Annotated in this window: 188 protein-coding genes, 13 tRNA genes, 4 rRNA genes, 1 pseudogene, 1 riboswitch and 1 other annotated feature (1 of these 208 only partly in view); of the genes and pseudogenes, 34 read left to right on the top strand and 172 right to left on the bottom strand. The window is 47.6% G+C overall.

Annotated features, from left to right (window positions below; genetic code table 11):
- Positions 1-57: 57 nt before the first annotated feature.
- Together F0220_RS25770 and xylB are read right to left on the bottom strand one after the other, a co-directional pair.
- On the bottom strand, positions 58-774 hold the full coding sequence (locus F0220_RS25770) for a glycosyltransferase (protein WP_223199778.1): 717 nt from the start codon (positions 772-774) through the stop codon (positions 58-60).
- A 220-nt stretch (positions 775-994) separates the two neighbouring features.
- Entirely contained in the window at positions 995-2488 is a 1494-nt protein-coding gene (gene xylB, locus F0220_RS25775) for a xylulokinase (protein ID WP_105601885.1), read from the bottom strand.
- A 328-nt stretch (positions 2489-2816) separates the two neighbouring features.
- Here xylB and F0220_RS33040 point away from each other — a divergent pair, with 328 nt between their 5' ends.
- The gene (locus F0220_RS33040) at positions 2817-2966 is read left to right on the top strand and encodes a hypothetical protein (RefSeq protein ID WP_181155594.1); all 150 of its coding nucleotides are present in this window, start codon (positions 2817-2819) and stop codon (positions 2964-2966) included.
- A gap of 2 nt (positions 2967-2968) precedes the next feature.
- Here F0220_RS33040 and xylA read toward each other — a convergent pair whose 3' ends face one another.
- On the bottom strand, positions 2969-4285 hold the full coding sequence (gene xylA, locus F0220_RS25780; protein ID WP_091019299.1) for a xylose isomerase: 1317 nt from the start codon (positions 4283-4285) through the stop codon (positions 2969-2971).
- 198 nt (positions 4286-4483) lie between these two features.
- Between xylA and F0220_RS25785 the strand changes: the two genes are divergently transcribed.
- Both F0220_RS25785 and F0220_RS25790 read left to right on the top strand, forming a co-directional pair.
- Complete coding sequence (locus tag F0220_RS25785) at positions 4484-5650, top strand: ROK family transcriptional regulator (protein WP_105601886.1); 1167 nt, start codon at positions 4484-4486, stop codon at positions 5648-5650.
- 147 nt (positions 5651-5797) lie between these two features.
- Positions 5798-5995 (top strand): hypothetical protein, encoded by a 198-nt coding sequence (locus tag F0220_RS25790; RefSeq protein WP_053779005.1) that lies wholly within the window; start codon positions 5798-5800, stop codon positions 5993-5995.
- Positions 5996-6135: 140 nt separating this feature from the next.
- Here F0220_RS25790 and F0220_RS25795 read toward each other — a convergent pair whose 3' ends face one another.
- On the bottom strand, positions 6136-6366 hold the full coding sequence (locus F0220_RS25795) for a glutaredoxin family protein (protein WP_091019295.1): 231 nt from the start codon (positions 6364-6366) through the stop codon (positions 6136-6138).
- 62 nt (positions 6367-6428) lie between these two features.
- On the bottom strand, positions 6429-7370 hold the full coding sequence (gene trxB, locus F0220_RS25800; RefSeq protein ID WP_105601888.1) for a thioredoxin-disulfide reductase: 942 nt from the start codon (positions 7368-7370) through the stop codon (positions 6429-6431).
- Positions 7371-7626: 256 nt separating this feature from the next.
- On the opposite strand from trxB, the gene F0220_RS25805 reads away from it, so the two are divergent.
- Positions 7627-8358, top strand: coding sequence for a ZIP family metal transporter (locus F0220_RS25805; RefSeq protein WP_036606933.1), 732 nt, complete (start codon positions 7627-7629; stop codon positions 8356-8358).
- 123 nt (positions 8359-8481) lie between these two features.
- Here F0220_RS25805 and F0220_RS25810 read toward each other — a convergent pair whose 3' ends face one another.
- Both F0220_RS25810 and F0220_RS25815 read right to left on the bottom strand, forming a co-directional pair.
- Positions 8482-9291, bottom strand: a complete 810-nt coding sequence (locus F0220_RS25810) for an alpha/beta fold hydrolase (RefSeq protein WP_105601889.1) — start codon at positions 9289-9291, stop codon at positions 8482-8484.
- A 132-nt stretch (positions 9292-9423) separates the two neighbouring features.
- Positions 9424-11439 (bottom strand): heavy metal translocating P-type ATPase, encoded by a 2016-nt coding sequence (locus F0220_RS25815; protein WP_105601891.1) that lies wholly within the window; start codon positions 11437-11439, stop codon positions 9424-9426.
- An 84-nt stretch (positions 11440-11523) separates the two neighbouring features.
- Here F0220_RS25815 and F0220_RS32640 point away from each other — a divergent pair, with 84 nt between their 5' ends.
- Positions 11524-11676: a hypothetical protein gene (locus F0220_RS32640; RefSeq protein ID WP_181155595.1), complete on the top strand. Its 153-nt coding sequence runs from the start codon at positions 11524-11526 to the stop codon at positions 11674-11676.
- 183 nt (positions 11677-11859) lie between these two features.
- Here the strand turns inward: F0220_RS32640 and F0220_RS25820 are convergent, their stop codons facing one another.
- From F0220_RS25820 to F0220_RS25945, 26 genes are all read right to left on the bottom strand, one after another.
- On the bottom strand, positions 11860-13167 hold the full coding sequence (locus F0220_RS25820) for a homocysteine synthase (RefSeq protein ID WP_105601894.1): 1308 nt from the start codon (positions 13165-13167) through the stop codon (positions 11860-11862).
- A gap of 237 nt (positions 13168-13404) precedes the next feature.
- Positions 13405-14250, bottom strand: a complete 846-nt coding sequence (locus tag F0220_RS25825) for a sugar phosphate isomerase/epimerase family protein (protein ID WP_091019285.1) — start codon at positions 14248-14250, stop codon at positions 13405-13407.
- A gap of 37 nt (positions 14251-14287) precedes the next feature.
- On the bottom strand, positions 14288-15040 hold the full coding sequence (gene kduD / locus F0220_RS25830; RefSeq protein ID WP_091019283.1) for a 2-dehydro-3-deoxy-D-gluconate 5-dehydrogenase KduD: 753 nt from the start codon (positions 15038-15040) through the stop codon (positions 14288-14290).
- Positions 15041-15117: 77 nt separating this feature from the next.
- Positions 15118-15876, bottom strand: coding sequence for a DeoR/GlpR family DNA-binding transcription regulator (locus F0220_RS25835; protein WP_181155596.1), 759 nt, complete (start codon positions 15874-15876; stop codon positions 15118-15120).
- A gap of 87 nt (positions 15877-15963) precedes the next feature.
- On the bottom strand, positions 15964-16803 hold the full coding sequence (gene kduI / locus F0220_RS25840; RefSeq protein ID WP_036606918.1) for a 5-dehydro-4-deoxy-D-glucuronate isomerase: 840 nt from the start codon (positions 16801-16803) through the stop codon (positions 15964-15966).
- 153 nt (positions 16804-16956) lie between these two features.
- Entirely contained in the window at positions 16957-17946 is a 990-nt protein-coding gene (locus F0220_RS25845; protein ID WP_105601897.1) for a zinc-dependent alcohol dehydrogenase family protein, read from the bottom strand.
- A gap of 224 nt (positions 17947-18170) precedes the next feature.
- The gene (gene cyoD / locus F0220_RS25850; RefSeq protein ID WP_091019256.1) at positions 18171-18500 is read right to left on the bottom strand and encodes a cytochrome o ubiquinol oxidase subunit IV; all 330 of its coding nucleotides are present in this window, start codon (positions 18498-18500) and stop codon (positions 18171-18173) included.
- A complete protein-coding gene (gene cyoC, locus F0220_RS25855; protein WP_091019254.1) occupies positions 18501-19121 on the bottom strand; it encodes a cytochrome o ubiquinol oxidase subunit III in 621 nt (206 codons plus the stop codon).
- The gene (locus F0220_RS25860) at positions 19122-21092 is read right to left on the bottom strand and encodes a cbb3-type cytochrome c oxidase subunit I (protein ID WP_076212762.1); all 1971 of its coding nucleotides are present in this window, start codon (positions 21090-21092) and stop codon (positions 19122-19124) included. It lies immediately after the preceding gene.
- 21 nt (positions 21093-21113) lie between these two features.
- Positions 21114-22088 (bottom strand): ubiquinol oxidase subunit II, encoded by a 975-nt coding sequence (gene cyoA, locus F0220_RS25865; protein ID WP_036606906.1) that lies wholly within the window; start codon positions 22086-22088, stop codon positions 21114-21116.
- 318 nt (positions 22089-22406) lie between these two features.
- The gene (locus tag F0220_RS25870; protein WP_036606904.1) at positions 22407-22670 is read right to left on the bottom strand and encodes a hypothetical protein; all 264 of its coding nucleotides are present in this window, start codon (positions 22668-22670) and stop codon (positions 22407-22409) included.
- Between the two features lie 359 nt (positions 22671-23029).
- A complete protein-coding gene (locus tag F0220_RS25875) occupies positions 23030-24391 on the bottom strand; it encodes a GH1 family beta-glucosidase (protein WP_091019252.1) in 1362 nt (453 codons plus the stop codon).
- Between the two features lie 16 nt (positions 24392-24407).
- Positions 24408-26789: a glycoside hydrolase family 95 protein gene (locus F0220_RS25880; protein ID WP_105601898.1), complete on the bottom strand. Its 2382-nt coding sequence runs from the start codon at positions 26787-26789 to the stop codon at positions 24408-24410.
- A gap of 189 nt (positions 26790-26978) precedes the next feature.
- The gene (locus F0220_RS25885) at positions 26979-28676 is read right to left on the bottom strand and encodes an ABC transporter substrate-binding protein (protein ID WP_373419888.1); all 1698 of its coding nucleotides are present in this window, start codon (positions 28674-28676) and stop codon (positions 26979-26981) included.
- A 321-nt stretch (positions 28677-28997) separates the two neighbouring features.
- The gene (locus F0220_RS25890) at positions 28998-30701 is read right to left on the bottom strand and encodes an ABC transporter substrate-binding protein (protein ID WP_091019249.1); all 1704 of its coding nucleotides are present in this window, start codon (positions 30699-30701) and stop codon (positions 28998-29000) included.
- A 373-nt stretch (positions 30702-31074) separates the two neighbouring features.
- A complete protein-coding gene (locus F0220_RS25895) occupies positions 31075-32763 on the bottom strand; it encodes an ABC transporter substrate-binding protein (protein ID WP_074096481.1) in 1689 nt (562 codons plus the stop codon).
- A 186-nt stretch (positions 32764-32949) separates the two neighbouring features.
- Complete coding sequence (locus tag F0220_RS25900; RefSeq protein ID WP_036606894.1) at positions 32950-33852, bottom strand: carbohydrate ABC transporter permease; 903 nt, start codon at positions 33850-33852, stop codon at positions 32950-32952.
- 15 nt (positions 33853-33867) lie between these two features.
- The gene (locus F0220_RS25905; protein WP_036606891.1) at positions 33868-34851 is read right to left on the bottom strand and encodes an ABC transporter permease; all 984 of its coding nucleotides are present in this window, start codon (positions 34849-34851) and stop codon (positions 33868-33870) included.
- Between the two features lie 278 nt (positions 34852-35129).
- On the bottom strand, positions 35130-38039 hold the full coding sequence (locus F0220_RS25910; RefSeq protein ID WP_181155597.1) for a glycoside hydrolase family 2 protein: 2910 nt from the start codon (positions 38037-38039) through the stop codon (positions 35130-35132).
- A 175-nt stretch (positions 38040-38214) separates the two neighbouring features.
- A complete protein-coding gene (locus F0220_RS25915; protein ID WP_091019245.1) occupies positions 38215-39813 on the bottom strand; it encodes a response regulator transcription factor in 1599 nt (532 codons plus the stop codon).
- Entirely contained in the window at positions 39806-41596 is a 1791-nt protein-coding gene (locus tag F0220_RS25920) for a sensor histidine kinase (RefSeq protein WP_091019244.1), read from the bottom strand. The genes F0220_RS25915 and F0220_RS25920 overlap by 8 nt, the downstream gene beginning before the upstream one ends.
- A 218-nt stretch (positions 41597-41814) precedes the next feature.
- Positions 41815-42237, bottom strand: coding sequence for an OsmC family protein (locus F0220_RS25925; protein WP_017692209.1), 423 nt, complete (start codon positions 42235-42237; stop codon positions 41815-41817).
- A 277-nt stretch (positions 42238-42514) separates the two neighbouring features.
- Complete coding sequence (locus F0220_RS25930) at positions 42515-43261, bottom strand: amino acid ABC transporter ATP-binding protein (RefSeq protein WP_047841601.1); 747 nt, start codon at positions 43259-43261, stop codon at positions 42515-42517.
- Positions 43262-43277: 16 nt separating this feature from the next.
- The gene (locus F0220_RS25935) at positions 43278-43922 is read right to left on the bottom strand and encodes an amino acid ABC transporter permease (protein WP_017692207.1); all 645 of its coding nucleotides are present in this window, start codon (positions 43920-43922) and stop codon (positions 43278-43280) included.
- Between the two features lie 32 nt (positions 43923-43954).
- Positions 43955-44806, bottom strand: coding sequence for a substrate-binding periplasmic protein (locus tag F0220_RS25940; protein WP_091019240.1), 852 nt, complete (start codon positions 44804-44806; stop codon positions 43955-43957).
- A gap of 114 nt (positions 44807-44920) precedes the next feature.
- Positions 44921-45553: a TetR/AcrR family transcriptional regulator gene (locus tag F0220_RS25945; RefSeq protein ID WP_091019239.1), complete on the bottom strand. Its 633-nt coding sequence runs from the start codon at positions 45551-45553 to the stop codon at positions 44921-44923.
- 214 nt (positions 45554-45767) lie between these two features.
- Between F0220_RS25945 and bacA the strand changes: the two genes are divergently transcribed.
- On the top strand, positions 45768-46577 hold the full coding sequence (gene bacA / locus F0220_RS25950) for an undecaprenyl-diphosphate phosphatase (protein ID WP_017692204.1): 810 nt from the start codon (positions 45768-45770) through the stop codon (positions 46575-46577).
- 268 nt (positions 46578-46845) lie between these two features.
- Here the strand turns inward: bacA and F0220_RS25955 are convergent, their stop codons facing one another.
- The 6 genes from F0220_RS25955 to F0220_RS25975 form a co-directional block, all read right to left on the bottom strand.
- Positions 46846-47028 (bottom strand): hypothetical protein, encoded by a 183-nt coding sequence (locus F0220_RS25955; RefSeq protein WP_091019237.1) that lies wholly within the window; start codon positions 47026-47028, stop codon positions 46846-46848.
- Positions 47029-47238: 210 nt separating this feature from the next.
- On the bottom strand, positions 47239-47565 hold the full coding sequence (locus F0220_RS25960; RefSeq protein ID WP_091019235.1) for a thioredoxin family protein: 327 nt from the start codon (positions 47563-47565) through the stop codon (positions 47239-47241).
- 85 nt (positions 47566-47650) lie between these two features.
- A complete protein-coding gene (locus tag F0220_RS25965; RefSeq protein WP_105601902.1) occupies positions 47651-48559 on the bottom strand; it encodes an aldo/keto reductase in 909 nt (302 codons plus the stop codon).
- A 180-nt stretch (positions 48560-48739) separates the two neighbouring features.
- Positions 48740-48910 (bottom strand): hypothetical protein, encoded by a 171-nt coding sequence (locus tag F0220_RS32645; protein WP_181155598.1) that lies wholly within the window; start codon positions 48908-48910, stop codon positions 48740-48742.
- A gap of 216 nt (positions 48911-49126) precedes the next feature.
- Positions 49127-49870: a 2,3-diphosphoglycerate-dependent phosphoglycerate mutase gene (gene gpmA / locus F0220_RS25970; protein WP_076328872.1), complete on the bottom strand. Its 744-nt coding sequence runs from the start codon at positions 49868-49870 to the stop codon at positions 49127-49129.
- 72 nt (positions 49871-49942) lie between these two features.
- Entirely contained in the window at positions 49943-50515 is a 573-nt protein-coding gene (locus F0220_RS25975; RefSeq protein WP_017692198.1) for a DUF420 domain-containing protein, read from the bottom strand.
- Between the two features lie 380 nt (positions 50516-50895).
- On the opposite strand from F0220_RS25975, the gene F0220_RS25980 reads away from it, so the two are divergent.
- Positions 50896-52086 (top strand): cation:proton antiporter, encoded by a 1191-nt coding sequence (locus F0220_RS25980; protein WP_091019230.1) that lies wholly within the window; start codon positions 50896-50898, stop codon positions 52084-52086.
- Between the two features lie 302 nt (positions 52087-52388).
- On the opposite strand, the gene F0220_RS25985 is transcribed toward F0220_RS25980, so the two are convergent.
- From F0220_RS25985 to F0220_RS26030, 10 genes are all read right to left on the bottom strand, one after another.
- Positions 52389-52874, bottom strand: a complete 486-nt coding sequence (locus tag F0220_RS25985) for a DedA family protein (protein WP_091019228.1) — start codon at positions 52872-52874, stop codon at positions 52389-52391.
- Positions 52875-52887: 13 nt separating this feature from the next.
- Positions 52888-53433: a CDP-diacylglycerol--serine O-phosphatidyltransferase gene (gene pssA / locus F0220_RS25990; RefSeq protein WP_091019226.1), complete on the bottom strand. Its 546-nt coding sequence runs from the start codon at positions 53431-53433 to the stop codon at positions 52888-52890.
- Positions 53434-53454: 21 nt separating this feature from the next.
- Entirely contained in the window at positions 53455-55203 is a 1749-nt protein-coding gene (locus F0220_RS25995; RefSeq protein WP_091019224.1) for a sensor histidine kinase, read from the bottom strand.
- Positions 55200-55880, bottom strand: a complete 681-nt coding sequence (locus F0220_RS26000; protein WP_149846808.1) for a response regulator transcription factor — start codon at positions 55878-55880, stop codon at positions 55200-55202. The genes F0220_RS25995 and F0220_RS26000 overlap by 4 nt, the downstream gene beginning before the upstream one ends.
- 250 nt (positions 55881-56130) lie before the next feature.
- Positions 56131-56943: a bifunctional hydroxymethylpyrimidine kinase/phosphomethylpyrimidine kinase gene (gene thiD, locus F0220_RS26005; protein WP_017692191.1), complete on the bottom strand. Its 813-nt coding sequence runs from the start codon at positions 56941-56943 to the stop codon at positions 56131-56133.
- A gap of 105 nt (positions 56944-57048) precedes the next feature.
- Positions 57049-57756, bottom strand: coding sequence for an ABC transporter permease (locus F0220_RS26010; protein ID WP_149846809.1), 708 nt, complete (start codon positions 57754-57756; stop codon positions 57049-57051).
- Positions 57740-58663 (bottom strand): ABC transporter ATP-binding protein, encoded by a 924-nt coding sequence (locus F0220_RS26015; RefSeq protein ID WP_091019219.1) that lies wholly within the window; start codon positions 58661-58663, stop codon positions 57740-57742. Before F0220_RS26015 ends, F0220_RS26010 begins: the two co-directional genes overlap by 17 nt.
- A gap of 128 nt (positions 58664-58791) precedes the next feature.
- Positions 58792-59724: a sensor histidine kinase gene (locus F0220_RS26020; RefSeq protein ID WP_091019218.1), complete on the bottom strand. Its 933-nt coding sequence runs from the start codon at positions 59722-59724 to the stop codon at positions 58792-58794.
- A complete protein-coding gene (locus F0220_RS26025) occupies positions 59721-60386 on the bottom strand; it encodes a response regulator transcription factor (protein WP_317452004.1) in 666 nt (221 codons plus the stop codon). The genes F0220_RS26020 and F0220_RS26025 overlap by 4 nt, the downstream gene beginning before the upstream one ends.
- Positions 60387-60591: 205 nt before the next feature.
- Positions 60592-61443 (bottom strand): DegV family protein, encoded by an 852-nt coding sequence (locus F0220_RS26030; protein WP_149846810.1) that lies wholly within the window; start codon positions 61441-61443, stop codon positions 60592-60594.
- 305 nt (positions 61444-61748) lie between these two features.
- Here F0220_RS26030 and F0220_RS26035 point away from each other — a divergent pair, with 305 nt between their 5' ends.
- The 4 genes from F0220_RS26035 to F0220_RS26050 all read left to right on the top strand — a co-directional run bounded on the left by F0220_RS26035 (position 61749) and on the right by F0220_RS26050 (position 65087).
- A complete protein-coding gene (locus F0220_RS26035; RefSeq protein ID WP_149846811.1) occupies positions 61749-62525 on the top strand; it encodes an ABC transporter permease in 777 nt (258 codons plus the stop codon).
- Positions 62522-63322: an ABC transporter permease gene (locus F0220_RS26040; protein WP_091019211.1), complete on the top strand. Its 801-nt coding sequence runs from the start codon at positions 62522-62524 to the stop codon at positions 63320-63322. The genes F0220_RS26035 and F0220_RS26040 overlap by 4 nt, the downstream gene beginning before the upstream one ends.
- Before the next feature lie 22 nt (positions 63323-63344).
- Positions 63345-64313, top strand: a complete 969-nt coding sequence (locus F0220_RS26045; protein ID WP_149846936.1) for an ABC transporter ATP-binding protein — start codon at positions 63345-63347, stop codon at positions 64311-64313.
- Positions 64314-64409: 96 nt separating this feature from the next.
- Positions 64410-65087 carry a M14 family metallopeptidase gene (locus F0220_RS26050; RefSeq protein WP_149846812.1) on the top strand — a complete coding sequence of 226 codons (678 nt, stop codon included), beginning with the start codon at positions 64410-64412 and terminating at the stop codon, positions 65085-65087.
- Positions 65088-65177: 90 nt separating this feature from the next.
- On the opposite strand, the gene F0220_RS26055 is transcribed toward F0220_RS26050, so the two are convergent.
- The 10 genes from F0220_RS26055 to F0220_RS26100 form a co-directional block, all read right to left on the bottom strand.
- Entirely contained in the window at positions 65178-65579 is a 402-nt protein-coding gene (locus F0220_RS26055) for a MerR family transcriptional regulator (protein WP_091019207.1), read from the bottom strand.
- 25 nt (positions 65580-65604) lie between these two features.
- Positions 65605-67101 (bottom strand): alpha/beta hydrolase family protein, encoded by a 1497-nt coding sequence (locus F0220_RS26060; protein WP_223199779.1) that lies wholly within the window; start codon positions 67099-67101, stop codon positions 65605-65607.
- Positions 67102-67181: 80 nt separating this feature from the next.
- Complete coding sequence (locus F0220_RS26065; RefSeq protein WP_149846813.1) at positions 67182-68744, bottom strand: glycoside hydrolase family 32 protein; 1563 nt, start codon at positions 68742-68744, stop codon at positions 67182-67184.
- A 46-nt stretch (positions 68745-68790) separates the two neighbouring features.
- Positions 68791-69621, bottom strand: a complete 831-nt coding sequence (locus F0220_RS26070) for a carbohydrate ABC transporter permease (protein WP_397376319.1) — start codon at positions 69619-69621, stop codon at positions 68791-68793.
- A complete protein-coding gene (locus F0220_RS26075; RefSeq protein ID WP_091019202.1) occupies positions 69618-70502 on the bottom strand; it encodes a carbohydrate ABC transporter permease in 885 nt (294 codons plus the stop codon). The genes F0220_RS26070 and F0220_RS26075 overlap by 4 nt, the downstream gene beginning before the upstream one ends.
- A gap of 147 nt (positions 70503-70649) precedes the next feature.
- Positions 70650-71978, bottom strand: a complete 1329-nt coding sequence (locus F0220_RS26080; RefSeq protein ID WP_149846814.1) for an ABC transporter substrate-binding protein — start codon at positions 71976-71978, stop codon at positions 70650-70652.
- Positions 71979-72140: 162 nt separating this feature from the next.
- Entirely contained in the window at positions 72141-73121 is a 981-nt protein-coding gene (locus F0220_RS26085; protein WP_149846939.1) for a LacI family DNA-binding transcriptional regulator, read from the bottom strand.
- Between the two features lie 92 nt (positions 73122-73213).
- A complete protein-coding gene (locus F0220_RS26090) occupies positions 73214-73633 on the bottom strand; it encodes a FixH family protein (protein ID WP_223199780.1) in 420 nt (139 codons plus the stop codon).
- Positions 73634-73673: 40 nt separating this feature from the next.
- Positions 73674-74126: a disulfide oxidoreductase gene (locus F0220_RS26095; protein WP_149846816.1), complete on the bottom strand. Its 453-nt coding sequence runs from the start codon at positions 74124-74126 to the stop codon at positions 73674-73676.
- A gap of 188 nt (positions 74127-74314) precedes the next feature.
- Entirely contained in the window at positions 74315-75937 is a 1623-nt protein-coding gene (locus F0220_RS26100) for a copper amine oxidase N-terminal domain-containing protein (protein ID WP_149846940.1), read from the bottom strand.
- A 335-nt stretch (positions 75938-76272) separates the two neighbouring features.
- Here F0220_RS26100 and F0220_RS26105 point away from each other — a divergent pair, with 335 nt between their 5' ends.
- Together F0220_RS26105 and F0220_RS26110 are read left to right on the top strand one after the other, a co-directional pair.
- Positions 76273-76479, top strand: coding sequence for a hypothetical protein (locus F0220_RS26105; protein ID WP_105601930.1), 207 nt, complete (start codon positions 76273-76275; stop codon positions 76477-76479).
- A gap of 201 nt (positions 76480-76680) precedes the next feature.
- Positions 76681-77790: a stalk domain-containing protein gene (locus F0220_RS26110; protein ID WP_223199781.1), complete on the top strand. Its 1110-nt coding sequence runs from the start codon at positions 76681-76683 to the stop codon at positions 77788-77790.
- 88 nt (positions 77791-77878) lie between these two features.
- Here F0220_RS26110 and F0220_RS26115 read toward each other — a convergent pair whose 3' ends face one another.
- The 3 genes from F0220_RS26115 to F0220_RS26125 all read right to left on the bottom strand — a co-directional run bounded on the left by F0220_RS26115 (position 77879) and on the right by F0220_RS26125 (position 81449).
- Complete coding sequence (locus tag F0220_RS26115; RefSeq protein WP_105602004.1) at positions 77879-78559, bottom strand: hypothetical protein; 681 nt, start codon at positions 78557-78559, stop codon at positions 77879-77881.
- Between the two features lie 35 nt (positions 78560-78594).
- Positions 78595-79647: a hypothetical protein gene (locus F0220_RS26120; RefSeq protein WP_105601933.1), complete on the bottom strand. Its 1053-nt coding sequence runs from the start codon at positions 79645-79647 to the stop codon at positions 78595-78597.
- Between the two features lie 86 nt (positions 79648-79733).
- Entirely contained in the window at positions 79734-81449 is a 1716-nt protein-coding gene (locus tag F0220_RS26125) for a DUF6138 family protein (protein ID WP_105601935.1), read from the bottom strand.
- 331 nt (positions 81450-81780) lie between these two features.
- Here F0220_RS26125 and F0220_RS26130 point away from each other — a divergent pair, with 331 nt between their 5' ends.
- Positions 81781-82023 (top strand): DUF7662 domain-containing protein, encoded by a 243-nt coding sequence (locus F0220_RS26130; protein ID WP_105601937.1) that lies wholly within the window; start codon positions 81781-81783, stop codon positions 82021-82023.
- Positions 82024-82147: 124 nt separating this feature from the next.
- Here F0220_RS26130 and F0220_RS26135 read toward each other — a convergent pair whose 3' ends face one another.
- The 3 genes from F0220_RS26135 to F0220_RS26145 all read right to left on the bottom strand — a co-directional run bounded on the left by F0220_RS26135 (position 82148) and on the right by F0220_RS26145 (position 87248).
- Positions 82148-83800: an extracellular solute-binding protein gene (locus tag F0220_RS26135; protein ID WP_105601938.1), complete on the bottom strand. Its 1653-nt coding sequence runs from the start codon at positions 83798-83800 to the stop codon at positions 82148-82150.
- Positions 83801-83920: 120 nt separating this feature from the next.
- Complete coding sequence (locus F0220_RS26140; protein WP_105601940.1) at positions 83921-85513, bottom strand: response regulator transcription factor; 1593 nt, start codon at positions 85511-85513, stop codon at positions 83921-83923.
- Positions 85488-87248, bottom strand: a complete 1761-nt coding sequence (locus F0220_RS26145) for a sensor histidine kinase (protein WP_149846817.1) — start codon at positions 87246-87248, stop codon at positions 85488-85490. Before F0220_RS26145 ends, F0220_RS26140 begins: the two co-directional genes overlap by 26 nt.
- 162 nt (positions 87249-87410) lie before the next feature.
- On the opposite strand from F0220_RS26145, the gene F0220_RS26150 reads away from it, so the two are divergent.
- From F0220_RS26150 to F0220_RS26160, 3 genes are all read left to right on the top strand, one after another.
- On the top strand, positions 87411-87689 hold the full coding sequence (locus F0220_RS26150; protein ID WP_105601943.1) for a hypothetical protein: 279 nt from the start codon (positions 87411-87413) through the stop codon (positions 87687-87689).
- Between the two features lie 311 nt (positions 87690-88000).
- Positions 88001-88921: an ABC transporter permease gene (locus F0220_RS26155; protein ID WP_105602005.1), complete on the top strand. Its 921-nt coding sequence runs from the start codon at positions 88001-88003 to the stop codon at positions 88919-88921.
- A 34-nt stretch (positions 88922-88955) separates the two neighbouring features.
- On the top strand, positions 88956-89834 hold the full coding sequence (locus tag F0220_RS26160; protein ID WP_017692164.1) for a carbohydrate ABC transporter permease: 879 nt from the start codon (positions 88956-88958) through the stop codon (positions 89832-89834).
- A gap of 59 nt (positions 89835-89893) precedes the next feature.
- On the opposite strand, the gene F0220_RS26165 is transcribed toward F0220_RS26160, so the two are convergent.
- Together F0220_RS26165 and F0220_RS26170 are read right to left on the bottom strand one after the other, a co-directional pair.
- Positions 89894-90085, bottom strand: coding sequence for an aspartyl-phosphate phosphatase Spo0E family protein (locus F0220_RS26165; RefSeq protein ID WP_091019178.1), 192 nt, complete (start codon positions 90083-90085; stop codon positions 89894-89896).
- A gap of 281 nt (positions 90086-90366) precedes the next feature.
- Entirely contained in the window at positions 90367-91077 is a 711-nt protein-coding gene (locus F0220_RS26170) for a MarR family transcriptional regulator (RefSeq protein ID WP_105601945.1), read from the bottom strand.
- A gap of 222 nt (positions 91078-91299) precedes the next feature.
- Here F0220_RS26170 and F0220_RS26175 point away from each other — a divergent pair, with 222 nt between their 5' ends.
- Positions 91300-92874 carry an FAD-dependent monooxygenase gene (locus F0220_RS26175; RefSeq protein WP_105601947.1) on the top strand — a complete coding sequence of 525 codons (1575 nt, stop codon included), beginning with the start codon at positions 91300-91302 and terminating at the stop codon, positions 92872-92874.
- Between the two features lie 83 nt (positions 92875-92957).
- On the opposite strand, the gene F0220_RS26180 is transcribed toward F0220_RS26175, so the two are convergent.
- From F0220_RS26180 to F0220_RS26200, 6 genes are all read right to left on the bottom strand, one after another.
- Positions 92958-93980 carry a hypothetical protein gene (locus F0220_RS26180; protein ID WP_105601948.1) on the bottom strand — a complete coding sequence of 341 codons (1023 nt, stop codon included), beginning with the start codon at positions 93978-93980 and terminating at the stop codon, positions 92958-92960.
- A 24-nt stretch (positions 93981-94004) separates the two neighbouring features.
- Complete coding sequence (locus F0220_RS26185; protein ID WP_223199782.1) at positions 94005-95003, bottom strand: cysteine peptidase family C39 domain-containing protein; 999 nt, start codon at positions 95001-95003, stop codon at positions 94005-94007.
- Positions 95004-95101: 98 nt separating this feature from the next.
- Positions 95102-96001 (bottom strand): helix-turn-helix transcriptional regulator, encoded by a 900-nt coding sequence (locus F0220_RS26190; RefSeq protein ID WP_105601950.1) that lies wholly within the window; start codon positions 95999-96001, stop codon positions 95102-95104.
- Positions 96002-96084: 83 nt separating this feature from the next.
- Positions 96085-96273 (bottom strand): hypothetical protein, encoded by a 189-nt coding sequence (locus tag F0220_RS33045; protein ID WP_074096524.1) that lies wholly within the window; start codon positions 96271-96273, stop codon positions 96085-96087.
- A complete protein-coding gene (locus tag F0220_RS33050; RefSeq protein ID WP_181155601.1) occupies positions 96185-96469 on the bottom strand; it encodes a hypothetical protein in 285 nt (94 codons plus the stop codon). The genes F0220_RS33045 and F0220_RS33050 overlap by 89 nt, the downstream gene beginning before the upstream one ends.
- A 54-nt stretch (positions 96470-96523) precedes the next feature.
- The gene (locus F0220_RS26200) at positions 96524-96847 is read right to left on the bottom strand and encodes an ArsR/SmtB family transcription factor (RefSeq protein WP_105601952.1); all 324 of its coding nucleotides are present in this window, start codon (positions 96845-96847) and stop codon (positions 96524-96526) included.
- A 205-nt stretch (positions 96848-97052) separates the two neighbouring features.
- Here F0220_RS26200 and F0220_RS26205 point away from each other — a divergent pair, with 205 nt between their 5' ends.
- Positions 97053-98432 carry an MFS transporter gene (locus F0220_RS26205; protein WP_105601953.1) on the top strand — a complete coding sequence of 460 codons (1380 nt, stop codon included), beginning with the start codon at positions 97053-97055 and terminating at the stop codon, positions 98430-98432.
- Positions 98433-98634: 202 nt separating this feature from the next.
- Here the strand turns inward: F0220_RS26205 and F0220_RS26210 are convergent, their stop codons facing one another.
- The 3 genes from F0220_RS26210 to F0220_RS26220 form a co-directional block, all read right to left on the bottom strand.
- A complete protein-coding gene (locus F0220_RS26210; RefSeq protein WP_074096526.1) occupies positions 98635-99084 on the bottom strand; it encodes a nuclear transport factor 2 family protein in 450 nt (149 codons plus the stop codon).
- A 214-nt stretch (positions 99085-99298) separates the two neighbouring features.
- Positions 99299-99709: an RrF2 family transcriptional regulator gene (locus F0220_RS26215; protein WP_091019160.1), complete on the bottom strand. Its 411-nt coding sequence runs from the start codon at positions 99707-99709 to the stop codon at positions 99299-99301.
- Positions 99710-99815: 106 nt separating this feature from the next.
- Positions 99816-100655 carry an AraC family transcriptional regulator gene (locus tag F0220_RS26220; RefSeq protein WP_105601954.1) on the bottom strand — a complete coding sequence of 280 codons (840 nt, stop codon included), beginning with the start codon at positions 100653-100655 and terminating at the stop codon, positions 99816-99818.
- 118 nt (positions 100656-100773) lie between these two features.
- Between F0220_RS26220 and F0220_RS26225 the strand changes: the two genes are divergently transcribed.
- On the top strand, positions 100774-101778 hold the full coding sequence (locus F0220_RS26225) for a Gfo/Idh/MocA family protein (protein ID WP_091019157.1): 1005 nt from the start codon (positions 100774-100776) through the stop codon (positions 101776-101778).
- Positions 101779-101798: 20 nt separating this feature from the next.
- Positions 101799-102746, top strand: coding sequence for an aldo/keto reductase (locus F0220_RS26230; protein WP_105601956.1), 948 nt, complete (start codon positions 101799-101801; stop codon positions 102744-102746).
- A gap of 270 nt (positions 102747-103016) precedes the next feature.
- On the opposite strand, the gene F0220_RS26235 is transcribed toward F0220_RS26230, so the two are convergent.
- Both F0220_RS26235 and F0220_RS26240 read right to left on the bottom strand, forming a co-directional pair.
- Complete coding sequence (locus F0220_RS26235) at positions 103017-104036, bottom strand: Gfo/Idh/MocA family protein (protein WP_091019154.1); 1020 nt, start codon at positions 104034-104036, stop codon at positions 103017-103019.
- An 85-nt stretch (positions 104037-104121) separates the two neighbouring features.
- Complete coding sequence (locus F0220_RS26240; RefSeq protein WP_105601958.1) at positions 104122-104898, bottom strand: sugar phosphate isomerase/epimerase family protein; 777 nt, start codon at positions 104896-104898, stop codon at positions 104122-104124.
- 198 nt (positions 104899-105096) lie between these two features.
- On the opposite strand from F0220_RS26240, the gene F0220_RS26245 reads away from it, so the two are divergent.
- The 5 genes from F0220_RS26245 (at position 105097) to F0220_RS26265 (ending at position 111452) form a co-directional block, all read left to right on the top strand.
- Positions 105097-105927: a helix-turn-helix domain-containing protein gene (locus F0220_RS26245; RefSeq protein WP_223199783.1), complete on the top strand. Its 831-nt coding sequence runs from the start codon at positions 105097-105099 to the stop codon at positions 105925-105927.
- Positions 105928-106020: 93 nt separating this feature from the next.
- Complete coding sequence (locus F0220_RS26250) at positions 106021-106722, top strand: response regulator transcription factor (RefSeq protein WP_105601962.1); 702 nt, start codon at positions 106021-106023, stop codon at positions 106720-106722.
- Positions 106723-106742: 20 nt separating this feature from the next.
- Positions 106743-108185, top strand: a complete 1443-nt coding sequence (locus tag F0220_RS26255; protein WP_105601963.1) for a sensor histidine kinase — start codon at positions 106743-106745, stop codon at positions 108183-108185.
- Positions 108186-108288: 103 nt separating this feature from the next.
- Positions 108289-109047 carry an ABC transporter ATP-binding protein gene (locus F0220_RS26260; protein WP_105601965.1) on the top strand — a complete coding sequence of 253 codons (759 nt, stop codon included), beginning with the start codon at positions 108289-108291 and terminating at the stop codon, positions 109045-109047.
- Between the two features lie 2 nt (positions 109048-109049).
- Complete coding sequence (locus F0220_RS26265; protein ID WP_105601966.1) at positions 109050-111452, top strand: ABC transporter permease; 2403 nt, start codon at positions 109050-109052, stop codon at positions 111450-111452.
- Positions 111453-111531: 79 nt separating this feature from the next.
- Here F0220_RS26265 and mmuM read toward each other — a convergent pair whose 3' ends face one another.
- From mmuM to F0220_RS26305, 8 genes are all read right to left on the bottom strand, one after another.
- A complete protein-coding gene (mmuM, locus tag F0220_RS26270) occupies positions 111532-112599 on the bottom strand; it encodes a homocysteine S-methyltransferase (protein WP_105601968.1) in 1068 nt (355 codons plus the stop codon).
- The gene (gene mmuP, locus F0220_RS26275) at positions 112577-113989 is read right to left on the bottom strand and encodes an S-methylmethionine permease (RefSeq protein ID WP_149846818.1); all 1413 of its coding nucleotides are present in this window, start codon (positions 113987-113989) and stop codon (positions 112577-112579) included. The genes mmuM and mmuP overlap by 23 nt, the downstream gene beginning before the upstream one ends.
- Before the next feature lie 92 nt (positions 113990-114081).
- Positions 114082-114183, bottom strand: a riboswitch (SAM riboswitch).
- Between the two features lie 70 nt (positions 114184-114253).
- Entirely contained in the window at positions 114254-115456 is a 1203-nt protein-coding gene (locus F0220_RS26280; RefSeq protein WP_149846819.1) for a Ger(x)C family spore germination protein, read from the bottom strand.
- Positions 115453-116553, bottom strand: a complete 1101-nt coding sequence (locus F0220_RS26285) for a GerAB/ArcD/ProY family transporter (protein ID WP_091019132.1) — start codon at positions 116551-116553, stop codon at positions 115453-115455. Before F0220_RS26285 ends, F0220_RS26280 begins: the two co-directional genes overlap by 4 nt.
- Before the next feature lie 33 nt (positions 116554-116586).
- Positions 116587-118299 carry a spore germination protein gene (locus tag F0220_RS26290; protein ID WP_105601971.1) on the bottom strand — a complete coding sequence of 571 codons (1713 nt, stop codon included), beginning with the start codon at positions 118297-118299 and terminating at the stop codon, positions 116587-116589.
- A gap of 149 nt (positions 118300-118448) precedes the next feature.
- The gene (locus F0220_RS26295; RefSeq protein WP_181155606.1) at positions 118449-119354 is read right to left on the bottom strand and encodes a methyl-accepting chemotaxis protein; all 906 of its coding nucleotides are present in this window, start codon (positions 119352-119354) and stop codon (positions 118449-118451) included.
- Positions 119355-119814: 460 nt separating this feature from the next.
- Positions 119815-120339 (bottom strand): VOC family protein, encoded by a 525-nt coding sequence (locus tag F0220_RS26300; protein ID WP_181155602.1) that lies wholly within the window; start codon positions 120337-120339, stop codon positions 119815-119817.
- Positions 120340-120566: 227 nt separating this feature from the next.
- Positions 120567-121010 (bottom strand): VOC family protein, encoded by a 444-nt coding sequence (locus tag F0220_RS26305; protein WP_105601974.1) that lies wholly within the window; start codon positions 121008-121010, stop codon positions 120567-120569.
- Between the two features lie 87 nt (positions 121011-121097).
- Between F0220_RS26305 and F0220_RS26310 the strand changes: the two genes are divergently transcribed.
- Positions 121098-122066, top strand: a complete 969-nt coding sequence (locus tag F0220_RS26310) for a helix-turn-helix transcriptional regulator (protein ID WP_105601976.1) — start codon at positions 121098-121100, stop codon at positions 122064-122066.
- 44 nt (positions 122067-122110) lie between these two features.
- Here the strand turns inward: F0220_RS26310 and F0220_RS26315 are convergent, their stop codons facing one another.
- Positions 122111-123286, bottom strand: a complete 1176-nt coding sequence (locus F0220_RS26315; protein WP_105601977.1) for an MFS transporter — start codon at positions 123284-123286, stop codon at positions 122111-122113.
- Between the two features lie 168 nt (positions 123287-123454).
- Between F0220_RS26315 and F0220_RS26320 the strand changes: the two genes are divergently transcribed.
- The gene (locus F0220_RS26320) at positions 123455-124336 is read left to right on the top strand and encodes a LysR family transcriptional regulator (RefSeq protein WP_149846820.1); all 882 of its coding nucleotides are present in this window, start codon (positions 123455-123457) and stop codon (positions 124334-124336) included.
- 21 nt (positions 124337-124357) lie between these two features.
- The gene (locus F0220_RS26325) at positions 124358-125032 is read left to right on the top strand and encodes a VOC family protein (protein WP_105601980.1); all 675 of its coding nucleotides are present in this window, start codon (positions 124358-124360) and stop codon (positions 125030-125032) included.
- A 43-nt stretch (positions 125033-125075) separates the two neighbouring features.
- Here the strand turns inward: F0220_RS26325 and F0220_RS26330 are convergent, their stop codons facing one another.
- Positions 125076-125372 (bottom strand): helix-turn-helix domain-containing protein, encoded by a 297-nt coding sequence (locus F0220_RS26330; RefSeq protein WP_223199784.1) that lies wholly within the window; start codon positions 125370-125372, stop codon positions 125076-125078.
- Here F0220_RS26330 and F0220_RS26335 point away from each other — a divergent pair.
- Positions 125350-125676, top strand: a pseudogene (locus F0220_RS26335) (nitroreductase family protein); the annotation flags it as partial. The gene F0220_RS26330 and the pseudogene F0220_RS26335 overlap by 23 nt on opposite strands.
- Before the next feature lie 200 nt (positions 125677-125876).
- Here the strand turns inward: F0220_RS26335 and F0220_RS26340 are convergent.
- The 14 genes from F0220_RS26340 to ppc all read right to left on the bottom strand — a co-directional run bounded on the left by F0220_RS26340 (position 125877) and on the right by ppc (position 181131).
- A complete protein-coding gene (locus F0220_RS26340) occupies positions 125877-144869 on the bottom strand; it encodes a non-ribosomal peptide synthetase (RefSeq protein ID WP_105601982.1) in 18993 nt (6330 codons plus the stop codon).
- A gap of 79 nt (positions 144870-144948) precedes the next feature.
- Positions 144949-146682 carry an ABC transporter ATP-binding protein gene (locus tag F0220_RS26345; protein ID WP_105601984.1) on the bottom strand — a complete coding sequence of 578 codons (1734 nt, stop codon included), beginning with the start codon at positions 146680-146682 and terminating at the stop codon, positions 144949-144951.
- Positions 146679-148505, bottom strand: coding sequence for an ABC transporter ATP-binding protein (locus tag F0220_RS26350; RefSeq protein WP_105601985.1), 1827 nt, complete (start codon positions 148503-148505; stop codon positions 146679-146681). The genes F0220_RS26345 and F0220_RS26350 overlap by 4 nt, the downstream gene beginning before the upstream one ends.
- On the bottom strand, positions 148495-151806 hold the full coding sequence (locus F0220_RS26355) for a non-ribosomal peptide synthetase (protein ID WP_105601987.1): 3312 nt from the start codon (positions 151804-151806) through the stop codon (positions 148495-148497). Before F0220_RS26355 ends, F0220_RS26350 begins: the two co-directional genes overlap by 11 nt.
- A 167-nt stretch (positions 151807-151973) precedes the next feature.
- Positions 151974-166979 (bottom strand): non-ribosomal peptide synthetase, encoded by a 15006-nt coding sequence (locus F0220_RS26360; protein ID WP_105602010.1) that lies wholly within the window; start codon positions 166977-166979, stop codon positions 151974-151976.
- Between the two features lie 163 nt (positions 166980-167142).
- Positions 167143-167397 carry a hypothetical protein gene (locus F0220_RS26365; protein ID WP_146117133.1) on the bottom strand — a complete coding sequence of 85 codons (255 nt, stop codon included), beginning with the start codon at positions 167395-167397 and terminating at the stop codon, positions 167143-167145.
- A gap of 299 nt (positions 167398-167696) precedes the next feature.
- Entirely contained in the window at positions 167697-168980 is a 1284-nt protein-coding gene (ectB, locus tag F0220_RS26370; RefSeq protein WP_105601988.1) for a diaminobutyrate--2-oxoglutarate transaminase, read from the bottom strand.
- 1144 nt (positions 168981-170124) lie between these two features.
- A complete protein-coding gene (glmS, locus tag F0220_RS26380) occupies positions 170125-171957 on the bottom strand; it encodes a glutamine--fructose-6-phosphate transaminase (isomerizing) (protein ID WP_105601990.1) in 1833 nt (610 codons plus the stop codon).
- 749 nt (positions 171958-172706) lie between these two features.
- Entirely contained in the window at positions 172707-174047 is a 1341-nt protein-coding gene (gene glmM / locus F0220_RS26385; RefSeq protein WP_017692121.1) for a phosphoglucosamine mutase, read from the bottom strand.
- Positions 174048-174119: 72 nt separating this feature from the next.
- Positions 174120-175616: a CdaR family protein gene (locus F0220_RS26390; protein ID WP_181155603.1), complete on the bottom strand. Its 1497-nt coding sequence runs from the start codon at positions 175614-175616 to the stop codon at positions 174120-174122.
- Entirely contained in the window at positions 175609-176445 is an 837-nt protein-coding gene (cdaA, locus tag F0220_RS26395) for a diadenylate cyclase CdaA (protein WP_017692119.1), read from the bottom strand. Before cdaA ends, F0220_RS26390 begins: the two co-directional genes overlap by 8 nt.
- Before the next feature lie 314 nt (positions 176446-176759).
- On the bottom strand, positions 176760-177374 hold the full coding sequence (locus tag F0220_RS26400) for a zf-HC2 domain-containing protein (protein WP_036614042.1): 615 nt from the start codon (positions 177372-177374) through the stop codon (positions 176760-176762).
- 136 nt (positions 177375-177510) lie between these two features.
- The gene (gene sigW, locus F0220_RS26405) at positions 177511-178077 is read right to left on the bottom strand and encodes an RNA polymerase sigma factor SigW (RefSeq protein ID WP_017692117.1); all 567 of its coding nucleotides are present in this window, start codon (positions 178075-178077) and stop codon (positions 177511-177513) included.
- A gap of 261 nt (positions 178078-178338) precedes the next feature.
- Positions 178339-181131 (bottom strand): phosphoenolpyruvate carboxylase, encoded by a 2793-nt coding sequence (ppc, locus tag F0220_RS26410; protein WP_105601994.1) that lies wholly within the window; start codon positions 181129-181131, stop codon positions 178339-178341.
- Positions 181132-181709: 578 nt separating this feature from the next.
- Between ppc and F0220_RS26415 the strand changes: the two genes are divergently transcribed.
- Positions 181710-182063: a WGxxGxxG family protein gene (locus F0220_RS26415; protein WP_091019107.1), complete on the top strand. Its 354-nt coding sequence runs from the start codon at positions 181710-181712 to the stop codon at positions 182061-182063.
- A gap of 235 nt (positions 182064-182298) precedes the next feature.
- Here F0220_RS26415 and F0220_RS26420 read toward each other — a convergent pair.
- From F0220_RS26420 to F0220_RS26510, 19 genes are all read right to left on the bottom strand, one after another.
- Positions 182299-182369 (bottom strand) — tRNA-Gly (locus F0220_RS26420).
- Positions 182370-182380: 11 nt separating this feature from the next.
- Positions 182381-182454: transfer RNA gene (locus F0220_RS26425), tRNA-Pro, on the bottom strand.
- A gap of 15 nt (positions 182455-182469) precedes the next feature.
- Positions 182470-182546, bottom strand: a tRNA-Arg gene (locus tag F0220_RS26430).
- A 7-nt stretch (positions 182547-182553) separates the two neighbouring features.
- A tRNA-Gly gene (locus F0220_RS26435) sits at positions 182554-182628 on the bottom strand.
- Between the two features lie 10 nt (positions 182629-182638).
- Positions 182639-182719: transfer RNA gene (locus tag F0220_RS26440), tRNA-Leu, on the bottom strand.
- 6 nt (positions 182720-182725) lie between these two features.
- Positions 182726-182801 (bottom strand) — tRNA-Lys (locus tag F0220_RS26445).
- 9 nt (positions 182802-182810) lie between these two features.
- A tRNA-Gln gene (locus F0220_RS26450) sits at positions 182811-182885 on the bottom strand.
- Between the two features lie 10 nt (positions 182886-182895).
- Positions 182896-182971: transfer RNA gene (locus F0220_RS26455), tRNA-Val, on the bottom strand.
- 7 nt (positions 182972-182978) lie between these two features.
- Positions 182979-183050: transfer RNA gene (locus tag F0220_RS26460), tRNA-Glu, on the bottom strand.
- A gap of 10 nt (positions 183051-183060) precedes the next feature.
- Positions 183061-183133 (bottom strand) — tRNA-Thr (locus F0220_RS26465).
- 3 nt (positions 183134-183136) lie between these two features.
- Positions 183137-183212 (bottom strand) — tRNA-Asn (locus F0220_RS26470).
- 84 nt (positions 183213-183296) lie between these two features.
- Positions 183297-183413: ribosomal RNA gene (gene rrf / locus F0220_RS26475) — 5S ribosomal RNA — on the bottom strand.
- Between the two features lie 143 nt (positions 183414-183556).
- A 23S ribosomal RNA gene (locus F0220_RS26480) occupies positions 183557-186484 on the bottom strand.
- Positions 186485-186687: 203 nt separating this feature from the next.
- Positions 186688-186763, bottom strand: a tRNA-Ala gene (locus tag F0220_RS26485).
- Positions 186764-186785: 22 nt separating this feature from the next.
- Positions 186786-186862: transfer RNA gene (locus F0220_RS26490), tRNA-Ile, on the bottom strand.
- 36 nt (positions 186863-186898) lie between these two features.
- Positions 186899-187015 (bottom strand): 5S ribosomal RNA (gene rrf, locus F0220_RS26495).
- Positions 187016-187173: 158 nt separating this feature from the next.
- Positions 187174-188726: ribosomal RNA gene (locus tag F0220_RS26500) — 16S ribosomal RNA — on the bottom strand.
- Together the 16S, 23S and 5S rRNA genes with 13 tRNA genes alongside form the textbook arrangement of a ribosomal RNA operon.
- Positions 188727-189204: 478 nt before the next feature.
- The gene (locus F0220_RS26505; protein WP_017692114.1) at positions 189205-189435 is read right to left on the bottom strand and encodes a hypothetical protein; all 231 of its coding nucleotides are present in this window, start codon (positions 189433-189435) and stop codon (positions 189205-189207) included.
- 153 nt (positions 189436-189588) lie between these two features.
- Positions 189589-190206 (bottom strand): stage II sporulation protein M, encoded by a 618-nt coding sequence (locus F0220_RS26510; RefSeq protein WP_105602461.1) that lies wholly within the window; start codon positions 190204-190206, stop codon positions 189589-189591.
- 122 nt (positions 190207-190328) lie between these two features.
- On the opposite strand from F0220_RS26510, the gene pdaB reads away from it, so the two are divergent.
- Entirely contained in the window at positions 190329-191105 is a 777-nt protein-coding gene (pdaB, locus tag F0220_RS26515; RefSeq protein ID WP_105602462.1) for a polysaccharide deacetylase family sporulation protein PdaB, read from the top strand.
- A 100-nt stretch (positions 191106-191205) separates the two neighbouring features.
- Here the strand turns inward: pdaB and F0220_RS26520 are convergent, their stop codons facing one another.
- Positions 191206-191838 (bottom strand): KinB-signaling pathway activation protein, encoded by a 633-nt coding sequence (locus F0220_RS26520; protein WP_091020551.1) that lies wholly within the window; start codon positions 191836-191838, stop codon positions 191206-191208.
- A gap of 125 nt (positions 191839-191963) precedes the next feature.
- Between F0220_RS26520 and gerD the strand changes: the two genes are divergently transcribed.
- Complete coding sequence (gene gerD / locus F0220_RS26525) at positions 191964-192719, top strand: spore germination lipoprotein GerD (RefSeq protein ID WP_091020549.1); 756 nt, start codon at positions 191964-191966, stop codon at positions 192717-192719.
- 88 nt (positions 192720-192807) lie between these two features.
- Here the strand turns inward: gerD and F0220_RS26530 are convergent, their stop codons facing one another.
- The 4 genes from F0220_RS26530 to F0220_RS26545 all read right to left on the bottom strand — a co-directional run bounded on the left by F0220_RS26530 (position 192808) and on the right by F0220_RS26545 (position 196697).
- Positions 192808-193908, bottom strand: coding sequence for an Mrp/NBP35 family ATP-binding protein (locus tag F0220_RS26530; protein ID WP_091020547.1), 1101 nt, complete (start codon positions 193906-193908; stop codon positions 192808-192810).
- A gap of 79 nt (positions 193909-193987) precedes the next feature.
- Positions 193988-194743: an N-acetylmuramoyl-L-alanine amidase CwlD gene (gene cwlD / locus F0220_RS26535; RefSeq protein WP_105602464.1), complete on the bottom strand. Its 756-nt coding sequence runs from the start codon at positions 194741-194743 to the stop codon at positions 193988-193990.
- A 68-nt stretch (positions 194744-194811) separates the two neighbouring features.
- Entirely contained in the window at positions 194812-195981 is a 1170-nt protein-coding gene (sat, locus tag F0220_RS26540; protein WP_091020544.1) for a sulfate adenylyltransferase, read from the bottom strand.
- Between the two features lie 23 nt (positions 195982-196004).
- On the bottom strand, positions 196005-196697 hold the full coding sequence (locus tag F0220_RS26545) for a phosphoadenylyl-sulfate reductase (RefSeq protein ID WP_047841119.1): 693 nt from the start codon (positions 196695-196697) through the stop codon (positions 196005-196007).
- A 227-nt stretch (positions 196698-196924) separates the two neighbouring features.
- Here F0220_RS26545 and F0220_RS26550 point away from each other — a divergent pair, with 227 nt between their 5' ends.
- Positions 196925-197083 (top strand): hypothetical protein, encoded by a 159-nt coding sequence (locus F0220_RS26550; protein WP_181155621.1) that lies wholly within the window; start codon positions 196925-196927, stop codon positions 197081-197083.
- Between the two features lie 388 nt (positions 197084-197471).
- On the opposite strand, the gene rpsI is transcribed toward F0220_RS26550, so the two are convergent.
- The 46 genes from rpsI to rplK form a co-directional block, all read right to left on the bottom strand.
- Entirely contained in the window at positions 197472-197864 is a 393-nt protein-coding gene (rpsI, locus tag F0220_RS26555; protein WP_017692105.1) for a 30S ribosomal protein S9, read from the bottom strand.
- 19 nt (positions 197865-197883) lie between these two features.
- A complete protein-coding gene (rplM, locus tag F0220_RS26560) occupies positions 197884-198321 on the bottom strand; it encodes a 50S ribosomal protein L13 (protein WP_024633564.1) in 438 nt (145 codons plus the stop codon).
- 205 nt (positions 198322-198526) lie between these two features.
- Positions 198527-199300 carry a tRNA pseudouridine(38-40) synthase TruA gene (truA, locus tag F0220_RS26565; protein ID WP_017692103.1) on the bottom strand — a complete coding sequence of 258 codons (774 nt, stop codon included), beginning with the start codon at positions 199298-199300 and terminating at the stop codon, positions 198527-198529.
- A gap of 159 nt (positions 199301-199459) precedes the next feature.
- A complete protein-coding gene (rplQ, locus tag F0220_RS26570) occupies positions 199460-199825 on the bottom strand; it encodes a 50S ribosomal protein L17 (protein WP_017692102.1) in 366 nt (121 codons plus the stop codon).
- Positions 199826-199859: 34 nt separating this feature from the next.
- The gene (locus F0220_RS26575; RefSeq protein WP_017692101.1) at positions 199860-200804 is read right to left on the bottom strand and encodes a DNA-directed RNA polymerase subunit alpha; all 945 of its coding nucleotides are present in this window, start codon (positions 200802-200804) and stop codon (positions 199860-199862) included.
- Positions 200805-200940: 136 nt separating this feature from the next.
- The gene (gene rpsK / locus F0220_RS26580; protein WP_017692100.1) at positions 200941-201336 is read right to left on the bottom strand and encodes a 30S ribosomal protein S11; all 396 of its coding nucleotides are present in this window, start codon (positions 201334-201336) and stop codon (positions 200941-200943) included.
- Between the two features lie 19 nt (positions 201337-201355).
- Positions 201356-201724, bottom strand: coding sequence for a 30S ribosomal protein S13 (rpsM, locus tag F0220_RS26585; RefSeq protein WP_036607200.1), 369 nt, complete (start codon positions 201722-201724; stop codon positions 201356-201358).
- A 20-nt stretch (positions 201725-201744) separates the two neighbouring features.
- Entirely contained in the window at positions 201745-201858 is a 114-nt protein-coding gene (gene rpmJ / locus F0220_RS26590) for a 50S ribosomal protein L36 (RefSeq protein ID WP_003333770.1), read from the bottom strand.
- Positions 201859-202010: 152 nt separating this feature from the next.
- The gene (gene infA / locus F0220_RS26595) at positions 202011-202226 is read right to left on the bottom strand and encodes a translation initiation factor IF-1 (protein ID WP_017692098.1); all 216 of its coding nucleotides are present in this window, start codon (positions 202224-202226) and stop codon (positions 202011-202013) included.
- Between the two features lie 3 nt (positions 202227-202229).
- Positions 202230-202538 carry a KOW domain-containing RNA-binding protein gene (locus F0220_RS26600; RefSeq protein WP_036607194.1) on the bottom strand — a complete coding sequence of 103 codons (309 nt, stop codon included), beginning with the start codon at positions 202536-202538 and terminating at the stop codon, positions 202230-202232.
- A 10-nt stretch (positions 202539-202548) separates the two neighbouring features.
- Positions 202549-203301, bottom strand: coding sequence for a type I methionyl aminopeptidase (gene map / locus F0220_RS26605; protein ID WP_036607191.1), 753 nt, complete (start codon positions 203299-203301; stop codon positions 202549-202551).
- Positions 203302-203304: 3 nt separating this feature from the next.
- On the bottom strand, positions 203305-203949 hold the full coding sequence (locus F0220_RS26610) for an adenylate kinase (RefSeq protein ID WP_036607188.1): 645 nt from the start codon (positions 203947-203949) through the stop codon (positions 203305-203307).
- Between the two features lie 90 nt (positions 203950-204039).
- Entirely contained in the window at positions 204040-205338 is a 1299-nt protein-coding gene (secY, locus tag F0220_RS26615) for a preprotein translocase subunit SecY (RefSeq protein ID WP_047841120.1), read from the bottom strand.
- Positions 205338-205778: a 50S ribosomal protein L15 gene (gene rplO / locus F0220_RS26620; protein WP_091020538.1), complete on the bottom strand. Its 441-nt coding sequence runs from the start codon at positions 205776-205778 to the stop codon at positions 205338-205340. Before rplO ends, secY begins: the two co-directional genes overlap by 1 nt.
- Before the next feature lie 43 nt (positions 205779-205821).
- Positions 205822-206007 carry a 50S ribosomal protein L30 gene (gene rpmD / locus F0220_RS26625; protein ID WP_017692092.1) on the bottom strand — a complete coding sequence of 62 codons (186 nt, stop codon included), beginning with the start codon at positions 206005-206007 and terminating at the stop codon, positions 205822-205824.
- A gap of 13 nt (positions 206008-206020) precedes the next feature.
- Positions 206021-206518 (bottom strand): 30S ribosomal protein S5, encoded by a 498-nt coding sequence (gene rpsE, locus F0220_RS26630; protein ID WP_017692091.1) that lies wholly within the window; start codon positions 206516-206518, stop codon positions 206021-206023.
- 27 nt (positions 206519-206545) lie between these two features.
- Positions 206546-206914, bottom strand: coding sequence for a 50S ribosomal protein L18 (gene rplR, locus F0220_RS26635; RefSeq protein WP_017692090.1), 369 nt, complete (start codon positions 206912-206914; stop codon positions 206546-206548).
- A 117-nt stretch (positions 206915-207031) separates the two neighbouring features.
- Positions 207032-207574: a 50S ribosomal protein L6 gene (rplF, locus tag F0220_RS26640; RefSeq protein WP_017692089.1), complete on the bottom strand. Its 543-nt coding sequence runs from the start codon at positions 207572-207574 to the stop codon at positions 207032-207034.
- Positions 207575-207604: 30 nt separating this feature from the next.
- Positions 207605-208003, bottom strand: a complete 399-nt coding sequence (gene rpsH / locus F0220_RS26645; protein ID WP_017692088.1) for a 30S ribosomal protein S8 — start codon at positions 208001-208003, stop codon at positions 207605-207607.
- A gap of 32 nt (positions 208004-208035) precedes the next feature.
- The gene (locus tag F0220_RS26650; protein ID WP_013312154.1) at positions 208036-208221 is read right to left on the bottom strand and encodes a type Z 30S ribosomal protein S14; all 186 of its coding nucleotides are present in this window, start codon (positions 208219-208221) and stop codon (positions 208036-208038) included.
- A 73-nt stretch (positions 208222-208294) separates the two neighbouring features.
- Entirely contained in the window at positions 208295-208837 is a 543-nt protein-coding gene (rplE, locus tag F0220_RS26655) for a 50S ribosomal protein L5 (RefSeq protein WP_076216859.1), read from the bottom strand.
- Between the two features lie 32 nt (positions 208838-208869).
- Positions 208870-209223, bottom strand: a complete 354-nt coding sequence (gene rplX / locus F0220_RS26660) for a 50S ribosomal protein L24 (protein ID WP_017692086.1) — start codon at positions 209221-209223, stop codon at positions 208870-208872.
- 39 nt (positions 209224-209262) lie between these two features.
- Positions 209263-209631 carry a 50S ribosomal protein L14 gene (gene rplN / locus F0220_RS26665; RefSeq protein ID WP_017692085.1) on the bottom strand — a complete coding sequence of 123 codons (369 nt, stop codon included), beginning with the start codon at positions 209629-209631 and terminating at the stop codon, positions 209263-209265.
- 35 nt (positions 209632-209666) lie between these two features.
- Complete coding sequence (gene rpsQ, locus F0220_RS26670) at positions 209667-209933, bottom strand: 30S ribosomal protein S17 (RefSeq protein WP_017692084.1); 267 nt, start codon at positions 209931-209933, stop codon at positions 209667-209669.
- A gap of 48 nt (positions 209934-209981) precedes the next feature.
- On the bottom strand, positions 209982-210179 hold the full coding sequence (gene rpmC, locus F0220_RS26675; protein ID WP_017692083.1) for a 50S ribosomal protein L29: 198 nt from the start codon (positions 210177-210179) through the stop codon (positions 209982-209984).
- Positions 210169-210603 carry a 50S ribosomal protein L16 gene (rplP, locus tag F0220_RS26680; protein WP_017692082.1) on the bottom strand — a complete coding sequence of 145 codons (435 nt, stop codon included), beginning with the start codon at positions 210601-210603 and terminating at the stop codon, positions 210169-210171. Before rplP ends, rpmC begins: the two co-directional genes overlap by 11 nt.
- 2 nt (positions 210604-210605) lie before the next feature.
- Positions 210606-211271, bottom strand: coding sequence for a 30S ribosomal protein S3 (gene rpsC, locus F0220_RS26685; protein ID WP_036607182.1), 666 nt, complete (start codon positions 211269-211271; stop codon positions 210606-210608).
- 15 nt (positions 211272-211286) lie between these two features.
- Positions 211287-211619, bottom strand: coding sequence for a 50S ribosomal protein L22 (gene rplV, locus F0220_RS26690; protein WP_017692080.1), 333 nt, complete (start codon positions 211617-211619; stop codon positions 211287-211289).
- A gap of 35 nt (positions 211620-211654) precedes the next feature.
- Positions 211655-211933, bottom strand: a complete 279-nt coding sequence (gene rpsS, locus F0220_RS26695) for a 30S ribosomal protein S19 (RefSeq protein ID WP_017692079.1) — start codon at positions 211931-211933, stop codon at positions 211655-211657.
- 71 nt (positions 211934-212004) lie between these two features.
- Positions 212005-212835, bottom strand: a complete 831-nt coding sequence (gene rplB / locus F0220_RS26700) for a 50S ribosomal protein L2 (protein ID WP_017692078.1) — start codon at positions 212833-212835, stop codon at positions 212005-212007.
- 30 nt (positions 212836-212865) lie between these two features.
- Positions 212866-213156 carry a 50S ribosomal protein L23 gene (rplW, locus tag F0220_RS26705; protein ID WP_017692077.1) on the bottom strand — a complete coding sequence of 97 codons (291 nt, stop codon included), beginning with the start codon at positions 213154-213156 and terminating at the stop codon, positions 212866-212868.
- Positions 213156-213779, bottom strand: a complete 624-nt coding sequence (gene rplD / locus F0220_RS26710; protein WP_105602467.1) for a 50S ribosomal protein L4 — start codon at positions 213777-213779, stop codon at positions 213156-213158. Before rplD ends, rplW begins: the two co-directional genes overlap by 1 nt.
- A 25-nt stretch (positions 213780-213804) precedes the next feature.
- Entirely contained in the window at positions 213805-214428 is a 624-nt protein-coding gene (gene rplC, locus F0220_RS26715) for a 50S ribosomal protein L3 (protein ID WP_017692075.1), read from the bottom strand.
- Positions 214429-214474: 46 nt separating this feature from the next.
- Positions 214475-214783: a 30S ribosomal protein S10 gene (rpsJ, locus tag F0220_RS26720; RefSeq protein ID WP_017692074.1), complete on the bottom strand. Its 309-nt coding sequence runs from the start codon at positions 214781-214783 to the stop codon at positions 214475-214477.
- 436 nt (positions 214784-215219) lie between these two features.
- A complete protein-coding gene (tuf, locus tag F0220_RS26725; RefSeq protein ID WP_017692073.1) occupies positions 215220-216410 on the bottom strand; it encodes an elongation factor Tu in 1191 nt (396 codons plus the stop codon).
- A gap of 95 nt (positions 216411-216505) precedes the next feature.
- A complete protein-coding gene (gene fusA / locus F0220_RS26730; protein WP_047841122.1) occupies positions 216506-218584 on the bottom strand; it encodes an elongation factor G in 2079 nt (692 codons plus the stop codon).
- A gap of 50 nt (positions 218585-218634) precedes the next feature.
- Complete coding sequence (gene rpsG, locus F0220_RS26735) at positions 218635-219105, bottom strand: 30S ribosomal protein S7 (RefSeq protein ID WP_017692071.1); 471 nt, start codon at positions 219103-219105, stop codon at positions 218635-218637.
- A gap of 87 nt (positions 219106-219192) precedes the next feature.
- Entirely contained in the window at positions 219193-219615 is a 423-nt protein-coding gene (rpsL, locus tag F0220_RS26740; protein ID WP_017692070.1) for a 30S ribosomal protein S12, read from the bottom strand.
- 150 nt (positions 219616-219765) lie between these two features.
- Positions 219766-220017 carry a ribosomal L7Ae/L30e/S12e/Gadd45 family protein gene (locus F0220_RS26745; RefSeq protein WP_036607175.1) on the bottom strand — a complete coding sequence of 84 codons (252 nt, stop codon included), beginning with the start codon at positions 220015-220017 and terminating at the stop codon, positions 219766-219768.
- 204 nt (positions 220018-220221) lie between these two features.
- Positions 220222-223836 carry a DNA-directed RNA polymerase subunit beta' gene (gene rpoC / locus F0220_RS26750; RefSeq protein ID WP_091020536.1) on the bottom strand — a complete coding sequence of 1205 codons (3615 nt, stop codon included), beginning with the start codon at positions 223834-223836 and terminating at the stop codon, positions 220222-220224.
- A 113-nt stretch (positions 223837-223949) separates the two neighbouring features.
- Positions 223950-227495, bottom strand: a complete 3546-nt coding sequence (gene rpoB / locus F0220_RS26755) for a DNA-directed RNA polymerase subunit beta (protein ID WP_091020534.1) — start codon at positions 227493-227495, stop codon at positions 223950-223952.
- A gap of 393 nt (positions 227496-227888) precedes the next feature.
- Positions 227889-228509, bottom strand: a complete 621-nt coding sequence (locus F0220_RS26760; RefSeq protein WP_105602469.1) for a class I SAM-dependent methyltransferase — start codon at positions 228507-228509, stop codon at positions 227889-227891.
- 96 nt (positions 228510-228605) lie between these two features.
- Positions 228606-228965, bottom strand: a complete 360-nt coding sequence (gene rplL, locus F0220_RS26765; protein ID WP_017692065.1) for a 50S ribosomal protein L7/L12 — start codon at positions 228963-228965, stop codon at positions 228606-228608.
- Positions 228966-229038: 73 nt separating this feature from the next.
- Positions 229039-229542, bottom strand: coding sequence for a 50S ribosomal protein L10 (rplJ, locus tag F0220_RS26770; protein WP_091020530.1), 504 nt, complete (start codon positions 229540-229542; stop codon positions 229039-229041).
- Between the two features lie 23 nt (positions 229543-229565).
- Positions 229566-229713, bottom strand: a sequence feature (ribosomal protein L10 leader region).
- Positions 229714-229781: 68 nt separating this feature from the next.
- Positions 229782-230474, bottom strand: a complete 693-nt coding sequence (gene rplA, locus F0220_RS26775) for a 50S ribosomal protein L1 (RefSeq protein WP_017692063.1) — start codon at positions 230472-230474, stop codon at positions 229782-229784.
- A gap of 94 nt (positions 230475-230568) precedes the next feature.
- A protein-coding gene (gene rplK, locus F0220_RS26780; RefSeq protein WP_017692062.1) for a 50S ribosomal protein L11 crosses the window boundary here: on the bottom strand, positions 230569-230686 show its final stretch. The gene runs 308 nt beyond the window's last position; only the last 118 of its 426 coding nucleotides appear in the window; the start codon falls outside the window, past its right edge; it ends in the stop codon at positions 230569-230571.

Raw genomic sequence — 230686 nt, forward strand, 5'->3', positions numbered from 1 at the left:
ATTCTTCTTGCGATGGGTGTAACGGGTCTTTCTTCAACGTGCTCACTCCCCCTCTCCTTATTCGAACCATGCCAACAGTCGTGGCTCTTGATCCAATATCGATTCGTACTGTTCCTTCCAGCCGTATCTTGCTTCAGGGTCCAGTGCTTGATAACGTTCATATTTGCGGATGCGGTCTTCTTCCCGCGCCCAACCATAGTGCTTCACCCGGGGAGCATGACATCCATAGGACCAATGCTGGATCGTTAACGGAAAACGACCACAATGCTGGGGTGTCTCTTTCCATTCATAGTTCATCCCCGGGTGATAACGAATCAGAAATGGCCGATAATAGGCATGCGCCTGCCAGAACTCATCTTCCCGGTAATGCGTCTCACTCCACATATCAAACAATCTGAAATAGATCGCATCTTCATTGCCACTGAGCAGCAGATCACGTACCACACCAAAGTCACTGGTTAGAATCTCATCCGCATCCAGATTCAAAATCCACTCCGGATTGGTCGCCACCGTCTCTTCCCATTGCTGTTTTCTCAGGCTTACCTCGTCTGCAAAACGTGAAGCAGCGTTCTCCACTAATACGAGTGGAATACCGTCCAGAAGTTCCCGGCACAGCGCGACCGTTGCATCCGTACTTCCGTCATCAATGATTACTGCGCGATCAATCCAGGGACGATGTCTCTCCAGTGCCTGCCTGAGATAGCGATTCTCTTCATTACGAACGATCATCGACAAGGTAATATGTGGTCTTCCATGTTCCTCATGTCTATCCAAATCTTCACCCCCTGCTCAAGCTTCTACCTATTAAAATGTCGGACACACGATACCTGGACGAATCACAATCCTCTATTTCCAATCTATGCAGAGCCGGAATGCGGATATGCAGGCCAAGTAAACCTTTCATGGGGTTAATCTTGATGAACGACAAAAAAAGCACCCGCCTTCGCGGATGCTTTTAAGGTAATCACAAGATTAATGTAGTGAAATAAATGAATTAACGGTATTCAGCCAAACGATCATTGAGACTACGTGTCTGTCCATAGACTTCCTGGTACAGTGTGAACAGTCCATCATAGACGGCAACCGTTTCCGGGTTCGGCTCATAGGACTTCGCTGGACGAATAAACGCTGTTGCACATTCCTGCAAGGACGGGAACCAGCCACAACCATAGGCAGCCAGCATTGCTGCACCCATCGCAGGACCCTGTTCGCTCTCCAGCTTCACAATCGTGGCGTTAAAGACATCTGCCTGCATTTGCAACCAAGCTTCGTTCTTGGCACCGCCACCAATGGAGATGACTTCATTGACGGTTTTACCTGCGCCGCGCAGAATATCAATGGATTCGCGCAGCGAGAAGGTAATGCCCTCCATTACCGCACGTCCAAAGTGCTCCAGCTTGTGCCCTGCATCCATACCGATGAAGCTACCACGGATATTCGCATCCGGATGAGGTGTACGCTCCCCAACGATATACGGTGTGAACAACAATCCATTGCTGCCCGCCGGAATCTGATCAATGCCCTGCAAGAGCACATCAAATGATTTGTCCGCGGCAAACGTATCCTTGAACCAGGACAGGCTATATCCTGCGGCAAGCGTTACCCCCATAATATAGAAGGCATCTTTCTCCCCGTGATTGAAAAAGTGTACTTTGCCTTCGAAGTCGAGATCTTTGCGCTCTTCGTAGGAAAGCACCACCCCGGACGTTCCGATGCTGCACATCGTCTGTCCTTCACTCAGAATGCCTGCGCCAATGGCACCACACGCATTATCCGCACCACCTGCATATACTTTCGTCGCAGCCGCCAGACCCGTTTGATCCGCAATCTCAGGAAGCAACGTGCCCACTTCCTCAAACGATTCCACAAGACGTGGACAAAGAGAGATTGGCAGCTCGAATGCTTCTGCAATCTCATTGCTCCACTGTTTGCCTGCAACGTCCAGCAGCAAGGTACCCGCTGCATCGGAATAATCCATAGCGTAATCCCCGGTCAGGCGATAACGCACATAGTCTTTTGGCAACAGGAACAAGGTTGCTTGCTGTAACAATTCAGGCTCATTCTCCTGAACCCACAGAATTTTCGGCAAGGTGAATCCTTCCAGTGCACGGTTCCGGGCAATGCTTAACAGCTTGCTGTCCAGCACTTTTTCGATGCGACGGCACTGAGCTGTAGTACGTGTATCATTCCACAGGATTGCGTTACGCAGCGGTTTACCTACTGCATCCACCAAGACCAGTCCGTGCATCTGACCGGAGAAGCTCAATCCCTCGATTTCCGATGGCTGCACGCCAGACACTTCAAGCAATTTACGCAGGGAAACAATCGTCTGCTCTACCCAATCTTCGGGATTTTGTTCGCTGTATCCAGCCTTCGGCTGGTACAACGGGTATGCCTCGGATGCTTCAAATGCCACTTTTCCCTCACGATTGACCAACACGGTTTTAACCGCACTGGTTCCCAGATCGACACCAATTACGTAACTCATAGGTTAACTCCTCTCGTTTATAACAGGATTGTATAAATGAAACCTCGATGCTCATGTGGTCACTTCGTGAGCAGAAAACCCTTGGATCGCCGTTACCCCCAGATTTCCTTTATACCCTTTAGCAAGGGTGAAATCCGGGGATAAATGCGACCGCTTTGCTTCCTCAGGTCCTTTCTGCTCACTCCGTTCTGCATACACCATCTTAGACAACCATTTATATCAAAACAGTAAAAACGTACTCGTTTTTGTAGCAAAAAAATTGATCCAATGACCTTGATTCGTCATTGGTTATAAATGAAACCTTGATACGCATGTAGATCACTTGTGCATGATTGGCTCAGGTATCAAAAAACCGTCCCCGCCTTCCCAGGGGAAAGTCGGGGACGGTCCGAATGTCATGCTTGTTCAGGCGTTCCGTGGTACAAGCTCGTGCAGGGAGGCATGGGTACATGCCATTCCTTACACAGATGAATTCTAAAATTAGTCAGCCAAGATATACTGGTTGAGTTGTGCTCTCAGCAATTCCTGACGTCCGGATTGGTTCTTGCGTGGGCTTTCATTGTTGAGTGCGTACTCAGCAAGGGAAGCAAGTGTTGCTTTACCTGCAACCACATCTGCACCAATACCTTCGCTGAAGCTGCTGTAACGTTTTTCGATGAAGTCATCGAATACGCGATCTTCAATCAACTTCGCTGCTACTTTCAGACCTTTAGCATACGTATCCATACCTGCGATGTGTGCCAGGAACAGATCGTCTGCTTCGAAGGAACCACGACGTACTTTCGCGTCAAAGTTCACACCGCCACGGCCGATACCGCCGTTTTTCAATACTTCATACATAGTCAGTGTCGCATCGTACATATCAACCGGGAACTCATCTGTATCCCAACCGATCAGCATATCGCCTTGGTTCGCATCAAGGGAACCGAGCATGCCGTTCGTACGAGCAACGCGAATTTCGTGATCAAATGTATGACCAGCCAGTGTAGCATGGTTCGCTTCCAGGTTCAGTTTGAAGTGTTTGTCCAAACCGTATTTTTGCAAGAAAGCAATGGAAGTTGCTGCATCATAGTCATATTGGTGTTTCGTTGGCTCTTTTGGTTTAGGCTCGATCAGGAATTGTGCGTCAAAACCAATTTCCTTCGCGTAGTCTACAGCCATGTGGAACATGCGAGCAATGTTGTCTTGCTCCAGTTGCATGTCTGTGTTCAGCAATGTGTCGTAACCTTCACGACCGCCCCAGAAGACATAGTTTTCAGCGCCCAGACGTTTCCCCACTTCCAGACCTTTCTTGATCTGTGCTGCAGCGTGAGCATACACGTCTGCGTTGCAAGTGGATGCTGCACCAAACATGAAGCGTGGGTTCGAGAACATGTTCGCTGTGTTCCAGAGCAGTTTTTTGCCGCTGGATTTCATATGATCTTCAATCAGATCAACGATTGTATCAATGTTGCTGTAGAACTCGCGCAGGTTGTTGCCTTCTGGTGCAATGTCCACATCGTGGAAACAGAAGAACGGGAGATTCATTTTTTCCAAAAATTCAAATGCTGCTTCCACGCGTACTTTCGCGAGGTCCAGACCCGAGTATTTATCCCATGAACGAACAGCTGTCTCTGCACCGAACGGGTCACTGCCGCCTGCAGTTAATGTATGCCAGTAAGCCATGCCGAAACGGAAATGTTCTTCCATCGATTTGCCGGCTACCACTTCTTCCGGATTATAATGTTTAAAAGCAAAAGGATTCTTGGAATCTTTACCTTCGAATGAAATTTTATTAACGGATTCAAAATAGGCCATGTGTAAAATGCCTCCTCAATAGTTTTAAGAAATCGTTTACACCGTTATCCTATCACATCGAATTCACTTTGTCTATTGGTTAAACAAAGTAAAAATAAAATTGTTTTTTACACGCTTGTTTACGCTATAATAGTCGAATAACTTGTTTCGGATGTGGGTCAGGACCCTTTAACAGAAGAATAGGAGTGCCTTAACGATATGAAAATAACCGGAGACCAGATGCTGGTCAAAAAAATAAACAAGTCGATCGTTCTGGATACGATCCGGCGCCATGCCCCTCTTTCTCGCGCACGAGTGTCCGAGGTTACGGGGCTGAACAAAGCAACGGTATCCAACCTGGTTGCTGATCTGATCAGTGATGACCTGGTACAGGAGATTGGCCCTGGGGAATCCAGCGGCGGACGTAAACCACTTATGCTGCTATTTCGAGGGACATCAGGCTATGCAGTCGGTCTGGAACTCAGTGTGACCCATTTGAAAGGCGTGCTTACAGATCTCGAAGGACACATCATTACAGAGTACGCAGTAACCTTGGAACATCATGACGTCTCCTCTGTACTGGAGCAATTGAAATTGGCAGCAAAACAGCTCATTGAAGCAGCTCCTGCTTCCCCTCACGGTGTCATTGGTATTGGCATCGGAGTGCCGGGCATGGTGGATGAGGCAGGAACGGTCCTGTTTGCACCCAACTTGGGGTGGGAGAAGGTAGCTCTGCGCTCGATGCTTGAAGAAGAATTTGAACTGCCTGTAACGATCGATAATGAAGCCAATGCTGGTGCCCATGGAGAGCTGAATTTTGGGGCAGGTATCGGTGTCCGTCACATGATCTACATCAGTGCAGGCATGGGGATTGGTTCAGGCATCATGGTAGATGGTGAATTATACAAAGGTGCGTGGGGATACGCAGGGGAAACAGGCCATATGTCCATTGAAGCGGAAGGTCTTCCCTGTTCCTGTGGTAATCGTGGTTGCTGGGAGTTATACGCATCGGAAAAAGCCTATGAGCACCCGGATCATCAGCTAAAATTACCTGCTCATACCACACGCGAGCTTATTCATTATGCGGAGCAAGGCCACGATGCTGTTCAAGAATTATACAACACGATTGGACGCAAACTGGGGATTGGCATTACCAATATCGTTAACAGTTTCAACCCGGAACGTATTATTATTGGTGGACCGCTCTCTGAAGCAGGTCCCTGGATTGAAACGGCATTAAAACAAGTTGTCGAAGAACGTACGTTACCCTATCATCGCCGCAGTTTGCAGATTGAATGGGCAGCTCTAGGCAGCCGTTCCACCCGGGTTGGTGCCGCTTACTCTGCAATATCCCAATTTTTAGGTAAAATAAGAGTGTCCGTCTAATAACAGATGAAAATTGACATCATTTCGCCCCATTTCCTCCCTTTTTGTTAAAGAAATCCAGATGTATAATGGGGTTATGTGATTTTTGTCATGGCTGTGTGGATATAGCTGTGTTAATTCCGATAACGAAACGGAGTGAAAAGAAGCGTGACCTACGTGGATACTTCAGATATCTCGGCGCAAATGTTTGTCACCGTACTCCTGTTCCTGATTGTGCTTGCGCCCCTGTTCAGCCTTGGCATACTCCGATTGTTTCAGAGCAAAAAGAAGGCTGGTTTCATGTACATGCTGTCAGGAGTACTTGTATATGTTGTGTTTCAGACTTTCATGAGTATTTTTTTCTAAATTATATTCTGCCTTAGCCACAAAAAACCGTACCCTTCCGGGTACGGTTCTTTCTATATCCTAACGGCTCGCGAAAACCGGAATTGCATATGAATCGAAAATTTCTTTCAACATATGATGATTCAGATAATCAGCCTGATTTAAGCTTCCAATGCTTTAGCAAATTGAGTTTTGTTCATACCCAGAATGCGGTGTTCACCAATGACAGTCAATGGCACGGCACGTACGCCCATGTCCCATACTTGTTGTGCAAATTCATCGCTAGTTTCGATGTTGCGCTCTTCATAAGAGATACCTTTGTCAGCCAGGAATGTTTTTACGGATTTGCAGTTGGGGCAGTTCGTTGATGTATATACAATTACGTTTTCCATGTTTAATTCACCTCATATGGTTTTATATTAATCTATAGTTTGGTTGGAATCAGCTAGTTCTATTAAAGAACAACTGCGCTGTGCTCCAAGCTCTCAATGTATTTCTCTGTGTCCATGGCAGCCATACATCCGCTACCTGCAGCTGTAATCGCTTGTTTGTAACGTGTATCCTGAACGTCACCACATGCAAATACGCCTGGGATGTTTGTCTCGGATGTACCTGGTGTAGTCAGGATATAACCGTGTTCGTCCGTAGTGATCTGTCCGCCAAGGAATCCGGTGTTTGGTGTGTGACCGATGGCTACGAATACGCCGCTTGCCGGAATCACTTCTTCTACACCTGTTTCGTTGTTCAATACTTTCAGACCTGTTACGCCGTTGTCACCAGCAAGGACTTCAAGTGGTGTACGATTCAAAGCCATTTCTACTTTTTCGTTGCTGCGTGCACGATCCTGCATGATTTTGGAGCCACGCAGTTCTTCACGACGGTGTACCAGCGTTACTTTGGAACCGAAACGGGACAGGAAGCTTGCTTCCTCCAGAGCAGAGTCACCACCGCCAATAACGATGATCTCTTTGTTACGGAAGAAGAATCCATCACATGTTGCACATGTGCTGACACCGCGGCCTACATTCGTTTCTTCACCAGGAATACCGAGGTATTTAGCAGATGCGCCTGTAGACAGGATCAATGTTTCGGATACGAGTTCCCCCATACCTTCAACTTGAATCTTGAATGGACGCTCGCTCATGTCGATGTTGTTCACCCAGCCAGTGCGGAATTCAGCACCGAAACGTTCTGCTTGTTTACGCATGTTGTCCATCAGTTCAGGACCCATGATGCCATCAGGGAAACCTGGGAAGTTCTCCACTTCCGTTGTTGTTGTCAGTTGGCCACCAGGTTGTGGACCTTCAATAACGAGCGGGTTCAAGTTGGCACGTGCCAGATAGATTGCTGCTGTCAGCCCTGCAGGGCCTGTTCCAATAATAATTGATTTATACATGTATAGTTCCTCCCCCGGGTTCTGCAAAAAGGTTAGACCCTCCGGCATCAAAAGCTTAGGCTTTTGCATACACTAGAACGAAAAGCCCATATCATGTCCACAAGACCTGCATGTGATATGACAATAGCCCTATGCAGAAACGGAATTCTAATTTATAATCATTCTAATCTGTTGTTCATTATGATCTCTTTTATGTACGGTGTCAATGCTCGGCAGCGATTATGAAGAAGTCTTCATCAGGAGGGAAAATGGAAGCATGAACGATGCACTCATTGGCAGTTTTATATCAGCTATGTCAACCGGCCTAGGGGCCGTACCCATTCTATTTATGCGCAAAATATCGCACCGTCTGCGTGATATCTTGTTGGCGTACGCCGCAGGTATTATGACCTCGGCCTCGGTGTATAATCTCATTCCGGAAGCGCTTGGCCAATCGAATCTCTTTGTACTTGCATTTGGTATTATGCTTGGTAGCCTGGTTCTACTGGTGCTGGAGATGAAGATTCCACACGTCGATCTGGAGAATCCCGAGAAAATGCCTTTTAAAATTGAAACCAAAGCCTTCATGATTATTGCAGCCATCACCATGCATAACCTGCCAGAAGGGTTATCCGTTGGCGTTAGCTATGCAAGCTCGGATGAGAACCTGGGCAATCTCATTGCCTTTTCCATCGGATTGCAGAATGCACCGGAAGGATTCCTGGTCGCCCTCTTTCTTGTGAACCAGAACATTGGCCGCTTCAAAGCGCTGGGTATTGCCACCCTGACTGGAGCGGTAGAGATTATTACCGCTATGATTGGTTACACATTAAGCAGTCTCGTAGCTGGTCTTGTGCCTTATGGTCTGGCCTTTGCAGCTGGTGCGATGATGTTCATTGTTTATAAGGAACTTATTCCAGAAAGTCACGGCGATGGCAATGCACGTGTGGCGACGATGTCCTTTTTGCTCGGGCTCATCACGATGATTGGTCTGACCGAACTGTTTTAATTGAAGACTAAAGAACCCGAGCGAACAGTCCAAGACTGTCGACCGGGTTCTTTGTTTAGCCACAAATGAAGATTCCATGAAATTACTGGGACCGTCTGTCAGAGATATTTCGCCCTCTCCTGATCAGGATTGAATAAATCGAATCAGTTCCGAATTGAATTTTTCCAATTCATCATAGAATGCACCATGACCACTCTCTTCAAAAGCAATCAGTTGAGACGAAGCGATGCCTTGGTGCATCTGCTCGGTGAACTCAAACGGACAGATCTCATCCTTTTTCCCGTGCAAAATGGCTGTTGGCACCCGAATCGAACTCAGGTCACCTCGCAAGTCCTCATCCCGCAACGCAATTGCACTGCGAATGGTACCATAAGATGAAGCTTCCATGCCGAGAGCGTGGAACCAATCCATGAATGGCTGGCTGTGTTTCTTAGCGAAGAACATGCCGCCAAACGTCTCCAGCAACTTCGGACGATCTGCAAAGATCGGCTCAATGATCTGCTCATTCAGCTGCTCTGGAGTCAATCCATACGAATAACCTTCACGCTGTGTGAACACAGGTGCTGCCGCAGATAACAAGGCCAGCTTGGAGACACCATGTCCCTTATGGCGAGCCATGTAATGTACTGCGATCGCTCCACCCATGGAGAATCCTGCGAGTACGGCGTCTTTCAGGTCCAGATCATCAATAACGGCACGAACATCATCTGCCATACGATCATAATCATATCCTGTGGAAGGCTTATCCGATAAGCCATATCCTCTAAAATCTACCGCAATGGCACGAATGCCATGGTTCGGCAGTACATTCAACTGATATTCAAACATTTTATAATTAACAGGCCAGCCGTGCAAAAAGACAACTGGGGTGCCTTCGCCAATATCTTCAACATATACTTTTACATTTGGTTCCACTTGTACATAACGTCCCATATTTCACAGCTCCCTTATTATCGAACCGTCTCTTCGAATCATTACCCGCTGACCCAAGGTTCAAACGTAAGCTGTTCAACCAGCCGCATACTACCAGCGAAACCAATTAACCATCTTCCTCTCCAAATCTGATTACCGTAGCAGCCTAAGTCCATTCAGAATAACCAGAATTGTACTGCCTTCATGACCTACCACACCCAAAGGCAATGCGACGTCTTGGAGGAAGTTACCTGCAATTAAGGCCAGAATAACGGTGATGGCAAAAAACATATTTTGTTTCACCGTACGCTGAGCTCGACGAGCCTGCCCAATGACCCAAGCGATCTCTTCAATGTTATCGTTCATCAGTACCGCATCAGCGACCTCCAGTGCAGTTCCGCTACCGGACAATCCCATCCCCATACCCACAGTAGCTGCTGCAAGTGCTGGTGCATCATTTACGCCATCCCCTACCATCAGCACAGGACCATACTGTTTGCGGAGCACTTGGACCTTCTCCACTTTATCTTCTGGCAGCAAGTCTGCATAGACCATGCTTACCCCCGTTTCACGCGCAATCACAGAAGCTGATCTGGCCCGATCTCCTGTTAACATCGCAACTTTTACACCCATGGCTTCCAGCTTTTTCACTGCAGCTGCTGCCTGTGGCCGTACGGTGTCCCGCATGGCGATCAGCCCAACTAATTCACCATCAGCCATAACAACGGATACGGTTTTCCCCTCCCCCTCAAGACGGGAGCGTACATCGCCCCACTCAGAAGATACCTTCACATGGTTAACACCATGTTCATCTGGATCACCAACGTTGCTATCTTTCATCTCCTCTGACTGCATTGATCCCAATACACCTGTTTTGCCAATGCTCCAGACCACACCATTTATAGTTCCTTCGATACCCCAGCCTGTTAGAGCCTGGACGTGCTCCGCTTCCTGAAGTGTAATGTTCTCCATGTTCGCCTGATCTACGATGGCACGAGCCAAAGGATGCATGGAGAGGTTCTCAATTGCCGCTACCGCAGCTAAGAGCTGGGCGCGATCTACATTTTCAGCCGTAATAATATCGGTGACTTGCGGGGTGCCCATGGTCAATGTACCTGTTTTGTCAAAAGCCACGACCTGCGTGCGTGCCATATTCTCCATATGGGCACCACCCTTGAAGAGAATGCCACGGCGCGCACTGCTGGACATCGCGGACAGCATGACAGGCATGATGGAAGACACCAATGCACAAGGTGATGCAACAACCAGAAATACCATCGCTTTATAAAATGCCTCGTTCCATGTCCAGCCAAGCAGCAGTGGAGTTCCTGCAATCACAAGTAAAGTCACCCCTACAACAATGCGCGCGTAAATCCCTTCAAACCGCTCCATAAAACGCTGGGAATCCGGCACTTCTGCCTGCGCTTCTTCCACCATTTTAATGATTTTGCCAAACAGTGACCCTTCAGCCGATTTTGTAACCTCTACGTATAAGGCACCCTCCCCGTTTACCGTACCTGCATAGACTTCATCCCCCGCAACTTTGTCCACAGGCAGGGATTCTCCGGTGATGGACGACTGATTGATAAAAGAACTCCCCCGGTACACGACACCATCTGCTGGGATGAGTTCTCCCGGTTTGACCAACAGCAGATCACCCGGCTGCAGATCATCAATAGCCACGAGGTTCATCTGTCCGTCCTCAATACGCAGTGCAGTCTCCGGCTTCAGCGCGAGCAATGATGAGATATCCTTATGACTGCGCTCTGTCGCATAACTTTCCAACGCACCACTGAGTGCAAAAATAAAGATCAGCATCGCGCCTTCATTCCAGTAACCGATGGCTGCTGCCCCAAGGGATGCGGCAATCATCAGCAGGTTTACATCCAGATCACGGTCCTTGACCAGTGTCTCGATGCCATCCTTCGCTTTGGTCCAGCCGCCAACGGCATACGCCACAATGTAGAGCATGATGGATAAAGTACCAAAATACGGTGCAGTTCCCCAGGCAATCAGCATCAACAGTCCGCTGCCCAATGCTGATTGCATCTCTTTATTCTGCACCATGGCTCGAAAATCAGGCTTCTTGCCACGATTGGGGCCGGGTGTTTGGGATGAGCTTTGTTCTACTTGTTTCTGTCTGTGTAGAGGTTGATGTATCGCTTGCATATAAATCACGTTCCTTTCGAATGGTAGGTTTGCGGAGAGTGAATGTGCTCCAGTTCCGCTTCCAGAAATGAAGTTGTATTGAGAATGAGAGCCATTGTTAATGCCCTAAAAATGACACATGCTGCTGCGGGAATCCCGCAGCAGCATGGTTTTGTGAATGGTTTTGCAATCATCTCGAATGAGAATGATAATCATTTTTGTGCTTATGCAATTATTTTTACCCAACACAACTTTTAATCAGTATATGCCTGTAATCCTCATTTGTAAATGGATATTTTCCGGACGGTTACTCCTAAATGCGCCTTAAAAAGGCAAAAAGCCGCTGTCCATGGGACAACGGCTTAAAGCATCTATTGATAGGCGTTTGATTATTTTATAGCATATCGCTTAAGTGAATGTTTCACATCCACCCAATACCATTTATGCGCCTACACTTGCTCCCTGACTTGCTTTGATCGCTTGCTCCAGATCATGGATAATGTCTTGAATGTTCTCTGTGCCAATAGACAGACGAATCAGCTCCGGATTAACCCCTGCGGCAGTTTGTTCATCTTCAGTCAACTGCGCGTGAGTCGTACTTGCCGGGTGAATGATCAGTGACTTGGAATCGCCCACGTTTGCAAGGTGAGAGAACAGTTTAACATTTTCAATCAATTTACGACCCGCTTCCGCACCACCTTTGATTCCAAAGGTCAGAATGGCGCCCTGCCCTCTTGGCAGATACTTCTGGGCAAGCTCGTAAGAATCGTGACTTGGCAGACCTGCATAACTTACCCAGGACACATCCTCATGTTTCTCAAGGAATTCAGCAACCGCAAGCGCGTTGCTACTATGGCGCTCTACGCGCAAGTGCAATGTCTCCAGTCCTTGCAGCAACAACCATGAGTTGAATGGAGAGATCGTTGCACCCAGGTCACGCAGAAGTTGTACACGAGCTTTGATAATATAAGCAATCGGTCCAACCGCTTCCGTATATACAACACCGTTATAACTGGAGTCCGGCTCCGTCAATCCAGGGAACTTGCCACTTGCTTTCCAGTCAAATTTTCCGCTATCCACGATAACGCCACCAATGGATGTACCATGACCGCCAATAAATTTCGTTGCAGAGTGAACGACAATATCTGCACCATGTTCGATTGGACGAAGCAGGTACGGACTTGGGAACGTATTATCCACGATCAAAGGAATTCCATGTTCATGAGCGATGGCTGCTACCGCTTCAATATCAAGTACATTCCCCTTTGGATTACCGATCGTTTCGGCATACAATGCTTTCGTTTTCTCCGTAATCGCTGCCCGGAAATTCTCAGGATCACTGGAATCCACAAATTTCACGTCCAGACCCAGTTTCGGCAAAGTTGTCGAGAACAGATTGTATGTACCTCCATACAAACTCGCCGAAGACACGATCTCATCGCCTGCACCAGCAATATTCAGAAGTGAAAACGTAATGGCTGCCTGACCAGAAGCTGTAGCCAGCGCTCCAGCTCCGCCTTCCAACGCCGCAATTCGTTGCTCAAACACGTCGGTTGTTGGATTCATAAGACGGGTATAGATGTTGCCAAACTCTTTCAAACCAAACAAGTTAGCTGCATGCTCGGTGTCCTTGAATCCATAGGATGTTGTCTGATACAAGGGTACAGCTCGTGCGTTGGTGGTTGGATCAATCTCCTGGCCTGCATGAATTGCCAATGTTTCAAATGAAAGCTCACGTTCGTTTGACATAAATCTGAATCCTCCCTTGATATATACGTTCGATAAATTCATGATGTCTTGACATGGTGGCGTTGTTTTCCATATTCTCTCACAAGATGTTGCATTTGAAAAGACTTATTTCCGATTTTTCCGATGAGAAATATTAAATATGTACATTAACATTTCTATACCAAAAAAACCTTTGCCCTCGCAAAGGTTTTTCGGCTGCTGCAGATGCGCTGCACCACTTTTCAATCCGGCTGTCTCTTAGACCCGAACTGCACTCCATACTTCACGCAAATGTTTGGCCGCAGGTACAGCTTCCTCCGCAGTTACACCTTCAAGTGAAATATCGATATGTGGCTTATACGTTTTTAGCAATTCAAAAAATAACGGGTAATCCAGTATGCCTGCCCCAGGTACCGGATTAAACTTCTCTCCCTGTGCATCAAAGGCTACATCTTTGGCATGGATCACAATCATCCGCTGATACAGCGATTCCATCACCTCGCGCAAGAAAGCCCCTTGATCTGTAGCATGTGGTTGCTTGATCAGATTACACGGGTCGAACAGCATCCCCAGATTCGATGAAGGAATCTCTTCAAACAAACGTGTCATATGTTCATGCGTATGAAGAGTATGTGTGGACACAGGCTCAATCGCCGCATGCACGCCCCATTTCTCGGCTTCCTCAGCCAACTCCTCAACCGTTTCTTTCAGCACACTCCACGCCTTCTCTTCATATCCATCCGGATGTGTATCCTGATAGGTGTCCAAGTCCCCGGTCTCCGTTGCTACCATGCTGCAACCAAAATCCCGGGCATAACGCAGATGCTCCTTGAATCGATCAATGTCCGCACGTCGTCTTACCGGATCAGGGTCAATCGGATTGATATAACAGCCCAGTACCGCAATCTTCACCCCGCGCTGTGCAAATTGATCTCCGATCTCATTCGCTAGCCCTGGGCTCAGCTTGCCATTTGATGAGTCCACATCGGATAATGCTTTGGCCAGCGCCAGCTGTACGGAATTAAATCCGTTATCCGCAATCGTCTGCGCAAGCTGTGCTGTAGGCTGTTTGCCAAATGTATGTGCCAGAATACCAAGTTTCATCTCACTGCCTCCTTATGCTAATCCGATTATCAGGTGATTAACGTGCCATCCAGCCGCCATCGACATTCAGCACATGACCATTCAGATAATCCGAAGCGGCAGATGCCAGAAAGACAACCGGGCCTTTCAGATCTTCAGGTGTTCCCCAGCGCCCCGCAGGAATACGGGCTGTAATATCCCGGTAACGATTCTCGTCCGCACGGATCTGGGTAGTATTATCGGTTTCCATATAACCAGGTGCGATACCGTTAATCTGGATTCCTTTACCTGCCCATTCATTGGCGAGTGCTTTGGTTAAACCGGCAACGCCATGTTTACTGGCTGTATACCCTGGCACGTTGATCCCACCTTGATAGGACAACATGGAGGCAATATTAATGATTTTGCCACTTCCGCGTTCAATCATATGTCTGCCTGCCAATTGGCTTAGGAAAAATACAGTGTTCAGGTTCAGACCAATGACATCATGCCAGTCCTGCCCTGCATGATCAGCCGCAGGTGTGCGACGAATGATTCCGGCATTGTTGACGAGAATGTCAATTCTGCCCTGGAACGCAAGCGCCTGTTCGAACACAGCCGACAACTCATCTTCACGACTTAAATCCGCTTCAATCACATAAGCTTTGCGTCCGAGTGCTTCAATGGCACTTGCCGTTGCCGCAGGCTTGGAATAAGAGACCAGCACCACATCAGCACCTGCTTCTGCCAAACCAATGGCCATCCCTTGTCCAAGTCCTCCCGAGGTACCTGTCACCAGTGCAACTTGTCCGCTTAAATCAAATGGGTTCATGAATGATTCCTCCGCATGGTTTTGATATGCAATCCTTAGATCCGTCCGTACTTTAATCCCATGAATAATGAATGAGGTTAACTTTGATAATCCACTGTGACACCGCTCTGCTCGTATAAGGCAGCCGTCTCTTCATCCAAACGACTATCGCTGATAATATAGTCCAGTTCCGAACACTGGGCGAAAGTTCGCAGTGCAAATTGTCCGAATTTATAATGATCCACAACGCCGTATACTTGCTGCGAGGCAGATATCATTGCTTTTTTCAAAGGAACCAGATCTCCCGTATATATGGATAATCCAAATTCCGGATGAAGGGCTGTCGTGGATATAAAGGCTTTATGAATGTTAAGACTGGATATAAACGCAGCCGTGTCATCCCCAACCAACATATTCCGTACACGAGCCCCGCCAGGAACTACCAGTCGCACCTGCTCCTTTTTGGTCAACTCTGCAATAATGAACAGGTCATTGGTCACCACCGTCAGCGGTTGATTATCGAGACGTTTGGCCATCTCCAGTGTGGTGCTGCCACCATCGAGAGCAACGATATCTCCAGGTCGAATGTAAGCAAGGGCACGTTCAGCAATCTCCGTCTTCTCCGGATGATGCTTCTCGGTAACTCCGCGGCTATTCAAGATGCCATACTGGTCATTCTGAGCCAGCATAGCACCACCATGGACACGTACGAGCAGTCCCATACTCTCCAACTTGTCGAGATCCTCTCGTACTGTTTTCCCAGTCACCTGCAGTAACTCACTCAGATCACTGACGGTTACTTCCTGGCGCTCCAGCAGAGCCTCCATAATTTTTTCATGTCTTTTCAATGGATTCATCATAATCAACTTCCTATACCACCTGAGTCAAATGAATGAGTGTTCTAGTGTCTACCCTGTCAATTTAACTCAGACATCTGTAATTTATTATTTCAGGTCTTTCATCGCTACGCCGTCCATATCTTCGAACGTCTGATTCTCACCAGCCATCGCCCAACAGAACGTATAATTGCTTGTACCCACACCACTGTGAATGGACCAGCTTGGGGAAATGATCGCCTGGCGATCACGTACAACCAGATGGCGTGTTTCGTTTGGCTCGCCCATCATATGGAATACAACACCGTCTTCAGGCAAGTTCCAGTACAAGTATACTTCGGAACGGCGGTTATGGGTATGTGCAGGCATCGTGTTCCACATGTTACCCTTGTCGAGTTCGGTAATGCCCATCACCAACTGACAACTCTGAATTCCACCTTCTCCTTGGTGAATGTAACGATAGATCGTACGCTCATTGGAAGTTTCGATGCTGCCCAGATGATTTGGCTGAGCTTGTTCTTGCGTTGCTTTTACTGTTGGATAGGTGTGATGAGCCGGTGTGGATACAAAATAGAATTGTGCAGGTTGAGCCTTGTCACTGCTTGTGAACACAACTTCCTTCACACCTCTACCGATGTAGAGACATTCCTTCGCTCCAATCTCATAACCTTGTCCGTCCGCTGTCACTGTTCCGTGACCACCGACATTAATGATACCGATTTCACGACGCTCCAGGAAAAAGTTCGTTCCGATATCTTTCAGGTTCACTTCAAGAGTAATGTCCTTGCTCTCAGGTACAGCCGTTCCCACAATATAACGATCCACATGAGAATACACCGTTACCAATTCATCGGTTGCAAACAGTTGCTCCATCAAAAATTCCTCACGCAGGCGAGATGTATCATACGTTTTCACTTCATTGGGATGTGCAGCATAACGATTTTCCATTATTAATCCATTCCTTTCTTCATTTAAATTAGTTGAGATTGAGTTTGAAAATGTTCATATAAGTTCATTTTAGTTCATTATGTATCTTTTGTGTACCTTTATTTTCGAAAAAGTAATTTATGTGATAATGAGATTAAGACTTTTTTCCAATTTTTATGTATTACGTATTAAGAGAACCTTCCCCTCGATACCCGATTCAGCCGCTGCAATAGCCTGTTGTACATTCGTTAGTTCATACGTCGCCCCAATGTTTGCCATGACAAGCTTCCCTGCTCTGACCAGCTCCATCACCTCATGAAATACCTGTTCCCAGCGTTCTTGCGAACAGCGTTCCACCCAATGCTTTAACCAGAAAAGTTTCACATGAACTTGTGTTCCTCGGGTTACTTCATGCCATAACGGTGTGATCCCCGAAAGCAATCCTACACTGATGACCGTACCATTTGGTTTAAGGCAACTGACCAACTGTTCCCCGTCTGTCCCTCCAATACAATCCACGGCTGCATCAGCACCGCACCCCTCTATTAATTCTGCGATTCTAGCCTGGAGCAACTCTTTCGTTGTATTGATAACAGAAACTGCTCCAAAACGATACAGTTCAGCAGTATGACGATCATCTCTCGTAAGCGCAATCAATTTAAATCCATAAATTTTTGAGATCTGTGCAAAGATTCGCCCGATTGCAGATCCCCCTGCATTCACAATCAGGGTATCACCGTACGTAAGCTTAAGCACCTCTGTACAGATCAACCAAGCCGTAACCGGATTAATATATAGCTGACTGGCTGAGTGATCATCGATATCATTCGGCACGATGATTGTATGACGATCCAAGGTCTTCACGACGTCCTGCCAAGTATTCTCACCTTTTAGCGGCAAGACGCGGCGTCCCAACATTTGATTGGATACTCCCGGCCCTACTGCTTCTACTATCCCCACACCCTCAAACCCGGGAACAGCTGGTAATCGGGTACGATGCGGGTAAGCTCCTCGAACAGGAATGAGATCGGAGGGATTAATAGGCCGAGCATGCATCCTCACTGCTAATTCACCAGGGCCAGGGGGTATCACATCTTTTTCTTCCATACATAACACTTCACTTGGTTCGCCAAAACGATAATAACGGATTACCCTTGCTTTCATTGGTGCATCTCCTAAAATAATTTTGCTGGAATAGCTCTAACTAGGATATTAAATATATTTCCAGAGTGTATAACAATAGTATCAATGGTAAATTATTTCATCAACGACTTATTATGATATAATCCAACTTTTTTCCATTAAAATATGCGATAACTTCTGCTTAGAAACAAAAAAGAGCCTCACAACCTTGAATTCCAAGGTCGTGAAGCTCTTTCAACAATGAATTAATGTGCAACAGCATTGTTAAGCATGATCCAGATCGAACCAATTACGATGGTCATCATAATCAGTAATCCGAAAATAAGGGCCATGACATTCCAGCGTGGTTTCTCTGTTTCCCGAATATGCATGAAGAAGAAGAGTTGAACCACAAACTGAAGTGCTGCTGTACCAAGAATCACAATGAGTGTTCCTGTTTTGCCCATCATGTCGTTCAAAACCACCACAAGTGGAATGATTGTCAGTACGACGGACAGAATGAAGCCGATGACATAAGACTTCAGTGAGCCATGTTGTTCATGGCCGTGGGAATCATGTGAGTTGTGCTCTGCCATCTACATCACCCCCATGAGATAGACGATCGACAGGAGGAAGATCCATACGACGTCCAAGAAGTGCCAGTACAAACTGATAACGTTGATTTTACCGCGAGTAACATCAGTAATACCACGTTTTTTCAGTTGGAACATGAGTCCAATCATCCAGATCAGACCAAGCGATACGTGAAGTCCGTGAGTACCCACGAGGGTGAAGAATGCACCAGAAGCAGCACTCGTTGTAAAGCTAAACCCTTCGTGAATCAACTCAATAAACTCATAAACCTCCAGGGCGATAAAGCTTGCACCCAGAACAGCTGTAACAATCAGCCAGTTAATCAATTGTTTCACTTTACCCTGGTTCATTGCTAGAACGGCAAGTCCGCTCGTAAATGAACTTGTGAGCAAGATAAATGTCTCGGCGATAACGCCAGGCATTTTGATCAATTCAGACAAAATCGGTCCGCCCGCCGTATTGTCACGCAACACAATGAAGGTTGCGAACAATACGGAGAACAGGATAACGTCGGAAATCAGGAAGAACCAGAAACCGAGAATTTTCATTTCCTGTGGATCATGATGTCCATGGTCGTGACCATGTGCATGATTCTCACCGTGTTTAGCGGCTGCTTGAGCCATCTATACCGACCCCCTTAACGACGCTTCGGTACGTTTAATTTCGTCGACCGGAATGTAATAATCCGTATCGTATGAGAATGAACGGGCGATCATACAGATCCCTACGCCAGCGAGTCCGAGAATTGCCATCCACAGCCATCCGAAGACAAAGCCGAAACCAGCGATGAACCAGAAGACAGACATGATGAACGGAATTCCAGAGTTCTTCGGCATATGAATCGGCTCAAGCGGTTGCTCTGGCGGATAGATGCCTTTGGCACGACGTTCTTTCTCTTCCCACCACTCATCAATATCATCTCCGCGCGGTGTAACGGCGAAGTTGTATTCAGGAGCTGGTGAAGGAATTGACCACTCCAGCGTACGGCCATCCCATGGATCGGCAGGAGCTTTGAGTGATTTGTATTTGCGAATACCGTCTGCAATTTGTGCAACTTGGAACAGGAATCCGACCCCCATCAGGAATGCCCCGATTGTGGATACGAAGTTCAGTTCCCACCAGCCAGTATCCCAGCCGTATGTGCTCAGACGACGTGTCATACCCATCAGACCGACAGCGTACTGCGGCATGAAGCAGACATAGAAACCAATATTCCAAGTCCAGAATGCCCATTTGCCCAGTTTCTCTTCGAGTTGGAAACCGAACATTTTAGGCCACCAGTAGTACAGACCTGCGAAGTATCCGAAGACAACGCCACCGATCAACACCTGGTGGAAGTGGGCAATCAGGAAGTAACTGTTGTGGAACTGGAAGTCAGCAGGAGCAACGGATAACAGAACGCCTGTCATACCCCCAACAATAAAGCACGGGATAAAGGCAAGTGTCCACATCATCGGAGTCGCCATGCGAATCCTTCCTCGATACATGGTAAACAGCCAGTTGAATATCTTAACCCCTGTTGGAATAGCAATCAACATCGTAGTTACGGCGAAGAATGCATTCACGTCTGCTCCAGAACCCATCGTGAAGAAGTGATGCGCCCATGTGAAGAAGGACAGGAAGCTGATGATCAACATTGCGAATACCATCGACTTGTAGCCAAACAGTTTTTTCCGAGAGAAGGTACTTACAATCTCGGAGAACACACCGAATGCCGGCAAGACGACAATGTATACCTCAGGGTGACCCCACATCCAGATCAAGTTGATATACATCATTGGGTTACCGCCCAGATCAAGTGTGAAGAAATGCGCCCCGGCAAACCTGTCGAGGAATAACAATGCAAGTGTCACGGTCAAGATCGGGAAAGCAAACAAGATAATGATACAAGTCGAGAATACCGACCATGTGAACATCGGCATTTTCATCCATCTCATGCCTGGCGCACGCATTTTAATGATGGTAACCAGGAAGTTGATACCGGTAGCCAGGGAACCGATACCCGATATCTGAATACCCCATATATAGAAGTTCTGTCCTACCCCAGGGCTGTGCGACAGCTCCGATAGAGGCGGATAACTCAGCCATCCTGCATCCGGTGAACCCCCGATAACGAATGACAGGTTAAACAGCATTGCTCCCAGGAAGAATAACCAGAAGCTCAGTGCATTCAGGAACGGGAACGCAACGTCCCTTGCTCCGATCTGTAATGGCACGATAACGTTAAATAGACCAAACATAAATGGCATCGCCATGAACAGAATCATGATCGTGCCGTGAGTTGTGAAGACCTGATTATAATGCTCAGGATTCAGAAATTCATTGTTAGGCATAGCTAGCTGAAGGCGCATCATTAGCGCATCCACACCACCACGGAATAACATGATAATGGAAGCGATGATATACATGATACCGATCTTTTTGTGATCGACAGTCGTTAACCAGTTACGCCAGAGCCAGCCCCATTTTTTGAAATAAGTTAGCACCGCTACAATAGTAATCATGGTAATACCGATAGCTACCATCGCACCATAAATGAGCGGATCACCGGTTACGAAAAACTCCGATGCAAACTCTTTAAGTCCCTCTAACATTGGGGGCCTCCTTTCGAATCTTTAGTTAGCACTCTTGTCCTCGTCTTGATTGGACGTATCCGTTGCATTTTGAATGGCTCCAGAAGCTTCTTTTGAAGTTCCATGCTTACTGTGAGCACTTTGACCATCTACAACATACTTGGTCACAATATTTTGGAACAATCCTTCTGGGAAAGCAGAATAATAAGCAACGTTGCTTGTTCCTGGCTCAGCCAGTGCTTTGTAACCTTCTGTAGTCAAAGCTTGAGAACTCTGTTTCACTTCAGCTACCCAATTGTCAAAATCTTCGTCCGATGTAGCATTCACATCAAAACGCATTTCTCCAAAATGCTCACCTGTGAAGTTAGCGCCTGAACCCCAGTACTTGCCTTCATGATCTGCCTGCAGATACAAGGTCATCGCCATACCCGACATCGTATAAATCTGTCCTCCAAGTTGCGGAATCCAGAATGAATTCATCGGTGAATCCGCAGTGAGTTCAAATTTCACAGGCCGGTCTGCCGGAATATTCAACGTATTAACCGTTGCAATTCCTTGTTCTGGATACATAAACAGCCATTTCCAGTCCAGTGAAGACACTTGGATGGTAATTGGTGCTTTCTCGTGAGCCAACGGCTTTGAAGGTTCCAGAACATAAGTGTAACGAATCGTTACAATTGCAAGTATCCCAATAATAATAATTGGAATGGTCCACCAAACAACCTCCGCTTTGGTGCTATGAGCCCAGTTAGGTTCATATGCTGCTTTGTTGTCCGGTTTCTCACGGTAACGCCATACGATTACGGCAGCCAAAATGAGTACTGGCACAATGATGACAGCACACAAAATTGTCGAGATGACAATCAAATCTCTCTGCGAAGCGCCAATTGGCCCCTTCGGATCCAGAACAACGTACTGTCCGCCTGCCAGCATTGGCCAGACAATCAATGCAATTGTAACCAACGTCAGGACAACCGGAATGATAATCCGGATTAGCGACCTAGGTTTCTTGTTCATTTTGATCCCCTCTCCTTAAATTCGCTCATACTGAAAAATCAGTATACTACTCTCTTCCTACTAAAGATATCAGAAATGAACAACTTTTTTGTTCTTGTTAACAAATTTGTCGATTTTACACCTTAAATGTGTGAATTTTTTCTCACAAATCGCTTGCATGCTTGATATTTGTACTTCGTAATCTTTACACATCAAGTCGCAAAATAAAACCCTTTGCAGTCCCGTTGAACAGTGTCAACGAATCCGCAAAGGGCTTTATTGACTGGATTCCGGGAACTTATCCAGTCTTATTATGAACGAATTAACGCAGGATTATAATCAATCGGCGCCTTCGTCTTCCCGGCGTGTATGAACAAGGCCAATTGCTTTGGCAATAACGTAAATAAATACACTACCTACAAGGAATCCAATACCAACCATCAAGCCAAGATTACGATCATTAAATTCGTTCAAATTGATCAGACACATGATCACTCCCGTAATGAGTGCGACCCATGCCAGAACTGTCATCGTCAAGACGGCGCGCCGCATATTTTTGTCTTTGCGCTCCAATTGGCTAACCATTGCTGTCTTCGATGCCATAGTAAACACTTCCTTTTCCCTTTTTGTAAGTGCTTTCCTTATACCAATATACCACATCAGTATGATTTTTAGTCAACAAATGTTCAAATTTTCTTCGCAATTTGGACACTTTATTTTAAATTTATCCGTTGACAAAACATTATTCATTTCTTCCTTACTTCTTATAACCCAAAAATAGACTCTTCATAACAGGAACGGCACTTGACCTTACGAAATCTATATGAACTACTCATTTCCAACGGTAAAAATACAAAAAAAAGACGGCGCATTGAAATACTCCAATGTTACCGTCTTTTTCATCTTCAATAAGGGAACCCTATATAATAGGACCTGCTTTTCTCTTAAACCTGCCGCCTAAACTATTGGGGATTATGTTCGTTCCGTGTCTCCAACCAATTATTCTTGATGACATTCTGATACCAGTAATAACTCTCCTTCGGTGTTCTCACGAGTGAACGATAGTCCACATGAACAAGACCAAAACGCATACGGTAGCCTTCTGCCCACTCGAAATTATCCATCAGTGACCATGCCATGTACCCTTTCAGGTTAATGCCGTCATTAATGATGCGGTGAATTTGAGCCAAATGCTGCTCATAATATGAAATCCGGCGATCATCGTTAATTTTTCCGTTCTCCAGGTCATCGTTGATGCAAGCACCATTCTCTGTGATATATACATCCACATTGCCATACTTTTGCAAGTAATGCATAAATTCATACAAACCACGTGATTCTACAGGCCAGCCAATATCAGTTTTGGTGAGGCCCATATCAACTTCTTCTGATTGCAGAGCACCTGCCTCCGGATTGAAGCGATTAATCCCCATCGTGTAATAATTAATGCCGAGCAGATCGATCGGTTGCGAGATAATCTCCATATCGCCTTCCTGAATTGGCACAGTAGCCCCTGCTTCTGCAAACCAATCCACCATAAACTGCGGATATGAACCTTTGTAGATTGGATCAAGGAACCAATCGGTATTAAGCGCAATTGATCGGTCACACGCAGCTTGGTCCTCAGGAGATTTGCTGTACGGCTCAGCCCAGCATACGTTCGGAGCAATACCAATCTGACCGGTTGTTCCCAAGCGACGGAAGGATTGAACGGCTTTACCGTGAGCAACTAGCAATCCATGAGCAACATTGATTGACGTCTGCAGGTCTTTGTTTCCTGGCGCATGAATCCCGAGAAGGTTTGACAGAAACGCGATGCACCATGGTTCGTTGAATGTCAGCCAGAAGTTGATTTTGCCAGAGAATTCTTTGAAGATCACTTCGGCATATTTCACAAAAGCATCCACAGTTCTGCGGTTGCCCCAGCCCCCGTCATCCTCCAGCGTTTGCGGAAGATCCCAGTGATACAGTGTGAGGAACGGTTCAATTCCAGCCTCGATCAATGCATCCACGAAGCGGTGGTAAAAGTCCAGTCCTTCCCGATTGATCTCCCCATCTCCGTCAGGAATAATACGCGGCCAGGCAATGGAGAACCTGTATGTATTAATCCCGAGTTTCTTCATCAGTTCGATGTCTTCCTCATACCGATGGTAACTATCACACGCCACATCTCCATTATCTCCGTTATATACTTTGCCAGGGGTGCGCGCGAACGTATCCCAGATGGATACCCCACGTCCACCTTCCTGTGCCGCTCCTTCTATTTGATAGGAAGCTGTTGCTGTACCCCAGCGAAAATCTTGTGGAAATTTAAAAATGGTCATGGTTGGCTCCTCCGTCTCATGATGACACGCGGATCGTCTGTCCTGCGGTCATGGTTAAAATAATTACATAATCGCCCTGAGGCGTAAGCTCTGCCTTGGCTTGTTCATTTCCTTCTACACGCAGCGGATAAGCACTGCGAAGGGTCAGCGAGTCACTTCGATCTGCCTTAATAACCGCTGACACAAGCTTGTTGTCCGTCCACGTTATTGCTACCGTGTAACCACCTCTTGCACGAAGCCCTTCAACACGACCTTGAGTCCAGAGTTCAGGAAGTGCAGGCAGTAAATGTAACTCGTTCAAGTGGCTCTGCAATAACATCTCTGCTATTCCAGCCGTGCCTCCAAAATTACCATCGATCTGGAATGGTGGATGGTCATCAAACAGATTTGGATGTGTGGACCGCGCCAGCAACGTGCGGACAAACTGATGTGCCTGGCTGCTATCCAGCAGTCGTGCATACAGGTTGATCAACCACGCACAGCTCCATCCTGTATGCCCGCCCCCTTGTGAAATACGACGTTCAAGCGATACCCTTGCAGCTTCCACAAGTTCTGGTGTGTGCACTCGATTGATCTGCTCTCCTGGATACAGTCCATACAGATGGGAGACGTGACGATGCCCTGGTTCAGATTCAGCAAAATCTTTAAACCACTCCAGCAATTGTCCTTCGCTTCCAATTCGGAATGGATAGAGTTTCTCAAGAGCCTCACCCCACTCGCTCGCCAATGAATCATCTAGATTCAATTGCTTCGCGGCCTCAATACAGTGGCTGAACAGTTCACGAATTAACGTCATATCCATCGTTGAAGCCATGGATATACTGCGTGCCTCCCCAGCATCTGTGAGAAACTTGTTCTCTGGTGAAGTGGATGGAATCGTAACCAGATAACCATCGGGCCCTTCCACCAGCCAATCGAGACAGAACAAGGCGGCCTCTTTCATGATGGGATACGCACGTTCCTCAAGAAAACGCTGATCCCCGGTAAATTGGTAATGCTCCCATAGATGCGAGGTCAACCAGACGCCGCCCATCGGCCAGAAAGCCCAGCTTGCATCTCCACCTGTCGGTGTAGAGGTTCTCCAGATATCCACGTTATGATGGGCAGTCCATCCACGGGCTCCATACAGAATCCGCGCAGTTCTTCGTCCTGTATCACTGAGATCGGTCAGCATATCAAACAGCGGCTCATGACATTCACTGAGATTGCAGACTTCTGCTGGCCAGTAATTCATCTCCGTGTTGATATTGATTGTGTAATCACTATGCCATGGCGGCTCTACCTGATGGTTCCAGATTCCCTGCAGATTGGCAGGCTGGCTGCCCGGACGTGAACTAGCCATTAACAGATATCTTCCATATTGAAAATACAGTGCCTCCAGTCCAGGGTCTTGTTGCCCTGCCTGATAAGCCTGCAACCGCTCATCTGTAGGTAATTCGGCGTTAGCCGATACCCCTAGATCAATAGAGACTCTGTTAAACAACGCGCTATGATCCTGATTATGTCGTTTACGAAGCGGTTCCGCGCCATGTGTGGTCGCTTTGGAGATCATCTCCTTGCATTCCTCTTCCAATACAAGATGATCCTTCACAGGCAAAACATCATAACTTTCAAAGGACGTAGCTGCTGCCAGATAAAACACAACCTGATCAGCACCCTGGATATGTAACTTGCCTTCCAGATTGGAGACCTTCACCTGATCGCCAGATGCCGTAAATGCTACCCGGACAGCATAAGCCGTTCCCCGATCCTCTTCATAGAGGACGGATTCCGGGTGATCCCTGAAGTAATTGGACTCCACATGACTTGGGCACCGACTGAACATGGTTAGAGCATCTCCCGAAGTCTCAACGCGATAAGGATGGGGACTGTCTAGCGTAACACTTACACTCACAGCGCCCTTCTGATCAGCAGTTAATGTGCAGACCATTAGATCATCCAAAGCACTGGAATACACTTCACGTACGTATTGAGTTCCTTCCAATGAGTAGGTTGTGGTTGCAATACCCGATTCCAGATCAAGCTCCCGTTCAAATGCATCATATGAAAGATCATCCAGACCCTCATGGTGCAATAGAAAATGACCCATCGGCTGGTAGGCCTCTACATCACGACCCAGCATTTCACGGTTCAACAAATCCTCAGCTTCACCATACTGCCCAGACATGATCAGCTCTCGCGTCTGCTTCAAATACCGTTGACTGCTGTATTGAATCGTATCCCGTGGAAACCCTGACCATAATGTATCTTCATTGAGCTGAATTCGTTCATCTGCTGCGCCACCGTACACCATGCCTCCAAGACGGCCGTTTCCGATGGGCAATGCTTCTTCCCAGCGTTTTGCCGGTTGTCGATACCATAGACGATTGATTTTAGTTTGGTTATTGTGTTGGGACATGAATAGCTCCTGTTCCTAAATCAGCTTTATATTTCTTATGTCATAAAACGTTTTCGGTAAGTGCTTACAATAATAAAATTATATGTGATTTCAAAATTTGCGTCAATGCAAATCATCACATCATTACACAAAAAAAGGCCCCATATAGGGCCCTTTCCTTGTGTAACCATGGATCACAGACAATCCATATTATTTTACGTCTTTTCCTGTCCACAGAGAGACACGTTCCTTAACCCAAACCGTAAATTGTTTCTCCATTTCAACTGCACCCGCTTTGTCCAAATCAGCCAGTAAAGCATCATAGGTTGCATCAAAGTTTGCTGGTGTAGTCAGAACAGCTTCCGGAATCCGTTTACGGATGATATCCTGCGTTTTCTGGAACGTTACCTCATAGTCTGTACCGGAAGGTACGGACATGTTATACGCTGCGCCCCAATCCTTAACTGGCAGATCTTCTTCAGCCGGATAGAACTCTTTCCAAGTCGTGATACCGTAAGCTTTCAGCGTTTCTTTCTCTGCAGCCGTGTAACCAGCTACAATCTGCTCAGGGAAGTTCGTTGTGTAGTAGTTATCGGTAGAATCTTTTACACCATCACCGTATCTTGCGCTAAATATGTTATACATCCCAATTCCTGTTTCCTTACTGAAATTGGAGTTGTCATTCGTTTTGCGGTCCTGAACGTCATCTGGAATCACGCGTTTACCATCTTCTACATTGTAATGTTCGCCTTCGATACCCCAGTTTCTCAGAACTTGTCCTTCATCGGAAGCAAGCCAATCCATGAATTTGATGATGCGTACTGGATCTTTGGCCGAAGTTGTAATCCCGATGCCATAACCGTCAAATCCGGCTGGTTGGAACGTGTGATCCACAATCTCATCGTTAAGTGATACAGAGAAGTGAGCATATGTGGCATCATCCTTGCCCGATGATTTGAGCGCGTTCTCCGCTTCTTGGTAGTTCCACTCTTGGTCAATCAGACCGAGGACACGGCCACTGGCAATTTTGGACTTGTATTGGTCATCCTTTTGAACAAAGGCATCTTTGTCCAGTAGGCCTTCATTGTACATTTTATTCAACCAGCGGAAATATTCTCTTTCCTCTGGACGTTTGTAGTGCAATTTTGCTTCATACGTTTCAGGGTCAATGTAATATTCACCATCATCCGGCGCACCTGTTGCCTGGAAGGCCGGGTTTGTTACCGTGATCATGATCTTCCAGTCATCTGCATTCAATGTCAATGGAATGGTTGGCTGGCCATCAATCGTTGGATGTTTTTCATAATAGGCTCTGAGTACATTCTCGTAATCCTCAAGTGTCTTCACTTCAGGGTATCCAAGCTCTTTCAATACTCTTTGCTGAATTTCAAATCCACCTGTAGCGTCAAACGTAACATTATCAACGCCCATATTGGTTGGAATGGTATAGATCGCTTGATCTTCCAAACTGTATTTCAAACGGTTCATCTGTTCCCCATAGATTTTTTTCAGATTGGGAGCATGCTCTTCAATCAGATCCGTGAGATCCAGCATCGCGCCTGCATCCACAAGTTTGGACAAATTACCTTTAGGGTAGATCATATCAGGAAAGTCACCACTGGCAGCCATCAGTGCAATCTTCTGGTTACCACCATCGTTTACATCATACTCTGCTTCAATGGTAACGCCTGTTTGTTCCGTAATCTTTTTACCAACAGCATCTTGCATCTTGTTCCAGGTTGGACTAGCATCCGCCCCGAAGAATGTAACTGTGATCGGTTCGGTTCCGCTGGACTCTGAAGTCTCTTTGGTTCCCGAATTCCCGCAACCAGCTGTAACCAACATTGCACTTGCGAGCATCAGCATTGCAAACGTCTTGGGTGTATTGCCTTTCATTTTGCCTCTCATTGTCTAGTTCCCCCTATTATTTATGAAGGTTTTATCTGTATAACAGGCTTTATGCCTGAGGATACCACTTTTTTTGAATGCACTTTCGGTATCGTTTATTCCGACATATTTACTGAAGCTGACGTTTAGATTCTGCAAAAAGAAAGATTCTTCTTCTAACAAACGTAAAACGTTTTCGTAAATGGAATAAACCGCTTACTGAAAGTGCTTACATGATAGATTATAGGCTATCCATCACCTCACGTCAACAATAAAAAAAGCCCTTTCTCAAGGGCTTTTTTCGCTATGAAAATCCTTAACTTTAATGCTTGGTTTTCAAGCTTATTTCACATCTTTTCCAGTCCAGAGAGCTACACGTTCTTTGATCCAAACCGTGTATTGTTTCTCCATCTCCACTGCACCCGCTTTGTCGAGTTCAGCCAGAAGACTATCATATACGCTGTCGAAGTTCTCAGGTTTGGCAAGGATCGCCTCTGGAATACGTTTACGTACGATATCCTGTGTTTTCTGGAACGTTACGTTGTAATCCGTGTCAGATGGTACAGGCATGTTGTATGCTGCACCCCAATCTTTCAGCTTCAGATCATCGTCGGAAGGATAGAAATCTTTCCATGTTGTTATACCATAGGCTTTCAACGTTTCCTTCTCAGCGGCAGTGTAACCAGCTTGAATCTGTTCAGGGAAGTTCGTTGTATAGTAGTTATCCGTGGAATCTTTCACACCATCACCGTATCTGGCGCTAAATATGTTATACATGCCTACGCCTGATTCTTTGGTAAAAGCAGAGTTATCATTGGTTTTGCGATCTTGTACGTCAGCCGGAATGATGCGTTTCCCATTCTCGACTTGGTAATGTTGGCCTTCAACACCCCAGTTTCTCAGGACCTGGCCTTCATCGGAAGCAAGCCAATCCATGAATTTGATAATACGTACCGGATCTTTGGCCGAAGTTGTGATTCCGATACCATAACCGTCAAATCCCGTCGGTTGGAACGTATGATCCACAATATCCTTGTTCAAGGACACGGAGAAGTGGGCATATGTTTTATCGCCACCGTTAGACGATTTCAAAGCATTCTCCGCCTCACCATAGTTCCACTCCTGGTCGATTAGACCGAGTACACGGCCACTGGCAATTTTGGATTTGTATTGGTCATCCTTTTGAACAAATGTATCTTTGTCAAGCAGACCCTCGTTGTACATTTTGTTCAACCAACGGAAATATTCCTTTTCTTCAGGGCGTTTGTAGTGTAGAACAGCTTCATAGGTCTCAGGATTAATATAATACTCACCATCATCCGGTCCACCCGTAGCTTGGAATGCAGGGTTCGTTACCGTAATCATAATTTTCCAGTCATCTGCATTCAATGTTAACGGAATAGTAGGTTGACCATCAATCGTTGGATGTTTTTCATAATACGTTCTCAGTACGTTCTCGTAGTCCTCAAGCGTTTTTACTTCAGGGTAGCCAAGCTCTTTCAATACTCTTTGTTGAATTTCGAATCCGCCCCTAGCGTCAAACTCAACGTTATCTACACCCATATTAGTCGGGATCGTGTAAATGGCTTGATCTTCCAAACTGTATTTCAGACGGTTCATCTGATCACCATAGATTTTTTTCAAATTGGGAGCATGCTCCTCAATTAGATCGGTCAGGTCCAGCATCGCGCCTGCATCCACAAGCTTAGACAAGTTGCCTTTAGGATAGATAATATCAGGGTAATCACCACTGGCAGCCATCAAAGGAATCTTTTGGTCACCACCATTATTCACATCATACTCAGCTTCAATTGTAACTCCCGTTGCCTTAGTAATTTCTTGACCGACAGCATCCTTCATGTTATTCCAGTTTGGACTCGCGTCTGCACCGAAGAATGTAAAGGTCACTGGACTGGTTGTATCTCCGGAATCAACCGGTTTCTCTGAAGCGTTAGTTCCTCCTCCACTGCCGCTGCATCCTGCTGTAATTGCAAGTGCACTGGCTAACAGAAGCATTGCGAATGTTTTTGGTGTTTTGCCCTTCATGTGTAATCCCCCTTATGGATATTAATGAAGCTGTATATTTGTATAACAGGCTGACCTGCACATACCGTGACCAGATGAAACAATTGTAATTTTCTTGTTTTTATAACATTAGAAGCGTTTTCCTAAAAAGAAAAAAATGTTCTTCTTGCCTTACTTCCTCTTCATTCTGCAAATGTTTACTTTGAGATTCAGGTGTATGCCACGTGTTGTACAAGCAAATGTAAGTGCTTTCATACTTGAATAATAATCTCTCCTATATCCCTTGTCAATAGTGAATTTATAAAATTGAAAACGTTTTTTAGAAAACGTTTTAGATAAAAAAGAACCCAGATATTCTGGGTCCTTTTTGTTTTAGATCTGAATTGCTAAACGTTTATTTAGCCTCTTCACCGCTCCACAATTGAACACGGTTTTGAACGAGTTCTGTATACTGTTTCTCCATATCCTCTGCTCCTGCTTGGTTCACTTCTGCAATCATGCCGTCATAGATCGCATCGAACTGTTCAGGAGTACTCAGAATGGCTTCCGGGATACGTTTCCGAATGATATCCTGTGTTTTCTTGAAGATGACGTTGTAGTTGGAGTCACCTGGTGTTGGCAGATTGTATGCTGCTCCCCATGGTTTGATTGGGAACTCATCTTCACTCGGGAACAGATCTTTCCACGTCGTAGCACCGTAAGCTTTGAGTGTTTCTTTCTCTGCATCGGAATATGCTGCCACGATCTGTTCAGGGAAATTCGTAGTGTAGTAGTTATCCGTTGAATCCTTCACACCGTCTCCATAGTGACCGGACATATTGGTGTACAGTCCAATACCCGTTTCTTTCTGGAATACGGCTGCATTATTGGTTTTCTGATCCAGAATGTCGGCAGGAATGACACGTTTGCCGTCCTTCACTTCATACTGTTTGCCCTCAATTCCCCAATTCATCAGCACTTGCCCTTCTTCAGAAGCCAGGTAATCGAAGAATTTGATCGTACGAACCGGGTCAGGATTTGATGTTGTAATCCCTACACCCCAACCCGATACAAAACCAGGGTCTTGGTAGGCATGATCCTTGATATCCTCGGACAGGGTTACTGGAAAGTGTGAATACGTTGCTTCAGTCTTACCAGCGGATTTCAATGCATTTTCTGCATCGGAGTAACCCCAATCCTGGTCAATGACACCCAGAACACGTCCACTTGCAATTTTGGATTTGTATTGGTCTGTTTTCTGGATAAAGCTGTCCTGATCCAGCAATCCAGTGTTGTACATATGGTTCAACCAGCGGAAGTACTCTTTTTCCTCTGGGCGTTTGTAATGGAGACTTGCTTCATACGTCTCTGGATCGATGTAGTATTCACCGTCATCCGGAGCTCCTGTTGCCTGAAAGGCCGGGTTCGTTACGGTAATCATGATTCTCCAATCATCCGCGTCCAGTGTTAACGGGATCGTTGGCTGACCATCAATTGTTGGGTGTTTCTCTTTGTACGCCTTCAATACATTCTCGTAATCCTCAAGTGTACGCACTTCCGGGTATCCGAGTTCTTTTAGTACACGGTGCTGAATGCCAAATCCACCACCTGCATCAAAGTACTTCTGGTCTACCGCATAATACGTTGGCAGCACATAAATAGCCTGATCTTCATTACTGTATTTCAACCGGTCCATGTAATTACCATACAGCTTCTTCAGATTGGGAGCATATTGGTCGATCAGATCTGTCAGATCGAGCATTGCTCCGGCATCCACCAGTTTGCTGAGTTCTCCTTTGGGGGAGACAATATCCGGATAGTCTCCGCTCGCCGCCATTAAGGATATTTTATCTTGACCACCACTAACGGCAAATTCACCGTTAAGGGTTATCCCTGTTTTTTCCGTAAGGACCTTACCTACTTCATCCTTCATGCCATTCCAGTTCGGACTGGGGTCAACGCTGAAGAAATCAAAAGTAAGTGGAGTTGTCTCTGCGCTTGTATCCTTGAACGACGTATCACTGCCGCTTCCTCCACCGCAACCTGCGAGTAAAGACATTGCAAGCACTGGTGCCAGTGCAATCTTCATTTTGGAACTTGCCATAATGGTAATCCTCCCTGTTTCATATGTCTGTTTGTCCGGGACTTTTTTGTCCCTGTCTATAGCTTCATGAATACCACACCGCAGCCCTATACGGTGAAGCGCAGACCAAATGGCTGCGCTTCGGGTATCCTGATGCTTCATTTGTAGATGTACGGCCGCTCTATGTGGCAGCCTGTACCCAATTGTTTAACCTTTTACTGCGCCCAGTGTCATACCGCCAACAAAGTACTTCTGAAGGAATGGATATACAATGAGGATTGGAACCGTTACAACGATCGTAATCGCCATTTTGATCGATTCCGGTGAAATCTGTGTCATTTGCTGCGCCATATCATTGGCATTTCGTCCAGCACCTGAGCCCTGCTGCGTACTTTGCAATACTTTCATCAGCTCATATTGGAGCGTGGTCAAATGTGCCTTTGAACCATTATACAGGTACGTATCGAACCACGCGTTCCATTGACCTACAGCCAGGAACAATGCGATGGTAGCAAGCACTGGTTTACACAGTGGCAAGATAATTCTGTAATAGATTGTAAAGTCATTCGCTCCGTCCAGCTTCGCGGATTCCTGCAATGAGTATGGCAGGCCATCAATGAATGAACGGATGATGAACACGTTAAATGCACTGATCATGCCAGGTAGTACATATACCCAGAATGTACCGATCAGGTTCAAGTCACGCATCAGAATGTAAACCGGAATCAGACCACCGGAGAAATACATCGTGAGCGCGAGCGTTGTGGAAACAAATTTTCTAAGTCCAAAATCAGGTCTGCTCAGTGTAAAAGCGATCATGGATGAACTGATCAATCCGAGCACGGTACCTACAAGTGTACGCAGAATGGAGATCTGCAAACCTTGTAACAATCCATCATATTGGAAAATCGTTTTGTAGTTCTGTAATGTGAATTCGCGAGGCCACAAGTAAATTCCGCCACGTACTGTATCTGTCGAGTTATTGAGTGAGATGGCTAGTACGTTAAGGAATGGATAAAGTGTTACAACCAGCACCATGGTCATCGCGAGGATGTTGAATATATCGAACAGTTTATCGCCCCGAGTAGCATTGAATGCTTTGTTCGCCATAATGTCGTCCCCTCCCTACATGATGCTTTCTTTTGTGAATTTTTTGAACAAGCCGTTCGCAGTAAACAGAAGGATGATACTGACAACGGAGTTGAATATACCTATGGCTGTACCATACGAGAATCGTCCCATATTCAAACCATAATTGAGCGCGTATAGATCAAGTACTTCCGAGTAGTCTGTGACCAGACTGTTGCCAAGCAAGAACTGCTTCTCGAAACCGATACTGATAAGATGTCCAATTGACATGATGAAAAGTACGGAAATCGTGGTCCGTATGCCAGGCAGCGTAATATGCCACATCTGTCTCCAGCGGTTGGCTCCATCTACACGGGAAGCTTCATACAGCTCATTGTCGATACCTGTAATCGCCGCCAGATAGATGATGGCATTCCAACCGGTTTCCTTCCACATATCTGAAGCGGTTACAATGTACCAGAACAAGTTCCCCTTGGCCATGAATTGGATCGGCTGATCGATAATGTTCAGTCCTACCAATAGATCATTGATAATCCCTCCATCGGTGGAGAGCATCTTCGTAATGATCCCGGCTACAACAACCCAGGATACAAAGTGAGGCAGATATGATACCGTTTGCACGGCACGTTTGAAGAACATGCCTCTCATTTCATTCAGGAGAATAGCGAAGAATATCGGTACGATAAAACCGACAACCAGTCCCATCAAGCTCATTGCAAGCGTATTACGAAGTACCAGATAGAAACGATCATCACTGAACAGCTCTACAAAGTGTTTAAAACCAACCCACTCTTGATCACCAAACGATCTGGCAGGTTTATAATTTTGGAAAGCCATCGTCCATCCCCATAGTGGCAGATAGTTAAATACGAAAACCCAAGCTACGAATGGCAATGACATGAGATAGAGATATTTCTGCTGTTTCATTCTGTCCCAAATTCCGTTCCGCCGATTCTTTAAAGGCGGTTTGGGGTCACTGCTTCTGTTCGCGGAAGCGGATTTTTTTGTTAGCGTTTCCATCTCCGTTCCCCCTCCTCTGTTTTATAAAATAATCATACTCGATAGAGCGTTTTCAAAATACCATCTGGATTTTAGAGAAAATCATATAAAAATTAGATATAGACATATATAATCAGACATTAATTCGTTAAAATCAGTGATAAATTCTACTTTTAAATGATATAAAAGTAATATTAAGGTTAAATACTATCTAAAATGGTAAATTTCGAAAACGTTTTATAGTAATCGTTTACTTTGACCACATGGCATACAAAAAGGACCCTTTCGGGTCCCTCTGATTACAATGTAAACTGAATGGTTTGCAGTTTAACGATCCCGAGTAATTGCGCTACGGATATGGAGGTTGCTGGACGGAATTGATCTCCATTCAGATACGCAAGTATCTCCTGAAATAAGTAAGCGGCTTCCGGACGCTTCATTAAAGCCAGGTCAGCAAACGGAAGTGAGGATATCAAAATCTTGCCCTTCCCTACTTTTGCCTCAAAGGCATAAGCGAGTCGTTTGGCCCGATGGAAATGGTCCACCACTTCGATCAGCGGTTCCACCCCGGGCAACGTATCCAAACATATCGCTGGTGTACCGTTCACCAAGTGATACCAATGCCAGTCCGAAGCTCCATCATGCGGGAAGGAGCCTAGTAGTGCTAGCTGTTTTCTCAAATACATGCCCATCGTTGCACCAGGCTGTGTAGCAAACATCAGGTAATTCCAGAATACAGGCAGATACTTGGTCTCCACTGAATCATATAACCCTTCTGCGGTTGGCTGTAGCCAAACACTCCCCCCGTTGACCACATAATCAACGACATTGGGTGTTAACGACTGAACGATAACCAAGTCAATCTCCCGATTTTTCAACAACTGAAATCCATCGATTCGATCTACGCAATCATCTTGCGCTTCACCCAGGAATGGCTTCAACTCTGCCAAGGTATTCCAGAACCGATTCGAACCCGGATGAGACTGGTAAAAAGGAAACGACCAGCCATGCCAAACATTCGCTACAGTTCTGTCCAAATCGCCTGATATCAACTCCGCTTCGATCCGAAAAGCTGCTGCCCCTTCATGAGGAGCGGTAGCGACGATGCTTCCCAGTGACATGACAGACCCACATTGGATATCTCCGGTCTTCCATGCCCCTTCAGTAAGTATCACATCATCGCTTATTAACCTCCACTGAATGACTGCTTCCTCAAGCGGCTCCTTACCGTAGTGAGAGATGCGTACATCAACATGAATGGGTTCTCCGGCGTAAAATGTACGCTCCTTGCAGCTTAACAATAGCACCAGATCTGCGTTGAAACGCATGAATTCTTCTGGAGTTGTAACGCCTTTGTCATCCCAAAATACATCCAGAATGCCCGTCGTAGCATGTCCCTGCCCTGGAAAATCACGAATGTCCAGAAGCTGTACGCCCGCAGCGTCCGGTGTTCGCCGAATCCGCTCCATGGCTTCTTTTAAGGAACGTACCAGATGGGTACCACTGACCTGTTGAAAATGCTCCAGGGCCTCCATCATGCCTTTGTTTGTTAACGATTCTTCGATCGGTCGTAACCAACTAAGACGCAATACGCCAGTATACTTGGCTCGCTCTTGGGGCCGCACATACATGGTGTACTGTGCATGTTCGTGTCCAATGACGGGATGCTCCGCAAGGCGGGTGACTGCATGATAATCCAGTGTGGTATCCGGTACAGCAGAATATGCGGATTCCAACGGGGGATGCCAGTTCAACGATTGAATATAATAATCACCTTCCCGCCCTTGCGCCGGAAGCTGTCCAAAACCTGTATTGTCGGTATATAAGCGGGTCGGGTCCATATCCCTTGCTCTAGATACCCATGCATTGAGTTCAGGGTGGCCATTCGGACCAATGAGTTCATTCCCCATGGAGAACATGACGAATGAAGGATGTCTATGCAGCGACTGAAGCAACCCGTCCAGTTCTTGTGTCAGATAGGACAATACTTCAGCTGGCGCAGACTGATTCGATTGCTCAAAGAAACGAGACCAATGTGGAAGTTCTGCCTGCACCAGCATGCCAGCTTCATCAGCCGCGTCCCAGAAAGGCTCAGGCGCGCTCCACCCATGCAGACGGACGTGGTTGAAGCCGTATGTTCTAGCGATTCGAAACTGCTGAAGATAATGTTCCTTATCCCACACAGGATAACCTGTCAGTGGAAAGATACAACAATCGACGTACCCGCGCAGATACACCGGTGTTCCATTCAATTCAAGCTGCTTCCCGTTTGTTGCAAAGGAGCGAACACCAAATGATTGCTCCAGCCGATCCAGTTCCTGCTCACCGTCATGCAGACGGATCACTGCCTTGTATAATTCGGGGGATTCATCCGACCATCTTGCAATAGATTTCCCTGTACCAAGTTCCAATCGCCACTGATCTATTACAGCGTTGATTTCAGTTAAACCTGCTGAGCTTATATCCACATGTGATGGATCACTCAGATTCACATTACAACTATATCGATCAAGCCATTTGCCATCCGGATGCTGGATATCCACATGTAATTGCATCGATCTAGTCGATTCATTTGCGGGAGCGCTTACAATACAATCAATCCGAAGAGTTCCGTTCTCAGCATCTGGTTGAATACGTAACGTCTGTAATCGGCATGGGGGCAGACTGTCCAAATAAACACCACCTGTGATTCCACCCCAGGCTGTGGCCGTATGCAATGAATGAATATGGCTACCCGCCAGCGGAAGTTTCATCGTATTATCCACGCGGATCTCCACCCGATTCACTTCTCCCTGCTTCACCAGAGAGGTAACATCCCACTTCTGTTGATTCACCAGACTATCCTGCTGCCCGGCATACTGTCCATTGATCCAGAGATTCGTTGTCCATCGGACACCTTCCAATCTGAATACATAGTGGCATCCGGGATCGTCTGATGGAACATGAACATCCTGAGCATACCAGGCTGAGCCTTCATACTCGCGTACCTTGGTCCAGGTATCAAGCCTTTCGTATTCAGGCTCATCTCCGTATCCTTGCTCTTCCCATGAACCGGGAATCTGAATGGTCTCCCATGATGTATTTTCACACTGTGAAGGCGGTAATATCTCTTGCTCAACGAGTTTATCGGACTCCAGATCCAAACAAAACTGCCATGTTCCATTTAAGTTCAATGTATGACGTACAGCGCCTATATCAGACAAATTCATATCGTATAGCCATCCCTTCATCTGGATTCTTGTAAATCCAGTCTAAAATGTGAAACACTCCGTGACCATTGCTTATCATGGGAAGTGCATGGACAATATGATGAATCTGGAAATTTCTCAGCAATACCGAAAACGTTTTACACAATAGACAGGGGCAAAGCCCAGCACTCTATACTTATTCCTCGTTTATATCCTTAGCCGTTCCTTTAATTGATGATTGGGTTCTGGCCTGTTTGTAAGCGGAAGGGGATTCCCCTACATACTTCTTGAACTTACCGTGAAAATAGTCCACATTAGCATATCCCACTCTCGCCGCGACCTGATGGACCTTCAGTCCTTCGTCCAGCAATTCTTTGGCCTTTTCCATACGAACCTTGTCCAGAAATGCATTGAAATACTCTCCAGTATGATTCTTGAACAACTTACCCAGGTAACTGCTGTTATAGTTAAACACTTCTGCCAGTACTTCAAGCTTGAGATTCTCGCCAGGGTTACGCTGGATAAATTCAATCATCTGTTTCAATACAGTATCCTTGCTTCCCCCACCCATACGTTGAATAAGTCGATTCAAATGTTCCGATGCCATGACTTTGAGATCAGACATCGTAAATTGATGATAGACTTCATTAATCAGAACCGAATGTTCTTGCATAATGGAGTGCATATGTTGATTCGTCGCTGCAAGCTTGTTGAACGCCAGGGAAAATACCTGTGAGAACGCCGTCTTGATCGCTTGCTCTGTTCGGTGATATGGAACCAGGCGCTCTTCCATCTCACCCAGCACCCGCATAACGGACTCACTACTGCGGATGTCTAACGCATAATACAGCTTGTCCGCGAGTTCGTCTTCAACGGGCTCATGTGCTTCGTCCACAGCTCCAACTTCTGGCTTAACAATGCTTTCGCCTTCGCTACCTTCAGTCCACAGAATGATGCGTTGCTCCGTGAACAAGAAGCGTTCCCCGAGTAAACGATTCGCCTGCGTGTATGATCGCGCAATTTCAGAAGTGGAATGTACAGGTTCTCCCGCAGCACCGTACATGTGAACCTCCCATTCTCCTAGCAGTCCTTCCAGCTCATCATACAGATTTCTTGCAGATGACTCGGATGTGATTATTTCCTTACTTAACAGCCCCAGACCGGAATGGAATGAGAATACAATACCTCGGTCTTTATGGTCAAATGCTTCAATCAGTTTGCGTTTCATAACACTTCCCCGTTGCAGATCAGGGGCCGCATGCATCTCAAGCAGCACGATCTGATAGTGAGGCCAGTGCAGACCCAGGCTGTCTTCTTCCATACTGCCTGCACCCTCCAGACTGTCAAAGAGTAAAGCCTCGATCTGGTGCTCCAGATAGACAGTATCTTCACCAGCTTGACGTGCCATTGTCTCCCGTTCACGGGTCAGGATCGTAGCAATCCGCTCCAGTTCACTAATCATCTCATCTTCATCCACCGGTTTGAGCAGATAACCATCCACACCAAAACTGATGGCTTTTTTGGCATAATCAAAATCGGCATAACCGCTCAATATCAAAAAGTGCGAATCCGGATGATTCCGGCGCACTTCTTCAATCACATCCAGCCCGGTCATACCGGGCATGCGAATATCAATAATCGTCAGATCAGGCTCCAATTCCTCAAACCGGGAGATGGCCTCACGCCCGCTGGCAGCTGTAGCGATGACCTGGAATCCGTATTTTTCCCACTCGATAATGGTTGTCAGTCCCTCACGTATGCTCGGTTCGTCATCCACCAAAAACACTTTATACATGTTGGTCCCCTCCTGCTGGCAAAGTGAAAGAAACCTCTGTCCCTTCCCCATATACACTCGTAATCTGTAATCCATATGGCTCCCCGTACGTCAATGTTAAGCGTTGATGTACATTACGCATGCCGATCCGACTCTTCTCCTGTTCCTCCGGACCACAGATAAACTGCATCACCTCAGCCAGTCGTTCTGGCGTTATGCCTGCACCATTGTCATCCACACGGATCTGCACAATGTTCTCTACTAAACGAATACTTATACGAACACGGACTGTACCCTCTTTGTTCTCCAGACCATGGACAATCGCATTCTCAACCAAGGGTTGAATAATCAAAGGCGGAATGTACATCTTCTCCACCTCGGGATCGATATGGATCTGGAATGCAAGGCGGTCGCCGTAACGAAATTTCTGAATTTCCAAATAGGAACGTACCATTTCAAGTTCAGCCTGGAAGGTTGTTTTTCCACTGCCAATCTCCAGACTCTTGCGCATCAGCTTGCCCAACAGCCTGACGATGTTGGCAATCTCTGCTTCTCCCTTAATATGCGCTTTCATCCGAATGGACTCCAGTGCATTAAACAAGAAATGGGGATTGATCTGACTCGCCATCATTTTCAGTTTAATCTCTTTTTGGGCGATTTCCAATTGATTGTTCTGTTCGGTCGCTTCTACCACCTGCGTCATGAGTTCATTGATACTTTTCACCATATAGTTGAACTGTCGTGACAGTTGTCCAATCTCATCGTTTCCATCAATCCGTGAAGTCACGTTCAGGTCTCCTAATGCCAGCTTGTTGAGGTGTTTACTCAGCCGGAGCAATCGGTTCGAAGTGAGGAACGAGATGATATATACGAATAGTAGGGCAATGACCAGCACCAGTATAATAAAAATCATGCCGATCAAGCTGACCGTGTTGGCGTCCTTGACTATATTTTTGGTGGCAAAAACCGAAATCACCTTCAGGCTGTTCATACTCGATCCAGGGCCTAACTCATCAATAACAATATTAGATGGTTCCCCCCGGAAATCACCTTCTATGGTGCCTTTTGCCTGATTCTGCAGATCAACGCCAAAATCAAGCTCATCCAGCGTTTTACCCACCAGCTCAGTATTCTTGGCTGCAACCACATACCCCTGTTCGTCCGTAATCATCGTCTCGAACTGTTCCTGACGCAACAATCCATTCAGCTCATCCTGATTGATCACAATCATCAACACGCCCTCTGTCCGATACTCGGCAAAAGGTACTTTGCGCACCAGGCTGAGCTTGTGTACAGGATTATCTTCCTTGTCCGGAATGTAGAACCACCCGATGCTGGTTGTTTTCAGTGCCTGTTGGTACCAATAACTCTCTTCAGTCTGCTTGTCTACCGGGATGAATTCGAGGTTGTTGATCAATGTTGGGTTAGTTGAGTAAAAACGAATGCCGGCTATCTCACGGTACAAACGCCTGTACTCCTGAAAGTCTTTGTATGCAAGATACGCTGAGGTTAGCTCCACAACGCTCTTGTACCGCTTATTCACAATCTCCTTGAGATCCGCATTAAACATTAAAAGATTGGATATATCGGTGGGTACACGCAGCATGGTTGCCGTCTGGCTCTTGATCTTGTCCACATTGATGATCGTCTGTCCTATTGCATTGTCCAGGGCTTGCTGGCGAAAATAACTGGTCACAGCAAGACCCACAATCAGGACCGGAATCATGACAACCAGTACATAAGAAATGAGCAATTTATGCTTTAATTTGAGATTATTAGTGGTTCGTATCAGCCTTTTCAACATGTCTGCACCTTCCGTCATCTGTATAAGCGCTTACATATAAACAGCAGGATCAGGATGTTCTGTCCTTAGAATTAATCATACCACATAACCGTCAGAATTCGGATTGTCATTGCAATGGGTACTATACTGCCATGCAACAAATCAGCCTAACCTCTAACAAAAGAGGCACTCCCACGATTGGAAGTGCCTGCTTAGTATAGAAATCTGTTCGTTTGTTATTAAGGACGAGGTGTACTTACCCCATTGAGGATCAGTTTAGGATGAATATCGGCGTTCAGCGAAGCGGAAACTGCACAATATTTTTCCTCAGCCATCTGGATGGCTTTCCAAATGCGATAATCCGGGATATCCCCATCGACTTTGAAGATCAGATCAATGGATGTGAAGCCTTTGGGCATCTCTTCACTGCGTGTGCCCTGCGCTTCAATCTCAATCGATTCAATTTTGTCCAGAAAAGCGTCCAGAATCATCGTAATATCGATTCCCATACAGCCGCCGAGACCCGCCAGTAACAATTCCATCGGGGTCGCCCCCTTGCTGTCACCACCATAAGCAGCAGTGGCATCCATGCCAACAGCGTAGCCAGAGGGTCCTTCGGAAGTAAACGCGCGTTTGCCTTTCCATACAGTTGTTACATTCATGATGTTATCCTTCTTTCTCAGAATAGGTTAATTTCAAGCGAAAAAGGTTTGCACTTGCCACTCCGATGACAGAATAACCTTCCGATCGCTGTTATCCCCAGATTTTTTGATTCCCTTCTTCAAGGGGAAAATCAGGGGATAAAGGCGCACGCTCCGCTTCTTCAGGTTTCTTCTGTCCTCTCCGTTCTTGTGCAAAAAGTTTAGTTGAACTGATATCGTTAACGACCTTAAATACCCGCTCCGGGTACGTTCGTTCTTCCGATCGCTGTTATCTTCATCAAAATTCAGTAATCTGTTGCAAGAAACGACGGGTGCGCTCTTGCTTCGGCTGTTCGAAAAAGGCCTGTGGACTTGCCTCTTCCACGATCGATCCATCCGCCATAAAGACGATTTTGTTCGCCACATTACGGGCAAACTTCAATTCATGCGTCACAACCAGCATCGTCATGCCTTCCTCTGCCAGCTCCTTCATGACGGAAAGCACTTCTCCGACCAGTTCAGGATCAAGAGCTGAAGTGGGCTCATCAAACAACATCACTTCCGGCTCCATTGCGAGTGCACGTGCAATGGCGACCCGCTGCTGTTGTCCACCAGACAACCGGGATGGATACGCATCCTGCTTGTCCGACAAGCCGACCCGATCCAGAAGAATCCGGCCGCGTTCAGCCGCTTCGTCCCGCTTGATTTTTTTCACCGTAACAAGACCTTCCATCACATTACCCAGCACTGTCTTGTGCGGATACAGATTGAATTGCTGGAATACCATGCCGGTCTGGCGACGAATCTCCAGTACCCGGGCACGCTGGACTCGCAGCGGATCTGCACTGTTAACCACAATGCCGTTCACTTCAATCTGTCCTCCAGACAACTCTTCCAGCCCATTCAGACAGCGCAGCAAGGTACTTTTGCCTGAACCACTGGGGCCGAGCAATACAACAATATCTTTGGCATCGACATGAAGATCGATGTTCGTAAGTACTTCATTTTTCTGAAAACGTTTGGTAAGTCCAGTTGTTGTAATCATCGGTTCTCTCCTCCCATCAGTAAGCCCGGGCCAACCGGCGCTCCACTTGTTCCAGAATGGCCGAGAAGCCGATACTCATGATCCAGTAGATCACACCAATTGCCAGATAAAATGGCATGTTCAATGCATATTGTGATACCAGCAGTTGTGCTGACCGTAATAACTCAGTAACACCAATCGCCGCCACAAGTGATGTTTCCTTCAACATGCCAATAAAGGTGTTTCCCATCGGCGGGATGGCAATGCGTACAGCCTGCGGGAAGATAATCCGTCTCATCGCTTGAGCCGGGGTCATTCCCGTTGCATATGCAGCTTCCGTCTGTCCTTTAGGCACAGCCTGAATGGCTCCACGGAACGTCTCCGACAAAAATGCACCTGCATTCAGACTCAGTCCCAGACAGGCAGCCGTGAGTGATCCCAAGGTCACTCCATAATCGACCAATCCGTAATAAATAACGAATAATTGCACCAGCAGCGGGGTTCCCCGCATGATGGATACATAAAACCTTGCGATCAACCTCAGCCACATCGGTCCCTTCAGACGAGCAATCGCAACAAGGACCCCGATGATAAACGCAAAAAACATGGAGATCACAGTTACATACAGCGTATAATAGGCCCCCTTCAGAAAGAAGGGGATATTCTCAAATACCAGTTCCATGGGTCAAATCTTCCCTTCGCCTTGCAGGTTCATTATTGCGCAGGCTCTTCACCAAACCATTTTTTGAAAATGGTATTGTACGTGCCATCATCCTTCATGCCTTTGAGAGCATCATTCAGCGCTGCTACGAGTTCTGGATTGTCTTTGCGAACAGCGATACCTGCCTGGTCACTCTTGATTGCTTCGCCCACAGCTTTGATCTTTAATCCGTTGGCATCAACAATCGGTTTCAGTGCGTACATGTTGTTGATTGTGGCGTCAATCCGTCCAGCATTCAGGTCTTTCAGTGAAGAGATGACATCGTCATAGGTTTTAATCGTGAAGTCTCCCACTTTAGGTAACACTTCATTACGCAGATATGATTCATCATTTGTACCCAAACCTACGCCAATTGTTTTCCCTTTGAAATCTTCCAGCTTGGTAATATCGTTATTGTCTTCTTTGACAATGATTTTAACTTGGTTCGTAATATACGGATCACTGAAGTCGAGTACTTTCTTACGATCATCGGTAATCGTCATCTGGCTGATAATGGCATCCAGCTTTTTGGCTTGCAGACTCGGTGTCAGACCAGAGAACTCCTGGGATACAAATTCAACTTTAACCCCAAGACGTTTCGCAACCTCACGTGCGATATCGGCATCGTAGCCGTCCATTTCTTTTTTATCGTTCAGGAAGTTGTATGGTGCATATGTGCCCATCATGCCTACTTTGATCACGCCAGCAGACTTGATCTGCTCCAGTTCATTGCTTGCCTCTGCACCATTTGTACTTCCATTGTCTGTCGCCTTACTACCACAAGCACTAAGTACCAGCACGGTCATCAGCAGAATTGCTGTCAAAGACCAGCCTTTACGAGTTTTCGATCCATATGTTTTGTTCATTACGTTAACTTCCTCTCAGTCGTGTATTAATCTGGGTGTACATTTGGTTACTTTATTGTGACTAAACCGCAGTTGTACCCATTATTCCCTGCTATTTGTTTAATCATGTGAATCTTATGTGCCCAATAGTCCGTAAAATTCAAAGCTTGCTGCCTCAGATGCCAGCGATGAAGCTGTCATGGCTGAGAATTTGCTGTGCAACTCATCGGAACCGAACAACCAGCGTGATATCATGCCTTCAATCATGCTTACCAATAACGCTGCTCGAAGCGGTACATCCATGCCCTTAGGCAACATGCCGAGTTCGATGGCTCGTTCCATATTGTGACGAAACGCAGTTTCCACAGCATTACGTGTCTCCTCAACCAGGCGTTGTACGGATTCTTCCGTCACGATGCCTTTGAGCAACAGTTCCATAAAATAGCGATTCTGCGCGGCAAACAAGAACAAGTCAGTGAACAGCCTTTCCGATGCTTTCACCATATCCTCTACCGATCCGGCATCCTTGCGATACCCTTGTCCGATCGCCTCAAGCAACTCCTCCTTGCCCGTTAAGACAATCTCTGAAGCAATGGCTTCTTTACTCTTGAAGTGCCAGTAGAATGTCCCTTGCGCCACACCAGCCTCGCGGACGATATCGGAAATTTTCGTCTGATGGTAGCCTTGGGTTGCAAAACGCTCCATCGCTATGCGTATTATTTGGTCCCGGCGTTCTTCACCGGGTTCCAAACCGTTAATTTTGGTCATTCATGTAACCCTCCCGATTGATCAGTCAGTCAGTTAATTTATATCCTATGGGATAACTAGGTTTTTGTCAATATAGTTTTAAACAAATGGTTACAAGTATAAGTTGAAGTTGAGCGTATTTGTGATCATAATAGGTGATAGTCTTGTTCAGATGAACAGGCATGGTCAAGCAGGACAGCCCGTGCTGTAACCTGTATTTCAAGGAGGAAGAGAATTGGATATTATATCATCCATTATTATGGGCATCATCGAAGGTTTGACAGAATTTTTGCCCGTTTCCTCCACTGGACACATGATTCTGACTGCCCATTTGCTCGGTTTATCAGAGGACAACGAGTCAGTCAAAACGTTTGAGGTGGTTGTTCAACTCGGGGCTGTACTTGCTGTTGTTGTACTGTATTGGAACAAATTCATTGATATGTTCCGCTTCACCGGAGGAAGCAGACCTTACTCCCGCCGCCTCAATCTGGGACATATCTTCCTGGCGATGGTTCCTGCCGTAGTCATCGGACTTGTATTCCGCGATTGGATCAAAGCACATTTGTTTGGTCCGGAAACAGTGCTGTACAGTCTCGTTATAGGTGGTATATTGATGATCGTGGCCGAACGCTGGAGCCGGAAGAGTGGGCGGATTACTACCCATGATGTCGATGATATTTCCTACAAACAGGCATTCGCGGTGGGTATATTTCAGATCTTGGCATTGTGGCCAGGCTTCTCCCGTTCCGGGTCAACGATCTCAGGCGGTCTCTTTGCAGGGGTAAGCCGTGTAGCCGCTGCGGAGTTCACATTCCTCGTGTCTGTGCCAATTATGATTGGTGCTACGGGATATGACCTGTACAAAAGTATCGATCACCTGAACGGCAGTGATTTTCCAATCTTTGCGATTGGATTCATCGCTGCTTTCATCGTCGCCATGCTTGCGATCAAGACGTTCCTGTCCATTTTGAAAAAATTGAGCCTGACCGTCTTTGCTGTGTATCGCTTTGTCTTGGCAGCCGTGTTCTTTATTATTTTGATGTAAGCATTACAATTCAAGTAATTAGACAGGCAAAATCAATGGCGGCCTCACGTTCCCTTGGGAAGCGAGGCCGCCATATTTTATATTCTGAACTATGTTTCTGTTGCTTCACGATTCTGTTGCTGCTCCAAAGACAGGAATATCCGTAATTAGAAGAAGCCTGATTCTTCATTACTTCCTTCTTTAGTGGGTTGGATCATTGGTGATGCCGACTAGGTTTATTATGTATCATGGACAACCATATTTATGTTCACTTCTGAAAGCAGCCTGTCTAATACCACTCTTTTATTTGAAAGTTCCGGTGTTTCTTTCGATTCTTTAATCTCTCACGCAGATTATATCTATTCTCCTTTTGTTCCTGCAGCAATTGCTTCACCCCGATCATCAACAATCGGTATCTTCGGTCATCATTGTGACTTAATTGGTGCATTTCTTCAAAAATTTCATTCTTCATACGGATCTTGTTCACTCCAAATATTCAGTTTGTTCTCACAGTATACATGGGAGCACTGAACAAATTCTAAACAAGCGTTGTTTCTCAACTTCAGTTATTCAAATGCACATCATGCGGACTGGAATGAAACAGAAAAACCCCTTCCGTCGCAGGACAAGAAGAGGTCTCCGTAGATAAGGTAATGATCAAGCTGCTTTTGCCTTCATACGCTTAAACTTTGGATTCAAGCGTCTCCAGATACTCGGAGATTTGAGCAGGTGTTTTAGCCCATTTGCTATGCAGATGTGCGATTTTCTTGCCGTTCTGGAAGACGAGCAGGCTTGGAATGCCGCGCACACCATTTTCTTCGGCAAACGGCTGGAACTTCTCTGCATCCAGGGCATAGAAGGTTTTGTCCGCATGTTGGTCGATAACATCCCCGATAAAACGATCCAGATTTTTGCAATCCGGACACCAGGTTGTATCAAATTTAATGACGGTAAAACCATCAGAGTTAATTGTATCCAGATATTGCTGTTCACTTTGAATTCTTTCCATATGTCTTCTCTCCCTTATATGTTCCTTTTTTGGTTGATCTTCATTGTACCTCGTATGGTTACAATTGAAAATAGGCTTAATAGAGTTAACGATGCTGCTTGTACAGATTAGCGGGACTGAGTTCTCGTATTTCCTGAATTTCCGCAGCGGTGAGTTCAGGCGAATTCGAAGCAGCAATATTGTGCAGTAACTGTTGTCTTGAACTGGCACCAGGGACAACTGCTGCTACGGCAGGATGGGATAACGCGTAGCGAATAGCTATCTGAGCCATACTGCGTTGGTCTGTAACAAGACGACTTAGCCCTTGCCGAATGGTATATAGTTGCTCTGGCGTATAGTCCAGATAACCTTTGTCTGCCTTGGCAGATCCGGAATCGGCAAGCACTCCGCTAGCTACGGGCCCACGGGCAATTACGCTGATCCCCTTTTGTTCCACTAAAGGCAGCACTTCTTCTTCCGCTCTGCGGTCAGCAATGCTGTACTGGTTCATCACACTGACGATGGATGCCCTCTTTACATACTCCCGAATCACATTGGGACGAATGGAGGAAATTCCGTAATATCGGATAAGTCCTTCCTTGTTTAGTTCCTCAAACGCTTCGATCGTCTCTTCGATGGGGTCGTCCAACGTGCCGCCATGCAACTGATACAGATCAATGTAATCGGTCTGCAACCGCTTCAGACTTTCATGTACAGCCTGCTTAATGTAGGCTTTGGACGGGTCCCATGACCAGCCCTCTTTACCCGGCAGACGACGATTACCTACTTTGGTCGCAACAATGACCTGGTCCCGACGCCCTTTAATAGCTTGTCCTACAATCTCTTCATTACGCCCTGCGTCGTACAGATCGGCTGTATCAAGCAGATTGATCCCATGATCCAGAGCCTCATGAACCAGGCCCACAGCGTGCTCCATTTCAGTTCCAAGTGACATACATCCCAGCCCAATCTCAGACACCATCAGTTCGGATGTACCCAGACGATTTTTCTTCATATGTGCATCTCCCTCCATACGTTCTGCAAGTATCCATTGTATCATTCTTGCTGGCAAAAATCGCATGCCTCACCGAAACCAAAGGTAGTTTTCAACTGCACAAAAAAACCTGGAACGACTTCATCTCCAGGTTTCTTATGATCATCATTTGAATTCAAGCGATAAACGAGCTATCGCAATCTATTTCACTTCCACGCGTGGTCTGGCTTTACTTGTTCCGTTGGACGAATTGGAGTTTTTCATCATACCCGAGACCGTGCTAAACAGCTTATCTCTTGCTTGTTTGTTCCTCATCAGATAAGTCACACCTGCGCCGATCGCCGTCATGAGTATTCCTCTTCTTTTAGACATGTGCTTCTCCTCCTTCAGGATAAATGTACATCGTGTCTTGTTTGACAATTACCCTGTGGGAGCAAAACGAAACGAAGTACAGGCTTGATCGCAGAAAAAAAAGATGACCTCCGAATTCAATTCAGCGGTCATCTTCCAATCGTCCAGTTGAAACATCAACCGAACGAGATAAATCATACAAGCTTTCTTACAATCAAGACAAACGTCCATGTCCAATTAATCAGATGGCGTTGCCACATGGGTCATTTCTTCATGTTTGTAGGTCGAACCATCCGCGGTCAGATAGAAGTGACCAATCGGATGCAGATCTTCATCCAATTCGTAGACAAGCGGAATGCCTGTCGGGATATTGAGCGCCATCACGTCTGCTTCGGACAATTGGTCCAGATGCATGACGAGTGAACGGAGCGTGTTACCATGCGCAGAGATCAGCACTCTTTTGCCAGCAGACACCATCGGTTTAATCTCCGCATTCCAGTACTCCAGAACACGCTTCGAGGTATCCATCAGGTTCTCCGTAAAAGGGATGGTGCATCCGAGCCGCTTGTACTTGTCCAGATCCTGCACATATCGGTCATCGGTTTCGTCCAGTGCCGGGGGAGATACGTTCACGGATCGTCTCCATTCCTTTACTTGGTCTTCCCCATACTTCAGAGCAGTCTGCTGTTTGTTCAGTCCTTGCAGCGCACCATAATGGCGTTCATTCAGCTTCCAAGTTTTCGTAATGGGAATCCACATGAGGTCCATTTCATCCAGCGCAATATCGAGTGTTCGGATAGAACGTTTCAGCACGGATGCATAGGCGTAATCAAAATCAAATCCCTGTTCCTTCATGATCTTCCCTGCTTTACGAGCTTCTGCGTAACCATCCGTCGTCAGATCCACATCTGTCCATCCGGTAAAACGATTCTCTACATTCCACATGCTCTGTCCATGGCGAATCAAAACAACTCTGTACATAAACGTGAACCTCCTTCCATGGAAACATTACCTGCAAGTCAAACTAATTAGCACAGTGAAACGTTCATCACATTAATAATATGGTGCCATCATCAGGTATACTACAACACCTGTAGAACTTACATACAGCCAGATTGGCATAGTCCAACGTGCAATTTTACGGTGTTTCTTCAATTGATTCGTCCAACCCCATACCAGTGTGAACAACGCCAATGGAACAATGAGGGCTGCCAGTATACTATGGGTAATCAGAATGAAGAAATAAATGGAACGAATGATGCCCTCGCCGCCGTATTTGGACGTCTCTGGTGAGAGGTAATGAAACGTCAGATAGGTCACGAGGAATAACAGTGTTGTTGAGAATGCAGCAAGAATAAATCGTTTGTGCAGCTTCACATTCCTCTTGATAATAGCAATAAGCGCTGCAAGCAGGAAGATGAAGGTAAAGCTGTTAAACACGGCATTAAACCGCGGCAACACCGTAATATCAAAGGTTACATCACCTTTGTAACCAATAGACGGTGCGAAGAACAATAATAAAATAATGACATTAGCGAGAATGGAAATCGTGATAATGATACCTGCAAAATTTTTATTGCTCGTCGGGGATGGAATGTTCGGTTCCCCTTTGTTATTTTTGCCCAATGCAAAATCCTCCTCATATCCTAACTTCTATGTTCTATATCATTATATCTCGGCAATTCCGGGCTGTTAAGTGACAACACTCTGAACAAAAACCGCTGCACTCCCCTATAAAATGCCCCTTTACGGCCGTTTTCAATCAAATCCAAACCGGCTCCCATTTACCCAAGTCTTTATTTGTGGTATAATTAATGCAATTAATCACATACGCGTTGAAACTGGAGGAGCCTGTCACCAAGGGCCCCTCTTTGTCTTTTTTAGGCATAAAAGCGGCACTCTTAACAAGCGCTGTTTTTATGCCTTTTTTTTGTTCTAAAGGCTTGGAATGATCCCCCCTTGGGCAGGTAAACCTATAAACGCTACTGCTGGAGAGGAGCACACCTATGGAATTTATTTTGGTTCTTGCACTTATTTTAATCTTTACCAAACTTGCCGGTGATCTATCCGTCAGATTGGGTCAGCCGTCGGTACTGGGGAAACTGATTGTGGGTGTCATCCTCGGGCCTGCAATTCTCGGTTGGGTTCAGCAAAGTGATTTCGTCCATTATATGGCCGAAATCGGGGTACTATTGTTGATGTTCATCGCTGGATTGGAGACCGATCTGGAACAATTGAAGAAAAACTGGAAAGCAGCCTTTGCTGTTGCTGTGGGTGGTATTATTTTACCATTCATCGGAGGATACGGTTCGGCCATGGCGTTCGGTATGTCACAGACACACGCATTGTTCTTTGGACTTTTATTCTGTGCCACGTCCGTCAGCATTTCCGTTCAGACACTAAAAGATATGGATCAACTCAGCTCTCGTGAGGGTACAACAATCCTTGGTGCAGCTGTTGTCGATGATGTTCTGGTCGTTGTCATTCTTGCTGTTATGATGAGCTTGCTGGGTACAGGCGGAGGAGACACTTCGATTTCTCTGCTTATTGGCAAGAAGCTGTTATTCTTTGTGATCATCATCGCTGCCAGCTGGTTCCTTGTTCCTCGCATCATGAAGTGGATGGCACCACTGAAAGTAACCGAGACCGTCATTACTGCGGGATTGATTATTTGTTTTGGCTTCTCCTACTTTGCAGAGTGGATGGGTGTTGCCGGAATCATTGGTGCATTTGCCGCTGGGATCGCCATCTCCCAAACCAACTTCAAACATGAAGTTGAAACCAAACTGGAACCGATCGCCTACGGAATTTTTGTTCCGGTGTTTTTTGTCAGTATTGGTTTGAATGTCACGTTTGATGGTGTGGGTTCACAAATTTGGTTTATTGTCGTTATAAGCCTCATTGCAATTGTAACCAAGCTGATTGGTGGCGGAGCTGGTGCACGACTGACTGGATTTAATATGTCATCTTCATTGGCCATTGGCTCAGGAATGATATCAAGAGGTGAAGTTGCGCTCATTATCGCTTCAACGGGACTTGCTTCCGGCTTACTTGATCCGGAATACTTTACGAGCGTAGTAATCATGGTCATAATCACTACACTTGTTACGCCACCTCTGCTCAAAATTACCTTTGCACGCAAAAAGGGTGAAAAGCAAGTCGAAAGAGGAATTGAAGAATCACATTTAAGTGGGTAACTGTAAAAGAATATCTACGTTTAGCTTACCTGATGGCTTTGTGAAATATTTTTAGTTTCGGAGATATTGGCTATATCTTCTTTAGAAGATTCAATACGTTCGTGAAGCACACGCCGCTTTGATCCATTCCTCCCCTTCAACATGAAGGTTAGAGGTGGTCAGAGCGGTTTTTTTTGTATTTTTACAAGTCATACGTATTCGTTACTCACTCAAGTTCGCTATATCGTAGAAAACAAAAAAAGACCACCTTACACTCAAGAGGTCTTCCATCTATGCCCGTAGTTACAACAGGCTGTCCCATTTTAAGTTAACACACCAACATAAAAACCAATCGAGATAAAGACAACACACCAGACAAATGCACCAATGCCCGATACAACTACGTACCTGCCAATTGCCATACGGCTCATCCCTGAGAAACAACACATCAGATGACGAATGCCCGGAATGAAGTAACCGAGGATGATTGACCAGTATCCATATTTCAGAAACCACGACTCCACCCTGCTAAATCGTTTGGCATTCACGCCAATCCACTTGCCATACTTATCGAACAGCGGCCTGCCTGCCTTCTTGCCAATCATGTAGCTGAGCAGCCCCCCGGTAAATGCGCCACCGAAACTGACGGCGATGGATACGGAGTAATTCAATACCGAGATGGAGGCGAGATAACCGACAAACGTCATCATCACCTCATCCGGAATCGGCATGCCAATAACGCCAAGAGCCAGTAGTCCGTAGATTGCGAAATAACCATATTGACCAATAAATTCTTTTGCAAATTCCATACTGACTCGCTCCTTATTTCGGTTCCACAATATCCTTCTCATGTGAGGCTAGCACTTGTTTTAGAGACGGGAATCGGATTTGGCTCACCATGAGACCGGATAATACAATAATGACAAGATAGGCTACACCATGTGTGAAATAAGGACTCCAGAGTGCGAAAAAGGACATCAGACCTCCCGCAAATGTAATCGGCATTCCGACAAAACCACTGCTTGCTGTCTTCTGACAGTTATAACGGGCCAGACGCAAAGCACCGCAAATGGGAAATAATGCAGTCAGTGCCATCCCCAGCACACTCACTTCAATCATGGAATTCAGGTACAGAATCAACACGGGCGCTGTTCCGAATGAAACTACATCCGCAAGCGAGTCCAGGGACTTGCCGAACTCACCCTCACAATGCAATTTACGAGCCGCATACCCGTCAAACAGATCAAAGAACATCGCTACCCATATCATCATTACAGCCAGGGCAAATTCACCATGAATAGCCATAATGATTGCCAGCATGCCTGAACTCAGATTCCCCAAGGTTAAAATCGATGGTAAAGACTTCATAAGATTTGACTCCCTTTCGTACTAGGCTTTAGGAAAAATAATATAAAAACGGACTCCATCCGGTGTATTCTCCACTCCATAACTGCACCCATGCAGATCAAGAATCTGCTTCGCAATGGCCAGACCGAGCCCGGTCCCCCCCATTTTACGATTACGTGAGCGCTCTACCCGATAGAACCTCTCCCATATATACTGCCGCTCAGCTTCAGCGATCTGCTCACCCTTGTTCTCAATGGAAATATGGACAAAACCTTCACGCCTGCTGATCTCAATAGTTATATCGGTATGTGGTATCGCATGACGTATAGCATTCATCATGATATTGAAAATAACTTGCTCCAGCTTGCTTCGGTCACCCTCAACCGTCTGTTCTGTTGTGGATACAAGCACCACATCCAATCCTTTGTCCTTCAGTTGCGGACCCAGACGGCCGGCGATATCCTCAATCATATCAGCCAGTGCAACAGCATCCGTATTCAATTGAACCGCTGAGGATTCCAGTCGCACCAGATCCAGCATCTCTTCAACCATTGTTTCCATTTTGATCGTCTCATCGGCAATGATCTCAATGTAACGCTCCCGTTTGCTCTCGCTCACGCCATCCTTCAGCCCTTCAGAATATCCCTTAATAATGCTGATTGGTGTCTTAAGTTCATGTGATGCATCGGCAAAAAACTTGCGCTGACGCTGTTCAATCTCCTGCTTCATTTCCATATCTGTACGCATCTGCGTGTTGGCCTGCCTCAGCTCTTCCAGTGTCTGACCCAAGGTTCCCGATAAGGCATTGAGGCTGTTAGATAGACTGCCGATTTCATCATTACGCCGGATGGGTGATTTCACCGTGAAATCCAGCGTAGACATTTTCTTGGCGACATGGTTCAAGGCCAAGAGCGGCTTCGTTACAATTCGGGACAGGAGTAACGCCAGCAACAGAATCAATATAAATGCCCCTATGCCAAAATACGCATAGAACAAACGTGTTGCCTCATTCGCTTCCCTCATCTCCTGTAGAGACGTGAGCGAGAAGATCAGTTGCTGCTCAGGTCCGGAACGATGCACTGGAGCAATGGTGATGACATTGCGAACACCGCTCCAGCTATCCATCCATTCTTCATTGAGCATTTTGCCATTCGCCAAGGCCAGTTGGTCTTCGGTGGACAAAGGGAACCGGCTATCCAGTGCTTGCACCAGCAGTCCCTGCCTCTGACTCCACGTTGCCAGATTGGGAAGAACGACCTCGGTCAATACACCTGACCATTCCTTTACCGGTTCAATTGATTCCTGAAAGCTTTCAGTTCCCCATGCGGCAGAAGTGGCATCCTGGATTTTGAATGGATAGACCATGGATTCGCTGGCCGGACCTTTCACCGTCAGTTCTTGCCCATATTTCAGATGGGATGTAATCCAGCCAGCATTCTCACTATTGATAAACAAGGACAAGGACACTTTCACGTGACTTCCATCCTCTTGAAGCAACGTAATGTGGAACGGGTCATTAACCAGTCTTCCGGTATTCGTCAGAATGACCAGATGTGATTGATTCTGACGCATGAACTTCCCGGTCTCCTTAGCCAGCTGTAAATCACTCCAATGTCCATTGGAATATTGCTGTTCGAACTTGGACAGCTTTTTCTTCATACTACTGACCTTTTGATGCTGATAGAAATCGGGGAACCAGACCAACTGGGCAAAAACCGTCGTCCCATATAGAAGTACCAGACATCCTGCCATGACCAGGAAAAGCTTCATTGTTACGCCATTTCTTCTCATGCTTCTGCCTCGAAACGATATCCAGTGCCAATCACCGTACGGATACACTTGGCTTCATCACCCAATTTGCTCCGCAGCTTCTTGATGTGGGTATCTACAACACGTGAGTCCCCTTCAAAATCAAATCCCCAGATCCGATTCAAAATGGCATCCCGGGACAACACAATGCCTGCATTACGTACCAGATAAAGCAACAGATCATATTCCTTTGGTGCAAGTTCCAATTCAATTCCGTCCTTCTCCAAGCGTCTGGCCCATGGATCAAGGGTTACCTCTCCGAAACGAATCACACCCTGCTCTCGTCCAATTGCACCTTCAACACGCTTCATTAATGTCTCTGCACGTGCAACCAGCACACGTGGGCTAAACGGCTTGGTAACGTAATCGTCTACGCCCAGCTGAAATCCATGAATTTTATCGTCATCCTCGGACCGTGCAGTCAGCATGATAATAGGTACGGTGGATTGGGATCGAATATGCCCACATAACGTCCATCCATCCATTTCAGGCATCAAAACATCCAGAATAACCAAATCCACCTCATGCAAAGCCAACAGTTCCAGTGCCTGTACTCCATGTTCTGCTTCTATGACGTTCCATTGTTCTTTTATGAAATAATCGGCCACAATCTCACGAATGCGGCTTTCATCTTCCACCAGAAGCACTGTTCTGATCATGGCCGACTCTCCTTTTTAGATTTCTGATGATAACATACCTATTCCATGTGTCGTTCATGTGTCCATACATGTTTTGGAATGCTCCCATGATATATACGATTAATATAAGCCAAAAGTTACTAATTTTTATAAAAATTCGCATAAAAAAGAAGCCGTCAACGAGCAAGCTCCAGCTCATTGACAGCTACTTGAATGAAATCGAAGTATGTTGTCCAGAATTGATGCGCTACTGCGCGCTCCCTGGCAACACTTAACGTTGTTGCTCCAGACGGTGTGCCACATGCAGTGTCGGGCCAACAAAACGGTTCAGCGGGAATCCGCCGGCAATCGCTTTGGTCACGAAGGCTTTACCTTCACGAACAGCCTCTTTCACTGAAAGACCACGAGCCAACCCTGCGGTAATCGCCGCAGACGTTGTGCAGCCCGCACCATGCGTATATCCGGAGCCGACAACATCGGCTTCAAACCATTCGTAGTTGGTTCCATCATAGAGTAGATCCATTGCTTTACCCGGGCTAATGACACCTCTGTCCTTAATTAGGACATGTTTCGAGCCATGGGCATGAATTGCTGCTGCCGCTGCTTCCATCTGTTCCTTGGAACGAATCGGTCCACTCTTCGCCAGTTGGGATGCTTCGAACAGATTAGGTGTAACCAGATCAGCACCTGGCAACAGGAATTCGATCATCGCTTCCGTATTTTCCGGTTGCAGTACTTCGTCTGTACCTTTGCAGACCATTACCGGATCAATAACGATCTGTGGCAGACCGCTACGGCGAATATGTTTTGCTACCAGTTCAATAATATCTACTGAACCGAGCATACCTGTCTTCATGGCATCAAAACCGATACCGTCCAGAACCGTGCGAAGCTGTGCTTCAACTACATTTAATTCAACAGGAAAGACCTGGTGATCCCATGTTTCGGGCTCCATTGCTACAACCGTAGTCAGTACGGTCATGCCATACACACCCAGCTCCTGAAAAGTTTTCAAATCAGCTTGAATACCTGCTCCGCCGCTCGTGTCCGAACCAGCTATTGTTAATGTTTTTGGAATCGTCATGGTAGTTGCATTCTCCTTCGTGTCTCAGTTGACATTATCCTATCCCTTGTACGAGCGGATGTCAATGGCATCTGAAGCCATACAGAGCATGGTTTTCCGAATGATTCAGTTCACATCTTTTGTCTCCAGACGAACCATGGACATCGAAGCAATCCATATCCCTATTGCTCCAAGGGTCAGAGGGATAATAACAAGCGAATGAATGGAAACTTCCGACCCGTTGAATCCGGAGCAGACAATCAAAACCAGCAAAATGGACGAGACCATTGTAGTTGTAACAGAATGCTTACGCATACCGAAGAATAGGGGAATGAGTGCCATACACGCAGCCGATAAAGAACTCATACTGTACTTCACCAGAAGTCCCAATATATCCTGATTTGTCAATGATCCGGGAATGAAGGAGTAGAAATGATTAACAATCAACAGCAGTGAACCCATCAACAGGTCGGTAACCATAATCATCACAAATGTAAAACCAAACACGATAATCAATTTGGCAGCAATGATTTTATGACGCTGGATAGGATAGGTGAACATGACGTTCATCGTTTTATTTCTATACTCACTGATCACCAGCTTGGATAATAAAGCTCCTGCAAATATGATAAAGGTCGCTCTCACAAACGTATCGATAATCATAAAGGCGGTCTGGTAATCGGCATAGGCATAATCTTCTGCTCCCACATCCACGAATCCAATCATGATCAGGAAAAGAAGAATGGCTATACTGGCAATACCTGCCCCTGCAAAATTACGTGCAAAACGGTGCTTCCGCATCTCAAGTCTGATTAGTTTAAGCAACGTCTTCATCCCCTTTCACAAGCTTCATGAAGTGTTCTTCCAGGGAATGAGCCCGTTTGGATATCGATTCGATCTCAATGCCGTGCTGGATCAGCTTGGTGTTCAGTTCCGATGGAATGATTCCCGGATCATAGATGCGTAACGTTTGGTTATCAACCAGTTTATAATTACTCAAACCAAGCTGGTGTTCAATGACATAGGTCGCTTTGCGGATATCCACCGCCTGTAACTCAATGTACTCATTTTGACTTCCACGAATGCTCTCCATTGATACTTCTTCCACCAAACGACCGCCGCGAATGACACCAACTGTGTCCGCAATCTGCTCTATCTCACCAAGAATGTGACTGGAGACCAACAGGGTAATGCGATACTCATTGCTAAGCCGCTTGAACAAATCTCGCATCTCCCGGATCCCTACAGGGTCCAATCCGTTGATCGGTTCATCCAGAATGAGCAGTTCAGGTGTGGTTATAAGTGCACGAGCCAGTCCCAGCCTCTGCTTCATGCCCAAGGAGAAGTCTTTGACCGGTTTCTTGCCCGTATTCTTCAGCCCTACCATTTCCATCGTGTTGTCGATGATCTTTTTATTGTAGAATCCCATGTATTCACAGTGAAGCTCCAGATTCTCGCGAGCAGACAGTCTATCGTAGAAAAAAGGATATTCAATAATACTGCCCATTCGCTTCAGCACTTCATAAGAGGTCGGCGTAAGCTTCTCCCCAAACAGTTCTATCTCCCCTGTGGTTGGTTTGACGAGATTGGTGAGCATCTTCATGATGGTTGTTTTACCAGCACCATTTGGACCGAGGAATCCATAGATCTCACCTTGCTTAATATTCATATTGACGTTGGATACAACCTCCACCCCTTCATATACTTTGGTCACATCTATTGTTCGTGCGATATAATTCATCGTCCTTGTTCTCCTTTACGTCCCCTGTCCGGGTTCCTATATCTATATTGTAAAGAGAAAAGTCTTCTTTTTTATTAATCAAATCTTACAAAAACCTTAAGTCTGACCGGACAAGCCAAACTCAGAGTCTACCAAGCCTTTAGGGTAACCGAGAATACAGTCCGTTGATGTGGCACACTATGCAAGTGAATACTTCCACCCATCCGCTCAACTAGCCGTTTCGTAATGGTCAGACCCAGGCCGCTGCCTTGATAGAGTCGATTGCGGGAATCCTCCAGTGTATACATGCGTTCAAACACACGACTATGCTCGCTCTCAGGGATCCCTTTTCCCTGGTCCCAGATCTGTAGCGTCACAGGTTCACCGATCGAATGATCCAGTGAAAGCCCCAGTACCTTACCCTCTGCTCCATATTTCATTCCATTGGTAATGAGATTATCCAGCACACGGTCCAATGCTTCTTCATTCGCTTGCACGAAGATATCACCATCAGGAATCTCTAGCTCCACGTGTAACCCCAGATTCGTCAACATTTCATAAAAGGAAAGCATCTTCAACCGGCATAATTCGCTGATATTCACTCGACTAAGCACTAGCTCCGTGTCTCCAGATTCCAGCTTTGCCAAGTCAAAAAAGGAATGGATCAAACGCAGCACTTCCTGCGCCTTATCTTGTATTTTCTCCGTCATAATCTTCCGTTCCTGATCGGTCAGTGATGGACTGTGCAGTAAGGTCTCACTATAACCCAGCACCACCGTGAGTGGCGTTTTCAGATCATGTGAAATGTTGGAGAGCATATTACGCATCTCCTTCTCCTGGTTCGCATAACCGGCCTTGGCGCGGTGGGCATAGTCAAGCAGCTGGTTCATGTCTTTCAGAAGCTGACTGACTTGGTCATCACTATTGAATACAAGCAATCGCTCAAAGGTGCCTTGATCCAAAATAGCGGATATTTTCTGATGAATATAGGACAGGTGTTGGTTTCTTTTCCGGAATTTCAACCACAATACAATGAAGGCAATGGCCAGAATAGCTGTTGTACTGGCAAAAATCAGTGTCATCCCTGCTCCGCCTCCAGCTTATATCCGATGCCCCAGAGTGTCTTGATATACTGGGGAGCCGAAGGATCTGCTTCCAGTTTCTCACGCAGACGACGCATATGTACGTTAATGATATTTTCGTCTCCATAATAATGATCGTTCCAGACGGAGGCGTAGATCTGAGCCTTGGTGAACACTTTGCCAGGATGGGTAACCAACAGCTTCAGAATTCCAAATTCCTTGGATGTCAGCTTGACGGGTGTACCTTCACGTTCTACCTCGTACGTCTCCATGTCAACTACGAGTCCTCCAATGTGAATACGCTGATCTTTAGCCACTTCAGCCACAGGCTGAGTCGTATAATTGGCGCGGCGAATCGCAGCTTTGATGCGGGCAGTCAGTTCGATTAACGAGAACGGTTTGCTCAAGTAATCATCTGCACCGAAGCCCAGACCTAACGCTTTGTCCACCTCCCCATCCTTCGCAGACAGAATGAGCACAGGTACCAGACTGACTGCCCGAATGCTTTGCAGCACATCCATCCCACTCTTGCGAGGGAGCATCAGGTCCAGAATAACCAGATCATACCCGGGTTGTGACTGGCTGAACTGACGTTCTGCCTCTAAGCCGTCATATGCATAAGTGACGTCGTAGCCCTCTTTTTCCAGATAAGGTCCGACCATTTCACTAATTGAACGATCATCTTCAACAAGCAACAAGCGGTAACTTGACACGATTTCCCCTCCAGCATGAACATTTTTTCTTTATTACCTCACAGTTTGTTTGAATTGGCAATGATATACGAAAAAACCTGACAGGAAGTACACTTCGGTATAAAGTGTGTTTCCGGCCAGGTCTATGAGTGTCTGTAGATAAATGCTGGTGCTTCTATTCTCTATATCCGTTCTCACTGTGAATCCAGCACAGTCCAATGGTTCCTGCACCTGCATGAATACTCACCACAGGGATAAACGGCATGATTTCGGTCTTTAATTTAGGGAGCAGATTGGCAATCTGCTTCTTGATCGTGACGGCTTCTTCCTGATTGTTCGCATGCATAATGCACACATGTTTTACTTTCTCCATATCCAGCTTGAGCATATCCAGCATGCGATCTTTCGTTCGCTTGAACGTGCGAATCTTCTCATTCACAACCACTTTGCCCTCTTCAAATCGAAGCAGCAGATGGATCTTGAGCAGTTGACTGATGATTAGCTGTGTGCCGGACACCCGTCCACTGCGATGAAGATTCTGAAGACTGGCCGGGATGAGGTAAAAGGACATGTTATCAATCATCTGTTCAATGTTTACTTTGATCTCGGCAGCTGAACATCCCTGCTTCTGCCATTCCAGTCCTTGCATAATCATCTCACGGTGAGGATAGGCACCTGCCTTCGAATCAATTGCGGTCACCGTCACTCCTGCAATCTCTGCAGCCTGCATGGACGTATGCAGCGTTCCACTAAGCTCTGTAGAGCAATGAATCGTAATAATCTCATCGTACTTGTCTTTGAGCGACTCATACAGTTCAATGAATTCGCCAATGGGTGGCTGCGAACTGCTCGCACGTGAAGCCTCCGCAAGTTTCTCATAGAACATTTCAGATGTAATGTCATCGGTTTCCCGGTAACATTCCTCTCCAAATACGATGCGCAGCGGTACGATGTAGATATGATTTTGCTCCGCAAAAACGGGATCCAGTGTACTGGTACTATCGGTGACCCATGCAATTTTCTTCATGACATCCTTCTCTCTTGCCGGATTGTTTGTTCTGTATCTTCAATCGTCAAGCACAAGCCCGGCGGTTTATTTAAAATTTGAATATTTCACATTGTAAACGTTTGCGATACTACCTCTCAATTATAAATGAACGGACAGACCGTTGTCTTGTGGCGCAATCATGAACACCCCTGTTAATACCATTATTAGCTAAAAAAATGTCTTGCCTGTGAAGGAATAAATTGGTATGCTGTTGTCCTTCTCTCTTTTTCGCCTTGACTGAAGTGAACGGAAACGCCGTTCAATCCACTTATCGGAGGTGTCACATGCTTTATTTCACTCTGGCTTCCAAAGCCTACTCCCGGAATCTGCAATACCGCGGGGCACACATGGTACATAACTTGGCAAGCGCCATGTTTGGTTACATGTATGCCTGCCTCTGGATCGGCATCGGGGCCGACCATACGCTCGGAGAATACGGGACACAGGGGATGATCAGTTACATTGCGTTCACGCAATCCTCTCTCTGGATCTCGGGTTTTCTCACGAACGGATTGGGTATTCCCTTATCCGTCAGGACAGGGCAGATCGCACTTGATCTGATGAGGCCTGTTCATCTGTTCACCCACCTGTTGGCACGCGAATGGGGGCAGATTGCCTACCAGTTCGTGTACAAAAGTATTCCGATCTACCTGCTCTTCTCCATTGTCTTTTCCCTGGATTGGCCCTCAGACGTTTCAACACTATTCTATGCCGCACTTGGTCTTGCCGGCGCCGCATACTTGTCCATCTGCATGAACTACATTATTGGTGCCACGTCGATGTGGACCACGGAGTCCTCCTGGCTTCACTGGGGCAATCACGCGATGATGAATCTGCTGGCTGGTTTTTTCATTCCGCTGGAATGGCTACCGGACTGGCTTGAACAACTTGCCTGGATATCCCCCTACCCTTTCCTGCTCTATGTACCTACCCGAATCTATCTTGGTTTCGAAGATGGCTCCTTGTTATGGGGAACCTTGCTTTGGTGTGTCTGTATGACGTTGATCTGTCTTGCGATTACCCAAGTGTTACGTCGTAAAGTGGAGGTACAAGGCGGATGAAGCGAACTTCCTGGTTCAATTTATATAAAATGCTGATTCGAACAAGCATCCGCAGCCGGATGCAATACAAGTTCAATTTCATCATGGCGTCCGTACTGGCCGCTTTAATTCAGATCTCCGAGTTTCTGATGGTTGCTCTCGTGCTGCACAAATTCGGAGCAATTAAAGGCTGGTCCCTCCATGAGATCGGTTATCTCTTTGCCATCATGACGTTATCCAAAACACTGTATCGCACATTCGGAAACGAAGTTCATCATCTGGAAAAATATCTGGTTAATGGTGAGCTTGATCAACTGTTAACACGTCCCATGCCCGTATTGCTGGCACTGCTGCCGCAAAACTTCCGCATCATGGCTGGGGAAGTCCTGCAAGGCGGGTTCATTCTCTGCTGGTCATTGGCAGGCATGATGCATAGCGGACAGATTGGCTGGATCGCCATTCCCTTCTCCCTGTTTATTATCCTGACGGGTGCAGTCATTCTCTTTTCCATTGGACTCGCTACTGCTACACTCGGATTCTGGACCACACGCATCGAGGAATTACAGACGATTACTGAAGATGCAGCACGAACGGCTGCCCAATATCCGCTAACGTTATATCCCAAATGGATGTCTGGCATTCTGCTAACGGTGATTCCCGTGGGATTCGTCAACTATATTCCGTCACTCTATCTACTGCGGGGTGAAGGAGGAGCATGGGTCCTTGTTGCTGTTGCTGCGGTTGCCGTACTGAGCTTGGCTGCAAGTCTGCGTTTCTGGCAATTCGGCATGACCAAATATCAAAGTACAGGTAGCTAAGGAGGCGTAACGATTTATGAACATGATCACAGCACGGCATCTGCAAAAGGAATTCAAAACTCCTGTTATTCGTGAAGGACGTTTCTCAGGTCTACGTACGTTATTTTCACGTGAATATGTGTCCAAGGAAGCGGTACGCGATATCAGTTTTGATATCGGCCCAGGTGAGTTTGTGGGTTACATCGGTCCGAACGGGGCTGGCAAGTCTACCACAATCAAAATGCTGACAGGTATCCTGCACCCCACCTCGGGTGAGGTAAGGCTTGACGGTATGAACCCGCATCAGGACAGGCGCAGGACCGTGGGTCGACTTGGCGTCGTGTTTGGACAGCGCAGCCAGCTCTGGTGGGATCTGCCCGTGAAAGATTCATATGATATTCTGGCCGAGATGTACGGCGTCCGTACCGAGGACAAAAAGAGACGGCTGTCCCAGTTCGCCGAGCTGCTGGACCTTGAATCGTTCTGGGCCACTCCTGTCCGCAAGCTTTCGCTTGGACAACGCATGCGTGCGGATCTCGCAGCTTCCATGCTGCATGATCCCGAACTGCTTTTTCTCGATGAACCAACAATTGGACTGGATGTGAACGCAAAACGGAACATTCGTCAATTTCTACGTACATTAAATGAAACGTTTGGCAAAACGATTTTGCTGACCACCCATGATATGGATGACATTGAGCAGTTATGCAGTCGGGTGATGGTGATCAATCACGGTCAACTTACATATGACGGCTCGATACCTTCTCTGCGTGACACTATCGGTCTGCCGACACTTATCCGAGTTGCGTATCGGGGTTCATTTCTTATGCCTGATACTATACCGTCCGCCATTCAGATCACAGGAGTGGAAGGGCAGATTGTCACCGTCGAAGTTAACCGGAAGGAATGGAGCACGATGGACATTCTGAAGCAGCTTGAGCAATGGGGTGAGATTGAAGATGTGGAGATGAAGGAACCCGATTTCGAAGATATCATCCACCGGGTGTATTAGTTGGCCCATTTTGTGAGGAAATAGGATGAAGACCTGTTCTTACGCCGTTACATGAAAGAGGGACATGGCGTACTGTACTATTGGAGGTGAAGCGTCATGCTTGTGACCAAACATGTCCTTGCAACATCCAGCGTACACGCTACTCCCTACTTCATCGTACGTGGCATCATGCCGGGGCCTGTGATGTTCATTACATCCGGGGTTCACGGGAACGAGACGGCGAGCATGGCCGCTGCGCAAAAACTCGCAGATGATATTGCGACAGGTCGTCACGCCATTCAGCGAGGGCTGTTAATTATCGTGCCACGCGTGAACCAGCAAGCCTACGTTAAGAAAATCAGAGGCAAGCCAGATTTGAATCGTACGTTTCCACGCCGTATGTCAGGCAAGGCCAAGCATCCGCTCGCTGCGGCAGTTTTTCAGCTCGCGCGTGAACATCGGGCCAACTGGTGGCTCGATCTGCATGAAGCCAACGGCCTGTCTCAACTGAGTTCGCGGGTGCTTGGACAGACGTTGATCACCAATCCCGGCAGTCGGACAATTCCAGCTTGCAGAAGAGTTATCGAACGGATGAATCGGTCGATTGCCATTCGTGATCGTCATTTTAAACTTAAGCAGCATGAATTGCCGGGATCTGCCCGTACAGCGGCTTCAAGACTATTACAAGCCCGTTCTGTTACGGTGGAGACCTGCTGGAGTCTGAAGCGCGCGACCCGTATCAAGTATCAGACGGAGATTGTTCACCATTTTCTGCGTGAGGCGGGCATGTCGTGATGAAGAACATTACAATAGAACTAAAAGAAACCTCGGACAGAGAGCGCCCGAAGTACATCTTAAGGCGCTCTTTGTTCGAGGTTTTACAGTTTATAACTCTTTCTTTTGCACCCTGAACGATTGAATATAATTGTCAATATCGTCCTCCGGTGTATGCAACAGTCGTGCCAGATGAATCTGCATCTGTTCCAGATGGTCAATATGCTTCTGAATATCAGCGATTTGGTCACGGACGAGTGTTTTTAACGTATCTTTTTCCATGTCTTCCTGGCTGAGCAGTTGCAGGGTCTCTTGTATCTCCTTTAAGGAATAACCCAGCAACTGGGCATCCTTAATGAACTTAATTTTGACCAGATAATCCTCGGTATACACCCGATATCCGTTGGAGGAACGACGGGGAGCAGGCAGAATTCCACTATCTTCGTAATAACGGAGAGTTGCCATACTCACACCTGTACGCTTGGCCAACATTCCTCTTGTCATGGTTTCCATGCCTACTCCTCCACCCCTTGCGAATTTATTGTGTTTGTTTGTTGCGTATCTTGGTATACGTGGCATCATAAGTAACCTCAGAAAACTGAGATGCAGGGCCTTGCAATAACGGCTGCTCCTCTCCTTTGAGATAACGGTCAAAGAATGCGAGCGCATAGGATCTAGTTATATCCACATTATGTTCTGGCGTCATGCCTCTGGCAAATAGTTTCGGTGAAATTAATGAAATATCCGTAAAGCTTTGATGGAAGAAATTCTCCACCTTCAGATAATAGGTATCATTCAGACTGCTCGTCATCACATGGTCCAGATCCGGCTCAAACTCAGGGTAGAACACGTTATCTTTGGATGTAGCATTCGGATCGAAGCTTTTAGCCGTTTCACCAGACATGATGTACATAAAAGGCTGTTTTAATGACGTCTTGGAGACGCTGCCCCAGAAGCCGCCTTCCAGACTGAGTCCTGCACGTAAACGTTCATCCTGTGCGAGTGCTTCGGCTGTTGTAGCCCCGCCATAAGAGTGCCCCATAATGCCTGTATGATTCAGGTCAAGCTTGCCCTCCAACACCTGATTGGGATCATTCCGATTCCACTGTTCAAGCGTGTCGAGTACAAAACGTGCATCTGCTGCACGAATGCCTACGCCCTCAACATTATATTGATACAGTTCTTCTGACGTTGCAAATTCAGGCCCGGCTTCATAAGACACTTTACGCCCATCGGGGAAGGTAACGCGAGCTGAGGTATACGGATGATCCATACCTACAACAATATAGCCATGGCTGACCAGCTCCTCGACAGCAGTCATGCTCTGGAAACGGGCAGAACGGACACCGGGAGAGAACAGCACCACCGGATAAGAAGGGCTTGCGTCTGATATGGCTGCGCCTTTAACCACATGTGTCGGAATGGTATCAAGGTAGCTGAACACCTTGGGCGGGATACCAAATACCAGACTGATGGCTTCTCCAAGTTCAGACGGGTAAGACTCAGGAGTTATCTCCTTGACATCCTCCGGGTTCACTGGATACCACACGTTAATCATCAGTTCCCGCTTGTCCCCGCTTTCGGGTGTAAACGTCTCTTCACGGGTTTCATCCACCAATTGTTGCGAAAATGTACCGATTGCAAACTGCCCTGTAGGATCAGGTATCGTAAATGCTGGAAAATACCAAGTGAGCAGTCCTGAGCCAGCGCCAGAGACCAGCGCCAGCATCGCAACCAGCGTGAGTTGAAGCCATGAACGCCATGTCGGTTTCTGCTTCTCTGCAAACTGCCCAGTGACTCGGTTACGATACTCTTTCACTACCTTAATGATTAATACGATGAAGATTATGCCTGCAACAAGATACGTTGGCAGCAGCATCACGCGAAACGAATCTAATATACCGTGAAGCAGCAATGCTAATATCAAGGCAGCCGACATCCCTGCCGCAAGTTTCCGACGCTTTGAGTACATAGGTATACACAACGCTGCGCCAATCGTTACAAGTACCAGTATCCATTCCATTAGTTTCATCATTTATCCTCCAAACGTTGTTGATGAAACAAGAATAAACCTTGAAGTATACTTCAAGGTCAAGGCTGTATTTCAGAAACAATTTATTGAGGAATTCGTATATCCCATTTGCTAAGTTCGGTCAATGTACACGTTCCGGACGCGAAAGCCTTAATACCTGTTGAGTTCGGCCCAGGATATATCCGCCCTGTCATTACCTGCTCTCCCTGCTGAATGAACACCTCAATGGAGCTGACATCCATAAAAATATGAAGTTCCAGCTTCCCGTCAAGCAGTTCCACGGTCGCAGCACGTTCTCCCCCCGGCCCTTGTCCCGCCCGCTCGCGATTTAAGCATAGACGACGCTGCTGCACATCATAGGAAATCACGGTTTCTTCGTCCTCACCCGTGCGCAGTTTCAACCCAAAGTGCTGTGCTTGCTCCGCTTCGAATACAGCATACATTTCGTAACGGTCTCCGCTGATTCCAAGATCAAGATCATGTTCATCACCACTTAAATGTATACCATACTGCTCATTGCCTTCCGATCTGTACTGTATAAGTTCGGGCAGAGGCCGGAATATCAATCGTTCTCCCCTGCGAATTAGTTGTCTCGGCAACGTCATCGCTCCAGCCCAGGCATGAGACTGTTGTGTCGGGATTTCCGTTTCCCACGTATCCATCCAGGCCACCATGATTCGTCGTCCCTGTGCATCCTCCATCGTCTGAGGTGCGTAAAAGTCGAAGCCGCAATCCAGCGGAACGTACTGCTCGTACTTCAGCACACCTTGGTCTTCATCCAGCGTTCCCATCATATAAACGGTCGAATGCAAGTTGCGATAGTTATCTCCCTGAGCAGGCATGCGCTGCGGAGACATGATCAGCACATCTTGACCATCCAGTGTGAACAGATCGGGACATTCCCAATTGTCGCCAAGCGTCCCGTCACTCTGGGCCATAATGTTAACATAACTCCAATCCTGCAAGTCCGTTGAACGGTATAACAGAATGACACCTTTGCCCGCAGCATCATTCGATCCAAGGACACAATAGTACACACCGTTTCGTTCAAATACTTTTGGATCACGGAAGTCCTTGGGACTGGTATGAGCTGGGATTTGATCCAGTCGAATGACGGGATTCATCGCGCTTTTGACAAAATCAATTCCATTGTCCGAGACAGCGATATTCTGTGTCTGCAAGTAATCGTTATCCTTGTCGGGTCCAGTCACCACATGCCCCGTGTACATCAGCACCAACTTGCCATCCTGCACGATCGCACTTCCAGAGAAACAGCCTCCACTGTCGTAGCTCTGATCGGGTGCCAGTGCAACAGGCAGATACGACCACGTAACCAAATCACGGCTCACCGCATGTCCCCAGTGCATCGGCCCCCATACCGGCTCGTAGGGATAATGCTGATAGAACATATGATACATCCCGCCAAAGTATATGAAGCCGTTGGGATCATTCATCCAGCCCACCTCCGGCATCAAATGATAGGCCATTCGATAGGTTGGATCAACCTGATGTCGATGTTTCTTGATATATGCGTTGGCCCGGGCGAGTGTATAACTCTCCTTCGTGTGAGCCGACGAACTCGTCAGTCCAAGGTCTGTCTCTTGCCTTGTGTCCATTTCCTGTTTCTCGTATCGTTCCTTGTTCATATGTCCTTCACTCCTGTCTCTCTCTCTCTCTATCACCCAACTGAACTTATTTGATAGCCCCTTGCATGACCCCCTGAATGATGTACTTCTGGGCAAACAGATACACGATCAGTACTGGCAGCAGGGTCAAGACCAGACCAGCCATCAATGGACCGTAATCGACAGTGTATGTCCCATAAAAATAAAACGTGGACAGCGGCAGCGTGCGTTGCTCGGATGAAGTCAACACCAGGGAAGGCAGCAGAAAATCATTCCATATCCACAATACATTCAGCACGCTAATCGTTACGGTTGTTGGCAGTAACACCGGCAGTACGATTCGAAAAAAGGTTTGCACTCTACCGCAGCCATCCATTAGAGCCGCTTCTTCAAGCTCCAGGGGAATACTTTTGATAAAGCCATGATAGATAAATACGGCGAGCGGACTGCCAAAGCCAATATACATGTAGATCAGAGACCACTTGTTATCCAGCAGGCTGAGCGAGCCGTATATTTTAACCAGCGGAATCATAATAGCCTGAAACGGAATAATCATCGCAGCTACCATCAGGAAAAAGAGATACTGATTCACCTTGCTATTGTGGCGAACAAAGTAATGGGCTGTCATCGCCGCAAAAAGAGCAATCAGTAATACACCTGCAACGGTTATGAGCAACGAATTGCTGAAGGCGGATACATATCCCATTTTGTCAAACGCATTGACATAATTATCGAATTGAAAGGAGCTTGGTAACCCCAGCGGATCGGAAGTAATTGACTGGTTAGCCTTGAACGAATTGACGATGAGAAGTACAAACGGAAATACAAACAAAATCATCACAACGATTAATGCACTAAACTTTATCCAGTTGAAAATGCGCGATTGTCCAGCCATCATGCCTCGACCTCCAGTTTTTTGCTGAAATAAACCTGGAGCAGTGTAATGGCGGCCACGAGGATAAACAGCACAAAGGCTTCTGCCTGCCCCAATCCGTAGTCACGAGCAAGAAAGGCCTGCTCATAGACATGCATGGATACCATCTCGGTGCTCTTGAAGGGCCCGCCACTGGTCAGGGAGACGTTCAGATCATACACCATGAAACCCCGTTGCAGTGACAAAAAGATGCAGACAATAAACGAAGGAACCATCAGCGGCAATACAATGCGCGCCAGCATTTTGCGATTACTTGCCCCATCTATGCTGGCTGCTTCCATAACATCCTTCGGCACATTCATCAGTCCTGCAATGTAGATAACCATCATATAGCCGGCATACTGCCAAACGGTCACCACAATGAGTGCCCAGAACGCTTTGTCCGGGTCAGCCAGCCAGGAGGTGGAAAACAGAGTGAGGTTCATTTTTTGTCCCGCAAAGACGAGTACCTGATTAAAAATAAACTGCCAGATGAAACCAAGCACGATTCCACCCACCAGATTCGGCAGGAAAAATCCGGCCCGAAACCAGCCCTGCGCCTTCATTCCCCGGGTTACAGCATAAGCGAGCAGGAAAGCAACTGCATTGGTGAGCACAACGGTAATAAATACGTACTCCAGCGTCATCCCGAATGATTTCCAGAACACGGTGTCCTTGAACACACCAATATAATTATCCCAGCCAACAAAGTTTTGATCGATGGCGATGCCATCCCAGTTCGTAAACGTCAAATAAATACCATACAGAAATGGAATAATCATCACTGTAGCAAACGCAAATAATGTCGGGCCAGTAAAGATCAGACGGGTTCGCAGACGTGTCCATAATCCTTTTTCGGTCAGCATTGTCAACCTCCACTCTATCCAAATGATTAGCCTAACGGTTATGCCGGAAACAAGTCGAACAGACCTCGTGTGGAAGCTGTATATTCATCATCTCCGGCGTACCGCAAGTCTCTCTCTATGTGCTGCTCAGGGCTAAAATTAACTCCTTTATTTCACGTTGCTCCAGTATGCCTGAATTTCGCTGGCAAGTCCGGCACGGTCAATGACGTCAGCCAAGTATTTCTGCATAGATGCACCCAGTTTGGACCAGTGATCCGCAGGAAGTGTACTCATTGATTCCTCGATTTTGCCTGCCTTGATGTATTCACTAATGGATTTGCCAAGCGGATCGGTTGGCTCCAGTGTAATGTTGCTGAATGCCGGAATAATACTGGCTTGATTCACCAGGAAATCCTGACCTTTTTCGTTATAAACAATCCACTCCAAAAATTTCTTCGCAGCTTCCTGCTGCGCTGGTGTGCTCTTTTCCTTATCCAGCAATATTCGTTTGGATACGGCAGCAGAGATTTGCGTATTACCGAAATCATCCGCATTATTGCTCACAGGTACCGGCAGGAAGCCGTATTTTCCATCTGCTGTATCAAAGCTTGAAATTTGCGGCCATGCCCAGTTGCCCTGGAACCAAATGCCAACCTCACCCTTGCCAAGCACCTCAGGTCCACGCTCATAAGTTCCGGACAGGGGAGAAGCCTTGTCAATATTGTAGGTTTTCATCAGATCAAATGTATCTAACAAGCCATTAAACACGGCGTTTGAAGCAAGGTCCACTTGACCTGCCTTCAGATCAGTAATGAATTGATCCACCTTCGCACGATCCGGCGACTGCCCACCATATGCAAGCCCCAAATAATGCGCACCAAGTGACCAATCCATCGGAGATACAATCAAAGGTGATTTTCCAGTAGTAGCGATCTTTTGAAACAGCTCATCAAGCTGTGCAGTGGTCTGTACAGACTTTGGATCGAATGTCCCACCTACCGCCTGATCCAAAACATTCTGGTTATAGATGAATCCATATCCTTCAATAGAGAACGGGAAGGCATAATTTTTGCCATCAAACGTTGTAGCCGCTGTGCTATTCTCCACAGCGTCCTTCATCCAAGACTCGGATGTGAGATCCAGAACACGATCCTTGAATTTCTCGACATCCCCTGTATCCAGCATCATCATCGTTGTAGGGCTGCCGGAAGCATACAAAGCAGACGCTTTTTCAAACGGAGACTGTCCACTTCCTACAGGTACAATTTCAAGTGTCACATTTGGATTTTCGGCATGGAAGTCTTTAGCCGCTTGCTCCAGCTGACTGTTAATTTCCGACTTGGAATTGAGCAAGGTGATTTTGACACTCTCACTGCTGCTCCCCTCTGAGGAGGAGTTGGACTCCGTCGCTGCTTTACTTCCACATGCCGACAATACAAGCATCATAATCAAAGACAATACCGATAATTTCATCATCCATCTCTGTTCTCTTTTCATCTTGTTATGGCCCCCAATCAGTAGTTTAAAAGGAAACGCTTACAAATCGAATTATAATGTCAAAGGTTTGACATGTCAATCGTTTGACATACCATTCAAAAAAAATATTATTGCGCCTTGTTTTTTCGTGGCAAAAGGACAAACAGGAAAAAACGACCTGTATCAGGTCGTCTCTCTCTCCACTAAGGTAACTGGCAAAATATGCTCCATTCCGATCTTCTCTTCCGCGAGCTCGCGCCGAATCAGATCAATCGCCAGCTTAGCCATGGCCTCCACCGGCTGCCTGATCGTTGTTATGCCAGGCACCGTATACGCTGCCGCACGACTGTCATCATAACCTACAATAGCAATATCGTCAGGTACCTTGCGCCCACCTAACATGATCTGCTTCAGCGCATGCACCGCCATCAGATCACTCGTTACAAAGAGCCCATCCACCTCCGGGTGTTGTGCAAGCAGCTTATCCACCAATTCCGTATACTGATGCTGATCAAACACATTCAGATCGGTTTCATGAATCATGACCGGCTTGACTCCATGAGCCTGCAATGTATCAACGAAACCTGTCGTCCGGCGATTGGACAACATTTGCAATTCCAAATTACCACAGATATGTGCCAGATTCCGTCTGTTCTTCGAGAGCAGCAATTCAGCAGCCATAACCCCTCCCTGATAGTTATCAGATGAGATAAAAGGGATGTCTTCACCGATCTTACGATCAAAGGTCACGATTGGGGAATGCAAATTCATATACTCATCGACTTCAAGTGTATGACTTCCCATAATAATGCCATCCACGCGATTACCCTTGAGCATTTCCACATATTCACGCTCTTTGGAAGGGTCCATGTGGGAATTGCATAACATAATTTTAAATCCATTCTGGTATGCATGGTACTCGACATAGTTAGCCAGTTCTCCAAAAAACGGATGGGATACATCGGGAATAATCAAGCCTATAACATTGGATTGTTTACGCAGAAGAGAACGGGCAATTTCGTTGGGTCGATAGTTCAGTTCGTCCATGGTTTGATACACTTTATCCCGAGTCTTCTGACTGATATATCCCCGGTTGTTTAATACACGCGAGACGGTAGTTACAGAAACTCCTGCCCTGAGTGCAACATCATGAATAGTTGCCATAACAGCCTCTTTTCCTACAACATTCTTCATACAGATCATTATTATAAACCTATTGCTAACCCTGAACCAATCCGCGGTATCTGCCCGCTCTTTCATTCCGCTATAATTCTCGCTCTCGGCATGCTATGCATAGCTCCGTGCGTAACATGGACCTGTACCACATACGTGCCTGGTTCTTCAAAGGTATGCTGGATTTCATATTGCCCTTCCTCTGTCTCATTGGCAGTAATAGCCCCCTGATTCTCCAGTTCGTCCGCTGTCATCATACCTTGTTCCGGAGATACAGAAGGCGGATCGTCAAGCTCATTCCAGACCTGAAATTGCACATTGTCGGCATGGCTTAACGGTGCATCTCCCTGTGTAAGCTTCACCTGCAACTGTATTGGTTTATGAAGAGAAGCCTTCTCTGGAACGACAAGTTTCACTTTGATCATCTCTGGCATCTCACCCGATTGTGACTGCTCCTCATAAGAGCATCCCACTGTCAGGAGGACCAGAACAATCAAGGGCATGAACCAACGAGCTTGTCCACTCATCACCATCTGTCCTTTCTTATAAAGAAGATTTTGATGTTTTGCCGATACCCCACAGCATTACGATGATGATAATAAAGGCGATCAGCGCCAGTAGTGGAATGGTGATGAAACCAAACCAGTTCAAATAGTCGGTATAACATGGAACCTTACCACACGCCACGGCATTGCCTGTAGCCGAAAAGATACGCTGAATCGTTACATGATATAACGAAATGCCGCCACCTACGAAACTAAGTGGGAGTACATATTTCGTGATGCCCACGTCGTCCTTAAAGTACGCAATACCCAGCAAGATCGTTAGTGGATACATAAATATACGCTGGTACCAACATAGATCACATGGGAGAAACCCCTTGATCTCACTGAAATAGAGACTCCCTCCTGTTGCAATAACGGAAACGGCCCAAGCAACAAATAACCGGGTATCCACATTTCTCGCTGGGCGCTCCGATTTTGATGATGTACTCATTCCTCTGTCCCCCTTTTCATTTTGCTTATACCAAATTATCATACCTCATTCTGGACTCCATCGGCTATTCAAGCTGTTATGTAGGTCATTACTCGATGATTATACCAAATATTTGAACTTTTGGGTGAAACCAAAAAAAGCTGCCGTATGGGGCAGCTCTTTTGGTTTAATCTGATTTAATTCTACAATTACATCGATTTAGTCAGTGTAATGGAACCATCTTTTTGTGCCCATTTCACATCCCAGTTCAGAAGTTCAGCAATGAAACGCAGAGGTACTTGCGTACGTCCATCTTTGTTTACGAATACCGTTGAACCCACGTTTTTCTTAACACCGTTCACTTCCATAACGTTGTTGTTCACCCAGAATTCCAGGGTATCATCGCCAGCCATTACCGTTACTTGTTGTGCTTTTTTGTCCCATTTCACTGTTGCGCCGATACCTTCACTCAAGAAACGCAGTGGAATGTAGGTTGTGTTTTTCCAAAGCACTGGTGTGGTGTCCATGTTGGTTGTTTTGTCGTTAATTTTCAGCATTTTGCTGTTCAGTTGCATCCATACTGTTGTCATTTCTGGTGCTGGTGCAGGTGTTGTTGGCTCTTGGAATTTGTCGTTAAATTGAGTCACAATGGCATTACCCAATGCTTGACCTACACCAAACATCACTTTGAAGCCTTCACGATTGGTTGTATAAGAAGCATCATAATTGCCTGCTGCATATTGATTCAATACGTTTTGCACTTGATTTTCATGTGTTGTCAGTGCTTGTTGTCCTGCTGCTTTTGGCAGATTTCCAGCTGTTGCCGAATCCAGGAATGTAGCGAATTCTGTTGTAAATCCGTCAATACGTTTCTCTACTGCTGCACGAGCCGCAGTATCGTTGTTTTTAACAGCTTTTACATAGTCGCTTTGCGCATTAACGTGATTGGTTACCCAAATTTTCTCGAAAGCATTGGCACCATCGTTACCATAAACGGAAGCGATCGCTGCTTTGAAGTCAGCTGTGTTTCCAGCTTCAGCTGTAATCAGTGCGTTGGAAGCGGCTGTACGTCCATCAAATTCCTCTTGCATTTGCAGAGCCGAAAGCGCAAAGTGTTCGGAAGCCAAGTGGTTGAGTGCAGATCTCAGATCAGCTGCTTTGGTATCCGCTTTGGTATTTTTGAATTTCTCAGGCATTTGTGTAGTAATTGCTGTGGAAAGCGCCTTACTTACGTCAAACATTTCTTTGAAACCTTCACGATAAGCCTTGTATGCATCAGCGTAATCTCCAGCTACATACTCATCAAATACTTTTTGCACGAGATCTTCATGTACTTTCAGCGCCTGTTTGGCTGCTGCTTTTGGCAATTTGCCTTCGGTAGCTGTGCTCAGGAACGTGGAGAATTCATCCACGAAACCGTTGATGTTGGCCTGTGCTTGTTTGATCCCAGCCTGGTTGCCCATTTTGGTTGCTTTCACCAGATCATCGGTGTATTTGTTATGAGCGCGGAAGATGCGTTCGAATTCTTTGGCACCTGCCTCACCATATAGGGAAGCAATCGCTGGTTGCATATCCAGTGCATTCTGGTCGAGTGCTTTGTAGGCTGCATCTGCATCTTTTGCTCCGTCATATGCTTTTGCCATTGCCGTTACTGCGAGTGCAAAGTGCTCGGACAGCAGGTGGTCCAGGTTTGCTCTCAAGTCAGCCGCAGGTGTATTTACGGATGCTTTCATCATTGTCATCGGTGTCTGTGGGGCGGAAGCTGCTCCAGCGATTCCCGGCATCAACAGTGTTAAGCTAAGTACAGGTGCGATAAACTTCTTCATTTTCATTTTCATTACGTGTTCACTCCTCGATTATGTTTTGTGTATAATTTCTTTCCTCGTCGTCGTCTTCATAGGGTGTAACGCAGGGTTTTCTATTCTGGATCACTCTGTGGGCAAAAAAAATTACAGCCTTCCGTGAAGAAAGCTGTAAATGCCTGATGTATCAAGGTTTTTTTGAATTAAAAAAAACTAAAATTATAGTGATCTTTCTGATCAATGACTACCTACGTACTGTAAGACAGTTACTTCATTTCCCTTTATTTCTCAACTATAGCTTACATCAAAGGTTATCTTGAAGTACAATAAAGACATATCAACTTATTCGCGAAGGAGGTTCATTCATGACCTGGTTGCCTTATGTTTTAATTGTGGGTATCGCCTTATTTGGAGGTATTGCTACCCTGATTATCGGAAATTCCAAAGCCAATCAGACCAGCAACCCCGAATATGATCGTCGCACAAAGCAAAACCTCAGTAAACTTTCCTATGTATACGTTGGTGCGATTGTACTTGGTTTTGGCGGACTAATCCTCTATCTTTTCAACTAAAATGTTTCGATTCGGCAAAGAATACGTTCAAACATGCCTAGCAGCTTCCGTTTTCGTTCTACATTCTCCTGTATATACACACATGTTTACAAGTTGGAGATAATTCAGAATTATTCTGGATATGTTCGGGGTTTAATATAAAGCCATAAGGGACAGCGAGCCCATTAAACAAAACCAAACCCCAACTTGAAGGAGAGATATATGATGAAAAAAAACATGAAGAAATCCGTAGCAACGATGATGGTACTGGGCATGACATTAACAGGAGCAACGGGAGTATTTGCCGGAACGCAGCTGGAGAAGATCTCGGCATACCTTAACCATGGAATTAGCTTCAATGTGGATGGCGCGGCTTATTCACCAACGGATGGCAACGGCAACAAACTGGCTCCAATTACCTATAACAACTCTACTTACCTGCCTGTACGTGCACTTGCAGATGCGTTGCATGTACCTGTATCCTATGACGGCAAAAAAGGTCAGGTCATTATTGGCCAAGCAACAACCAATCCATCAGCCCTGACGAATGTAACGTATAGCGCTGCACAAAAAGCGGCAATTCAAAAAGCTTTTGCCCAATTCGATGGGTTTGAAACAGCTTATGCTCCTCAGCAGATGATTGCAGGTGACACGTTTAAAAGTGTAGGGGCAGGTGCCGACGGCGTCGGCTTTGTTTTCAACCATATGAAAGTGGATGTATCTCCAAGAGATTATTCGGACGGTTATACGAGCAAAGACGTGAAACTGTCCAATGGCGTTATCGCCAAATGGTACACACCCGATCAAACGGGCATGCTCACCTTCCAACTGGATGATCGTTACGTTACCCTTAGCTCACCGGATCATAAGTTGAGTCAAGCTCAGTTGCAACAAGTCGCGGTCTCTGTTCAGAAGGCAACGGGCAACAACGATCAGGGGATCACTGCATTCGCTGATGTGAACTATAGCAAGCAACAAATGGATAACATGCGCAAGGCATTTGCGAAGTTTGACGGATTCACCACTGCTTATGCCCCACAACACATGGTTGCTGGAGACACGTTCAAAAGCGTAGGTGCAGGCGGCGATGGTGTAAACTTTGTTTTCAATCGTATGAATGTCACGGTATCCCCTAAAGACTACTCGTTCAGCTATGATGGCAAAACGGTAAAACTGCCTAATGGCGTATCCGCCAAATGGTATACACCGGATCAAACGGATATGCTCACATTCAAGCTGGACGATCGTTATGTAACCATCAGCTCGCCGAATAACCAATTGACTCACACTCAACTGGAGCAAATGGCGGTATCTGTACAAAAAGTGAAATAAACGATGCACGATCCTTAGATCGAAATAGGAAATATAAACACACATCATTTCGGTCCCACTTTATGATCTGGGGCTGATTTGATGTGTGTTACGTATTCTCAAGTTCTGCTTCAAAGACCTCTGCCTTATTCATGACTTGGCGAAGCCAGTAATACCGATGCAAGTCCATGATAAAATGGAACACCACAAAAGCCAGCATAATGTATACAGACATTAGCATAACAACCACAGTCTGCTGTGTAACAAAGGCCAGTGAAATATTGGCCAGAAGATATGCTCCGCCCGTAATCATCGTTAATGTGGCAACAGGCACACCCGTGCTCTTATTCCCTTTTTTACGCTGAGGGGGCTGCTGCAACCTACGCAAACGAAACTTCACGTATTGGAATAAGGCAAAACCATATACCGCAAATGATCCAATGGCGTACCAAGGTGTCGACAGACCAAGTGTCCCGTAGGCAAACTTCTGTATAGTTACCATAAATCCCACAGAACAAACGATGCCAAATACGCCTCGGAACAGTACATAATTCAGTTGGAGTCTGCGCGGGGCAACAATCAGGGCAATCGCCCATATATTCATAAAGGCTAGCGGTGGCACGAGAATATACGCATACAGCGATTGGAACGGGACACTGAACACGGGAATAAGCAGAAATACATTAAGAAAAAACAGGACAAGTATACCTACACTCAGCCGAATACCATCTACTGCATAGATAACATAAGGTGAAACTTCATACGGTTTTGAACGTTTATTGTTCGCCATAATAGCTCTTCCTTGATAGATACGTTTCGTCATAACTACAATGTCCTGTCCGTTAAACGAACAACCCTGCGATAGTACATCGCATCCATCAAATCCTCCCAGTCGAGTTCACTGGCATTAACGTCTCGATAATATACCGCAGCAGCAGGCAAGAAACCAACCAGCGGCCCTGTACCACCACATATCAGACTCCCGCCGTCTCCGCCTTTGGGCATCACATCCCCAGCCGAATCTAGCGTAAGCTCATATTTGTAGGGATCACCAGCAAACTTTATGCCAAAGAAATTCGGCAGTTCCAGATCATAAGCACGATCATCCTTTTCTTCAACTCGTGAAGAGGCCGTCTCTGCCGATCCATCCACAATCTCATCCACGCCTTCCAGACTGCCAAAGTGCTTCAATCTCATTGTATAGTCAAAGCTGTCTCCCCAAGGAAATAATGTGCGACAACCGCCGCCATAGATGTACTCCCATTCGTCTTCGGTCAGCAGACCAAAACCCGCCGCAGCTTCTTCCCTCACAACGTCTTCCAACTCTATTCCTTCGTTGAACCACAGGATTCGCACTTCGTCTTCACTTTGGCGAATCAGACGGAATTGTTGATGCAATTCATATTCACGGATCTCCGACTGTTTAAACTGCTCCAGTGCTGCCGGAAAATCAGAATCTTCCTGCGCGAAGGCTTCCTCCTCGGACACTTCAATCCAGCCAAGTGAGATCAGTTCACATTCAACAAGCATCGGCGCAATGTTGACCGTTCTTACAGGTGACATTTGACTCGCCAGAAATGAATCCACGTCCTCCACACCATACTCACTGACTGTCCCATGCAGATCGGCTGAGGTCTCTTCGTTCATTCCATGTTGCCAACGATCCCAGCCGAGCGTGACTTGATCTCCAGGCACAAATACAAACCTCTCCTCCTCATGCGTAAACACACCTGTCTCGATTCGCTGACCGAATCGCTCAAATGTTTCAAGTCCCTCATATTGCATACCAACTGGTAACTGATGAACCAGCTTACGCATCCAGGCTTCTTTGTCCTGGGCATTCAACTCCTGCCACATGTCCCGTCTTAATGCTTCCATAACTCTCCCCACCTTTACTTATACACTTCCACTTCTCTAAAATGCTTTACTGGCACAGCACAATCTGACTTGTCTTGTTTACATTTTTATTTCCCTGCGGCCTGCAACAGTTCCAGCAATAATTCCTTCCGTCTTCCCTCCGCTTTGCGAGCGAGCGTTGAGAGCTTCTCCACCTTGCCAAAGATCGGATAGAGTACACGTTCCGCTTCATAATACTCAAGTTCTTGAATCTGTCTAACCAGCCGTTCGAGTATTCCCTCATTCTCCAGTTCGGGCTGAATCTTCAGCTTCAGACTATCCGTCGAACGACGCAAGCTGGCGACTAACGCAGGTATGGATTGAGCCGTTACACCCTGTTGTTCCACAAATGCCGCAATGAACTTATCCTGAATTAACTGATGCTCATCATCCACTTCGCCCATGTAATATTCAACCAGCGGGAAATACCGCTCATCCACGAGCCCCAGCCCAAAGGTTGCATAACTGCCTGGCATACAGCTTTTCTCTCCCTCGGTATCCTCATAAAACTCGAACTCTTGGATAGCCTCACGCGCATATTCTTCCATCAGCGGACGTAGCTCCGGGTACTCCATTGCATTGGCAAAGAATCGGTGGGTATCCGACTTCGCGAGTCCTTTGATCGGCAAATACTGCTTTACGCTGGACTTGAGCTTGATCTTATAACTTTTCGGAAAGCCCTGTTTCAATAAATGAGTGATAAAGGTAAGTACCTGTTGATAGGCACCCGGCACTTCCTTACGAATGTGAATATTAATCAGAGCAAATACATCATTTGCTTTGCATTCTACTTCTTCCGTTTTCACATGAATATCCTCTTTCGCATACGTCCCGCTGCCTTCCGTCATCATCAGTGCCGCACGTCTGCTGCCGAGTTGCTTCGCGAGTTCCAGGAAAGTCTGACCTTGAGCTTTGCTATAATTCGGCTCAAATCGTAGAATCAACACCGCCGCGTATAACAGCAGATCTATGGGGTGAGTCCCGGGTATTTGCGCCTTCTGCATCTTATCCGACGATTGGTCTGTCCGTGATTCAACATCCCATTCCAACGTCGCTCCTGGCTTAAGCGAATATTCATTGGTACGATATTCAGAAGACTGCACATCATAATATTGTGGCAAAAACTGATTCTCCGCCCATGCCGTCACCGCACGAGTAATATCACCACGATGCTCGGCAAGTGCCTCCGGACGACCCTGATTCAACTCTTGAATCCGGTCATACTGCCTGATGGTCCATGCCACATCCAGTTCAGGAAACAGTGTAGGATCAAGCAGATGACGCGTCAAAAAGAAGGATTCCAACGGCTTTGTTGGATATGCACCGTTCTCCAGCTTCTGCTCAATGTATGTATGAATACGCTCAAGCAACTGCTGCTTTTTCTCTTCATTGATATATTCCAGCAAAGTCAGTTGCAGCTTTCCTTCTGTTGTAGGGAATTTACCACGGAAGGTAAATCGATAGTCAATCAACGGGGAATCTGCCAGCTTGTCCAGTCTTCCCTGAACAACCTCTACAAGCTTAGGTCCAATCTCATTACGAACCTGTTCATCGGTAAAGGCTCCTGCCTGCTTCGATTTCAGACCATCATCCAAACCCAGATCCACACTGTCTACTGTAGTCCGTCCAGGTCTATAATCCAGCAAAATATCATTGAAAATGCCTATTTGCAGCGTAGTTCGCTTCGTAACATTTTCCAAGTCATCCCGCTTTTCCTGTTCATCAAACCATTCATGAATTGTCGTCATCATCTCTTCCATTGCCTGGTCATAAAGTGTACTCATCCAATCTCCTGCCTTCCCATGCATCTAATGATGTTCATCAACCAAACTTGAACCTCTATGAAACCCGGACCAATCCGGGGCATCTCTGTTATAAATACGTATTGATGTTCGTATACTACCTATTATTTTACTCTCTCAAGTACACCGGGAACAATAAGGCAGCAGGGGGAGAAAAGGTGGTGAAAGCTGCCCATAAGTGGTATTTAAGACACGCCCTAGTCAAAGAGATCTACGGATGCCTTTCACATCTATGTAGGCTCTCGGTATGCCCTCGCTATCATCATCCCCACGTTGTATAATCATTGTATTCCTTTTCAGGAGGTCAGACGAAATGAGCTACAGCAAATACTTCCCTTTGGAAAACTATTTGAATCAGTTTGCAATCACCCTTACATATGCAGAGCTTGAGGAAATTCTCGGATTTACGTTACCCCCTACAGCGTATAATCGCGAACAATGGTGGGTAAATAATTCCAATAATCATACACAGGCACTATCTTGGTTAAATGCCGGATGGAAGGTAGAGAATGTGATTTTAGGAAAAAACGTGACGTTTGTCCGCGGCGAGTCCTAAATGATTATGTATGATATAGATTGTTAGTTATAACTCCAAAGGCTCTATTGTTCCATAATTGTTATTCGAGACAAAAAAAGCAGGGTAGACTGATGAATCCATCAGCTCTCCCCTGCTCTGTAAATTAATTGACTGTCTTATACCACTCGTTCACTTCGGCGGTAATATCATCCCCGCCCATGGATTTCCACTTCGTCACAAACGCATCAAATTCCTCAATGCCCACCTGACCATAGATGATCTTGCTGAACGTATCCTTCTCCAGCTTGTCGATCGCGTCCTTCTTCATTTTCATCGTTTCGGTTGGAGCTCCCGTGAACTTGTTCTTGATCGCATTATCTTTATTCGCAACGACCACTTCAGCGGCCGCAAATACTTCAGGTTTGTTCGCAATCTTCGTATTTTTCTCAAAAGGCGTCTCTGGCTCTTTACCCTTCGCAAGTTCCGCCAACGTATCCATCATCAGATTCGGAATCCGTGCACCATCATACGTAATCGTATATTTGAGGGGTGATACGCCGTCCTTCACTTCAGCTTCACCAACAACTTTGCCATCCACGATGTCATAGTCATATCCTTGGGCAAATCCATGCTCGAACTCGCTGCCCACTTCCGGGTTGGCAAAATTGTCGAACAGATAATTTTGATACGTGAAGAAAATCTCTGGGTTCGCCATGTCTTTGTTAATCAGCACAACGCCGTTACTTGCACCAGATCCATGTTGGTGGCTCTCACCTGTTGGCCCTGTAGGTAATGCAATGGCTTTGTACGTGGCACCATCCACATTTTTCTTCACATCATCAATCGGCCAGTTCGGCATCCAGTGTGGTCCCACAATAATGCCTGCTTTACCTGCGGTAAACAGTTCTGCTGCCTTGATCTCGTCATAAACGCCAGCTTCTTTGGGCAGGTAACCTTTGGACAACCAATCCTTCATCGTCGCAAGGCCTTCCTTCACACCTGGCTGAATGGAACCATATTGCAGTGTTCCGTCTCCGGCATCATTCCACTGTCCAGGCATCGTGTTGTACATGCCGAAGATCCAGCCGGATTCCGTCATCCAGGTATTAAGTGCATTCTTCATGCCGACGGTCAGACCATACGTATCTTTCTTGCCGTTCCCGTCCGGGTCCTGATTCGTAAAAGCATCCATGACCGCAACCAGCTCATCCATCGTTTTCGGTTCTTCCAGTCCCAGCTTCTTCAGCCAGTCCTCTCGGATAAACATGACCGAATCACCATTGTAGGCATAATCGAAGATTGGAATGCCGTAACGCTCGCCCTCATACATGTACGGATACCATTCTTCCGGTGCCGATTCGGATGCCTGTTTCCATGTGTCCGAAGCATACTTGTCAAACAACTCGCCTGCATTCGCAAATTTGCCGGACTCAATTAATTCCCGGACCAGATTGTAGTCTCCCCGAATGGAGACGATATCCGGCAGTTCCTCGTTAGCCGACAGGGACAAGCGCAATTTTGTGTAAAATGCATCATTGGTCACCGATACGGCCCACGGTGTGGTCAGATCAATGCCAAGTCGTTCCTTGGCCCATTTGGTATGCACATTGTTCTGTGCTGTTTCCCCATTTTTGAATTTCGTATCATCATTCCAGGCCCGCAGATAACTCATCTGTACCGCCGGTTCATACTTCCCGTCTTGCAGAGCAAGTGGCGCAGCAGCTTCCTTGGCCGGTTCTTCCTTGGCCCCCGAACTACATGCCGTTACAGCAACCATCGTTATTGCGAGTAATGCCGTCATCATTTTTCTATACATGAACTAACCCCTCCTCAGGTAACTTGGATACCCTTATGTGCCAAATGCACCTTACATGAAAAGGATAGTGCAGCCGGGGAGGCAAACATATATCACAATTTCAATGTTCATATCGATTTGTTAACCGTTCCGAAAATCCTGCGGGGTCAGTCCATAATGTTTGCGGAATACCTGAATGAAATAAGGCGTGTTATTGTACCCCACTTCCTGACCGACTTCATAGATCTTCATGGCTGTATGTTTGAGCAAATGAACTGCACGTTCCATTCTGGAACGGATAATATAATCACTAATGCCTTCACCCGTGGATTGTTTGTACATTTTCGACAGATATACCGGGTGCAGATGCACCTCTCCGGCAATGACCTGCAACGATAGATCCTCGCCTAGATGATGATCAATCCAGTGCTGCACCTGCCGAATCAGCGTTGATCCGGCATCCTGTCCCGCATCGCTTGTGCTCTCTTCCCACTGCTGCATCACACTTCTGGTCCACGTTTCCAGACTACGCAGCGAGATGCCATAACCATCCTTGAGCAGCTGCTGGTACTGCTCGCCAAGCACTTCGGCTAACTGTCTTCCTTCCCGGTGAGCCATATATGAGAATGCCGCCGCCAAATAATGAAAAGCCACATACACATGTTCCGGAAACACACTGTTCGAAAGTTCGGCAAAGATCTGATCAATCTTACGGTGTGCATCCTCCATGCGTCCGGCTTCCAGTAACGTCGTCAGACCCGGCGGTTCATACAGCGCCGCAAGTGACTTTAACGTGGCCGCATTGGTTCCCGCTGCCGCATTCAGATGTAGTCCTTTGCCTGCATCGGCTTGCTTGCGAAGCGCACTGACGGCTTGATGATATAGCTGAGGCACCTGATCTGGAAAACGTCCCATACGACTAACGGACAGGGAAATGGTCGCGTTCAGATACTGCCTTACACTGTGAAGCAACCGTTCTCCAAGTCGTCCCATTAGCACTTCCGGTTCGGCTTGGGTTTGTTTGGGGCTGGCCATAAAGACCAGATCATCATAGGCGTCATCCGTATGGCAGAGGTGATAGGTACTGCCGTAGATCTCTTCCACTACATTCGAGATGGCGTACTTCATCAATCGAAACGCTTTATGAGTAGGTTGATGGTCATCATAACGGATGAGCAACAGTTGCATTTTATCCTGTGGACGGAATCCGATCTCCAGTTGCTCCAGCTTGCCTTCGAGTTCAGCATCCGCAAATTTATGTCCTAACAGTACATCCTTCATCAGCTCCGCACGCTTCTCGGGCAGATGCTCCCTTACCGAATACATGGCCCGCTGATGCAGCATTTGTTTCTCACCCTCCAGACGAATCTGCACGGCGGCCTGCTGCACGGATTCGATCAGTTCCTCATCCCGGACCGGTTTGAGCAGATAACTGACTGTCCCATGTTTGAGCGCCTGCTTCGCATAATCGAAGGAAGCATGCCCCGATAAAATAATACATTTGGTCTGTTCCCACTTTTGCCGAATGTGACTGACCAGATCCAGACCGGACATACCCGGCATGCGGATATCCGTGATAATAATATGGACCTGGTGTGCTGCCATATGTTCCAATGCCTCTTTGACAGAATAAGCTTTGAATACCTGACCAATCCCGTGTTCTCTCCACGGTATGGAGACAGCGATCGACTCTACTGCCGAATGTTCATCATCCACGACCATCAGATTCATCATGCGGTTGTTCCTCCTCAAACCATCGAATTTCTACACTAAGTCCACCATAGGGAATCGCTCCAAAATGAAGCCCGGACGACAGCCCATAACGCGTAACGAGACGCTGGTGCACATTCCACGTGCCTGTTCCAATCTCCTCACCCATCGGTTCATTAATCTCCCGTTCCAATTCGGCAATCTCTTCCGCTGTTAGCGTGACACCGTCATTGTCAACAAACAGGCTATATCTTGTATATTTGCGACCCTCTATATGTTCGGGTACCGCCATCCCCGTTACGACGACGTGCCCACTGCCTTCCATCGGTTCGATGCCGTGGATCACCGCATTTTCTACAATAGGCTGAATGAGCAGTCGCGGAATATGGAGCTGCATCAATTGCTGCGGTACGGCGATCTCGTAGGTCAGCCGGTTGGTCCGCATCTGCTGGATGGACAGATAATGATCCAGCAGTCGGATCTCTTCCTCCACTGTCGTCATGTCATTCTCGCCCCGCGTAATGTAACGATAGTAGTCTCCCAGACTTAGCGACATGGCAATCACCGCTTCACGGTTGCCGAGCTGGGTCATATTTTTGATATAAAACAGGCAGTTGTACAGGAAATGCGGATTGATCTGTGACTGCAGATGTTTCAGTGTGGCTTCCCGTGACCGGATACGTTCCTCGTATACCTTCTCGATCAGTTCCTGAATCTGCTCCGCCATATGGTTGAAGCTCTGGGTCAGGTACGCGAATTCATCACGGGAGTGATCGACCGGAATCCGTGTGGACAGCTGCCCTTTGCGAATCTGTTGCAACCCTCTCATCAAACGATGGATGGGCACCTGGACTTTTCGATACAAAAGCAGTGCAGCCCCGATACTGAGCACAAGCAGTAACAGAATGGAGGTAATAAACATATTTCGGCTCTTATCCATCGGGTTCAGCAGATCATCCAACACCACCGGGTTCACGTATACTGCTTGCAGTTGTTTGGAGTGCACGTAACTGACCAGATACTGTTTGTCGCCCACCTCCAGCTGATGATTGCCTTCCCTCTCCGGCCCGTTAAAGGGGATATCACGCATAATCGCTTCGACCAGTTCGGGGTCTGCCGTACGGTTCAGCAACGGATCGTTACCTGGTACGAGCAAAAAGGGATCTCCGCCCTGCGTTTCTTTAAAATCATCCAACATGGCAACGATGTTCATCGGGTCAAAATTAATCTCCATTACCGTTCGCACGCCTGTGTTCACCGGTTTTTCATTCCACTCGTAGTTGTCTGTGAAAAAGTAGGTGAAACTCCCTTTCTCCAGCTGCCATTGGCCTGGTTGCGGAAACGTCAACATCTTCTCATCGTAGACCGTCCGGCTGGACATGGTGGACAACACAAGTTCCGCTTGCGGCAGCACAATGGTAATATCGTTCTTCCAACGGTTGGTGGACTGGTACAACGATAATTTGTCGAGAATATCCAGATAGATGCTGTTTTTCTCATATTGGCTGGTGGAGTCCGTCATGTAACGGTAATGCAGAATACTCGGATCTCGCAGCAACGTCAGGCCATACAGCGAGAGCTGCTCGATATTTTTATCCACCTGTGAACTGAAATAATTGAATTGGTTCAGACTCGATTGCTGTTTCTCTTCGACGACCATATCCACATTTGCCTGGTTCGCGTACGTATAGAGCAGCAGAATGGGTACGAGCAGGCAGATTAAGAGAATGACCGTTTTCGCAAATACTGTGAATTTCATCGTTTCACCCTGTCCCTGAATTTGAAGTCCTTCTATACCGAAGTCCTATTTTATATTGAAAACCCTTACATTTCTAGTTGATTTTATACTCGCCCGCTTTCCTACAACTTGTAATCCCCTTATACTGGGAGTGAATCAACATTTCGTGAGGGGGGCTCTGTGATGCAACTGACAGAACAAGGCATTTTACATATTGAAGAAGAAGATATCTCCAGCTTGTACTGTTACCGGGACACGGATGGCAAGGCTTTTGATGCTTCGTTCCTGTTTGAGTTACAGCTTCAGGGATTGACGTTGCCACCTGGCAGCGTTCGTGGGATTCAATTTGATTTTGAGGAAGAAGAGTCCCCCCTCTATGAAGATAGGGAACGTCTAGTGGCTGAGGTGAGGTGCAGTCAGCGGTTCGTACCATTGATGCGCAGTATGATGGCTCAATTGTGAAATGATATAGGCAGGTTCAGCATAAAGGGCATATTGGAAGCAGACAGCATATGGCAGGAACACAACCTGATGACAGGAGCATTGGACTTTCGAGTCGGATGCTCTTTTTTGCTGTTTCCATCAACAAGTTAATATTTCAACATCCGCATTGAAATGTTGTTCTATAGTCCGCCCTTTTCTGTTGCTATAATTCAGTTGCTCCACTCTGTGCAGAGGCTTTCTCGCCTTATGTTGCCAGGGTTGGACGAGATAAAGGAGGGACCCTGATGGCTATCGAACAACCGTTAACAACCCATACGCCGGTGCGAAAAATGACACCCCATCCACGCAAACGTACCCGCTGGAATTTCAAACGCACGTGGCCGCTGCATCTGATGCTGCTGCCTGCTGTACTGCTCACATTGCTGTTCGCCTATGTGCCCATGGGCGGCATTATTATTGCTTTTCAGGATTTCAAACCGTGGCTGGGGTTCACTGGCTCCAAATGGGTGGGCTGGGACAATTTCCAGTTCATGTTCGAATATCCCGACAGCGTTCAGGTCATCTGGAATACGGTACTGATCGCTTCAATGAAAATTGTGGCCGGACTTATCGCGCCTGTGGTGTTCGCCATTTTACTGAATGAGGTTCGGAACTCTACGTTCAAACGTTTCTCACAGACCTTGGTGTATCTGCCCCATTTCCTGTCCTGGGTTGTCCTGGGCGGCATTCTGCTCGATATGTTATCACCGGAAGGTGGGCTGGTAAACCAGGTGTTAGCGGCGGCTGGTGTTGAACCGATTTTCTTTCTAGGGGATGGCGACTGGTTCCGTGTAACGGTGGTTGTCAGTGATGTGTGGAAGGAGTTTGGATTCGGAACGATTGTATTTCTGGCAGCACTTGCGGGCATTAACCCGGCATTGTACGAGGCTTCGGAGGTAGATGGGGCAACACGACTTAGACAGACATTACACATTACCCTGCCTGCGCTTGTACCGATGATTATCGTGGTAGGTACGTTATCGCTGGGCAATATCCTGAATGCAGGCTTTGACCAGATCTTTAACCTGTACAATCCGCTGGTATATGAGAAAGGTGATATTATCGATACCTTTGTCTACCGGATGGGAATTCTGAATGGCAAAATGAGCTTTGCGACCGCTGTTGGACTATTCAAATCATTTGTCGCGATGTTCCTGGTCATCTCTGCGTACCGGATGGCGTACAAAATCGCCAATTATCGTATTTTCTAAAAGGGTTAGCATAATGCATTAAGGAGGAATCAAGGTGTATCACAAAACAACCGGGTACCGTATATTCAATGGTTTTAACCTGATATTCATCGCGGCCGTCTCCATCCTGTGCATCCTGCCGCTGGTCCATATTCTGGCGGTTTCCTTCAGTGGTAAGGCGGCAGCATCCGCCAATCTGGTGACACTTTGGCCGATTGATTTTACGGTGGACGCGTACACCAAAACATTCGGTAACAGTAACTTTCTCAGTGCACTCTGGATTTCAGTCCAGCGTACGGTTCTGGGCACACTGCTCAGTATGACACTTGTCTTCCTAACAGCTTATCCATTATCCAAGGAAAGTCTGCACTTCAAGGGGCGCTCGTTATATGCATGGTTTTTCATCTTCACGATGCTGTTCAGCGGGGGATTGATTCCGTCCTATATTTTGATTCAGAAGCTTGGACTGATTAATACGATGTGGGCACTGATTTTGCCAGGAGCGGTCGCTGTTTGGAACCTGATTCTGATGATGAACTTTTTCCGCAACGTACCGAAAGAGCTGGAAGAAGCTGCATTTATTGATGGGGCCAATCATATCACGACTCTGTTCAAAATTTATCTGCCTGTATCCATGCCAGCGATTGCGACGATCTCTTTATTCACGATGGTAGGTCAGTGGAATTCCTGGTTTGACGGGCTGATCTATATGAATGATGCTTCCAAATATCCACTCGCCACGTTAATGCAGACCATAATCGTGCAGCAGGATTTCTCCAACATGAACGTGGATGCGACGCAGCTCCAGAACATGTCTCAACGTACGGTGAACGCGGCTCAGATCTTTATTGGCGCTCTGCCGATTCTGCTCGTATATCCGTTCTTGCAGCGTTTCTTCGTAAAGGGAATTGTGCTCGGGGCGGTAAAAGAGTAAGGCAAACACACGGAATCCCGTTTGGGATTCTTTTTCGTTCTATAAGTGCATTCTATAGCTCATGATTTCAGTTGTTTTGAAATTTTTCTGCTGCGAATAGCGTTGTTATATTCATTAATCAATTCATCCAGCACCATGGATTGGCGAATAACCTCCGGATGCCATAGTTCCGCATATTGATCAGCAATCTGGTAGAGCCTTTGCCGTGCATGTTCGATACATTCCTGAATGGTTTCCGGATTATGTACCATACTCCCGCCCCCTGTTATCCTTGAATATCATCATCCAAAAAAGACCATCTAATATAATATTCGGAACAATAAGGGGTTTGGATTACCCCAAAATTAAAATTTTGGTTATTTTTCTTTTAAAAGTTATTATTAGCGTGGATCATATGAACTGATGTACACATATGTTCAATGCAAATAAACCGGATCGGCTGCGGCCTGTCCGGTTTATTTGCGTTTATATCTTTTCCAGAACAACTTCACATGCCGAGATGAATACGAGCAGACTCCACAGCTTACTTACGCTAATCCTCATATTTTGTAAAGAAAACGTCCTCAAGAACGGCCTTGGCCTTCTTCAGATCACGGGAATTCAGCGTATGAAGCATCCCCATAATTTCATTCATTTCCTCGTTAATGGTCACTGCTTCCGCATTCTCATTATCGTTTGAAGCTTCATCGGGATATGGTCCCCCTTCACTAGTAACCATGGATGGACTGTCTTTTTCCGAATGGAACCAGGAGGTATGCGCGGTGTCACGGAGAGCATGCACTAAGAACTGCAATTCATCTTCGGTATATCGCTGCAAAAAACGATTCGCGCCAAGATCAATTTGTTGATGCATGGCTTGATGCAAACGATAGATGTCTTGACCCAGTTCTGTCATGCGAAATAATACTTCTTTCTTATTATCTGGTAGGTATTCAGGCAGAATGATATTTTTCTGCACCAGCCTTTTGGTGATTTTGGAAACTGTGCCTTTGGAAAAGCCGAATTGCTTTGAGATGGTTATGCCATTTACAGGTTCAAGTGTTCCGATCGCATCCAGCACATGCAGCATAGTAACCGTCATTTCTTGGACTAACTCTTGAACTTCCGAATTAGGGCTGTTCTTAAGCAGCCATTCCTTCTCTTCGTCATCTTCCGCTTGGAATTTAATCTGTATGTCTCTCACAGCTTCCAGCACTTCAATGATCAAGTGCTCTTTATTGTGATTGTTTGATGGCTTGATCATTCTTTTTCCCCCAACACTAATGAACTTCATCCCAGTATATCAAGGAAAGGTCCGCAATTAAAGTTTCCAAGGAAACAATGTTGACAAAAGAACAGAATTTAAACTATTATTGTTGCAAGGAAACTTATTGTTTCTCAGAAACAATAAGTTTGTGATCGTCATAGTCCGTTAGTCATGAGAATCAAAAATTATTTTAGACCCAATTAAGAGAGGAACATAAACATGACAGATATACGATTCAAGCCATCGCAAGAGAAGGAACAACCGGGTGTGAGTCCATCAAGGGAAGATTACGATATCGACGTATTGGTTGCAGGTGCTGGCCCGACCGGATCTATATTAGCAGCAGATCTGTTGCGCCGCGGCCTTCGTGTCCGGCTGGTCGACAAGGCTCCACATGCCTTTAAGGGTTCTCGTGCCAAGGGAGTACAGCCGCGAACCCAGGAGATCTTGGAAGATTTCGGCGTGCTGAGTGATGCTCATACAGAGGGAAGTTCTTATCCGCTTGCAGGTATCCATCTAGGTCCGATCACTGTGCCGTGGCGCATGCAGCAGCGAAATAAACCTACACCAGATGTGCCCTATCCGAATATTCTTCTGCTGGCTCAACACCGCACGGATGCCATCCTGCACCGCCTGCTCAAACGTCAGGGGCTAAATATTGAATTTAACAACGCGGTGGATTCTTTTGAACAGGATGCCCATGGGGTGACGGTGACGCTCTCTACAGGGGAAAAGATTCGCAGCAGATATCTGGTGGGGGCAGACGGAGGTTCCAGCACCGTTCGTAAAGGTACAGGTATTCGATTTATCGGAGAGACCAACGAATCAGATCGTATGCTTATCATTGATGGCACGATAGATGGCTTGTCTCGCAGTCGTTGGCATATGTGGCCACACACAAAAGGTAAATTTGTCGGAGCATGTCCATTGCCACACTCCCAACAGTTCCAAGTCATGATCAGGTTAGGAGCAGACGAGAATCCAGACTTGAATGAGGCTGTATTGGCCGCTCAGTTCCACAAGCTTACTGGTTTCCGCCTCTACGACATTACCTGGAGTTCCGTATTCCGTCCCAACGTGCGACTGGCTGAGCACTATCGGTCAGATCGTGTCTTCCTTGCAGGCGATGCGGCCCACGTCCATACCCCAGCCGGTGCACAAGGACTCAATACCGGTGTACAAGACGCTTACAACCTCGGCTGGAAAATAGGTCAGGTTATTGCCGGCGCACCTGATCGCCTGCTTGACAGTTACGAAGCGGAACGTCAACCCATAGCCGCACGCGTTCTTGGAAAATCCAGCGAGTTGTACGCCAAGCTCGATAATAAACGTCTCGCCAGTCTCAAACGTGGTGACGAAGAACGACAGCTCTCATTATCGTATCATGGTGGACCACTTAGCTCTCAGAATGCATCAACGACCAAGTCACTTCAGGTCGGAGGTCGAGCTCCCGATGCTCCATGCATCGGCCCAGGCGGTGTAAGACGACTATTTGAGATCCTTCGTGGACCGCAATTCACATTGCTTGCCTTTGGAGCCAATGCCTCTAATATTCTCCCAGAGCTGATCTGGCCAACCAGCGGTGCCAAATTACACAGATACATCGTTAGTCTCGGCAATGAAGCCGAACAGAATGTTATCAACGATACCACCCAAAAACTGACCGAGATCTATGGCATCAGCGATGATACGCTAGTACTGATTCGACCCGATGGTTACATCGGCAGCATCATCAAGGGCGACTGGCAGGCGGAATTTGAGAATGCGGTCAGCATGGTTACCCCACCACGTTAAGTGAGAAATATTTAAACTGCGCTTTAAGCATCAAATGCAGACTCCGGGCCGGGGTGCCACATCAGAGGAACTGCATGCTTCATTCACCTCAAGCCTACGTCGTCAAAACGATTGCCTATCGTCTCTGGAAAGGCACGTTTAATGGCATCAATGGCACGTTGTTCCGTAGCCCCTGCCTTCCGGATAAGCTCAATTACCCTTTGCACACATTCCGGTTCTCTCGAATCCCAAGAGATGGAGTCATCTATCACCTCAACGATCATTGTATACAGGTTTGCGAGTAGCTCATACTCGTTTATTACCTGATCCATTTGAATAGACAGATGCTTAAGTCCTGCAACATAAGAGGCAATATCCAATCTTGATTTGGCATAATAGCAAAGTACAGCTGCCGCTTGTTCTGTGTCATAGGTTTCTGTCTGCAAAACAACAGCAATAGCGGCATACGCAGCCGCCCCACAGGCGTAATCTTGGGGTGGCAGCATATAGTCATGGGTTTCCCATTTGTACACGGCCTGGATTAACGATTCCTTGCAGACTTCCCATTGATCTATCGGTGCACAAGCTTCCAGCACCTGATAGTACCAGTAGGGTGTACTGTTTCTCCCTAACGAATCATAGGACAGACGAATGACTTCATTCCCATTACTTTTACAGATGAACAGCACCCGTTCCACATCATCATAGCCAATAACAATGACAAATTGATCGTGCCAGAGAATTGCACCTATGCCTCGGTCAATGGAAGCTTTAATATCCAGCAGAGCCTGCTTCTGATAGAGCGGAAAAGTCGGTTCAAATGAAAATCCACCATGTTGTCCCGTTGTCACACCAATGAAGTCAGCTGCGACAAAGTTCTCTGCCATCCAGTTGTAAGCCGAAATTGATTTTGACGTCAGACGCCGATCCACCACTAATCGGAATGCACTTGCTGTCATACCTGCAATCATGTGGTGTGGGAAAACCGTCCACTGTTTATGTAATAAAATGCGAAACAACGCATCAGTATACGCGCTTACACCGCTCCATGATCTACATTCATCAGCAGAATTCACAGCTTGCGAGGATCGAATCCAGTCCTGCAATACTACTTTTGTCGCCATCATCCTTCACACCCTTCCTCTCTCATCCTATCGTGCGGAATGTGCTCCCCACCGTGGTATAGTGGACCTTTTACGGTCAGGATACTTCCTGGATATCACTCGAAAATAATCAATAGCCTGCTCTTCCAATGCTTTCGCCTTCACGAGTACCTGTGCTAAATCTTCTGTGGTGTCTGGTCGCAAGACACGTCTATTCTCCTGCTGAACCATATATCCTTTCATTTGGTCAATTAACGTCCCAAGCTGTTCATAACATGCACAAGCATGGTCCAGTTCGTTCCATATCTCTCGAACACCCTGCAAATACATCCTTATTTCGGATCGCGAATGGCAGAAGGATTCCAAGATATAACCTGCACCGGATTCATCGAAATCCCCACTCCGCAGGGCCTGCACCCACACATCATATGCCTTTCTACCTGAAGCAATATTCTGATCAGGTAACAGACGATAGGGAAGATCCCAATCCTCAATCGCCAGTCTCAGGGATTCCAGCAGCATCTGCTGTTCAGGGATGCGGACCTGATCACCAAACACCTGACAATACCAAAATCCGGTAAAGTTTAAGCCGAAATTGTCATACAACAAAATCTGCGGTTCCTTGCTCCATCCGTCCTGCACATAAAAGATGCGGTCCCGGTCATCATATCCATGAATAACACCGAACTCAGGAATCCAGTAAATCACACCAGTTCCTTCATCAATACTCCGTCTCACCCAATTCACTGCATCCTGCTGGTAATAACCAAACGTGGAATGACGTGTACGTCCCCCATCCCAGACCGTAAATATTCCCAGGTTATCGACTCCCGGACGATGTGCTTCCCCCCATTGTCCATACGCTGTAACCGACATGGAAAGTAGTCTGCGATGCACCGCCAGCTTGAAAGCCATGCCCGTATATCCGGCAAGTACAACCTTGGAACCTTGAAACTGGCCTGTATGGGTTAGTATCGCATGCAGACTATCCACGTACGATTTGGACTCCCGCTTCATGATGAGGTTATCTAACACGACTTCAGCCAAGGGAAAAGCTCCTCTCCATGGTGGTTTTCCTGATGTATTTACGAGAAACAGCAGCTTGCTCTTAATCTGCTCGTTTGTTGCCTGTTTACAGAATCACTCTATGTTCCAAGCCTGTGGATCAACCCTTCTGCGCTTTGCTGAAGCTTGCGTCTAAGCCACCCAGGAGACAAAAGTTCCTCCCATTCGCTAATAAACAAATGCTGTAAGAAAGCCTCCGTGTCATAAAATTCAATCGAATAAATCAGATCTTGCCTAGCCCGAATACGATACCCTTGCCATAGGTCCATTTGCTGCAATTCCTTCAAGCGAATCTCAGCTACAAACGGTTTACGCACAGGCAGTGGTTCTTCCCATCCACCTAGGAGGGCATCTGACCTGTACTCAAATCTATCATCCGAGATCGATACATGAACTATGCCCTCCAAGCGAATCGCCACTTGCTGCACAGGATCTGCTTCATAACCCACCACGTAATCGGCGTTAAACTGGGATATCATCTTTAATGGACACAAGGAAAACTGCCGTTCTCCATCGTGATCCCTGTAATGAATATGTACTCTGCGCAAGTCAGTTATGGCGTGGGACAACAATTCAAAGAATTGCAGCTGCTTCGGTTGTGCCGAAAACACCGGAAGCGCACCACTCCCCATCTGTTGTTCCTCCAACGTAAAACGCTCCAGTAAATGCGCTACACGTTTCACCGCGTCCGATTGATCATAATCGTAATGTCGATAGCGGTGTGCCAAATATTTCAGCACACGTTGCTCTTCTTCTGTCATATATAAATGGGGCAATCGAAAGGTCTGATCCTCGTAACAATAGCCCCGATATTTCGCCATATATACCAAGGGGGCGCGCAGGGAGTTTGCCATATATTCAATATCACGCTGAGCCTGACGACGGGAGATTTCAAATTCACGGGCAAGCCAGCTGCTATTCGGAAAACGTCCACCCCGAATCTGTTCGTCAAACCAGTGAATCCGATGCATGTTACTCATCTTCCCGCCCCCATCTCATCCATTCCTAATATATTCGATTATATCAAAAGACATGGCCTGTTCCGAAGAACAAGCCAGTTATGTTATACATGTGCCTTATCCACTCTGGATTGCACGGCTTTGAAGCATTTCTTGCATACTTTCAGACTTGTACCGTCTGTTTTTGTTTGCGTATACAACAATTTAATTCGGGTACTGCTGCACACCGGGCATGTTCCCCGGCCCCTGGAAGGAAGACTCCACAAGACGCGTCCTCTTTTGGTTTTTGCCAATGGTTGTGAACCTCTTTTCGATATGGTTTGTGTGTTCACCGTTATTATAGAGGGCATGGTACGACACAGAATGTCGCATCAGTTTTAAAGGTTGTTCAAAAAGTCCCCAATTGATCACGAAGTAGCCCAAGAAGCGAACTCGACATCGAATCTTGCGTTCACCTTCTCGGTGCTGAATCGTTAACTTTTTGAACATGCCGTATTAGAAAATAAAAAATGTCCCCTCTTCGACCTGAAGAAAGGACAACATTTAGGAAAGATCTGTGCTCGACTGAGCTGCGGCCTGCAATAACGGTTGCAGGAGTCCTGGAAAGCGCGTTTCCAAATCATCGGATCGCAGGGTGAGAAAATGCTGTGTACCCTGCACTCTGACCCGAATAACTCCGGCTTCCCGCAGAGTGCGAATGTGGTGCGACATCGTTGACTTCACAACAGGTGCATGAAAATGACTGCACGGTTGCTCTCCGCTTCTGGCTGCTTCCGCAACAATCCCAAGGCGAGTCGGGTCACTCAGCGCATACAGTACGGAGGAAAGTTCAATATCTGACACCTGTGGATGATGTAAAATTTTCATACGGTAGTCTCCTTTTTTCAGACTATGCATTGTATTCTAACACAGATCCATGATATATTTCTAATGTTCGACACCAATCGAACTTTAATGATTTCGTTATGAAACCCCTGCTGTCAGGCACGGGATTGACATCATACTACATTTTGCAAATGTTACACACCGTTTCTGAAATGTTGCGAAATACACATCACTTTAGGAGGTTTTTATGAACAACACCGCAACCGCATCATCAGGGGAACGGACCGGAATACAGGAAGGATTAATTGTAAGCTTGCTTGGCTTCACCGTTGTACTCGTTGTTATGAATACAATGATGTTTAATCTGGCCCTACCCAAAATTGCAGCCGAATTTATGCTTACATCCGTCGCTTCCTCATGGATTGTTACAGGGTATTCCATCGTATTTGCCATTTCCTCGATTACGTTCTCACGTCTATCGGATTTCATACCTATTCGTACATTATTCACGACCGGGCTTACGTTACTTGGTGCTGCATCGGTACTCGGGTTCTTCAGTAATCATTTCATCATTTTGCTCATTGCACGTCTGATCCAGGCTGCGGGTGCTGCATCGGTTCCGGGGCTTGCCATTGTGCTGATTACCCGGTACATTCCACATGATCGCCGGGGTAAATCGATGGCTGTCATCATGTCCGCGAGTTCACTTGGGCTTGGACTTGGTCCCGTCATTGGCGGAAGTATCACACAATTTCTGGGATGGCATGATCTGTTTATCGTTACGGGATTAACGTTATTCTTGATTCCTGTATTCTTCAAACTGCTTCCTCGGGAAACACCGCAAAAAGGTTCATTTGACCTGCTGGGTGCCGTGCTTCTTGCCATCGGTACTACCGGTGTGCTGTTATTCCTGACTTCCCGTCAGTGGTTCACGCTTGTTATCGGTGCTGCGGCACTGCTTCTGTTCTGGCTCCGAATTCGGCGCGCGGCAGATCCGTTTGTTCAACCTGCTTTGTTCAAAGACAAAAAATATATGATGCTCAGCTCGCTGGGGATTGTATCGTACATTAATAACTTCTCAACGTTGTTCCTGTTACCTCAAATTTTGGCTCATCTATACGGACTCACACCTGCTCAATCCGGACTCGTCATCTTCCCCGGTGCAGTTGTGTCCATGCTGCTGTCCAACCGGATCGGCCGCATGATTGACCGACATGGCAATACGTTGCTGTTGAAATTTGCACCATGGTTGCTACTGGCCGCTGCCGGATTGTTCGCCTTATTTGCAGACAATAACATCTACGCTATTATGGCTGTGTATGTCCTGCTCAGCGTTGGTTTCTCATCGCTGACCACCAGCGTGTCCAATGAATTGTCTGGTAACCTGACCATGGATCAGGTGGGCGCAGGCATGGGACTGTTCCAACTTAGTCAGTTCTTCAGTGGTGCCTTCAGCGTTGCTGTTACTGGCGTAGCATTAACGGCGATGCAAAACATGCCGCTATCCTCAGCGTACACCAATATTTTCTGGGGCATGACTGCGGTCGCAGTCGCATCGGTTATTTTCTCTCAGGTGTATCTAAGAATGCAGTCACGGAAAGTCACGAAAACAAGTAACCGGATTTAACATTATATTTAACCAAAAGAAGTCAGGAAGGGGCCCCCGGGTTCTGAACCTGGCTTTTTTTCTACCTATTTTCTATGCATGATACATGTGTCAGCTGCCCTCTTCCACTAACACAAAAAAGCCCCAAGGATGCGTTCATCACGCTCCTCGGGGCTATTATTTTATGGTTGACCAACTTCTCTATTCTTCTAAACTGAGTATACTATTCAAACAGGTCCAAACGAAGACGTTTCAAACTTGTATGTTTGATGTACCACTGGCCGTCGATTTTGACAAAAGTTTCATGGTAGTGCCCAAATCCGTGGAAGGATTTGTTCTCATTGCCCTCCGGGAACGTTACCCAATCTTCCATTGGGGAGATGACCTTCGCTTCATTCTCGGATACAAATTCAACTTCGGCGCTATGTACATGATGCACGGTTACGGCAACATCCACCAGATCACGGAATACTTGTACGATCGTATCACGGCCTGTTAATACCGGAATTGGATTGCCTTCTGTGCTGAAATCGGCCACGGCATCCGGAGCAAACACATCACCCAAGGTATCCCACTGTTTCGTATCAATATAGCGGCAATAACGTGCCTTGGTATTCCGAATGTTTTCCAGCGCGAGCAATTGTTCCAGTCCTGTGATCGTTGATTGGCTCATGTGTTGTCCCTCCAGAGATGTAAAATGTGATGTAAGATTAGGATCATGTATGTATGCATACTATACCTTCCTTATTGTACCATTCGCCTTCTATTAGGTACAATGATACAAAAAAATCTTTCCTTACCTCTCGCGAGGTTGGGGAAAGATCTGGATATACCTATGTGCCAGACGAGTTATTCCCATCAATTCAAGCCTCACTTCTATCCCCAAGCTACTGCTGTGCACTCCAACTCTTCATCTGGGAAGCGAGTTCTGACATTTTCTTATTGTTCAAAAAACTTTCCATCTCTTCTTCCGCCTGCACCATCACCTGCTGGATCAAGCAGCCTGCGTTATGATTCTGGGAACATTCGAACAGGGACGCCTGACCTTCAATCGCATGAATGATCTCCAGGAAAGAAGGATCGGGATTTTTACGACTAAGCCGGTAACCACCATTGGCACCGGATGTGGATTCGATCATGCCCGCCTTAACCAATTTGGTCAATATTTTGGACAAATAGGTTGGTGATACCTTCTGCAATTCTGCAAGTTGGTGGACACTAACCAGCTGTTCGGGGGCAGTACTTACAAGATGAAGCATGGTATGCAAAGCATAATTTGTTGCTTTTGAATATTTCATGAGGGCACCTCATTATACACGGATTTAATTTATCCATAATAGACTTGATTGAGCTCTCTGTCAAACCACTACTCTTCAAGCGCTGGCAACATCGAAAGGATACGGGTTAATTGTGATACAATCCGCGATAATCCGTAGGTGTCATCCCCTCATGAGCCATGAACTGGCGGTTAAAATAACTGGCATTGGGATACCCCGCTTCCTCCGCGATTTGTCCAATGTTGGCCGTAGGCCGTTCGAGTAACCATTGCTTCGCCATCTGTAGTCGTGAACGAGTGATAAACTCCATAGGTGTCATCTCTACAGCACTCTTGAACATTTTGCAAAAGTAATACGAACTCACACCTGCGAGATCCGCCCAGTCCTGTAACAGGAAAGGTTGACAGGCCTCTTGTTGCATCTGTGGAAGAAGTGCAAGAACCCGACTCTCCGCCTTACTTGTGGTACGTGTGCTCTTTAAAGGTACTGCATGCTGCACGAACTCGGCGAGTACGGCATAGGTCAGTGTGGATAGCTGAGCCGGACGCAGCATTGTGTTCTGTTCCGCTTCAGTGAGCAAGGCCAGATGAGCCTCTTCCCAAGAGCTGCGTTGCCGCAGTGTCCACAATAGATTGCGGTGTAACCCCCGCTCGATCATATAATCATGCAGACGTTCACCGTAAAAATGAACCCATCGTACATCCCATGGATCATCTTCACTACTATAATAATGTTGCCGCTGCTGCGGGAAATAGAGAAACGCCTGACCTGCGCGAAGCTCATGCACCACTCCGTCCACTTCCACATATCCCTTGCCCGAAGCGACGTAGTGAATATTAAAGTTGTTCAGTGCGCCAGCCTCACGCAACACGGAATGCTGGACGTGGTCCATATAATGTCCAACGGACTCGGGATAACAAAAATATGGAATATCCTGCAGGGTAAGCAATACGATTTGTCTCATCATAGCCGGTTCTCCTTGATCAACAATATTGTGTTAACTAACTTCAATATATTATCATTTTAATTCGCTGGTCTATTCATTATAATCACAATATACATTTATACACAGGAGGATACAACACATGAATTCAGTTCAAAAATTACGTTGGGGCATTCTTGGTAGCGCTAGCATTGCTGTGGAATCCGTCATTCCTGGGTTGCAGCAATCCGAGTTGAATGAAGTAACCGCGATTGCCAGTCGAGACGAAGATAAAGCCAAACAGACGGCCGAACAACTAGGGATCGACAAGGCTTATGGCAGTTATGAAGCTTTGCTCGCTGATGATTCCATTGATGCCGTATATATCCCGCTTCCGAATCATCTGCATCGGGAATGGACGATCCGGGCTGCTGAAGCAGGCAAACATATTTTGTGCGAAAAACCATTGGCTCTGACAGAGCAGGAAGCTCAGGAGATGGTTCAAGCTTGTGCAGATGCAGGTGTGCATCTCGCGGAAGCATTCATGTACCGCCATCATCCACGTTATGAGCAGATCAGGGATATCATTGCCAGTGGTGAGATCGGTGAGATCCGTGGTATTCACAGCACATTTTCATTTAATAACTCCAATGCATCCGGCAATGTCCGCTTTCGGAAGGAGTGGGGTGGCGGTGCACTGTATGATATCGGATGTTATTCCATCAGTGTTGCTCGCCTGCTGCTAGGCCAAGAACCAAGCGCAGTTACCGTTATTGGCATGTTCTCCCCACAGCATGATCAGGTCGATATGATGGCTTCCGGACTGCTGGAATTCGATAATCACGTTGGTGTGACGTTTGACAGCAGCATGTGGGCAGCCTTCCGCAACACGCTCGAAGTTCTAGGTTCTGATGGCATCATTGAGGTACCATCGGCCTTTATCGGTCGTCAGGATCGCAGTTCCAACTTCTATGTAACGGCTGGCGGTGAACGCAAAGAGATTGAAGTTCCGCAAGTGAACCACTACTCTCTGCAGGGAGATGACATGGCACGTGCCGTACTTCAGGGCAAGGATCTGCGCTTCGCCCCTTCCGATGCAGTAGCTAATATGAAAGTGCTGGAAGCTTGCCTTCGTTCAGCGGAAGAACGTACACGAATTACACTATAATTGAGAGGATGAACTGACTTATGGAATATATCGAAATTGCTGGTGCAGGTAAACGTGTCTCCCGATTGATTAAAGGAACCGATTATTTCGTGCATAATGCCTACGATAAAGCAGCTACGAACATGGATGCTTTTCTGTCGATTGGCGGTAACACTGTAGATACAGCACATATTTATTGTGGTGGACAGAGTGAAGAAGTCCTTGGTCGTTATATGAAAGAACGCGGTAACCGTGACCAGATCGTCATTCTCACCAAAGGCGCGCATCATGACCAGAATGGGCCACGCGTGAACGCTGATGCCATCCGCAGTGACTTGATGGAAAGTCTGGAGCGTCTTCAGACAGATCATGTAGAGATGTATGCCTTGCACCGGGATGACCCAAATATGCCTGTCAGTGTTATTCTTGAAGCATTAAACGAACATATTGATTCCGGCAAAATCGGCGCAATTGGCGCCTCCAACTGGACCTGGCAGCGCCTTGAGGAAGCCAATGCGTACGCTGCGGCAAATGGCTTGAAGGGCTTCACATTCAGCAGTCCGAACCTCAGTCTCGCCAAAGCAAACGAACCTTTCTGGGCAGGCTGTGTGTCGGCAGATGCAGAGACACTGGCATGGCATGAGCAAACCAAGCTGCCATTGCTATCCTGGTCCTCCCAAGCGCGCGGTTTCTTCACGGGAAGATTCACACCTGAAGTTCGCGATAACGAAGATCTGGTGCGTGTATTCTACAGTGATGGCAACTGGGAACGGTTACGCCGGGCTGAACAATTGGCTAATTCGAAGAAAACGTCACCCATTCAGATCGCACTCGCTTATGTATTGAATCAGGCGTTCCCAACCTGTGCCTTGATCGGTGCCCAGAATCAGGCGGAACTGCTCTCCTGTGACGAAGGGTCCCGCATCATGCTGACTCCTGCTGAAATCGCATGGCTGGATCTGGGAAGTGATGTACCTGCTGGCATCTAAAGAGAGCTAGTCATTCTATCATTTAATAATAATGACTCTAAAGGGCTGATTATCCGCGATAGCGCGGGTAATCAGCTTTTTATGCTGTGTAAAAGCGATACATTATTGTAAAGCCTATTGCACAATTTCCGTAGCATTGTTCTCTTTCCCTCACTCGGTTGGAGACAAATATAGAAGGACTTACCCCAGAACAGATCTCTGAAGGTAAGTCCCTTATATCATGGATTAAGACATATAGAATGTTAGAAATTGCACTGTCATTCGTATGGATTACAGTTTAACGATCTGACCTGTTTTCTCGGATTCGAATGCTGCCAGGATCACTTGCAGGGAACGTAAGCCCTCTTCCCCGGAAATCGCTGGAGGTGTTTGCGTTACAATTGACTCTACAAATGCGTCAATTACACCACTCGGCACTTGTTTCTCGTTGGTAGCCATGGCACCAACTTTGTACGTCTCAACTGTACCATTGGTCAGTTCAACGATCACTTCATCGCCTTCCACTGTTCCGATCTTCATAACACCATTCTCGCACCACAGAACTGTACTGTTGTCTCCAGCTCTGTATTGTGTCCAGCTTGCTACTAGCGTTCCGATCGCTCCGCTCTTCATACGCAGCAAACAAGTTGCGTTATCGTCAACTTTAGTACCTTCCTTGTGCAGTGTGCTGATAAAACCAGCCACTTCAGATACTTCATCATTCAGCAAGTAACGAATGAAGTCGGATTTGTGCACGCCCAGGTCGCCCATGGCGCCCATAATAGCTTCTTCTTTACGGAAGAACCAACTATCCGCTCCGTCCACACTCCATCCTTCTGGACCCGGGTGACCAAATGATGTACGGAAATTAAGAACTTTACCGAGTTTGCCGGAGTCGAGAATCTCTTTTGCTTTTACGTGTGGAGGCATCAGACGCTGGTTGTGTCCAACCATCAGATACACGCCATTTTTCTTGGCAGCTTCGATCATTTGCTCGCCTTCTTCAGTGGATACTGCCATTGGTTTCTCAACCAATACATGCTTGCCTGCATTGGCAGCAGCAATCGCCATTGGAGCATGCAGATAGTTTGGTGTACACACACTAACGGCATCCACCGTTTCGTTTGCAAGCAATTCTTCGTAACTGGAGTACGCTTTACCTCCGTAAGTCTCAGCCATCTTCTCCGCACGCTCCACAATCGGATCGGCAAAAGCGACAAGTTCTACGTTCTCATTGGCAGCGTACTCTGGAATATGTCTGCGCTCGGCAATGGCTCCACAGCCGAATACAGCAACTTTAATTTTACTCATGTATATAAGTCTCCTTTGACAAATAAAATTCAGCATTTTTCATAATTCGATTCAATTCGCTCTTTGGATTATGCAAAATGTTAGATTAAAATTGGCTCAAATAGTTCTGTTTCAACCAGTTGTAGCTGTTGGATACGCTCTCAAGCGGAGGGTTCTGACATACGTCTTGTTCCACGATCAGCCATTCCACGCCTGCATTCGTAGCGCCTTCAATAACAGCTGGCAGGTCAACCGAACCTTGTCCCAATTCCAGTGTTTTCATCTGGCCCTGTTCGTCTTTGCTGAAGTCCTTCAGATGAAGTAGCGGCAAGCGACCCGCATATTTATTAATATACTCGATCGGATTTTGTCCCGCAAATTGTACCCAACATACGTCCATTTCCACTTTTACCGCTTCCGGTGATGTTTGAGCGAACATGGCATCAAAGGCATTGGCATCACCAACCTGCCCATGGAATTCAAAGTCATGGTTATGGTATCCAAAGATCAACCCTTGTTTCGCTGCTTCAGCCCCATATTGTTGTAACTCAGCGAATAGCTTGGTCCAGCCTTCTGCATTCTCAGGACGATCCTCAGGCATCAGGTAAGGACAAATGATATATTGTGCACCAATCGTTTTCAGGTAATCGATTTGTTTTTGCAAGTCTTCACGCATCGCATGTAGTGAAACGTGGCTGCTGAATCCTTTCAGTCCAAGTTCATCTAGTAGCGCTTTCATTTCCTCAGCTGGAATATCACCATATCCGGCAAACTCCACACCTTCATATCCAAGGGCCGCTACCTTACGCAACGTACCACGAAAATCTGCTGCAGTTTCATCACGGAGTGTAAACAATTGCAAACCAATATTAAGTTTTTTCATGTAGGATACACCTCTGTTCTCAAATTTGCTTTCATTGCTCTATCTGGTATCATCCTAACGCAAAACAGGCTAGAATGAACATATACAATATAGTCAGAACATGAACTATCTGATCAAATTTTATTTCCATCATTTTGCATCAATTGAATGTAGCCCATTTGAATGCATGCAGGATGTACATATTGGGGGATTTTATCTTTGGATACGTTAGAGACATCTGTACTGATCTGTGACTACTCATACCACTATAAGGCGTTCACACATAATATGAGGGGCGAGCTGCAAACCTATCTGTTCCGTCTGCAGACGGAAGGCTCGTGCAAAGTGTATGTACAGGATGAGGAATTCAGGATGACTAGCGGGGATTTACTGCTCTTAAAGCCTGGTGACGACTACCATCTCGTTGTAGATGAACCACATAAGGAAGGACGCTTGTCTAGTGGAGACTATTATCTGTTCTGCGAGGGCAGCTGGATCGAGAACTGGTGGAAACGGCAGCATCGATCAACCGTGAGCCAAATTGGACTTGATGATAAACTCATCAGCCTGTGGAGAAATATGTTACTTGAGAAACGTCGCGGACCTCTTGAGGAAAATGCGGAGCTAAAGGATGCGTTACTGCGCGGATTATGTCTGTATATCGACCGGGCAATTAAAGAGAATATTCAGACCGATCGGGCAGTTTCCTCTGCGCTGAAGTTAAAACGTTTTATTGAGGAGCATGCCACGGTTACGTTCAAGCTTGATGAAGCGGCTCGTTATGCAGGCCTCAGCCTGTCACGTGCAGTCCGTTTATTTAAGGAGCACTACAATCAGACCATGATTCAATATGCGATTGAGATCCGTCTGAATGCGGCGCTGGAACGAATGAAATACAGTGAAATGACACTAGAGCATATTGCGGAATCCTGTGGTTTTGCGAGCTACTCCTATTTCCACCGGGTATTCCGGGCGCACTTCGGTGTGTCTCCGGCGGAGTATCTCAAATCCAGACAGCATGAGCCTATTGATGATCTAGAGCATGTATGATGTTCAGTATCAGAAACCCATGACCTTAAAGAGGTTCATGGTCTTCATACATACCCATTAAATTCACATCTATCATATAATGGAGCGATACATATGCTAACCCACCAGCGCAAAGTCCTCATCATCGAGGATGAATCAGATATTTCGCGCATTCTGCGAGATTATTTAACCAAAAATCAATATGAAGCCGCCGTGGCAGCCACTGGACAAGATGGACTTCAGATTATGGAGCTTATTCAACCAGACTACATCATTCTGGATATTATGCTTCCGGACATGGACGGGATCGAGGTCTGTCGAGAGATCCGAAGGCGCAATAATATCCCCATCCTCATTCTAAGTGCCAGAGGCAGTGATACCGACAAGGTACTTGGACTTGGCTTTGGAGCAGACGACTATATGACCAAGCCCTTCTCACTGAGCGAACTGTTAGCACGGATTAATGCCCACTTCAGGCGTTATGACAGCATGACTTCCGTTGGAGATAGAACAGAACTACTGCATCTTAGAAACCTGGTAATTGATAAAAAAGCCTATAAAATTACATTAAACGGATCGGAAGTTTCTCTGTCTGCCAAGGAATTTGAACTACTTCATTACTTGGCAAGCCACAAGAATCAGGTATTCTCCAAAGCCCAGTTGCTCGACGCTATCTGGGGATATGCAACCTATGGCGATGAAAATACCGTAACCGTATACATTCGCAGACTGCGTGAAAAAATTGAGGCAGATGCCTCGCATCCGACCGTTCTGAAGACGGTATGGGGTGTCGGTTACAAATTCAATTACGAATAAGTGAGATTGGAGGCACCCACATGTCATTGAACAGGTGGTCCAAACGCTGGTTGTTAACAACACTTGGGCTTCTCATTATTATCTTTTCAAGTATCCTTGCACTGTCGATGATGCTGTTACAAGATCGAAATTCAGGCGAATCCAATCTGTCCCTGAATCAGGTTCGACTCAAGGTCAATCCGATCTTACTCGCTTTGGAGCAAAATCATCAGCATCTTAATGAACAAAATATTCGTGAAGTCATACGTTCCACCGCCAGAGAGACCGGGGTTCTACTTACCTATCTAAACTTGGATGGAAAAGTCATTCTGTCCTCCGACTCCACCTCTGAAGGGATGCAAGTTAATCTGCGTTCAGCTCTCCATTATGATCTGCATCATGCCACGCAGGCCGCGGACGGTAACGACACGCTTGATATTGCGTTTCCCGTGATGGACGGACCGATGGGAAGTCAGATCGGCAATGCCATCTTTTCCATCCCCCAAGCGATGGTTACGGTTCTGCAACCGATGACTTTTCCGGTTATATTGATTAGCGTACTAATGCTCCTGTCACTGGTTCTGAGCTTATTTCTATTCTGGATAAAACGAAAACTGGACAAACACCTGCTCTCTCCCATCCATCAATTGAAGCAACATGCGGAATCCATGCTTAAAGGCAATTATGAAGAAAAAATCCAGTACAACCGGAACGATGAATTGCTCGAAGTATATGCCATGTTTGATCTAATGCGCACGGAGATTAAACATATGAGCGAGCAGCGTATTCAGCAGGAACAAGCACAAAAAGAACTCATCACCAATATATCTCATGATATTAAAACACCAATTACCACGATAAAAGCATACATAGAAGCTATTGAGGAAGGACTATGCAACGATCAGGAGACGCTGATGGAATATATGGGAGTCATGCGGACCCATACGGATAAAACGGCACGCCTTGTGGAGGATCTGCTGGTTCATGCACTTCAGGAATTGGGGCAAATTTCGGTGGAAACCCGTGAAATGTACAGTGGGCCTATACTGGAGACGATGTTGAAACCTATTGAACATGTTGTCCTAACAAAGGGGCTTATCTATAAAGGACCCAACTACATCCCCAATGTGTTAATCGCTATCGACCCCACTCGAATTGAACAGGTGATCTCCAATCTTGCCGCCAATGCCCTCAAGCATACAGCTCCAGGAGACACGATACGTATAGATTTGGAACTGGAATCCGGGCACTTGAAAGTGACGATTGCCGATTCGGGTCAGGGAATACGTGTACAGGACATGCCATTTGTTTTTCAGCGTTACTTCAGAGGCCATACGAGTCATGCAGAACAACATGTTCAGGAAGGTACAGGGCTGGGCCTTTCCATCTGCCAAAGCATTATTGAAGCACATGGAGGTCATATTTCCTTTACTAGTAAAGAAGGACAAGGTACTACCTTCCGGTTCTATCTGCCGATCTGCTGAGCCCACACTCCACAGCTGTAATACTTTATTCATAATTCGATAAGGCTTCCTCAACATCCCTCCTCTAGAATGAATCCTATACTGCACTTGGGAGTGATTCGACTTGTCCAAAAAAGTGATTATCCGTGCACAGAATCTGTGCAAAACGTACAACAGCGGAAGTGAACAATATCATGCCATCCGTAATGTTGATCTCGACATCTATGAAGGAGAATTCACGGTCATCATGGGTAACTCTGGCTCTGGCAAATCAACCCTCCTATACCTGCTAAGCGGACTGGATCAGATCACAGCAGGTGAGGTCTATTTTCGTGACCAGCGGATTGACGCTTACAGTGAACGGGAAATGTCCAACTTCCGTACCCGCCGGATTGGTTATATCTATCAGAGCATCAATCTGGTCCCGGACCTTTCCATCAAAGAAAACATTGCTTTACCGGGATATATTGCAGGAAACAAAAAGAAGGACATCCTATCCCGCGTTGCTGAGCTGATGAATGCCATGGATATTGATGGACAACGTAACCGTCTCCCCTCCCAAACTTCCGGAGGACAGCAGCAACGAGCTGCGATTGCACGGGCTTTGATCAACTCACCGGATATCATTTTTGCGGATGAACCGACCGGAAGCTTAAATATGGAACATGGCACAGCTGTTCTCGATATCCTTACAGATATCCATCGAAAAGGACAGTCGGTAGTTATGGTTACGCATGATATTAAGGCTGCCTGTCGGGCAGATCGCCTGATCTATATTCAAGACGGCAAGATTGGCGGAATCCTTGAGTTCGATACCTATGACGAACATCAAATTCAAGATCGTGAAGCGATTATCTTCGCTTTGGTTACGGGGAAGGAATAACGATGGCAGTCATGTTTAAACTTAGCTTGTCGTATCTGGGTAGGAACAAAATACAAAATGCGCTGATTGCGCTGCTCCTGCTACTCTCGACACTTCTTGTATCTACAGCTATTGTCATTCTGGCGAACACAGGCAATCAGTTTCATGAAATGCATATCCGCACCCATGGGTCTCATCAGATTCTGACTTTTGAGAAAGGGCTGAATGACCCGGAGACGGTGCACGATTGGTGGGCTTCCCAGGATGACGTTCAGGTGTCCCCGTTACTATCGTATCGTTCATTGTCAGGCATCATCTTGAATGAAACTCACATCCCTAACATCTACCTGTACATGTTTAATACACCTCCGCCGCCATGGGGTGTGGATGAACTTATTTTTTCAAGTGGAACACCCAGCACGACTCCCGAACCGGGCTCCGTCTGGATTCCAACGTCCATGGCAAATGCCTATCATATTTCGTTAGATGATACCATTGGCTTCAAAACCGGCTCAAGCACACTCGAATTGAATGTGTCGGGTATTGTCATCGACGTACCGTACGGAGCACCCTTCTCCAATACTGCACGGGTCTGGATGAATTCTGCTGATTATCAACGTGATTTCACGGCACTCGCTGGCAACGAGAATTACATGATCGGTATTCATTTCAACGATTACAGTATGAATTCATTGTATTGGGAACGGTACAATCGCGAGACAGGTACTCCGTTTCTGGAATCCAAAATGGAGTTCGAAGCGATCTCCTCTTTTTATCTGATTATTAACCAGGTTATTGGCTTCATTATGATTTTCATGGGCGTTGTCATGCTCTCCATCGCTTTGATGACCATCGGGTTCACAATTTCGGATGCCATACTGGCCAATTACAGAACGATAGGTATTCTCAAATCACTCGGGCTAACTGCCCGGAGAACAATAGGTACCTATGTCATTCAATATGCGATGCTCTCCATTGCTGCCATTATCCCCGGAATTGCACTTAGCGTATGGATCTCCAGGTGGATCATTAATATATCCGTGTCCTCTCTTCGAGTGGACCATCAGAACATTCCAGTCCAAGGATTGGACGCTGCCATTATGGCTGGTGTGCTTCTATTTGCTATAGTGATTCTGTCCGTTGTGTTATATGCCAAAAAAGCACGCAGCATACAGCCTGTGCAGGCCATTCGTTATGGTATGTCGGAGACAGATAATAGCCGGATGGCGGGCAAAATGAATTCACCCTGGGCACGATGGATCGGGTTCACACGACTGCCTGTGACTATGGCCCTTGGACTTCGACATTTGTTCAAAAACACCAAAAGTTCTATTCTAACCCTCCTGCTGACCACGATGGCATCCTCTGTATTGGTTCTAGGGTATGTTCTGCTGACCAGCATAACCGGAATCTATCAGACCGCAGCCCATTGGGGGTATGATAATGCCAACATCGCAGCAGTCGTGGTGAACAAAAGTACCTTCCCCCAGGCTGAGCTGAAACACGTGTTAGAACAGGATTCAAGGATCAGCAATGTGGGCTGGCAAGGGAACACAACGGGTGTCATTAGCCCGGAGTCTTCTAAGGGAGTGCAAGGCCCATCCATCAGTCTCAACTTGAGTGTACTGGACGGAAAATATCAGGAACTTGGGTTCACAACGTTGAGAGGCGATAACCCTCGCCATGTGAATGAGATTGCCATTGGTGTAAGTATAGCCCAAACATCCAATAAGGATCTTGGTGATCTCATCGACATCTATATTGAAGGAGAGAAGAGGACATTCCTCATCACAGGAATCTATCAGGCAATCGCCAACATGTCTGTTTCAGGCCGAATCACGATCGATGCCATGAGAAGTGTGAACCCGGCTTATGGTGAATTCGATGCCATTTTCATCAATGTGAAGGATATTACACAGGCGGATCTGATTGCCGGGGAATTGAACGAACAATTTAAAGATTTTGCATCCGTAGTCACCCAGAAGACATTGCTTGATTCAGTATACGCGGAAGCTGCCAATATCCTGATCTATCCCATGAGTCTGATTGGATTGCTGTTCATCGCTGTGACGTTCATCATTATTTTCAGCACCTGTCGGATCAATATCCGCAAAGAGAGCAGAAACTACGGAATATACAAATCACTGGGAATGACATCCCGCCAGATCCGATTCTCGGTCACGATGGGAATGATCGTGCTGTCCTCCATCGGAGCGATACTGGGTATGCTCGTCGGCGTATATGTACTTCCTCTTCTGCTCGAACTGGTCCTTTCCGGTTATGGTATCGTCGAGCTTCCGCTGATCCTGAATTGGGGTGGAATGATACTGTTCGCCTGTCTAAGTATCATTGCAGCGGGTCTTGGTTCATGGTTCTCTTCGCGAATTATTCGTGGGGCATCGCCACGTATGTTGGTTATCGAATAAGGTAGTCAGGATTCTATAACGCAATAACAGCCCTTCCATGCCTTTATAAAAGGTGGAAGGGCTGTTATTGCGTTATGATTTAACTCCGCCATTTCTTCGCAAGTTCACCAATCTGATGTGGCGTAGTGCGGCAGCAGCCGCCAATAATTTTCGCGCCCGCAGCAACCCACTGTTCCGAAGCATCACTCATACTGCCACATGTACCCTGTCCACTCCACGTCTTCGTTGCTGCATCGTATACTTCTCCCGAGTTCGGATACACAATCACAGGTTTATCGCTGGTACGGCTCAAAATACCCACTGCTTCCGTCACCACTTCCATCGGAGCACAGTTCAGGCCAATCGCCGCAACCTGCGGCTCGGAGCCAAACGTCTGTGCACATACCTCAAGCGGTGTGCCTTCGCTGATGCTTGTCCCGTCTTTTAAAGAAAAAGATAACCAGGCATACGCATGAGGAAACTCCTTCAGTAAATCAACCAGCACCTGTGCTTCCTGCAAGGAAGGAATCGTCTCAAACGCCAGAATATCAGCACCCGCTTCAATCAGCGCCGCCATACGCGGACGGTGAAATGCGGCAATCGTCTCATCCGACACGCCGTAATGACCCACATACTCTGAACCGTCCGCCAGATAAGCGCCGTACGGACCAACGGACCCGGCAATAATTGGACGTGGACGAAGACAATTTCCTTCGCGATCCCCTGTACGATCTGTTATATACTCCTCATTCTCCACCGTCTCAGCATGTACCGAAGAAGCTTCTACAAGCTGACTTGTCGAGCTTTCTCTCCCTACTAGTCTACTCTGCACTTCTGCCCACACGTCATCTCTCGCCTGTGCAGCCAGTTCCACCGTCTTGCGGATCAGCTCCAGTGCTGCCTGTTCATCGATCCCTCTCTTGCGGAAACCATCCACCGTCGCCTGATAACTGGATGTAATCGCACAGTCGGCTCCTGCTCGAAAATAATCTGCATGGACCTGAACGATAACATCCGGATTCTCAAGTAACACACGAGCAGACCATAGTGGATCATCGAGATCACATCCATGCTGTTCGAGTTCCGTTGCCAGCGCTCCATCCAGAATCATGACCGGATGTTCACGCAGGATCTGTTCTAAGGGGTTAGTCTGTTGTGCTTGCGTCATGTACTTGTCCTCTTTTCTTATTCACACGTTCTGTCAGATAATAAGCAGCGTAACACACTGCAATAAACGGAACCCCACAATATAGCGCAATTCGCTGTGTCGGGTCAAAGGCAATACCTATGCATGAAGCCAGGCATAATATAAATGAAACAATTGGTACCACCGGATATAGTGGTGTGCGGTAGACCAGATCTTTGACCGCATGTCCTTCCCGGATATATTGTCTGCGGAACATGTATTGGGAGACACTGATACTCATCCATACCGCAACGACAGCCAGACCTGAAATGGAAACCAGTGTAATATACACGGTACCTGGCGCAATGATGCTGGACAGCAAGGCCAACGCACCACCCACCATACTAATCAGAAGTGCATTCAGCGGTACCCCGCTTTTGGTCAATTTGGCAAACCACGGAGAGATCGTTTTTTTGTCAGCCAGAGACCAGAGCATCCGTGAAGATGCATATAGGCCCGAATTGGCAGCAGAGAGAATCGCCGTCAGAATAACAAAGTTCATAATGTCTGCTGCATAGGGTACACCCACCCGCTCCATTACCGCTACAAACGGACTTTCCAGTACACTGGCATCCGACATGGGCAACAAGGCCGACAAGATAATAATCGTTCCGATGAAGAAAATAACCAAACGCCACAGCGTTGTATGAATAGCTTTCGGTATCGTCTTTTCCGGGTTCTCCGTCTCACCCGCGGCAATGCCGATTAACTCGGTGCCTGAGAAGGCAAAGTTTACAGCAAGCATGGTCATCAATATGGCTGTAGCCCCATGAGGGAACCACCCGGATGCGGTAATATTCGATAGAAATGGAGCCGGTTCAGAATCCGCCATGGGAATGAACCCAAACATGGCTGCGCCACCGATAATAATGAAGATTACGATAGTCACTACTTTTACAGATGAGAACCAGAACTCGGATTCCGCAAATAATTTCACCGTTAATGCATTAAACAGAAAGATCATCAGTGCAAAGAGCGCACTCCATATCCATACGTTCACCGATGGGAACCAGCGCTGCATCAGCAATCCAGCGGCTGTGAATTCGGAGCCAAGCGCAACAGTCCAGGTTAACCAGTATAACCAAGCCACCGTGTAGCCTGTTGCCGGTCCGATATATTTGGCTGCATAACTATGAAATGCTCCCGTCTCTGGCATATGAACAGACAGTTCACCAAGGCAGAGCATCACCAGATATACAACGATGGCTCCGATTAGATAGGACAGAATGGTTCCCAGTGGTCCCGCCTGCTGAATGGTGTAACCTGAGCTGAGGAATAATCCCGTTCCAATGACTCCTCCGAGAGAGAGCATGACCACATGCCGTGCTTGCATTTTCCGCTGAAAATGCCCTTTGTCGTTGTTGTTTTCCATACCAGCTGCTCCCCTACTTCTTCATCCAGAAAAAACAAAAAAGACCCACTCTGCCTAAAGAGTGCGCCGTTACTGACAAATAAAAACAAACGCTCCTATCTATCAGGCTTTCACCCGCTGGAATTAGCACAGTATCCTTCAGATCTGTTGCTGAGGTTTCTAAGGGCCAGTCCCTCCACCTCTCTGGATAAGAAAATGATTTTTTACTAATATAGCGATCTATCATGAATGTGTCAACATTTAAATAATAAATGGCACACCTCGCTATTCCGTGGAAGACCCCGGATTGGTGATGGTGGTCTTTACCTCATACGTGATCGGCACGGTGCTAAAAATTTTATCCCAATCGTCTTTGACTTTTTTCCATGTTTTAGGTTCTTTAATACGCAAGCTATCCCGAAAATCCGCAACATCTACTTTATAGGTATGCTGCAGTTTGTATAACACCTGTCGAATCTGTTGTTCAGCCAGTTCAGCAAATTCTTTTTCCAATTCTCTGAGATAAGCACCTTTTTCCTCTTCCTCTGGAGCACGCCAATCCTCCATCAACCAGCCTTCGGATTCAGTCTTCACATGGAATGAAATATCATCGCCAACCACTTTTGGAATTATTTTTGTTTTTTTCTTCTTCATTTCATATACAACAGTGAATCCCGCTTTATTGTATGTCTTCAAGATGCCTCCTTTTTCTTTAGGTCTGATCCACGACAGCCCTTCTAGATCCGTTTGGCTGAGTTCCCCGATGAATTTGGTCGTTTTCCCATCAAAGATACTGGCACCGGAGAACTTGTCCTCTCCATTGAAGTTCAGTACATTCTGGAGCAAAAAGCTGGAACCGGATTGCATTTGTGCATCTAGTTTGGAGAGTAAAACGGGGTCCAGGATTTTATTGGACAAGTACGAATTACCGGTAATACCTGTAAGATAAAATGCTGGAATCCGGGAAGGATCATCTGAAGTCAGTACATCAGCAGCGCGATGATGGCTAATCAGCACCAGACAGTTAGGACGAATATCGTTATCCCGAAGTACAAAATCCAGCAGCTGGTCCAGACCATACTTTTTGGCGATATCCTTGGACACAACGATAACCTTCAGATGATGCCCGATGAGCGGATGATCTCGCCTTAGTGCAAACTGACGAAAGATTTGCAGCAAGGAATCTCCGGTAAGCTGTTCATTGGAGTAGGACGTTTTACCAGAAGCAGGTGACCCGGATTGTTGGCTCTTCTGACTGCTGGAGTTACCGGGAGCAATCTGTACCGTGGCTGTCACATTGTTCTGCTTGGAATACGTTCCTCCCTGATTAGCGATGTTTTTCTCAAATTCCGTCTCTTTGCCAATATCGATCCCAAGACCAACGTATACACTTAGATCCTCTATCTCCCGACTGCTCCAACATCCGGATATCGTTAAGAGTATGCATAATACAGTGGCTAAGCGTAACAACATACGGAATGTAATCATGCATGCTTGCCTCCTTTTTTACGAATCAGACTTAACAACAGTAGTACCAGAGGTAAAATGGCAAACAACCATACGGACACGTTACCCAGCATATCTCCTAGTTCGAAGGTATCATCCACGGTCTTGGGCATCATTGCTATCAGATAGATGAACGGAAGCAGACCGTACATAATACCTTTGATTTTTTTGGAACGGAACAAATCACGAATACCCACCGACGCGCAGTAATGTGTGATCGCTGTAGTCGAGAAAATTTGCATAATCCAGATGACCAGCAATAATGATTCGAATCTTTCGAATATTAAACCTTGTATCTCAAAGCTTCTTACCAAATCCAGCGTTGGCCAGGTTCGCGTTTTGATCCCATCAAGGGATAAACTGCCTATGACCATGACAACCGTGATCAAGTAGATAATGGTGGATATGAATATCCCCCAGCTCATCGCTTTATTGCTTTTCTTCGGATTTTTCATATAGGCAGTCATGACTAACATCACCTCATAGCCCGTATAAGACAATAGTGATGGTTTTAGCCCTTTGAAAACGGGCATAACCCCATCACCGAGAACGGGTCTCAGATTGCCTATCTCGAATAACTGATTACTGAGCAAAATTTCAATTACAAATATAATGATCGTAATCGGCAGAATAATCTCGAACACGCGTACAATGACACCAAGCCCACCCGAGATCATATATATACCGATCCACATGAAGACCATAACAATTGCCCAGGTGGGGGTGCGTTCGAGTAGATACATTCCTGTCACATCAGCCATGACTCTTACTTCAAAAGCTGCAATCACCGTGAAATACATAATCATAGCAAATCCCAGTATGTAAGCAATCCAGTTCCCCGTAATTTCGCGGGTGAACTGGAACACGGTTTCCCCCGGAAATCTGCGACACAGGGTAACCATAATTATTCCAATACCTGTAATAATCAGTCCAGACAGTATAATGGAAATCCAGACATCTGGTGTTCCTACAGCCTTGCTAGTTGTTCGAGGTAACGTCAATATCCCGGCACCAAGCATGTAATTGACAATAATTACAACGGCCTGTGTCGTGGTTAGCTTTCCTTGGGAGCCATTCACTTTAGTTCACCTCCAGACCTTCTGTGAGTTAGCTTATTTTTTTCGGTCCTGATCTATCGGATTTGTCATTTTGGGACGCATTCTCATCATATTTAGCGGTGCACGGATAACGAAGTCCTTCCATTCATTGATGTGATAAGGAACCGCTGGTGCCACATAAGGTACGCCAAAGCTTGAGAGTCGTGCCAGATGCGTACACACAAGCAGAAAGAACATAACCACGCCAAACAATCCGAGTACGGCTGCGCTGAACATAGCGGCAAATCGGAGAATCCGTAGTGTTAATCCCGCACTATAGACTGGAATCGTAAAGGAAGAAATGGCCGTAACCGCTACGACAATGACCAGAAATTGGCTTATAATTCCCGCCTGCACTGCTGCTTGGCCAATAATCAGACCTCCTACGATACCCATCGCTGGCGCAATTGGTTTAGGCAGCCGTATCCCTGCCTCCCTCAGAATTTCAATCGAAAGTTCCATGATCAGTACTTCAATGATCGAAGGAAACGGCACGCCTGTCCGCGTTTCAATAATCGTCAGTACCAGCTTCGTTGGAATAAGACCCGGATGGAAGGAGATAAACGAGATATAGAGCGCAGGAGCAAGCAATGCCAGCATCGCGGCCATAAAACGCAGCACTCGCAAAAATGTTCCGGGAATCCAGCGTTCATAATAGTCCTCGGGTGACTGAAGCAACATGCTAAAGGTCACCGGTACAATTAATACAAATGGCGTTCCATCCAGCAAAATTGCCACTCGGCCTTCCAGAAGGGCACCCATTACCCGGTCAGGTCTTTCTGTATTCAGTACCTGCTGAAAAGGACTCAGCGTATTATCTTCGATGAGTTGTTCCACATAACCTGATTCCAGCATCGAATCCATATCCATCTCTTCAATTCGCTTGCATACTTCAGCCACGAGTTTGGGATCGGCAATATCCTGAATATAGGCTATCGCCAAATCTTTTTTGATCCGTGAACCCACTTCATACTTCTTAATAAACAGGCTCTGATCACTTCCATAACGACGCAAAATGCCTGTATTATCGCTTAATTGCTCTGTAAAACCAATACGAGGTCCACGGAGCAATCCCTCTGACAACGGTTCATTTACACCACGTGTTTTGATCTTATGAGCTCCAATTAATAGAGCTCCCGGCAATCCATCGACCAACAGTGCATTCTTGCCAAAAAGCACGCCAACTGAGACCTTTTGAAGGGACTGGGTCTCCTCAATCAAACTGACAGGTAGTAGCTGATCTTGCAGGTAGGCCGATAGTAAATGTGCATTATCCGGATGGAGGAAACCCTCCCGCTTAAGCTCTGGAACGCCCTCCAACATTAATGGTGTAATCAGGTGATCATCGATTAAATCTTGATCTACCAGGCCTTCGGTATATATGACGGCTGCCCGTGTATTCGTTCCCCTAATCGTAAATTCCCGAATATGCACGTCAGCATTTTGACCAAAGCTTTCTCTTACACTGGTCAGATCCGTATTGTACTTGCCGGTTAATTTAATATTCGCATATTGGCCTGTTTCGGTCCCTTCACCCTGCCCTTTAGCTGCTGGCGAGATATCCTTCGAGGATACGGACGATTGCTTCGAACGAGAGAAGCTTCCGCGCTTAATGGCAGCATTGATCCAGCGCGCGCTCAAGGTAATACCAATTGGAATGATGAAGACCAAGAATGCCTGGATCCATATGGACCAATCCGGCACGTAGGATACAATTGTTGACCACATGTTCCCACCCCAACATTTCTCTGCATGACAAAGCTGCAGGTATTCCCAAGTATTGTGTCCCCGTTTGATCACAATAATTCCCGTTTTTTTGTGTACAGAACAGCAAAAAAAAAGCGGTTCCTGTATTAGGAACCACTATTTGCTCTATATTATACGATTCTGGTCACATGCTCCGCTTTGGCATCCAACAAGTGAGCTGATGCAGCAATTGCTGTAAAATCATTCAGTGCAATCTCAATCTGCTTCTGGCTCTGCTCCACATATTCTTCTACCTTTTTGGTACCGCCTGTGATATTACCAATCTCCTTCGTTATTCCGGTAACGCTATCACGAATCTCATTAATCGAACTCTCCACCATTGCGGATAGTTTCTTAACTTCCTTGGCCACGATATCGAATCCTCGTCCAAATTCTCCTGCATGTGCAGCCTCAATGGCAGCATTCAACGCGAGCAGTTGCGTCTGAGACGAAATCTCGCGTATCGTTCGTACCACGCCCTGAATTGATCCGGCTTGTTCCTGCAAATGAGTCAACGTTGCACGGTTAGAAGTCGACACCTCAGAGATATAGGAGATACTTGACATTAATTCCTGGCTCCGTTCAATGCCTACATCTGCCTGCCCATTCAGTTCATGGGACATCGTTTTCAGCTCATTCACTACGACCGAAATGTTGTTCTGACGGTTGGTAATGTTGGTGGCGATTTTGGAGACACCAAGTATCTTCTGATTCGTCTCATCGTACACCGGCATATATGTCGCCTCAAGCCATACGGAATTCCCCTTTGCATCCTTGCGTTCAACCTTGTCCTGGAAGCTGACACCATTAAATATGCTATTCCAAAAAGCATCATAGTCCGGGGTATTTGCAAATTGACCAAAGCATAGTTGCTGATGCTTCATGCCATACATCTCATCTACCGTATATCCCATCGTTTGGGCAAAGACTTCATTCACGTAGGTTACCCGGCGATCCAGATTGAATCGAATGATAGCAAGATTTTTCTCCATCGCCTTGATGACCATTGCATCGGTGACAACATCTTTCTTTTCCATATCTAATATAGACACTTGATAACCCCCACAGTTCATTCCATAATAGACAGCCTTTAACTAGCAAAAACGATCATAACAACGTATGTATCCATCAGGTTCTAGATGGCTCTACTATTGATACCCGATTTGCAGCATTTTGGATCATCTGTTGTCATTTATTTTTTTAAGAAAATCTTTGTTTCAATGCTTCTTCAATACCCTGGATAAAAGGCATCCGTCAACATACTTTCGGTGCATGTTCATCATCCAGAAAAGAGAGGTTATAGCTTATCTTATCCGTAAAATATCTCTGTATCTACTTGTACGTATCGTAACATAGGGCAAAGAGGTATACACTTCTGTATTTGTAACGTATTTGTAACATAATTTCTGTTTTTTAGTGGCCGTTTAGCCCCTATATACAAGAAAAACAGAACGATTTGTCGTGCATCGTCCTGTTTCTTACCCAGTCTCATCGTTATTATTTTTTTCGTGGTGTCCAGCGCTTCGCTTCACTATGATTTGGATACTGGATGCCCGCAGGGTAGGAGATCAGCTCGATCAGCATCCCCCAAGGTGCTCTTCCATACACAAACTGATTGCCTTCCCCGCCTTCAATATGACCGGACAACGCCCCAGGCTCTGTTAGCAACACCCCGCCCGCTTCTTTGAAGTGTCGTGCAGCTTCTTGCATATCGTCCACATACAACGCCATATGCTGCAATCCGTAATCCGATGCCCTAACTGGCTCCGATTGTGCTGTATTCGTGTACTGAAATAGCTCTATACTGGCGCTCTCCCCAAGAGATAACATTCGAATATGAATAACCTTTGCTCCTGAACGCAGTCCTAATTTAAGCTCTGCCTCAGGTCCTTCCTGTGGGGGATCATCCGGCATTATATGGTCATAGGCAAGTTGAGCTCCAAACGCCTGTTGTAGAAATAGTGTCGCCTGCGCCATATCCGGTACAGTTATTCCAATATGGTCGATTCCTCTCGTAATCATAGTATCCCTTCTTTCCTTTATCCACTGAACTTGCTTGTACACAGCGACATCCATACCTATATGATTTACACGAAAAGAGATCTGCTGTAACCATCGATTGCTCGAACAACCTTGTATAGAACCGAAAAAAGAAGAGCGCATGATATCCATGGCTCTTCTTTCTTTGATGTTTTTAAGTTAGTTACAGGTTTACATACCGAGTGCTTAACTGGTGGCCTGAACTCATTTTAAAAATCATGCACAGTTACACATAACTGAATCGCAATGCCAAATGGGTCCCGTACAATGCCATAACCTGGGCTGAATTCATTTTGCTCGTAAGGTACCAGTACCTTCACGCCCTCATGTTGCATCAGAGAATGATACAGTTGATCGATTGTATCTTTATCCTTGGATTGAATACATAGTGACGTGCTGTTCCCCAGCTGCCATGCTCTCTCCGTGTCCATTGCTTCTTCCGCAATCATGACTTTGTTAACCCCAATCTCCAGCACCGAATGTGTAATATACTCATCTTGACCGACAGGGTACTCAAAACCCGGGTTCATCTCCTTCATCTCTTTATAACTTTTCTTGAATATCACCTTGGCGCCCAGAAACTCCTCATAAAAAGCAATGGCTGCTGCCGCATCACCGTTCATCGACAAAAATGGTATCACTTCAAAATTCATTATATTGCCTCCTTGTTCCTATTGGATTACACTTATCACTATAACAACAAAAGGTGCCAATCCATGGCACCATTAAGAGGGTTTGATATGAAAAAATCAGAACGTATGAACCAGATGCTGCGCTTCATTAATCAAAAGCAACAGTTCACCCTGCAAGATCTCATGCAGGAGTTCCAGATCTCCAAACGAACCGCTTTAAGAGATATCGCTTCATTGGAAGAGTTAGGTGCGCCCATCTATGTCGAATATGGACGCTACGGCGGATATCGACTGCTGCAACAGATGCAGCTGCCTCCCATTTCGTTTAATACGGGGGAGCTTCATGCTCTTTATTTTGCGATGCAGGCTCTCCGCAGCTTCTCCAACTTACCCTTTCAAGTCTCTTTCCGTACCATTCATGAGAAATTTATGAGCGCGTTATCCGACAAGCAACGACAGGATATTGAGACCATCCAGCACCGGGTTTACTTCCAACATACCGAGCAGATCCGCGACAGTGCACATTTGGAGTTTCTGTTGATGGCTGCTGTGCAGAATATAGTGATCCAGATTACGTACGCTAATCAGCGTAGATCCACTGATCAAAGGTCATCTTCTGCAAACACCAATATCCGCACCATTCAACCCATCGCGCTCTATGCCAGGAAAGGCTATTGGTATTGCCAGGCCTATGATCTGCATAAACAAGCGTATCGTGTATTCCGCTGCGACCGTATCATTTCAGCCGAAACAACGGAGATTGAACCTTTAACTCATGTAAAGGAACTCTATTCACAGGATGCCCAATCTTTATGGAAACCATCGGAACAAGCAATTCCATTTCAATGCCTGATTGATGAAGCCGGGATGGAGCTATTCCAGCAAGAACATTTCCCATCTATGCAGATCATCGAGCAGATGGGACACATGTATCTTGTTGGTTCATATGAACCTCACGAACTTGATTTCATAGTGAGATATCTTGTGAGCTATGGTAAATCGATTAAGATTATAGAGCCCGTCATCTTACAGAAAGCATTAAGGCAGTACTATCTGGACTTGTTGGATCATGTATAAAGATCATATTTCTATATCCATTTTACTTCACATGCCTTTTAGCTCTACTCTTGGCTAACCTTTAAACTTTTTTTATTGCCAATAGCCAATTGAACGATAATCTGCAACACGATGATGATAGCCAAGCCATAAAATGCTTGCACGAAGCTGCCTGTTAGATCGCGGAGCCAACCAATCGCCAGCGGCCCAAGTGCTCCAAGAATGTAGCCACCAGATTGAGTCATCGCGGACCAGCTACTCGCTTCCTGAGCATTTTTTGTCTCATCAATTGGCAACATGAGTGCAATCGGGAACAGTCCACCTGCACCAATACCGAGCGGGATCGCTGCGAACCACGGACTGACAGAGAGATTCAGCATCAGGACACCTATTAACTCCAACATCGCACATCCAACAAGCCAGAAGACACGTCTTTGGTATCGGTGTACAAGCATGGGAATGAATAACGTTGAGGGCAGTGATATCAATGTAAATAACGTTTGGATGTTGCCAGCAGTCTCTTGGCTATATCCATGGCTTTGAATGGCTGGCGCAAGCCAGGCGGTTAATGAATAGAAGATCGCGGCCATCAGTCCGAAGAACAGTGTCAGCACCCATGCACGCCTGTTCTTCACCGGAAGTGGTGCATGTATGACAGCCGAGGTCTGTCCGGATTGTCGCTCTGTACGCGCAGACCAAGCTAATTTTAACCAGATCGGCAATGCAATGGCAGCGAGTAATGACCATGTAGCCAAAGAACCTCTCCAAGATCCCCCCAACGTATGCTGAAGCGGAACCGATAATCCCACACTAATGCTGGCCCCCATCACCATTGCCGTAGAGTAGATGCCGACCATGGCTGCCACTCGGTTAGGGAAATACTGCTTAATGAAGCTGGACAACAGCGGCCCTGCCAATGCAATCCCTACACCTGACAGAAAAGAAGTGAACATCATCAACGGAGTTGCGCCTACGAACAATCGTAATCCTGTACCTATCCCAATAAGGATTAAAGCCAGCACAATGGCACCTTCGTTCCCCCACCTTCTACTTAGTCTTACAGAGAATGGAGCGAATATGCCCATACATAATACCGGTAGTGTAGTTAACAGACTGGCGGTCATGCCGCTCAAACCCAGATCATTCTGTATGGTACTCATCAGAGGAGAAATGGAAGTAATCGGTGGTCTTAAGTTCAGTGAAGCCAGAATAAGCGCCAATACAATATAAAAAAATTTCATTATGGATCACCTCATGGTAGTAGTATCGTTGCCTTCACCAAAGACCCCATTTGTTAACGACAAGATCTTCGGGTGGTGCACGATTAAGTATAGAATCATCAGAATGATTGAACAATACTATTATTTCTATTAAAATGATTACTAAAACCAATGATTAGAGGTGAATTCATGGAGATTCGTCAAATGGAAAACTTTATTACAGTGTGTGAGGAGCTTCATTTTACACGGGCAGCTGAGAAACTTGGCATATCTCAACCTACGTTGAGTCAACAGATACGTGGGTTGGAGGATGAACTTGGTGTTCCTTTGTTTGACCGTGTCGGCAAAAAAATTGTGATGACCCAGGCAGGCACTCTGTTTCTGGAGCACTGTGTACAGATGATCCGGCATTTACAGAATACCCAAGATGCGTTGGCTGAATTTCGGAATGATCAGCGGGGACGATTGGTTATTGGTGTTCTTCCATCCGATTTGGATTACCGTATCACTCCGCTGCTCGTTGATTTTCATGCCCGATTTCCCAAGGTGCAATTGAAGGTTATCTCTTCGATCTATGTCGTAAATCAAGTGTTGGAAAATGAAGTCGACATTGGCATCGAGATCACGTCTGCCCCTGATAGGCGGCTTGTGCGCATTCCTTTGTGCAGTGAAGAATATGTACTCGTTGTTTCCGAGAATCATGATTGGGCTGAACGAAGCACCATTGAAATTCAAGAGCTACGTGATATCCAAACGGTGATGTTCCCCGAAGGATTTACGGGCAGAGAATTGGTCGATGGCTATTGCCGTAAATATGGATTTACCCTAAATACCATCATGGAGACCAGTTCGGCAACCTCCATCATTAGCCTGGTCAAAGCCAACGTTGGAGGAACACTGCTGCCTTTTCCTCTGATCAAAGCCATGAATGAGCCTACGCTACGTTGCATCCGAATTACAGACGATCCGCCATACCGGCACTTTGAGATCATCCATCGGTCCGACCGTTACCTAACGCAGTCGGCCAAGGCATTTATTGAGAAAACAATCGAGTATTTCAATCAAAGGTGAGATTAAAAGGAGGATACTGAAATGAAAATAAGAGAAGTTGGTTTGTTGACACATCAGGTCGAGGCCATAAAAGAGTTTTACGGTACACTACTGGAAATGGATCTTGTGGAGGATAATGCAACATGCGTTTCATTCCGTGCGGGGAACTCGGTCCTCTCTTTCAAGAAGGCGCCAGAACAAGAAAAGCCCTACTATCATGTAGCATTTACGATTCCAACGAATAAACTTGCTGATGCGAAAAGGTGGGCTCAAGACCGTAACATTTCATTGCTCTCCAAAGATGGACAAGATGAATTTTATTTCCCCTACTGGGATGCAACAGCCTTCTATTTTTATGATCCAAGCGGCAACTTGATGGAATTTATCGCTCACCATTCACTCGATAATGCAGTTGATGAAGCTTTTGAAGCGAAGCATCTGTTATGTATTAGTGAAATCGGTCTGCCTGTCGATGATGTCTCTGAGACGACAAACATATTGAATGGGCATTATCAACTTGAACCCTTTGCCGGAGACGGAAAACAATTCTCCCCTACGGGTGATGCAGAAGGCATGTTTATTGTCATTGATAAACAGATGCCCTGGTTCCCAGACGGGCGTATGCCTGGTGTATTTGCCACGGAGGTAAAAGTTGAAACTGGGCAGCCCGGTAATTTGCGTATACAGGACGATATGTACTCGATTGAATCGATATGATGTAAGAACGTACTGAATGAAAAACTCAAGAGGGATTTCCAGCTCAATACTTACCAAAACCATCCTCACACGTGATATCCGATTTAAGAATTTCGTACAGATTTTGTCTGGAATTCTCTAATTTATTTTGTGTTTCTTCAATTTCTGATATTTTCGCTTGGATAATGCTTGCTTGATCATTATTTGAAAACCCATGTTTAGAGATCATAGATTGGATCTCATTGATCGTAAAACCAACAGCTAAACATTGTTTGACCACTTCCAGATGCTGAATAATGCTCTGCGCATATATTCGATAGTTATTATGATCTCTCAGCATATGTTCATCCGGCCAATTCAACAAAATAAATGATTTTGATACCATCGTCTTGGAGCGCCATTCCGTTAAAGTCTACGACCCTGAAGTGAAAATCCAGTCGCGAGGAGATGACCGAAATACTGGCGAAAGCTTCACGTGCCCCTTCGGCCATTAACATGCAACCTTGGCGTTTCTTGTTATCGACAGTGCTGAAGGCAAAGGGAAACTTGCACCACTGGGCTCTTTTAACCAGACACAGGCACTAACGTCTTCCGCTGTCATTGCCGTATTTTACGATGCTAACAATGTTGAGTACATGGAGGAGATTTTCAGCAAATCAGTGGAAAACATTAATTATACGTTCATAAACAAAGGGTCCTGATGACAACTGTCATCAGGACCCTTTGTTACATAACTTAAATACTTTTGTCAGGTGATAAAAAAGTCGTGAAACCACCACAAATTTTCATTACCACTTCCTCAATATACCGAATGTCGCATATAACGTGCTTAAATGATCCATTTTCACCCAAGCCGGATAAAGGATTAGAAAATAATATCAATAGCCTCTAGCTCATCTTGCTCCTGTTCGGATTGCCCGTTCAGGGAAATATCCTTGAGCAGCACCGAAGGCTGTTCGCCAATTTGGGTGATGATCACGAGCAGGTCCTGAGCGAAATTGTCGATCAGATTGCGCGTAAACAACTTGGTGGCATATTCAAACTGCCCATTCATACCCTCATCCAGCAACGAAATGATCAAGGTAAGGTCAAATTGGGAAACCGTATGCGTTTCTGGATAAGATTCGATCTGGATATCCCCGAAGCTTTGAACGTTATCTTCCTTCGTTTCCACTGCAAACATGACATCAAATACAGGATTGCGGCTTTGATCGCGCGGCACCTGCAGCTTTTTCACAAGTTCTTCAAACGGATAATCCTGGTGGTCGTAGGCCCCCAGCATCGTTTCTTTGACTTCGTTCAAGTAATCGAGGAACGTCTTCTCCCCGGATGGATAATGGCGGATCGCCAACGTGTTGACAAACATTCCGATGAGTGGCTCCAGGTCGGCATGTGTGCGGCCCGAAACCGGTGTGCCTACAATGAAGTCTTCTTGTCCCGAGTACTTGCTGAGCAGGATAGAATAGGCCGCCGATAACACCATATATAGGGTAGCACCGTTCTCATCGGCAATACGCTGCAAGCTGTCGGTCATCTGCTTGTCGATACTGAAAGGCAGCACATCTCCCTCAAAGCTGCGAACGACGGGTCTGACAAAGTCCGTAGGCAGCTCAAGCGTTGGCAGTTCACCTTCTAGCATGTCCAGCCAGTAAGCTTCCTGACTTTTCAGCCGTTTTTTTACAGGTTCGGACTGCTGCCAAGCGGCGAATTCCTTGTATTGAATCCGAAGCGGTTCCAACGTCTCACCGTTATACAGGCGCAGCAGCTCTTCGATGAAGATACCCATCGACATGCCATCCGTGACGATATGATGAATGTCCAGCATAAGCAGATGACGTTCCGCTTCCCATTCAACTAAGCCCACACGCAGCAGCGGTGGCCGCTCCAAATCAAAGACACGTACAAAGGCATCTGCAATGCTTTTTGTTTCACTTTCCGGCGCTTTTGTATACTCGACGGAAAAATCCAAATCCGAATAAACCCGTTGTACCGGTTCGCCGTCGACCATCTCGAAGCCAGTTCGCAAAACTTCGTGACGAGCGATTAATCCTTGGAGCGCCGCCTCGAATTGATTCCGCTCCAAGCGCCCGACGAGAACCGTCATGCCGGACATGTTGTAGCTAAGCTCGGCACCTTCCATCTGCTGCTGGATGTACAGCCGTTTTTGCACAGAGGAAAGCGGATAATACTCCCTTTTATCCAGAACCGGAATGGAGAAGAATTCCTGCTGCTCCAATCGGCTAATCACTTCTGCCATCGCTTCAATAGTCGAGTACCGGAATACATCGCGCAGTGGCAGGTCCACGTGCAGCTCCTTGTGCACCTTACTGACCAGCGTTGTCGCCCGCAGCGAGTGACCCCCGAGGTCGAAGAAGTTGTCTGTCACACCAATCGTAACTGACCCAAGCACGTCCTGCCAGATGGATACCAGTTTCGTCTCCAGATCCGTGCGCGGCCCCACGTATTCGCGCCCTGCACTTGCTCCCTCTTCCGGCGCCGGCAGCGCTTTCCGGTCGATTTTCCCGTTTGGTGTCAGAGGTAAATGCTCCAGCTCCACGAAGTACGATGGGATCATGTAACCCGGCAGCTCGCTGGAGATCGCTCGTTTCAGGTCGGCCGCCGTCAGTTCGCTTTCCGTTGTGTAGTACGCGCACAGCGCCTTTTGCCCGTTCGCATCACTTCGAACCAGCACCACCGCTTCGCGTATACCTACCACCCGCAGCAGCTGTGACTCAATCTCACCCGTCTCGATCCGGTAGCCCCGGATTTTCGCTTGATTGTCGATCCGGCCGATGAAATCCACGTTGCCGTCCTCCATCCACCGTGCCAAATCTCCCGTGCGATACAACCGCTCACCCGCGGTGAAAGGGCTGTCTACAAACTTCTCTTCCGTCAGCGCCGGACGGTTCAAGTACCCGCGCGCCACACCGACTCCGCCGATAACCAATTCGCCCAGCACGCCGACTGGAGCAGGATTCAGATGTGCATCCACGATATAGAACTTCGCATTCAACCACGCTTTGCCAATTGGCACATGGCCAGTCTGCGGCAGTTTCGCCAACTCCTCGTCATAGAAACTGGAGTCAATTGCCGCTTCCGTCACACCGTAGGCGTTAATAATGCGGAACGATGAGCCAAACCGTTCCTGCAAGGTCCGGTAATCTGCCACACTGCAGCTGTCCGAGCTTGTGATCAACAGCTCCATCCTGCTCAACTCCAGCCCTTGCTCATGCACGTATTCCATAAACGGTACGATCAGCGCCGGCGTTGATTCAAAGATCGTCACTTGCTCCCGCTCTATCCAGTAGTGCAGACGAGACGGATCGATCCGGTCGTCTTTCGGTACAATGACCATGCTGCCTCCGTTGTACAATGTCCGCGCGATATCGCCCACGAACACGTCAAACGAGAAGCTGGCGAGCTGCAGCAGGCGCACCTGGAACTGATCCAACCGATATTCTCGTCGGTAACCCGCTGCCGTGTTTACCAGGCTGCGGTGCTCAATCATCACACCCTTGGGCTTGCCCGTCGTTCCGGACGTGTAGATGACATACGCCAAATCCTCCGGGCGGGCTTCATGGAAGCTGTCCATACCGACAACATCATTTGGATGAATCTCGCCACCACCGTTCACAGCCCCCGTTAGCTTGCCGTTAACTCGATCGGGAGCACTGTTGGAGCCTTGGCCAAAGTCCATTGGCACATTGCTTCGTTCCTCGCTGTATGACGTTTCGTCGTCGAGATACAGCACCTTCGCCAGTGCCAGTTCCTCTTCACCGAGCCAGGCTTCGGCACGCTCTCGCAGCTGCGTTTGCGTCAGCAGTACCTTCGCTGCGCTGTCTTCGAGCATAAACCGCACGCGGTCCGCCGGATAATCCGGATCAAGCGGTACATACGCCCCTCCCGCTTTCCAGACGGCCATCACGGCCACCAACAAATCGACCGAACGCTCGGCGAGAATGCCAACAATCTCCTCCCGGCCAATGCCGCTTCCGCGCAGCGTAGCCGCCAAGCGGTTAGCCCGTACGTTCAGCTCCGCATACGTCAATCGATCGTTCTCGTATACGACGGCTTCCGCTTCCGGCGTATGTTCCGCCTGTTCCTCGAACAGCCGGTGGAACGCGGTCGCAGGAGCCACTTCCGGCTGCCCCGGGTTAAACGCGCCGACAATTTCTTCTTTTTCCGCCGCCGTTAAAATATTCAACTCGGCAATCGTCGCTGACGGGTTGGAGAGAATGGATTCAAGCAACTGCAAGTAGTGTGCAGCCAACTTCTCCACCGTTTCCGTTTTATATAGAGCCGTGGCGTATTCAAAAAGATATTCCAAGCCATCCTCAATCTCCGTGACGTCCAAGCTGAGATCAAATTTGGAAACAATTTCTTCGCTGGCATACGTCGACAGATGCAGTCCCGGAAGCTGTATTTCGACATTTTCTGTATTCTGCAAAGCAAACATCGTATCAAACAGCGGATTTCGGCTTAAATCACGAGCTACGTTTACCTTATCCACCAGTTCCTCAAACGGATAATTCTGATGTTCAAAAGCACCCAGCGTTGTCTCCTTGATTTCCTTCAAGTAGTCAAGGAACGTCTTACCGGCAGCCGGGTAACTGCGAATGGCCAATGTATTAACGAACATCCCGATCAGCGGTTGAACGTCGCTGTGATTTCTGCCCGCAATCGGCGTACCTACCACCACGTCTTCCTGACCTGAATATTTATGCAGAAGCACGTTATACGCTGCAAGCAGAACCATGTAAAGCGTTGCGCCGTTCTCAGCTGCAAGCCGTTTCAGACCTTCGCTTTTCTCAATATTCATAAACAATTGCAGCGTGCGGCCCTCATAGCTCTGCATAGCCGGGCGCGGATAGTCCGTCGGCATTTCGAGAACTGGCAGTTCTCCGCGGAACATGTCGTGCCAGTAGGCTTCCTGCTTGGCTAGCTGAGCTTTCTGGTTATCCGATTGCTGCCATACTGCATAATCTTTGTACTGAATGCGGAGTGGCTTGAGCGGCTCCCCGCTGTACAAATGCACAAACTCTTCGATCAGTACGTCCATTGAAACGCCGTCCGATACGATATGATGTGTATCAAACATCAGAATGTGTCGGTCCGGCGCGAGTTCGGCAATGCCCACCCGCAGAAGTGGCGGCTTTGCCAGATCAAACGCACGAACGAATTGGCTCACCGTTTCTTCCGCCTGCTCCCCGTTGATCTGCACATATTCCACCTGGAAGGTGACTTCTTCGTAAATCCGCTGAACCCCTTCGCCCTCAACCATCTCAAAGCCGGTACGCAGCGTTTCATGACGAGCTACAAGCCCGCGGAATGCTTCTTCAAACCGCTGCCGATCGAGCTGCCCTTCGAGTAACATAGCTCCCGGTATGTTGTAGCTCAGCTCGCCTCCTTCCAGCTGGTTCAAGATGTAGAGACGTTTCTGAGCAGAAGAGAGCGGATAGTACTCGCTAGGTTCCGCAGCCGGAATAGCCGTAAACGAGCCGATCTCCAACTGCTCCATAGCCACAGCCATTTCCTCAACTGTCGAGTAGCGGAATACGTCGCGAAGCGGGAATTGGGCGCCGAGCTCCTTATGCATTTTACTGACAAGTGTTGTCGCCCGCAGGGAGTGTCCTCCGAGGTCGAAGAAGTTGTCCATTACGCCTACCGCCTTCTCCCGAACAAGCACTTCCTGCCAAATGGCGGCCAGTTTTGCCTCCAGTTCGGTGCGCGGCGCCACGTATTCGCGGCCTCCGCCTGCTCCCCCTTCCGGCGCTGGCAGCGCCTTCCGGTCAATTTTCCCATTCGGCGTTAGAGGCAATTGCTCCAGTTCGACGAAATACGACGGAATCATGTATCCCGGTAGCTCGCTGGAGATCGCCCGTTTCAAATCTGCCGCCGTCAAGCCTTTTTCCAATGTATAATAAGCGCACAACGCTTTCTGCCCCTCTTGATCTTCCCTGACAACAACGACCGTTTCCTTCACGCCATCTACACTCAGCAGCTTTGCTTCGACTTCGCCCGTCTCGATCCGGTAACCCCGGATTTTCGCCTGGTTATCGATCCGGCCGATGAAGCCCACGTTTCCGTCCTCCATCCACCGTGCCAAGTCTCCCGTGCGATACAACCGCTCACCTACGATAAACGGACTATCTACAAACTTCTCTTCCGTCAGCTCTGGACGGTTCAAGTACCCGCGTGCCACACCCACTCCGCCGATAACCAATTCGCCCAGCACGCCGACTGGAACAGGATTCAGATGTGCATCCACGATGTAAAACTTCGCATTTAACCACGCTTTGCCAATTGGCACATGGCCTGTTTGCGGCAGCTTCGCCAACTCCTCGTCATAGAAACTGGAGTCGATCGCCGCTTCTGTCACGCCGTAGGCGTTGATAATGCGGAACGACGAACCAAACCGTTCCTGTAAGGTTCGGTATTCCGCCACACTGCAACTGTCTGAGCTTGTAATCAACAGCTCCATACCGCTTAACTCTAGCCCCTGCTCATGCACATGCTCCATGAACGGCACGATCAGTGCCGGTGTTGATTCAAAGATCGTCACTTGCTCCCGCTCTATCCAGTAGTGCAGACGAGACGGATCGACCCGGTCGTCCTTCGGTACAATGACCATGGTACCGCCGTTGTATAACGTCCGCGCAATGTCGCCCACGAACACGTCAAACGAAAAGCTGGCGAGCTGCAACAGCCTTACCGGGAACTGATCCAACCGGTATTCCCGTCGGTAGCCCGCTGCCGTGTTCACCAGGCTGCGGTGCTCGATCATCACGCCTTTTGGCTTGCCCGTCGTTCCCGACGTGTAGATGACGTACGCCAGATCCTCCGGACGGGCTTCATGGAAGCTACCCGAACCGACAACATCAACATCATTTGGGTGACTCTCATTACGGTCGTTCACAGCACCCGTCAGCTCGCCGGAGACCAGACCTGAAACCATGCTGGAGCCCATCGGGGCATTTACCCGATCTTCGCTGTATGACGTTTCGTCGTCGAGATACAGCACCGTCACCAGTGCAAGTTCCTCTTCGCTGAGCCAGGCTTCAGCACGCTCTCGCAGCGGCGTTTGTGTCAGTAGCACCTTCGCTCCGCTGTCTTCCAGCATGAACCGCACGCGGTCCGCCGGATAATCCGGGTCAAGCGGTACATAGGCCCCGCCCGCTTTCCAGACGGCCATCACGGCCACCAGCAAATCGACCGAACGCTCGGCGAGAATACCAACGATCGTCTCCCGACCGATGCCGCTTGCACGCAGTGTTGCCGACAGGCGGTTCGCCCGCTCGTTCAGCTCCGCATACGTCAGCCGATCGTTCTCGTATACGACGGCTTCCGCTTCCGGCGTGTGTTCCGCCTGTTCCTCGAACAGGCGATGGAAGGCGGCTACAGGAGCCACTTCCGGCTGCACCGGATTAAACACGCCTACAATTTCTTCTTTTTCCGCCGCCGTCAAAAGCTCTAACTCATGTACACGAACATTCGGATTAGCCGCAACCTGCTCCAATGCACGGGCAAAATGACCGTGGATCTGCCTGATGTCATGCTCTCTGAATGTCAGTGCATTGTACGTAAACCGCAGCAAAATATGCTCTTCCGGAATGACGGTAATGTCCAGGTCGTAGTTCGTTTGTTCCGGCGATTGGATATTAGCAATTTTCAGCGCTTCTTGTCCGCCGCCGACAACCTGCTCAATCTGTTCTTCCATCGGATAATTTTCAAAGACCATAATATGGTTGATCAAGTCACGCTTTTGCTCGCTCAGCGACTGAATTTCGAACAGCGGGAATGTTTCGTAAGCTCCCGATGCCAGCGCTTGATTCTGGGTTTTTCTCAAAATATCGGCTACCGTCTCCTCGGCTTTACCTTGAATACGGACCGGGATCGTATTAATAAACAGGCCAATCATGCTTTCAATGCCCGGAATTTCCGCCGGACGGCCGGATACAACGGAACCGAATACAACATCCTCGCTGTTGTTGTATATCTGTAAGACCAGTCCCCATACAGTCTGCATAAATGTGTTGAGTGTCACCTGCTGCTGGCGTGCCACACGCTCAATCTGCCCAGTCAGTCCTTTGCTGAGTTCCACATCGATCTCAGCCATTTCAAAAGCATGCTGTTTCAGCTGCGTTCTCTCCTGCGGCAGCTTGGTCTGCTGATCGTAACCCGCCAAATACTCAGACCAGTAACCCGAAGCTTTCGCTACATCTTGAGCTTCCAGCCATTCGATATATCGGGAGTACGAGGTAACCGGAGGGAGCTCTGGCGCTCGCTTCTCCTGAAACGCAAAGTAAGTGTCGAACACTTCCTTGATCATGAAGGACATGCACCAGCCATCCATCAAAATGTGATGATGACTCCAAATCACATGGTAGGACTCGTCGCCTGTGCGCAAAACGGTCACACGCATAAGAGAGTCTTGGGCCAAATCGAACTTGTTCGCTTTATCCGCGCTGACAAAATCGGCTATCGTCTTCTCAGGGTGTTCATCTCTTGCCGTGCGAATATCTTCAAAATACACTTCACACTTCCGCTCGCGAAATACCACTTGAATCGGCTCGTCTCTCCAGCCGGTAATAAAGTTGGTCCGCAGCGCCTCATTCCGCTGCACCAGCGTATCCAACCCTCGGGTGAAGGCTTCCACATTCAGACTTCCGTACAGATCGAAGGTCACCTGTTCGAAGTAAGCTTCCGAATCCGCATCCAGCAAGCTGTGGAACAACATCCCTTTTTGCAGCGGAGTCAGGGTGTATACATTCTCCAGTTCGCCGAGTGCCGCCGTATGTTCGGACAGCTGCTCCAGTTCCTCCACCGTCACATCTTGAAGCAGTACATCACTAGGGGTAAGCTCCGGCCGCTCTTTCGATACGCAATGGCTGATGACTTCACGCAAACTCGATTGAAGCAGGGCGCCCAAACGCTCAACCGTTTCCCGTTGATACTGGGTTTCCCCATAACGGATCGTGAGTTCCAACACGCCTTCCGACACCATACCATTGATATCTAGGACATAATCCATCACAGCATTTGGGCTTGAATCGGAGCCCGGGCTGAACGGAGAAGGCTGGGAGCTACTGCTTTCGTAATCCTGGTCGAACTGACCCAAATAGTTAAAACTGATCTCCGGCTCCAAAACGAAGCGTTCTCCGTCACGCGGCGCCGACAAATAACGCTGGATGCCGTAGCCGATTCCTTTGTTCGGAATGCGGCGCAAGTTTTCTTTCACCTGTTTCACCTGATGACCGAGTGCCTGAGCGTGACCTGGCTCCAGAACAACAGGGAATTGGCTTGTAAACCAACCTACCGTGCGCGTAATGTCCACATCTGGCAAAACTTCTTCCCGGCCGTGGCCTTCGAGATTCACCAGCACGCGTTCCTGGCCGCTCCAAGCTTGTACTGAGAGGCCCAGCGCAGCAAGCAGCAAATCGTTCATTTCCGTATGGTAAGCACGATGAGCCCGCTTCAGCAGCTGTTCAGTTTCGTCCGCCGTCCATCGAACGGTTACGAGCCCGCTGTCCTTCAGTTTGGATCTGCCTTGATCAAAATCTTTTGGAAGCGGCTCATAGGCCAATTGCTCGATAAACTGCCAATACGCTCTCTCGCTTTCCATCGCCGGCCCGTTCGCATAATCAGCGAGCTGTTTCGCCCACGTCTGGAATGAATCCGTTTTGAGCGGCAGACGGATCGGCTGCCCTTGCAGCGCCTGCTCATAGGCGGCAGCAAAATCCTCAAGCAGAATCCGCCAGGATACGCCGTCTACGATCAAGTGATGGATTGCGATGAGCAGATGGTCGCCATCGTTGCAGCGGAACAAGCCAAGTTTCACCAGCGGACCGTTTTCCAGATCGATGCTCGCTTGAATATCATTTGCCTTAGCCTCTACCGCTTTTTTCACGTCGCGGGCTCCCTCGAAATTGACAACCTCCAGATCGAACAGCACTTCGCTCTCCCCGGCGCCGCGGTTCCATGCGGTATAACCATTCTCGGTTTGACGATAAACCGTACGAAGAGCATCGTGATGCACGATAAGCTGACGCACCGCTTGGCGTAAAGCTTTTTCATCAAAGCCTTGCTTGGAGAACTGCATGAATGCCTGATTGCTATGATGCACATCGGCCGGATTTTGTTCAAAGAACCAGCGCTGAATCGGGGTCAGGATAACCTCTCCCGTCACTTCGGCCTGGCTTGCCGTTCTCTCCGCTGTTAGCAACCGCAAACTAAGGGCGGAAATCGTCGGGTAATGGAATAAATCTTTCATGACCAGCTTATACCCCGTTTGCAAAAGACGAGAAGATACCTGTAAAGCTTTAATTGAATCCCCACCAAGCGCAAAGAAATTATCCATGGTGCCCACCTGATCCACGCCTAACACTGACTGCCAGACCAACGCGAGTGCTTGCTCGGCAGGGGTGCGCGGCGCCGTGTATGCAGCCTCGGCACGAATGCTTCCTTCCGGCACAGGCAATGCTTTACGGTCAATCTTGCCGTTCGGTGTAAGCGGCAATTGATCGAGAAGCATGATGCGCGAAGGCACCATATGAGAAGGCAGTACGGCGTCCAGATGGGCCACAAGCCCTTCCAGATCGAAGCTGGAATCCACTACGACATATCCGCACACATATTTCTGCCCTTGCTCGTCCGTCCGGTCGATGACTAGCGCTTGCCGCACCTCGGCAACATTTTTCATGGCCGCTTCAATCTCACCAAGCTCGATCCGATAACCACGAATTTTCACCTGATTGTCGATTCGGCCGATGAATTCTACGTTGCCGTCAGGCATCCAGCGTGCCAGATCACCCGTCCGGTACAACCGCTCCTCAGCGGTGAACGGGCTATCAACGAATTTCTCCGCCGTTAAATCCGGGCGGTTCAAGTAACCGCGGGCCACACCCGCTCCGCCGATAACCAGCTCGCCGAGCACCCCGATCGGCACTGGCTTCAGATTTGCATCCACGATGTAGAATCTGGCGTTAAGCCACGCTTTCCCGATCGGCACGCTGCCGGTTTTCGGCAACTTCTCCAGCGGCTCGTCATAGAAGCTGGAGTCAATCGCCGCTTCTGTTACGCCGTAGCTGTTAATAATACGGAACTGCGAGCCAAAGCGCTCCTGCAAGGTGCGATAATCCGCTACACTGCAGGCATCCGAGCTTGTGATCAGCAGCTGCATCGAGCTGAGGTCCAGACCCTCGGTATACACATGCTCCATGAACGGCACAACCAGCGCAGGAGTTGATTCGAACACTGTCACGGCGTAGTCGCGAATCCAGCCATAGAGGCGGGTTGGATCAATCCGGTCTTCCTTCGGCACAATGACCATAGTTCCACCGTTGTACAGCGTCCGTGCAATGTCACCAACGAACACGTCAAACGAGAAACTGGCAAGTTGCAGCAGCCGGATCGGGAACTGATCCAGACGGTAGTCCCGCCGGTAGCCCGCCGCCGTGTTCACCAAGCTGCGGTGTTCCACTGCCACGCCCTTCGGACGACCCGTCGTACCGGAGGTGTAGATGACATAAGCCAGATCGCCCGGCTTGTTCACATTTGCCGGATTTGATACGAGATCCGCCGCTTGTACGTTCCGCGCAGCTTCTGCCGTGACGGACGTTTCGGCTGCAGCCGTCGCCTCTTGCGCCAAAGCCTCCGCCTCCGCGCCCGCTTCGCCCAAAGCTTGTACGCCTACAGCCGTTTCCGCCGCTCCGAGGCTGTACGCCGCGGCGTCATCAAGTGCAAGCACCGTTTGCAGCGTTAAAGCTCCGTGGCAGCGCCAAGTTTCCGCCTGCTCCAACAGGCAGGTCTGGGTAAGTAGCACCGACACCCCGCTATCCGCAAGCATATATTCTATCCGCTCCGCTGGATAGTCGGGGTCAAGCGGTACATAAGCACCGCCAGCTTTCCATACGGCGAGCACCCCGATCAACAGCTCGGCTGAACGGCCGGCCAGAATGCCGATCACCCGTTCCGGTTTCACCCCACGTGCCCGCAGTACATACGCCAGACGATTCGCTTTGGCATTCAGCTCCGCATATGTCAGCTTGCTGTCTTCGTATACAACCGCTAGCGCTCCCGGAGTGCGTTTCGCCTGCTCCTCGAACAGCTCGTGGAACGTTCTCTCTCTCCATGACTCATCCGCTTCCAGACCTGTACCCTCTGCGGCGGGTTGCTTCACAAGAGCCGAAGACGACACGTCAAACCCGACCAATAAATTATCCTTTTCGCTGTCCGTCAATATATCCAAATCCGAAATCCGCGCACCTGGCCGAGCCAGGATCGACGCCAAAAGCTGCTCGTAATGACCCGCCAGCCGTACCATCGTGTCCTGTCTAAACAACGAGGTAGCGTACTCGATCTTGCAAACCAACTCGTTACCCTCTTCCACGATATCCAAGCTAAGATCAAACTTTGTCGTCTTTTCCTCGATGTCAAACAGTGACCATTGCAAGCCTTCAAGAATTAAATCCAGGCTTTCGTGCTTTTGCAAAGAAAACATGGTGTCAAACAGCGGATTCCGGCTTAAATCCCGGCTCACCTGAAGAGCTTCTACCAGTTCCTCAAACGGATAATCCTGGTGCTCGTAGGCTCCAAGTGTCGTTTCCTTCACTTCCTGCAAGTAATCCATGAACGTCCGCTCTGCCGTCGGACCCAAGCGAAGGGCCAGCGTATTGACAAACATGCCGATAATCGGCTGCAAGTCGGCGTGAGAACGAGCGGCAATCGGAGTGCCGACTACGATATCTTCCTGTCCCGCGTATTTATGAAGCAATACGGAGTACGCAGCCAGCAGAAGCATGTACAACGTTGCCCCCGAATCGCTGGCAAGCTGTTTGAGAGCTTCGCCTTTCTCCGCATCTAGCGTAAACGTGAGCGTTTGACCGTCAAACTGCTGAACGGCTGGACGGGAGTAGTCAAGAGGCAGCTCAAGAACCGGAAGCTCGGAGCTGAATACCCCGCGCCAGTATTCCTCCTGTCGTTTGATGCGTTGACGCTGTTCCTCGGATTGCTGCCAAACGGCGTAATCCTTGTATTGAATCCGCAGCTCCGGCAGCTCTTCCCCATTGTATAGCCGCACGAATTCACGCAGCAGTACATCCATGGAAAGACCATCGGAAGCAATGTGATGCATATCCAGCGCAAGCAGGAATTTTTCTTTCTCCAATTCGATCAGCAGGGCGCGTAGCAAAGGCGGCTGGGTCAAGTCAAAAGGCTGGATGAAGCCTTCAAGAATGGCTGCAACCTGATCTTCGCTTGCTCGAATCTTCTCGACCTTGCAAGCGACGAACGGATGAATACGCTGAACCGGCTCCCCATTTACGATTTCAAAACCGGTGCGCAGCATATCGTGCCGGGCCATCAAAGTAGTCAGCACATCTTCTACTTTGGCCTCGTTCAAATCCCCCTCCAATTGTAGAGCGCTGGGGAGGTTATAATTCAGCTCCAAGCTATCCAGCTGATGCAGGACGTACAGCCTTTTTTGTGCAGAGGAAACCGGATAGTATGCTTTCTCTTCCGCTACTGGAATCGTGCTGTGCTCTGATTCTTCCAAGATGGCAATAGCCCCAGCCATCGATTCTACCGTCATATAGCGGAACACATCGCGTAGCGGAAGTTCAACGTTCATTTCCTTCCGAATCTTGCTGACAAGGTTTGTTGCCCGCAAGGAATGTCCTCCGAGCTCGAAGAAATTGTCCAGGATTCCAATGCCGGAGTAACCCAGCACTTCCTCCCAGATTTTCACAAGCTGGGACTCCGTAAGGTTACGAGGGGCTACGTATTCGACACCCGTTTGCAGGCCGCCTTGCGGCTCCGGCAGTGCTTTGCGGTCCACTTTCCCGTTGGACGTCAGCGGCATGCGTTCCAGCTGCACGAAATACGACGGGATCATGTATCCCGGCATTCCCTGAGCCAGCGAGGTTCTCATTTCGCTGACCGTCAGCGTCCGGTCCGCCACAAAGTAAGCAACAAGTGCCTTCTCGCCCCCGCTGTCCTGACGGGCGAGCACCACCGCTTCTTCCACACCCTCCACGTTCAGAAGTTGCGTCTCAATTTCGTCCAGCTCGATCCGGTACCCGCGGATTTTGACCTGATGGTCAATCCGGCCGAGGTATTCAATGTTGCCGTCCGGCAGCCAGGCCGCCAAGTCGCCTGAGCGATACAGTTTTTCCCCCTCCGCAAACGGGGAATCAACGAACTTTTCCGCCGTCAAATCCGGGCGATTCAAGTATCCTCTCGCCAGGCCCTCTCCGGCTACGTACATTTCGCCTGCTACGCCGATCGGAACAGAACGACGGTTTTCATCCAGGACGTACACGCTCAGCGTCGGGATCGGCTTGCCGATATTACTCTTCGCCGCCTCCATTTCGACCCATGTGATTTCCTTATACGTCACGTGAACCGTCGTTTCGGTAATACCGTACATATTGATCAGCTTTGTCTCCGGGTACTTCATCTTAAAACCCTTGAGCAACAGCGGGCTGAGCGCTTCGCCGCCGAAGATGACGTTGCGAATCCGCAGATCGTACGGATGGTCCGCTAAAACCTCACGCAGCAGTTGATAGAAATATGTTGGCGTCTGGTTCAAAATCGTGACCCGTTCGCGGCTCAACAGTGCCAGGAATTCGGCCGGATTTTTCGCCGTGAGCGGCGGTACGATAACCAGCCTTCCTCCATTCAGAAGTGCTCCGTACATCTCCCAGACAGAGAAATCGAAGCAGAACGAGTGGAATAACGTCCATGTGTCGGACGTCCCAAAGTCAAACAGGTTCTTGTCGTTGAACAAAAGGCGCACGACGTTTTTATGCTCAATCAACGTGCCTTTGGGTTTGCCAGTCGTTCCCGATGTGTAGATGACATAAGCCAAGTTACCCGGCCCGGAAATCGGCTCCAGATTCGAAGCGTCCAGCTCACCAGCGGAGTCCGCCCCTTTGTTGCCCCAAACGAAATCGTCCAATTCAAGGCGCGTTCCTGCGAAGTTGGTCTTCTCATGCAGATGCTTTTGAATCAGCAATAACGGTGCGCCCGAATCTTCGATCATGAAGCGGATGCGCTCCTCCGGGTAGTCGGGATCGACAGGCACGTAGGCTCCACCCGCTTTGAGAATCGCCAGAATGCCGACGACCATATCAAGCGAACGTTCGGCCAGAATCGCTACCAACTGATCCCCTTCGACTCCTGTCTCCCGCAGCTTACGTGCAAGGCGGTTGGATCGCTCGTTCAGTTCGCGGTAAGTCAACTGCCACTCATTCATGACGGCGGCCACGTTATCCGGGTAAAGCTTCGCCTGCTCTTCGAACAAGCCATGAATCGTCTGCTGACGCGGGTAGTCTGCCTCCGAATCATTAAAACCGCGCACCAGTTCACGGATTTCCTGCTCCGTTAACATTTCCAGCGAAGCAATATCCCCTTCCGGCGCTGTTGCGATAGTTTCGAGTAGCTTGTCATAATGTCTGGCGAACCGCTCCGCGGTCTCCCGCTTATACAAAGCCGTAGCGTACTCCAACCGGCATTCGAGCTGACCATCCAGCTCCGAAATGTCCAGGAGCAACTCGAACTTGGACGTTCGGTTTTGCAACGGATAAAACGATTGCTCCAGCCCCTCGATGACAATTTGCTCATTCTCCGTATTTTGCAGGGAAAAGAACGTATCAAAGAGCGGATTCCGGCCAGTCGCGCGCGGAATGTGAAGGCTTTCCAACACATCTTCGAACAAATAATTTTGGTGTTCAAAAGCCCCAAGTGTGATTTCCTTTATTTCTTCCAGATACTTAAGGTACGGCTTGGAACGCTCCGGATGGCTGCGAATAGCCAGCGTGTTGATAAACATCCCTACGATCGGCTGCACTTCTTCTTGCGTTCTTCCGGCAATCGGCGTTCCCACGATCAGATCTTCCTGACCCGAATATTTATGCATAAGGATCGAGTAAGCAGACAACAGCACCATGTACAGGGTCGTACCCGTCCGTGCGGCCAGTTCTTTCAGCTTCTCCGTCCGCTCTTTCCCAATATCAAACTTTACGGTCCGGCCATCAAAACTTTGCACCGCAGGCCGCGGGAAGTCTGTTGGCAGTTCTAATACAGGTAGCTCGCCCGACAGCTGTTCCAGCCAGTACTCCTTCTGCGGCTGGACCAACTGCCCGTAGGGTTCGGAATGCTGCCAAACGGCATAATCTTTGTATTGAATATGCAACGGAGCCAGCTCCTCACCCCGATACAGGCGGCTGAACTCGTCGAAAAGCAATGCTGTCGAGATACCATCCGAAACGATATGGTGCATATCGAACAGCAGAATGTGGCGATCCTTGGCGACTTCGATCAGACCAATGCGAAGAAGTGGCGGCTTGGTCAGATCAAACGGGTGATAGTATGCTTCGACCACTTGGTCCACTTCTCCCTCGCTCACCTGGAAATAATCTACGGCAAACTCCACCTCGTCATAGATGTGCTGCACAAGCTCGCCTTGAACCTGCTCGATCCCGGTACGCAGTGTCTCATGGCGCTGAATCAGCTCACGGAACGCGTACTCTACGCGCGTGCGGTCCAGCTTGCCTTCGAGAAGAAGCGCCGCCGACATATTGTAGCTACGCTCGGCCGCGTCAAGCTGGCGCAGGACGTACAGACGCTTTTGCTCGGATGAAACCGGATAATACTCGGCCTCTGCCGCCTTTGTAATCTCATACGTCTCCTGCTGCTTTAAACCGCTGATTCTTTGGGCGAGCTGTTCGATCGTGGTGTAGCGGAAAACGTCCCGCAGCGGAACCTCGACTTGCAGCTCTTTTCGAATCTTGGAAACAAGCGCGGAGGCCCGCAAGGAATGACCACCCAGGTCAAAGAAATCGTCATGGACTCCAACTCGCGCAATACCCAGCACCTGCTGCCAAATAAGAGCAAGTCTTGTTTCCAGTGTTGTGCGAGGAGCCATATACTCACGGCCCGCTTCTACCTCTCCGGACGGTTCAGGCAGCGCTTTACGGTCAATCTTGCCGTTCGGTGTGAGCGGAAGCTGATCAAGAGACACCAGCCGGGCCGGAACCATATGTGCCGGTAGCTCTTGCTTCAATTGGGACAGCAGATCACTCAGCTGCAGGGAAGCATCCCCTGCCACGTAGCCGCACAGATACTTTTGCCCCTGCTCATCCGTACGGTCGGTCACTACAGCCTGCTTGACGTCCGGAAGACGCAACAGGGCCGATTCAATTTCGCCGAGTTCGATCCGGAACCCGCGAATTTTCACCTGATAGTCGATCCGGCCAATGAAGTCAACGTTGCCGTCTTCCAGCCAGCGGGCCAGGTCTCCTGTCCGATACAGACGTTCGCCAGACACAAACGGGCTGTCTGCAAACTTATCGGCGGTCAGATCCGGACGGTTCCAATACCCGCGCGCTACCCCGGCGCCGCCGATGACAAGTTCACCCGGGACCCCTACAGGAACCGGCTTTAACGCAGCATCGACAATGTAAAACCGGGCGTTCAACCAAGCTTTGCCGATCGGCACATGACCCGACGATGGGAGCTTGTCCAGCGGCTCATCGTAAAAGCTGCTGTCAATCGCCGCTTCGGTAACGCCATAGCTGTTGATGATGCGGAATTGTCCGCCGAATCTTTCCTGCAGCAATCGGTAATCGGTGACACTGCAAGCATCCGAGCTGGTAATCAGCAACTGCATGGAGCTGACGTCCAGCCCTTCTTCATAAATATGCTGCATGAACGGTAGGATGAGCGCAGGTGTCGATTCAAATACCGTAATGTTTTGCTGCCGAATCCAGCCGTATAAGCGGTTCGGATCAATCCGGTCATCCTTTGGCACAATTACCATCGTTCCTCCGTTATATAGCGTCCGCGCGATGTCTCCAACGAACACGTCAAACGAGAAGCTGGCCAGTTGCAGCAGGCGCACCGGGAACTGATCCAATCGGTACTCACGGCGGTACGCATCCGCCGTATTCATGAGACTACCATGCTCGATCATGACGCCTTTTGGGCGTCCCGTCGTACCCGAGGTGTAAATCACATAAGCCAAGTCTTGCGGGGCACTGTCCGCAGATTCAAATTCCACGGCTGAGGTATCCCCGTTATACATCTGTTCATCGTCCATCGCATAGACAGCTTGAAGCTTCAGCCGGCCATCGGCCAACCAACCTCCGGCCCCCTCCATCAGATGACGCTGCGTAAGCAGCACCGATGCTTCGCTATCGCTGAGCATGTACTCAATCCGCTCCGCCGGATAATCGGGGTCCAGCGGTACATAAGCTCCGCCGGCTTTCCATACGGCGAGCACACCGACCAGCAGTTCCACCGAGCGCTCCGCCCAGATCCCCGTAATTGTCTCCCTTCCCACGCCCTGTTCACGAAGGAGCGAAGCCAGCCGCTCGGCGCGATTGTTCAATTCGCCGTAGGTCAGCTTTTTGTCCATGTAAACAACTGCCGGGTGATCCGGAATGTCTCGTGCAACCTTTTCGATATACCGGTGAAACGCTATTCCCTCGCTCAGTGCTGCCACCGGCGGGTTAAACACATCCAGAATTCGGCGTCTCTCCTCATCGCCCAGTAGAGAAATCTCGCGTACCCGCAGTTCGGGAGTCTCAAGAAACTGGTCCAAAACGGTTACATACTGTTCCATAATGCGATCAATCTCGGTCGTCTCGAACAGGCCGGTACGATAGGAAGCATGGAGAATGACATGACCTTCATTCAGCATATGGTCAAAGCGCAGCAGTAAATCATCCATCTCGTGCCTAGCAAAGTGAGCCTCCAGACGTACCTTGATTTCTTCGTACTCCACGATTTTTAAAGGCAGATATTCCAGAGACGTGCGGAACAGCTCCGAAAGATCGTTGCGGCCGTGTTGTTCGCGTAAATCCTGGATCAATTGGTTATAAGGATATTTCTGATGCCGCAGATCCGCCGTATTTTCCTTGGAAACCGTTTGGATCAAGGAAAGCACGGACCCATCTGGATTCAGACTAATCCGCGTAGCCACGGTGCTGACGAACATACCGATCGTTTCTTTTTCCTTCTTGCTGGTGCGATTGGCAAAAACCGTTCCGACCGGCACATCGGTGCTGTCGGTCAGCTTGTACAATAAGACGTACATGGCGGACAAAAATAACGTATATAAACTGACCTGATATTGTTCGCTAAAAGCCAGAATGCGGTCGTAGCGGGAATCATCCAAAGTGATTGAACGTTTATTCGATTCGCTGCCAATCGAGAATGGCGGAACCGATTTAATGCCGCTCGTTTCAGGCAAAGTGTTGTACTTGGTCAGCCAATATTCCTTGCCTTTTTGATAACGCTGCGATTGCTCATACTCACGCTCAGTTGAAATATAATCCTGATAGGAAGGGGCCTGGTAACTGCTGAAGATGCCTTTGCGCAGTTCGAGGTATTTTTCCATCACCGCATGCAGCAAAGCAGTGACGGACAAGCCATCGGCGATGATATGATTTATAGTCAAATTAAGCCATACTTGGCCGTTCGCAAAATGGATCATCGTAAATTGATAGAGGTGTTCGTCGAACACACTGGCCGGTTTTTCGGTTACTTCTTTCACCCAAGCATAGAATTGTTCGGTCGTGCCTATTTCGAGGTGGCCTATTCTGGTTTGGACATTCTCCAGCTCTTCGAACCACTGCGTTGGATTTTGCAAATCCCCGCTAATGCGGATTCGGAAAGCGTCATAGGTTTTGACAATCTCTGCTGCCGCTTGCTCCAGCAGCTTGGTGTCGATCTCGCCCGTAATCTGGTAGGTCGCGGAAAGCATCGTGATGGATGTGCCCGGATTCATAATTTCCATGAACCATATCCGGCGCTGGGCTTGCGTTAATCCATATTGCTTGTTCGTATTCTCTCTCACATCGACACACTCCCGTATTAGAGATTGTTTGTAGATAGGCTTTATACCTGAATATCAGCAGGAAACCGCCCGCTGAAGTCTAGCCGTACAGCCGCGCGTAATAACCTCCGAGCGCCAGCAGGTCCTGATGGCGGCCCCGTTCCACGACCGTTCCTTGATTCATGACCGTAATCAAATCCGCATGTTCCACAGTGCTGAGACGATGCGCAATCAAAATGGTGGTGCGTCCCTTCATCAATACGTTCAGAGCTTGCTGTACCCAATGCTGGGATTCGTTATCCAATGCAGAAGTCGCTTCGTCCAGCAGGAGAATCGGAGCATTTTTGAGAATCGCCCGGGCGATCGCAATTCGCTGCCTTTGTCCGCCTGACAACGACGCTCCCCTCTCTCCCACCGGCGTTTTATACTGTTCAGGAAGTTCCTGAATGAAATGGTGAGCGTACGCCGCTTTGGCCGCTTCAACCACTTCTTCATCCGTTGCACCCGGGTTTCCATAGCGGATGTTTTCCTCAATCGTGCCGGTAAACAAAAACGGCTCCTGCGGAACATATGCAATCTGCCTGCGGATTTCGTCCAGCGTAAAATGGCCGAACGGTTTTCCCTGGAGCAGGATATCTCCGCTATCCACAGGATAAAAGCCGAGCAACAGCTTGATCAGTGTACTTTTGCCGCTGCCGCTTGCTCCTACGATCGCAGCAACCTGACCAGGAAACACCTGCATGGACATGTCCACAAGTACCTTTTTATCCGCCTGATAGGAAAATTCCACATCGCGAAACTCCACCGCAGCCTCCGATACAAGCTCGCTACGAGAAGATCCCAGACGCTCCGGTTCCTCTTCCTCGCCTAGTACCTCTTGAATCCGGTGAGCACCCGCGAGCGAATTTTGGGTCATCGACAGAACCATCCCCAAGTTCAACAAGGCGTGCGTCAGATTCACTTGCAAAACTGCCAGAGCGGCGACGCTTCCCATTCCCATCATTCCGTAGGCATAAAGAAGACTGCCGATGACGATGATGCCGCAGAACGTGACGTAGCTGATAAAATGGTTCACCGCAGCCTGCATACCGTTCTTTTTCGCCGTTTGCCGAAGCGTTTGCGTCATTTGTTCGTTCAACGCCTCGTACTGGCCGTAAATCGTGCGGATGCGGAACAGCTTCACAATTTGAATGCCGCCCATAAAATCTTTGAATTTTTCGGTCATTTTACCGAGCGTTTGCAAGCCTTGTTCGGACAAAGCGCGGATATCCCGTGCAAATTTCAGGCTGACCAGAGAGGACAGCAGCAGAATGACGAAGGATACGCCAGCAAACCGCCAATCGATCACCACCATGGAGACAATGGAGCCGATGCAAAAGACAACTTGAAGCAGCAAAACGAAGTAAACCTGCGAGAAAGTAAACTCAACGGTCGTTACGTCGTTATTCACCCGCGACAGCAAGTCCCCATGGTGCGTCTGCTCCAGGAATCTCGGCCGCACCCGGCACAGCTTGTCATAAAGACGTTTGCGGATATTCAGCACAGTCAGCTCGACACTGCGCTGGTATAAGTAAATGAACCAGGGAGAAATTATATTTTCCAGGAACAAGGCCGCGCCCAAAATAATAAAGGCTTCCACCATCAGGGACGTATCTCGGGACACGGCGAAATCAACCAAGTTATGTACGACCAAGCTGAAGGCGATCAGAAACAATGTCTGGGTGAGCGCCGTTACAGCAAGGCCAATCGCGTACTGGGTTTTGCGCTTGCGGTTCATAAACGTCAGCAAGTAGCCAAGTTCTTTCACTTGCGAGAGCCTTCCGCCTTTTTTCATGTGTACGACACCTCCCTGCGTTCGGCAGACTCGGTAAATTCCTGGTAGTACGACTGGGCGTACAGTCCCTTCCTCTCGAGCAATTGTTCATGAGTGCCCTTTTCGACAATATTTCCTTGTTCCATAACCCAGATTTCATCGGCGTTTTGTACCGTAGAAAGCCGGTGGGCAATAACCATGGTTGTTTTCTGCTTCATCAATACGCCCAGCGCTTCCTGAACCGCGCTTTCCGACTTCGGATCAAGAGCCGATGTGGGCTCGTCCAGCAGCAGAACGGGAGCATCTTTCAGAAAAGCCCGGGCCATTGCAATGCGCTGGCGTTGCCCACCGGACAAAAAGCCGCCGCGCTCTCCGACATACGTCTGGTAGCCACCCTCAAGCTGCATAATGAAAGAATGAGCCTGAGCGGCTTTGGCGGCTTCGATAATCTCGTCCATCGACGCTTCTTCCCGCCCATAGCCGATATTTTCGGCGATTGTACCGCTAAACAAATATGAATCTTGGGTTACCACGGAAAAATGCGACCGAAGCTGCTCCGGATCTGCACCGTGGATCAGGCTTCCAAACACGCGGATCTCGCCCTGATCCTCCGGAAGCAGATAAAAGCCGCATACCAGCTTAAACACCGTACTCTTCCCTCCCCCGCTCGCTCCGACAAGCGCAATCGTCTTGCCTTCCGGCACCGAGAAGCTAACATTCCGCAGAATCGGGGAACTCTCTTCATACCCGAAGGTTACGTTCTGAAACTGGATGGGGGCGGCGTTTGCTTTTGGAAGCAAACGGCCATTTTCCGTTTCGGTCGGCTGCTCGACGATTTCGGAGACCCTTCTCAGGGCACCGCTCATTTCGAACGTGCGCGTAATGAGCTCGGGAATATGCTCCAGCGGCTCCAGACATAGATTAAGCAAGTACAGGAAGGCAATCAGTTCTCCCGCGCCTAGCTGCCCGTTGTAGATCAAATAGCTACCGTAACTGACGGCGAAAATAATCGGGCTGATCATCAGCGTAGAAAGCAGCGGGTTGACCCAAGCTTCCCGCTTTTTCACGGCTAGCTTTTTTTGAGCCGTCAATTGCAGCAGCACTTGGTAGGAGCGAGATAACATACCGGATAATAGGTAGCTTTTTACAATAGGCATCCCTCCAAGCGTATCCTGGAGGTTGACGTTCATTCGGCCCATGTTCGCCTGGGCTTCCTCCGTCAACTGTTCCAACTGCTTGCCGATCCATTGGGAAACCAGCAGTGCTACGGGAAATAACAGCAGGCTGTACAGCATCAGCTCCCATTGGAGATACATCAAATAAGCGAAACAGCCGATAAACAATAACGGATGATAAAACCACTGAGCGAGGTCCCGAATCATAAATTGCTGGATGAGCTGCAGATCGTTGTTGATCCGCGACAACACGTCGCCGGAGTGTTGTTTTTCCAAATAGGGGACCGGAAGTTTGCCGATATGACGCATGACATGGTTGCGGATATCCTGCACCGCAGAGGCACTGCTTCGCTCCACACCAAAGCTCATGAAAAACTTCGCTGGCACACCGATCAAGATGACCACAAAGACCGTGTATACGATTTGCAGAACGATTGGCCCCGCCCCATTCTCGGCCTGTGTGGTCAGCTGCTCGACCAAACGTCCCGTCCATATCTCAATAACCGCGGCGGCAATTGCGGACAGGATACCGACGATCATCCATCCTTTGTGACGGCTTACATAGGACATCAGCCAGCGGAACGCTTTCCAGGTGGCATATGCGGTTCGACGCTTGGAAGGCGCAGCTGTGCCTTGTTCTTGAACAAACGTCTGCCGGTCAGTTCCCATGCAGGACCCCGGCCTCCGCTTCGATCTGCCGCTTAATTTGCACTAAGATGTCACGGATGACAACGGCCGTTTCGTCCACGCGCGCGAGTTCCAGTAACTCCTCGTGTGCGCCCTCCAGCCGGTAATCGGCGTAAGCTTGCGTCGTTGCCCTCTGCCAGGACGGCAACTGGTGCTCCAGGCGGAACGCTTCGCTGTCCTTCGCAATCAGTTCGTAAATCCGGGCAGTTATCGTTCCTGAATTAATAAGCTGCGCTTCGTACGTCAATGTAACTTTGATCTTTCGATGAACACGCTCCCGCACGAGCGGATTGCTCATTAATTCCTTCTCTTCTTCGTCGAAATCCGCAAGCATTTCTTCAAGCTCTTTCTCAAACGTTTCATAAGGCGTGAGTGTGTCCTTAATCCATGAGTCCACCATGAGCACGTCCGTTACGGAATACCCTCTTCTTTCCATCGTTTTGGCTACCTCAAACGTCAGGTTGCCTCCGAAGCAGTAGCCCAGCAGCACGTAAGGTCCTTCAGGCTGGATGCGAACAATCTCATCCACATAACGGTTCAGCATGGCCTCGTAATCGATGACATCATCGATAAAATCAATGCCATAAAGCACGAATCGGCCGTCCAGCCTGCTTGCAAGCTCTCGGTAACCAATGCCGAAGCCGCTGCCTGGAGGGAAGCAGAACACGTTTAGATCCCCTGTTTTATTCAGCTTAATGAAGGAGTCTCCCCCTTTATCCAGACCCAGATCCTGCTCTCCAAAAGCCATGGCTTCAACGGTTACACTATGGAATTGGCGATTCAGCGGTATCTCAATGCCCGTTTCATCGTAAACGGCTTGAACAAGCCTCATCAGACTTAAGGAATTGCCGCCCAGCTCAAAAAAGTTATCCTTTACGCCGACCTGTGGAATGCCAAGTGTATCCTGCCAGACACGGACGATCTTCATCTCGAGCAGCGTTCTCGGCGCAACATATTTCGTTCCTCTGGCCGCAGCTTCCTCCGGCACTGGCAGCGCTTTGCGGTCGATTTTTCCGTTCGCGGTCAGCGGCATCTGCGAAAGCTGCACAAGATGCGCAGGAATCATATACCCCGGAAGCTGCTTGGCGAGCTGCTCCTTGAGTTCATTCGCCGCCAGCTTTGTTTCCGCAACGTAATAAGCAACAAGTTGCTTATGGCCGTTCGCGTCGTCCCGGGCGAGTACCACCGCTTCTTCCACGCCCCGGGCGTTCAGAAGCTGCGTCTCGATTTCGTCCAGCTCGATCCGATACCCGCGGACTTTGACCTGGTGGTCGATTCGGCCCAGGTATTCGATGTTGCCGTCCGGTAGCCAGGTCGCCAAGTCGCCAGAACGATACAGTTTTTCCCCCTCCGCAAACGGGGAATTAACGAACTTCTCCGCCGTCAGATCCGGACGGTTCAGGTATCCTCTCGCGAGCCCTTCCCCGGCCACGTACATTTCGCCCGCTACGCCAATCGGCACAGGGCGGTGGTTTTCATCCAGGACGTAAACCCTCAGCGTTGGGATCGGCTTGCCGATATTACTCTTCGCCGCCTCCATTTCGACCCACGTAATTTCTTTATACGTCACGTGAACCGTCGTTTCGGTAATGCCGTACATATTGATCAGCTTTGTCTCCGGGTACTTCGTCTTGAAACCCTTGAGTAAAAGTGGACTGAGCGCTTCGCCGCCAAAAATGACGTTGCGAATCCGCAGATCGTATGGATGATCCGCCAAGACCTTACGCAGCAGCTGATAAAAGTACGTTGGCGTCTGGTTCAAAATCGTGACCTGTTCGCGGCCCAGCAGCGCCAGGAAATCGGCCGGATTTTTCGCCGTGAGCGGCGGTACGATGACCAGCTTGCCTCCATAAAGCAGCGCTCCGTACATTTCCCAGACGGAGAAATCGAAGCAGAACGAGTGGAACAGCGTCCACGTGTCGAACCGCCCGAAGTCGAACAAGTTCTTGTCGTTGAACAAAAGACGCACAACGTTTTTATGCTCGATCAACGTGCCTTTGGGTTTGCCGGTCGTTCCCGACGTGTAGATGACATATGCCAGGTTCCCCGACCCGGAAATTGGCTCCAGATTCGAAGCGTCCAGCGCACCTTCCGAGTCCGCCCCACTGTCTCCTCCCCAAACGAAATCATCTATTTCAAGGCGCGTTCCTGCGAAGTCGGTCTTCTCATGCAAATGCTTTTGAATCAGCAATAACGGCGCACCCGAATCCTCGATCATGAAGCGGATGCGCTCCTCCGGGTAGTCGGGATCGACAGGCACGTAGGCTCCGCCCGATTTGAGAATCGCCAGTATGCCGACAACCATATTGAGTGAGCGTTCGGCCAGAATCGCTACTAGCTGGTCCGCTTCAACTCCCGTCTCCCTCAGCTTGCGCGCAAGACGGTTGGATCGCTCGTTAAGCTCGCGGTAGGTCAGCTGCCGTTCGTTCATGACAACAGCCACATTGTCCGGGTAAAGCTCCACCTGTTCTTCAAACAAACCGTGAATCGTTTTCCCCCGCTCAAACCCGGTTTCGGTATCATTAAATCGATTCAGCAACGTCTCCCTCTCGTCCGGGGAAAGCACATCGGCTTGTCCAAGCTCCAAATCCGGCTGAAATACAAGCATGGACAGAAACCGAACAAGGTGGTCGGCCGCCTGTTCCACAAATGCCCGCTCGTATCGATTCCCGTCAAAGCTTATTTCCAGCTCGATAGAGTCGTTTTGGCGGTCGAATCGAAAAACCGTATCGGCCGCCACCCGGTTACCCAGCGGTTCAGGATGAATCGGGGCGAAGGATGCAACAGTGTTGACGACTGGAACGCCTTCCCCTGTATAGTCCAGATGGAGCGGCTCCACCATTTTCCGAAAAGGCAGATGCTGATGCTCCAGCGCCTCGCCGATGGAGGCTTTGATGTCCCCGAGCAGCGTTTTCAGCGTAGTCTGGTTACTTACGGGCGTTTTGATCACCAGGATGTCATGCGGCGGCTGAGTCACGTCCGGGTTCCCGCTATAAGAAGGCATGCCGACCAGTACTTGATCCTGCCCGGTATATTTGAACAGCAGGCTTTTTACTCCTGCCAAAACAATCATGTACAAAGCCAGATCCGAACCATTGGCGAGGCGAATAATTCTCTCCGAGAGCTCACTCGGCAGGGTACGGTGAAGCAAGCCCAGCTCTGCCGCAGCTTCGCCACCCGCAGATAATTTGGAGGATTGACTGTAGGGAAGGAAGCTCAGGCTGTCATCGTTGTCAAATTTGCTGCTCCAGTACCGTTCTTCCTTTTCAAATAAAGATTTCATTCGTACCTCCCCTAAAAATGAAGTGACCGTGTGCCCCGGCGCAGATCCGAAAAAACTTGCTTTCGGCCTGCGCGTTTACGGGCTTGATTTACGGACTTGCAAGTTGTTCGCTGTCTTTCATGGGATGCGCACCACTTTCGCTTGACGGCGGAGGCGCACTTGTAATATTAGAACGCGAATTCGATCGTATCGACGGCACTCTTTGCGCCTGCCGCCGGTTTATGACATTCAATCCGACTTAGCTCAAGTTGTGGATTTTCCGCAATTTGAGAAAGTATCCGCAGGTAATCCTCGGTTAAGGTGCGGATCATCGTTTCTTTGAACAGCTTGGTGGCGTAGAAAAAGCCCCCGCTCAGCGCCCCTTCGTTTTCATACATAAACAGCGTCAGATCAAACTTCGCTTCCTCCAAATGGTCAAGCTCGTAATTCTTCAGGCTGACCCCTTCGAGTTCGGCGTCTCGTTCTTCGATATTTTGCAAGTCGAAAACGGCATCGAACAGTGGGAAGCGGCCCGGCTCCCGCTTCACATTCAAACGCTCCACGAGCTCTTCGAATGGATAATCCTGATTCTCAAAAGCTCCCAGAGCCGTTTCCTTGACTTCTTCCAGGTAGGACAGGAACGTTTTGTTGCCCGACGGGCGATTGCGGAGCGCCAGTGTATTAACGAACATGCCGATGACCGGCTCCAAATCAGCGTTAGTTCTTCCTGCCACCGGGGTGCCCACAATTAAGTCTTCCTGCCCGCTGTACTTGGACAGCAGCACAGTATATGCCGCAAGCAGTACCATGTACAGCGTGCTTTCACGCTCGGCCGCCAATTCACGCAGCCGCACAGAGAGAGAAGCTTCGACGTCGAAATCCAGATGCGCGCCTTCGTAGTTGCGAACTGTAGAACGTTCGTAGTCCATCGGCAGATCCCCCGTCGGCAGATCGCCTTCGAAGGTTTGCAGCCAGTACGCTTCCTGCCGCGCGATCCGCTCTCGGTGAACCTCCGACTGCTGCCAAACGGCATAATCCTTATATTGAATGCGTAGTGGCGGCAGTTCTTCCCCGGCGTATAAACTCGAGAACTCATCCATTACAATCGCCATCGATACACCGTCCGACACAATATGGTGCATATCGAAAAGGAGAATATACCGGTTCGGCTCCAGTTCGATGACTCCGGCGCGCAGCAGCGGCGGCTTGCCGAGATCAAACGGACGAACGAAGTTGCGGACAATCTGCTCGACTTGAGCTGCATCCTCTGGATCCGCTTGATGATGCTCAATAGCAAAATCGACCTGCGGGTAAATCCGCTGAACCGCTTCGCCCTTCACCATTTCAAAACCGGTACGCAGCGATTCATGCCTTGTTATCAGTTTCCGCAATGCGGCTTCCAAGCGGTCTAAATCAAACTTGCCTTCAACCTGCACCAGTTCCGGCATGTTGTAAAGCTGATCCGCTCCATCCAGCGTATGCTGAATGAACAGCCGTTTCTGCGCGGATGACAGAGGGTAGTACTCTCTCTGCTCCGCTTGAGGAATGGACTCATGCTCCCGCCGTTCCATCCGGGCAATCGCCTCGGCCATCGCCGCAATCGTCGAGTGACGGAATACGTCGCGTAGCGGGAGGTTGACGTTTAATTCCTTAAATACCTTGCCTGCCAGCGTCGTCGCTCGCAGAGAGTGGCCGCCGATGTCGAAGAAGTTGTCGTAAACGCCAATCTCCTTCGTAAGCCCCAGCACCTCCTGCCAAATCACCGTCAGCTTCGTTTCCAGTTCATTGCGCGGTGCGACATACTCCGTTCCACTTCCCATTTCCCCTCCCGGGGCTGGCAGCGCCTTCCGGTCTATTTTCCCGTTCGGTGTCAGAGGCAGATGCTCCATCTCCACGAAGTACGACGGGATCATGTACCCCGGCAGATCCTGCGCCAGCGCACTGCGCAGATCGTTCACTAACAGCTCCGCACCGATATCCGGCGTGTAATACGCACACAGCGCCTTCTGCCCGTTCGCGTCACTTCGAACCAACACCACCGCTTCGCGTACACCTACCATCCGCAGCAGCTGTGACTCGATCTCACCCGTCTCGATCCGGTAACCCCGGATTTTTGCCTGGTTGTCGATCCTGCCGATGAAGTCCACGTTGCCGTCCTCCATCCACCGTGCCAAATCTCCCGTGCGATACAACCGCTCACCCGCGGTGAAAGGGCTGTCTACAAACTTCTCTTCCGTCAGCTCTGGACGGTTCAAGTACCCACGTGCTACGCCAACGCCGCCGATGACTAGCTCGCCCAGCACACCGACTGGTACCGGGTTCAGGTGCGCATCCACGATGTAGAATTTCGCATTTAACCACGCTTTGCCAATCGGCACATGGCCTGTTTGCGGCAGCTTCTCCAACTCCTCGTCATAGAAACTGGAGTCAATTGCCGCTTCCGTCACACCGTAGGCGTTAATAATGCGGAACGACGAACCAAACCGTTCCTGTAAGGTTCGGTATTCCGCCACACTGCAACTGTCTGAGCTTGTAATCAACAGCTCCATACCGCTTAACTCTAGCCCCTGCTCATGCACATGCTCCATGAACGGCACGATCAGTGCCGGCGTTGATTCAAAGATCGTCACTTGCTCCCGCTCTAACCAGTAGTGCAGACGAGACGGATCGATCCGATCGTCCTTCGGTACAATCACCATCGTGCCGCCATTGTACAATGTGCGAGCAATATCGCCCACAAACACGTCAAACGAGAAGCTGGCGAGTTGCAGCAGGCGCACCGGGAACTGATCCAACCGGTATTCCCGTCGGTAGCCCGCTGCCGTGTTCACCAGGCTGCGATGCTCGATCATCACGCCCTTCGGCTTGCCTGTTGTCCCTGACGTGTAGATCACATACGCTAGATCCTCAGGAAGAGCTTCATGGAACCTGTCCATACCGACAACATCAACATCATTTGGATGATTCTCTCCACCACCGTTCACAGCCCCCGTTAGCTTGCCGTTGACTGGATTGGGAGCACTGCTGGAGCCTTGGCCGAAGTCCATCGGGGCATTTACCCGATCTTCGCTGTATGATGTTTCGTCATCGAGATACAGCACCGTCTCCAGTGCTATTTCCTCTTCGCCGAGCCAGGCTTCGGCACGCTCTCGCAGCAGTGTTTGTGTCAGCAGTACCTTCGCTCCGCTGTCTTCGAGCATAAATCGCACCCGCTCTGCTGGATAATCCGGGTCGAGCGGTACATAGGCCCCGCCCGTTTTCCATACGGCTAGTACAGCCACCAGCAAATCGACCGAACGCTCAGCGAGAATGCCAACGATGGACTCCCTGCCGATGCCGCTTGTGCGCAGCGTAGCCGCCAAGCGGTTCGCTCGCTCGTTCAGCTCCACATACGTTAGGCGGTTATTTTCATACACGACGGCTTCCGTTTCCGGTGTGCGTTCCGCCTGTTCCTCGAACAACCGGTGGAACGCCGCCACAGGAGCCGGTTCTAGCCGCGCTGGATTAAACGCACTGAGAACTTGTTCTTTTTCCTCTGCTGTCAGCAAGTTCAGCTCGGCAATCTTCGCATCTGGACGGTTTACAATTGTCACGAGCAACTGCTCGTAATGTTTTGCCAGCCGTTCAATCGTCTCCCTTTTATAAAGAGCCGTTGCATATTCGAAGCTGTAATCCAACCCGCCGTTCTCCTCGCCCACATCCAAGCTGATATCAAACTTCGCAGTATCCAGTACGCTCGGATAAGGAATCAGGCGAAGCCCTTCCAGCTCAAATTGCTCATTCTCCGTATTTTGCATCGTAAACATCGTGTCGAAGAGTGGATTACGGCTTAAATCACGGGTGACTTGCACCTTGTCCACCAATTGTTCAAACGGATAGTTTTGATGCTCAAAGGCGTGCAGAGTTGTTTCTTTGACTTCGTTCAGGTATGACAGGAATGTTTTCTCCGAAGCCGGATAACTGCGGATCGCCAACGTGTTTAGGAAAATCCCGATCAACGGCTGCACATCTCCATGATTCCTTCCGGCAATCGGCGTTCCAACGATCACGTCTTCCTGACCTGAATATTTGTGCAAAAGCACGTTATACGCCGCAAGCAGAACCATAAATAATGTCGTGCCCGTTTCCGAAGCCAGCTGTTTCAGGCCGTCGGTTTTTGAAGCGTCGAAGAAAAACTCCAGCGTTTGACCTTCATAGCTCTGTACAGCCGGACGTGGATAGTCAGTCGGCATTTCCAGCACCGGAAGCTCGCCCTGGAACATGTCCAGCCAATACGCCCCCTGATGCTGAAGCCGTTCCTGCTGCTCCTGCGAATGCTGCCAAACGGTGTAGTCTTTGTACTGAATGCGTAGCGGCTCCAATTGCTCTCCACCATACAAACGCACGAATTCTTCAACAAAGATTTCCATCGAAACGCCGTCAGAAATAATATGATGCATGTCGTACATCAGAATATGGCGTTCCGGAGCCAGCTCAACAAGGCCTACTCTCAACAGCGGTGGCTTAGCCAAGTCAAACGGACGGACGAAACCGTGAACCACCGCTTCGACCTCTTGCTCATCCACTTGATAGAACTCCACCGCAAAATTCACGTCCTGGTAAACCCGCTGTGATGCTTCGCCATCCACCATTTCGAACCCGGTGCGCAACATTTCATGCCGCGCCACGAGCTTGCGGAACGTTTCTGCGAACCTTGCCCGGTCCAAAGCACCCTCCAGCAGCATCGCTTCCGGCATGTTGTAGCTAAGCTCCGCACCTTCCAGCTGATTCAAGATAAAGAGACGTTTTTGAGCAAAAGATTGCGGGTACACCTCTCGGCCATCCGCCACTGGAATGGCAACGAATGTCTGCTGATCCAGCCGATAAATGGCGGCAGCCATGCTCTCGATCGTGGAATGGCGGAACACATCGCGCAGTGGCAGATCCACGTTCAAGTCTTTATGAATCTTGCTGACCAACGTTGTCGCGCGCAAGGAGTGGCCACCGATGTCGAAGAAGTTGTCGTGAACACCAATCTCCTTCGTAAGCCCAAGCACTTCCTGCCAAATCACCACCAGCTTCATTTCCAGCTCATTGCGCGGTGCGACGTACTGCGTTCCACTTCCCGCTTCTCCTTCCGGCGCTGGCAGCGCCTTCCGGTCTATTTTCCCGTTCGGTGTCAGAGGCAGACGCTCCAGCTGTACGAAGTACGACGGGATCATGTAACCTGGCAGCTCCTGCGCCAGCGCACTGCGCAGATCGTTCACTAACAGCTCCGCGCCGCCGGTCTCCGGCGTATAATACGCACACAGCGCCTTCTGCCCGTTCGCATCACTTCGAACCAGCACCACCGCTTCGCGCACACCTTTCACCCGTAGCAGTTGCGACTCGATCTCACCCGTCTCGATCCGGTAACCCCGGATTTTTGCCTGGTTGTCGATCCGACCGATGAAGTCCACGTTTCCGTCCTCCATCCACCGCGCCAAGTCTCCTGTGCGGTACAGCCGCTCGCCCGCGACATACGGACTATCTACGAACTTCTCTTGCGTCAGCTCCGGACGGTTCAAGTACCCACGTGCTACGCCAACGCCGCCGATGACCAGCTCCCCCAGCACCCCGACCGGCACCGGGTTCAGGTGCGCATCCACGATGTAAAACTTCGCATTCAGCCACGCTTTGCCAATCGGCACATGACCTGTCTGCGGCAGTTTCGCCAACTCCTCGTCATAGAAACTGGAGTCAATTGCCGCTTCCGTCACACCGTAGGCGTTAATAATGCGGAACGACGAACCAAACCGTTCCTGTAAGGTTCGGTATTCCGCCACACTGCAACTGTCTGAGCTTGTAATCAACAGCTCCATACCGCTTAACTCTAGCCCCTGCTCATGCACATGCTCCATGAACGGCACGATCAGTGCCGGCGTTGATTCAAAGATCGTCACTTGCTCCCGCTCTATCCAGTAGTGCAGACGAGACGGATCGATCCGATCGTCCTTCGGTACAATGACCATGGTACCGCCGTTGTATAACGTCCGCGCAATGTCGCCCACGAACACGTCAAACGAAAAGCTGGCGAGCTGCAGCAGCCTTACCGGGAACTGATCCAACCGGTATTCCCGTCGGTAGCCCGCTGCCGTGTTTACCAGGCTGCGGTGCTCGATCATTACACCCTTTGGCTTACCCGTCGTTCCCGACGTATAGATCACGTACGCCAAGTCCTCCGGACAGGCTTCATAGCAGCTGTCCATGCCCACAACCTTCGAATGGCTCTCATCTCCGTCGTTCACAGCACCCGACAGCTCGCCGGAGACTTTACCGGAAACCACGCTGGAGCCAAGCGGTGCATTCTCCCGGTCTTTGCTGTATGACGTTTCGTCGTCGAGATACAGCACCGTCGCCAGTGCAAGTTCCTCTTCGCTGAGCCAGGCTTCAGCACGCTCTCGCAGCGGCGTTTGCGTCAGCAGCACCTTCGCTCGGCTGTCTTCAAGCATGAACCGCACCCGGTCTGCCGGATAATCCGGGTCCAGCGGTACATACGCCCCTCCCGCTTTCCAGACGGCCAGCACAGCCACCAGCAGGTCCACCGAGCGCTCGGCGAGAATGCCAACAATCTCCTCCCGGCCGATTCCACTTGCGCGCAGCGTTGCCGCCAATCGATTGGCCCCCTCGTTCAGCTCCGCATACGTCAGCCGATCGTTCTCGTATACGATGGCCTCCGCTTCCGGTGTGCGTTCCGCCTGTTCCTCGAACAGTCGGTGGAACGCTGCCACAGGAGCCACTTCCGATTGCGCCGGGTGAAACGCGCCGAGAATTTTCTCTTTTTCATCTTCCGTCAACATGTTCAGCTCAGCGATCTTTGCATTCGGATGGCTTACGATCGCCGCAAGCAAATGTCCAAAATGAATCGACAGCCGCCGGATCGTGCTTTCTTTATAAAGAGCCGTTGCAAATTCAAAGTTGCACTCCAGTCCGCCATTTTCTTCCGTAACATCCACACTCAGGTCGAACTTGGCCATACCATATTCGCTAGAGTACGGGGACAATTTTAGGCCTTCCAGCTCAAACTCTGACTCCTCCAGGTTTTGCAGGGAGAACATCGTGTCAAACAGCGGGTTGCGACTCAAATCCCGGCTAACCTGCACTTTATCGACGAGTTCTTCGAACGGATAATTCTGATGCTCGTAAGCGCCTAATGTCGTTTCTTTCACTTCTTCCAAATATGACAGGAAGGCCTTCTCCGAAGCCGGATAATTGCGGATCGCCAGCGTGTTGACGAACATTCCGATCAAAGGCTGCATGTCGCCGTGCGTTCTGCCTGCAATCGACGTTCCAACGATCAAATCATCCTGACCTGTGTATTTATGCAAAAGCACGGTATATGCGGCAAGCAACACCATATATAGCGTCGTTCCTCTTTGAGCGGCCAGCTGTTTTAAGCCTTCGTTCGTTGCCTCGTCCACGAAGGATGTCAGTGTATGTCCCTCATAGCTCTGTACAGCAGGACGCGGATAGTCCGTTGGCATTTCCAGAACCGGCAACTCGCCCCGGTAACGGTCCAGCCAGTAAGCTTCCTCGCGTTTCAATTGCACTTTTTGCTCGTCCGATTGCTGCCATACCGCATAGTCCTTGTACTGAATGTGCAAAGGCTCTAATGACTCGCCGCCGTACAAACGAACGAGTTCCTCAACGAATACGTCCATCGAACCCCCGTCGGAGATGATATGGTGCATGTCAAACATCAGTAAATAACGTTCGGTTGCCAGCTCTACGAGTTCGGCACGCAGCAATGGTGGCTTCGCCAAGTCGAAAGGCCGGATAAATGCCTGCACGACTGCAGACGCTTCTTCATCGTTCGCATGTCGACACACGACGGCAAAATCAACGCCCTCGTAAATACGCTGTACCGCTTCGCCTTGTACGATCTCAAATCCGGTTCGCAACGTTTCATGTCGTTTGATCAGTCCGCAGAAAGCTTTCTCCAGCAAGCTATGGTCAATCGATCCTTCGAGCAGCAGCACACCCGGCATGTTGTAGCTCTGATCGGCTCCTTCCAGCTGATTCAGGATAAACAGCCGCTTCTGAGCTGAGGAAAGTGGATAATACGCTCTTTCGTCTGCCAGCGGAATCGACGAGAACGACTGCTCTTCAATCCGGGAGAGGGCGAGAGCCATCTCTTCGATCGTTGAGTAGCGGAATACGTCGCGCAGAGGCAGTTCGACGTTCAATTCCTGATGCACCTTGCTCACCAGTGTCGTTGCCCGCAAGGAATGGCCACCCAAGTCAAAGAAGTTGTCATGAACCCCGATGTGCTCCAATCCAAGCACGCTTTTCCATATTTCAGCCAAGCTGGCTTCCAACGGAGTCCGAGGCAGAGTATGTCCTTCGCCCGGTTGCAAGCTCTCCTCAGGTGCCGGGAGGGAGCGGCGGTCAACCTTGCCGTTCGTTGTCAGTGGAAGCCGTTCCAACTGGATCAGGTACGCCGGGATCATATAGGCAGGAAGTTCCTGGGAAAGAACGCTCTTCAGCTCGGCCGCCGGAAGCTCACGGTCCGCTTCATAATAGGCGCAAAGTTGCTTCTCGCTGGAGGCGTTTTCTCGTGCGAATACCGTCGTTTTCCGAATTCCCTCCACTTTCTGAAGCTGAGCTTCGATCTCGCCCAACTCAATACGGAAGCCGCGGATTTTTACTTGGTCATCCGTACGCCCCACGTATTCAATCGTGCCGTCCGGTAGCCATTTCGCCAAATCCCCTGTCCGGTACATGCGCTCTCCCGGCACAAACGGATGGTCCACAAATTTCTCCGCCGTCAGCTCCGGTCGGTTATTGTAGCCCCGTACCAACCCTTCTCCGCCGACGCAAAGCTCCCCGGCTACGCCGATCGGCAGAAGTTTATTCTGGCTGTCGACGATATACACCGTCGTATTGCTGATCGGCCGTCCGATGGGTACGGTAACCGCGAACTCATCGACAAAGTCGACTGGAAGGTACGTGGTATAAACCGTGCTTTCCGATGGGCCGTACAGGTGGTTGAGCCTGCCCGATCCGATATGAGCGAGCGCTTTACGCACATGGCCGACCGACACGCGCTCTCCTCCGAACAAAATCGCCCGGACATCCCGCAGGCAGTCGACGTTCACATCCACAAGGACGTTGAAGAAAGCCGTCGTAATCAGCATGACCGAAATTCGCTCGAGCTTGATGAGATCCGCCAGCTGGCCGATCTCCAGCAAAGTCTCGTGGGGAACCAGCACCAGCCGTGCCCCGTTGGTCAAAGCGCCGAAAATATCAAAAATCGCTCCGTCGAACGAATAGCTCGAAAGCTGGAGGACATGATCCCGCTCAGTGATGTCGATATAATTCGTATTTCGCACGATCCGCACGATATTGCGGTGTGAAACAAGGTTGCCTTTGGGCTTGCCCGTCGTGCCTGACGTATAGATGATGCAAGCCAGATCTGTCGCTTCGTTGCCCTGATTTAGATTTGTGCGGTCCTCATGATAGAAGGACTCCTCATCCAGTAAAATCACGGAGTAAGAACCCGCCAGGCGCTCGCGCAATCGACTTTGCGTCAGCATGACCTGCGCACCCGAATCCTCGATCAAGAAACGGATACGCTCCTCGGGATATTCCGGGTCAATCGGTACGTAAGCCGAACCGGCTTTGTGTGCCGCCAGCATTCCCACCACCATTTCGATGGAACGCTCAGCCATAATGGCGACCAGACGGTCTTTGGATATCCCGTGGCTACGCAAAGTACGAGCAAGGCGGTTAACGCGTTCGTTCAGCTCGCGGTAGGTCAGTTCTTGCCCATTCAAGGAGATGGCAGCTGCATTCGGGATGCGCTCCACCTGCTCTTCGAACAATTGAATGAGCGTTTTCCCGCGCGGAAATTCCGTGGTGGTGTTGTTAAAACGTCTGAGAATGTCAGCTTTTTCCGACTCCGTCACAAGTTCCAGCTCGCCCACGGTAATCTCCGGGTTATCCGCCACCTGCTCCAGCAAATGAACGAGATGCCCCTTGAGCCGCTCAATGCTATCTTTATCAAACACTTCGGCGTTAAAGTCGAATCGAATTTCGATCTCGGCTCCCGGCACCACAGTCACGTTGAAGTTATAGTTTGTCTGCTCCTCCATCTGAACATCAGCAATCGTCAGGTCGCCGTGCTGCTGGTCCCCCGCCTGCTCCATCTGCTCGTCCACCGGATAGTTTTCAAAAGCGATGATATGGTTGATCAGGTTCTGCTTTTGCACGCTGCGGGCCTGAATTTCATACAGCGGATAGTAATCATAACGCCCGGACTCCAGCGCCCGCTCTTGAAGCTTCGCCATCAGGTCGGCGAACACGGTGTCCGCTTCGCTCGTTACCCGGACCGGCACCGTATTGATGAACAGCCCGATCATGGACTCAATGCCCGGAATTTCCGCCGGTCTTCCGGCTACGACGCTGCCGAATACGGCATCGTTTGTTCCGTTATATTTTTGCAGCATCACGCCCCAAATAGCTTGCAGCAGTGTATTGACCGTAACCAGGCGCTGTTTCGCCACCCGGTCCATCCGCTCGCTCAAGTCCTTTCCCAGCTCGGCGGTGACGTGATCAGCCGTAAATCTGCCGTTGGGTGCCAGTTCCTTTTGTCCCGGGATTACAGTTTGCCCTTCATAACCTGCCAGGAATGCCATCCAATAGGCTGATGCCGCCTGATCGTCCTGTCTCTCCAACCATTCGATATAGGCGCCATAATCCGATCCTTTATCTCCCGCTGACTGCTCGCCGGATGCCAAGGCCGAGTATGCCTCAAACAGCTCCTGCGTCAGCTGAGCCAGGCACCAGCCATCCATCAAAATATGTTGGAAACTCCACAGTACATGATAGTTTTGCTCTTCGGTGCGCAGGATCGTGAACCGAACGAGCGCGTCATGTTCCATATCGAAGCCGCGAAGCTTGTCCTCCTCGGCCTTTTTATCCAAGTAAGCTTGTTTTTCGTCCACCTGCAAATGAAGCAGCTCTTCATATTCAAAACCGACTGGCTTGTCGCGGTATATGATTTGCAGCGGCTCGCCCGCCGGTCCTTTCACAAAATTCGCCCGCAGCACCAGATGACGTTTCGCAAGTTCCATCCAACTCCTCTCAAAAAGCTGGACGTCGAGTGCTCCCCGCATCGTAAACCGCGTCTGTTCAAAATAAGCTGCCGTTTGCCGGTCAAGCGCGCTGTGGAACCACATACCCTTCTGCATCGGCGTAAGTGAGTAAATATTTTCGATTTCCCCGAGATGGCCCGAGCGCTGGGCGATGTGCTCCAATTCTGCAATGGTCAAGCCTTTGAATTGCACGTCGCTCGGCGTCAATTCAGTGGTTTCTTTGCCTGCACAGTGGATAATGAGGTCTCGGAGACTTTGCTCAAGCCGCTGAGCGAGGGCTTCCATCGTTTCCTTGCGATACTGCTTCCGGCTGTAGCTGAGATCGAGCGATAAAGCGCCGTCCAGCACCATACCGTTGATATCCAGCACAAAGCTGCGGGCCTGCCGGTCGCTAGCCGGGCTGCCGCTGGAATAAGAAGATATGCCGATCTCGTCCTGGTTGACATCATCGTCGAACTGGCCGAGGTAGTTAAAATTTATTTCCGGCTCTGCGCCCCAAACCAAGCCATCCTCCGATTTTGAGAGATAACGGCATATACCGTACCCTAGCCCCTTGTTCGGAATACGGCGCAAGTTTTCCTTGACCTGTTTAATCTGATATGCCAAATTTCGGTCGGTTTCCGGCTCCAGGACGACTGGAAACATGGTCGTAAACCAGCCAACTGTACGCGTGATGTCGATATCCGTTCCGATCGATTCACGTCCGTGTCCTTCGAGATTGATCCGCACCCGTTCGTGCCCTGTCCATTTGCGCAAGGCTATTCCGAGTGCCGTTACGAAAATATCATTCATTTCGGTGTTGTAGGCACGGTGAACCCGCTTCAGTAGCAGTTCCGTTTCTTCGGGAGTCAAACGGACAAACAGCGATTCGCTGTCCTGCTGCGTCGTAACGTCCGCCTCCATATCCTTTGGCACGGCCAGAACCTCCATTTGTTCCACGGCCTGCCAATAGGCCCGTTCCTTTGCCATCTCCGGGCTTTGCGCGTAAGCAGCCAGCTGCTCGGACCAAGTGCGGTACGCATCTGTTTTCGCCGGGAAACGAATTTCCTCGCTTTTGCCAGTCTGCTCGTAACCTAAAGCGAAATCCTCCATCAAAATGCGCCAAGACACGCCGTCTACCACGGCATGATGAACCGCGAGCAGCAAATGATCTCCATCCTCGCACTGGAACAGTCCCGCCTTCATGAGGGGCCCGTTCTCCAGATCGATGCCTGCTTGAATGTCCGTTGCCTTCGCTTCCACAGCCTGCGTGGGATTCTCCGCATCCTTAAAGTCGAACACGTCCAGCGTGAACAGCCCACCATCCTGAATCGCTCGGGTTAACGCACTAAACCCTTGTTCCGTCTTACAGAACACCATGCGCAAGGCGTCATGATGATCGACCAGCTTTTGAAGCACCTTATACACTGTCTCTTCGTTGAAGCGTTCCTTCCGGTAAAACATCACCGACTGGTTGAAATGATGAGGGTCCGCAAATGAACTCTCAAAAAACCAATGCTGAATCGGCGTCAACGCCGTTTCACCCGTTATTTCGCCTTGATCGATGGTACGTCTGATCGGTTTCACATACAGGCTGAGCTGTGAAATCGTCGGATATTTGAACAAATCCCGGATTTCCAGCTTGTACCCGGCTTGATGAAGCCGCGAAGATACTTGAATGGACTTGATCGAGTCTCCGCCCAACTCAAAGAAATGATCCGTTACCCCAACACGATCGGCGTTCAATACCGCCTGCCACACATCAGCAAGCGTTCGCTCAGTTTCATTGCGGGGAGCTACGTACGCGCCGCCGGTCAGTGCGTTTCCTTCCGGGGCAGGCAAAGCCTTACGATCGATTTTGTCGTTCGGCGTGAGCGGCATCCGCGGAAGCTGAACAAAATGCGCCGGAATCATGTAATTCGGCAATTTTTGCGCCAGCGCGCTTCTCAGCTCGCCAAGCGTAAGAGGGAGACTCGCGACCAGGTAAGCGCACAGTTCTTGCCCGCTTTTGCCTTCCCGCGCGATTACAATCGTCTCCTGCACCGAATCGATCTTCAGAAGCTGCTCTTCAATCTCGCCGACTTCGATTCGGAATCCACGGATTTTCACCTGATGGTCGATCCGGCCCAAGTACTCCATATTTCCGTCCGGCAGCCAGCGGGCGAGATCTCCTGTCCGGTAAAGGCGTTCTCCCGGCGCAAACGGATGTTCAACGAACTTCTCTGCCGTCAGCTCCGGTTGGTTCAGGTAACCTCTCGCAAGCCCCACACCTGCCACGCATAGCTCGCCGTCCACTCCCGGAGGCACAAGTTGCAGGTGGGCATCCAAAATAAAAATTTGATGATTAGCCAGCGGGCGCCCAATCGGAATGACTCTGCGTTCCGGCTGCTGCTCATCCGCATCCCAAAGCGTCGTAACAATCGAAGCTTCGGTAGGGCCGTAAGCATTGAAATAATGGACCTTCGCTTTCCACTGCTGCACGAATTCGGCCGATACCGCCGAACCTCCCGTTACAAGCTTTGTTAAGCTGGGAAGACGGTCCGGGTTCAAATGAGCGCTGTACGTCGGGGGCAGAATCGCCGCCGTAATCGCATGCTCGTTCATATAGCTCTCGAACAGACGAGTGTCGAGAATTGTCTCGGCCGTCGGGATGTACAAAGTCGCGCCAAAATAGAGTGCTTTGAAAACCTCCCAGCAGGATGCGTCGAAGGACAAGCTCGCAAATTGAACGATCCGGTCTTGCTCCGTGATGCCCAGCCTGTCTGCGAACATCAGCTTCAAGCTGACCAAACCACGATGCTCCAGCATGACCCCTTTGGGTTTGCCCGTTGTACCTGACGTATAAATGACATAAGCAAGATCGTTTGGACCGCTGGCCTCCTCCAGGTTGGAACCATCGTCGCTATAGAATTGCTTGTCATCTAGCGCCAATACGGTCCCTTCGAACGGGACTTGCTTTAACAGCTCTCTTTGAGTCAGCAGCAGCTGCGCGTTTGAGTTCTCAAGAATGTAGCGGATACGCTCTTCCGGGTACTCCGGGTCGATCGGCACGTAGGCACCGCCAGCTTTCAGAACCGCCAGAATGCCAATGACCGTCTCCAGCGATCTCCTGACCATCAGGCCTACCAACTGATTGGGCAGCACGCCGACCGATCGTAGCGTACGCGCCAGCTGGTTCGCCCGTTCGTTCAACTCTGCGTATGAAAGACGCTGCCCCTCAAAGAAAACCGCCGTCGCCTCGGGCACACGCTTCGCTTGCTCCTCCACAAGCTGATGAATCGTCCGATCACGAGGATAGTCCTTCTCGGTATCGTTAAAGCTTTGTAGTAATTTAAATTTTTCGTCCTCCGACAGCATGTCCGCTCGCACGATGTTCAGCTCCAGCTCATGAAGCCCCACGGACAGCAGGCGATTCAGATGGCCGACGACCCGAGTCATGAACTCGGAGTCATATAAGTGCTCGTTATATGACAGCGCTAGCTGTATCGTCCCGCCGGCTAAACTAAATTCAAAGGAACAGTCTGTGACCACGTTTTGCCCAATTTCGTCCAGATGCAGCTCCTTAAGGGATACTAGCGTATGGACAAAGGGTATCCCTTCTGCATATTGCAGATCCAGCTTCTCCGTCATTTTCAAGAACGGAATATGTTGATGCTGAATGGCTTCCGGCAAGGAAGTCCTCAGTTCGCTCAGAAGCGTTTTAAAAGTTGCTCCCACCGAAAGGGAGTTTTTCAAAATGACCGTATGATTAACGGATCGACGCGTCTCCCCCTTTTTCGGCACAACCGGCATGCCGACCAGAATGTCTGAAGCTCCAGTATATTTATGCAAGAGTGCCTGAACACCGGCGAGCAAAATCATAAAAGCAGCCAGCGGAGCACCCTTGCTCATTTGAAGGACGCGCTGCGCCGCTTCCTCCGAAAGCGAACCGCCAACGGTTTTCACATTGGGCACCAGGGAGTTTGGAGCTTTGCTGTAAGGCAGCCGCGTCAAGGTATATTCGTCACTACCGAATTTTTCGTTCCAAAACAACGTTTCTTTTTCAAAAGCCATCTGGATCGTTCCCCTCTCTTCATCGGTAAAAGCAATCCGGCAGAGCATATGCCGAAGCAACGCTCCCCTCCTTTTCAAACATCTGACAACAACATCAATGGCTTGCGCAATATCACCGCTTCAATTGCCCGGTTGATCGCATGCGGCAATCCTCTGCCTACCAGCTGTCCCGCTCGGCTGCCATGCATAAAGGACAACAACAAGCATCGTTCTACGCAAGAGATGCGGTTACTTTTGACTCCTCTGCTTCAATAAGATTGCTGCGGACGAGCCACCCGAAGACGGGATTTGGTTTAACATGGGATTCGGAATTGGATTTGGGGATAGACGACAAGGAATGTTCCTCCTGTCGATGTAAGGCTTGCCGCAGGGTTCTCCAGCCGCCCAGCAGGAAGTCGACCGTACCTCCTGATTTGGCACCCGAGCTGCCTTCGACGAAGCCTATGTTTAAGGGGTATTGATACACTCTATGTACTATTTGCTTATTCCCCCACAGCCCTGGTGTGGATAAGTAAGATTCGACTGCGGGGTAGTGAGCTTTTCCTGACGATTAAATTTAACGAGGGTACTGCATGAGACTCAAGGAATGCTCCGTATGGCACGAACGGTACTGCCCTTGGATTGCCGGAGAATTCCATGCGGATTGACGTCACCGCAGGTAGCATGAGGAGAAAGCGAAAGCGCTACCTTAACATCAAGTCCGCACGCCCTCCGGAAGGCACTTTCATGCCTCTTGCCGGGGGCGGCCCATCGGCTTGGCCAAGCTTAGGTCGTTACTAACATATCCTTGGTCTCCTGAGAGATCACCTGCTGCATACTGGACTTGATAATGGCGCAGCCGGCGGTCAGATGCTCCATCGAGACGGTCAGCGGAGGCATGATCTTCAGTACACAGTCTCCTCTGCCGGCTCTTTCTAAGATGAGCCCGTTCTCGAAGCTGATATCCGTCACCCGCTTCGCCCCGGCTTCATCCATGAACCCCGAGACGTCGATGCCCCAGATCAGGCCGAGTCCGCGGATGGCGATGGACGGATGCAGAGGCTTGATTTCTTGATCAAGGAACGAGCGCACATACTCTTCCTTCTGTTTCACCTGAGCTTCCAGTTCGGTTCTGTCCCGGTACTCGAGAGCAGCCTTCGCGGCCACAAAAGCCAGCTGGTTGCCGCGGAAGGTGCCGTTGTGCTCGCCCGGCGTCCAGATATCCAGTTCGGGCTTCAGCAGCAGCAGGGACATTGGCAGGCCGTACCCGCTGATCGACTTCGATAGGGTAATGAGATCCGGCTCGATCCCCGCACGTTCGAAGGAGAAGAATTCGCCTGTCCGGCCGCACCCTACTTGAATCTCGTCTGTAATGAGCAGAATATCGTGCCTGCGGCAAAGTTGCTGCAACTCGCGTAGCCACTGCGCGTCGACAACGTGAATTCCGCCTTCGGCTTGTACCGTTTCAAGCAGGATCGCGGCCGGCTTGTCGATTCCGGAGTGCGAATCAGTCAGGATATTCTCGATATAGCCGAGCGTATCCATTTCTGCGAAAGCCCCGCTTGGGTGCGGCATGAACGTAACTCCGTCCAGAGGAAGCCCCGCCCCTTCTCTCATGGACTTGGAGCTTGTCGCCGACAGACTGCCGAGCGACATGCCGTGGAAGCCACCCATGAATGCGAATATTCCACTTCTCTTCTTCGCCTTGCGTGCGAGCTTCAGGGCCGCTTCCACCGCATTCGTCCCTGTTGGACCGCAGAATTGAAGCTTGTAATTCAGCTTCTTCGGCTCCAGGATCCGCTCAGAGAAGCTCTGGATGAATTCACGCTTGGCCATTGTATACATATCCAGACCGTGCATAATCCGGTCGGAGGTCAAGTAATCGAGAACCCGGTCTTTAATATAATCGTTGTTATGGCCGTAATTGAGCGCCCCGGCACCTGCAAAGAAATCAATATATGCTCTTCCGTCCTCAGAATATAAAAGGTCTCCCTTGGCCCGGTCGAATACCACCGGAAAGCTTCTGCAGTAAGATCTTACATTGGATTCCAGCTTTTCAAAAATGCTCACTCACTTCATCCTCCATCGGAATTGGGATAAGGTTGGCTCCATCTTTCTGAACCTTCCTTTCTGAACCTTCTGACGTCATGGAGCAACATATTCTAGGCTGTCATTTTCCACAATTGTTGGTCCCCGCATGCCGGCTTGTTGGTTAGCCAGTATACTGGTCTCTCGCACACAGCTTGGATGGGTATAAAAAACCCTACAATTCCATTTATTAGAATAATAGGGAATAAGACCTAGGTTGAATTATATCAAAATTTACAAGAATGTATAGTGATTTTTTTGTTAAATATAGTCATTATATTGTTAAATTTGGTTCATAAAACATAATGTGTTAACATTTTTCGTTTAAAAAAGTGAATGGAAAAGAAACATTGTGAATGATTTGATATCAATCGAGGAATTCGACGAGTGTTGACATCCATCCATTTTAAAGGTAAATTTGGTATATACTACCTTTAAATATTCTTTGCCGGTGTTCCGATTCCTTGTACTTTGTAATAACTTAACATGATTACCTGACCAATCTCTGAAAGCCTGGCTGGAAACTGGCCGCAGCGTCCGCACGGATGGCAGCCGACATAGTTTTGTATCACGCCTTCTGCTCTGCGCCTCTGTTAGGTAATTATATTCTGCTCCTCCTCATCAAACCGTTTGTGAGGTTTTCCCTTATACGCTTTCCGATATCCTTCACTCATTTACATACAGATTACAAACGCGAACGGACAATGATTTCGCTTCGCGTAATAAGCACCTTCATCGAGCGAATTGTTGCTTCTTGGCATACCATTTTGTGAGTTGTTGAAAGATGTACCAGTCATGTTTAGTCATGTTCAGTTATCTTTCTTTATTGTTCAGATGATCTTTTAGTGGTGGATTTTCGTTCAATGAATGACCGCAATTTACAATGCACAAACACAAATAAGGTGGTTCTAATATTCAGAACCACCCTCCTGAAACATCAAAAAAGTCCTGATGACTAAGTCATCAGGACCATTATTTTGTTCATACTGTATTAGTTTACTGAATCTATTGATCAATCCGTTATCCATGTCATTTGGCAATAGTTCGTGTAGTTCCATACTTTTGTTAATGGTTCTACACTTATTTATCACTAGACAATAAAGTAATTAATACAGAATTCCTTACCTTACTCAACCGTTACACTTTTCGCCAGGTTACGTGGTTTATCCACATCATGACCCAGTGCAAGGGAAGCATAGTATGCCAGCAATTGCAGCGCAACTACAGACAAAGCAGGGCTAAGCAGTGGTAGTGTCTTAGGAATCGCAAACGCTTGGTCTACGGATTTCAGCAATGGTGCTACGTGCTCTTCGTACGTAATTGCCAATACATCTGCGCCACGTGCTTTTACTTCCTTAATGTTGCTCACTGTTTTCTCAAGTACGTTCTCCTGCGTTGCCAGGGCAATAACAGGGATACCATCTTCGATCAATGCAAGCGTACCATGTTTCAACTCACCCGCAGCATACGCCTCAGAGTGAATATAAGAGATTTCTTTCAGTTTCAACGATCCTTCTTGAGCTACTGCATAGTCAAGACCACGACCGATGAAAAAGAGATGTTCATGTTTGGAGATTTGCTCTGCATATCCTTTGATTGCTTCCGCTTGCTCCAACATGGATTCCACTTGTTCAGGCAATGCTTGCATCGCTGCCAGCGTGTGTGCAATCTCTTCTGCAGATTGAGTACCACGAACTTGTGCAAGGTACAGACCAAGCAAGTTGAAAGCAATCAACTGCGAAGTATACGCTTTGGTAGAAGCTACTGCAATTTCAGGACCTGCCAATGTTGCGATAACATCATCTGCATCACGTGCAATGGAGCTGCCCACTACGTTTGTGATTGCCAGTACATGTGCACCATTGGATTGTGCTTCACGCAAAGCAGCAAGTGTATCGGCAGTTTCACCGGATTGGCTCACTACGATTACAAGTGTATCTTTGTGCACGATTGGGGAACGGTAACGGTACTCGGAAGCCACATCTGTTTCAACCGGAATACGTACCAATTGCTCAATCACTGTACGTCCAACCAGACCTGCATGGTACGCTGTACCACATGCAATGATTTGAACGTTACGGATATTTATAATTTGTTCTTCAGTCATTTTCAACTCAGGAAGTTGGACTTTTTTGCCTTCATTATCGATGCGACCCAGCATTGTATCACGATATGCTTTTGGTTGCTCATGAATTTCTTTCAGCATGAAGTGCTCAAATCCGCCTTTTTCTGCGGTTACAGCATCCCAATCGACACGAATCATTTCCCGAGAAATAAAGTTGCCTTCAATTGTCATCAATTCGACAGCATCATGTGTCAACACAGCCATTTCACCATCATTCAGAATGTACACGTTACGTGTATGTTCCAGAATTGCAGGGATGTCGGAACCAATGAAGTTCTCACCTTCACCAATACCAATAATCAATGGGCTTGCTTGACGCACAGCTACGAGTTTCTCAGGCTCATGCTCTGTCAATACACCCAGTGCAAATGCGCCACGCAACAACGTGATCACTTTTTGTACTGTTTTGACGATATCACCATTATATTCACGTGCGATCAGGTGAGAGATAACCTCAGTATCTGTCTCGGAAGTGAACGTGTGACCTTGAGCCATCAATTCGTCCTTCAGATCCAGATAGTTCTCAATAATACCATTATGCACAACAGAGAACTTCTGGCTTCCATCCGTGTGTGGATGAGAGTTCTCATCCGATGGTTTACCATGAGTTGCCCAACGTGTATGTCCGATTCCGGCATTACCTACCAGTGGTGCACCATCCAGCTTGGCTTCAAGGTTCGCAAGACGACCGAGAGCTTTTGTGATTTGCAGACCTTCCGGTGTGAATACCGCGATACCTGCAGAATCATAACCACGATACTCAAGTTTCTTCAATCCTTCGACCAATACCGATTGAGTGTTCTTATTACCAATATATCCAACAATACCGCACATAATTTATTTCCTCCGTTTGTATATGAATACTGTGTCACGAAGAGAAACAGGCAGAGGCGGCATATCGGAAAAATGAGTGATTGCCTAGCGTTTCATGAATACTTGGTACTTATTCAATTATCAATGATCAGAGCGACCTCTTGTCGCCCCGCTGTCATCATAAGCTGTTATGAATGCAATCATGAATGTACATCATTTTCCCGTCCGCGTACTGTTTACGCTCTTCACGCACATTCATTTGAATTTTAGTTTAACTCTTGCACCTGCACCGGCGCGTTGTGTGGACAGTCACCTATCCATTTTCCGCAATCCGGTTTACGGCTCTGGTGCTTCACCGGGAGGTCCCCGCCGAACAATCCGAACACCTCCACCTCGTCAGCTTGATTGCCGTTGATCTTAATCAGCCGTTCTTCAACCTAGAAGAAATCCTGATCAACATCATCCCGCGCAACTCCAAGCTCTGGCGCTTGTATAACTTTAACCTTACGTTCCTCACTTTCTGTGTCTGAATGACGACTCCACTCATTATATGCACGTCAGGTCCATTTTGCAATGGAGCAAAGTACCTGTGACAATTTTAGCATATTTACCTACAATCCCGACCTGATAAACGGACCTATGGTCTCATCAGGCCGGGAAGCAGGAATATCCATGCATAAGTCCTAAATCATGTTATATTAAGCCTCGTTCTACACAACAATTCCCTTAAGAAAACCGTATGCAGAAGGTATCTCTTACATCTTCAAGTCCTATACAAGCTCTTTTTGCACTACATCTGCGATTTGAGACACAAATTGTTCAAGTTCGTCTTTGTCTGGTCCTTCCGCCATAACACGGATCAGAGATTCAGTACCTGAAGCACGAACGAGTACACGTCCATTATCGCCGAGTTGTTGTTCTACTGTAGCGATAGCTTGCTCGATTGCAGCATTACCCTCGTATTTGCTCTTATCTTCAACACGCACATTCACCAATACTTGTGGGTACTGGGTCATGAGCGCTTTTAGTTCACTCAGTTTTTTACCGGAAGCCTTGAGCGTATCCACGAGTTGAATCGCAGTCAGCATACCGTCTCCAGTTGTATTGTAGTCCAGGAAAATAACATGGCCAGATTGTTCTCCACCCAAGTTGTAACCGCCGCGACGCATTTCCTCCATCACATAACGATCACCTACTGCCGTTTTAGCTGTTTTCAGTGCAAGTTTCTCCGTTGCTTTGTAGAATCCGATGTTACTCATAACCGTTGATACCACGGTACTGTCCTTCAACTTGCCTGCACGATTCATCGCATCTCCACAGATACACAGAATGAAGTCTCCATCCACCTCAGCGCCTGTCTCATCAATAGCAATCAGTCGATCTGCATCCCCGTCAAAAGCAAGGCCCAGATCCGCTTTATGTTTGAGCACTTCTTGTTTCAGGTTCTCTGGATGAGTTGATCCGCATTGCTCATTAATATTCAGGCCGTTAGGCTCAGCGCCAATGGCAATGACTTCTGCACCTAGTTCACTGAACAATTTCGGTGCCAGTTCATAAGCTGCTCCGTTTGCACAGTCCAAAACAATTTTAAGTCCAGAGAACGATTCATTTACAGTCGTTTTCAGGAAATCAAGGTAACGATAACGGGATTCTTCATCTGTCGTTACAGTACCCAGCCCGCCACCAACTGGCCGTGGCAATTGATCTGTCTCCGCATCCATCAGTTCTTCAATCCGGTTCTCTGTTTCATCAGACAGCTTGAAGCCATCTCCACCAAAGAACTTGATTCCGTTATCCTCAACCGGATTGTGGGAAGCCGAGATCATCACGCCGGCGTCAGCTTTCAACAAACGTGCAATATACGCCACTCCCGGAGTGGATACCACGCCCAGACGGATCACATCAGCGCCAATGGACAACAGACCTGCAACCAGTGCGGATTCCAACATCAATCCCGAGATACGAGTATCCATGCCGATAACCACTTTTGGTCTTTCCACACCACCTGCAAGCACGTAACCACCACAACGTCCAATGCTGTAAGCCAGCTCTGCCGTTAACTCTTTATTGGCAACCCCTCTTACACCGTCTGTACCAAAATATTTCCCCATGATTTAACTCCTTCTATTCGCATCATATACGAGCACTATTATTATTTTTTGAGAATTTTAAAATTAGAACGTTTACGGATTAGCGCCACTTTTACTGCCAGTACCGCTGTTATTATTATTATTTAAATTACCTCGACTGCTTGTGCTCCCCTGTTGGCCCTGATCCTGAGTATCCGTATTCGATTCCGTTTCTTCTTCATCAGGAACAGGCTCTGTTTCCCCATTTTCAACCTCGGCTGGTGTTGGGTCAGGTGCTACCGTTCCCTCGTCTGTCGGTTCTTCGCCAGGAGTGGTCGTAGTCTCTTCAGCCTTTTCGCTAATTTTGACCGTCGCACTCAATGCAGTGGATGATTCATCCAGTTTGGCATAACGGGGCAGGTCGGCTTCAAGCTTGATCTCATGCGTTCCGGCCGCAAGTCCAGCAAGATCCCCGGTTAACGTGAGATCATCACTACTCAGACCCTCAAGCATACTTGCTGAGCCTGTAAGTGTGAGGTTCAGACCCCCGCTTCGAGGCGTAACCAGCGTCCCTTCCAGTCCATTCCCCGCACCGGTAAGTGTGATGGGGACGTTTGGAAAGACTTTGGTTGTCTCCTCTGCCTCGTCAAATGGTGATATGGTTACCTTGATCTGAATCGAACTAGGCTCGATTTTCTCAAAACCGGAAGGCGGCGTCAAGTCCACGTTAACTGTCGATGTACCCGACTGATCAAACTGTGTAAGATCAAGGGTTACTTGGTCGTAGGACTGTATACCCGCAAGCGCATCCTCTGATCCATAAACCGAGACTTCTTTCACGCTTGGCTCTACCGTGGAGAGTACCAGGCCTTCCGGAAGCTGTCCCGAATATTTGATTCTTAAGGGTACAGATGTATAGGGCTGATTGACCGGAACTCGGACTTCAACTGTTTGAGGCGTTATAATCGCATTTTCAAGGACCTTGCCCTCAGCATCGTATGCTTGAAGTTTCACTTTTTTCTGTATGACATCTTCCTTGGCATCTTTCACGCTCACACTGCCCTGGACCTTCGCTACAGCCTCGAGTTGCCCTTCGGGCAGAGTTACCTTAACCGGCGTCGAAGGTTCCGTTACGGGCGTTCCAGCACTGTATCCGGCGGATGGTTGCCCTTCGGGTACAATATTCACATTGAAGGATTTGGTGCCCAATTTTTCTACATTCACCGTAACCATGGAAGGTTCCATGCTGACTACTTCTACTCCGGAAGGCAAATCAGGTACAAGTGGCAGTGTATTGGACCCATCTTTCACCTGACTCAGATCAACCAGTACCTTGTAATCGTCATTTGTAAAAATCGATGTTAGCATCGAGCGCTGTCCTTTGATCTCCAGTCGGACCTCATCCGTACTTAATGAAGTAAGCACATAGCTGTTACTGTCTAATCCATAAGGTTGAACAGGCACCGTACGTTCCACAACCTTGTTGGTCGTCCCTGTTGTAATCGTAGGGGTGGTTGGTACTTCATCCAGATGAATCATGAACCAGAGCAGCAGGCTCACCGCAAGCGCAAGTATTTTGGCAAAGTTATTATTGTTAAACCACTTATCCATTGTTACGTCCTCCCTTCCGTTTCCAGAAGGTTGTCCAGCCATTCTTTTTCAGATTGGATGTAGGGCGCAACTCCTCATACAGTTTGGCAATCAGCGATTCTTCCTTAATATCACGAACGACCTGTCCATTCATTGCCAGTGACACTTGTCCTGTCTCCTCGGAGACAACCAGACAGATCGCATCTGCAACTTCGGTAATCCCGATTGCTGCACGGTGACGTGTTCCCAATTCCTTACTGATAAAAGGATTCTCTGATAATGGCAAATAACAAGCTGCCGCCGAAATCTGTTTTCCCTGTATAATAACGGCTCCATCATGGAGCGGTGTATTTGGAATAAAGATGTTAATCATCAGCTCCGAGCTGACCAGAGAGTGCATCTTAATGCCCGATTCCGTGTAATCGTTCAGACCCGTTTCACGTTCAAATACGACCAAAGCGCCAATTTTACGCCGTGACAAATAATTAACTGACTTGATAATCTCACCAATTAACACCGTTAATTCTTCATCACTCGCTGCCGCTGAACGTCCAAACAGCTTACCTCGTCCCAATTGCTCCAGACCACGACGCAGTTCAGGCTGAAAGATAATGAATACCGCAACAACACCAAACGTAAACATCTGGTTCATTAACCATTTGAGCGTATACAGGTTTAACCACGTACTTAATGCCCAGATCAATACAAGGAACAGAATCCCTTTTAGGAGCTGAACCGCACGTGTCCCCCGCACAAGCAAAATCAGTTTGTACATAATATAGGTAACGATCAATATATCGATAACGTCCTTAATGGACTCTGTCCACGTTAAGTCAGCAAAATAATTCATAAGCCAGCCCCCGCTATCCCCATTGATGAGTAAACCCTGATCTCATATTAACCCATTAGGATTTTATATAATCCTTTGTCTCCGCATTTTTGCATCATTTGATTTGTGCAAAATGCTTATCTATATGTAGTAGTATGTTCTCTTTAGTATCTAGGTTATAACGTTAACGTTCAGGTTGCAAGTTACGGCAGTCTCAAACTGCACATAAACATCACATTTACCATGAATTACAAAGTTTGCGTATAAAAAAAGAGTACCCCATGCAATCTGGAGGTACCCTGCTTGGTATATACCATTGAAGATTTTACCCTGTTCTAGCGATAAGCTACTTCATTTACCATATTGGTTATTTTGTACCAGAACCAGTCCAGCGCCTGATCAATACTTTTCACCTGACCTGAAATATGCGCCGTTGAAGCCTGAAACAGTTGTCCGTCGATAACCGTCAGATTGCCGTTCACATCACCATATACTTGTGCGGTTCCATTTTCTATCGTAAGATCGCCAGCAATTGACTTACCTTCAGGAACAATAACCGTGTTACCCTGAATCACGATCTGGTCCAGATTATTTCCCTTAACAACCATTTCGTTATTCTGATTCCAGAAATTCAAGGCGCTAAAGAGCATCACGACCAAAAAGAAGGCTGCCGCCGTCAGCGCGGGATGTCCTTTGACCCATTTGAGCCATGCTTGCTGTCTCTTGGGCTGGGGCAGAGCATTCATAATTCGATTGGTCAGCTCATCAGAGGCAGACGGTGAATAGTGTTTCATGGCAAAGAGTAACATTTCCGTCTGTTCCAACTCTTTAAAGCGCATGCGACAATCCGGACAGATCACAAGGTGACTTTTCAGTTCAACCTTCTGGGCCGGGGACAACGACTCATCCAAACATTCATGCATTAAAGAGACGGCCGAGTTGCAATCCATATGAGAGCCAATCCTTTCTTAAATCACTTAGTCCATGTGCCATTAAAAAGCACGCATAAGACTTGCATACATTACATACGCATCCGTTTCGGATATGTTTCAAATAATTTCGCCCATATTTAAAGGCGTTTAATATTTATAACTTATACTCCAATTTTTTACGTAGAAAATCACGGCCCCGATGAACGCGTGTCTTGATCGTTGTTACGGGCATACCTGTCACGTCACTGATTTCCTGTAGCGACAAGTCCTGTAAATATCTCAGAATCATAACGGACTTATACTTGGCTGGCAAACTGTCAATGGCCTCACGAATGAGTGTCTGCGTTTCTGACAGGAGTGCTTCACTCTCCGGTGTACGATCATCACTCGGGAGCATCGCATAACCATCAGATCCTTCCTGGTCATTCAGTTCAGCATCCAAAGAGTATGAAGGTTTCTTTCTGCGCAGTCGGTCAATACACAGATTCGTTGCGATCCGGTAGATCCAGGTTGAGAACTTCTGGTTCGGATCGTACTTCTCCATATTACGAAACACACGCAAAAACGTCTCCTGCACAACGTCTTCAGCTTCATGACGATTGTTCAGCATCCTGTATGCCAAATGAAATAGCTTGTCCTTATATAGTTCAACGATTTCTGCGAAGGCTCTCTGGTCGCCCTTGAGCACCAGTTTCACAAGCCTGTTCTCCAAATTGTCCACCCTTATTCCCCCAGACATGCTGATGGGTCTTCCGTCTTCTGATACCCGTCCACACTTGTAATTCACCAATCAAATCGTAAATCAACTTTGGTCAAAAATCAAGACTGTATGACAAATATCCGCCAAAAACAGTAAAAACGGGAACTCCCGCAGGAGTCCCGTTTCATCTCTCACTCCGTAGAGCAGAGAATGGAGCTTTTATTCAACAAAGTAATGGGTACTTTGTTACATATAATTATTCAAAATGCAGCAGTTCAATCATCAACCTGTGTTACGCAGTCCTGCAGCAATGCCGTTGATTGTCAGCAACACTTCTCTGAGCAGTTCCGTATCATCCTCACCACGTTCACGCATATCTCTGAGCTCGCTCAGAAGTTGAACCTGCATGTAGGACAACGGATCTACATAAGGGTTACGAAGACGAATGGATTCTTGAATAACCGGTACATCATCCAGAATTTCAGCTTCACCGGTAATTTTAAGAATCAGCTCTTTTGTGAGCTTGAATTCGGCTTCGATCTGACCGTAGATGCGATCACGGGCTTCTTTGTTCGAAGTCATGGCTGAATATTCTTTAGCAATCACCAGATCTGCCTTGGCTACCGCCATCTGTACCGTATCAATTAATGTACGGAAGAATGGGAAGCTTGCATACATTTCTTTCAGGACAACCAGATTTTCCTCTTTATCCTGATAGTAACTTTGCAATCCTGTTCCTGCCGCATACCATGCCGGAAGCAGATAACGGCTTTGCGTCCATGCAAATACCCAAGGAATTGCTCTCAGATCTTCGAACTTGTCGCTACCTTTCCGCTTGGACGGACGTGAACCAATATTCAGTTCACCCACCTCTGGAAGCGGTGTGGATTCCTTGAAGAAGGTAAAGAAGTCTGGATCACGGAAAATCAGATCCTGATATTTCGTCAGGGATACTTCCGAAATCTCTTTGATGATGCTGTCCCAATGGCGTTCGGATGCTGACTCTTGCGGCTCAAGACCATTCAGTGCTGCTGTAATCAAAGCAGAAGTTGCCTGCTCCAGACTACGGTATGCGATCCCTTTAAGGGAGTAACGGGAAGAAATAACCTCTCCCTGCTCCGTAATCTTGATGCCCCCACCAATGGTATGCGGTGGTTGAGCAAGAATACTGCGGTTAAGCGGCATGCCGCCACGTCCAAGAGCCCCACCACGTCCATGGAAGAACTTCAGCTTAACGCCGTGTTCATTCCCTACAGCCGTAATAGCATTCATCGCTACGCGCAGTTCCCAGTTGGCAGTAACCACGCCGCCATCCTTGTTACTGTCGGAATAACCTAGCATGATTTCATGCAGTTCATTCCGTCCTTTTACGCTTGCGCGGTATACAGGAAGGTTGAACAGCTTCTGCATAATGTCCGAAGCCGCATGAAGATCATCAATCGTTTCAAACAGTGGTACCGCTTGAAGTGTAGATACAACGTCACCGTTGTGACCTTTGGTGAATAAGCCCACTTCCTTGGCAAATACCATGACTTCCAGCAAGTCACTTGCGCCCTGCGTCATACTGATCAGGTAACTTGTGATACAGCCGGTCCCAAATTCGTTCTGGGCACGCTTAATGGTACGGAAGACATCCAGACACTCTTTGGTTCCCTCCGTGTATTGGTGATAAGGAGAAGTAAGAGGACGCGGATCATCCAGCAAACGAGCAAGCAGATCGATTTTACCGTCTTCAGTTAGACGCGCATAATCTTCTACAATGTTCATTTTCGCCAAAATCTCCGACATCGCATTTTCATGTTCCTGACTGTGCTGACGCACATCCAATGCTGCGGTATGGAAACCAAACAACTCGACTTGACGAATCATTTTGCGAATAGTTGTATCCGCTACGTAATCGGCAAAATGATGGCGCAGACTTCGATCAATAATCATCAGATCATCAATCAAATCCTGAGCACTATGATAACGGTCAGCCTGACCTAATTTGTTCTCATCCAGTACATTGTTCAACTTGGCAATCATATAGGCCAATTTGATGCGATATGGCTCTTTTTCATTTCGCCACATATCCACCTTTTTCAACGTTACACAACTACGGTCCTGCTCAATAGACTGCACCAGCTCATCCGATACGTGGATGATGTTCGTGCTGAAGCTGAGATGGCCCATAAGTTCAATCATAATCCGTTGGTATTCACGCAAAGCGAGCTTGCGTTGCATCAACAACGTCTGCCATGTTACATCTGAAGTTACCGAAGGATTTCCATCCCGGTCTCCACCGATCCAGGAACCGAACCGCAAATACGTCGGCACATGCCAGTCATGGTCAGGATAAAATTTGTTCAGGCAGCGTTCCAGCTCCTGATATACATCCGGAAGTACGTGGAACAACGTTTCATGAAAGTAATACATCCCGTTCCGCACTTCATCGAGTACAGTCGGTTTGCGGTCGCGGAGTTCATCTGTCTGCCAAAGTGTAATAACCTCATTCAGCAGTTTCTCACGCAACTGTTCACGTTCACGCAACGTCAGCGTAGGATTATCAAGTAGCATGACATCTTCGGATATCCGTTTATGGATGTCCAGAATAACCCGGCGCATGGCTTCAGTTGGGTGAGCTGTCATAACAAGTTCCAACGACAAATCGTCGAGAATCTCTTCCACCTCTGTATGAGACAGTCCACGTTCCTTAAGATCCTGTACTGCTTTCTCAATCGATCCTGGCTGCACAGCGTCCCCTGCAGAACGTTCATAATCCCGTTTACGCCGGATCCGATGGTTTTGTTCAGCAATATTAACTAATTGAAAATAAATAGCGAAAGCCCGAATAACCTGGTGACGATTGTCCGAGTCTAATTCCTGGATCATCGTTTTGAACTCTGCATAGAGTTCTGGCAGAAATTCTGCACGCAACGATTTGCTCGTTTCCCGAATCTTCTCAACGATATCTAGAAGCTCCGTGCCGCCTTGATGGACAAGAACTTCTCCGAGTATATTGCCCAGGAACCGCACGTCTCGCCGAAGCAGGTTGTTGGATTGGCTTTTGCTGGCGGTTACCATAGTTTCAGTCATGCTTATCCTCCCATCTGATCGTTCCATTCGTACACGTAAATTTGACACCTTCATAACATCATACAATAAAATGGTACGAAAATCTTTATTTTTCTATTAGAAAAAATGGGGATTATCCCCGATTTACAGCACAAAAACACGCTTTTTTATTCATTTTCTTGTTCTGCTTCAATTAATGGTCATATACTGTCGCATGATACCTTTTTCACGTACTTTAGATAAATCAAAAGTCTCATACCTATTCTTAAAAACTCATAAATATACAGTTCTTTTAGATATGATCCCATGTACCTGATATTAAGGTTAAACTGCATAATTTCATTATTTGAGAACAGATGATATACAAAGAAACATGACCGGCAAAGCAAGCTTTTGTATACTTTACCACAGTGACGCAATAAATTAAAGATGTAATTATAAATTTCTTCCCACGACAAGTCTGCTTATTAGGGGAGGTTCTTATGTATGTACCTAACCTACTGTAAACGTAGGGATATCTTAACAGACCATTTCTACATAATGTTCTTAGCTTTTTGGGCAGATTAATCTGTAGCTCTTACTAAAAAGGAGGAATCCAAATGATGAAAAAAGGTACAACAATTATTGCTTCCGTGCTTCTGGTGGCCGCGATGGCTGGCCCTGCTGCTGCTGATGGTCAAATGTCCAAAGGAATGGATACCAACACTAATGGATCACGTGTCCGGTCTTATCAGGACACCAACTACATGGATCGCACAAACACTAATTCCAACATGAATATGAACATGGATGGAAACTACCGCAACAATGGTGACTATCGTACCAACAGTGTTCGTGCTAACGCCACAACAACCAACCGTGACAACGGCATGGATTGGGGCTGGCTTGGTTTGCTAGGGCTGCTTGGATTAGCGGGCATGCGTAAAAGAGTGACGGATCACAACGAACGTTAAATTGTAATCACGTCACTATACAATAGCTGCTATGTCTTAGAAGCAGCTCATCCACAGAGATAAACAGAAGAGCCAAGACCCCTTCACTATTGAAATAGGGAGGTCTTGGCTCTTTTTTTAAACAAACCTGTACTGTTTCTTACATAAAATATTATATAAAATAACTGCTAATTCTTACGTTAATAAAAATGAAAGAGCCTCTGCATCTGCAAAGGCTCTTTCATTATATCCTGTAAGCGGGTGATGGGAATCGAACCCACGCTATTAGCTTGGAAGGCTAAAGTTCTACCATTGAACTACACCCGCATAAACAAAAATCGGGATGACACGATTTGAACATGCGACCCCCTGGTCCCAAACCAGGTGCTCTACCAAGCTGAGCTACATCCCGATACTAAAAAAATAATGGCGCGCCCTGAGAGATTCGAACTCCCGGCCTTTTGATTCGTAGTCAAACGCTCTATCCAGCTGAGCTAAGGGCGCAAAATATTGGAGCGGAAGACGGGAATCGAACCCGCGACCCTCGCCTTGGCAAGGCGATGCTCTACCGCTGAGCCACTTCCGCAAATAAAGGATGCGCGTGGAGGGACTTGAACCCCCACGTCAAAGACGCTAGATCCTAAGTCTAGTGCGTCTGCCAATTCCGCCACACGCGCATATGATGGTGAGTCATGAAGGGCTCGAACCTTCGACACCCTGATTAAAAGTCAGGTGCTCTACCAACTGAGCTAATGACTCATACTAAAATGGCTGGGGATATAGGATTTGAACCTATGCATGACGGAGTCAAAGTCCGTTGCCTTACCGCTTGGCTAATCCCCAATAAAAAATATGGTGGAGGCTGAGGGGATCGAACCCCCGACCCTCTGCTTGTAAGGCAGATGCTCTCCCAGCTGAGCTAAGCCTCCAACTATATGACCCGTAGGGGATTCGAACCCCTGTTACCTCCGTGAAAGGGAGGTGTCTTAACCCCTTGACCAACGGGCCCCATTTCCAAAGCTCTCAACCGGGATCGAACCGGTGACCTCATCCTTACCATGGATGCACTCTACCTACTGAGCTATGAGAGCGAATGGCTCCCCGAACAGGGCTCGAACCTGTGACAACTCGATTAACAGTCGAGTGCTCTACCAACTGAGCTATCAGGGAATAATATGCATTTGCAGGGCAAATGCAATTCATCGTACAACGTCCACATGCAGAGCCTGTTTTCTATGTATGATGAAAGAGTTCGCTTGGCGGCGTCCTACTCTCCCAGGACCCTGCGGTCCAAGTACCATCGGCGCTAGAGGGCTTAACGGTCGTGTTCGGGATGGGTACGTGTGGAACCCCTCCGCCATCGCCACCAAACGCGATTTGTCGAAGCATAGCTTCTTGAAATCAGATATGGAACTGAAAATCATACACACGTTCTGTGATGTACCAATTTTCATTTCAGAGATCATTCTCTGAAAACTAGATTCGAAACGAAACATGCGAATTACAACTTGCTATTGGATAAGCCCTCGACCGATTAGTACTGGTCAGCTCCATGCATTGCTGCACTTCCACCCCCAGCCTATCTACCTCGTCGTCTTCAAGGGGTCTTACATACTGGGAAATCTCATCTTGAGGGGGGCTTCACGCTTAGATGCTTTCAGCGTTTATCCCGTCCGTACATAGCTACCCAGCGGTGCTCCTGGCGGAACAACTGGTACACCAGCGGTACGTCCATCCCGGTCCTCTCGTACTAAGGACAGCTCCTCTCAAATTTCCTACGCCCACGACAGATAGGGACCGAACTGTCTCACGACGTTCTGAACCCAGCTCGCGTACCGCTTTAATGGGCGAACAGCCCAACCCTTGGGACCTACTTCAGCCCCAGGATGCGATGAGCCGACATCGAGGTGCCAAACCTCCCCGTCGATGTGGACTCTTGGGGGAGATAAGCCTGTTATCCCCAGGGTAGCTTTTATCCGTTGAGCGATGGCCCTTCCATGCGGTACCACCGGATCACTAAGCCCGACTTTCGTCCCTGCTCGACTTGTAGGTCTCGCAGTCAAGCTCCCTTATGCCTTTGCACTCTTCGAATGATTTCCAACCATTCTGAGGGAACCTTTGGGCGCCTCCGTTACTCTTTAGGAGGCGACCGCCCCAGTCAAACTGCCCACCTGACACTGTCCCCGCACCGGATTACGGTACCAGGTTAGAACCTAGATACGATCAGGGTGGTATCCCAACGTTGCCTCCACACAAGCTGGCGCTCATGCTTCAAAGGCTCCCACCTATCCTGTACAGATCGTACCCAAATTCAATATCAAGCTGCAGTAAAGCTCCATGGGGTCTTTCCGTCTTGTCGCGGGTAACCTGCATCTTCACAGGTATTAAAATTTCACCGGATCTCTCGTTGAGACAGCGCCCAAGTCGTTACGCCATTCGTGCGGGTCAGAATTTACCTGACAAGGAATTTCGCTACCTTAGGACCGTTATAGTTACGGCCGCCGTTTACTGGGGCTTCGGTTCACAGCTTCGGGATTACTCCCTAACCACTCCCCTTAACCTTCCAGCACCGGGCAGGCGTCAGCCCGTATACTTCGCCTTACGGCTTCGCACAGACCTGTGTTTTTGCTAAACAGTCGCTTGGGCCTTTTCACTGCGGCCCCCTCGTGCTATTCACACTACCGGGGCACCCCTTCTCCCGAAGTTACGGGGTCATTTTGCCGAGTTCCTTAACGAGAGTTCTTCCGCGCGCCTTAGAATACTCTTCTCGCCTACCTGTGTCGGTTTGCGGTACGGGCACCATCACCTGGCTAGAGGCTTTTCTTGGCAGTGTGAGATCATGACCTTCGCTACTATAATTTTCGCTCCCCATCACAGCTCAGCCTTACAATGTGCGGATTTGCCTACACATCAGCCTTACTGCTTAGACGGACATCCATCAGTCCGCGTCACTACCCTACTGCGTCCCCCCATTGCTCATAACGGCTTACGGTGGTACAGGAATTTCGACCTGTTGTCCTTCGACTACGCCTTTCGGCCTCGCCTTAGGTCCCGACTTACCCTGAGCGGACGAGCCTTCCTCAGGAACCCTTAGGCTTTCGGCGGATCAGATTCTCACTGATCTTTTCGTTACTCATACCGGCATTCTCACTTGTATAATGTCCAGCGCTCCTTACGGTACACCTTCAACCCTTATACAACGCTCCCCTACCCCTGATGCAAAGCATCAAGCCATAGCTTCGGTGGTGTGTTTAGCCCCGTTACATTTTCGGCGCAGAGTCACTCGACCAGTGAGCTATTACGCACTCTTTCAATGGTGGCTGCTTCTAAGCCAACATCCTGGTTGTCTGTGCAACTCCACATCCTTTCCCACTTAACACACACTTGGGGACCTTAGCTGATGGTCTGGGCTGTTTCCCTTTTGACAATGGATCTTAGCACTCACTGTCTGACTCCCGGAAGTAAGTCTATGGCATTCGGAGTTTGACTGAGCTTGGTAACCCTTGCGGGCCCCGCACCCAATCAGTGCTCTACCTCCACGACTCTGTTTTCCGAGGCTAGCCCTAAAGCTATTTCGGGGAGAACCAGCTATCTCCGAGTTCGATTGGAATTTCTCCGCTACCCCCACCTCATCCCCGCATTTTTCAACATGCGTGGGTTCGGGCCTCCAGTGCGTGTTACCGCACCTTCACCCTGGACAGGGGTAGATCACCCGGTTTCGGGTCTACGTCCACGTACTATGTCGCCCTATTCAGACTCGCTTTCGCTGCGGCTCCGGCTCTTCACCTTAACCTTGCACGGGAACGTAACTCGCCGGTTCATTCTACAAAAGGCACGCCATCACCCCTAAAACGGGCTCTGACTTTTTGTAAGCACACGGTTTCAGGTTCTATTTCACTCCCCTTCCGGGGTGCTTTTCACCTTTCCCTCACGGTACTGCTTCACTATCGGTCGCTAGGAAGTATTTAGCCTTGGCAGATGGTCCTGCCGGATTCATACGGGGTTTCACGTGCCCCGCACTACTCGGGATCCGTCTCGGAGGGAACAGACTTTCAACTACAGGGCTTTTACCTTCTTTGGCGGGCCTTTCCAGACCTCTTCGCTTAACCGGTTCCTTTGTAACTCCATGTGAGACGTCCCACAACCCCAAAGAGCAAGCTCTCTGGTTTGGGCTTCTCCGCGTTCGCTCGCCGCTACTGACGGAATCACTATTGTTTTCTCTTCCTCAGGGTACTTAGATGTTTCAGTTCCCCTGGTATGCCTCTACACAACCTATGTATTCAGTTGTGAGTAACTGGAAATTACCCCAGCTGGGTTTCCCCATTCGGACACCCCCGGATCAAAGCTTGCTTACAGCTCCCCGAGGCAGTTTCGTTGTTCGCCACGTCCTTCATCGGCTCCTAGCGCCTAGGCATCCTCCGTGTGCTCTTAGTAGCTTAACCATTGCGCTTGTGTTCGAGCTGTCGCTTCCCTTGTTTTGGACTACGTCCAAAGCCAAAAGTCACTCCATTTCGATCACTCGCTCCAGCAATCTACCTTATAAACACTTCACTTGTTTACACAAGATCAGCTTAAAGGAATGTTCTAATTCGCGTTTGTTTCGTTTCGATATCTAGTTTTCAAAGAACAAACTTGTAATCATTTTTGGTGGAGCCAAGCGGGATCGAACCGCTGACCTCCTGCTTGCAAGGCAGGCGCTCTCCCAGCTGAGCTATGGCCCCATATAAAGTTTAAAGGTATAGATGGTGGGCCCTGGTGGACTCGAACCACCGGCCTCACCCTTATCAGAGGTGCGCTCTAACCAACTGAGCTAAGGGCCCACATTATATATACTATTTGAACCCAAAATGGGTTACGCTTGGCGGCGTTCTACTCTCCCAGGACCCTGCGGTCCAAGTACCATTGACGCTGAAGGGCTTAACGGTCGTGTTCGGGATGGGAACGTGTGGAACCCCTTCGCTATCGCCACCAAACGTTTGAGAGTTTGAGCTCTCAAAACTGAGCAACGAGTGAGTTGCTTGTGCTCTTCATTTCATCCACACCGAAGTGATGGACCAAAATGAATCGCTGTCGCAGGTTCTAAGAACCTGCTTATTTGAATGTTTCCGTTGCAGGAAACGATTCTCCATAGAAAGGAGGTGATCCAGCCGCACCTTCCGATACGGCTACCTTGTTACGACTTCACCCCAATCATCTATCCCACCTTCGGCGGCTGGCTCCTTGCGGTTACCCCACCGACTTCGGGTGTTATAAACTCTCGTGGTGTGACGGGCGGTGTGTACAAGACCCGGGAACGTATTCACCGCGGCATGCTGATCCGCGATTACTAGCAATTCCGACTTCATGCAGGCGAGTTGCAGCCTGCAATCCGAACTGAGACCGGCTTTGTTGGGATTGGCTCCATCTCGCGATTTCGCAGCCCGTTGTACCGGCCATTGTAGTACGTGTGTAGCCCAGGTCATAAGGGGCATGATGATTTGACGTCATCCCCACCTTCCTCCGGTTTGTCACCGGCAGTCTATCTAGAGTGCCCACCCGAAGTGCTGGCAACTAAATATAAGGGTTGCGCTCGTTGCGGGACTTAACCCAACATCTCACGACACGAGCTGACGACAACCATGCACCACCTGTCTCCTCTGTCCCGAAGGAAAGGTACATCTCTGTACCGGTCAGAGGGATGTCAAGACCTGGTAAGGTTCTTCGCGTTGCTTCGAATTAAACCACATACTCCACTGCTTGTGCGGGTCCCCGTCAATTCCTTTGAGTTTCAGTCTTGCGACCGTACTCCCCAGGCGGAGTGCTTAATGTGTTAACTTCGGCACCAAGGGTATCGAAACCCCTAACACCTAGCACTCATCGTTTACGGCGTGGACTACCAGGGTATCTAATCCTGTTTGCTCCCCACGCTTTCGCGCCTCAGCGTCAGTTACAGCCCAGAGAGTCGCCTTCGCCACTGGTGTTCCTCCACATATCTACGCATTTCACCGCTACACGTGGAATTCCACTCTCCTCTTCTGCACTCAAGTCACCCAGTTTCCAGTGCGATCCGGGGTTGAGCCCCGGGATTAAACACCAGACTTAAATGACCGCCTGCGCGCGCTTTACGCCCAATAATTCCGGACAACGCTTGCCCCCTACGTATTACCGCGGCTGCTGGCACGTAGTTAGCCGGGGCTTTCTTCTCAGGTACCGTCACCTTGAGAGCAGTTACTCTCCCAAGCGTTCTTCCCTGGCAACAGAGCTTTACGATCCGAAAACCTTCATCACTCACGCGGCATTGCTCCGTCAGGCTTTCGCCCATTGCGGAAGATTCCCTACTGCTGCCTCCCGTAGGAGTCTGGGCCGTGTCTCAGTCCCAGTGTGGCCGATCACCCTCTCAGGTCGGCTACGCATCGTCGCCTTGGTGAGCCGTTACCTCACCAACTAGCTAATGCGCCGCAGGCCCATCCCCAAGTGACAGATTGCTCCGTCTTTCCAGTTCTCTTCAGGCGAAGAAAACAATTATTCGGTATTAGCTACCGTTTCCGGTAGTTGTCCCAAACTTGAGGGCAGGTTGCCTACGTGTTACTCACCCGTCCGCCGCTAACCATCAGAGAAGCAAGCTTCTCTTCAAGTCCGCTCGACTTGCATGTATTAGGCATGCCGCCAGCGTTCGTCCTGAGCCAGGATCAAACTCTCCAATAAAGTATTGAAAAGAGCGATAAGCTCATTTTGAATCTGACGAGATTAAAAATCTCATTTGTGCTCCAGTCGATTCAAGCCAAGGCTTGTCTCAACTTTCGCGTTCATTCTGCAAGCAGAATGTTTACTCACTCGTTGTTCAGTTTTCAAAGATCAAACATTCAATTTAGTGCTGTTTTTCATGTTGTCGTCGTTTCAGCGGCGACTTTTATAATATATCATGTTGAAGTTCTCTTTGCAAGCATTATTTTTTCGATTATTTTCAATCGCATTATTTTCATGCTCGTTTCGGTGAACCGCTCCTAAAAAAGGAACGAAAATTAATTTACCATATGAAATTAGAAAGGTCAACCCTTTTTCGACAAAAAGTATGATCCCCTTAACAATTTCACATTCGCATGGTTCAGAGGTACAGCACCCGCTATTAAGAGCCGCACCTCACTTCCACTACTGTAAAACGAATATATGACCAGCTTCAGCATTATGGCTTCGACTTTTTCAGCTTCCCACCTCTTGCATACTTGGACAACTCTTTGGGCGGGGCAAAGCGTGCATACATGCGGAACACAGTCTTATATCGGCTCGCGATAGCATATTTGATCTCTTGGTCAAGACGATTATCACTCAGATCGAACAGCATTTCATCTAATTCTTTACGCAGCACATAGTCTAGTTCCTTGCATTCCTTCTCGTTAAACAACATACCCAGCATTAGAGTTCTCCTTTTTGTGCATAGCCTCTTTATCACACTTACACAAGTTTCATGCAACACCCCGTTCATTCGCTTTTGTGAGTGCTGCTGGAACCCGTTTTATTGTTATGGTCAACTTTCTGAAAATTTATGAATGCCAACCAGCACAAAATTTTATCCTCTCACCAGAGTATACGTAAGTGTGCTTTCGATGATGGCTGCAACAAGAAGCAAGATGACAACCCAGAAGGATGCCGTTAACGTCCTATTCATGAATGCTCTCCACCGGGTACCCATCGTATTTCTCTTATCACTTCCAAGTTGCCCAAGGCTTTTGATAACCAGACCACCAAACTTCAGTCCGAAGGCGCAAGCAATAATAATGACCGGAATCTCAATAATGCCATGCGGAAGTAAACCTTTAACCACAATGTCATAGAAGCTTGCTCCATAATTCATCGTGGTGTGCACAACAAATCCAAGGACCATCCCATTGATCAGCAGGAAGATGACAGGCAGAATTCCGAAGAATATACCGGCATAGATGACAAGTACACTTTTGATAGCATTATTGAAAAAGATAAACAGGAAGAAGTTCCACTGCACATTCCCCCCCTGTTCCAGCCGTTCACTGACTTCACGTAATCCTCCGATTTGGTTCAATAACAGTTCTTCCAGTGGCCCTGTACTCACCCATCCCGCCCCTATTCCTGCGGCAAACAAAACTATGGACCAGATTAATGCACTGCGAATGGCACCAAGATCTCTAAGAAATGTACTGAATTTTAACATAATAACCTCCTGTAGAATCTAAAATGATGGACAAACAAGGTTCCGTTACGAATAACTGGGCAGTACGAGCATACATTGGAGAGTAAACAAGCATTTCTTATGGGAGAGGGGCGCTTATTGAAATGAACTCGTTCTATGTATTTAGCGGCAAAAAGATTAAACGGTACCTGATTGTCCTCGTTGCTGCAATCTTTGCGATCGGTATTATCTATCTGGAGAGAGGCAATGTCTCCGTATTCTCGGAGGAAGCACCATCAGCCGTCTACAGCGTTCCAACCGAGAAGAAGGTAATCGCACTTACCTTTGACATTAGCTGGGGGGATAAACGGACAGAGCCGATTCTGAAAGTTCTTCAGGAGAATAAAGTGCAGAAGGCAACCTTTTTCCTTTCCTCCCCCTGGAGCAAGACACACCCCGAAATTGTTACTGCCATCAAAGAGGCAGGATATGAAATTGGTAGCCATGGTCATAGACATGAGAACTACAGCAGCCTGAGTGAGGAAGAAATTCGCAAAGAAATTTCGACAGCTCATAGCATTTTAACCGATTTAACGGGAAAAGAACCGAAATTACTACGTCTGCCCAACGGGGACTTTGACAAGCGAGTGCTTCAGGTAGCCAATAGTCTGAATTATCAGGTTGTGCAGTGGGATACCGACTCCTTGGATTGGAAAAACCCTGGTGTACAGACCATTGTTGATCGCGTGGTAAGCAAGGCCCATCCAGGGGACATCGTACTGCTGCATGCAAGCGATTCTTCCAAACAAACGCATGAAGCACTCCCTGTCATTATCGACAAATTGAAAAACCAGGGCTATGAATTCGTAACCGTGTCTGAGTTGCTTAACCATTCCAGTGTGGAAGGTAAGGAAGTTCGTGATCAAGCCAGCGGTCAATAATTGGTAGATTGCTTGGGCTACAGCTCAAATACGAGTGTAAAAGTTGAAAAGAGCTAACCAGGTTAGCTCTTTTTGGTATGTTTTTTATACAAAATGAATTCTATGCTCGGCTTTCTTTCAACTGTTCTGCCTTTCCACTTACATTCCGGTTCGTAGATACATCCACCAGCCTGTGCAATATCAGCATTTGGTATGCATTACATAGGAGCAAGGGAACCACAATAAATATGGTTGCCGCATTCACATCAATACGTAATACGCCGATCGTCTCCACTATGGTGACGGCAATCATGAAAAAGAGTGTAGGTACAAGCGCGGAGATATGAGTCAGCTTTACTTTAACGTAAGCGGTAACAATTGCAGCTGCCAAAATAATGATTCCCAACACAATATCCGATATACGCTCCCGGTCTCCCCCAACAAACAAACGTAAAAACATCACGTCAAGCAGGGCTAACACCGTCAGTACAATCTGCACGATCTGCCAACCGCGCTTTGGAAATACACCTTTACCCATATAATTCAATATCAGATATGCAAAGAAACCCATTTGTGAATACACGCTGATCATAACCCCTGATCCAAATAGGATCAAAAGATACAGAAGAAAATCATTTAATCCATTTGTTTTCTCCCCGTTCACCAGCATCATAATCAATCCTGTACCCAATGCTCCCGCGGCCCCAATAAGCAAGGCTGTCCAAAACAGGAAAAACCATCTACGTAAATTCAAAAGTTTTCCACCCCCGAGTGTTTATTTTACCAACCTTCTCAGCAAAAAACCATCATTGCTCAACATATTTCCCCCTTTCCCATCACATACTACATCCAGTATCTAATCAAGGAGGGATTGTACACATGAAACGGCCTTTGTGGCAGCTATGCTGTGTCGTACTGGGGCTATCCGTCATGCTTGCCGGCTGCGGTTCAGATCAGAGTTCTTCGCCTCCTCAGGGCAGTTATAAAGAGATGAAAACAATGGTTGTAGATATTTTGAAAAGTGACGAAGGCAAGAAAGCGGTGGAGGAAGCTCTTACAGGTCAAAGCTCATCCAGCGGAAGCAGCGGTTCTGAAGAAGGTGGCGGTTCGGGTGGTGCTTCGGGATCCATTGGTATGAAAATGTTAATGCCTGTGCAATCTTCGGAACAAATACGTATTGCAGTAAAAGATACCATCACAGCTCCCGAATATAAGAAGGAATTCGAAAAGATCATGACTGATCCGCAGTTTGCGGGTGAATTTGCCAAAGCGATCAACGCACAAAGTAAACAACTTCATATGCAATTGATTAAAGATCCCACATATCAAAAGTCTGTTGAAGACATCATGAAGTCACCTGAGGTATCCAAGATGTTCATGGATTTGACGAAGACTCCGGATTATCGCAAACAGACGATGACTGTCATGCAGGAAGTGATGCAAAATCCGTTGTTCCGCATGGAAGTACTCACTTTGCTCAAGAAGGTAGTGCAGGACGAATTGCAACCCAAAGTAGAAAGTGGCGGACAAAAAGGGCAAGAGCAAGGTGGACAGCAAGACGGTCAGGGCGAAGGTGGTGGTGGTGGTGATGGCGGAGATGGTGGAAGCAGTGGAGATTCGGGCGGCGGATCATAAACAGTAGGTGTTAATACGCACCAAAGATACTGAAAAGCCTGCATCCAAATGGACGCAGGCTTTTATTGTATTTATAACACTCATACCATTAGAATTTGGATTCAATGGACCGGGCAACTTCATCGTAGATAGCCCCTATACGGGAATCTGCTTTGTAAACCGAAGGTGAGAAATCAGGCTCGGAAGGATGATTATCCGGCGTGCCTAATGGAATCTGGGCAAGCAGGCTTGTATGCAGACTTTCCGCAAGTCTCCCCCCGCCACCACGACCAAAGACATAATCTTTCTCTCCGCAACTGCCACACTCATAATAAGCCATATTCTCAACAACACCGAGCAACTCATGATCGGTCTGAATGGCCATCGCACCCGCTCGGGCTGCGACAAAAGCTGCCGTTGCATGCGGCGTGGTAACGATGATTTCCTTACTCTGTGGCAACATCTGATGCACATCCAAAGCAACATCTCCCGTACCTGGTGGCAAATCCAGTAATACATAATCCAATTCGCCCCACTGGACATCCGTAAAGAATTGACGCAGCATCCGACCTAGCATGGGTCCACGCCAGATTACCGGGTTGTTCTCCCGAATAAAGAAGCCCATCGACATGACTTTGACGCCAAAACGTTCAACTGGTTGAATAACACCATCTTCAACGACCGGATATTCTTCAATCCCCATCATGTCGGGTACACTGAAGCCATAGATATCCGCATCAATTAAGCCTACTTTTTTACCTTGACGTGCCAAGGCTACAGCGAGATTAACGGTTACCGTTGATTTACCAACGCCACCTTTACCACTGGCCACAGCAATAAAACGAACACCTGATTCAGGACTTAACAGCTCATGTCCATCCAGACCCGCTGCGTGACCTTTTACGAGCACTTCGTCCCGATCTGGCTCATTATCGGGTTGTCCCATATTCAGGCTCTCACGATCATGCTCAGAAGCTGCACGTACACGAATATGTACATCCTTCATTCCGTGCTGGGACAACAGATTACGCGCTGCATCACTCAAGGCTGTTGTATCCTCAGGTCGATTTTCCAGTGTCACTATGGTCAGAGCCACATGATTTTCTTTCACCATAATATCTCGAACCCATTCCAGTTCGGTCAGACTTACTCCCAATTGCGGTTCTTGTAATGGCTGTAATAGTTCAAGTATCTGTTCTTTTGATAACATCAGACAGCACCTCAGCTTTATCTATTGGCATGTAATTAGGTATGCTGATCCAATTATATCATTACCTTTCTTGTTCTGACTAACTTTTAGGCCGTTCTCCTGAGGAATATCTGAGAATTCCATTATAGATTGAAGCAGCTACCTTGCGCTGATAAGCTTCGTCGGCAAGCATACGTGCCTCTTCCGGATGAGAAAGGAAACCCACTTCTACCAGCGCTGAAGGGATCTTCAGAGCCTGTAACAGATAAACCGTATTCACCGTTTTGGCGATTCGATCTGTATTCTCCAGATTACGAACCATCTCTTGTTGAAGCAGATTAGCCAAACCTTCGTTATCCGGATGGTTAGTTGTATAGAAAACCTGAGCTCCACTCCATCGGTTGGAAGGGACACTGTTCATGTGAATGCTAATAAAGAGATCTGCTTGCTTATCCTCTATCCGCCGTACTCTTTGTTTCAGATCTTCCGTCTTGCGTTTGGAGTACCCCTTGGTGTCCGATTCCGCCAAATCAGTGTCTATTTCTCGTGTCATCACCACTAAGGCCCCTGCCTGTTGCAAATAATCTCTCACATACAGGGCGATAGACAGGTTGATATCTTTTTCAATAACCCCCTGTTTACTTACCGCTCCTCCATCTGGACCTCCGTGTCCTGCATCAATGGCAATGACTTTACCCGCCATCGGCAAACTCCAATAACCTGAAGTCTTAGCGGACGGCAGTTCATAGGACATTACCGCCACTAACATGGCCAGCAGACAGAGACTCAGCATGACCCTTTTGATTGTTTTTAGCCTAACCCAGACTACAAAGTGTTTCCCCATATTTTTACGCATAAAAAAACCACCTCGTCCCTATAAATGACTCTAATCATCTATATGGGACAAGATGGACAAATATACCGCTAGGACCGGACTTGCTCCGCCATTCCTTCAATCAGCACCTCAGCTACTTCAGGACGTGTAAATTCAGGTGGAGGGCACTGGCCGTCACGGAGCAACCCGCGTACTTTGGTGCCGGAAAGCGCCATATGATGTTCTTTATCATGTGGGCAAGTTTTGCTGGATGCCATGTTTCCACATTTAGTACAGAAGAAACTATGTTCGAAGAACAACGGAGTGATCCCCAGTTCCTCTGCTGTAAAGTTAGTAAAGATCTCCTGTGCTTCATATGTTCCATAATAATCACCAACACCCGCATGGTCACGACCAACAATAAAGTGGGTACACCCATAATTTTTACGAACCATCGCATGAAAAATAGCTTCACGTGGACCGGCATACCGCATGGCTGCGGGGAACACACCAAGAAACGCACGATCAGCCGGGTAATAGTTCTCCAGTAATACCAGATAACTCTTCATCCGAACATCTGCGGGAACATCGTCCGACTTCGTCTCTCCAACAAGTGGATTCAGGAAGAGTGCGTCTACAATCTCCATAGCGCTCTTCTGGATGTACTCATGTGCCCGATGGACCGGATTACGTGTCTGAAAACCAACTACCGTCTTCCAACCCTTCTCCTGAAAAATCTTCCGGGTATCTGCAGGATCATAATAAAATTCTTCGAATTTCGCAGGTTTTGGACGGTTCAACACTTGGATTGGACCTCCTACGTATGTTGCAGGACGCTCCAACAGTTTTTTAACACCCGGGTGCTCGGGATCATCTGTTTTGAATACACGCCGGGCTTCTTCACCCTGATCCACCTGGTATATACTTTGGACTTCGAGCAGTCCATAAGTGACTCCATCTTGATCACCAACAAGTTTCACACGTTCACCAATTTGGAGGGATGCGGCTTGTTTATCGTCAACAGCAAGTGTGATTGGTATACTCCAGACTGTTCCATCCGCGAGACGCATGCGAGACACCACCGAAAGGTAATCTTCCTCATTCAAGAAACCTTCAAGTGGTGAGAACGCACCTACACCAATTAGATCCAAATCTGATATCGTCCAGGTATTAATAAGCAAAGTAGATAAGTTTTTACTGTCTTGCAGCAATTGCTCCCGTTCTTCTCCTTGTACGATACGCTGAACCAACGTACCTCCATGAGGCAGAATCGATGTCATCTTGTCAGCTCCTTGTATATCTATTATTTATGAAGGCCACATTCCGTTTTATCATTACCAGACCAGCGTCCGGCACGTGGGTCCTCTCCAGGCATAACTTGACGTGTGCAATGCTCACAACCAATACTTGGGTAGTTCTGATCATGAAGAGGGTTATATACAACGTTATTGTCACGAATATATTGCCATACATCCTCCGTCGTCCAGTGCGCAATTGGATTAAACTTCATCAGACCGAATTTAGAATCATATTCAACCTTTTTCGAGTTGGCACGAGTTGGTGCTTGATCTCTACGAATACCTGTAATCCATGCATCATACTGAGAAAGAATACGTGTTAACGGTTCGACTTTGCGAATGTTACAGCACCCGTTGGGATCAGACTTCCACAACTCTTCACCGTGTTGTGCTGCCTGTTCTTCCGGAGTAATCTTAGGTGACACGCGTACAAATTCAAGATTGTAGTTCTCCTGCATCTTATCACGTGTTTCGTATGTTTCTTTAAAGTGAAAATCTGTATCCAGATAAAAAATATCCGTGGATGGGCTGATCTTCTGCAACATATCTACAAGTACAACATCTTCTGCACCAAAGCTGCATGCAAAAGTGATATTTGGGAATGTTTCAATAGCATACCGAATAATATCCTCTGGACTCGCGTGTTCCAGTTCCTCTGCCTTCGTCCGTGCCAAATCTTCTTTCTCCAACAAGTTCATCTGTGAATTTCCCCCATTCTGCATTTCAATACACCTTAAAGCCGACTAATCTAATATGAATTATGTTTAGTATAAATCTTTCATTGCGGATGTCAATGCCTGCCATATGGTAAAATAAATCATTTTTTGATCATTTTTTATCGTCGCACTTACACAATATTTTGGTTCAATTTATCCATTCCTCTGTTAATGAGATAAAAACAATGATGTTGGCCCAGGTCATTAGGATGGTGAAAAAACATCTCTTAGCCTTGGAAACCTTTGCTGTTACTGTGTTTGGACAGCAAAGAACAGCATCAAAAAATCACTGGGCGACTGAAGATGAAGGAAGAAAAGCTAAAGTTTTAAGAGGAGCAGCATTGCGACTTTTAGCGGTTGATATGTAAGGGACTTTTATCGTTTCCATAAGAAATACTGATGAGACTTACAGTAAAGAATAAAGTGCAAAAACAGTAAGCCGAGTACATTCAAGAAATCCCGCGTGAGTTCGAAGCGATGATTTTATAGGAGCTGTTATAGAATGTGTGGTGAGCGATGGGTATGAGCATATTCAAAGATCTAAACGATCAGAGGGTTTCAGTATGATGTAGATGTATTAACGTACATATTATAGGACTGTATTGAGGGAAATTAAGAGAACATTGAAATGGCATTGAAGGAAATAAGCAAGCATGGGGAGAGACATCAGAGCTACCACACAAACTAATATAATATATGGCGTAATAGTCATGAATATATAAAAAAGCCTTTGACCGAGGCCAAAGGCTTTTAATATTAACGTTTGGAGAACTGAGGTGCGCGACGAGCCGCTTTAAGACCGTATTTTTTACGCTCTTTCATACGTGGGTCACGAGTCAGGAATCCTGCTTTTTTCAGGGATGCACGGTATTCCGGATCTGCTTTGAGCAAAGCGCGGGAGATACCATGACGGATTGCACCGGCTTGACCGGAGATTCCGCCACCATGAGCAATAACAAGAACGTCATAGTTGTTGAGCGTTTCTGTCAAGTTCAGTGGTTGTTTTACGATCAGTTTGAGTGTTTCCAAACCGAAGTATTCATTAATATCACGTTTATTGATGACAATGCGTCCTTCACCCGGTACAAGGCGAACACGTGCTACCGAATGTTTACGACGACCTGTCCCATAGTATTGTACTTGTGCCATGAAACTGTCCTCCTTTTAATTAACCGCGAAGTTCGTAAACTTCTGGTTTTTGTGCTGCATGTGGATGCTCAGTGCCTCTGTACGCTTTAAGTCTCAACTTCATTTTCTCGCCCATGCGAGTTTTAGGAAGCATACCGCGAACAGCCAATTCCAACATACGCTCAGGTTTGTTTTTAACCATCTCTTCAGCTGTAGTTACTTTCAAACCACCTGGGTGCATTGAGTGACGGTAGTATTTTTTACCTTGCATTTTCTTACCAGTCAATACGATTTTCTCAGCATTGATGATAACAACGAAATCGCCAGTGTCCACATGTGGAGTGAATTGTGGCTTGTGTTTGCCGCGAATCAAAGCTGCTGCTTCGCTCGCCAAACGTCCGAGGGTTTTGCCTTCAGCATCAATGATGTGCCATTGGCGCTCAACTTCGTTAGGCTTCGCCATGTACGTAGTACGCATGAAAAGTTCCTCCTTAAAATGTTCAAAATCATCATTTTCATTTATCTTCGTTCGTTAAGTTATAACTTTAGGTGTTGATGGATTGTAAATTTGATGTGAACCTCTTAATTGGGGCTGTGGGAAAGCCATTAAGAAAACACAACTTTTATATTACATGATAGGCGATTAAATCGCAAGTGTTAATTAAGCTTTTCACTCACCAAATTTAATCTTTTTTGTATTCAAGATCCCAGAGCATTAAACCGCAGCTAACTGCAGTAGGTCCTGCAGCAGATCGATTACATGCAGCAATCATATTTGGTACATCAGAGGCTTTCCGTTTGCCCTCTCCGATCTCCAGCAGTGTCCCTACAATGATACGAACCATATGCTGCAAGAAGCCGTTACCACTCACATAAATGTGAATGACACCCTGATCGCGCGGATGGTCTCTGCACATTGATCGGTCCACTTCCATCCATGCTTCATACACCGAACGGACATGATTCTCTTTCTGAGACTTGCGTGAAGCAAAAGAGGTGAAATCATACGTCCCTATGAAATGTCGTAAGCCCTCCTGCATTGCCATAATATCAAGCTTCGCATGATGATGATATTGCAGTCTTCTGTTGAATACATCCGGAAATTGATTCGCATTGACTGTATAACGATACGTTTTCTTTTTCGCTGCATAGCGAGAATGAAAATCAGCCGAAACTTCAATCGCATCAATAACAACAATATCGGAGGGTAATCTGGAGTTGAGTGCAATACACCAACGTTCAATCGGGATCTGGGACTCCGTAGGAAAATTGAAGATTTGTCTGCGGGCGTGAACACCTGCATCTGTTCGGCCTGAACCTGTAATTTTAACCTTCTCACCGGTTAAAGCACGAATCGCATCTTCAAGATGATCCTGAATGGTATTCCCACCCGGCTGTACTTGGAAGCCGAAATAGGCAGTGCCATCATAAGTTAATGTCATACATAAGTTCCGCATTATTACCACACCTTTGTTCCATACTATACATATCCCTATCCCGAACAGCAAAAGAAGCCCCTTACGGAGCTTCTATTACAGCACGAATTCCGAAATGAAGAGAAAAAAAGGGTTAATCCAGAATCGTTGATTCTGTCCCCTTTCCTCATCTCATCTGTTTTACGCGCGGTCTACCAGTTCCAAGTAAACCATTGGCGCTGCGTCACCACGACGAGGTCCCAGTTTCAAGATACGAGTGTATCCACCTGGACGCTCAGCGTAACGACCGGACAATTCGCTAAACAGTTTTTGGATTGCATCTTGCTCACCATCGATAGTTTCGCGGCGAACATAAGCTGCCACTTGGCGACGGGCATGAAGATCTCCCTTTTTCGCTTTAGTGATCAGTTTTTCAGCAATAGAGCGAACCTCTTTTGCTTTCGCTTCAGTTGTCTGAATGCGTTCGTATAAGAACAGGTCGGTTACCAGGTCACGGAACAAAGCTTTACGTGCGCTGGAATTACGGCCCAACTTTTGGTATGCCATTGTTTTCCCTCCTTCACTTCAAGCACTCGGCTGTCTATTCTTCTGTACGTAGTCCCAAACCAAGTTCCTCAAGCTTCTCTTGAACTTCTTCCAAAGACTTGCGTCCGAGGTTGCGGACTTTCATCATGTCTTCTTCCGTTTTCGTAGTCAGCTCTTGCACGGTATTAATACCAGCACGTTTGAGGCAGTTGTAGGAACGAACAGAGAGATCCAGCTCTTCGATCGTCATTTCGAGTACTTTTTCTTTTTTGTCTTCTTCTTTTTCGACCATGATCTCTGCATCTTTCGCTTCGTCTGTAAGACCCACGAAGAGCATCAAATGCTCAGTCAAAATTTTAGCGCCGAGGCTTACAGCCTCTTCAGGACGAATACTTCCATCAGTCCAAACTTCCAACGTGAGCTTGTCATAGTTGGTCACTTGACCGACACGCGTATTTTCCACAGCGTAGTTAACGCGACTGATCGGGGTGAAGATGGAATCGACTGGGATGACGCCGATCGGCTGGTCATCGCGTTTATTCCGATCTGCCTGGACGTAGCCGCGACCGCGATTGGCAAAAATACGCATGTGAAGTCTCGAACCTGGTCCGAGCGTAGCAATGTGCAAATCCGGATTAAGGATTTCAACATCGGAGTCAGCACGGATATCTCCAGCCGTAATTGCTCCTTCGCCTTCAGCATCAATCTCGAGCACTTTCTCCTCGTCTGAATGAATCTTAAGCGACAAAGCTTTCAGGTTAAGAATAACCTCCGTTACATCTTCCATTACGCCAGGAACTGTAGCAAATTCATGCAGAACGCCATCGATTTGAACCGAAGACACTGCCGCACCCGGCAGTGACGAGAGCAAGATTCGGCGAAGCGAGTTTCCAAGCGTCGTACCGTATCCGCGCTCAAGCGGTTCTACTACGAATTTCCCATAGGTGCCATCATCGTTGACGTCTACCGTCTCAATTTTCGGCTTTTCGATTTCAATCACTGCAATACCCCTCCTTCAAAACGTCGGTCCTCTATGAAACATTTACCTTCTCTTGCGAAAACATGTAGTAGTATGCCTAAACAACCATTATTAGCAGATTGTGCCGGAAATATACCACACGCAGGGGCAAATCTCATTAGACACGACGACGTTTTGGAGGACGGCATCCGTTATGCGGGACTGGAGTTACGTCTTTGATCAGGTTAACTTCAAGACCAGCAGCTTGCAAAGAGCGGATCGCTGCTTCACGGCCTGCGCCTGGTCCTTTAACCATAACCTCAACGGCTTTCATCCCATGTTCCATTGCAGCTTTGGCAGCAGTCTCAGCAGCCATTTGTGCAGCAAACGGAGTCGATTTACGGGAACCTCTGAATCCGAGGCCGCCGGAGCTTGCCCACGAAATTGCATTACCGTGAGGATCCGTAATAGTAACGATAGTGTTATTGAAAGTGGAACGGATATGTGCCACGCCAGATTCAATATTCTTACGGTCACGACGTTTAGTACGTACGACTTTTTTCGGTTTAGCCATTTTCTCTTATCCCCCCTTATTATTTCTTCTTGTTCGCTACTGTACGACGAGGACCTTTACGAGTACGAGCATTCGTTTTCGTACGTTGTCCACGAACAGGCAGACCACGACGATGACGAACTCCACGGTAACAACCGATCTCCGTCAAACGTTTAATATTCAAAGAGATTTCTCGACGCAGGTCACCTTCTACTTTGACCTCTTTATCGATACTTTCACGCAATTTGCTGACTTCATCTTCCGTCAAATCACGAACACGAGTGTCCGGATTGATGCCTGTTGTGCTCAGAATTTTCTGGGAAGTCGTTTTACCGATTCCGAAAATATAAGTCAAGGCGATCTCAACGCGCTTATCACGTGGCAAATCCACACCAGATATACGTGCCATTTTACGCTACACCCCCTTCTTTAACCTTGTTTTTGTTTGTGTTTCGGATTTTCACAGATAACCATAACATTCCCTTTGCGGCGAATGACTTTGCACTTTTCGCAAATCGGCTTGACCGAAGGTCTTACCTTCATGTGAATTACCTCCTCAAAGTTTTGCTAAGCAAAACCCTCTTCGTAAGCATTGACCTTGTTCTACTATTGTAAAACCGGCTTCGAAGCTTTCGCAAGTTTTGCCGGGCAAAACCCGCTACATAAGCTTCACAGTTCATTGCAACTGTCTACTACTATTTACGGTAAGTTATGCGACCTTTTGTTAAATCATAAGGCGACAACTGAACAACTACTTTGTCTCCAGTCAGGATACGGATAAAGTGCATCCGCAGTTTTCCGGAAACGTGAGCGAGAATTTGATGACCGTTCTCAAGCTCAACCTTGAATGTTGCATTCGGTAGCGGTTCGAGAACCGTACCTTCCACTTCAATGACATCTTCCTTAGCCATTAGTCAGTCTCCTTTCTCTTCAGCTTGAATGTTGGTGGATTCCAGAAATGAATGAACCGCGTAACGGAGCTTTCCATTTGTCACCCGACCACTCTCGTTTAAACTGTTCACAACCTCGCTGCTAATCATGGGCTGGAGCTCAAGATGAAGAAGATTCTTCTTCTTTGGTTGATCAAACTTACGTTTGTCTCCATCCGCAATATATACGAACTTACCGTCCGCTATAGCAACAATTACTGCGGCTTGGTCCGCATTGCGGCCTTTACGGATCTTCACAAGTTGACCGAGCTGCGGATTAGACTGACTGTTCATGCCTCATCACCTACGCATTCAGTTTCGTGAAAATTTCCATACCATCTGGTGTAACTGCTACGGTGTGTTCAAAGTGTGCACATAACTTACCATCAACCGTGACGACAGTCCAGTTATCTTCCAACGTTTTCACATACCGTCTACCTACGTTAACCATCGGCTCTATGGCCAGCACCATGCCCGCTTTAAGCCGTGGTCCCCGATCGGGAAGACCATAGTTCGGAATCTGTGGTTCTTCGTGCAGATCTGCGCCTATGCCGTGACCGACATATTCACGAACTACGGAGAACCCTTCATCTTCAATATATTTCTGAATCGCATGAGATATTGTAAACAAGCGAACGTCCGGTTTTACCAGCGCCAGACCTGCGTATAACGAAGCCTCAGTAACGTCCAGAAGACGACGGGCTTCTTCGGAAATACGGCCGACCGGATAAGTCCAGGCGGAATCTCCATGATACCCCTGGTACTGCGCGCCAATGTCAAACGTAACGATATCGCCCTCGTTCAACTTGCGTTTGCCGGGAAATCCATGTACCAACTCTTCATTGACTGAAGCGCACACACTGGCAGGGAAACCGTTATAACCTTTGAAAGACGGCACAGCTCCTTGACTGCGGATATATTGATCAGCCATATGGTCAAGTTCTCCAGTCGTAATACCGGGAGCGATATGCTCTGCCAAGAGACGATGCGTTTCCGCAACAATTCTCCCTGCTTCCCTCATCAAGCCCAGTTCCGTTTCGGACTTACCAATGATCATCAATTAACCTCTCAGTAAGGACACGATTTCTTGAGAAACTTGATCGATATCCTGTTCTCCGTTCATTTGACGAAGAAGACCTTTAGTCTCATAGAACGTGAGGAGTGGTGCTGTTTTGTTGATATACTCGTCCAGTCGTGTACCTACACTCTCTTCATTATCATCAGAGCGTTGATACAACTCACCAGCGCATTTATCACAAATACCTTCCTGCTTAGGCGGATTGAATACCACATGATAAGTGGAACCACAGTTTTTACAAATTCGACGCCCCGTCAAACGAGCGAGCAATTTGTTGCGATCCACTTTCAGGTTGATTACATGATCGAGACCTGAGTTCAATCGATCCAGAATGCCATCGAGCGCTTCTGCTTGGGAAAGGGTTCTTGGAAATCCGTCCAAGAGGAAACCTTCTCTGCAGTCAGGCTGCTGCAAACGTTCTTCAACGATGCCAATGGTTACATCATCTGGTACAAGCAATCCTTGATCCATATATTCCTTGGCTTTCATGCCAATGGGAGTTCCCTGTTTGATCGCGAGACGAAATGCATCGCCTGTTGAAATATGGGGAATACCGAACTCTTTCACGATGACGTCTGCTTGCGTTCCTTTTCCTGCCCCCGGAGGGCCCATGAATAGGATGTTCACGTTATGTCACTCCCTCCAAGACTACCCTACATCAACAAACAGCACAATAGGTGCCGGCAAGTAAATCTTCACTCGACCGGTACCTATTGCCTATTTATTGATAAAACCTTTGTAGTGGCGTTTGATCAATTGGCTTTCGATTTGCTTCATCGTATCCAGCGCAACACCGATAACGATCAGGAGGGATGTTCCTCCAATTTGCGCAGATTGAGGCAAACCAGAAAGTGCCCCTAAGAATACAGGCAGAACGGAAATGACTGCCAAGAAGATGGCTCCGGCCATTGTCAAACGAGTCATGACACGGGTCAGATATTTCTCGGTTGCTTTACCCGGGCGAATGCCTGGGATGTAACCGCCGTTCTTTTTCATATTGTCAGCCATCTGCTGTGGATTCATCTGTACAAAAGTATAGAAGAATGTGAAACCGAAAATCATCACGACATACAGCAACATACCAAGAGGTTTGTGTGTAGTCAGATTCTGTCCGATCCACTGTGCCCAGAGGCGATCTGCCCAGAAGTTGGCGATGATCGTTGGGAACATCAACAGCGATGAAGCAAAGATGACAGGGATAACACCTGCTGCATTAATTTTCAGCGGGATATGTGTATTCTGTCCACCGTACATTTTGTTACCTACGACACGTTTAGCGTACTGTACCGGAATCTTCCGAATCGCCTGCTGAATGTAAATGACCCCTATGATGATCAACACAATAACAATTGCGATGATAACACCTTTAAGAATATTCATAAACAGTTGGTCAGGTTGAATGAAGTCAGATTCGATCGTTTGTTTGATAATGTTAGGCACCGTAGATAGGATACCCGCAAAGATCAAGATCGAAATTCCGTTTCCTATGCCCTTCTCGGTGATCTGCTCACCAAGCCACATCAGGAATGAAGTACCGGCCGTAAGTACAATCGCAATCAAGATATAATCTGCAAATGTAGCGTTAGGCACCATCTCTGTATTGTACAAGCGGTTGAATCCGATCGACGTACCAAACGCTTGAATCAATGCCAGCCCGATGGTTAAATAACGGGTCAACTGTGCAGATTTCTTCTTACCTTGTTCGCCTTGCTTTGCCCACTCCGCTAATTTAGGAATAACGTCCATGGAAAGCAACTGTACTATGATAGACGCAGTGATGTAAGGCACGATCCCGAGCGCAAATATCGAGAACTGGAAGAGCGCTCCACCCGAGAACGTATTGAGAAGTCCAAAAACTTCTTTACCCGCAGAATTTGTCGCTTCGAACACATCTTTGTTAACTCCCGGTACGGGGACAAAGGAGCCGATGCGGTAAATGATCAGTACAAAAAGGGTAAATAATACCCTTTTGCGCAGATCTTCAACCCGCCAGATATTCTTTAGGGTCTTGAACATTAAATCACCTCAGTTGTACCGCCGGCAGCTTCAATTTTCTCAATAGCAGATTGAGAAAACTTGTTAGCTTTAACAGTCAGCTTCACAGTGACATCACCGTTACCCAGGATTTTGATTCCGGATTTAGCGTTTTTAACTACGCCGTTCGTCATCAAGAATTCTGGAGTTACTTCAGTACCCGCAGCAAAACTGTTCAGGTCTTCAGTATTCACAACTGCATATTCTTTGCGAGTTGGGTTTACAAAACCACGTTTTGGCAAGCGACGATACAATGGATTTTGTCCACCTTCGAAGCCTGGACGTACTCCACCGCCAGAACGAGAATTTTGTCCTTTGTGACCGCGACCTGATGTTTTACCTGTACCACTACTTGGACCGCGACCAACACGTTTGCGTTCTTTGCGGGATCCAGGAGATGGTGAAAGCTCATGTAACTTCATCGTTCGTTGCACCTCCTTAAAGATTTGTGGGATTAACCCGTTATTAAGCTTCTACTTCTTTAACAGCAACCAAGTGGCTTACTTTGTTAATCATACCACGGATGGCAGGATTATCGTTTTGTACCACTTTGCTATTGATTTTGCGCAAACCCAATGTTTTCACAGTTGTTCTTTGCGTCTCCGGACGTCCGATCAAGCTGCGGACGAGGGTAATTTCTAATTTAGCCATGAGAATTCCCTCCTTAACCCAGAAGCTCTTCGACGGATTTTCCGCGCAGTTTAGCCACGTCTTCAGCACGCTTCAAACGGGACAAACCTTCCAAAGTCGCATTGACCATGTTCATGGAATTCGAAGAACCCAGAGATTTTGTCAAAATGTCACCTACACCAGCAAGTTCGAGAACCGCACGTACAGGACCACCAGCGATAACACCAGTACCTTCAGATGCTGGTTTTAACAGCACGCGTCCTGCGCCGAACTTACCTGTTACCAAGTGAGGAATCGATGTTCCTACGAGTGGAACGTGTACAAGGTTTTTCTTAGCGTCTTCAATACCTTTGCGAATTGCATCAGGTACTTCGCCCGCTTTACCGATACCAGCTCCAACCCAGCCGTTGCCGTCGCCGACTACAACCAGTGCGCTAAAGCTGAAACGGCGTCCGCCTTTTACTACTTTAGCTACGCGATTAATATTTACAACTCTTTCAGTCAGTTCCAAAGTATTCGGATCTACACGCAAGTCGTTAACCTCCTTTTGAAAAATATCTTAAAACTCAAGTCCTGCTTCACGAGCCGCTTCAGCCAATGCTGCGATACGACCATGGTACAGATAACCGCTACGGTCAAATACGATGTTGGAAACACCTTTGTCTTTAGCACGTTTAGCAACGAGTTCGCCAACTTTACGAGCTGATTCAACAGATGCACCATTTTTGATGTCAGTGCTCAATTCTTTGTCTACGGTAGACGCGGAAGCGATTGTTACACCAGCAACATCATCGATGATTTGAGCATACATATGTTTACCAGAACGGAATACGTTCAAACGAGGACGTGCTGCCGTTCCTTGGATTTTCTTACGAACACGAAGGTGTCTTTTCAGACGAGCCTTATTTTTATCTGGTTTCGTAATCATCTCAAAGATTCACTCCTTTCAGGTTACCTCGCTGGCTTCAAAGCAGAAGCCACGGGGTATATTAGAAACACACGAAGCAAGCAAGCCGAAAGCCGCGCAAAGGCGGTAAGAGAAATCTTATTTCTTCTTACCGGCTTTACCTTCCTTACGGATGATACGCTCGCCTTCATATTTAATACCTTTACCTTTGTACGGCTCAGGTTCACGTACGGAACGGATTTTAGCAGCGTAAGCACCTACACGCTCTTTGTCAATTCCGCGAACGATGATTTTTGTATTCGAAGGTACTTCGAATTCGATTCCCGCTTCCGGTGTAATTTCAACCGGGTGAGAGTAACCAACGTTCAGAACGATTTTATCTCCGGATTTGCTTGCACGATATCCGACCCCAACCAATTCCAGAGATTTCGCGAATCCTTCAGTAACGCCGCTCACCATATTGTTTACAACGCTACGCGTTGTGCCGTGCAAAGAACGGTGAGTTTTGTTATCGGAAGGACGCACAACTGTGATTTCGTTATTTTCAACTGTAACCTTCATGTCTTTATGAAGCTCACGAGTCAAAGTTCCTTTAGGTCCTTTTACCGTAATAACGGTGTTGTCCAGGGTGATGTCTACACCACTTGGTACTGTGATTGGTTTGCGACCAATACGAGACATATGTTGCACCTCCTATCTTGTGACGTTATATTACCAAACGTAGCAAACGACTTCTCCGCCGGATTTCGATTGACGAGCTTCTTTGTCCGTCATGATACCTTTAGATGTCGAGATGATCGCGATTCCCAGGCCACCAAGTACACGAGGTACTTCGTTGCTTTTCGTGTAAACACGAAGACCAGGTTTACTGATTCTTTTCAGACCAGTGATAACGCGCTCGTTATTTTGACCGTATTTCAGGAAAACACGGATAATCCCTTGTTTGTTATCATCGATAACTTCAGCGTCACGGATGAAACCTTCACGCTTCAGGATATCGGCGATTTGTTTTTTCATTGTCGAAGCAGGCATTTCTACCGTTTCGTGACGAACAGTGTTCGCGTTACGAATACGAGTAAGCATATCTGCAATTGGATCAGACATAGTCATTGTGAGTTAACCTCCTTCCCGTTCAGGACTTTTTACCAGCTTGCTTTTTTCACGCCAGGGATCTGGCCTTTATAAGCTAATTCACGGAAACAAATTCTGCAAATTTTGAACTTTTGCAGGACCGAATGTGGACGTCCGCAACGCTCACAGCGTGTATATGCACGTACTTTAAACTTAGGTGTACGTTGTTGTTTAACTTTCATCGAAGTTTTTGCCACTTAGCCTGACACCTCCTAAATAATTTCGGAGAAAAGGGAGTCTTTCCAGACACCCGGAAACGTTATGCCAACATTACTTAACGAAAGGCATTCCCATTTGCGTGAGCAATTCGCGGGACTCTTCGTCTGTTTTCGCCGTTGTTACGATGACAATATCCATACCGCGGACTTTATCAACTTTATCATACTCGATCTCTGGGAAGATCAGTTGCTCTTTCAGACCCAGTGTGTAGTTACCACGTCCATCGAAAGCTTTACTCGATACACCGCGGAAGTCGCGGACACGAGGAAGCGTTACGTTGAGCAATTTATCTAGGAAGTAGTACATACGCTCACCGCGTAATGTTACTTTCACACCGATAGGCATATTCTCACGCAGTTTGAAACCTGCGATAGATTTTTTAGCACGAGTGATTACAGGTTTTTGACCTGCGATCAGTTGCAAATCGCTTACTGCGGAATCCAACACTTTAGAGTTTTGGACAGCGTCGCCCACACCCATGTTGATAACGATTTTCTCGATTTTCGGCACTTGCATTACCGTTGTATAGTTAAACTTCTGCATCAAAGCAGGAGCGATTTCTTGCAGGTAACGTTCTTTCATTCTTGATGCCATGAATCATAGCCCTCCTTTCTCATTCGGTTCAATTAGTCGATAATTTCTCCGGAACGTTTAGCAACGCGCACTTTCTTACCGTTATCCAAAACTTTGTAACCTACACGGGTTACTTTTCCGCTCTTCGGATCGATGTGCATTACGTTGGAAACGTGAATCGGAGCTTCCTTCTCGATAATGCCGCCTTGCGGGTTTTGCTGGTTAGGTTTCTGGTGTTTTTTCACCATGTTAACACCTTCCACAAGGACGCGGTTCTCACGAGGATAAGCAGCGATGACACGGCCTTTTTTACCTTTGTCTTTACCGCTGATCACCATAACCGTATCTTCCTTTTTAACGTGAAGTTTGTTGTTATGGGATTCCAGAACTTTTTTCACTCTTGGCATTTCGTACACCTCCTGTTTCTAACATCACGAGATTAAGCTTTAGATAACTTCTGGAGCCAAGGAAACGATTTTCATGAAGTCTTTATCGCGAAGTTCGCGAGCAACTGGTCCGAAAATACGTGTTCCACGTGGGCTTCTGTCGTCTTTTACAACAACCGCTGCATTTTCATCAAAACCGATGTAGGAACCGTCTTTACGACGTACAGAACGTTTCGTACGAACGACAACCGCTCTAACTACATCACCTTTTTTGACAACGCCGCCTGGTGTTGCTTGTTTAACAGAACAAACGATCAGATCACCGATTTGAGCTGTACGACGTCCCGTACCGCCGAGTACGCGGATACACATCAGTTCCTTCGCACCGGAGTTGTCGGCCACAGTCAAACGTGTAAATGGTTGAATCATTTAGTATTCCTCCTTTCAGCAATGCTGCTGATGCATTAGATGATAACCGCTTTTTCTACGATTTCAGTAAGTCTCCAGCGTTTATCTTTCGAAAGCGGACGAGTCTCCATGATTTTCACCGTGTCACCGATTTTCGCAGTGTTTTCTTCGTCATGCGCTTTGAATTTTTTAGTAACCTTAATGCGTTTATGGTACAAGTTGTGTTTTTTGTAAGTTTCTACAGCAACAACAATCGTTTTGTCCATTTTATCGCTGACCACTTTACCAGTTTGCACTTTACGTGCGTTACGTTCTTCGCTCATTGTTGGCCTCCTTCCTGATTACGGACGGATTGTCCATCCTATCCCTAATTAACCGATTCCCAATTCTCTCTCACGGATAATGGTTTTAGCACGAGCTATTTCTTTCCGCACATCACGGATGCGAGTCGGGTTATCCAGCTGACCGGTAGCTAATTGAAAGCGGAGGTTAAAGAGTTCTTCTTTAAATCCGGCAATCTTTTGCTCGATTTCAGCAGAGGTTAGGTTGCGAAATTCACTAGCTTTCATTTGCTTCACCACCCAATTCTTCACGTTTCACGAACTTCGTTTTGATTGGCAGTTTGTGAGCGGCAAGACGCATTGCTTCGCGTGCAATTTCCTCCGGTACACCAGCAAGTTCAAACATGATCTTACCTGGTTTCACTACTGCAACCCATTTTTCTACGTTACCTTTACCGCTACCCATCCGAACCTCGAGAGGCTTTTGAGTGATTGGTTTGTCTGGGAAAATTTTGATCCAAACTTTACCACCACGTTTGATGTAACGAGTCATCGCAATACGAGCCGCTTCGATCTGACGGTTCGTAATCCAAGCCGGTTCCGTAGCTTGCAGACCGTATTCGCCAAAGTTCAGAGTCGTTCCGCCTTTAGCTTGGCCTTTCATATGTCCACGTTGTTGCTTACGGTGTTTTACGCGTTTTGGTACCAACATGATTAGTTGCCTCCTTCCTTAGCAGCTTGTTTCTTAGCCGTAGGAAGAACCTCTCCACGATAGATCCATACTTTTACGCCGATAAGTCCGTAAGTAGTATGAGCCTCTGCTGTACCATAGTCAATGTCAGCACGCAGTGTGTGCAGTGGAACAGTTCCTTCGCTGTAGCCTTCAGAACGTGCGATCTCAGCACCGCCAAGACGTCCGCCTACTTGAGTTTTGATACCTTTAGCACCGGAGCGCATAGTTCTTTGAATTGCTTGTTTCAGAGCACGACGGAAAGAAACACGACGTTCCAATTGTTGTGCAATGCTTTCAGCTACAAGAACAGCGTCCAAGTCTTGGTTCTTAATTTCAGAAATGTTGATGTGTACTTTTTTACCGCCAGCAATTTTCGTAATTTGGTTACGAAGATTTTCAACTTCCGAACCACCCTTACCAATAACCATACCTGGTTTAGCAGTGTGAATCGTTACGTTTACGCGGTTAGCCGCTCTCTCAATTTCTACACGAGATAAAGCGGAGTCTTTCAATTTATTTTTCAGGAATTCACGAATTCTCACGTCTTCCATCAAAAGATCACCGAAGTCTTTGCCTGCATACCACTTAGATTCCCAGTCACGGATAATTCCGACACGGAGTCCGACTGGATTTACCTTTTGGCCCACACATTTCCCCTCCTTCTACTTCTCAGATACCACCAAAGTAATGTGGCTAGTACGTTTGTTAATACGACTTGCACGTCCCATTGCACGAGGGCGGAAACGCTTCATTGTCGGTCCTTGGTTCACGTAAGCTTGCGAGATAACCAAGTTGTTAACATCCAAAGAATAGTTATGTTCCGCATTCGCAATAGCGGAGTTAAGCAACTTCTCAACGATTGGAGAAGCAGATTTCGGAGTGTGACGGAGAATGGCAACCGCCTCACCTACTTGCTTGCCGCGAATCAAGTCAACAACGAGTTGAGCTTTACGAGGAGCAATCCGGATAAACTTAGCATGTGCTTTTGCTTCCATTGTGTAACCTCCTTTCAAACATTAAAGATATTCATTTATCTTCTTGTTTTCTTATCATCAGCAGTATGGCCTTTGTACGTACGGGTTGGAGCGAACTCACCCAGTTTGTGTCCGACCATGTCCTCAGTTACATACACTGGCACGTGTTTACGACCATCGTAAACGCCAAATGTGTGTCCGATGAATTGCGGGAAAATTGTAGAACGACGGGACCAGGTTTTGATCACATTCTTCTTACCTGAAGCTTCCATCTCTTCTACCTTTTTAAGCATGTAGCCATCAATGAATGGCCCTTTTTTCAAACTGCGACCCATGTGGAGATCCTCCCTTCAAACATAGCTATTATGCATCCGCAGATGCCTCACGAAGTTATGCACAGTGTGTATTACTTCGTGCGGCGGCGAATGATGTATTTATCAGAAGCTTTATTTTTCTTACGCGTTTTGTAACCAAGTGTAGGTTTACCCCATGGTGACATTGGCGATTTACGTCCGATTGGAGCACGACCTTCACCACCACCGTGTGGGTGATCGTTAGGGTTCATTACTACACCACGAACCTCAGGACGTTTACCCAACCAACGGCTACGACCGGCTTTACCGATTTTGATGAGCTCGTGGTCTTGGTTACCTACAGATCCGATTGTCGCGCGGCAAACTTTCAAAATACGACGAACTTCTCCGGAAGAGAGACGAACGGAAACGTATTTTTCTTCTTTACCAAGCAATTGAGCTTCTGTACCAGCAGCACGAACCAATTGTCCGCCTTTACCTGGTTTCAACTCAATGTTGTGGATAACGGTACCTACTGGAATGTTTTCGAGTGGCAGTGCGTTACCGATTTTGATGTCTGATTCAGGTCCGGAGAATACTTGATCTCCAACTTTCAAACCTTTAGGAGCGATGATATAACGCTTTTCACCATCAGCATAGTGAATCAGAGCGATGTTGGATGTACGGTTCGGGTCATACTCAATCGTAGCAACGCGGCCCGGTATTCCATCTTTAGTACGTTTGAAGTCAATGATACGGTATTTACGTTTGTGTCCACCACCATGGTGACGAACTGTAATTTTACCTTGGTTGTTGCGGCCTGCTTGTTTGCTCAACGGGGCCAACAACGATTTCTCCGGCTGATTTGTGGTGATTTCCTCAAATGTAGAAACGGACATGTTCCGTCTTGCCGGGGATGTTGGTTTATACTTTTTGATTGGCACTGGGTTTCCCTCCTTACTTCAAAAATTCAATTATACAGTTTCAAAGAACTCAAGCGTTTTGCTGTCTTTTGTCAACGTTACAAACGCTTTTTTCCATTCGCTAGTATATCCGGAATAACGTCCGTACCGTTTCGGCTTAGCTGGAACACGAAGCGTGTTCACGTTTTTCACTTTTACATTGAAAATAGCTTCTACTGCCTTTTTGATCTCGGTTTTGTTTGCACGGATATCGACTTCAAATACATATTTCAAGTCGTTCATCATGTCAGCAGTACGTTCCGTAATAATCGGACGTTTTACAATATCACGAGGATCCTTCATTACGCGAGCACCTCCTCTACCTTCTGAACTGCTTCTTTCGTAATGATCAATTTGTCGTGCGAGAGCACGTCAAGAACATTAATACCGTCAGCAGCTACGAATTTCACGCCTGGAATATTCCGTGCGGAAAGAGCTACATTATCATCATAGCTAGGAGCTACGACCAAAGCTTTACGTCCCACTTTGAGGTTACTCAAGATGGCTGCAAACTCTTTAGTTTTAGGCGTACTCAACGTGAGAGCGTCCAAAACGATAATGTCATTGTCAAGCACTTTGGATGAAAGGGCTGATTTGATCGCCAAGCGGCGAACTTTCTTAGGCAGTTTATACGCATAGCTCCGTGGTGTTGGACCAAATACGATACCGCCGCCTTTCCATTGTGGTGAACGAATTGAACCTTGACGAGCGCGACCTGTACCTTTTTGTTTCCAAGGCTTACGTCCACCGCCACGAACTTCAGAACGTCCTTTTACTTTGTGGGTACCTTGTCGAAGGGAAGCGCGTTGCATAAGAACTGCATCGTACAGAACGTGTTGGTTCGGCTCAATTCCGAAAACCGCATCGTTCAATTCAACTTCGCCTACTTGGCTACCATCTACATTGTAAACTGATACTTTTGGCATTTTGTGTTCCTCCTTTCTTCAGTGGTTATTTTTTCACCGTTTCTTTAACTCTAATGAGACTGTTTTTCGGTCCAGGAATGGAACCTTTCACGAGCAATACGTTCCGCTCAGCGTCTACTTTAACTACTTCAAGACGTTGGATTGTAATAGTATCATGTCCCATGTGTCCTGGCAGGCGTTTGCCTTTAGGAACGCGGTTAGCTTGGATCGAACCCATTGAACCAGGGCCACGGTGGTAACGCGAACCGTGTGACATAGGTCCAGTGCTTTGTCCCCAACGTTTGATAACGCCGGCAAAACCTTTACCTTTAGAAATACCCGTTACGTCAACGAATTCGCCTTCAGCGAAAATGTCAGCTTTCAGTTCTTGGCCAACTTCATATTCTGCGATGTTGATACCGCGAACTTCACGAACGTAGCGCTTAGGGGCAGTGTTCGCTTTTTTAGCGTGACCTGCTTCTGGCTTGTTAGCATTTTTCTCTTTCTTATCGGAGTAACCGATTTGAATTGCTTCGTAGCCATCGTTCTCAATGTCTTTCTTTTGCAAAACAACACAAGGGCCTGCTTCGATAACCGTTACTGGAACGACGTTACCTTCAGGAGTAAATACTTGAGTCATTCCGAGTTTTTTTCCTAAGATTGCTTTCATGTTGACACCTCTTTTCCTTTATACATGGTCTTTGTTGTAGCTTGTATTACAATTTAATTTCGATATCTACACCGGACGGCAGATCCAAGCGCATCAAGGCATCCACAGTTTGTGGAGTCGGGTTAACGATGTCGATCAAACGTTTATGTGTACGTTGTTCGAATTGTTCCCGAGAATCCTTGTACTTGTGCACCGCACGAAGAATAGTAATGATTTGTTTTTCAGTAGGAAGCGGAATCGGACCGGATACACCAGCACCCGAACGTTTTGCTGTTTCAACAATTTTCTCCGCGGATTGATCAAGAATTCTGTGGTCGTAAGCTTTCAAACGAATACGAATTTTTTGCTTTGCCATTTTAGTCCCTCCTTCTATCGCCCAATTTTTTATCGGACATACTCCGTGAAAATTTTCTAGCCACTCTCCCATGGCAAAGGGGCCGGGTGTGCCAGTAACCTCTCACATCATCGCAACGTCACAGAACAACATTCATTATTATATAGAAAAGATAGGCGTATTGCAAGCATATTTAAGAAAAACATTTAAACTTATCTTTTCTGATGAAATGACTTCGTTTATTGCAGTGTTAATCTTCAATATCCAGGCTGCCTTGCCAATCCTTCTAAACTCGTAAATGATGTTCATTTCGTATGACGCAGGTTCCGAACTTTAAACATAATAAAAGAGTTCTCTATCCGATGTCGGATAAAGAACTCTTCCGAAGCTTCGTTACAATACAATGTTACTCGTTCCAGTACACTGTTACATATGCTTTATTCAGCGTTAAGCCGAATTATTTTTGGATAGATGCTACGGAACCGGCACCTACTGTACGTCCGCCTTCACGAATGGAGAATTTAGTTCCTTCTTCAATCGCGATTGGGGAGATCAGGGAAACAGTAACAGTGATGTTATCACCAGGCATTACCATTTCAGTACCTTCAGGCAAGTTGATGATGCCTGTTACGTCAGTTGTACGGAAGTAGAACTGTGGACGGTAACCAGTGAAGAATGGTTTGTGACGTCCGCCCTCTTCTTTAGTCAGAACGTAGATTTGAGCTGTGAATTCTGTGTGTGGCTTAACAGAACCTGGTTTTGCAAGTACTTGACCACGCTCGATTTGAGTACGGTCAACACCACGCAACAATGCACCAATGTTGTCACCCGCTTGAGCGGAATCCAACAATTTACGGAACATCTCAACGCCTGTTACAACGGATTTTTTAGTTTCTTCAGTGATACCAACGATTTCGATCTCTTCGCCGACTTTAACCGTACCACGCTCTACACGGCCAGTAGCAACAGTACCACGACCAGTGATGGAGAATACGTCCTCGACAGGCATCAAGAAAGGCTTGTCAGTTTGACGCTCAGGCAGTGGGATGTAAGTGTCGATCTCTTTGAACATCTCAACGATTTTTTGAGCCCATTCGCCATCTGGGTTTGCCAGAGCTTCACGAGCGGATCCACGAGTGATTGGAGTATCGTCACCTGGGAACTCATATTCGTTAAGAAGGTCGCGAACTTCCATCTCAACCAATTCCAACAACTCTTCGTCTTCAACCATGTCACATTTGTTCAAGAATACAACAATGTAAGGTACGCCTACTTGACGAGAGAGCAAGATGTGCTCACGAGTTTGTGGCATTGGGCCGTCTGCTGCGGATACTACCAAGATAGCTCCATCCATTTGAGCCGCGCCAGTGATCATGTTTTTAACATAGTCGGCGTGACCTGGGCAGTCAACGTGAGCGTAGTGACGAGTGTCAGTTTCGTACTCAACGTGTGATGTAGAGATTGTGATACCGCGTTCGCGCTCTTCTGGAGCTTTGTCGATTTGATCGAATGCAATTGCAGCACCACCGTAAGTTTTGGACAATACAGTTGTGATTGCAGCAGTCAGAGTTGTTTTACCGTGATCGACGTGACCAATAGTACCGATGTTAACGTGGGGTTTATTACGTTCGTATTTAGCCTTTGCCATTTGAACGTGGCCTCCTTAAAATTATAATTTTATGTTTTCACTGAATGAAGTGCTCCGAATTGAATTCTTATGCACTTGCATCCAGTGTGAGAAAACTACTCGGTGCCTTTTGTTTTGGCAACGATTTCTTCAGCGATGCTCTTAGGAACTTCTTCATAGTGAGAGAGTTCCATGGAGAATACGCCGCGTCCTTGAGTACCGGAACGAAGAGTTGTAGAGTAACCAAACATTTCAGACAGAGGTACCTTAGCACGGATGATTTGAGCTCCACTACGGGAATCCATACCTTCGATGCGGCCACGACGGGAGTTCAACATACCCATTACGTCACCCATGTACTCTTCTGGAACAGTTACTTCTACTTTCATGATAGGCTCAAGCAGAACTGGTTTACACTTGTCTTTAGCCGCTTTAAGCGCCATAGATCCGGCAATTTTAAATGCCATCTCATTGGAATCGACATCATGGTAAGATCCGTCTACGATTGTAGCCTTAACGTCAACAAGCGGGAAGCCTGCAATAACGCCGTTTTTCATTTGCTCTTCAATCCCTGACAGTGCAGGTTGAATGTATTCTCTTGGTACGGAACCACCGACAACCTTACTTTCGAACTGGCTGCCTGTACCCGGCTCGAGAGGTTCGAATTCAACCCATACGTGACCGTATTGACCACGACCACCGGATTGACGTACGAATTTACCTTCAACGCGCGCTGGAGCACGGAATGTTTCACGGTAAGCTACTTGTGGTTTACCCACAGTAGTTTCAACCTTGAACTCACGACGCATACGGTCGATGATGATATCAAGGTGAAGCTCACCCATACCTGCCAAGATCGTTTGGCCTGTTTCTTCGTCAGTATGAGCACGAAGAGTTGGATCCTCTTCAGTCAACTTACCGAGAGCAACACCCAGTTTATCCTGGTCAGCTTTGGTTTTAGGTTCAACAGCGATTTCGATAACCGGATCAGGGAAGTTCATTGACTCCAGGATAACCGGATTTTTCTCATCACATAGTGTATCACCTGTACCTGTATCTTTCAAACCTACGGCAGCTGCAATATCACCGGAGTATACTACAGTGATTTCTTGACGGCTGTTCGCATGCATTTGAAGGATACGACCGATACGCTCACGTTTGTTTTTAGTGGCATTCAATACATATGATCCGGATTGAAGAACACCAGAGTATACGCGGAAGAATGTCAATTTACCAACGTAAGGGTCAGTCATAATTTTGAATGCCAATGCGGAGAATGGCTCTTCATCGGATGACTTACGAATTGCTTCAGTTCCATCTTCAAGATGTCCCGTGATCGATGCAACATCTGTTGGAGCTGGCAAGTAGTCGACAACAGCATCCAACATCAGTTGAACACCTTTGTTACGATATGAGGATCCACAGATAACTGGGAATATCTTAACATCCACAACACCTTTACGGAGTACGGTTTTGATCTCATCAATTGTGATCTCTTCGCCTTCCAGGTATTTCATTGTCAATTCTTCATCCAGTTCAGCAACGCGCTCAATCAACTCGTTGCGAAGTTCTTCAACTTGATCTGCAAATTCTGCAGGAATATCGGTTTCTTCGATATCTTGCCCGAGGTCATCTTTGTACATATGAGCTCTTTGTGCAACGATATCAATGATACCTTTGAAATCATTTTCAGCGCCGATTGGAAGTTGAATCGCAACAGCGTTCGCTTGAAGGCGATCACGCATGTCAGATACAACGTTCAGGAAGTCAGCACCGATGATATCCATTTTGTTTACATATGCGATACGAGGTACGCCGTACTTGTCAGCCTGTCTCCATACGGTTTCGGACTGAGGCTCAACGCCTTCTTTCGCACTGAATACACCAACTGCTCCGTCCAATACACGAAGGGAACGTTCAACTTCAACAGTGAAGTCAACGTGTCCCGGGGTATCAATAATATTAACGCGGTGGCCTTTCCAAGCAGCGGTAGTTGCAGCGGAAGTAATCGTAATTCCGCGCTCCTGTTCCTGTTCCATCCAGTCCATTGTCGCAGCGCCTTCGTGTACTTCACCGATTTTGTGCGTACGTCCTGTGTAAAACAGGATCCGCTCAGTTGTCGTGGTTTTACCCGCATCAATATGAGCCATGATCCCGATATTACGTGTATTTTTCAAGGAGAACTCTCTAGCCATGTAATGGGTCTCCCTTCAAAATTGAAGTTTTTTTTATTGTGAACTGAATCCTACCAACGGTAGTGAGCAAACGCTTTGTTCGCTTCAGCCATTTTGTGCGTATCTTCACGTTTTTTAACGGAAGCGCCTGTGTTGTTGGAAGCGTCGATGATCTCAGCCGCCAAACGCTCTTCCATTGTTTTCTCACCGCGGTTGCGGGAGTAGTTCACGAGCCAACGTAATCCCAGAGCAGTACGTCTCTCTGGTTTCACCTCGATTGGTACTTGGTAGTTGGCACCGCCGACACGGCGAGCTTTAACTTCCAGGACTGGCATGATGTTCTTGATTGCTGCTTCAAATACTTCCATAGGGTCATTACCCGTACGTTCTTGAATCAACTTGAACGCATTATACAGAATGCTTTGAGCAACACCGCGTTTTCCGCCGATCATAATGCGGTTGATTAAACGAGTAACCAACTTGCTGTTATATAACGGATCAGGCAGAACGTCTCTTTTCGTAACTGGACCTTTGCGTGGCATGGATATCCCCCTTTCTTTCTTGTTCAGCAGATCCTGTACCTTCCAGACTTAGACCAGAAGGCTTTCAGGCTATCTGCCTATAATAGTTTAGGCTTTTTTAGCTTTTGGACGTTTAGCGCCGTATTTCGAACGAGCTTGCATACGGTTGTTTACACCAGCAGTATCGAGAGCTCCACGAACGATGTGATAACGAACTCCTGCAAGGTCTTTAACTTTACCTCCGCGGATCAATACCACACTGTGCTCTTGAAGGTTATGTCCGATTCCCGGGATATAAGCAGTAACCTCGAGACGGTTCGTCAAACGAACACGGGCATACTTACGAAGTGCAGAGTTTGGTTTACGTGGAGTCATTGTACCTACACGAGTGCAGACACCACGTTTTTGTGGGGCACTGATGTTAGTAGATTCACGTTTCAAAGCGTTGAATCCTTTTTGCAAAGCTGGAGATTTTGACTTCTCAACTTTTGCTTGACGTCCTTTACGAACCAGTTGGTTAATAGTTGGCATGTGATTGCCACCCCCTTCCTCAAATATTCATGTTTCTTTATAAACCTCTTTGCACTAAGCCCACAGACCCAGGCGGTTCATAAAAAGACAAATGAAAAGTTTTTGCCTTGGAGAATCCTTAAAAGTTCTCGGACAAAAACGTTCCTTACCCTATGATTTTACGACAGCAGCCATAGCTGCTCCTACTCCAATCCCGCAAGCCTTGCCGAGATTTTTCATTGTATCCACTTTCGTGCATTTCACATTGTGTTGTTCACACAAAGCAATGATTTTGGAAGTAAGCTGCGGATCACTATCTTCTGCGACATAGACTTCAGAAGCCATACCTGTCTGCACCATCCGCATGGTCTGTTTGGTACCTATTTTGACATGAGCATCTTGCAAGGCTTTTTCATTAGACATTGTGTATTCCTCCGAATAGAACCATGTACAATCAGCTGCCCACGCACCTTTGATATATTAGCATCTAGCGCAAGCATTGTCAATGCTAATCCTAAAACATTTTTTAAAAGTTTACGTACATCAGGATTCGTCCGCCTGTATTATACAAACGTCCGTCTCCTGACGCACAAAACTTTCACTCTCCTCTAATAAGGAGAAATATATTTAATCAACCGAAACTGGCTCAAGTTCTTCTACTGAAGATTGGCCATCTTCTGGCTCAGCAAATTTGATGCTGCGGTAACGGTGCATACCTGTACCTGCAGGAATCAATTTACCGATAATTACATTTTCCTTCAGACCGAGCAACTGATCGACTTTACCTTTGATTGCTGCATCTGTCAATACACGTGTAGTTTCTTGGAACGAAGCCGCTGAGAGGAAGGAGTCTGTTTCCAGGGATGCTTTCGTAATACCGAGCAGGATTGGTTTAGCAACCGCCGGCTCTTTATCACTAAGAATCGCAATTTTGTTAGCTCTTTCGTACTCATGCATATCCACGAATGATCCTGGCAACAGCGTTGTATCTCCTGCATCTACGATACGGATTTTACGCAGCATTTGACGGATCATAACTTCAACGTGCTTATCGTTAATTTCTACGCCTTGGTTACGATATACGCGTTGTACTTCCTGCAGAATGTAGTTCTGTACACCACGTATGCCTTTAATCCGTAACATCTCTTTTGGATCAATGGAACCGTCTGTCAACTCGTCACCCGCTTCAACTTCCATGCCTTCGCTTACGCGTACACGGGAACCGTAGGTAACGGAGTAAACTTTGGATTCCGCCTCACCTTGAATTTCGATTTCACGACGATCTTTCGCTTCGCGAATCTCTTTAACTACACCATCAATCTCACTGATCGTTGCTTGACCCTTAGGATTACGAGCTTCAAACAACTCCTGGATACGCGGCAAACCTTGCGTAATATCGTCTCCGGCTACACCACCGGTATGGAACGTACGCATTGTAAGCTGTGTTCCTGGCTCACCAATGGACTGTGCTGCGATAATACCAACTGCTTCACCAATCTCCACGTGTTTACCAGTCGCGAGGTTGCGACCATAACACTTCTTGCAGACACCATGACTTGCACGGCAGCTGAGGACGGAGCGGATTTGCAATTTAGTAATACCTGCTTTGATAATCGCTTCTGCTTTATCGGAGTCAATCAATTCATTGCGACCTACAATGATTTCTTTCGTTTCCGGATGACGAAGAGTCTCGAAGCAGTATCTGCCTTCAATACGGTCGTAGAGGTCTTCGATAACCTCTTTACCATCCTGGATACGACTTACCGTAAAGCCTTTATCTGTACCACAATCATCATCACGCACGATTACGTCTTGGGCTACGTCTACGAGACGACGAGTCAGGTAACCTGAATCGGCTGTACGCAGGGCTGTATCCGCCAAACCTTTACGCGCTCCGTGAGTGGAGATAAAGTACTCGAGTACTGTCAGACCTTCACGGAAGTTAGATTTAATTGGGAGTTCGATAATTCGACCGGATGGGTTGGCCATCAGACCACGCATACCGCCCAATTGGGTGATTTGCGATTTGTTACCCCGTGCTTTGGAGTCTACCATCATCATGATCGAGTTGTAACGATCCATGGACTTCATCAGAATCTCAGTGATGTCATCTTTGGATTTTGACCAGATATCAATGATACGGTCATAGCGCTCTTCATTCGTAATCAGACCACGACGGTACTGATTCGTAACGATTTGTGCTTTTTCCTCAGATTGTCTAAGAATTTCAAACTTCTCAGGCGGAACGATAACATCAGATACCGCAACCGTAATACCGGCACGTGTAGAGTATGTGAAACCAAGTTGTTTGATTTTATCCAAAATAACGGCTGTTTCCGTTGTGTGATAAATTTCAAAACAACGTGCGATGATGGAGCCGAGGTATTCTTTACCGACACCGCCAGCCAGAGGAGCATTCATAATAGCTTCTCTGAGATCAGCACCTTTTTCATATACAAATGAGTGATCTGCAGTACCTTGGTAAAGGTTAGCACGAGTCGCATCATTGATATACGGGAAGCTTGCCGGGAAAATTTCATTGAAGATAATTTTACCGATAGTTGTCAGCAACATTCCTTCTTGCTGCTCTTCCGTGAAGCTTGTTTTACCAAGCGCCTTAACCGGAATAGCTACACGAGCATGCAGACCAGCAGTACCACGTTGGTATGCCGATACAGCTTCGTTAACTGTACGCAAGATCATACCTGTGCCCTTTTCTTCCTTGTTGTCCATAGTGAGGTAGTAAGAACCAAGCACCATATCCTGGGAAGGAGTAACAACCGGTTTACCGTCTTTCGGGTTCAAAATGTTACCCGATGCAAGCATCAGGATACGTGCTTCCGCTTGAGCTTCAGCGGACAACGGAACGTGCACGGCCATTTGGTCACCGTCAAAGTCGGCATTGTATGCCGTACATACGAGCGGGTGAAGACGAATTGCTTTACCTTCAACGAGAATCGGTTCAAATGCTTGAATACCGAGTCTGTGAAGCGTAGGGGCACGGTTCAACAGAACCGGATGCTCCTTGATTACTTCTTCAAGAACATCCCATACTTCAGGACTTACACGCTCAACTTTACGTTTTGCGCTCTTGATGTTGTGGGCAAGCCCTTTATTTACAAGCTCTTTCATAACAAAAGGCTTGAACAATTCAAGTGCCATATCTTTCGGCAGACCACACTGATACATTTTCAGGTAAGGTCCAACAACGATAACGGAACGACCAGAATAGTCAACCCGTTTACCGAGCAAGTTTTGACGGAAACGTCCTTGTTTACCTTTCAGCATGTGGCTGAGAGATTTCAATGGACGGTTACCAGGACCCGTTACCGGGCGTCCACGACGACCATTATCGATCAATGCGTCAACAGCTTCCTGCAACATCCGTTTTTCATTTTGCACGATAATATCTGGCGCGCCCAGATCAAGCAGACGTTTCAGACGGTTGTTCCGGTTGATTACACGGCGATACAAGTCATTCAAGTCAGACGTTGCAAAACGTCCACCATCCAACTGTACCATTGGACGAAGTTCCGGCGGGATAACAGGAAGTACATCCATGATCATCCACTCTGGCTTGTTGCCGGAGTTGCGGAATGCTTCGATAACTTCCAAACGTTTGATTGCACGATTACGACGTTGTCCTTGCGCAGTCCGGAGCTCTTCTTTCAGGAACTCGAGCTCTTTGTCTATGTCAAGATCTTGAAGCAATTTTTTAACCGCTTCTGCGCCCATGCCAGCATGGAAACCATAACCGTATTTTTCACGGTAGCTGCGGTACTCTTTCTCGGACAACAGCTGTTTTTTCTCCAGTGGAGTTTCTCCTGGATCAGTTACAACATATGATGCAAAATAAATAATCTCTTCAAGAGATCTTGGAGACATATCCAGAGCAAGACCCATACGGCTCGGAATACCTTTGAAGTACCAGATATGCGATACCGGAGCAGCGAGCTCAATATGGCCCATCCGTTCGCGGCGTACTTTCGCACGTGTTACTTCAACGCCACAACGATCACAGACAACGCCTTTATAACGGACGCGTTTGTATTTACCGCAATGACATTCCCAGTCTTTTGTAGGGCCAAAAATCTTTTCGCAGAATAGCCCTTCTTTTTCCGGTTTCAACGTACGATAGTTGATCGTTTCCGGTTTTTTCACTTCTCCGCGGGACCAAGAACGAATTTTCTCTGGGGAAGCAAGCCCGATCTTCATGTATTCGAAATTGTTGACGTCCAACAAGGAGCAACCCTCCTTAACCAATTCCTGTAATCTAGGTTACGCCCACTCCGGCCGAAGCCGGAGCAAGACGTGAGCCTGATGAAAAACGCCGGTCATCATGCGCTCGAAGCGGTTTATTCCGCTCCGACCTCTGTACCCTCAAGGTTGAGGCTGAGCTTATCGCTCGCAGCGTCATCTTCATCGTCCATTTCTCTCATTTCAATCTCTTGCTCATCTTCACTCAAAATCTTAACGTCCATACCCAAGCTTTGCAGCTCTTTGATCAATACTTTGAATGATTCAGGAACGCCTGGTTCCGGAACATTCTCACCTTTGACAATGGATTCATACGTTTTAACCCGACCAACAACGTCATCGGATTTAACAGTCAAGATTTCTTGCAGTGTATAAGCTGCACCGTATGCCTCAAGCGCCCATACTTCCATCTCCCCGAAACGCTGTCCACCAAATTGGGCTTTACCACCCAATGGCTGTTGCGTAACAAGTGAGTAAGGACCCGTGGAACGGGCATGGATTTTATCATCAACCATGTGTGCCAATTTGATCATGTGCATGACACCTACGGTAACTTCACGTTCAAACTCTTCACCTGTACGACCATCATACAGGACAGTTTTACCATTACGTTGCATACCTGCTTCTTCCATCGTATCGAAGACGTCATACTCCTTCGCTCCGTCGAATACAGGAGTTGCAACGTGAATACCCAGTTGCATCGCCGCCATACCCAAGTGAACCTCGAGTACTTGACCGATATTCATCCGGGAAGGTACGCCCAGTGGGTTAAGAACGATCTGAACCGGTGTACCGTCTGGCAGGAAAGGCATATCTTCTTCCGGCAAGATGCGGGCCACGACCCCTTTGTTACCGTGACGTCCGGCCATTTTATCACCCTCGGAAATTTTCCGTTTTTGAGCAATATATACACGAACGAGTTGGTTAACACCTGGAGGTAGCTCATCACCGTTTTCACGGGTAAATACTTTCACGTCTACTACGATACCGTCAGTACCATGTGGTACACGCAAGGAAGTATCACGTACTTCACGTGCTTTCTCACCAAAGATCGCATGCAAGAGACGTTCTTCTGCTGTCAGCTCTGTTACACCCTTAGGTGTTACTTTACCAACCAGAATGTCGCCAGCACTGATCTCAGCACCGATGCGGATAATACCGCGCTCATCCAAGTTACGCAACGCTTCTTCCCCAACGTTAGGGATGTCACGTGTGATCTCTTCAGGTCCAAGCTTGGTATCACGTGCTTCTGACTCATACTCCTCGATATGGATGGATGTGTATACATCTTCCTTAACGAGTTTTTCACTGAGCAAGATCGCATCCTCGTAGTTGTAACCTTCCCAAGTCATGAAGGCAACAACAACGTTACGTCCCAGAGCCAATTCACCCATTTCCGTTGAAGGACCATCAGCGAGGATATCACCAGCTTTGACAGCGGCACCTCTTTTGACAATCGGACGCTGGTTAATGCATGTTCCTTGGTTCGAACGCATAAATTTGTGTAATTTATATTTAACGATATCGCCTTTAACTTCCTGACCGTCCACTTCTTCAACACGACGGACCCAAATCTCGTTCGCAGAAGAACGTTCGATAATTCCGTCATAATCGGAGACAATACATACACCAGAATCTTTTGCAGCTTTGTGTTCCATACCTGTACCTACAAGTGGTGCTTTAGGAATCAAGAGTGGAACCGCCTGCCGCTGCATGTTAGATCCCATGAGTGCACGGTTGGAGTCATCGTTCTCAAGGAACGGGATCAGCGCTGTCGCGACGGATACAACCTGTTTAGGAGATACGTCCATGTAGTCAACTCGTTCACTCGGCATCGTAAGGATGTTATCCGACTGTTTGTTGTAACGTACAATGATCGCTTCTTCTTCAAATGTACCGTCTTCGTTCAACTTCGCATTCGCTTGCGCGATAACATAGTTGTCCTCTTCGTCCGCTGTCAGGTAATCAATTTGCTCGGTTACAATACCTGTCTTCGGATCAACCCAACGATATGGAGCTTCAATGAAGCCATATTCATTCACACGAGCGAATGTAGACAAGGAGTTGATCAAACCAATGTTTGGTCCCTCTGGAGTCTCGATTGGACACATACGGCCATAGTGGGATGGATGGACGTCACGCACTTCCATACCTGCGCGCTCACGCGTCAAACCACCGGGTCCGAGTGCGGACAAACGACGTTTATGTGTCAGCTCACCCAGCGGGTTTGTTTGATCCATAAACTGTGACAACTGAGAGCTACCAAAGAACTCTTTAATCGACGCAATAACAGGACGTATGTTAATCAAAGCCTGTGGTGTAATTACGTTAGCATCCTGAATGGACATTCTCTCACGAACCACACGCTCCATACGGGACAAACCGATACGGAACTGGTTCTGCAGGAGTTCACCCACCGAACGCAAACGACGGTTACCCAGATGATCGATATCATCCGTGCTACCAATTCCCTGCAGAAGGTTAAGGAAATAACTGATGGACGAAATGATATCCGCCGGTGTCACGTTTTTAACGGACTTGTCAATGTTTGCATTGGCAATCAGTTTAACCACTTTACCATCTTCAGTTGGTGAGAACACATCAATCGTTTGCATAGGGATATCATTGGCATCCAAAACGCCGTTACCCACGTGATACGTGCGGAATCCAACGCTCTTCTCCAGATACGGCATGATTTCATCCAACAAACGACGATCAACCATTTGACCTGCTTCAGCAATGATTTCACCAGTCTCAGCGTCAACAAGTGACTCAGCCAAGCGCTGGTTAAACAAACGGTTTTTGATGTGCAGTTTTTTATTCATTTTGTAACGACCTACATTAGCCAGGTCATAACGTTTTGGATCAAAGAAACGTGCTACGAGCAAGCTTTTCGCATTATCCAGCGTCGGCGGCTCGCCCGGACGAAGACGCTCATAGATCTCAATGAGTGCTTTCTCCGTGGAATCCGTGTTGTCTTTGTCCAGAGTGTTTCGGATATATTCGTCATTACCGAGCAGATCCAGAATCTCAGCATCTGTGCCAAAACCAAGTGAACGCAGGAGAACCGTAACCGGTATTTTACGTGTACGGTCGATCCGGACGTAAACAACATCCTTCGCGTCCATCTCCAGTTCCAACCAAGCGCCGCGGTTAGGAATAACTGTAGCGGTATACGTTTTTTTGGCGTTTTTATCTACTTTGGTACTGAAGTAAACGCTAGGAGAGCGAACCAACTGGCTGACAATAACCCGTTCCGCACCATTAATAATAAATGTGCCCGTGTTGGTCATCAGCGGGAAATCTCCCATGAATACTTCCTGCTCTTTGACTTCGCCGGTTTCCTTATTAATGAGCCGGACTTTGACCCGAAGCGGTGCTGCATACGTAACGTCACGCTCTTTCGCATCGTCTACTGTATACTTCGGTTCACCGAGACTGTAATCGATAAATTCCAAAATCAAGTTACCTGTAAAATCCTGGATCGGCGAGATATCCTGGAACATTTCGCGCAACCCTTCCTCCAAAAACCAATCATAGGATTTTTGTTGGATTTCAATCAGGTTTGGAACTTCGAGTATCTCGTTAATTCGTGCATAACTGCGCCGAGTGCGTCGACCATATTGAACAAGATGTCCTGCCAACTTAAACTCACCCCTCAATGTCTACTCACTTTAAAAATTTCGTTGCGAACCTCTGTTTGTAACCTTATAATGGTACACATACAGAGCAAAGCAATGCATCCACAAATAAAGAAAAGCCCTTACTCGAAATGTCGTTCGAAAAAAGAGCAACTTTGATCGGCGGATGTCTTTCCAAATCATTCTTATCCCCAGTTTGCCCAAAATGTACATATTATACGCCAAACGTAGGCATAATAAGCCCGTTCGGCGTAAAAAAGGTTGACATTTTTAGTTAGCTAAAGCCAAGTAGGGCATCTTAATACTGACATTTTACAACTATACCACGAACTGAATTTCAAGTCAATAGTCCTATTGCAAAAAAAATGATCCCCTGCTTACTTTACAAACTCGGATTCAGCTTTTAGTAGATACCTCTTCCGTTTTCACCGCTTTGAAAATCCGATAGCCTTTATCCTTCGTCACTTCTTCCACTCTTCCAAACAAAGATTCCAATTTCGCTTTCGCTGACGGGGCTCCTTGTTTTTTCTGAATGACAATCCACAACGAACCGCCTACCTTCAGATGGCGATGTGCCTGTTCGAAAATAGTATGAACCGTCTCTTTCCCAGCCCGTATAGGCGGGTTGGTTAGGATAACGTCAAAATCTTGCTTTTTCACTTCAGCCAGTAGATTACTTTGCAATACCGTAACATTGTTAATTCCGTTCGCTTTTGCATTTTCCCTGGAAAGTTCAACGGCTCTCTCGTTGATATCGATCATGGTGACATGCCCATCCGGTACAAGTTTGGCTGCTGTAAGACCCATTGGCCCGTATCCACAGCCCACATCGAGAACATGAGCCCCTGATGGCAACTCTATCGCATCAATCAACACTCTGCTGCCATAATCGATTCCGTTTTTGGAAAACACACCGGCATCCGTCACGAATCGCAGACTGAATCCGCGAAGAACCGCTTCAGTTGCTCTGCGATCATGCGCCACTTGCGGTTTGTCCGAAAAATAATGATTGGACATGCCCTCACTCACTTTCCATTTACAATTACAGCAACAAACCCCTTGATATAAGTCAAGGGGTTTGTTGTTTTGTTCATTTAGCTTGTAATAGCTAAATTATTTAACTTCAACTGAAGCGCCTGCTTCTTCAAGCTTAGCTTTAACCGCTTCTGCTTCTTCTTTAGCAACTTTTTCTTTCAATGCTTTTGGAGCGTTGTCAACCAATTCTTTTGCTTCTTTCAGGCCAAGACCTGTGATTTCGCGAACTGCTTTGATAACGTTGATTTTGGAAGCACCAGCGCTAGTCAAGATTACGTCGAACTCGGATTGCTCAGCTTCAGCAGAAGCTACTGCACCTGCAGCAGCTACTGGAGCTGCAGCAGTTACGCCGAATTCTTCTTCGATTGCTTTAACAAGATCGTTCAATTCCAGTACAGTCATGCCTTTGATTGCTTCCAAGATTTGCTCTTTACTCATGAGTGAACCTCCATATATAATATTATTTTTTTTAAATTCATTTGCCGCCTAAGCAGCATTCAGATCAAGTTGCTTACGCGCCTTGTTCTTCTTTTTCTGCAACTGCTTTAACCGCAAGCGCGAAGTTGCGCACTGGCGCTTGAAGCACGCTGAGGAGCATGGAGAGGAGTCCATCGCGGGATGGCAGTTCTGCCAATGCCTTAACTTCTTCTACTCCGATTACGCGACCTTCTACGACTGCACCTTTCAATTCCAGTGCATCGTTCTTTTTCGCGAAGTCGTTCAGAATTTTAGCTGGAGCCACAACGTCATTTACGCTGAATGCAATTGCAGTAGGACCTGTAAGAACACTATCGAGTTCTGTCAGTTCTGCTGCTGCAGCTGCACGGCGAAGCAACGAGTTTTTCAGCACTTGGAATTCGATGCCTGCTTCACGAAGTTGCTTACGCAACTCAGTTACTTGGGCAACGTTCAATCCGCGATAGTCAACAACAACAGTTGTAACGCTCTCGCGCAATTTAGCTGTTACTGCATCAACGGATTCTTGTTTTGCTTGAATCACTTTTGCGTTTGCCAATCTGTACACCTCCTGATCAAATTTATCCCATTAAGAAAAGCCTCCGTAGAATCACGAAGGCTTGATATATACTCATCATCGATTTGCATCGTTCTAAGTTCTATAATCACACCTCGGCAGGAAATTAAGCCAAATGGCACCTACTGTCTACGGCAAGCATATTCAAATGTCAACGGTCAGTCACTCGGACTCACAACTTTTATATCTTATCAAAAACAGGACAAGCCTGTCAAGAGATATTATCTAAAAGCTGCTGCGTTCACGCGTGCGCCAGGTCCCATCGTGGAAGAAAGACTAACATTCTTCAGATAAACACCTTTTGCTGCCGCTGGTTTAGCACGATTCAGAGCTTCCATGAGAGCTTTGAAGTTCTCATTAAGTTGCTCAGAAGAGAAAGAAGCTTTACCAATCGGTGCATGAATTTGACCTGCACGATCCAGACGATATTCGATTTTACCGGCTTTAATTTCTTGAACAGCCTTAGTTACATCGAAAGTTACCGTTCCGGCTTTAGGGTTAGGCATCAGACCTTTACCGCCGAGCAGTCGGCCCAATTTACCTACTTCACTCATCATATCCGGTGTCGCTACGCAGACGTCGAATTCGAACCAGCCTTGTTGGATTTTGTTGATCATGTCTGCATCACCAACATAGTCCGCGCCAGCCGCTTCCGCTTCTTTCGCTTTGTCACCTTTCGCAAATACCAATACGCGTTGTGTTTTACCTGTGCCGTGTGGCAAGACAACAACACCACGTACAGCCTGGTCTTGCTTACGAGGGTCTACACCCAAACGAACTGCTGCTTCGATTGTTTCATCGAATTTTGCAGTAGCTGCCTTTTTCACAAGCTCTACAGCTTCTGAAGGCTCGTAAGTTGCTTCGCTGTCAATCAGCTTAGCAGCTTCCAGGTATTTTTTACCGTGTTTAGCCATGTTTTATTCCTCCTTTGTGGTGTTAGCGGATATACCTCCCACATCAACCGGTCGCGAATCGACCGGTTTTACGAAGCCATGTTTCTTATGAAAATTAGTCTTCGATGGTGATACCCATGCTGCGGGCAGTACCTTCGACCATACGCATAGCGGACTCAACGTCTGCTGCATTCAGGTCAGGCATTTTTGTTTCTGCGATTTGACGTACCGCA

Source organism: Paenibacillus sp. 37 (assembly GCF_008386395.1).
GTDB lineage: Bacteria > Bacillota > Bacilli > Paenibacillales > Paenibacillaceae > Paenibacillus > Paenibacillus amylolyticus_B.

Coding starts and splice junctions, on each gene's coding strand:
- F0220_RS26135 (WP_105601938.1), bottom strand. CDS start 83,800: ATGTATAGAAAAATGATGACGGCATTACTCGCAATAACGATGGTTGCT.
- F0220_RS25935 (WP_017692207.1), bottom strand. CDS start 43,922: ATGGAACTGGTATTTGAGAATATCCCCTTCTTTCTGAAGGGGGCCTAT.
- F0220_RS26145 (WP_149846817.1), bottom strand. CDS start 87,248: ATGAAATTCACAGTATTTGCGAAAACGGTCATTCTCTTAATCTGCCTG.
- F0220_RS25940 (WP_091019240.1), bottom strand. CDS start 44,806: ATGAACAAAACATATGGATCGAAAACTCGTAAAGGCTGGTCTTTGACA.
- tuf (WP_017692073.1), bottom strand. CDS start 216,410: ATGGCAAAGGCTAAATACGAACGTAATAAACCCCACGTTAACATCGGT.
- rplP (WP_017692082.1), bottom strand. CDS start 210,603: ATGTTGGTACCAAAACGCGTAAAACACCGTAAGCAACAACGTGGACAT.
- F0220_RS26305 (WP_105601974.1), bottom strand. CDS start 121,010: ATGAATTTTGAAGTGATACCATTTTTGTCGATGAACGGTGATGCGGCA.
- F0220_RS25985 (WP_091019228.1), bottom strand. CDS start 52,874: ATGGAATTTGCAAAAGAATTTATTGGTCAATATGGTTATTTCGCAATC.
- F0220_RS26065 (WP_149846813.1), bottom strand. CDS start 68,744: ATGAACAAGGAACGATACGAGAAACAGGAAATGGACACAAGGCAAGAG.
- F0220_RS25815 (WP_105601891.1), bottom strand. CDS start 11,439: ATGCAAGCGATACATCAACCTCTACACAGACAGAAACAAGTAGAACAA.
- pdaB (WP_105602462.1), top strand. CDS start 190,329: ATGAACTCGTTCTATGTATTTAGCGGCAAAAAGATTAAACGGTACCTG.
- gerD (WP_091020549.1), top strand. CDS start 191,964: ATGAAACGGCCTTTGTGGCAGCTATGCTGTGTCGTACTGGGGCTATCC.
- F0220_RS25860 (WP_076212762.1), bottom strand. CDS start 21,092: ATGTTAGAGGGACTTAAAGAGTTTGCATCGGAGTTTTTCGTAACCGGT.
- rpsM (WP_036607200.1), bottom strand. CDS start 201,724: ATGGCACGTATATCTGGTGTGGATTTGCCACGTGATAAGCGCGTTGAG.
- F0220_RS25835 (WP_181155596.1), bottom strand. CDS start 15,876: ATGAATCCATTGAAAAGACATGAAAAAATTATGGAGGCTCTGCTGGAG.
- F0220_RS26240 (WP_105601958.1), bottom strand. CDS start 104,898: ATGAAAAAACTTAATATTGGTTTGCAATTGTTTACACTCCGTGATGAA.
- rplF (WP_017692089.1), bottom strand. CDS start 207,574: ATGTCTCGTATTGGTCGCAAACCAATCACAGTACCAAGTGGTGTAGAC.
- rpsJ (WP_017692074.1), bottom strand. CDS start 214,783: ATGGCAAAGCAAAAAATTCGTATTCGTTTGAAAGCTTACGACCACAGA.
- F0220_RS25805 (WP_036606933.1), top strand. CDS start 7,627: ATGAACGATGCACTCATTGGCAGTTTTATATCAGCTATGTCAACCGGC.
- F0220_RS26345 (WP_105601984.1), bottom strand. CDS start 146,682: ATGAAAAAAGGCGGAAGGCTCTCGCAAGTGAAAGAACTTGGCTACTTG.
- F0220_RS26250 (WP_105601962.1), top strand. CDS start 106,021: ATGCTAACCCACCAGCGCAAAGTCCTCATCATCGAGGATGAATCAGAT.
- F0220_RS25880 (WP_105601898.1), bottom strand. CDS start 26,789: ATGTCCCAACACAATAACCAAACTAAAATCAATCGTCTATGGTATCGA.
- F0220_RS26235 (WP_091019154.1), bottom strand. CDS start 104,036: ATGAGTAAAATTAAAGTTGCTGTATTCGGCTGTGGAGCCATTGCCGAG.
- ppc (WP_105601994.1), bottom strand. CDS start 181,131: ATGACTGAAACTATGGTAACCGCCAGCAAAAGCCAATCCAACAACCTG.
- rplL (WP_017692065.1), bottom strand. CDS start 228,965: ATGAGTAAAGAGCAAATCTTGGAAGCAATCAAAGGCATGACTGTACTG.
- F0220_RS26225 (WP_091019157.1), top strand. CDS start 100,774: ATGAATTCAGTTCAAAAATTACGTTGGGGCATTCTTGGTAGCGCTAGC.
- trxB (WP_105601888.1), bottom strand. CDS start 7,370: ATGTATAAATCAATTATTATTGGAACAGGCCCTGCAGGGCTGACAGCA.
- fusA (WP_047841122.1), bottom strand. CDS start 218,584: ATGGCTAGAGAGTTCTCCTTGAAAAATACACGTAATATCGGGATCATG.
- kduI (WP_036606918.1), bottom strand. CDS start 16,803: ATGGAAAATCGTTATGCTGCACATCCCAATGAAGTGAAAACGTATGAT.
- F0220_RS26400 (WP_036614042.1), bottom strand. CDS start 177,374: ATGGATTGCAACTCGGCCGTCTCTTTAATGCATGAATGTTTGGATGAG.
- F0220_RS25905 (WP_036606891.1), bottom strand. CDS start 34,851: ATGGAAACGCTAACAAAAAAATCCGCTTCCGCGAACAGAAGCAGTGAC.
- F0220_RS32640 (WP_181155595.1), top strand. CDS start 11,524: ATGAGAGCCATTGTTAATGCCCTAAAAATGACACATGCTGCTGCGGGA.
- rplA (WP_017692063.1), bottom strand. CDS start 230,474: ATGGCTAAACACGGTAAAAAATACCTGGAAGCTGCTAAGCTGATTGAC.
- F0220_RS25890 (WP_091019249.1), bottom strand. CDS start 30,701: ATGAAGGGCAAAACACCAAAAACATTCGCAATGCTTCTGTTAGCCAGT.
- F0220_RS26015 (WP_091019219.1), bottom strand. CDS start 58,663: ATGAATTATATCGCACGAACAATAGATGTGACCAAAGTATATGAAGGG.
- F0220_RS25925 (WP_017692209.1), bottom strand. CDS start 42,237: ATGAATGTAACAACTGTATGGAAAGGCAAACGCGCGTTTACTTCCGAA.
- rplR (WP_017692090.1), bottom strand. CDS start 206,914: ATGATTACGAAACCAGATAAAAATAAGGCTCGTCTGAAAAGACACCTT.
- F0220_RS26010 (WP_149846809.1), bottom strand. CDS start 57,756: ATGAAGACGTTGCTTAAACTAATCAGACTTGAGATGCGGAAGCACCGT.
- glmS (WP_105601990.1), bottom strand. CDS start 171,957: ATGTGCGGTATTGTTGGATATATTGGTAATAAGAACACTCAATCGGTA.
- F0220_RS26545 (WP_047841119.1), bottom strand. CDS start 196,697: ATGAACTTGTTGGAGAAAGAAGATTTGGCACGGACGAAGGCAGAGGAA.
- rpsI (WP_017692105.1), bottom strand. CDS start 197,864: ATGGCACAAGTACAATACTATGGGACAGGTCGTCGTAAACATTCGGTA.
- cdaA (WP_017692119.1), bottom strand. CDS start 176,445: ATGAATTATTTTGCTGACTTAACGTGGACAGAGTCCATTAAGGACGTT.
- F0220_RS25980 (WP_091019230.1), top strand. CDS start 50,896: ATGGAATTTATTTTGGTTCTTGCACTTATTTTAATCTTTACCAAACTT.
- rplM (WP_024633564.1), bottom strand. CDS start 198,321: ATGCGTACTACGTACATGGCGAAGCCTAACGAAGTTGAGCGCCAATGG.
- F0220_RS32645 (WP_181155598.1), bottom strand. CDS start 48,910: ATGTCTAAAAGAAGAGGAATACTCATGACGGCGATCGGCGCAGGTGTG.
- F0220_RS25900 (WP_036606894.1), bottom strand. CDS start 33,852: ATGGCGAACAAAGCATTCAATGCTACTCGGGGCGATAAACTGTTCGAT.
- F0220_RS25895 (WP_074096481.1), bottom strand. CDS start 32,763: ATGGCAAGTTCCAAAATGAAGATTGCACTGGCACCAGTGCTTGCAATG.
- F0220_RS26290 (WP_105601971.1), bottom strand. CDS start 118,299: ATGTGGTCAACAATTGTATCCTACGTGCCGGATTGGTCCATATGGATC.
- F0220_RS26165 (WP_091019178.1), bottom strand. CDS start 90,085: ATGGTACATAATCCGGAAACCATTCAGGAATGTATCGAACATGCACGG.
- F0220_RS26390 (WP_181155603.1), bottom strand. CDS start 175,616: ATGGATAAGTGGTTTAACAATAATAACTTTGCCAAAATACTTGCGCTT.
- F0220_RS26320 (WP_149846820.1), top strand. CDS start 123,455: ATGGAGATTCGTCAAATGGAAAACTTTATTACAGTGTGTGAGGAGCTT.
- cyoA (WP_036606906.1), bottom strand. CDS start 22,088: ATGAACAAGAAACCTAGGTCGCTAATCCGGATTATCATTCCGGTTGTC.
- rplQ (WP_017692102.1), bottom strand. CDS start 199,825: ATGGCATACCAAAAGTTGGGCCGTAATTCCAGCGCACGTAAAGCTTTG.
- F0220_RS26030 (WP_149846810.1), bottom strand. CDS start 61,443: ATGAAGAAAATTGCATGGGTCACCGATAGTACCAGTACACTGGATCCC.
- F0220_RS26180 (WP_105601948.1), bottom strand. CDS start 93,980: ATGATGGCGACAAAAGTAGTATTGCAGGACTGGATTCGATCCTCGCAA.
- secY (WP_047841120.1), bottom strand. CDS start 205,338: ATGTTCAAGACCCTAAAGAATATCTGGCGGGTTGAAGATCTGCGCAAA.
- F0220_RS25810 (WP_105601889.1), bottom strand. CDS start 9,291: ATGGGACGTTATGTACAAGTGGAACCAAATGTAAAAGTATATGTTGAA.
- F0220_RS26315 (WP_105601977.1), bottom strand. CDS start 123,286: ATGAAATTTTTTTATATTGTATTGGCGCTTATTCTGGCTTCACTGAAC.
- mmuM (WP_105601968.1), bottom strand. CDS start 112,599: ATGACGCAAGCACAACAGACTAACCCCTTAGAACAGATCCTGCGTGAA.
- rplX (WP_017692086.1), bottom strand. CDS start 209,223: ATGCCAAGAGTGAAAAAAGTTCTGGAATCCCATAACAACAAACTTCAC.
- F0220_RS26355 (WP_105601987.1), bottom strand. CDS start 151,806: ATGAAATCTTTATTTGAAAAGGAAGAACGGTACTGGAGCAGCAAATTT.
- F0220_RS26550 (WP_181155621.1), top strand. CDS start 196,925: ATGGTGAAAAAACATCTCTTAGCCTTGGAAACCTTTGCTGTTACTGTG.
- rplO (WP_091020538.1), bottom strand. CDS start 205,778: ATGAAGTTACATGAGCTTTCACCATCTCCTGGATCCCGCAAAGAACGC.
- F0220_RS25845 (WP_105601897.1), bottom strand. CDS start 17,946: ATGAAAGCAAGGGTAATCCGTTATTATCGTTTTGGCGAACCAAGTGAA.
- rpsL (WP_017692070.1), bottom strand. CDS start 219,615: ATGCCAACTATTAACCAACTGGTTCGTAAAGGACGTCAAGCAAAAGTT.
- F0220_RS25945 (WP_091019239.1), bottom strand. CDS start 45,553: ATGACCAAAATTAACGGTTTGGAACCCGGTGAAGAACGCCGGGACCAA.
- F0220_RS25875 (WP_091019252.1), bottom strand. CDS start 24,391: ATGACCATTTTTAAATTTCCACAAGATTTTCGCTGGGGTACAGCAACA.
- F0220_RS26175 (WP_105601947.1), top strand. CDS start 91,300: ATGACAGATATACGATTCAAGCCATCGCAAGAGAAGGAACAACCGGGT.
- F0220_RS26020 (WP_091019218.1), bottom strand. CDS start 59,724: ATGACACTGATTTTTGCCAGTACAACAGCTATTCTGGCCATTGCCTTC.
- truA (WP_017692103.1), bottom strand. CDS start 199,300: ATGCGGAACTTATGTATGACATTAACTTATGATGGCACTGCCTATTTC.
- F0220_RS26295 (WP_181155606.1), bottom strand. CDS start 119,354: ATGGAAAAGAAAGATGTTGTCACCGATGCAATGGTCATCAAGGCGATG.
- F0220_RS26360 (WP_105602010.1), bottom strand. CDS start 166,979: ATGCTCTGCCGGATTGCTTTTACCGATGAAGAGAGGGGAACGATCCAG.
- rplE (WP_076216859.1), bottom strand. CDS start 208,837: ATGGCATCAAGAATGAAAGAACGTTACCTGCAAGAAATCGCTCCTGCT.
- rplC (WP_017692075.1), bottom strand. CDS start 214,428: ATGAAAGCAATCTTAGGAAAAAAACTCGGAATGACTCAAGTATTTACT.
- F0220_RS26760 (WP_105602469.1), bottom strand. CDS start 228,509: ATGTCCAATCATTATTTTTCGGACAAACCGCAAGTGGCGCATGATCGC.
- F0220_RS26325 (WP_105601980.1), top strand. CDS start 124,358: ATGAAAATAAGAGAAGTTGGTTTGTTGACACATCAGGTCGAGGCCATA.
- F0220_RS26120 (WP_105601933.1), bottom strand. CDS start 79,647: ATGGAAGCATTAAGACGGGACATGTGGCAGGAGTTGAATGCCCAGGAC.
- F0220_RS25785 (WP_105601886.1), top strand. CDS start 4,484: ATGAAAATAACCGGAGACCAGATGCTGGTCAAAAAAATAAACAAGTCG.
- F0220_RS25930 (WP_047841601.1), bottom strand. CDS start 43,261: ATGATTACAACAACTGGACTTACCAAACGTTTTCAGAAAAATGAAGTA.
- rplD (WP_105602467.1), bottom strand. CDS start 213,779: ATGCCAAAAGTATCAGTTTACAATGTAGATGGTAGCCAAGTAGGCGAA.
- F0220_RS26110 (WP_223199781.1), top strand. CDS start 76,681: ATGATGAAAAAAAACATGAAGAAATCCGTAGCAACGATGATGGTACTG.
- F0220_RS26170 (WP_105601945.1), bottom strand. CDS start 91,077: ATGATCAAGCCATCAAACAATCACAATAAAGAGCACTTGATCATTGAA.
- F0220_RS26505 (WP_017692114.1), bottom strand. CDS start 189,435: ATGCTGGGTATGTTGTTTAACGAGAAGGAATGCAAGGAACTAGACTAT.
- glmM (WP_017692121.1), bottom strand. CDS start 174,047: ATGGGGAAATATTTTGGTACAGACGGTGTAAGAGGGGTTGCCAATAAA.
- F0220_RS25870 (WP_036606904.1), bottom strand. CDS start 22,670: ATGGCATCGAAGACAGCAATGGTTAGCCAATTGGAGCGCAAAGACAAA.
- F0220_RS25795 (WP_091019295.1), bottom strand. CDS start 6,366: ATGGAAAACGTAATTGTATATACATCAACGAACTGCCCCAACTGCAAA.
- F0220_RS33050 (WP_181155601.1), bottom strand. CDS start 96,469: ATGTTCAAAAAGTTAACGATTCAGCACCGAGAAGGTGAACGCAAGATT.
- F0220_RS26125 (WP_105601935.1), bottom strand. CDS start 81,449: ATGAGTACACTTTATGACCAGGCAATGGAAGAGATGATGACGACAATT.
- F0220_RS26060 (WP_223199779.1), bottom strand. CDS start 67,101: ATGATGAAACTAATGGAATGGATACTGGTACTTGTAACGATTGGCGCA.
- sat (WP_091020544.1), bottom strand. CDS start 195,981: ATGACATCGATTCTGCCTCATGGAGGTACGTTGGTTCAGCGTATCGTA.
- F0220_RS26090 (WP_223199780.1), bottom strand. CDS start 73,633: ATGCCCTTGATTGTTCTGGTCCTCCTGACAGTGGGATGCTCTTATGAG.
- F0220_RS25825 (WP_091019285.1), bottom strand. CDS start 14,250: ATGAAACTTGGTATTCTGGCACATACATTTGGCAAACAGCCTACAGCA.
- F0220_RS26265 (WP_105601966.1), top strand. CDS start 109,050: ATGGCAGTCATGTTTAAACTTAGCTTGTCGTATCTGGGTAGGAACAAA.
- F0220_RS26205 (WP_105601953.1), top strand. CDS start 97,053: ATGAACAACACCGCAACCGCATCATCAGGGGAACGGACCGGAATACAG.
- rpmD (WP_017692092.1), bottom strand. CDS start 206,007: ATGGCTAAATTAGAAATTACCCTCGTCCGCAGCTTGATCGGACGTCCG.
- F0220_RS33040 (WP_181155594.1), top strand. CDS start 2,817: ATGATTGGCTCAGGTATCAAAAAACCGTCCCCGCCTTCCCAGGGGAAA.
- cyoC (WP_091019254.1), bottom strand. CDS start 19,121: ATGGCTCAAGCAGCCGCTAAACACGGTGAGAATCATGCACATGGTCAC.
- rpsK (WP_017692100.1), bottom strand. CDS start 201,336: ATGGCTAAACCGAAAAAAGTCGTACGTACTAAACGTCGTGACCGTAAG.
- pssA (WP_091019226.1), bottom strand. CDS start 53,433: ATGAAGTCTTTACCATCGATTTTAACCTTGGGGAATCTGAGTTCAGGC.
- map (WP_036607191.1), bottom strand. CDS start 203,301: ATGATCATTGGTAAGTCCGAAACGGAACTGGGCTTGATGAGGGAAGCA.
- F0220_RS26095 (WP_149846816.1), bottom strand. CDS start 74,126: ATGAGTACATCATCAAAATCGGAGCGCCCAGCGAGAAATGTGGATACC.
- infA (WP_017692098.1), bottom strand. CDS start 202,226: ATGGCTAAGGAAGATGTCATTGAAGTGGAAGGTACGGTTCTCGAACCG.
- F0220_RS26215 (WP_091019160.1), bottom strand. CDS start 99,709: ATGAAATATTCAAAAGCAACAAATTATGCTTTGCATACCATGCTTCAT.
- F0220_RS26745 (WP_036607175.1), bottom strand. CDS start 220,017: ATGTCTAATGAAAAAGCCTTGCAAGATGCTCATGTCAAAATAGGTACC.
- F0220_RS26200 (WP_105601952.1), bottom strand. CDS start 96,847: ATGAAAATTTTACATCATCCACAGGTGTCAGATATTGAACTTTCCTCC.
- F0220_RS26600 (WP_036607194.1), bottom strand. CDS start 202,538: ATGAACAGTCAGTCTAATCCGCAGCTCGGTCAACTTGTGAAGATCCGT.
- F0220_RS26040 (WP_091019211.1), top strand. CDS start 62,522: ATGAAGCGAACTTCCTGGTTCAATTTATATAAAATGCTGATTCGAACA.
- F0220_RS25995 (WP_091019224.1), bottom strand. CDS start 55,203: ATGAGAAGAAATGGCGTAACAATGAAGCTTTTCCTGGTCATGGCAGGA.
- xylA (WP_091019299.1), bottom strand. CDS start 4,285: ATGGCCTATTTTGAATCCGTTAATAAAATTTCATTCGAAGGTAAAGAT.
- thiD (WP_017692191.1), bottom strand. CDS start 56,943: ATGACGATTCCAAAAACATTAACAATAGCTGGTTCGGACACGAGCGGC.
- F0220_RS25910 (WP_181155597.1), bottom strand. CDS start 38,039: ATGAATTTGTCTGATATAGGCGCTGTACGTCATACATTGAACTTAAAT.
- F0220_RS25965 (WP_105601902.1), bottom strand. CDS start 48,559: ATGAAGAAAAATCGTCTGGGTACATCCGAACTGATGGTGTCTGAGATT.
- F0220_RS26100 (WP_149846940.1), bottom strand. CDS start 75,937: ATGAAAATGAAGAAGTTTATCGCACCTGTACTTAGCTTAACACTGTTG.
- F0220_RS25915 (WP_091019245.1), bottom strand. CDS start 39,813: ATGTATAAAGTGTTTTTGGTGGATGACGAACCGAGCATACGTGAGGGA.
- xylB (WP_105601885.1), bottom strand. CDS start 2,488: ATGAGTTACGTAATTGGTGTCGATCTGGGAACCAGTGCGGTTAAAACC.
- F0220_RS26035 (WP_149846811.1), top strand. CDS start 61,749: ATGCTTTATTTCACTCTGGCTTCCAAAGCCTACTCCCGGAATCTGCAA.
- cwlD (WP_105602464.1), bottom strand. CDS start 194,743: ATGCGTAAAAATATGGGGAAACACTTTGTAGTCTGGGTTAGGCTAAAA.
- F0220_RS26140 (WP_105601940.1), bottom strand. CDS start 85,513: ATGATGAATCTGATGGTCGTGGATGATGAACATTCGGCAGTAGAGTCG.
- F0220_RS25885 (WP_373419888.1), bottom strand. CDS start 28,676: ATGAGAGGCAAAATGAAAGGCAATACACCCAAGACGTTTGCAATGCTG.
- cyoD (WP_091019256.1), bottom strand. CDS start 18,500: ATGGCAGAGCACAACTCACATGATTCCCACGGCCATGAACAACATGGC.
- rpmJ (WP_003333770.1), bottom strand. CDS start 201,858: ATGAAGGTAAGACCTTCGGTCAAGCCGATTTGCGAAAAGTGCAAAGTC.
- gpmA (WP_076328872.1), bottom strand. CDS start 49,870: ATGTACAGAGTTGTTTTGATTCGCCATGGACAGAGCATGTGGAATGTA.
- rplN (WP_017692085.1), bottom strand. CDS start 209,631: ATGATTCAACCATTTACACGTTTGACTGTGGCCGACAACTCCGGTGCG.
- rplV (WP_017692080.1), bottom strand. CDS start 211,619: ATGGAAGCAAAAGCACATGCTAAGTTTATCCGGATTGCTCCTCGTAAA.
- kduD (WP_091019283.1), bottom strand. CDS start 15,040: ATGAACCCATTTGATTTAAGCGGACAAGTTGCACTGGTGACAGGTACC.
- F0220_RS26230 (WP_105601956.1), top strand. CDS start 101,799: ATGGAATATATCGAAATTGCTGGTGCAGGTAAACGTGTCTCCCGATTG.
- F0220_RS26045 (WP_149846936.1), top strand. CDS start 63,345: ATGATCACAGCACGGCATCTGCAAAAGGAATTCAAAACTCCTGTTATT.
- F0220_RS26130 (WP_105601937.1), top strand. CDS start 81,781: ATGAGCTACAGCAAATACTTCCCTTTGGAAAACTATTTGAATCAGTTT.
- F0220_RS26210 (WP_074096526.1), bottom strand. CDS start 99,084: ATGAGCCAATCAACGATCACAGGACTGGAACAATTGCTCGCGCTGGAA.
- F0220_RS26150 (WP_105601943.1), top strand. CDS start 87,411: ATGCAACTGACAGAACAAGGCATTTTACATATTGAAGAAGAAGATATC.
- F0220_RS26280 (WP_149846819.1), bottom strand. CDS start 115,456: ATGATTACATTCCGTATGTTGTTACGCTTAGCCACTGTATTATGCATA.
- F0220_RS26350 (WP_105601985.1), bottom strand. CDS start 148,505: ATGGGAACTGACCGGCAGACGTTTGTTCAAGAACAAGGCACAGCTGCG.
- F0220_RS26300 (WP_181155602.1), bottom strand. CDS start 120,339: ATGATTACGAGAGGAATCGACCATATTGGAATAACTGTACCGGATATG.
- rpsH (WP_017692088.1), bottom strand. CDS start 208,003: ATGACTATGTCTGATCCAATTGCAGATATGCTTACTCGTATTCGTAAC.
- F0220_RS26220 (WP_105601954.1), bottom strand. CDS start 100,655: ATGATGAGACAAATCGTATTGCTTACCCTGCAGGATATTCCATATTTT.
- F0220_RS26000 (WP_149846808.1), bottom strand. CDS start 55,880: ATGATCAGAACAGTGCTTCTGGTGGAAGATGAAAGCCGCATTCGTGAG.
- F0220_RS26415 (WP_091019107.1), top strand. CDS start 181,710: ATGATGAAAAAAGGTACAACAATTATTGCTTCCGTGCTTCTGGTGGCC.
- F0220_RS26530 (WP_091020547.1), bottom strand. CDS start 193,908: ATGTTATCAAAAGAACAGATACTTGAACTATTACAGCCATTACAAGAA.
- F0220_RS26075 (WP_091019202.1), bottom strand. CDS start 70,502: ATGCTGACCGAAAAAGGATTATGGACACGTCTGCGAACCCGTCTGATC.
- F0220_RS25960 (WP_091019235.1), bottom strand. CDS start 47,565: ATGGAAAGAATTCAAAGTGAACAGCAATATCTGGATACAATTAACTCT.
- F0220_RS26255 (WP_105601963.1), top strand. CDS start 106,743: ATGTCATTGAACAGGTGGTCCAAACGCTGGTTGTTAACAACACTTGGG.
- F0220_RS26190 (WP_105601950.1), bottom strand. CDS start 96,001: ATGAGTAACATGCATCGGATTCACTGGTTTGACGAACAGATTCGGGGT.
- F0220_RS26025 (WP_317452004.1), bottom strand. CDS start 60,386: ATGGTCGGACCTTATCTGGAAAAAGAGGGCTACGACGTCACTTATGCA.
- F0220_RS26510 (WP_105602461.1), bottom strand. CDS start 190,206: ATGTTAAAATTCAGTACATTTCTTAGAGATCTTGGTGCCATTCGCAGT.
- F0220_RS25820 (WP_105601894.1), bottom strand. CDS start 13,167: ATGTCAAACGAACGTGAGCTTTCATTTGAAACATTGGCAATTCATGCA.
- F0220_RS26155 (WP_105602005.1), top strand. CDS start 88,001: ATGACACCCCATCCACGCAAACGTACCCGCTGGAATTTCAAACGCACG.
- F0220_RS25920 (WP_091019244.1), bottom strand. CDS start 41,596: ATGTTGAAAAGGCTGATACGAACCACTAATAATCTCAAATTAAAGCAT.
- F0220_RS26105 (WP_105601930.1), top strand. CDS start 76,273: ATGACCTGGTTGCCTTATGTTTTAATTGTGGGTATCGCCTTATTTGGA.
- F0220_RS26085 (WP_149846939.1), bottom strand. CDS start 73,121: ATGGCAACTATTCATGATGTTGCACTCAGGGCAGGAGTTTCTGTAACT.
- F0220_RS26115 (WP_105602004.1), bottom strand. CDS start 78,559: ATGGCGAACAATAAACGTTCAAAACCGTATGAAGTTTCACCTTATGTT.
- rpmC (WP_017692083.1), bottom strand. CDS start 210,179: ATGAAAGCTAGTGAATTTCGCAACCTAACCTCTGCTGAAATCGAGCAA.
- rplW (WP_017692077.1), bottom strand. CDS start 213,156: ATGAAGGATCCTCGTGATATTGTAAAACGTCCGATTATTACGGAACGT.
- rpsS (WP_017692079.1), bottom strand. CDS start 211,933: ATGGGTCGCAGTTTGAAAAAAGGGCCATTCATTGATGGCTACATGCTT.
- F0220_RS26070 (WP_397376319.1), bottom strand. CDS start 69,621: ATGATGGCTGGACAATCGCGCATTTTCAACTGGATAAAGTTTAGTGCA.
- rpsG (WP_017692071.1), bottom strand. CDS start 219,105: ATGCCACGCAAAGGTCCAGTTACGAAAAGAGACGTTCTGCCTGATCCG.
- F0220_RS26080 (WP_149846814.1), bottom strand. CDS start 71,978: ATGAAAAGAGAACAGAGATGGATGATGAAATTATCGGTATTGTCTTTG.
- F0220_RS26055 (WP_091019207.1), bottom strand. CDS start 65,579: ATGGAAACCATGACAAGAGGAATGTTGGCCAAGCGTACAGGTGTGAGT.
- F0220_RS26050 (WP_149846812.1), top strand. CDS start 64,410: ATGCTTGTGACCAAACATGTCCTTGCAACATCCAGCGTACACGCTACT.
- F0220_RS25955 (WP_091019237.1), bottom strand. CDS start 47,028: ATGAAGAATGAAATTTTTGAAGAAATGCACCAATTAAGTCACAATGAT.
- rpsQ (WP_017692084.1), bottom strand. CDS start 209,933: ATGAGCGAAGAACGTAACGCACGTAAAGTGCAAACTGGTAAAGTGGTC.
- mmuP (WP_149846818.1), bottom strand. CDS start 113,989: ATGGAAAACAACAACGACAAAGGGCATTTTCAGCGGAAAATGCAAGCA.
- F0220_RS26310 (WP_105601976.1), top strand. CDS start 121,098: ATGAAAAAATCAGAACGTATGAACCAGATGCTGCGCTTCATTAATCAA.